Genomic DNA, 213,491 nt, shown 5'->3' with positions numbered 1-213,491 from the left:
GATTTTAGATTTTAGATTTTGAAATCCCTATATAAAAAAACGTTCGCTGTGCGAACGTTTTTTTATATGCTTATATTCTCTTCACTCAAGAGATTATATTTACTTATATGGTTAAAAAACAATTTTTAATTAATAAACGATTTCAAAAGAGGACAGTTATACTTTTTAAACGTTGGCGTTGTTTTGTAAATAGAATAAAAATTAACCAATTCTTTTCCTGCTTTAAAAGGATTTTTGGCTTCTTGTTCCTCTGTAATTAATTCTGCATAATGGTCGTAATAATTACATTCAAAAATCATTAAACTAGCCATTGCTTTTTCGTTGCTGTTTTTAGACATTTTCAAAGCTTTTTCATAATACATTTTGGCCATTTTCAAGTTGTAATAATTGCCATTTTGGTATTTCTTTTCGTTTTCAGAATTATCTCCGTAAACATAATCTGTGTAAGATGCTCCAGAAGTCCAATCATAAGCGGTCATCATCCAGGAATTTCCTAAATACGAAACATTAAAATAAGCGTGCGCCAATTGCAGATTGCTACTTCCTGTATTTTGCTTTTTAAGCTGAATTAATTTGACTATAAAATCGGTTTTATTGAAACGATAATCAAACTTTCTTTCTTCTTGTTTCTGAAGAATTTTAGGAGTAAAAGGATTTTCGTTTAAATAGTTTTTGTACTCATAATTCTTTTCCCAAAAATCCTGAGGCATACTTGAAAAAGTTTCATAAGCCAATTCCAGATTATTATTTCTAAAAGCAATTGTGCCTTTTAAATCTTTATAATAATTGATATTTGGAGCAATTGTTCCAGAACAAATATATTTTTCAAAAGGCGTTTTATCTGTTTTTTGTTGTAAAGCCATCAAAAGGTCAATATCTTTTACAGATGCATTTCGGTCAAAATATCCTATATAACTAAAGAAGTACGGATTGCTATATGCTGCATATTCTCCTTCATTTTTAATATCCGATTTCATCCAAAGCAAACCAGCTGTAACAACATCTCCTTTTATATAAAAATCATTACTTGCAATTCGGTATAAACTATATAAATTTTTAAATAATCCGTGATCGGTTTCTACCAAATTTTCAACTGAATCAAAGTATTTATAAAGCTGATTCTGAACTTTTTCGTCCTTTAAATCATCTTGTTTTAATGAAACCAAAGCCAGCTGAATATTTTTTTGCATCTGTATCGAAGCATTGGCTTTACTAGAAATCAAATCAGTATATTTTTTTCCTTCATCGACCTGATCGTCAATGAAACATAATTGAGCAATTGCAGCGGTAATATAATCTTTCTGCTCGCCAGAAGTCTGTTCGCGAATCGAAATCAGGTAATATTCTAATTCTCTCAAATATAAAATATCCTTGTTGAAGTTTTCTTCTTTCGCTTTAGCGTAATTTTCATACCAATCTGTACTGCTGAAAACTACAGATGGGGTTCCGTCATTGGTATATTGAGGCGTAAAAATCCAGTCTTCGAGTTTGTTTACTTCTCTTCCAATCAAAAAACTTAAAAACAAACTGTTTGGACTTAATTCATAAATTTCTTGAATCGATTTTAAACCAGGTGCTGGATTTCGAAGACTTTCAATAGTCAAAATAACGCTTCGTTCTTCGTCACTTTGTGCCAAAGCCAAAGTTTCTTCAGTCAATTTCCAATTGTAATGCTGCAACACAGCAAACGATTTTTCTTCGCAGGAATTAAAAACTTTACTCAACAAGTAATTTTGTAAAGGTAAATTCTCAATACATAAAGCATTGTAATATAATGCCCAAGGTTTAAGAATTGTATTTGATTCTGAAGCAAAATTGTCATTATATAATTCGACAACTTTTTGCTTTTGCTGTGTATAAAAATAATATCGCAACGCTAAAAAAGCATAGCGCTGTTTTAGAAATGAATCCTTAGTCGATTTTATTTTCTTTTCAAAATCGAAATTATCTTCTAAATCATAGTTTTTATAATTGCTTCCTACTTGATCCCAAGATTCCCATTTTGTGTATTCTACATTACCATATTCCAACTTTTTAGCCAGCAAAATATAATTTAAAAAGGCTTTATTTTTAGACAACAATAAAGCTTCTACAAAAGTGTTTTTAGGAAAGAGACTTTTTAAAGTTTTGTTTTCAAAAGCAGTTTGAAATTGCTCTGAATCTGTCTCATACAAAATCTTATGAACGTCATCAGGATTAATGCCATTTCCTAATTTCTTTTTCCACTCTAAACAATTCTTTTCCTGATCTACACTCGAAACAGTATTAGTTGCATAATAATTATCTGCCGAATAATAGAATGGCGTGAGTTTAAAGAAACCATCTCGCTGTGCTTTAAACAAAGCTAAACGGTTGGTTTCTGGAGAAACGCTCCATCCGCAGGCAAATGAAAACTGAACACTTAAAACGAAAAGCAAGCTGCTAAAAACTCGCATAAAAATTGGAGATATTTTCGGTTCCATAATCGTTTATGTATTTTTTATCAAAAGAGAAAAAGGTCACTTTTGTCTGATTGTCAATCTGAATTTTGTTTTTAATGATCGAAATCATTTTATCAATTTCATTTTCTGAAATTTTCTCGATTCTAATTTCGTCGCCATTTCTAAGATACGTCTGCCCTATTAAAACATCATCTTGCAAAACATATTTGTCCTCTGAAGTTTTTTTCACTTTAATGGTATCTTTTATCAATCCATCATAATCAGATAAAATGCCTTTAAACTGATTTCCTCTAAAAGCGATTCCCCAACTATACAATGGCAAGGCAATATCCAGTTTGAGTTTGTAATCGCTGTGTGTTATGTATTGCGCCAATTCTTCACTAGTTCCAATAGAGTTTTTAGTCTGAAAATCGTCTGGTTTGGTAATATTATAACACATCAGCAAGCCTTTATCAACTGGCGGTATTCCGGCTTTTGTAGCATATTTATATTGCCAAAGCCTGATTGTTGTCGCAATTTTCGAATTTGGATGTTGCTTTTTAATCTGCTTTAATAAATAGAAATAATTCTTCTGCGATTTTTCAGTCCAGTCACAGTCAATCAGGATTTCTTTAAAATCAATTTTTAATTTGGCTGATTCTGCTTTTTTAACCGAATCATAATTTAGGGCTTTAAAGTCTTTCTGCTTATAATAATCTTTTGGATAAACAATATTATATGCATTGCTTTCTGCTTTTCTATCATTCATCTTTTTAGCAATCTCTTCGATTCGGCGAGCCATTCTCACCGCCAGACTATCCAGCTGTTTGGTATCAGACTTTAAAACCACTTCGTTGGCAATAAAAATGCTTGGCGTAATCTCAAGATTGCTTTTATTAAGTGAAATATCCTGAATGGTGGCAACTGGCAAAGATTCTTTTGAATACGGATTATAATCTACGTCAAAGAAACGGACATACATATGTTGGACATCCATTTTCTTTACTAAAGAATCTTCCGCTTCCTGAAAATACATATCGGTTTTCCAATAACAAAAAGACCGGATAACGTCATGCTCTTTTTCGCAGCTTGCAGAGCTTAAAATAACCAAAAGCGCTACCAAAACAATATTTTTCATAATCATAAAAAACTTACAAAATACAATTCAAAATTAGTATTAAAATTTATAACAATATGATTTATTTATGAACAACTTTTGCTTTGTATTCTTACCTTTGCAAAAATTTTTTATTTATGTCGAATATATATTTAGGATATCATTTTACAATTGAGCCAAAAGAATTGGGTTCTGAAATTTTAGTGGCTGAATTGGGCGAAAAAGCGTTTGAAAGTTTTACAGAGACTGAAAACGGAATTTCTGCCTTTGTGAAGAAGGATTTATGGGATGAAAATATTCTGGATGATATTTATATTCTACAATCTGAGGAGTTTAAGATTGAATATACGATTGAAGAAATCGATCAGGTAAACTGGAATGAGGAATGGGAAAAGAATTTTGAACCGATTGATGTAGACGGAAAATGTCACGTTCGCGCTCCTTTTCACGAAAAAACTGATGCTGAGTTTGATATTGTAATTGAACCTAAAATGAGTTTTGGAACTGGACATCATGAAACTACTCACATGATGATTCAGCATTTATTGGAAATGGATGTAAAAGGTTTAAAAACACTTGATATGGGATGCGGAACAGCTATTTTGGCTATTTTGGCTGAGATGAAAGGTGCTGAACCAATTGATGCCATTGATATTGACAATTGGTGCTACCTCAACTCTATCGAAAATGCGGAACGCAATAATTGCAAACATATCTCCGTTTATGAAGGCGATGCTGCATTATTGGCGGGTAAAAAGTATGATCTAATTATTGCCAATATCAACAGAAATATTTTGTTGAACGATATGCAGGCTTATGTTGATGCTTTGAATCCAAAAGGAATTATTCTTTTTAGCGGTTTCTATGAAGAAGACATTCCGTTTATTGATGCTTCGTGCGTTGAAAAAGGTTTAACTTATGTTAAAAAGCTTCAAAGAAACAACTGGGTATCTTTAAAATACGTAAATTAGACACTGATAATCAATTCAGTACAAAAACTATAACAACATGAGTACTAAAGAAAAAGTAAGAGAAAGAGTTCGCGAAAAAGAAACCATTGGTTTTAATAACGAGATCATTGTATACAATGATGATGTAAACACTTTTGATCACGTAATTGATACTCTTATTCGTGTTTGCGACCACACAGCTGAACAAGCCGAGCAATGCTCTTTGATTGTACATTATAACGGAAAATGCACTGTAAAAACAGGTCCGATAGAAAAACTTAAACCTCAATGCACGCAACTTTTGGAAGCTGGTCTTAGCGCCGAAATTGTTTAATTGATTCAATAATTTTAAAACGCATTCTGTTTTATTCTATACTAGAATTGAAGAGAATGCGTTTTTATTTGTAGCAATTTAAAATTATGAGAAATATCCTTCTTTTACTAATTCTGTTATTCTCTCTTATAACGAAAGGCCAATCGAAATTTGAGCCTCTTCGTAAACAATTAATGGAAAATAAGACTTATGAATATGTTTATAGTTTTGAAAATGATTATGCCGTATTTAGAACCTTTAAGGGAAAAATGGGCTTAATTGATTCTCTTGGCAATGTGGTGCTTAAACCTAATTATGCATACATAGAGAACAGAAAAGAGCTGAAAAATATATTTGAAGCAGGAATTATCGTTAACAAAAATTTCAAAAGAGGTTTTATTGATTTACAAGGAAATCTAAAAATTCCTTTTGAATATGATGATGTTTATTATTTAGGAGATAATCTTGTACGTGTTTCAAAAAATAACAAAACTGGCGTTATTGATATTGGGAACAAGGTAGTTTTGCCTATAAAGTACGAGCAAGTAATGGGTAATAATGGAATTTTATTTGTTCAGAATACTAACAGCATTGATTTATTTGATTCCAAAGGGAAACAAATCACTAATTTTCAAGCTTTTGATATTGAGTATTTCCAACATAAAAGGTCGATTGTTACACTTCAAAACAAAAATACTTTGATAATTGATACTTTAGGAAATATTGTTTTAAATACTATTAAAAATCATCGCTTCGAAAGGATTCTTTCCCAAAATTCTTTCCTTATTCTTAATACCTTAACGAAGAAAAAAGGAATCATAAATTCAAATGGGCAATATGAAATTGATTGTAAATACGATGAAATTTCACCTTCAAATTCTATTTATATTTTAAAAAACAACGGCAAGGAAGGAATAATCAATCAAAAAGATGCTGTTTTAAAACCCTTGATTTATGATAACGTTTATGGTGTTTTTTCTAAAGACAGCATTTCGTTCAAAAATCATTATTTTGCTAGTAGAGGCAATTTGCAAGGTGTTATAAATCCATATTTAGAAAAAGAAATCATTCCTATATCGTATAAATATATTGATCCGTTTTCTAAGCACTATATCACAACTAATGCTGAGAATAAAGGCGGATTATTTTCTGCCAAAGGTGAAAATATAATTCCAGAAGAGTATGATTTTTATAGCGCTGCTCAAAACAAAATTTTTGCTGTAAAAAATTCAAAAAAATATCTTCTGACTATTGAAAACAATAATTACACTGAAACTGAAATCTTCGTGGATGAGTTTGTAAAAAGCAATCAGTACTTTAGAGGATTTTCAAAGAGCAATTATCAGATTTTTAAAGACAAAAATAAATTTGGAGTTTACAGCAATAAGAACAAAATTGCAATTCCAGCAGAATATGATGCGGTTACAGAGATTTACGGAACAGGAGAATTTGTTGTAAAGAAAAACAATAAATATGGTATTGTAAACTCTGACAATGAAACACAATTGGAATTAAAATATGACTCGTTTCAAATTATAAAAGAAGTGGTTCGATTTAATATTAAGAACCCAAAAACATCCAAATTCTATTCAATAAAATATCCTTTTGAACCTCAATAATTTGCAGTGGGCTTTTGAATAAAAAATATATTCATAGCGGTTTAATTGCCAATAACTCAAAATGCATTCGTTTTTATTATATATTTGAACGAAATAGAATGCATTTGTTATGGAAGAATACGGAAAGATATTGATTATTGCAATGCCGATTTTTTTAGCCTTAATTGTTATTGAAAAAATTTATGGCATTTATAAAAAGAACGATACTGCTCCATTAATAGATAGTGTATCAAGCATAAGTTCGGGCATTACCAATTCGGTTAAAGATGTTCTGGGACTGAGTGTTACTTTTCTTTCTTATGAATGGCTGGTTTCTAAAATAGCGCTACAGCATTTAGAAGCCAATGTTCTCTCCTACTGTATTGCTTTTTTTGTAATTGATTTTTATGGTTATTGGAGCCATCGTCTGGCGCATCAGATTAATTTTCTTTGGAACAAACATGCTATACACCATAGCAGTGAAGAATTTAATCTTGCCTGCGCGCTTCGCCAGCCCATTGCGAGTCTAGTAAACCTGTTTACCTTTTTATTGATTCCGGCAGCTTTATTGGGAGTTCCTGCTTCTGTGATAGCTATTACACTTCCCATTCATTTATTTTTACAGTTTTGGTATCATACCAAACACATTAAGAAAATGGGATTTATTGAACATATTTTGGTAACACCTTCACATCATCGTGTGCATCATGCCATTAATCCAGAATATTTAGACAAAAACCATTCTCAGATTTTTATTTTTTGGGACAAGCTTTTTGGCACTTTTCAAGAAGAATTAGACGACGTACCTCCTGTTTTCGGCATCACAAGACCTGCCAATACATGGAATCCGATCAAAATAAATTTTCAGCATTTGACTTTATTGATAAAAGATGCCTGGCGAGCTCCAAAATGGAAAGACAAATTGACCATTTGGTTTAAGCCAACTGGCTGGCGTCCTGAAAATTTTGAAGAAAAATATCCTGTAAACAAAATTGAAAATGTTTTTAATTTTGAAAAATATGGTACGCAAAACTCTCAAAAACTAATATATTGGTCTGTTGCACAAGTTTTAATAACATTACTTTTTGTGAGTTATCTGTTTGATAATATTGCCAAAATCGGTCTGCCTAATATTTTTGTTTATGGCTTTTTTATATTCCTAACCATATATAGCTACACAGAGTTAATGGATAAAAATAAATATGCCCTTTTGTGGGAAGGCTTTCGATTGGGGATTGTAATTTGTATTATTAGCTATTATGGAGATTGGTTTGGTCTAAATCGTGTCCTTCCAAGCAGTAATTATATTATTTTTACCTACCTGATCTTATCTTTTTTAACGACATTTTATTTTGTTAATTTTGATTTTAAAACCAACCAAAACCAATATATCAATTCATAACCCCTATTATGAGAAACTCTTCTTTTTTTAAAATTTATGCGGCATTTAGTTTGGCGTACCTGATTATTCTCCTTACTGGCCACGAGCGCTTTGATCTCTTTCTGAAACCCATTCTAATACCAATTATCGGATTTGGAGTCTATTTTTACAGAAAATTTCCTAGTCAGAACATTTTATTGGCAGCACTTACACTTTCTTGGCTTGGAGATGTCATTTTACTTTTTACAGACCTTGGCGAGATTTACTTTATCTTAGGATTAGTTTGTTTTCTCACAGCTCACATCATCTATTGCATACTTTTTAATAAACAGAAAAGAAATAGAAAAAAACAGAATAAACCTCTTTTTATATTTGGAAGTATCTTAATTGCATTTTATCTAATAGGAATAATTTCTGTTCTAATGCCTCATTTAGGTAGTCTTGAAATTCCTGTTTCTATTTACGCTTCAGTAATTTCGATTATGCTTTTATTTGCTTTCAACGGATTTTTGGTCTGGGAAAAACCTGGAAATAAACTCGTTTTTCTTGGAGCTGTTTTCTTTGTTATTTCAGATAGTATTCTGGCTGTAAATAAGTTTTATGCTCCAATACCGAAAAGCTCCTTTTTTATTATGCTAACTTATCTTCTGGCACAATATCTGATTGTAGTTGGTGTTTTAAAACTAAATCCAAAAAAAGTAGAACAGATAGTTTAACTTTCTCAATAACCAGAATCATGAAAAAAATAGCTATTTTAATCGTTTTATTAATCAGTGCTTCTTCTTGCATAAGTACCAAATCAACTTTAAAAAATGTAGATGACAATGCGCCTGATTTAATTTTAAAGAAAGATAATACCTTTTCCATAACGCAATTTGCTAAAGACAAAAAATACGGTTACGACCCTGATTATCCAATCAATATATTTTTCCAGAACACCAAAAATGAAGCGTTAAACGAAACTCGTTTTTTAAATGCTTTGGCTGGTCCGAATGGTGAAAAAATAACGTATTCCAGATTAGAAACCTGCTGCCCATTCCCTACTAAGCGAAGCAATATGGGTGCTGGATTTTTGAATGTTTATGAATTGAAATGGGACGGGCAAAAAAAGCCTGTTAAGCTTTATTTAAATATTTATGAAAAAGGGATTTTGATGGTTCCGGTTGGATTGAGGTTAAAATAAATACAACCAATTCTCAAGATATGCTTGAATTGCTTCCTTTTATATTACTCCTTCTTCCTATTTTATTTCAATTAATATTAGGAACTAAAACAATCTATATGCCTGCTACAATTAAATTTAGTTCGGCATCTTGGATTAGTTTTATCTCTTATATTTTGCTTGCTTTTATTTCTTATTACATTGTCAATTATAATTTTTCAAAACGATACGAACAATATCCAAACCCAATCAGATGCGGAATGCCTCTTTTAGGTATTGTTACGGCTTCTTTCTTTTTGCTTTTTATTCTTATTTTGATTATTGTGATTCAATTTTTGATTAAAAGAAGGATAGAAAATAGATCAAAAAGACAAAGTAGTTAAGTCAAAAAAACAGCATTCACTGCAAAACTTTAAAACATGACAAATATCATCTATTAGTTTTATTTCATGCTTTAATATTGCCTCGGAAAAAGCATTTAATCATTTAAAAGAAATTTTAGAAATTCGTTAATTCTACTAAGCTCCTTGCCAGTTATTAGAGTTCTTAAAATAATCTTAAATCTTCATCTGCTATTCATAAATCATAACTACCTTTGCAGTGCAAAAAAATAATTTTATGAACTTACAACATATTCCACAAATTAAGCATACTGAAAGCGGGAATTTCTTTTTATTGGCGGGACCTTGCGCTATTGAAGGAGAAGAAATGGCTCTTAGAATTGCTGAAAAATTAGTTGGTATTACCGACAATCTACAGATTCCTTATGTATTTAAAGGATCTTTTAAAAAAGCAAACCGTTCTAGAATTGACAGTTTTTCTGGAATTGGTGACGAAAAAGCATTAAAAATCTTAAGAAAAGTTTCTGAAACTTTTCATGTGCCAACAGTAACAGATATTCATACAAATGAAGATGCTGACAAGGCTGCTCAATATGTAGATGTATTACAGATTCCAGCTTTCCTAGTTCGTCAGACCGATCTTGTTGTGGCTGCTGCCAACACTGGAAAAACAGTAAATTTGAAAAAAGGGCAATTTATGAGTCCGGAAAGCATGAAACATGCTGTTCAGAAAGTTTTAGACTGTAACAATGAAAATGTTATGGTTACAGACCGTGGTACTATGTTTGGATACCAAGACATGATTGTTGATTTTAGAGGAATCCCTACTATGCAGCAATATGCTTCTACGGTTTTAGACGTAACGCATTCTTTACAACAGCCAAATCAAACTGCTGGTGTTACAGGCGGAAGACCAGACATGATTGAAACCGTTGCCAAAGCAGGTATTGCAGTTGGTGTTGATGGTATCTTTATCGAAACGCATTTTGATCCAGCAAACGCAAAAAGTGATGGCGCTAATATGCTTCATTTAGACTATTTTGAAGGTCTAATGAACAAGTTAGTTGCGATCAGAAAAACAGTTAATGCATTTTAATTTATATATATAATACTTAAGTTCTTTGAAAACAAAATTTTTATTTTTCTTACTGGCTTGTGTTTCTTTAAACACATTTGCTCAGGAAGAAATACCTGTACAAAAGTACGCTGCACACAACAAAGGAAAATTCTTTGCGCTGTGGGGTGGTAATAGAGAAAGTTACTCGAATTCTGATGTAAACTTTAGAGGTAAGGATTACAACTTTACGGTTGATAACATGAAAGCTCATGACAAACCAAAAGGATGGCATGTTGATTATATCAATCCCGCCAATATGACTATTCCTCAAACTAATTTGAGATTTGGTTATTTTTTTAGTGATCATTACAGCGTTACAATTGGCGTTGACCACATGAAATATGTAATGGCACAGAATCAAATTGCAAATGTTACTGGAAACATCAATTTGCCTGCAGACGATCCCGCATCAATTTACAATGGCAATTACAACAATACTCCTGTCGATATGTCTCAGGGAGGAGCTAAAGAAGGTGGTTATGGCAATGGTGAAATAAATGTAAACGGCCCAGCTTTTTTAATGTACGAACATACAGATGGTTTAAACTACATTAATACCGAAGTTGCCAGATTTGATGATGTTTCTAAATGGTTTAGATTACCAAACATTGACAAAGTTCAGATTAACTTAACTGAAGGATTGGGAGCTGGTCTTTTGTACCCAAAAACTAATACTACTCTTTTAGGCAAAGAACGTCATGATGATTTTCATGTTTCTGGTTACGGTGTTTCTGCAAAAGCTGGTATCAACGTTACTTTTTTCAAACACTTCTATATTCAGGGAGAGTTAAAAGGAGGTTATATCAACATGCATGATATCAGAACTACAACAAGCAGTGCTGACAAAGCTTCTCAAGACTTCTTCTTCTTCCAGCGTATTATTGCTGTTGGAGGTATCTTTAGAGTCTAATATTGCATAAAAAATATTTGTAAAAATAGCTGTCATTTTATTTGGCAGCTATTTTTTTTATTATTTACTTTGTAACTCAAAGTACTTTAAAATTTACTTTATGAAAATGAAAAAATATCTATTCCCAATCATTACTTTCTTTTTGAGTTTTACATGCGCATTAATTGTGGCTATAAAAGTTTTTCCAAACAATCCTTTTACAGGAAACAAAGAAGAAAAAACCACTGTAAGCAAGTTTAAGGATGGGGATCTTATTTTTCAGACATCTGAGTCTAAACAATGCGAAGCGGTTCGAATTGCAACCAATTCTAAATTCTCTCATTGTGGCATTATTTACTATATCAATGGAAAATGGTTTGTTTTTGAAGCTGTTCAGCCAGTAAAACTTACTACTATAGAAGATTGGATTAAACACGGAAAAGACAGCAAATATGTGGTAAAAAGGCTAAAAGACGATCGCGTTTTGAGCCCACAGGTTTTACAGAAAATGAAAGATTATAGCCAACAGCTTGATGGTAAAGAATATGATGCTTATTTTGAATGGACTGATAACAGAATATATTGCTCTGAATTGATCTGGAAAATCTATAATAATGCTGCAGGAATAGAATTGTCTAAACTTAGAAAATTGAAAGATTTTAATTTACAGGATCCGAGAGTTCAGAAAATATTAAAAGAGCGTTACGGTAATGATATTCCTTTAGAAGAAAAAGTCGTTGCTCCTTCTGACTTAGCCGATTCTAATATATTGAAAACAGTGGTAGACACTTATTAATATTTTAAAAAGCTAGTTCTTATTCATTCTAGCTTTTTTATTTGCTAACCAACTTTGAAATTCAAAGAACTTTTAAAAACTAACCCATGAGAGATTATCTGATTGAAAAACTGTACGAATGTTCCAAAAGACCATATCAAAAATATTTTAAAAAGAATGAACCTTGGAATATTGATAAAACTTTATTAATGAACTATCCAGAAGAAAGTTTAGGATTCGGTTTAGGAAATTTTCTCTACAAGAATCATTTTGATATTCAAGAAAAACTAGAAGATCACGACATTATTCATGTTCTGACCAATACTGGAGTTTCGGTTTATGAAGAAATTGGTATGCAGTATTATCTGCTCGGAAATGGAAAGAAAAGCTTGTATTTATTTATGGTCATAACTACTGGAACAATTTTTTACCCGAAACGTATGAAGTATTTCATTCAGCAATTTAAAAGAGGAAAAAAAGCAAATGCATTTTATTATCTCGATTTTTCAAAAATGCTTTTTATGCCTATTCAAACTATTCAACAAACTTTTAATATTTAAAAATCATGAAAACAATACACAACAAACCTTTTCAAGAAAAACAATCTATAGAATTGGCGGTTGGCACATTTACAATCAGTACGATATTGTTTATGCTTTATATTATTTCGAATGAAAATCCGAATATTTTAGTAATTGCTTGGCCTTTTGCTTTAGCTGCCATTGTAGTCAATTTGATTATGTTTTTTCACTTAGCAGAAAAGTTTATTCATTTACCTCAACAGCGAAAAGACATTGGTTTTAAAATCCTATTGTTGCTTTCTAACATTCCAATCACATTTTTGTATTATCTGGTTGTAATGAGATCTTGATTTAAAAAACGTATTCATAAAAAAAGCCACAAGTAAAAAACTTATGGCTTTGATTTTTTTATTTTGAATCTTAATTTGCTTTCTTAGTTTCAATTCCGTTTTGGTCTAATAAATACATTAATGTAGTCATTGTCGCAGCACCAAGCTCTAATTCTCTTTTATTGATGGCATCAAAAGTATCATTTGCTGCGTGGTGATAATCAAAATAACGTTGAGAATCTGGTTTTAGACCTGCTTTTACAATAGCTGGAGAAGTCAAATGATTAATATCTGAACCTGCGTGCCCAATTGTAAAACTGTGAACCAAATATGGCTCAAAAAGATCTTTATAACCTTGTATCTTTTTCAAATTAGCATCATCAGCTTCAATTGAAAATCCTCTTGGAGAAAATCCTCCTGAATCGCTTTCTAAGGCAAAAATATGGTTCTCTTTGTTTTGTTTTGAAACTTCTTCGTATTTAGCGCCACCTTTTCCACCGTTCTCTTCATTCATAAACAATACCACACGGATTGTATTTTTAGGTTTGTAATTTAAGTTTTTCAAAATACGGATCACCTCCATACTTTGCACTACTCCTGCTCCATCATCGTGAGAACCGTCGGCTAAATCCCAAGAATCTAAGTGTCCTCCAACAACCATAATGTTTTCTGGAGTCACGCTTCCTGTCAATTCACCAATTACATTATAAGACAATGCATCTGGCAAAGTCTCGCAAGATTGCTTGAAATAAAATTTCAAAGCTGGATTTGCTTTTAATGATTTACTCAACAATTCAGCTCCATTTGTACTGATTGCCGCTGTTGGAATATATTGTGATTTTGGCAAATCACCATAACTTTGAGCTCCTGTATGAGGAAAATCGTCCAGACGTAAATTCATAGAACGAACAATTGTTCCAACTGCTCCTAGTTTTGCCGCTTCTTTTGCTCCTGCATATCTTTGGTCAACACAAGCTCCGTAAGAAGTAAACGTTTCAATGTTTTCAGGATTCATTGGCCTGTTATAGAAAACAATTTTTCCTTTTACTTTATCTGCCCCTAATTCAGCTAATTCTTTAATTCCTTGAACTTCGATTATTTCAGCAGTAAGACCTGTTTTTGGTGTTGCTACCGAACCTCCTAAAGCGCAAATTGGCACATTGGTTTTTACTTTTCCGTCAAGAATATAAGCTGTTTCTTTCTCGCCACGCACCCAATGAGGCACCATAACTTCTTGCAAATATACCTTATCAAGCCCTAAGCTTTCTAACTGCCTTTTCGTGTACTCAACTGCTTGTTCTGCACCTTTAGAACCAGACAAACGAGCGCCGATGTCATTTGACAAATATTCTAACCAAGTGTAACATTTTGAGTCGGTTAAGGCTTTTTTGTAAAATAATTTGATGTTTTTTTCATCATTTGTCTGTGCAAAAGATGTCAATCCGTTTAAAACTAAAGCAGTTAAAAGAATCGTTTTTTTCATGTTTTTTATAGCATTTTTGGGTTGTTTTACAAAGGAACAAAATTCTTTACACCTGTCAGAGTTTTTTTGTAGTCTTTGTAAAAAAACTTTGAATCCACTTTATCTTGCGTAAGGACTTTTTCTCAATCGTCTGATATATTTAACAATTTAGAATATTTTTTTTAAGCATCATCATAACTTTGAAATACTAGGTTGCGTTTGACTCATCTCATTTGTTTTCAGAAAACAAAAAAGCAAAGAGGAAAAATATCCGTCATACTTTTGAATTAATTTGATCTACTGTATTTAAGCAATTTTACATAGGCAAACCAATACCGCCGTGTCGAGTATCATTATATAGCTCTTTGAAATCTGGAAGATTATAATAATTGTTTCTTTTGAATTCTTCCTCATATTTCTCATCATCTAGTTTTGGAAAGAATGAAAACATAGAATTTTTGTCGATTTTTGTCGCATAATAGCAGTACAAAGCTTTGATTCTTGCATCTTCGCTGAAACTTAGACCATCAATTTTTGGCAAATCTATTCCTCCCCTCAAAAAATCAAGGTAATTTTTTTTGCTTTTTGCATCGGCTTTAGCCATAACTTCAAAAACCTCCTTATGAAAAACGTATTTATTATCGCAGGTTTGGGTAACGAGTATTCTATAAAATTCCTCTTCTCTAGATTTGTCATCTCGTAAACTTCTGTCCAAAACCCATTTTAATAAATCTCTATCTTCCACGTAGCCAAACACTTTAACAAGACAATCTAGAAAATATTCATCGTTGAACTTTAACCAAACCAAACTCGCCTTGCTGTCATTGAATAAGTATTTGTTGCGGTTGACTAAGGTTTCAATATTCTCGAAACGCTGTTTAGCTAGATTTTTTTCATCTTTCCATAAATATCTGCTTACTTCATCATTACCTTTAATTGGTTCTCCACCATCTAAACTCTTCACTGTTTTAGGCAAACTGTTTTCGTAATGGATAATATCGGGAAACATTTTTTGGTAGTCTATAATCTGTGGCAATGCATAGCTGTCTGTAATATAATTGTCATTTTTCACAGCATAAATGCCAAAATAATCAATTATATTATTTGGATGATAAATAAAATTTTTGCTGCATTTTTCCAAAAAATTAATATAAATATATTTCGATTCCAATTTCAAGTCTATAATTCTGCCAAAAACCATTTTGATTTTAGCAATAAATTTATCATTGCTTGGAAACTTAAAGCCTCTGGATTTTAATTCAGCTTTTGTTATGGGTAAAATTAATTCAAGATCAGAATTGGTAAAAACATAAGGGTTGTTTTCATTTGGTTTCCCGTATTCTAATTGGTTTTTTAAAAATTTTTCCATTTGAGTATTTTTTTTTGCGTTATCAATATCATTTTGTTTTTGATTTTGACTTTGTCCATTACAACTGCATAAGGTCAATATGCAGAGTATTAAAATTTTTCTTTTCATAATTTTGATGTTTAAGCTTCTGACCCTTTTTCATTTGGATTTCCATCATATTCTTCGAGATTATAATCTTCATCAAATACTTCATAATCTTTGGGAACTACATAAGCAAAAAAATCTGATTCTAGATACTTCGAACAATTCAAAGCATTGTTTTGATTTCCGCCCAATATCACTATTTTATTACCTTTTTTTCCCGCAACGAAACCGACGTGCCCACCCCCACTTCTTCCTTTGACCCCAATCGCTCCATAGACAGGTTTTTTCAAATTAAGACCTTCTTCCCATTTTGCCCATTTAAGTGCTCTTAATGCATCATATCCTTTATCTGTAGTTATTCCTTTATAACCATAATTCCTCATAACCCAGTTTACAAAAGCTGCGCACCATGAAATATCACTTTCATTTGTAGCACCTCTTTTCATTGAATTTTCATATGGTGTCCCGTCAAAAAATTTCTGAATTTCTTTATTTGCCCCAGTTTCTTTTAACTTTTTAGATTCTTCTTCCCACGCATATTTCATCCACGGCGCTCTTTCTCCAGCATTTTCTTTTGAAGCATCATCTGCTACTGCATTTTCACATACACCATTAAAAAGAAATCCAGCACCTATATTGTAATGGGACTCCTTTAATTCCTGCTCCACATCTGCAATTGTAGTTTTTCCGTTGATAAATCCCCAGCGCTCTTCAAAACGCTGTTTGGTGTAGACCCATTTTCTTCGTCTACTATGTTCCTCGCCTTTCATGAAGGAAGGGTTGGAAGAATAACCGTACTTGGTAACCCACGGTTCTTTATTGATATTTATTTTTCGCTGTTCGAGGCTTGTTTGGCTTCCGTCGCCGTCTGGCACTGAGATGCTTTCGTCAAAAATCACATAATCGGGGTTATTGCCGTTTCCTACTGCATTTGGCTTCAAGACATGCAGATACAAGTCGACCATCGTTGCTATTTCTGTTTTGGACGCAAAATATTTATAGACGTAGTCCATTTGTTCTATAAAAGTCATTGCTTTTAAGGCAGACCTTGTTGTGCCTAAATTTCTTGCCGAGGCATCGCTGAACTGTATCAAGCCAGAATATCCAGCCCCGTTATCAGCATAGGGCTTGAACATATTTTTTTCGCCAGTCTCCAAATGCATAACTGCCATCAGTTCGCTTGCCTTGTCTTTCTTTTTGTCTTCTCCCCAAAGTTTTGCACAGACTTCAAGAACTTTTTTTCTCTCTTCGCAAGTAAGTTTATTGCTCCAATAAAAATTATTCTCCTTGCAAACACAAGTACTTGTATTTTCTTCTCCTTTGTCAGGCATATCAATTATCATGGGCTTATTTAGAACTTCTCTTACCATGTCACCAGCCTTACGAATTTCGTTGAGTACATTAAGGCTTGTTTCGTAATAATCGTGTACATCGCTGTTAGACTTTATACCTTTTTCTTCTTTTTTAGAAGGCCCTTTCTGTTCTGCGGGAGTTGGCTTATCTTGAGTCTTTTTGTAGTCAGGGTTGGCAATATTAATGTTTTGGCTTTCAAATGTTTTTTGATTAAAGATTTCTACCGTAACATAATATTCGTGAAATTCACCCTCGTTTCCTGTAGCTTTATCGCCTTGCTTATTTGCCAATTGAGCAAAACTTGGGCTCAGGAAAAACTTTGCCTCGGCTTTTCCATCTTCAATATAAATGGGCAGTGTTGTGGCTTTGTTGTTTTTATTCAGGCTGTTGTGGCTTGCCCCCGGTTCTTCATCTTCCCAGAGAGTTATCGTGCCGCGACACCTGTTAAGATTTACGCAGTGGATGCGAACAATTACTTTGTCTCCGTAAGCAAAAGGCTTTGTAGGCTTGTTCCAGAGCGGATCTAAGAAATCGACATGCACAATTTTACGCTCAATATGAGACTGGGGCTTTATGATCATAGTGGCTTTCTCCCCACCTTTTTCAGCAATCTGTTTCAATCCTTCATACTTGATTGTAGCTTCAAAAAAGCTATACTGCACAATAGGTCCTGTTTTGTCGTTTTTTTTCTTATGTATCCAACTGTTACCTCTAAGCTCATAAATAGACCAGTGCACATCTGGTGACAAAATCCCAAGATCATTGGCTTTTGCAGATGGAATATTTGCCACAAAGTTATCGGCTATAGAGTAAGTGTGTTTTTCTCCAACCGTTGGAGTTGAGTTCCCTGTTATTCTAAAATCTGGCATGCTGTTTTGTTTTTAAATAATATCATCACCAACTATGTCATTCTGAAATTTATTCATATTGACCAATGGGTTTATTTGTCTACATATATGCTTATTGGCGTTCATTACATTTTGTTTTCCCAACTCAACTTTCTGTCCGTGATTTGCTATCGTTATGCAATCTGGGCCTCCAATAGGGCAAGTAGCTTTGCTATCTTCAACCAATATCTTACCTTGATTGCTTAGCGTCACTTTTTGATAAAAACCACTCCATTCTTGTATCACCGCCTGACAGGGTTTATAGCTATTGCCCATTGGTTGTAATTTGCAATTGCCAAAAGTGTTTTTCTGCAGTGTCTGCCCGATTTCTTTTGTTGTTGCAATCAGCTTTTTGCTGGCGTCCTTGTCATTTGCAAAATGTTTGCTTTGTGATTTTACTTTCAAAATATCGGTTGTGTCGGCAACTTCAGCAAATTTGCATTTTAACGTAGCACCTTGTACTACAACATGTTTTGCACTCATGGCTTATATTTTTAATTTATGTCAAAAAGATGATAATGATATTAAAGAGAAAGATTTCTAAATAGATTTCTTCAGTAAAATTTAAAATATTTTTACTAGATTTAAATTTCCTTCGCATTAGATAGAAATGCAATTAATATAATCTAAATCTTACATTTGTAAATATATATAAACATTTAATTAAAAAAAAGTAAAATCTTACAAAAAAAATAATTAACATAAAAAAAACCGCCTCATAGAAATAAGGCGGTTTAATACATAACTTTAAAAGAAGATTTGAAATAATAGGAGGGATTATTTTACTTCAATAATCTTATTTTTTGTTCCAATACCATTTTCATTAAAAGGCTCGATCGTAAAATAATATTTCGTGCCTTTATCCAAACCTCTAAAATCGTATGTATTATCGCCATAAACCATAATACTGTTATACAATTTATCAGGAGCGATTCCGTAATAAATGTTGTAACCAATAGCATCTGTCTGTTTTTTCCAAGAAATCATTGCGTTTCTAGAATCTGCTTTATTTCTGTCGACTTTAAAAGAAGTAACTGCTTTTGGTTTTGCTGCCAATCCGTTTCCAAAAACTCTAAAATCAGAAATTGCAAATAACCCAGAAGCGTTATGGATATTTTCCATTTTAATGTAACGCGCTTCAATCGACTTTGTAAGCTCTACATAATCATGTGGCGCATCTTTATCATTTTTAGATTTATCTACAACCAAAGTCCAATTTTGAGCATCATCAGACATATAGATTTTATATTGATAATAGATATCCATTGCTTTATTAAACTGCGTTGCTTTATGATCTGCGTAATTAATTTGCAACGCTTTTATTTCCATTTGTCTTCCTAAATCCATTTGAAGCCATTCTCCTGGGTCGCTTGTCTTTGCAGACCAATAGGTCTGAATATTTTCATCTGTAAGATTTTCAGGTCCGTAACAGAATTTCTCATACACTTTTTTACCGCCATGATCCATTCTGTGCGTTTCTACTTCCATGCATTCTTCAGACGAAGAAACTGTCACAGGCTTTTTATACGAAAGCAGCATCCATCCAGAAGAAGCGCCTTTTGTTTGATCACGCTGACTAGTTGGCAACACAATCGGAAAATCTCCGTAAGCTGTAATAGAATACATTACATCATCTTTGTCGAATCCTGCTGGAAACATATCGATACGGCGTTCAAAACGGTCTTTAATAGAAATTTTACAGGTTCCTGTATTCCAATAATTTCCATAATTATCAGCAAAAGTATTTCCGTGTCCTGCACCAATTACAAATCCACCTGGTTTATAAGACATTGGATTATGTTTTTGATACGTAAATGGACCTAACGGATTATCTCCCACATGAACACCATTTGCATAACCTTTAAACTCTGTTGCTGGTGCTCCATATTGCATATAATATTTTCCGTTATGTTTCGTCATCCAAGCTCCTTCGATAAAATTTCCCCAAGGCGCTGGCTCCATATCGTTATTTGGTCCAAAACGCTCCCATCCGTGGGCTGAAGGATCTAAAATAGCAACTTCTTTAATTTGCCCGTAAGGTTTTTGAATATCCTCTACCTCTGTCGCTTTATATAATGTTGCATAATCAGCCTGATTTCCTTTTGGAAGCCAGGTTTTATAATCAACCTCAACACCTACAAGTGGTAATTTTCCACTTGATCCATAATATATGTACACTTTTTTATCATCATCTTGAAAAATGGCAGGATCCCAAGTTGGCAACATTGCTTTGTCTACATGACGTGTCCATCTCCCTGATTTTGGATCTGCGGTTTTCCAAATTGGGTGATCTCTTTTCCAGGTTGAACCAACGTAAAATAAAGTGTCATTTACAACCCAAGCTGCAGGAGCGCATTGGTCGTCGTCGCCTGGCTGTCTTTGGAAACTTCCGTAAACAAAGTTCCAGTCTGACATGTCTTTACTCCAAAAGAAACCTGCTTGATTGGTCGCAAATAAATAATATTCTCCTTTATAAGTAATAATTACCGGATCGGCACTAGAACGGCGCGATTCTGGAATTCCATTGTGATTATGAGTCGTAAAATTGTATCCGATATTTATTGGATTACAATAGGTTGTCGCAGGTCTGTTCGGATCAAACCATTCTGTTTTACCAGAATTCTGCGCCAAAAGACTGCTTCCGAAAAGCATCGAAAACAGTACAACAGACGTAAGTTTTTTATATATTTTTCTCATGGTTAGATTTTTAGTTAAGCTAAAAAGAGATTATTTTTTAGCCTCTTTTCTTTCCTTTAAAAGTTCGGGTTCGTTTGTGGTAATGTAATTGAATTTGTGTGCAATAATCCAATCCATGTCTTTCCCATCATTAACAGTCCAAGCATTTAAAATCACTTTATTGTCTTTTGCTTCTTGGATCCACTCTGGATGCTTTTGAAAAACTGAATAATGATAATCAACTCCGTTAATTTTATCTGTTTTTACTTCTTTTGGAGATTTGTTTCCCTCTAAATACTGCAGAGAAGTCTTTGAATCGATCTCTCTGATTTTTTTCAAAATATCATAATCAAAACTGATGTAGCAGGTATTTTTATTGGCTTTTAATTTTTTAATGGTTTCGACTGCTGCTACACCCGTTTTTTGTCCTCTTTCTTTACTGATTTCTGAAGGTTTTATTTCGCAAACCAAAAGAGTGTGTTTATTATTTCGCATTCCTTCTGAAATGTATTCATGAAGGGTTGGAAGTTTCTCTCCGTTTGAAAGTTTAAATTTTATTAAATCTGCATAATTCGTTTCTTCAATAAGCATTTTGTTATAATGCGCATCATGATTGATTACAAGCGAATCATCTGCTGTTCTCCAAACGTCAAACTCTGAGCCAGGCAATTTTAAATCTATTGCATGTCTTAACGATGCAATTGAATTTTCTGGCAGATTATTCTTTTTCCAAGCTCCGCGATGCGCTACTATTGCATTTTTTTGTGCATAGCTATACGAAAAAGCCATAAGACAAACGGCACTAAATATTTTAAAAGTATTCATATAATCGTAGTTAAAAAATTACAAAAAAGTATTGAGATTTAGAAAAAAAGCCCTCCAAACGAAGGGCTTTTCACTAATCAAATAAACCAACTATTTAGTTAACTCAAAACTAACTTTCTTATCGGCATTTGAATTTCCTCCAACGAAAATATCAAACTGCCCAGGCTCTGCTACGAATTGTAAATCAGAGTTATAGAATTTTAAATCTTCAACAGTAATATCAAAACTTACTGTTTGTTTTTCACCTTTTTTAATTGCTATTTTCTGGAAACCTTTTAGCTCTCTAACCGGTCTTGTTACTGAACCAACTAAATCTCTAATGTATAATTGAACCGTTTCTTTTCCGTCAAAATTTCCAGTGTTTGTTACATCAACCGTTACTTTCAATTTTCCTGATGGATTCATTTTATCAGAAGAAATTTTCAAGTTTGAATAATCAAAAGTGGTGTAACTTAAACCAAATCCGAATGGGAATAAAGGCTCGTTTCTTTCGTCAATATAATTTGATCTGAATTTCTCAAATTTTCCTTCTGTATTAGAAAGCGGTCTTCCTGTATTTTTGTGAGCGTAGTAAATTGGCAATTGACCAACGCTTCTTGGAAAAGTTGAAGTTAATTTTCCAGAAGGATTTACATCTCCAAATAATACATCAGCAATAGCATAACCTGCTTCCGTACCAGCAAACCAAGCATTTAAAATGGCAGGAACTGTTTTCTCTTCGTCAGTAATTACTAACGGACGCCCGTCAAATAAAACTAAAACAACTGGTTTTCCTGTTTTTAATAAAGCGTTTAATAAATCTTTTTGCGCTTGTGGAATTTCTAAGTTTGTACGGCTGCTTGATTCTCCGCTCATTTCAGCAGATTCACCTAAGGCTGCTACAATTACATCAGATTGTTCAGCAACTTTTAAAGCTTCTGCTAATAATTCTTCTTTTGTACGAGCATCACGGTGTAATGTTTTACCGAACATTGTTGCGTTCGTTTCAAAAGTTTCATCATAATCTAAGTTGCTTCCTTTAGCATATAAAACTTTAGTTCCAGCTCCAGCAACTTCTTTAATACCTCTCAATAATGAAACAGCATTTTCCATTTTTGTAGCCACACTCCAAGTTCCTGGCATGTTTTCTTTAGCATCTGCCAATGGTCCGATTAAACCAATAGTTCCAGATTTTTTAAGTGGCAACAACTGATTTTGGTTTTTTAATAATACTAAAGATTGAGCTGCAATATCACGTGCTTCTTTTCTGCTGTCTGTAGTGAAAATTTCAGTTTTAGCTCTTTTCTCATCACAGTATTTATATGGATCTTGGAATAATCCTAAATCGTATTTTGCTTCTAAAATCAATTTTACAGCATTATCGATCGTTTCAATTTTTACTTTTCCTTCATCTAAAGATTTTTTCAAAGTCCCTAAGAAACCTTCACCAACCATATCCATTTCAACACCAGCATTCATAGCTAATGCAGAGACATCTTGAAGATTTCCCATTCCGTGTTCGATCATTTCAGGAATACCTGTAAAGTCTGTTACTACAAACCCTTTGAAACCCCACTGTTTTCTTAAAACATCTGTCATTAACCATTTGTTTCCAGTTGCAGGAATTCCGTCAACTTCGTTGAAAGAAGCCATTACAGAACCTACACCAGCATCAACTGCTGCTTTGTACGGAGGAAAATAATCGTTGAACATTCTAATGTGGCTCATATCTACTGTGTTGTAATCACGTCCCGCTTCTGGAGCCCCGTATAATGCGAAATGTTTAACGCAAGCTAAAATTGAATTATTTTTAGAAAGATCGCGCTGTTGGTAACCGTTTACCATCGCTTTTGCAATCTGGCTTCCTAAGTACGGATCTTCTCCTGAACCTTCAGAAACTCTTCCCCATCTTGGGTCACGAGAAATGTCAACCATTGGAGAAAACGTCCAGTTAATTCCATCTGCACTAGCTTCTTTGGCAGCAATTTGAGCACTTCTTTCGATAAGATTCATATCCCAAGTACAAGACAATCCAAGCGGAATTGGGAATGTTGTTTCGTAACCGTGAATTACGTCCATACCAAAAAGCAACGGAATTTTCAAACGGCTTTTCTCAACCGCAATTTTCTGTACTTCTTTAATTTTTTGAACTGATTTAATGTTAAACAAACCGCCCACTTTTCCTTCAGCAATATTTTTTGCCACATTTGAGCTGTTTGCCTGCCCTGTGGTAATATCACCAGATGTTGGCAAGTTTAACTGACCCAATTTCTCGTCTAAAGTCATTTTTGACATTAATTCCGCCACAAATTCAGACTTTGGTTTAATTTTCACTGTATTTTTAGCAGGCTTTTTTTGAGCATAACCCAAAACCGCGCATCCTAAAAAAAGTAAGACTAATTTGTTTTTCATTCTATTCTATTTATTTGTTTGTATTCGTTTTCTTCTGCTGTAACATCCAGTCGTAGATTGCTGCATTATCATAAACTCTTGTCCAACTGTCATGATTTGCATCATCAAAAATGGTCAGCTTCACGTCTTTAGCATTACACTTTTTCAATTCTTTGTAAATCGTGATGGCATAATTAACATCGACCACTTCATCTAATAATCCGTGGTAAATTCTGGTTGGAATATTGGCTATTTCACATGCTTTTTCTAACTGAATCAAATCTACAAAGCCAGCGACAGGTACGTTTGCGGCAAATAGATCTGGATGTGCAAAAGCCAAATTCCAAGAAGCCCAACCTCCTGAGCTCAAACCAGTAACATAAATTCTGTCTGAATCAATTTTATTTTCTTTCTGAATTTTTACAATCAGCTGATAAATCGATTCTATATCCCAATTTTCATCTTCTTTACACTGCGGAGCCAAAACATAAGCGTCTAACTCATGCGTTTTCAGATATTTTAAAGGGCCGTGAATTTTTACTTTTTCAAGATCGGTTCCTTTTTCTCCGTCACCGGAAATAAAAACTATTAATGGCTTTTTTTCCTTAATATTAGCAGGTTTATGGAGTATATACCTCAAATCATATTTAGACATTATAACTGTATTAATTTTTCCAGTTGTTTCGTTTTGTCCCAAAACAACTATCGAAAACAATAGAAATACAAATGCCAATTTATTTTTCATAGAACCTTAAATTCCGTATTTACCAGATTTAAATCCAAGTTTTGTTAAACCTTGTTTTACTTCCGGTGCATTCATAAACAATTTCCACAGCAATCCTGTTCTGTAATTTTCTATCATTACAACTTCTGGACCCTGATCAATAGCTAAATAGCGTTTTGCTACCCATTTATTTCCTAAGCTTAAAGCATCATAAAAACCGGCATCGCCCCAAGTTTCATCTTTATGGTTTTCGTATAAGTTTCTTATCAAAGCCATAGATTCTTTTGGCGTATAAACTATTGAACTGATTGCAGCTGTTGGCGAAATCACACCTTGATCATTGCTTGGCATATGCGCATTGTATCCGATAGAACCATCAGGATTTCTAGAATAAGAAGCTGTTAATCCCCAATACTCAGGACCATAACCTGCATTTTTATTTGGGTTTTCTACACAATATTGATAATTGATTTTAGTCTGATTTACATTTAAATCCCAATAGTTAGCGTATTTATCGCTTAATTGATTTGGATCTAAACCTACATAAGAATAGTGTGCCCAGAATAATGGACCTCCAAATTCTTCTGCACCATTGTGCTTTAAAATAAGTGGGATATTATATTTTGTTTTTGAAGAAACTATGCCACCACTTCTCGCCCATCCTTCATGATATGCTTTCGCATCAATAGTATGTGTTGGCGAGGATGCTGCCATTACGTATGTAATAAGGCATTCGTTATATCCTTGTAGCGGGAAATTCATCTCCCAAGCATAATTCGGAGACCAGTGCCAATATAAGACATTTTTTTGATTGGTGTACCATTGCCAATCAACACCTTTCCAAAGTGCATCGTATTTTTGAGCTACCGCTTTTTCTTTTTCAGAACCATCTTTAAGATATTCACGAACAGTAATCATTCCTGCAACCAAAAATGAGGTTTCGACCAAATCGCCTCCATTATCCTTGGTTCCAAAAGGTTTTACTTTTCCTGTATTTCCGTCAATCCAATGAGACCATGCTCCGTGAAAACGATCTGCTTTGCCTAAAAAATCTGCAATTTTATTCAGTCTCTCTACTCCTTGCTCTTTTGTAATATAACCTTGTGACATTCCAGAAACAAGTGCCATTAATCCGAAACCTGAACCTCCTGTTGTTACGATATTTGAATCATTTTCAGGATAAACTCCATCTGGATGATAGCGTTCTCTAGCCAATCCAGAATTTGGTTCTGCATAATCCCAGAAATATTTAAATGTTTGTTTTTGAACAGCATCCAAAAGCTGCTCATCTGTTAATGCAGTAACGCCAGAAGTATTTTCCTGTACATTTCCTTTTGACTTCTCAGCATTTGATCCACAACTAAAAAAAGTAAATGCTAAAAATAAAACTGAAATTCTAACCATTATAAAAATTTAAGATTGTATAAATAATCACTTCCTTCAGGAATCTGAAGGAAGTGATATTTGAGATTTTGATTAATAACCAGGGTTTTGAGTAGTTACCCCTCCTGATTGCTGAACAACTGTAGCCGGAATTGGATACAATTCATGCTTACCAACCACAAAAGTTTTTCCGTTAGGAAAAGCAGGGCTTACATCTGCTTTCATTGCTGCTTCAGCCTGTCCCGTTCTTACAAGATCAAACCATCTATCATGCTCAAAAGCAAACTCTAATCTTCTTTCTTTGTAGATTGCTTTTCTCACATCTGTTTGACTTGCTGCTGGAGTATCTCCAAGATGTGCTCTATGTCTTATCTCATTAATTAAAGGAATAGCTGCTGAAGTCTGACCTAATTCATTTAAAGCTTCAGCTTTCATTAATATTACTTCCGCATATCTTAAATATCTAAGATTAACATCTGTAAATTCTTGATTATAAAAAGCTGACGAATACGCTTTATAGTTGTACATTGGATTAGAAACTGTGGATGCGACCTCTCTGCCATCATACAAAACTGAGCCTCTGAAAATAATTGTTGCATCTTTTCTAACATCTCCTGCTTCATAAGCATCGGCAAGCCCTTGAGATGGTGTATTGAAACCCCATCCCCATCCTCCAGCACCTCTAGGTGCTTGAGAAACAGTATAATTTCCGATTCCGAATCCTGGAGAAGAAGTTCCTCCAATTCCATTAATTTCAAAAATAGATTCTGGCCCAAATTCTCCTTCTTTTTTATATTGCGAAGCATAATCTGCAACTAAAGAGTAACCTGTAACTTTATCGCAGTTATCAATTACTTTTTGCCAGTTTTTTTGATATAAATTAACTTTAGCTAACAGAGCGTAAGCAGCTCCTTGAGAGGCACGTGCAACATCAGTTCCGCTATATGTAGATTTTGCTGGTAATGCTTGCATAGCATCATTTAAATCTTTTTCAATAAAAGCGTAAACTTCAGCTGGAGTTTTACGAGTTAACTGCATGATTCTGTCTTCTTCATTTCCAGGAACAGGCAAATGATCTACAATAGGAACTCCACCATACCCTTTCACCAAAGTAAAGTACATAAAAGCTCTCAAAAACTTAGCCTCTCCCTCTAGTCTAGTTTTTAAGGCTGGAGTTACCTGCGTTAGTTTTGGAAACATAGCTAATGCTTGATTCGCTCTGTTGATTCCTGCATAATTATAATTCCAAATACTACTAAAAGATGGTGTCGAAGAATTAAATGTTAAGGCATCTAAAACATCTTTATCTGTACCTGTATCTCCTGGATCTGATCCTTTGTCTGCATCGTCAGTCATAATGCTGGTAACCCCGTTCCATGCAAAAGAAGACATATCCCAAGTTAAGAATATATTATAAATTGCATCAACCATTGATGTAGCTCCAGCATCACTGTCTACCAATGCAGGATCTGCTGGTATATTTTTTGTTTGATCTACATCTAGAAAATCATCTGAACATCCAGTTACAAATAATCCAGAAAGTATAAAAAGTGATATATATAATCGTTTCATGATATTAAAATTTTAAGTTCGCACCAACTACAAATGTTTTTAACGCTGGATAAGCATCTAACTCAACTCCTTGAGAACCTTTAACCAATTCACCATCTCCTAAAACTTCAGGTGAGAATCCTGAAAACTTCTGAGTAATAAAAGGATTCATAGCGTTTACATAAATTCTACAATAGCTAATAAAACCTTCTTCTCTTAATGGAAGTTTATATCCTAATGTGATGTTATTTATTCTGAAGAAATCTCCTGATTCTAAATAATATGTTGATGCAACCGGAACCTGATTAAATGGAGCTGGGTTTGTACCTGTAGTATTAGTTGGAGTCCACATATTGTTTAATAAAGATGTTTCTACATTTTCTCCATAAAAACGCTGTGCTTTTTTTCCATTATACACCTTTGCTCCTCCTGTACCGTATCCGTCTACAGAGAAATCAATGTTTTTGTAATTTAAACCTACTGTAACCCCATAAGTAGAAGTAGGTAAAACCGAACCTACATATTTTCTATCTTTAGTTTGATCTAAAGCACCTTGAGCTACTTTATTTCCGTCTGCTGTATAATACAACATCTGTCCGTTTGTAGGATCAACACCAGCATATTCGTACATATAGAAGCTACCTAAAGGCTGCCCTACTGATGTATTATCAAGTATTTTAGTTACTTGACCGTTGCCTAATGAACCACCATTGATTGTTGCTAGCCTAACATTTTTCAAACTAGCCAATTCATTTTTATTATGAGAGAAATTCCCTCCTACCCAGTAGCTTAAGTTATCTGTAATTTTATCATCCCAACGTAAAGCAATTTCATAACCTTTATTCGTTACTTCCCCTACATGTGTTGGAGATTCTACAGTAATTCCTGAAGTTGAGTATGGAGTAACATTTAAAATTGCATTATTTGTGTTTTTACTATAAACATCAAATGAACCTTTTAATCTACTATTGAACAACTCAACATCAATACCTGCAGAAGCTTCCTCCACGATTTCCCAAGATAGACTTGGATCAATTTGAGAATTAATAGTTGTTCCAGAACCTCCATTGTAATCTACTCCAGATGTAAATGATTGGATATTTAAAGGCACTTTTTGGTTTCCTAATTTACCCCAAGAACCTCTAAGTTTAATTAAATCTAAATTTTTAATGTCAGATAAGAAGCTCTCTTTAGTTGCAATCCATCCAATACCCACAGATGGAAATGTTCCCCAACGATAATCACTAGAGTAGTTAGAAGATCCGTCACGTCTTACAGTACCTGTTAATAAATATCTGTCCATTAATTTATACTGGAAACGAGCAAAATAAGATGCTAATCGAGATTGGTTTTCATTTATAGCTTTATAGTTAGTTACACCACCATTTTGTGCATATGGCACACCATCAAGTCCCCAATAGTTACTATTTGGATTTACATTTTTGATATCAGCAGTAGTTTTAGATCTTACCCCAATAACATTGGCTTCTATACCCGCAGTGACTTCTACGTCATGAATTTCTGCAAAAACTTTATTATAAGTGAAGTAGTTAGACAAATTCCAGTTGAAATAATCATCTGTATTTCTTGTCAAAGTGTTTGTATTTAAACTCTTTTTATCGTAAGCAGATTCTACTCTATTTGGATCTGCTGCTAACCAAAGACCTAAATTATCAACAAAGTTGTATTGTTTGTAAGTGTAATATTCTCCATTAAATTGTGAAGTGAATTTCAATGATTTCATGATATCCCAATCTAATCTCAATCCACCTTGAAGCGTAACTGTCTTTTGTTGCTCGTTGTTATAGTCTAAGGCAACAACAGGATTTCCAACTGAGTTAAATGAATCTCCTGTTTGAGCAATAACTCCGTCTTTTAGAAATGGAACTCCATATTTTCCATTAGGAAAACGTACAGGAACTAAAGGCGATTGTCTGTAAGCAGATGTGAATGCAGACATTGGCTGTGGAGTATTTTTTATAGAACTTACACTAAAATTTTGGCTAATTTTAAGTTTTTCTGAAATTTTGTACTCGTTATTACTTCTAAAAGTAGTACGTCCGTATTCTGTGCCTTTTAAGATACCTTCTTCTTCGTAATTTCCAACACTAAAGAAATATTTAATATTTTCTCCAGACCCAGAAAGAGAGATATTGTTTTGAGTATAAACTCCTGTTTGAGTTATCTCATCAAACCAATTTGTATTATATGGCTGATTTGCAGAAAATCTACCAGCTGGAAACTGAGCACTAAATGCGGCATTGTTATACTGAATATATTGGTCAGCATTTGCCATTTTTACTTTCTTTAAAGGAGATCTAAAACCTGCATAGCTATCAATATCTACCGTAAGTTTTCCTTTACCAGTTTTGGTAGTAATCATAATTACACCATTCGCACCTCTTGTACCATAAATTGCAAGAGCAGAAGCATCTTTTAAAACTTCGTAAGAAGTAATATCATTTGAATTGATATTGTTAATGTTATCAGTAGGCATACCATCCACAACATATAGTGGACTTCTTCCTCCTAATGCCGTACCAACCCCTCTAATAACAATAGAAGGCGTACTTCCTGGCGCATCTGATGTAGCAACCTGAACCCCTGCAGCCTTACCTTGTATGGCCTGAGAAGCATTTATTACTTTCATTTTGGTAATTTCTTCGGACTTAATTGAGCTAACCGCCGAAGTATTATCAATTTTCTTTCTTGTACCGTACCCGATCACAACTACTTCTTTTAAAGCAGTATCTCCTGCTTCTTTTAAGGTAATTGTCATTGGTGCGGCAGTAGCCGGCACAGAAACCGCATCAAAGCCTAGCATAGATATTTTCAAAATATCTCCAGGTTTAGCATTAATTGTAAAGTTTCCGTCGAAATCTGCATCTGCAGTAGCTCTAGCATCAGCTGAAGCAATAATTGCCCCTGGAATTCCCATTCCATTACTGTCTACTACTTTTCCTTTAATTGCTTGTGTCTGCCCTAACATAAATGTAGGCAACAGCAATAGCGCTAAAAAGCTAAAAATAAAATTTTTCATACAGTACGTAATCGTTTAAGTTAGTAGAGCCAAATTAAGCAATTACAACGTTGTAGTACATCAAATACCACTACAACATAGCTACATCATTGTGTTAAAAATTTATATTATTATACTGATTATCAAAACAATAAATGTTAACAAAAATTCCTTAACATATCATTATGATGTAGTAATGATGTATCGTAATTATATAAAAAATGATATCGAAAAATATAAATTCTGTAAAAAATAAAATCAAATCTTACAGACTTAATAAAAACTTTGACAGGTTTTCGTCTTGCGTGAGGTTTAGCTTCTTTCTAAGACGATATCTATGCAGTTCTACACCTCTAAAAGAGATATTCATCATAGGAGCAATTTCCTTCGACGAAAGATTCATTTTAAGATAAACGCATAGTTTTATGTCCTTTGGAGTTAATTGTGGGTATTTTTTGGATAGATTTATAATAAACTCGTTATGGATTTGATTCAAATTGGTTTCAAATGTTTCCCATTCGTGTTTATTTACTTCATTAATCTTAATCGCTTTTCTAATTTCATTTTTAAGCTTACCAAAATCTTTCTCGGTTTCTAAAATACCTTGGATTTTATCAATCATTTCGGTTTGCTTGGCAATCGATAATGATTTGCCTGCAACTTCTGAAGATTTTGCTTGCAATTCTAATTCTAAAATATGTTTTTCGTATTCTTGAATGTTGAGTTCGTTTTCTTTTTTCAATTCCATTTCAAGAATCTCTCTCTGATGTTTTAATTCTTCAGCCTGCAATTTTAATTTTTGCATATAGCGGAGCTTATTCCATTTATAATAGAAAAACAAGACTGCTCCGATTACAAGAAAATACAGTAGAATCATCCAGAATGAAAAATACCATGGTTCTGCCACTTTAAATTTATATGATGAAACTGTTTCATAAGTAGCTCCATCATGTTTGAATATTTCTACAGTATGATATCCACTGCTTAAATTATTCAAAACAATCAATCCATCTGAAATTGGAATGAAATCTTTTTCTTTATCTAGCTTGTAAAATAAATTTGGCTTGCTCGCTCCATAAATACCAGAGATGACATTGATCTTTAATTCAGTATTAAATTTTATTTTTTCATCGTCTGGCATTAAAGCATTATCACTAAATGCTTCAATCTTCACTTCTGAATTTTGTTTGTTTTCGTATTCGAGTTTAAGAGAAATAAATCCGTCATCCAGATTAAATAAATAATAATTGTCTTTCTTGAAAATTCTTAGATTTTCATTAATCAATTTTCCTTTATAATATTTCTCCTGAATAATATTCCAGACAAATTTGTTTCCTTCAGCATAAATATGATATAAGATTCCGTTTTGCAGAACCATAAAATGATCTTCATCTATAGAAACGACATCTGTTACATTTCTAAAATTTGTATTAAACAAACTATTTTCTTCCAATTTATTGGATATCGAATTGTAGGTATACCAAGAATTATTAATTAGAAAAAGTATTTCTTTTCTAAATTCAAAAATCTTAATTCCAAAATCATTTTGGATTTTGCTTTGCTGCGTGACATTTTCAACTTTAAGCGTATTATAATTATCATCTAGCAAAACACGATACAAACCACGATAATTATCGGCCGCCCAAATTTCATTCTTTTTATTTTGAGCCACATATTTGATCGGCTTTGCCAAATCTTTTATAATTTTATAATGGGACATGTTTGACGGATCATCATAAACCAAAATACCACTGTAAGTGGATTGAAAATAAGTATTATTAATACTGCTTTTAGACATATTCCAGCCTCCGCTTACCCCATTTATTTTCGTTAGAGTGTTATTTTCATATGAAAAAGTACCATCATTATGGCCAATAATATATTTTCCATCAATTAGAGAAATATTCCAACCTTGCCCTTGTGTATTTGGCATCATGTTAAATTTTCCAGCGCTGTATTCAAAAATACCGTGATTAGAAGCAATTAAATAACCTTTATTAATTGCAGCCACAGCATAAACAGAGCCTAAAAGACCCGAGTTGTCGTAGAAGAAAGAAATTGGAGAATTAACCTCAACATGGGCAATTCCATTATCTAAACCAACCCAGAGATCGTTTTCTTTATCCAAACCTAAACTTAGAACCGAATTATTCATGAGAACATTATCGCGTTCAATATTTTTATAAGAGTTGTTTTTTAGATCTAAAATAAAAATCCCACGATTTCCAGTTCCCACGATCAGCTTGTCATTTTTGACAAATTTTGCCACATTGATTGTTGCCGATTTTAAAGTTTCATTTATTGGATGTTCCCAGCTTTTTAATCCATTTCTTTCTACAATGAAAACGCCTTTTTTCTGTGTGAAGATATAAGTCTTGTTTTGAAATTTTTCAATGGCATGAACAACCGTATTTTTTAAAACGTTCCAACCTTTTGGATTGGCAATGTGTTTGCCATTCATTTTAAAAATTCCATCTCTGACTGAGGCTACATATAAATTTTCATCTACTCCAAAACAATACGAAATAAGAAAAGGAAACTTAATTTTCTTAATTGTTTTTCCGTTGTAAATAAAAACATCATTAAAAGATTGAAAATAAAGAGAGCCCTTAAACCTAAATATTTTCCAGATTTCTTCATTGTCCTTTTCATCAAACAATCTGAGATTTTTGGTAATCGAAACATAATGCATCGTCCCATCTTTTCTATACCAATAGCCAAATTCTTTATAAGAGCCAGAATAAATTTTATCTCCTTCAATCAAAATAGATCGAATGATGGTTTTGTTCGGAAGCGTATATTTTTCCCATTTTACCCCGTCATAACGAAGCAAATAGTGATTGTTGGCAAAATACATTGAATTGTCATTGCCTTGTGCTACATTCCAGATCTGATTATCTCCCTGATAATCTGATTTGCTGTAATTTTCGACAAAGGGAAGTAATTCTTGTGCTTGAAGCTGTAAAGCGATGAAAAAGAAGAAAACTGATTTAAAAAGTATCGATTTCAAGATATTCGTTTTTAAATTCAAAGATACTGACAAAAACTTAAACTGAAAGCATAAAAAAGGCTCCAAAAAGGAGCCTAAAATTAAGTTTAAAATAAAACTTTCTAATTTTTAAGTAATTGATAAACCTGATTTGCAATTTCGTATTCCTCATCAGTAGGGACAACCAGAACTTTTACAATAGACTTTTCTGAATTGATTTCTCTTAATTCTTTTGAACGTAGTTCATTTTTTCCTGTGTCAATTTCAATTCCGAAATAATTCATATCGGTACAAATCAAATTACGCATATAAGATGAATTCTCTCCGATTCCTGCTGTAAAAACAATGGCATTTAATCCGTTTAAAGCCGCTGCATAAGCTCCGATTGTTTTTCTAATTCTGTACGCATTCATTTGCAATGCCAAAATACAATCTTTATTGCCTTTTTCCGCTTCAGCTTCAATATCACGCAAGTCGCTATAACCCGTCAATCCAAGCATACCGCTTTGTTTCAGTAAAACAGCATTTACCTCGTCTGGAGTATAGCCTAAGTTTTTAATCATATAAAAAACAACAGACTGATCGATATCTCCAGCGCGAGTTCCCATAATTAAACCGTTTGAAGGCGAGAATCCCATTGAAGTATCAATACATTTTCCATCTTTAATCGCAGCCATACTGCAACCATTTCCTAAGTGAATGGTAATAATTTTAGAATTATCTTTTAAGTAATTAATGGCTTTTTCAGAAACATATTTGTGGCTTGTACCATGAAAACCATAAACACGCACTTTGTTTTCCGTTAAGAGATAATTCGGTATAGCATATTTATAAGCTACTTCTGGCATTGTCTGATGAAAAGCCGTGTCAAAAACGGCTATTTGTTCAGCCGAACTGAAAATTTCTTCTGCTACATTAATTCCTTCCAAATTGGCAGGATTGTGCAAAGGTGCCAATTCAAAAAGCTGCTTGATTTTTTCTTTTACTTTATCATCAATTTTTACTGTAGCGCTAAAATCGCTTCCTCCATGCACCACACGATGCCCGACAGCAGCAATTTCAGAAGTTGATTTAATTACTCCTTTTTCAGAATCTAAAAGCATATTGGCCACTTTCTGCAAACCTACTTTATGATTCGGAATTGGAAGTGTTTCTTCACGTGAAGCGGTTGCGGTTTTTAAAGTAATATTTGAAGTTTCTAAACCAATTCGGTCAATCATTCCAGAACAGATTACTTCGTTTTCTGGCATCACCATTAATTGATATTTAATTGAAGAACTTCCTGAATTTATAATTAGTATTTTCATTTTTTTTAAGTTGCTAAGATGCTAAGTTTCTAAGATTCTGAGTTTTTTCCCAAAACAGAAATTTTTAATTTTTAATTCTCAATTTTTAATTGAATTTACATTCCTTGTGCCTGAATGGCTGTAATGACTACTGTATTGATTATATCGTCTACAGTACAGCCACGGCTTAAGTCGTTTACCGGTTTGTTTAAACCTTGAAGCATTGGACCAATTGCCAAAGCTCCGGTTTCTCTTTGAACGGCTTTGTAAGTATTGTTTCCTGTATTTAAATCTGGGAAAATTAATACGCTGGCCTGGCCTGCCACTTCTGAATCTGGCATTTTGCTTTTCCCAACGCTTAAATCAACTGCCGCATCGTACTGAATTGGGCCTTCTATCTTTAAATCTGGTCTTTTTTCCTTTACAATGGCTGTAGCAGTTCTTACTTTATCAACCTCGTCTCCTTTTCCTGATGATCCAGAAGAATAAGAAAGCATGGCAATTTTTGGTTCAATACCAAAAGCCAAACTTGATTCTGCAGAAGAAATAGCAATTTCTGCCAATTGTTCTGCCGTCGGGTTTGGATTAATAGCACAATCTCCAAAAACAGAGACACGATCTTCTAAACACATAAAGAACACAGAAGAAACCACAGATGAATTTGGTTTTGTTTTAATGAATTGCAATGCGGGCAAAATGGTATGCTGTGTTGTATGTGCTGCGCCAGAAACCATTCCGTCCGCATGACCTTTGTAGACCATCATGGTTCCAAAATACGAAACATCTTCCATTAAATCTCTCGCCATTGTAATACTTACATTTTTAGCTTTTCTAAGCTCATAGTAAGTATTCGCATAATCTTCATACATTTCAGATTCTATCGGATTGATGATATCTACTTTAGAAAAATCAAATGTAAGTCCAAGCTCTGCAACTTTACTTTCAATTTGTTTTTTATCGCCAATAATCGAAATATCAACCACATCCATATCTAACAATCTTGAAGCAGCTGTAATAATTCGGTCATCATTTCCTTCTGGCAGGACAATATGTTTTCTGTGCTGTTTTGCTCTTTTAACCATATTGTATTGAAACATTTTTGGCGTCATACCTTCTGGCTGAAAAGTAATTACTCTTTGCGATAAAGCTTCAATTTCGACATATTTTTCGAAAGTATTGATTGAGGTTTCAATCTTGTGTGTATTGTTGGCGTAAATCTGCGATTTTATAGAACCTATTTTATTAGTAATATGATACGTTCCGCCATCAACCGCAATAATCGGAACAATGGCTGAAAGCCCTTCAATGAGTTTTAAAATACTTTCTTCTGGAACAATATTACCTGTCAGGATAATTCCAGAAATGGTTGGATAATTGGCCGATTCATTCGCCTGTAAAGCTCCCAAAATAATATCAGAACGATCTCCAGGAGTAATTACCAAAGCATTGTCATGCAAATGCACTAGATAATTATGCAGCTGCATGGCTCCAACGCTATAGTGTCCGATTTCGTTATTCAGGTAATTTTCTCCAAAAAGAACTTTAGCATTCAATTCGTTTACAATTTCCTGCATCGTCGGATTATTCAAACTTGAAATAATCGGAATGGTGTTAATCAATACATTTGAAGGAAGACTTTTTTGCAGACTACTGGTAACCAATTCGATATTTTCCGGTTGCACTTTATTGGCAAAAACTGATAAAACTTCAACCTCTTTTATTTTAAAAGAATCGTAAACCAGATACAAACTGTCTAAAAGCTCCTCTAAAGTTTTCCCAACTCCAGAGCCAACAATTATAGTCGGAATTCCAAGGTTTTTAGCAATTAAAACATTCAAATCCAGTTCAATAGAAGTTCCCTCGCCAGTAAAACTTGTTCCTTCAACCAAAACAAAATCAAAGCGTTCTTCGAGTTTTTTATACTTTTCAATAATTAAATCCAGAACCTCTCCTATTTTACCTTTGTTCTTTTTCTTGATTAATTTGCTTTTGGTAATAGCATAAGCATCTTCAAACTTAATATCAAGGTTAAAATAAGACAAAACGGTCTCGATATGATTATCTACCTCCCCATCGACAAAATCTTCAATTATAGGTCTAAAATATCCTACTTTGGCAGTTTTACCAAGTAAGATGCTCATCAAGCCGAGCGTAATAATTGATTTACCGCTATTATGGTCGCTAGTGGCTATATATATTGCTTTACTCATAATTATTTATTTTTATTCTAAATACCAAATTTACAAAATCAAATTTTTCAAATAAAGAACGCTAAAACCAGCGACGTTTTTTGAAATAGATGATCAGGGCAATTACCAGCAAAAACATTACACCCATGACTATAAAATAGCCATTTTGCGTTTTGAGCTCTGGCATGTTTTCAAAGTTCATTCCGTAGACTCCAACTATAAAAGTTAGCGGAATAAATATGGCTGATATGATAGTCAGCGTTTTCATGATTTCGTTCATTTTTCGGCTTTGTTCCGAAAAATAAAAATTAGAAGCACTTTCTAAAGCACTCATATCCGATTCTATCTGATCTAAAAGCTCCAAACTTTTTTGATGCAGCCTGATAAAGAAATTGAATGTTTCTTTCTGTATTAAGCCGTTATCATCGTCATCATCTTTCTTCGTTTTCAAATAATAAAGCGAATCTCGAAGTGGCACTATGGAACGTTTTAGAAAGTTTAAGTTATCACGATGATTTTCAATTTTCTCTAAAATAACTGGTTTAGCATCTTTTTTAGTCAAATTGATTAAGTCTTCGATTTTATCTTCTTCATCTTCCAATGTAATGTAGAAATTTTCCATAACAGCGTCTAAAAGCAAATACAAGAGATAATCTACCTTTTTGGTCCTAACGATTCCCGCATGGGTACGCAAACGCTCACGGATATGCGTAAAAAAGTCGCTTCGCTTTTCTTGAAAGGAAATTAAAATTCCATCTTTTAGAATAAAGCTTAATTGCTCGACGCTAATATTATCTGAATATTCAGAAGGAAGAAGTGATTTTATATTAAAGAACAAAACATCTTGCTGGTCTTCTAGTTTAGTTCTTTTGGTAGTGTTTAAAATATCGGCAAGCAAAAAATCATCTAATTTGAAATGAGTGCCAATCGTTTTAATAAGATTGATATCATTAAGCCCATGAATATTGAGCCAATTGTTTTTAGTATAATCAAAGCAAGAATTTAAAGCCAAGACCGTAAACTTATCATATTCGACAACATCAGCATCATTATATACAAAAAGTTGCATCTCTGTTTCGTGCTCTTTATGTATGCCAGTATACTCTAAAGTAATGTGTTGCAGCTTACGCCCTTTCTTGTATTTAATCTTTCTCATTCATGAAAATTTACAATAGTAATATTACGAAAAAGAATTTGAACAGGAAATGACATTTATCAGTTTGTGAAAAACCTAAAATTTAGACGCACTGCCTACGTTAATTAGCAAAAACAAAAAAACCGAGTCATTTCTGACTCGGTTTTCTATCTTAATACTTTGTACTAATTACTTAATACTAAAGAATTATTTTACTTCTTCAAAAATAACAATACTTAAAAATCAATACATTACAGATAAATGGTACAAATAAGGTACAAAAGAAATCTAATTTATCTGTATTATATAGATAGTAAAAAAACTATTAAATGAAAGATTTGTTCGCACATCTGAACTATAAAGGACAAAATTCGAATCTTTTATTAGAAGATTTGAATTTTTTAGCGATCTCTATCTGAGTATGTTTTGTGAAGATAAAGTATATTAATATATTTAGATAGCAGGAAGAAGAATCCAAATTTCAGATAAAAATATAACCCCATTCTATTTCATACATACTGTTCAGGAAAACAAATTGAATATTATAGAGCGCTATTTTTAATAGCATAGGAGACTACAAAGAGATTAATAATATTTTTAGTTATTTCAACAATTTTGTATCAAGCAGCATTCCAAATTTATTCTTTAAAATAATTGTATTCGTATAACAATAAATGATCACAAGGAAGTTTACCATCTGGAGCATGGTACCAATGCACATCTCTATTAACCTCAGATATCAAATGCAAATTTTTTCTCGCCCTGGAAGCTAACACATACAATAGTTTTCTGGAATTATGAATTCCATTACTATCTTTAAAATGAGGAACATACCCATCCAGTAAACCAAAACCAATTACAGTATCGTACTCTTCTCCCTTAGTTCCATGAATTGTTGAGACAGTAATTCCCTCCCGTTGCTTAAAAACTTTTCTAAAGTTTTCAATTTCTCCAATAAATGGATTACCCTCTTTCACTAATCTTTGAATTCTCGCTTCCGAGCTTGCAAAAAACGAATTAAAATGCTCGTCAAGAACAGGGAAACTGGTCAATAAAACTTTAAGATGCTGGCAAATCTTAGTAAAGAAAATTCTTAGATAAGCTAATCCGTCTGTCTCATTTATTTCCAAAGAATTACAAATTTTAAGAAATTGTTTATTAGTAATCTTTGAAACATCTACCCCAGCGGAATCTAATTCATTCAGCACCTCTTTACTCCACCTAAGACGTTTTACATACATATAAGGTGATGGTTCTGTTAAAGCGATTCTAGAAACTTTAAACCAAAAGTTTTCAATATCGCGTGAAAATGGTGCCATTCCAGGTCCATCGAAACTGAAATCTGGTAGCTCAACCATCAGTCTTCTTGTAATACTTGCTATATGTATCCATTGTGGTGCCGCAATACAAATTTCATTTGGTGAAATGCCTTTATCAACATTCAAAATTATTAATCGTGTGATTTCTTTTATTAAGCCATCAACAGAAACTTTACTATTAAAAGTAATTACACTTGAATAATCTTTTTCACTGCCAGCTGGAATAATTGGTGTATCAAAAGTTTTGTAATAATCAAAATAGCCAATTATAGATGCTGAAGATCTATAGTTCTTATCAAGGCTTAGTGGAATCAAATTAAAGCCTAATAACTTCTCCAATTGAACTTGCGGCATTGGATACCCGCCTAAAGAATCATAAATAGACTGATTAGGATCACCAACAATTAATGTTTTTGAAGTTCCTTTACCTGCCTTTAATATTTTAGAAATTATATGATATTGTATTTCCTTTGTGTCCTGATATTCATCAATTAGAATAAACGGAAACATTTTATATAAGATATCCGCTATTACAGGTTTAGATTCAATTATTTTATATGCATAAAATAATATCTGTTCAAAATCAATCTGATGATTTTCCTTCAGAATCCTAAAATATTCTGCAATAATTTTTTTAAAAGAACTATATTTATTACTATCTGGACAGGTCAAATAAAACTTATCTGTTTTAGCAAGAATTCCGCAATCATAGTGTGTAATATCCTCCCTTCTGTAAGGTACACATAATTCACTAAGAATCTTTTCTGAATCATAAGAATTAATTACCTTAAAACCATTTTTTAATCTTTCTGAGTATAAATGATATGGCTTCAAAATCCATTCCATACAAAAAGAATGGATTGTACCTATCCATAATTGATCTGTTTTAACACCCAAAAGCTCTACCCTTTCTTTTATTTCATCGGCTGCCCTATTTGTATATGTTATAGCGATAACAAACTCTTTATTACTGGTCAGTTTACCTAATTCGTAAGCAATCTTAAATGTAAGAGTTCTAGTTTTACCACTGCCGGGACAAGCTATTAGTAGTACGCTTTCTTTTTCTAAGATAGCCTTTTCTTGCTCACTATTTAAGCTACCTTCTTCCCAAATAAACATATCTACTTAAATTTTTCAATTAAACTAAAAACCTGATCATTAGGAATTACAAGATCAAAATCAAAAATTAAATCTTCCAGATTTATTTCGCCGGCTCTATATCTTAAAAGTTCTGACCGACAACCTGTAAAATCGAGCAGATTATTATCCTCAAGATTCATCTTTATTCTATAATTTATCATATCTGCAATCATGTCTCGGGAGTATAACTCTTTCGCAAAAAATATTGCTTCTAATATATATCCAGGAACTACAGTTTTATAGGAAATATGTTTTCCAAGCATAATTGCAAACCAGCCTTTCCCTTCCTGTTTCGCCATCGTAAGTACGCGTTTCCCATATACAGCAACACTTGCATTGTCAATTTCTGACTCTGCTAAAACCCGAGTTGGTGGATCCACGTATACTGTATCGATTAATTTTTTAACTTCCCATGCATTTCCTTCAGTAATAAAATCAACTTCAAAAGTATATTTTGCGTAAAATGCCTTAACCCAGTCATTTCCGGCTTGAAATGCATCTAATTTTGCCTTCCTTGCCAGACCTTTCACTTTTGAACCCTCAACTTTCTTTTTATATTTTTTAATGGCGTCAGAATCCGCAACTACTTCACTAGTATCGCATATCGCGTCATCCAAATCTGTTAGGATAGCACATTTCCTCCTTATCCTGTCATCATGAAAAAGTTGTGCTACATTTTCAAAACCTGTACTTCTAATATTAATTAGACTGATTCCCAGTTCATCTAAATTTATTCCGAAAGCTTTCTTTATCATAACAGGAATAAGGATTTCTTCTGCATCGCCTTCTACTAAAATTACTCCTTTTGCAAATAAGAGATTTGTTCTTACTGCATCGAGATATCGTTGAATTTCCTCTATATTTTCAGGCTGTAATCCAGTTGATGGCTGGTAAGCTTCAGCATAATTAAATTTTTTTACTAGAATATTAATATTCTCGACGTTGCTTACCTCTGATATTTGTGTGGAATGAGTGGAATATATTATCTGTGTATCTTCATAATCCAATTTATCAAATAGCGTTTTTTGAATATGGTTATGAATATGAGCTTCAGGTTCTTCAATTATTAAAAAATTTGCAAATGAATCTTTTGATTTTCGATATTTAAACTCCAGTAGTTTTAAAGTAAGAAATATAAGATTTGCACCTCCTAAGCTCAATTCATTGATACCTCCTTCATGTCCTTCTCCTGGTTCGCCAATGAATAGCTTCAGTGATTGAAGCAATTTATCTGGTTCTTTTGGGACACTTGATCTTATAGATAGTGAAGAAGGAGAATACGTAAGCCCAACAGCATCTTGAATTGTAGATTTAATATCCGCTCTGATATGCTGAACGTCAGGAAGAGCTTCAATACTTTCGTTTAAACTCTTAACCAATTTATTTATTGGCTCATAATCTTTTTCTTTTATTTCACCGCTTTTATATTTCAAAAGCGCAAGCAGAGGATTAGTTCTATTATTATGAAAATCACTTACCACATCACGCAGCGCTTGAATAAAAGTAAAGGAAACTTCTTTTGCAACTGACAGTTGATGCGGAATCTTTGCCCCAAATAATGAAGAATCTATTGTAGAAGGAAAAATAACATTATTAAAATCACCAACAAGTTCTTTATAAACATCAGGGTCTGTAAAATCCACAGTGCTTTTTCCAGTAAAAAACGTCTCGTAATTATCCTGAATCGTAATATCTGCCAATAGAGTCTCCATTGAAGCAGTATCTCCTTCTTCCAATTCGGATAACTTCTTCCTAATATCCGCTTTGGGGCGAAAAAAAAGATTATATGATGCTTTTTTTACGTAATCTTTTTTCGCAATTCCCAGTCCATGAATAAATAATGACTGAATTGCTTCTTCATTGTTAAGGTCATCAAACTCAACACTAATAATAATCCAATGTCCTTTCCATTTTCCATTTTCCAATGTTCTGTTGAAGTCTCCCTCAGTAAGTTTATAAGCAAATGGAAGAGAGGTATCCTCCAAAAGCAACCTGATTGCTCTGAATAAGTTGGTTTTCCCTGCACCATTTTCACCTATAATGGTATTTATACCCTTCTTAAAGTAAAAATTTGCATTTACAAAATTTCTAAAATTAACTAGACTGACTTTAGATATAAACATTCAAATAATTTTTAAAATAAAATTAAAATTCACTTTTTTTTTAAGCTGCCAAATAAATGCTTTTTTCAAACTTCCCCAGAGCAGAAAATTAGTCTAAGTATTTTCAATCTTAGTATATATAAATACTCAGATTATTCATAATTTAGTACCATAAATTGATTTATAAAGGAAGGTCATCAGGTTCAATTTTCCATCCCGACTCTTAATGGCCGTTTGCTTGAAAGTTAAAAACAATTTATGATATAATCTCTTTTAAATCAGCAAGCCTACCTAAATACTCTTTATCATCTGCCCCTAGAAATTTGGTTCTTATTACTGGCTTTTTTAACTTATCCTTTGAATAAATCTCTAAAAGTTTATCTATTTGGATTAAAGATTTTTCCAAATTAAAATTAATATTCTTATTTAGGCTCACCGCTTTCTGATTTGAAAATTCCCCTTCACTTTCCGGGATTTTTTGAAAATCAACTTCCAATTTTTCGAAAAATGAAATATCTCCGTAAACAAATCTTCCATTTATCATTGAACATTTTATATCGTAATCCTCTGAATTGAATATTAGGTCTAGAGGATTCTCATATTTTTTAGGGTTTTTCAAAATAAAAAAATCTGCGTTGCTTCCAATATTTATTTTACACAGGTTTTCAATTCCAATTGCATTTGAAGGGTTTTTTGTTGCCATTTTAAATATTTCAAGATCAGAAATCCCTAAATTAAGCTTGTTACAAAACTGCTTTGCGAATTTCAACTCATCAAGCATATGCTTACTACCGCTTGGAGTCCAGTCAGTACCCAAACAAACATTTACACCAGAAGCCATAAGCCTATCAATTGGCAGCGTTTTATTGTATAAAATTAAATTTGAAACTGGGGACCAGACGATACTAATATTATATTCCTTGAGAAAGGAAATAACATCATCATCATCATAATTAAATCCGTTTGCGTGGACGAAAACCAGATTCGCAGTTTTTAGATTTTCTAAATTCTTGACATTCTTTTTCAAATCTTTTATCAATTCGTCCGCTTCTACTTTAGAATAACTATCCACCGTATTTTGGTCACCTGATCTACCTTCTCCAATATGCGCAATGGTAGAATGATAATTTGCATTGTTATTATTTACGGAGTCAATAAACTGTTTCAAAGGTCCTTCTCCATATTTATCTTTTGTAGAAACCGGATACCATGTCGAAGTATCTTCTGTAGATGAACCGTCCGGTTTCCATGCACTGCATTTGTTAATGTCATTTCCTCTTAAACATGGCTTATAAAAATCAACAATTGCATATATCTTCTTAGCTTCATTGATACCCATATCTAATGAATTACCTGTATTTCTAATTATAAAGTTCTTTTCCTCTGGATGCTCATCATCCAGTCTAAGTGTTTGCAGCAAAACGCCAGTACCGCCGCAAACAGCCATAATTTCGGATATTATTGCATGTACTTTCTGAATTTCACTTAAAGCCAGTGTCTTATATAACTCTAAATAATCTACATTATCCTTAAGAGATAATACATTAAAAAAACCTTCAGGAAGATCCATGCTTAAAAAGCTTTCAATTACAGAAGGCTCTGTAACCCAACCATCTTTTATAAAGTTTACTAAATCTGATATTTCTAATTTATAATTGACAGCATTACGCCATTGATGCCGTGAGCTCCATATATTTTTAGAATCCCAAATTGGCAAGATGTTATACCCTATATGAGCGTGCAGGTTTATAAAATTAGGATAAATTACTTCGTCATTTTCAAGTTCTATCTTACAAAAAGCTTCAACAAGTTCTTTGCGCGGAAGACCATCAAGAATTTGGATTATTTTACCTTGTGAAATAAAGATAGACTTTTTAGATAGTGAATTATTTTCAATATCGTATAAATTTCCAATAACGCAAAACTGATTTCCTGATGAGATTAACATAATAGTTATTTTTTAAATTTATAAGCGTCAATTTAATTCCTGCAATAAAATCTTTTCAAAACAATACAGCGCCGAAGAATTAGTTACTTTTTATTTTTCATACCAACCCACTCTTCAAGAATATTAAGCAAGAAAGCAAATATCTATATTTTTACAATTACAGCATCGCGTACTTTTACGCCATTTGATATCTAAATATATGAATCTTAGTAAATCAACCAAAATCTTAAAAAGGAAGTACATTATTTACTTATAATTAAAAGCGATAAATTAAAAGGATAAAATAGAAGATAAAGCATTAATCAAAGTCTTTCAAAAATTTTCTGAATTTAAAACCTCAGATAAAGAACATCTTGTAAAAATCTTATTCCACCGACTAATATTGATTTTAAAACAGGAGCTCATTCTTGGGACTTCAAATCATTGTTCAGCTTCGATTATATCTGTAATAAAGTCACTTTTAGACGGTTGAGAAAAACAAAACGATTGACTTGTAATCTATTATTGTTTTATTAATCAGATTTTAACAATGTTAAAAATCACGATCAATTAACTTTTTTTCAAAAAAAATCATTCAATTTGTAATGAAAAAAAAACATATAAAATGAAAGAATCTGATATAGAAGAGATATTCCAAGAAGCATTAGCAGTTGCTTTTTATGATGCTATAGAAAATGAACCTGCTGTTGTTTCACTAATCTTTAAAACCCCAAACGAAGCGGAAAAACCATATAATTTTTTAAAAAATAAACTTAGTAAAGATGAAGTTTGCTTAGTATTAAAACCAGCAAATGATGATAAAATAAATCTAACCTTTATTGATAAGAAAAACAATCAGGTTTATAATGTGGAAAACATTACTTACCAAGAGCCAAACTTTGAGGGCTTTAAGAAAAAATACAAAGAAAAATATTGTTTATTTTTAACTATGTTCATTAGTGCAGGAGAAGTAGTAGTATCTTCCGAGTGCCAAGATCCAATGCTTATTAATGAAATTATTTTTCAAAATTCAGAAGAATAAATAAAAAAGCAACATTTCTATCATATTTTTTCAGAGATTTTGCCGGCACTTCCGGAACAGCTTTGTATGAAGTGTTTTTTTTTAACTTACAGGAGTTTATTTCATCCTTACAATTAATCAAAAAGCAGCTGAGCTTTTGATAATTTTCTGTTGTTAGTCTTGCATTAATCGATAATTTCTTCAACCTTCTGGATTGCTTTCGAAAATTCCATTGGTTTAGATTTAAAGTTGTAATGAGCATTTTTAGACAAATCAAGAAGGTAATTGATATAAAAAATTTCTGCATCACGACCGTTTGGTTCTACTCTGCTTTTTATTTCGTTAAGTTTTCTTTGGGTATTGAAAAAATCTATATCCGTCTCTGATAAGTTAGAAATGTATGATTTTAAAAAGTCAATACTGTAATTGTACATATTAGCTTGATAGTTCTCTCCAAATATGAAAAAAAATAATTTTTCAAGAACATCATAATTCACAATCCTATAAGCCCCGTGAAAACTAAGATTGTTCTCCCCATTTTTCAGCATATTGTAATAATAAACTATCGCCTCGGGACTGTTAGACTGGAATAAAACAAGCAAGGCGTCAAAAGAAAAGAAACTGCGGTTCTTTTCTGAGTCTAATAGTTCTATCGCCTTTCTCACACAGAACTCATTCTCTATAGAATTTTTCAGCATTATTTTTACAGCCGACCAGCATTTAGTAGTCGAAACATCTTCGGCGCAATCTTTTATGAAATCTACATCACCGGTCAGATCAAAATATTGCTCCAGTTTGGGATCAAAATTATATCCTAATTTCTGTTTAGAGAGATATCCTTTTACAGCAGGCATAGCATCCAAAAGTTTATGATTTAGAGCATATACAATGTGCCTTTCTAAAATAGATGAAAACATATTGCTGTATTTTAAATTATATATAATCCTATTGTTAAATAGATGCTGATCGTTTATCTTGTTTGACAGATATTCTAAATCTATATTACTGGCAAAATTGTCAACCTCATAAAATTCAACTGCCTGCAGCAAAAAGTCTTTGGCCAGTTCAAAATCAAGATTTTTATGAAATCTCAAAACAGTTTCCAGTTTAAAATAATCACTGCCATAAGTAAACTCCGTTTGGTTTTTAACATTAATTATTTCATTAAAATTAATCTCTAAAGTTTTTTTATGACACCAAGCCACTATCAACTGTTTCTGATTTTCAGAGACAATAAATTTTTCATGGGACTTTTCATCTGAAATCAATAAGGAAATGCAGTAAAACAGAGCGAAATCATTATCCACAATTTCCTTTACGGATTCAAGATTGACAGGCCCCCCAGAATCCCAAAGCACATCCTGCAGAAATTTTAAACATCCGTCAACAGGCATTCCATAATTCCCATAGTACCCGTACCATTTTTCTTCAAGTTTAGAAATGACCTCTTGATTTATCTCTTTACTGCCGCTTTTATTAAAAATTAATTCAATCTCTTTCATAAAAGCTTCTTTATCAAAAAAAATATCAAAATTGCGCTGCATCCTCACCAAACGCATTTTCATACGTTCATCATTTTCTCGTTCGCTATTAAGGTTAGCTGAAGGCACAAAACCTTCAGTGCTCATCATTTCTTCAAAATCCCTGCTTAATTTTTTATCTGCATTGTTATAATATAGATTAGAACGGAAAGCATGTACTTCCTCAGCATTGATTTTTCCTTCTTTATAATAGTTCTTTATCAGCTCTAAAACATTTTTGTCCGCAATGGCCCCTAAGTGATAGCTTACAATCTGAAAAGCATTGTTTTTTAACAAAAATTCCGCAGCCCCTAAAATATTAGAGCTGTTTCTGATCATTTCACTAATGAGTGTATCTCGTCTGAAATAATTCAAATTTCCGCCGACTGCCGTAAGGAAACGAATAATGAAAGCATTATCCTGCTTTCCAAAATAAACAGTTCTCTCGACTGCACCTGATGCAAAAGTGCCGCTGGCACGTATCATTTTCTGCTTAATAAAATAATGCGCAACCAAATCTATAAAATGGCTCGAATCATTAAATCTCATAATAAGTTCTTCTAAAAGCCAGTTATTTCCTCCCACCGATTTATCTTCCTCTTCCCTTTTAACTATTTTATGATTCAGTAAAAATTCAGCTTTAATAAAATCAAATAACCTATCTGGATCCTCGTAATCCCTTATCATCATTAGAAGCGCACTGTTAATCTCTCTATTTGTTTCATTTTTAAAAACTTGAAAGACATGATCTAAAAACTTCTGATCATCTTTGACAACCCTAATGCCTGTAATACAGTTTATAATTCCTGATTTAATTGTCTTTAAAACTGTTTGATCTTCCAAATAGCCAATAAAGACCATTTTTATGTCTTCTTTCTCATTTTCCGATAAAGTAAAATAACTGATAAGATATAAAGCCGACACTACTATCCTTATATGTGAGATGTTATCTTTAATATGGCCAAGCAGAAACTTAAGATTCTCACTGCTGTCTGCAAACTCTCCTATCTCCCGCATAGTCAGCGTTTTGCCGCTGTCAATCCAGAGAGATTTTTCCAAACATTCTTTTATAAAATAATCCTGAAAAACTTTTACTCTAATCTGCTCAATTCTGCTGCGCTCTGCTTTGAACAAAAATTCAGGTTCATTCACTCCAATCCAATCTATAAATTCATTGAATTTATCTATTTCTAAAATGTTGATTAAAAAGGTTATCGTATTAAAAAGTAAAGGATGCATTGTATTGGTGTTGGGGATCAGAACAAAATGTTTAATTTCTTTTACTTCAAGCATGGAAAGAGCGGAAGCCGCAAAAAATTCCTGATAATTTTTATGTTTGAATTTAAAACTCTTTTTATCAAAAGACTTCTCCAGAAAATTAAGCTTCTGGAATTTTTTAAAATTAACTCCAAATAAAACTTTTAATTCATCAATTGTAAAACTGACCTTTCTTGTCAGTTCGAGGGTCAGCGCGAAAAGAGTATAAAGATCTATTTCCTGATCATTTAATTCACTTTTAATTTCTTTGTAAATTTCTAAGATATTTTCTGGAACCCTGCTGTTCTTATTATAATAGAGTCCCAGCCTGTCAAGCATAAAGGGATCAGCCAGAACATCCTTAAATTTATTTTTATCGATTCTGTCAAATACTTCTTTTCCTATTGAAAACTTGCGATTTAAAAAATCGTAACTCTGATAGAAATCAAAGCCGTTAAGATAGAATTTTTCTGGTTCTAAAACTTCAAGTTCATTATTATAAGCATAACTCCTGCACGATACGATAATTTTTATGCTGATTTCTCTATCCTCTTTGAGAAGTTTTACTTCATCAGCAAACTTCTTTTTAAAGTCAAACTCATCCCACGCATCTAGTAGCAGTATTATTTTTTTACTCTTTTTCCAATCTTTCGGAAGAATTTCTTCTATTTTACTAAACAGTTTAACATTTGACAAACTAATAAATATAGGAGTAATTTCTAATGTTGAAATTCTTTCGCTGAAATAGTTAGCGGTCTTAATAAGTTCAGTAGTTTTTCCGGCTCCAGGCTCACCCAACAAAAGGATACAATCAAATCCTTTTAAAACTTCAAGCAGGGTGAACTCATTAAAATGAAATGATTTTGAAGCAGAATTTACAGTTCTCTGAATGTAGAAATTCTCATTCTTTACTCCATTTGCTTCTTCAAGATATGTGGTTTTCTGAGACTTTTTTGTAAAATCCGGCACTTCTCCTTTAGATCGGAATAAAATGCTGAAATAATTCAGAATCTGCTCTCGTTCTTTAGCATTGGGGCTTTTGAAAATAGTATTTTCATATACCTCTTTGTATATAACTTCATTTAATGATAGAATTTCATCAACCCTGCTGTTGGGAGTTAAAATTATAGTTCTAAATTTAAAGGAACTCTGAAAATAATCCTCTAATTCTTTTGCATTGCAGTCTTTCGGACTTTTCTTTAAATCAGCCTTTGGTGATAAAAAAATAAATATTGAATTCTCTTTATAAAAATCAGAGCGGGAAAACTGTAAAAGTTTAGTATGAAGCTGTGACTGTTCTAATTTAGTTTTAGCGTAATTTTTGCATTCTATGTAAACTGATCTGCTGAAAAAGTGATCATTCAGCACCGCTATCTGGAAACCGACGTCAAAGCCATTTTGTGTTCCAGCACCCTGAACCCAGCCGTTATTGACCTGAAGTCCGATTTCCTTAAAAAGTTCATCGAAAAAATCTTTTGTCAAATTCTCAAAATGGCTCCCCAATTCCTGACTGGTCATATTGGTATATATTTAAATTATTAAATCAGATTTATTAGATGACAGAAATAATTGCGATTGTTAAGCACCTGATTTTTTGAGTATTTTATAAGTTTCAATATTAGATTAGGGGCCTAATTTATAACTGCATTGCATTGTAGTCGATAAAGTCAATACAACTAATTTTTTAAGTGTATATTTTTTAAAATTCTAAATCACCAAATTCTTTTGTGGTCTTTACAATTCTGCCTGCTTTTTTTCTTAAGCATGCTATAACCTCAGCATCTTCATGAATATTACCGGAATTATAAGCTATTTCTGGATTTATTATTTCAATAAGCTCTTTTGATATATTGTTGTTGCTGCCATGATGCGGTATTTTTAAAAATCTCACGTCTTTTATGGATTCAGGATAACCTTCTGTCTCTTTAAGAGATTCTATTCCTGCATCTGCTGTAAAGAGATACCTTCCATCTTCACAATCAAATCGTATTATAGCGCTTGCCTTGTTTGTCGCGGTTATATCGCTTCTGGTTTTCAACAGGCTGCAAGGATCTGCAGATGTAAAATTTTCCTTTAAGATATTTTGTTTAATGAGATGAATATATTCGTCTTGAAACAATTGCAAGAGACTTTGAGGTTTACCAAAAACTTTGTCAAAGTAATTCCTTTTTGGCCCGATAACTTTGATCTCCTCCCAGCCTTCAATTTTACATTCACCTACAATAGGTTCTTCTGTAATGATCTGGTATGCTTGTATTTTATCTAATAATATATTAAGATCCTCAACAGTTTCTATAATCAGCTTATATTCATCATGATGTTCCGCACTGAGATAATTTTGATGGAGTAAATATGCATCCGTAGTAGTAAGCACTTTTTGATTATTTTCAATATGTTCCAAAACTAGCGGAGCGGCATTTAATGAATCCTTAAGGACACCTTGAGGCTGATGGACCCAAACTTTTTTTATCTTATTTTTGAAATGGTCAATAATTGCTATAATACCAGCTATATGGTCGCTGTCATAATGCGTGCATACCACTAAATCAGGTCCTTCCTTTTCCATTTCGTCACAGCATTTTTCCAGCTCATTTATAACTTTTGAGGAATAGCTTTTTTTACCGCCATCTATTACTATAAGAAGAGAATCTTCATCATTATAGGCTTTTATGACTATTGCATCTCCATCTTTTACATTCAGAATTTTACCTGATATTTTCATACAATATGCGTTTTTACTGATAAAAAAAATACTCGTCTAAGATATAAATTAATTAAGTTAATTCGAATATAATAATAAACTTCTATGCCAGTAGAGAGTGTCAAATAAACTTCAATTATACTCTACATTTATGATTTACAGTTTGTCTCTAAGCCTAAAATTGGCTTGTTTTTTTACAATTCTGCTATAGTTATTTTAAAACCAGTATTTATACTTGGATCAAAAACTTTTTTATTTTTTAAATTTAAAACTTTAAAAACCAACAAATTAACAGCAATAAAAAGCTTATTTATTTTATAAAATAAATTTTAGACACAGCAAATGCAGGTTTGACTCAAGACAGCTAACCAAAACCAAAAAAATAATCTCAAAAGTAATTATGAAAAATTCACATCTAAAGATTTTAGAAATCTTAAATTCAGAATCCGAATTTAAATTGGAAGATCAAAACAAGGCATCTTTTATCCTTGGCAAGGAAGATAAAAAATATATTAAAGGAACAATGTCAATTTATGGGGAACATCCATTCAGCCTTATAGTAAACGATACCAACTACAAGACTCCGTATCTTGCAAAAAAAATCAGAAATGCTGCTGCGGAACTTAATCTAGAATTTTATAAAGAGCAGAATAAGCTGTCATTTTTCGCTTCACTGGGGCCAGGTGACAATATTTGGGTTCGTTCAGATGGACATGGTAATTTAACTATTGGACAAGAAGTAATTTTGCGTCGAGGAACAGCATTTTATAGAATTGGAGCATATCCTTTACTCTGCAATCCTGTGGGCAGTCTTAAGCAAAATATCCCATCCATTTTTAATGGCTATCAATCAGAAAAATGCGACCCTACTTCCGTTGCAAAGAACTATGCAATATTCCAACTTCAATAAGATAAGATGAAAAAAAAAATACTTTTATTCCTGAGTATACTCCTATTTGTAGGCTGCGCCAAAGCTGTTATTACTAATACCCATGAGGGAAAATATAAATCCACGACATATATAAATACATCACAACGTCAAACTGTAAGGGATGAATCTTATCAAATATCTCCTATAATCAACCGTGTTGCTGTTGTTCCTCTTGAAAAGCAGCCGAAAGAAAAATCAGAAAAACCGCTTTCACCCGACAAATATCCTCAAAGTGTTTCAAAAGAGATTATAAAAGCATATGCAAAACTAGCAGGCACAAATGGAGCAGAATTTATAAAGCTAATGAAAGAGCCGCTATCTGTGGTAGATAAACCTGATGATCTAAAGACCGATTACAGCAAGGTCACAGTAAGGCTCAATTTCACTTTTGTAAATGAATTTCTAAAAAATGATGATCTCCATCATCCAAACATAAGAATTGAATATCTAAATACAACAGTAACACCTATAAGTGATAATTTTGTATTTTATGATGTGGATAAATTCCAAAATGTAGTAAAATCTGTTGACGTTGGTACCTTAAATAGAACACAGAACGTAAAATTTGGAGCGGAATTAAACGGCTCATACGGAGCTGGAATTGAAAATACAACAGGCAGCTCTAACGGAAGGAATTTGACAGGCACACAAAACCTTACCCAAAACAGCTATGATCCTAACAACAATCTAACAGGCGTATTATATAACGGTGCCACCGACACAGTCACTTCCGGCAGCACAAACACCGGCAAGACAACATTAGGGCTTAACGCTGCTGCTAAAGCAAATTATGAAAATGCTGTTGGCATTACTGAAAATGCAAATTTAAAACATGATATCTTAAGTTCAGGCTATTCTTTTGACAACAAGCATTTGACTGTAATGAAGCGGGGGTTTCCTCTAAATGAAATCCCTAATGAAACATACGTTACAACCACCTTAAAATTTAAGAATTCAGATGGAAACAATACTGCTGTATCGTCCACAGTATTTAAAGGATACGAGCTTTTCAACGCAGGGAGACCGGTTAAGGCAGACCAGGCTGTTTTCAAATCCAGAACTGTAAATTACAATAAATGCTCTGGCGAGAAAAAAATTTCTTTGCAGGCAGTTTATGACGGCATGATCAGGGTAGTTGCCAATAAAAGTAAAAACAATAAAGGAGAGTATGATGATGTGGTTGAATATCGCACATTTGAAAATATAAGAATTCCTGATATCGAACTAGATCTAAATGATTACTGCAGCAAAGTCTATAAAATTGTAATAGAAGATGGTAAAAAGGAATACACCCTCTATATCAAATCTGCCAACACCGCCTTGATGGAAATGCAGTTTTTCCAAGATGATAACTATGAAGAGTTCATAACATGGCTTACAAATATTACAAAAACATCAGATTACAAAGATCTTAAAACTTCAAAATACATTTTCTCTTTTTCATGTATAGATTTTACCACAGGTACCTCTCTTTGCTCAGATGTTGAACTGATAGGCGATACAATGGATGCCGCTAAACTAACAGCTTTAAAGAATTTTTTAAAAGGTAAAACCTTTAAAGCGAAAGAAATAAATTGATTCAAATTTTATTCAAAATTACAGTAGACTAGATCGCATCATTATGATTCAATATTAATTTAGAAATTCCCTACTAAGATAAAATTTATATGATGAAGAATATTTAAACTAATTTATCGGCTGCATTAAAAGAAAATTTAATTTCCGTTCAATTATTATTTTTGATTTCTGGCGTATGGACGTTTAAACAAAACAAATCCGGACGTTTGAACAAAATAGCTTATCCATATCCCTCCTAACTTTGTCCCATCACAAAATTTAAAAATTAAAAAAAATGGAACAGAATAATTATCAGGGTGCTTTACAGCAGCCTACAGGATCAGGATTTAATGCCAAGTCTACAGCAGCAGACATTATTAAAGGAATCGATCTTACAGGAAAAAATATCATTGTAACAGGCGGAAATACTGGAATTGGCCTTGAAACGGTTAAAACATTTTTGGCTGCAGGCGCAAATGTGATCGTACCAGCACGAGATACAGCAAAAGCGAAAAAAAACTTAAATGGCACAGCAAATGTCACTATAGAGGAAATGGATTTAATGAATCCTTCCTCAATAAACAACTTTGCTAAAAAGTTTTTGCTTACGGAAAAACCGTTGCATCTTCTCGTTAACAATGCAGGAATTATGTGGGTGCCTCTTCGCAGAGATGAACGTGGGTATGAATCGCAGCTGGCTACCAATTATCTCGCTTTATTTCAGCTGACAGCGAAATTATGGCCTGCCTTGAAAAAAGCACAAGGCGCAAGAGTGGTCAATGTATCTTCAGGCGGCCATCAATTTTCTGACTTTAATTTTGAAGATCCTAATTTTTTAAACCGCGATTATGAAACTTTATTGGGATATGGCCAGTCAAAAACTGCGGTAAACCTTTTTTCACTCGAACTCGACAGCCGCGGCAAAGACTATGCCGTACGCAGCTATTCCTTATGTCCGGGTGCTGTGGGTGAAACTGAATTAGCAAGAGAGGCTCCAGCAGATCTGTTTCAAAAACTTGGCTTTACTGATGCTGAAGGGAATATATTACCTGAAGTAGCCGCTTCATTAAAAACTGTACCTCAGGGTGCTGCCACAACAGTATGGGCTTCCACAAGTCCTATGCTAAATAATATTGGAGGTGTTTACTGCGAGAATTCCGATATAGCCGGCCTGAATTCAGACAAAGCAGCCATTGGAGGCATTAAGCCTTATTCATTGGACGAAAAAAATGCTAAAAGATTGTGGCTTTTAAGTGAGCAGCTGACAGGAATTACATTTGATATGCGCTAATATTTGTACCTTTACAGCCGCACCCGCATTATGGATTATCAGGTCAATTATATCAGTCCGGAAATTAAACTTTCCCATTATACAGGAAAACTGTTTAAAACAGAAGCTGCGTTTTCTGATCATCTGCTGGTGTGGCTGATTTCAGGTGAAACCAAAATCATTCAGGCAGACCAGAGTTTTGTATTTGGTCCCGGAAGAACTTTTCTGATCCCGAGAAATCAGCTTGCCACCATCATCAATAAGCCTAAAGACGGCATGCCGCACATGGCGGCCGCTATGCATCTATCAACTAAAAGACTAAGGGAATTTTACGGACAGGAAAATGAAAGGCCGAAACCTGTACGCTCCACCATCTTCACTTTTAATAAACATCCGCTGCTTGAAAGCTGTCTGGCTTCTCTGATTCCTTATTTTGAAATCCAGCAGGATTTCCCGGAACCTATTGCATCCTTAAAAATAACAGAAGCCATAACCATTCTTCGTACCATTGACAAGGAAATTGATGCAGTGCTTGCAGACTTTGAAGAACCTGGCAAAATGGACCTGATCCCTTTTATGGAGAAAAATTTTATGTTCAATATGACTCTGGAAAAGTTTGGTTACCTCACGGGCCGCAGCCTCACCACCTTTAAACGCGATTTCCATAAAGCCTTTCATGACACGCCGCAGCGCTGGCTCACCAGAAAAAGACTCGAACTGGCATATTATCATCTTACTGAAAAAAACAAAAATCCTGTTGAAGTTTACTACCAGACGGGCTTTGAGAATTTATCCCATTTTTCATATGCTTTCAAGAAATATTTTGGGCACACTCCCACTGAGGTAAGGAGTAAGTCCAATAGTCTTCCAGACAATTTATCTTCAAAATAGTAAAGTAGACTATATATGCTCTAGTTTTTCCTGCTCAAGATCTAGCACCAGAAGATGCCTGTTAATGACCTCGGCAGTTATATTATGCTCTTTGTTTCGCTGTAAAAGCCATTCCCGCTGCAAAAGCAGCACTTCTCTGTAAACATTGCGTCCCTCTTCGCTCAGCAGCATATCCTGTGTTCTTTCAGAGTTTTCTCTGAGCCTGGAGGCTAGCTGTCCCAGAAGGACCTCCTCTCTGACTGCCTGGTCATAGTCTCTTTCAAGAATTTCCAATGCATACGCGTTAAGCTCTTGGCGTATTGCATGATACATTTCTTCTTCAGACATTGTATAATCAACTTCCTGCATATTAATCTTTTTAATAACGTAAGGCAGGGTAAGCCCCTGAAGAAGAAGCGTGGTCAGAATTACAATAAAAGTAATGAACAGAATCAGGCTGCGCTGGGGAAATTCTGTTCCCTCACGGAGCATTTCCGGGACAGACAATGCGGCAGCAAGGGAAACAACCCCTCGCATTCCCGACCATCCAATCAGTACAACGCCTTTGTATCCTGGGTGTCGGCTGTCTGCAACAGTTATAAAATTTCTTGCAATGAGCGTAACAAATACAGCCATAAAGGCCGAAAGCATGCGGGAGAATATCAGCACAAAAGTGATCATCAGCCCGTAGCCGGTGGCCAGATAGATACTGGTTGCACCCAGACCTGAAATAATTTCAGTAAGGTCCAGTCCGATGAGCATAAAGACAAGGCCGTTGAGCAGAAACGAAAGGCTGTCCCACACATTTATCCCGCGAAGGCGCGAACTGCTGCTTAAAAACCAGAATTTATGATTTGCCAGATAGAGTCCTCCCGCCACCACAGCCAGAACCCCTGAGCTGTGGATCTCCTCCGCTGCAATGTACATCAAATAAGGGCTGATCAGGCTTAAAATTACATCTATATTGGCATCCGTTGGAAGATTTTTGTGAAGCTTCATAATTATGAAACCAACCAAAAGCCCCATCAGAACCCCGGCAGCTACCATCCATACAAAACTTCCCACTGCCTTATGGATTATAAATTCCCCAGTTCCCACAGCAATAAGCGCAAAACGAAAAATAATCAGCGATGAGGCATCGTTCAGAAGGCTTTCCCCTTCCAATATTGAAGCAATCCGTTTTGGGACATTTACGAATTTGAGAATTGCACCTGTGCTGACCGCATCAGGAGGAGAAACTATCCCTCCCAGTAAAAAACCCAAGGCAAGCGAAAATCCGGGTATAAAATAATTTGCGGCCAAGGCTACGGAAAAAGCAGAAAACAGCACTACCAGAAAAGCAAAACTGCAAATAATCCGCCGCCATTTCCATAATTCTTTCCATGAAATTTTTCCTGCGGCATCATATAGCAATGGAGGAAGGAAGATTACAAAAATCAGCTCGGACTCTATATGAAGAAGAGGAAGTCCCGGCACAAAACTTATGATAAGGCCTGCAGCAACCAAAACAATGGGATACGCCACCTTTATCTTCTCGGCAAGCATTACAAGCAGAAGTATTGCAAGGGTCAGACACAGGAAAAAAGGAAACAGTTCAAACATATCAAGCTCGTGTTAGACTTATAAAAAGAAATCCTACTGTCTGCCAAAAATAACGGATCAGTAAGATTTCATTAAAAAAATTGTAATCGCCTAAGAATTTAAGGTTCCTATTCAGACAGCCGCTGTCAAGAAAACCGTTTTCAGTATAAATTATTATTGATGTTTATTCCAAAAAACATGCATAATTCTATTACTTTCTCTAAAACCAGATCAGCCCTGGGAATTTCTTAACTGAGCAGCTGTGTGAATAGCGCTTCTGATACGCTGGTATGTGCCGCAGCGGCATAAATTCGCGCTCATTGCACTGTTTATATCCTGGTCATCAGGAATTGATTTTTCCCGCAGAAGTATTGCCGCAGCCATAATCTGTCCCGACTGGCAGTAGCCGCACTGGGGAACATCATGCTCGACCCACGCCTTTTGAAGCGGAACGCTCAATGAAGATTCCAATCCTTCAATAGTTACGATTTCCTTCCCTATTGCCCTGGAGACAGGCGTAATGCATGAACGGACTCCGTCACCGTCCAAATGCACCATGCAGGCGCCGCATTGTGCCACGCCGCAGCCAAATTTAGTTCCTGTAAGTCCCAGAATATCTCTGACTACCCATAAAATAGGCATGTCTTTTTCTACGTCTACCTGATGTTCTTTTCCATTTACTTTAAGCGTTATCATAATGTCTTTATTTAAATAAATTAAAAATCATTTTCTGTTAAATAAACTTCTGATTCAGAATAGGCAGAGTGCGTATTCTTTTTCCAGTTGCTGCGTAAATGGCATTGGTCAGTGCAGGCATAGTCTGCGATACTGCCGCTTCTCCTATTCCGCCCGGCTTCTCTGAACTCTCGATGACAATAGTTTCCACAACAGGCATTTCATTCATTCGAAGAACCTTGTAATCATAAAAATTATTCTGTTCCACCATTCCGTCTTTAAACGTTATTTCATTGTAAAGAGCCGCTGATATTCCATAAACAATGTTGCTTTCTATCTGGGCTTTAATTCCTTCAGGATTTACAGGCACGCCGCAGTCAATCGCGCAGGTTGCCTTGTTCACTTTTATTCCAGATTTTGAAACGGAAATCTCAAGAACAACAGCAGCAAAGCTGCTTACTGCCCGAAAAACGGCAACTCCGCGTGCCTGGCCTTTTGGAAGCGGACTGCCCCATTGGCTCTTCTCTTCTGCCGCTTTTAAGACCCCAATCAGCCTCGGATCATCTTTGTAAATCAAATGTCTGTAGGCCATTGGATCCATACCTGCGGCATAGGCAAGCTCATCGGTAAGGCTTTCCATCGCAAAAATAGTATGGCTGAGCCCTACTGCTCTCCAGTTGTCTATAGGTATGGGAAGAACAGGCGTATTGAGTTCAATTTTTTTATCTTTCACCGCTGCTACATAGACCGCCTCCTGCATGCCTTCGATTGAAAACAAATCTACTCCGTTGATTACAAAGTATTTTTCAAATGGCCCTCCCGTCATATAGGACTGTCCTACGCTGACCTGTTTCCAGGCTGAAGGCATTCCTTTGGAGTCAATCCCCACTTTGAAACGGTGCAGAAATGCAGGTCTGTACATGCCGCCCTGTATATCATCTTCTCTCGTCCAAACGGTCTTTACCACTTTGCCTGATGCCTTTGCCACTTCAACGGCTTCTCTTACAAAATCAGATCTGGTAATGTTTCTTCGTCCGAAGGACCCACCCAGAAAAACAGTGTTTATTACAACTTTATCAAGCGGAAGCCCCGTGATATCGGATGCCGCCTTCTGGTCATCAGTCTGGGTCTGGGTTCCTGTCCAGATTTCGCATTTATCTTTTGTCAGCTGTACGGTCACATTAAGGGGCTCCATTGGTGCATGAGCCAGATAGGGCTGAAAATATTCGGCCTCAACGATACGGGCTGATTTCTTAAAAGCTTCAGCAAGATTACCCTGATCCACAGCAATTGGTCCGCCCTGATCAGCTCTTTTCTTGTAATCTGCCAAAAGGCCCGCACTGCTTATCTGCGAATTTGCCCCAAGATCCCACTGGACATTCAGGGCTTCCCTTCCTTTTTTGGCAGCCCAGAAATTATCTGCCAGAACAGCGACTCCCTGAGGTATTACAACAACTTCTCTTACTCCCGCAATCCTTAGTGCCGCAGCTTTGTCGTATGATTTTACTTTAGCTCCTTCCATAACATTTCTAGCCACCATGGCCGTCAAAAGTCCAGGAAACTGAACATCTATTCCAAATATTGCTTTGCCGTTGGTTTTGACAACAGTGTCAAGACGCTTTACCCCTTTGGTGATATATTTCCACTGCGTCGGATCCTTCAATGCCACTTTTTCAGGGATAGGAAGCTTCGCCGCTATATCGGCAACTTCACCATAAGGAATCCTTTTGTCTTTTATCAGTATATGCCCTTTCTCTGTACGGCAGTCAGCGGGACTCACGCCATATTTTTTCGCTGCGGCTGCAATGAGCATATAACGTGCTGTAGCACCGACTTGTCTGTAGCGGTCAAATTCAGACATCAGGCTGCTTGATCCTCCTGTTCTCTGGGTACCGTAGACTGTATGATAATATTTTACATCCGCCGGAGCATGTTCTACCGTAATGCTGTTCCAGTCTGCATCCAATTCCTCGTTTATCAGCATTGGCAGTGCTGTCCATATTCCCTGCCCCATTTCGCAATGCGTGAGTATGACTTTAACTGAGTTGTCATTTCCTATCTGCAGAAATGAATTGACTTTAAGCGGCTCCTCACCCGGCTTTTGCATCAGAGATGCTGCTGTGTCTATATTTTTTTTAAATGCATAGGTGATACTGAAGGGAATCAACAGTCCCCCGGTAAAAATCGCCCCTGTTTTTAAAAAGTTTCTTCTGCTGTAATTATTTGTCAAATTTTCCATAATACTGGCTGTAAATTAAATTGGAAACAAAAACTTTACTTATCATTTGTCTGGGAGAGCTGCTCCTTTTTCGATCCATTCCTTAACGTAGGCCACAAATACATCATGTGTCATCGGCGGTCTTGTTCCGTAGGTAAATCCGTTTCTCACCAGAGGATCGGTCTCAACGTGTTCAATCAGCCTTTCCAGAGTATGAAACCCCGTAAAGCTTGTATCCTTAAAGCTCAATGCCAGCTCGCGCGGGCTTTTTCCCTCAAAGACCATTTTATGCTTCATCGGAGGAAGATGCCATACCGAATTTCCCGGCGGCATGTGTTTTCCTTCCACTTTCTCGAGCTGATGGCAGTTCGAACATTTGTTTCCAAACAATCCTTTTCCATCGATTCCTCTTGTAACACCCATAGTATGCAGCGTACTCTTGTCTCCCTGCATCGGCACATCGCCTATGGGATGGCAGTTCACGCATCGAGGATGCATAAATACCTTATAAGCTTCAAGAAAAGCTTTCTTAGACTGTTCGGTGCGGATGTCCTCGGGATTGATTTTCTTTATTCCCTCAGGCAGATTTTTATGATAAGATGCCAAGTCCGATTTGTAATCGGGCATCTTCTGATACTTTTGGTCTTCGCTCTTAAATATATCGAAGGCTGAAATTGATTTAATCTCTGCAGTCGCCCCTGCCAGGCATCCAAACAACAAAAGACTGGAAGCCACAACTAAAAACCTGTTGTATTGTTTTTCTTCTTTCATAACTAGGCGTATTAATACATTAATAATCTAAGTATATAAATAATTGTAAAACTTCAGAAGCAGGCTTCTGATTGATAAAGCCGGGGCAACCTTATGTAGATCCTATTTGTAAAATTCGTCAAAAACTCTTTCTCCCATTATTTAACAAACCTCTTTTTACTTATAAATTCCTAAGATTATGCTACTGAAAGCCAGTAATCCAAAGACAATGCACCGCTTCCATTTACGACCACCAAAAACAGCAGCACCAGCAGCATAATGAAATACTCAATGCCCTCTCCCTTTTTGCTGCCTGCCCAGTTCATAGTCCACCCCTCAGAGGCATGCATGCACATGGCGCCGGTAAAGATCACAAAATTAAAGAACGCAGCGGCCCTGCCTGCAAAACCGGCCAAAAGCGCAATACTGCCCAGCGACTGCCCTAGAATAACCATCCATGCAGCTGCAGCAGGAATCCCTTTTTTTTTGAAGCTTGCCAGAGAAGCCCATATGCCCACACCGCCCCCAAAATCCGGGAACCATCCCAGAAGCTTCTGCATTCCGTAAGGAAATATGATTATCCCTGCCGTTATGCGGATCAGAAAAACAGAGTAATTGTATTGCGTATCTATCAGATCTTTGAGAAGCTGCATGATGATATCTGTATTATTTAAACGTAAGCATATCTGCATTTCCAGATTTTTCAGGAATGTATTGTACCTTTCTTATACTTCAAGGAAACCGGCTCTTCTTTTCTCATTACAGAGAGAATTTCAGCGATGATGCTCACTGCAATTTCCTGCGGAGTTTCAGCGCCAATGCTTATGCCGCAGGGGCCGTAAGCGACATCCAGGAGTTCCTCGTTATATGATTCCGCTAATTCAAAAAACTCATTAAGGAGCTGGTTTCTTCTTTTTAAGGGGCCAAGAAGCCCAAGATAGGCCGGATGCGAATTTTTTAATTCAAGAAGAAACTTCAGATCCGTTACATAACTATGAGTCATCAGGATAACGGCTGTCTGCTTATCTATAGACAGAGTGCCTATTTCCTGGGGAAGCAGATGCCTTATATGGGATGCGCCCGGAAAATTAGCCAGTGTTTTTCCTTCGTTTATTGATGCCACAACCGTAACCTCCCATCCGGTCTGATATGCAAAGTAGCAAAGCTGGACCGCATCGTGCTCGGAACCGATAATAATTAAATGAAAACGGGGCTTCATGATCTGTCTGTATCTGGAGAGTGTATTGTCAAGTGCCGCATTGGAGAAACCGAAGCTCTCTGCGCCTATATAAAATACTGATCCCATTCCATGGCGCGTGCCGACTGCTCTTGCATAAAGGGATTCTATCTCTATATGTTCTCTCCCGACTTCCGCTTCCTCCAAGGCTTCCCATAGGCTTTCATCTGGAAGAAAAGGCTCTATGAGAATGTACAGCATTCCTTCGCAGCCAAGCCTATACCTGCCGTCGTAGACCATCATCTTGGCTTTTCCTTCCTGAAGCACCGACTGGGACTGCTTAAGAATTTCTTTTTCAACGCATCCCCCGCTGACCGCGCCGCTCATATTATTGTTTTCAAATACAAGCATGCGTACGCCGGGCCTGCGGTAAGAGGATCCCTCAATTGATGTCACCGTTGCCATTACAGCCTTGATCCCTTTGCTGTTATGCATAAGGAATGCTTCTCTCAACTTTAATAATTCATGCATCATAATTTTAAATCTTTTACAATATTTTACTTTCCTGCGCCTGCCTGTCGCGGCAAAACATATACCCGATTACAACCGATACAACTTTCCGCAGCTATCTCTTATTCGAAAAATCAAATTTCTGCTGCACCTGCAGCCAGAATACCTGCGCATGAATAAAACGGTTCTGGGTAAAAGTGGAAGAATACTGATTGGACCAGGTAACAGCCACGCTCAAATTTTTGCCAAAATGAAAAGTAGGGCTTATAAGAAACCTGTTCTGATCAAACTGGTTAAAATTAATGTTTTTGCCAGCGTTCAATAACAGCTCATCACCAATCCCAAGGGACATGCGATACTCTGGGTGTTCCTTTGAAAATGCAAAAAGCGGTATGTTAAACATAATCATATACCGGAAACGCCAGTTAAACCAATTATAGGGCCTGCGGTATTCCGAGCTCATTGGCTCAAAAAATCGTTCTTCAACCCTGAAACGCTGAAAAATTCCTATCTTATGGACTTTATTCTGTATCGACAATTCCTGATAAGGCCTGTGCTCTATCTGGCTCAGATTATCATTGTCAAAAAAATAGCCCACATGTGCAAAACCGGCATGCACCGATACATTCTCACTGAGAGAATAACTTACTCCTGCTCTTATGTAATACATCTTGCCTGTTATATAATTGTCAATCCAGCGGTAGCCTCCATCAACCAATATGCTGTACTGCTCATTCATTTTCAGACTGGCCGCATATTCAATCCACTGCTGATTCTGGTGTATTACCTGTCTTTCTTGAGATGCTGCCCTGATGGAAACAGAAAGCAAAACCGCTAAGAACCAGCATCTCTTTAAAAAATGTATCTCTGCATGTGTGTCCATATTGAATTTGTTTCTTTAGGCATTTAAATATTCTTCCATCCTTAAAAATATTCTTATGATTCATCTAAGGCTTCTTATTCATTTTATAGTTCACAAACAAATTGAATTGAGCCCTCCCCTGACCTGCACTGCATCAATATCAGGGAATTTTTCAGCCAGCATCGATACTGCCTTCTGGCTTCTTATACCGGATTGGCACAATACATAAACTTTTTCCTTCCGGTTTATGAGATGGCATTTTTTCTTGAGTTCTTTCAATGGTATATTAATTGAAAGCTTCAGGCTGAAATCAGTAAATTCCTCAGCAGACCGAACATCAATTACCTGTATTTTTTCATTATTATATTTTTCCATAAAGGCCTTGGCGTCCACCCCATTTGACAGGCACGCCAATTCATACGTATCGGCAAGGCAGCCTATTGCGGGAGAACGGAATTCGAAATCCATAAAATAAAAATCATGAAACAGAGCATTGTAGATCATCAGCCTCCCTGAAAGGGGCTTTCCTATCCTGCAGATAACCTTCACCGCTTCCAGAGCTTGAATGTTCCCGATAATGCCCGGGACAACTCCCAACACTCCGTTTTCCGCGCAGTTCGGTATTTCTGAAGCTGCAGGAGGCTGGGGATATAAGCATCTGTAGGTCGGCCCTTTCTTATAGTTAAAAACCGATACATGACCTTCAAAACCGTGGAGCGCGCCATAAATAAAGGGCTTTCCTAAAAGAACACAGGCATCATTTACAAGATAGCGTGCTGAGAGATTATCGGTTGCATCAACCACCAGATCATAGCCCTCAATGATTCGCAGTGCATTTTCCGTATCCAGAAAGGCATAATACATATTTATCTTGGTTTGGGAATTCTGCTTTTTTAGAAAATTTCCAGCCGCTCCAACTTTGGGTCTCCCTAGATCATCTTCATTGTAAATCACCTGCCGTTGGAGATTGCTTAAAGACACAGTATCATTATCTATAATGCCCAGCGTTCCAATTCCCATTGCGTTAAGATATTGCATGACAGCTGTTCCAAGTCCTCCAGCACCAACGACAAGCACACTCGATCTGCGCAGCTTTCGCTGCGACTCTTCACCGAATTCTTTCAGCACAGTCTGTCTTTTATATCTTTCCTCGCGCATCATTTTAATTTTTAGCCCATAAGAACAATTTTTTCAGCCTCCAATGGATGTCATAGACTCCCATTGCGATCCCCTTTCAATGTGGCTTAACTGGGCACTGAAGCCATCTTTTGCTTTATGCGTGACTGCTTCTCTGATAAGGAGGCCCAATTCTTCACTGCTTTTTTTAACCCGCACTGCATCGCGGATATTAAGATAAGCCTCGGCATACAGACAGGTAATAACATCACCTGTTGCTGTAACCCTGATCCGGTTGCAGCTGCCGCAGAAAGTTCTGCTGAATGATGGAATCACTCCAAAAGAACCCGCATAGCCTGGAATTTTAAAATTCAGCGACGTTGAGCTTTCGGAGGAAACAAGGCTGTAGTAATTCGGATGATGTTCGGCTATGAAACTTAGAATTTCCTTATAATCCCACTTTATCCTTTCAAAGACCCTGCTCCCCCCGTTAAATGGCATTTCCTCTAAAAAACGCACCGATATTTTATTTTCTTTCGCCAGCATCAGCAGCGGCAGGATCTGATCGGTATTCTGCCCATTGAGTACCACGCAATTTATCTTTATGTTAAATCCCAGCTCTATGAGCTTCATCAGGTTGGAATACACTGTCGCAAAACAGTTCCTTCTTGTTATTGCATTGAAAACGGATTCATGAACAGCATCCATGCTTAAATTTATATTGAGAATACCAAGTTCTTTCAATTCTTCTATATGCGGGCCGATAAGCGTTCCGTTGGTGGTTATGGAGATCTGCTTGAGTTCTCTTTTACCTGCCAGATGCCGCAGCAGATCCATGATATCGTTTCGTACAAAAGGCTCCCCTCCTGTTATCCGAACCTTATCTATTCCCTCGGAAATCAGAACATCGGCAATTGTAAGAAGCTCGCTGCAGGTCAGCAGCTTTTCTGATTTTGAAAATATGGCACCTTTCTCAGGCATGCAGTAGCTGCATCTGAGGTTGCATCTGTCGGTAACCGAGAGGCGCAAATAAGTGATTTTTCTATCATGGCTGTCAATCAGCATTTTATCAGATGTTTAATTAATGATTTTACTTCAACCAGGTCAAGACTGTCTAACCCAAAAACAGAATCTTCAGCCTCCGCTCACAGGCGGTATCAATGCTATCTCATCATTGATGCTTAAAATCTGGTCTTCCTCCGCGTAGTGATTGTTAACGGCTATTCTTACCGAAGATAGATTCCCCAGTTCAGGATAGAGGTGGAACAATCTGTTTTTGAGATCTGCTACATGAACCGGATTCTCTGTCTCAAACTGTATAACTGACTTTCCTGCTATGTCTTTTGCTATTCCAAATAATAAGATATTCATAGTTCTGTAAAATTAAAATCTGCTCAGTTTCTCTGTTCTAAAGCAGGGCTTTTATTTGAATTCATATACCAAGTTAGCGACATATATCGGTTCGGAAAAATCATTCTTTGATATGTATAACAATATGTCATGAATATATATAAATTCACGCAAGCCCTGAATACAGGGGCTATTTTACAGCTGCAAAGCATTAAAAAGCAAGCTGCTATACAAAAGGATACTACCTGGACTCATAAAAATAGAATACATTTGTTTGTGTCAGTTTTAACTGATGTGCTTACTAATTCTTATTAAAGTCCAACTTCCAAAAGGACAGTGCTGAGAAGATAATGACCTGGAAATTAACATCCCATATGAATCAAACCTAAAAGCATAATTCAGATATTCCAGCCCCCAAATCGAATGTATGAATTAATTTTAGCTGTTAATTTTCGGTCTCTTTTCAGCCATATCCAATCCAATTTATTTTACAAAAATTCCGGCAATATTTGATATTCATAAATTCCGGTGTGTTTATGCTATAAAAAAAAGCCGATTCCTGCCTGAACTTTGCATCATAATAATTCAACAAAAAATAATTATCATGAAAACACAAAAAATATGGTTTATTACAGGAGCTTCAAGAGGTTTCGGTTTTGATATTACAAAAGCAGTGCTTGAAAGCGGCGATAAGGTTGTTGCAACAGTTAGAAACAATCCAGAGCAGCTTGCTGCGGTATTTGACAATAATCCGAACCTTCTTCCGGTGGTTCTTGACATCACCAACGAAGAAAATGCAAAACAGGCAGCAGAGAAAGCTGTGGCTGAATTTGGATCTATAGACGTTTTAGTAAACAACGCAGGCTATGGAATATTGGCTGGAGTTGAAGAAGCAACAGATAAAGAAGCAAGACAAAATTATGAAGTAAACGTATTTGGAACACTAAACATGATCCGTTCTGTACTGCCTCAGATGCGCAGACAGAAATCGGGCCATATTATAAATATCTCCTCAATTGGCGGCCTGTTTGGTTTTATCGGATGGGGGGTGTATGGATCAACCAAATTTGCCGTTGAGGGGATTACTGAAGCTCTTGCTCAGGAACTTGCTCCGCTTGGAATTCACGCAACAGTAGTTGCACCTGGATTTTTCAGAACAGATTTCCTTGACAAATCAAGTCTTGTAAAGACAGAAAACGAAATTGAAGACTACAGCGAAACTGTAGGTGCAATGAGACAATTTGCTGCAGGAGCCAATAAAAACCAGCCTGGGGATCCAAAAAAACTGGCTCAGGCGTTTATAAGGCTTGCGGCTTCTGAAAAACCTCCAGTACATCTTCCTCTTGGAACTGATACCTACAACCAGTTTTATGCAAAAATGAAAGCATATTCCGAAGAGATGGAACAATGGAAAGATATTGTTACAAGTACAGATCATGATGATCAGAAATAATCATCAGAAGCTGGCACTCTAAAAATGAAATCCCAGTCTGGCCAGCTAGTCTGGGATTTTTCTTTGATTAAATTTCCGTAAGGCTCTTTCTGAATTCTGTAGGGGTCAATCCAGTGTTTTTCTTGAAGAAAAAACTAAAATTCGGCTGATCGGAAAAACCAATTGAAAAGCTTATTTCCTCTAAAGTCCAGCTGGTCTGCGCCAGAAGAACTTTGCATTCTTCCAAAAGCCGTCCTTTTATATGGGTGCTTACATTCTGTCCAGTATACTTCTTAAGAACCCTGTTGAGATAATTTGGATGCAGATCCATGGCCGAAGCGAATTCTTTTGCCGTTCTGAGCTTTATAGGTTTTTCGTAATTAACATCGGATGCTTCCTCTTCCAAAAGGCTGAAAAATTTATGCACTAAGAAAAACTCCGTATTTGTGGCATTGGGCTCAGGAAAACTCGAATTGCGCAGCGCTTCTATCATCAGCAGCTGCATGTATGCCTGCATTGCCTCATAACCAAGCTCGCCGGATGTCTGCTGCTCGGTGTAAAGGCTCTCCCATAAATGATTCAACGTTTCAAGGGCCGCCCCGCCTATTCGGATGACGCTTTTTGACTTATCAGAAAACAGACTGAATCTGTCCATGGCCCCTTTGAGCATCGGGTGCTTGCTTATGAAGTCTTTTTTAAAGAGAACATAATATCCTTTGGGCTCTCCTGAAACATTCTGCCAAGATATAATCTCGTTGGGGTGAAGAAACAGTATGGTTGGCTCTTCCACCACATAGCGGTTAAGGCCAAGCGTAAAAATCCCTGTTCCGCCTGAAACCATCAGTATTTTGTAAAAATCCCTGCGGTTGGGAGATAAATAGTTTCTGCAGTCATGAATCTCTCTGTTAAAAACTTTAATGGACCAGTTCAGATAGGAATCCCTTAATACAGGAATCATATCGGGCAGATCACGAAGCGTTGCAATCACCTTATCATCCAAAGTTTCTCTCATGATATCTTCATTTTAAATTTCTCAATAAATGTAGAAAAAAAGAACAAGCTTTTATATGCCTACGGTCATATAAGGACTCTAGAGGCCAAAAAGTTTGATATTCATAAATCCAGGCATCCTATTCCTATAAGCATTTTCTCATTTTAAAAGGAACTTTGACATCTAAAAACCAGAGAATTAAGAGTCTGAAAATTTTAAAAAAATGGATCTTACACGGCAAGAAACCGCTGAAATAACCTCCCTTGCAAAAGGGAAGGCCCTAGAACTGAATGTAAATGCGAGCATAGTGGTGCTGGATTCTTCGGGCCGTATTAAAGCTTTTGAAATCAGCAGCTACCCTTCGGGTTTTGATATCCTAGACAAGGCAATAACCAAAGCCAAAGTGACCAGTCTGTTTTCCATGCACATACATGCTATGGGAGAAACTATAACTCCCATTCCATTATCCTACGGACTTGCCCAAAGCAGCGAGGGAGGCCTTGTGAGTTTTTCAGCCGGCCTGCCCATTTATCGGAACGAAAATATTATAGGCTACATATCTGCAGCAGGAGGATCAGCTTCGCAGGATTTCATAATTGCAGCTTCGGGAGCCTCGCTTTACACCCGATTCGACAATAGGCTCAATTAAATAACTAAACCGGCTAACCAAACCCAAAAACGATGACAAACAGCAAAAAAATTCTAATAACCGGTGCAGAATCACATTTAGGCCAAGGAACCGCACTGGGCCTTGCCGCATTAGGCCACAAAGTAATTGCTGGAGTGCAGGCCTCTTCCAAAACGGCAGAGCTGCGCAAAAGAGCGCAGGAACTGGGCATTACCGGAAATCTGCTGGTCGAAAAACTCGACATCATAAGCAATACAGACCTCAATTATGCAATGGAGTGGGATATAGACATTCTGGTGATCAATACCGAGGCCGCTCAAACCGCACCTGTGTTTGAAGTCCCGCTGGAATTGGTAAGGGCAAATTTTGAAATTAATGTAATTGCTCCATTAAGGCTTTCGCAAAAATTCATATCCAAATGGATAAAGCAAGGCAAAAAAGGCAAAATAATCTTCATTTCCCCGCTCTCCAGCAGGATGCTTACTTCCAAAGAAACAGGCATATATTCCTCGACCAGACATGCCGCAGAATCCATAGCCGAGGTGCTTAAAGATGAATTAAAGCCGCACGGAATAAAAATACAGACCATCAATACGGGTCTCAGCCAGACAGCCATCAATGCAAATGGTCTTGGACATGACTTTGAAAAGAAAACATTCCTTACCAATCAATCCAGAACCGATTCTGGCAGCCTGAATTCCAGCTTTTTTGATGCAAATTTTGATCCGCAGGAAATAATAGAAAACATAATAGATATTGTGCCCCAGCAGCACGGCAGATTCAGAAACATCGTGCCAGCGTATGTCAAGGATTTATTAAAAGAACACCAGATCTATGCCTGGAACGAATTCATGTAAAACAGAACAGGTCGTCCAAAAAAGCTTGAATTGCAGAAGGCTTACCGCTCTGATATAATAATTATAATTGAGAGATTACTGCTGTATGAATCAAGACAAAACTGTCAAAGCCTTTGTTTTTCAAGAAAACACTCGCAGCAGTATTATCAGCAAAGGAATTACAAGAAATATCAAAAGTAAGTTTACAATATCATTATTTCCTGTGGTTTTCATGACTGCTCTTTTTTAGTGGTTTAATACAGTCAAAGTTACGTCCGGCAGAAAAGAATTATTATAGAAATAACATGCTTTTGCTTATGAATTTCAAACATTTAAAAAATCCCCTTCAGAGAAGCAGTCCCGGAAATGCTGATCATAAAATTTGTGATGAGACTGTTATAATAAAATTTAGGACTTCTCTTACCTGTATTTTTCATTGACAGTAATGCTGTATCTATATGATGTAATGCCAATCGTATTAAAAAAGTAAAATACGGTTATAATAATGCTATTTTTAGTTAAATCGGTAATAATATCAAATTAAATTAACTAAATTTATTGTGATAATTAACTAAATATCAACACCAAAGAATCAGGGCATGTTACCATCACTGACCAATATGAGAAAAATCAAGGACATCATCCAAGCAATGGATCTGAGAGTCTTTGACTATATGGATAATGATGATTTTTCCATAGTTCGCTTTGAAGATCTGGAATTCACCTATCCTTTCCAGTCGCTTACCTGCAGACCCGATTTTTTCCAGCTCAACATAATGACTGAAGCCCACTCCTTTTATGAAGTAGGCTGTGAAACCTACCTGCTGACTTCAAACTGGATATTGCTGGTAAAACCTGATGTATATATCTCGTGCCGGCATCTGGAAAACACAAAAGGATATCACATATCATTCAATTCGTCTTTTCTTTCGAAATTCAGCCAAATCCAAATCAAGACATTCTCTGCAATCGCTAACAGCAATGCTGTAATTTTATGCCTTAACCCCAGACAGATGAGCGCAGTGGAACAGAGCTGCCTGAATATCTACAACAAAGCCGTTTCGAATTCACCCATTAAATATGAGATCATCGGAAATCTGCTGACCTTTCTTCTGATCAAACTCCAGCAGTTCAAGGATGAGAAAATTGCGGGCCTTACGGCGCTGACTCTCAATAAACAGGATGACATTATTGAAGTTTTCTTTCAAAATCTGGAAAAAAATTTCAGTGATCTCGCTTTGGGGAAAACGACACGGATTTACCGAACCAAGGATTATGCAGATCTGCAGAATCTGGACAAAAGCTATCTCTCCAAGCATATCAGCAATTCTACTGATAAGACCATTAACTGCTGGATAAAGGAAAGGACCATCGATGAAATCAAATATCTTTTGAAGCATACCCAAAAGCCTCTCAAAGAAATATCCGGCATCTATGGCTTTTATGACCAAAATTATTTTTTTTCCTATTTTAAGAAGCATACCGGAATATCACCATATAACTTTAGAAAATTATGGCATAAGCATTTTCCATTGAAGTATCCCCAAACATAGTTTGAAACCTGCAGAAAATATAAATTTTCAATTTTACAGATATGGAGCCTAAAGAAGAAACAGTAAGAACTCTGCTGGAAACAATGAATTATCTTGGTCTTCCCAAAAGCAGCTTTTTGAATGAAGATTTTGTGAGCCTGGACATTAAGGCCCTTCATCCCGACCTGCCCTACAAATCCCCTCCATTTCGGACAAACCTATACTCCATTACGCTGGTTATGGACGGAAACGGACATTATAAAAGCGACGGGGCGGCATTTGAAATATTGCCTAAAATGCTTTTTTTCAACAATCCCGGCGGGCTTCGCGAGATTGAATGGAACCGCATAAGCAAAGTGTACCACTACAGCTTCAGTGATCATTTTCTGCTGAAATATGCCGGCATCCATATTTATCAGACATTTCCATTTCTGCTTCTCGAAACTTCTCTTCCAGAGCATACTGATCCCAGTGTTTTTCAGAAACTGGCTGAAATATGCGACAGCATTGATACAGAGCATGAAATCAATTCTCCCTACAGCAGAAGCATACTTGCCAATCTGCTGATCAGGCTGCTTCTGGAAACCAAGGATGCCATCTTGGTTTCAAATGAAGCTTCAAGAGACAGGAGCACTGATGTACTGAAGAATTTTATCCAGAATCTTGAATCGCATTTCGAGCATCTGAGAACCGGTAAAACCACAACACAGCTCAAGGTAAAGGACTATGCAAGCATGCAGAAATTACATGAGAATTATTTCTCCAACATCATCAAAGGCAAATCAGGCAAAACCGCCAATCAATGGATAGCGGAAAAAACCAATTTCATAGCCGTAAGGATGATTGAAGACTCCTCGCTCTCCATTAAGGAAATAGCCTTCAGGCTGGGATTTCAGCATGCATCGCATTTCACTTCCTATTTTAAAAAATCAACAGGATTATCCCCTATTGTCTTCCGCAAAATGAATTCAAAAACACCAGTGCAGCTGAGCTATTCGGCATGATGCTACATTAAAATATTGTTGACCGGCCTTAAGGGCTCAGGGATGTCATTTTCTGCGAGCATCTCCCTTAGGTCTATTTCAATGGTACGGCTCATGGCGGTAATCGGGATATCGTTAGCTCCCCCCTCAAAAGGATTCTCGGTACTCTCCCCTACATTTTCAAGGACAAGAAACACCCATCCGGTAATCATGCTGAAAGGTATGGTGAGCCAGATTCCGTAGACTCCTAAATTATTGAACTCCGATATGATGCCAAGAGGGGTCATCAGGATAAACAAATGAATAAAAAAAGTGCTCATGCTCGCATACTGCCTTGGGTATGGGAAATTTTTTATGCGCTCGCACTGGCCCTGCTGCTCGTAAAATTCTTTTAGAACCCCGACCATTTCGACATATTTCAAAGTGTCGATCAATCCCTGGCTGTTGAGCCTGGCGATATGCTCTGACTGCATTTTTATGATATAGGTAGCTTTGTTTGAAACATTTCTCATTTTGTTTATCTCGTCTTTACTGAGCAGCTGTTCCAGATGCCCCTCCAAAGAACTTTCCCACTCCTGAACTGAATATTTTTTGGAATACTCCTTGTATTTTGCCTGAACTCTCACATTTTCCCACACTCTTGGCTCTCGCAGCTGATAGCGCAGTGCAGTGAGCCACGCAATATGACGGTAAATCAGCCCCTGCTGTATTCTTTTTCGTTCAGGAGCATTAACAGCTATAAAATCCCCGGACATGATTCCCCAGCAGCGGCTGCTGTTGACTATGGCACCCCAGATCTGGCGCGCTTCCCAAGACCTGCCGTATGTGGCATTATTTCGGAATCCCGCTATAAGCGCCGCAGCCGTTCCAATAAGGGTAACAGGCGCCCATGGAATATGAATCCAATGAAAACCTGCAAATTTGAAAAGCCATACCGGAACAGCCGAGACAATAAAAAGATAATAAATATTTCTCCTGGACCATAATAAAAACTCCTGCAATGAATAACGTCGGCCTGCGTGCATATGCTATTTTTTTAAATTATACTTTTCGATTACTGGTCAATGGAAATCCTGTTCCAGATGGCATTAAGCTCAATGGCGTCAAAAAAAGCCACTGCTTTGTGAATTTTCCCGTCTTTCATGGTCATGTACCATGAATAGGTGTTGCTGTATGGCTCCCCGTCGATTGCGACCGCCAAACCATCCCAAAGTGCAATCACCGTATCACCTTCTGCATAGATTTCCCTTACTTTTGGCCTGATCTTAATCTCAAAACGCTTATTGAGCGGTATGATGGCTTCATCCATAAACTGCTGTTTGCTGGTATATACCTTTGAAATGGCGCTGTTGCCCGTTATTGTCCAATTTACCTTCTCATCAAGAAGGTCAAAAAAGCTTGCTGTTCCTTCTTCCCATTTTTTAAAGGCTTCGGCTATTGTTTTCTTATTTTGATTTTCCATAATGCTGTATTGCTAACTCAGTAAAAAAATACTGATAATAATCAGCTAAATTATCCCTTTCCGTCTTCTTAAAGCTTTGAAAAAAGGAGATTCGCTTATGCATATCAACTATTTTCTGTTTCCCAATCCATTAGTAAATTTCTGCAGAACTCCTTTATGCCAACCTGAAAACCTGCAATGCGCTTATAGAGCTTTAAAGATAAAGTATCCTAAAGGAAACCGCTTACCTTTTGTATAGCACTGGTTTTCAAACACTTTATATCCCTATTTTTGCTGTAATAAAAATTTTACTATGAAAAATAAAATCATCTATTGGACAAGCACTTCACTTGTCTCTCTGGTTATGCTTTACAGCGCATACGGTTACATGACTAATGAACAGCTTAAGGGCGCTTTCGTCCATTTAGGGTTTCCTGATTATTTTAGGATTGAACTGGCTGCAGCCAAAATTATTGGAGTTATATTCCTTATGATTCCTGCAATCCCTGTAAAACTGAAAGAATTCGCGTATTTTGGATTTGCCATCACATTTGTTTCTGCTTTTATAGCTCATACATTCAGCGGGGATCCAGCATCAGCAAAAGCAGCGCCGATCATTTTTTCAATCTTGCTTGCTGTCTCTTATTTCTACTTCCTAAAATTAAAATCACAGAATAAACAACACACAATTCAGATTAATTAAACCATTATGTGATTCATTAAAAAACAGCTCAAGAGAGCTGTTTTTTTTTGTTTATATATCTCATCATAATCAAAATATTTTCAGACATTATAAGGTTCTTAATTACATTTTCTGATTTTTACTTAAAAAGAAAAACCCGCCTAAAAGCGGGTTTATCCAATCAAATTAACCAAAATTTAATCCAAATTCACTTTGCGGTGAATTATATTGCAATAGCGCTGATTGCCTTCTGCAGCGCATTTTGCTGAAGATCAGCCATCGCTGTTCCTTCGGCACGGATAATCGATATATCGGTAAGCCCGATAAAACCAAGAACTGCATGAAGATAAGGGCCTACAAAATCATAGCTTTTTGCAGGTCCCTCAGAATAAACTCCTCCAGTTGCCAGTGCTATGTAAACTTTTTTTCCCGAAAGAAGACCTTTTGGCCCATTTTCATCATAGCTGAAGGTATGGCCCGCACGCAAGACAGAATCGATCCAGCACTTCAGAGAAGATGGAATTCCGAAATTAAAAAGCGGAATACCAATTACAATGGCATCAGCTTCCTTAAGCTGGGAAATGGCATCATCAGATCGTTTCAATAAATCTTTCTGCTCTGGGCTCAGAAGATCTTCAGGGGTTCTCATGGCTTTAATCATAGCCTCGTCCAAGTGAGGAAATGAGTCTGTCGAAAGATTCAGTTCCGTAACGCTGCTGCCAGAGAATTTTTCCGTAAACTTCTCGACAACAGCATTTGACAATTTGACACTAAAAGATTCGCTGCCTCTCGGGCTTGAAATCACATGCAGTATATTTTTCATTTCTTTACTATTATTTCAAGCAAAATTACATATATTTGCTATCTAAAATATTGTACTATACAAAAGGAAACCACTTACCTTTTGGAAACTAAATGAGTTAGATATACTACATGAAAACAGAAACAATCCAGCAGGATCATGCTTCAGAAACAGCTTTACAGCCTGCAACTCTAGGAGATTTAAACAGGGACTACATCAAATGCTCGGCAAAACTTGGTGCAGTCGGGGATGCATTATATGTTTTAGGCGGCAAATGGAAACTGCGCATCATTATTGCTTTGTGCGACGGCCATAAACGGTTCAATGAAATACAGCGTGTTATTGAAGGGATCACTTCAAAGGTCCTGAGCAGCGAACTGAAAGAACTCGAATTGAACGGTCTGGTAAAAAGAACAGTGCTGGATGACAAGCCCGTTCTGGTTCTCTATGAGCCAACCGAGTATACCTACAGCCTTAATGAAGTGCTGCACTCTCTTGCCGTATGGGGCAGCAATCACCGCGAGAAACTTCGCAGCGAGTTATAAGACATTCTTCAATAGACTTTTACAGCTAATAAAAAGGAACCAAATGGTTCCTTTTTATTTTAGATTTTATTTTCCCATGCATTGAGCTGATGTTCTTTCAGCATATCTTCAATCACCTTAGGCACCACATTTCTGAACTTGCCCTCATCAGCCGGAACAATTTCAATCATGCGGTCAATCATTTCCTGAGGATCCATTTTGCCTTCCGGCGTTGCAAAGAAATCATCGAAACCTTTGCGAAGATCCGCTCTTTTTGTGAAATTCACCGAATCATCCAGCCAGCGGAATGGATTATCAGCCATTGTTTCATTGTATCCTGTATAGTAGGCTCCAGGGTTGACAGTCTGGATTTTTATTCCGTAGGATGCAAGTTCCTGCTGCATGGCTTCTGCAAATGCTTCCAAAGCATGCTTGGTTGAAACATAGGTCCCCCAGTTTGCAGGAGTAAAGAGCCCTCCCATCGAAGAGGTAAATACAACTTTTCCTTTTTTCCCTTCTCTCACCCATTTCTGAACCACTCCTTGTGTTAGCGTCAGCGGAAGAAATACGTTGACTTCATAATTCTTTCTGACTATATCAACTGGAATCTCCCACACAGGACCGGCTTCTCCCATCCCTGCATTGTTCCAAAGCACATCAAAATCCCATTTTATGGCTTGTTTGATATCATAAGGATCAGTCAGATCCAGTCTCTCTACTCTGATTTTGTCTGAGAGCCCTAATGCGGCCGCTTCTTCTCTCAAAGGGGTCACCTGAGATGAAACATGCGCTGTCGCAATGATGTTATGCCCATTCTTAGCCATTCCGATGGCAGCATATTTTCCGAATCCGGATCCGGCTCCGGTAATCAGAATTGTTTTTTTAGTACTCATAATAGTGTATTTTAATTGGTTTATATTATTTTTTCCATTACAGCTTGCTTCCTGCGGTCGCAATTTCAAAATCCTGATCAGGGCTGCCCCCTGAAACCCCTATGTAGCCGATGATGCTTTCCCCTGATTTTATCGGTACGCCGCCTTTAAAACCAACAAGGCCTCCGCTGGTATTCACAATACCGTATGTGCCTGCCTCTGGCTTTAAGAACTCTCCCACTTCGTGGCTTGGCATTCTAAAGAGCATTGCCGTTTTTGCCTTTCCAAATGCGATATCTATTGATCCCAAATAGGCATCATCCATTCTTGCAAAAGCTTTGATATATCCTGCGGTATCTACAATGGCTATATTGGCCGGCACTTGAATCGCATCGGCATGTGCCATCGCTTTGTCTAAAGCGGTACTGGCTTGTGAAGTTGATATTTCCATATGATAAATTCTAAAAATTAATTCGCGAAAAATAATAACATCCCTCACCGCATGCCTTTCCCCACGGGGAATGGCAGCCGTTTAAAATTTCGGTGCGTCTTAGGTATAAAATTTGGAGGCAGAAGGCCTTTTGGGCTCGCGGCCCTCTTTTAAAGAAAATTAAGTATATCCGGATCCAATAAGTGCGCCAGGCAGGAATTCTCAAATGCCTGCTTCTGAAGCATTTCAATCATTCATTCATTTTTTGATACAGAAAATCCCTCAGCTGGTCATTTTCCCAATTGCCGAAAAACTGTTCCCCATTGACAAAAAATGTCGGCGTGCCGTTAACACCGCTTCTTATGCCGCTGTAGAGATCCTGCTCCACCTTTGAAGAAGTATCGATATCCATTTCAAAGATATCTTCCTTGAACTGTTCTACATCGAGATTCATTATCCGGGCAATCTGCACTACGCTCTCAAAACTGAAATCTTCGTGATGCTCGAATAGATAGTCATGCATCTCCCAGTATTTATGCTGTCTTGCAGCCGCCTCAGATGCCAGAGCCGCCATCTTTGCCTGGGGGTGGATATGTGCGAGGGGGAAATTCCTGAACACAAATTTCAGCTGTCTGCCATAATCCCTCTGAATTTCCTTTACAATAGGATAAGCTCTCTGGCAGTGCGGGCACTGGTAATCACCATATTCCAGCAGCTCTACGACAGCCGAAGAATTGCCCTGCACATGGTCTTTTTCGTTAACAGGTACAGTTAAGGACATAATTATTGATTATTATTGTTATCCATTTTTTCCAAGGCATCCAGTATTCCATCGGCACCAGGATTGATGCCTATCGGTGAAAGATAATTCCACTGGATGATCCCTTTTTCGTCAAGCACAAAAATTGCTCTTTTACATTCTCCCAATTCTTCATCATAAACACCATACTGCATTGCGGTTCCGCCTTTAGGCTCAAAATCCGAAAGCAGTCCAAAATGAAGATTTCTGTTTTCGCTGAATGCCATATGGCACCACTTTCCGTCAACTGATATTCCAAACAGCACTGCATTATGCTTTCTGAAATACTTCAGCGTTTCATTGTAAAGCACAAGCTGGTCTCCGCAGACAGGGCTCCAGTCAGCAGGATAAAATGCAAGTATCACTTTACTGCCTTCTAATTCCTTCAGGCTGACTTTTTGGTCGGCTGTCACCGAGAGCAGAAAATCAGGGGCTTTTGTTCCAACTGCAAGCATAGTTCTATTTTTTAACAGTTAATGAATTGATTTTTAAGGCTATTGCATTTCAAAAGTATCTCTTTTTACATCTTAAGACGCTGTATAAAAACGACTTATGCTTATACAATCCAAATACGGCATTGTATTTTTTAACCGAATCTTTAAAGCTGAAAGCCTATTTTACAGTACCAAGACGCAATATCCCATATCAGGCTTGAATATTTATAATCTGAATATTTCTAGACTCCAATTCTCTGCGGATTACAAAAGAATCAGAAGCTGTTATGCTAAATGAGCTGTATCTCTGGACAAATTCAAAGAGGATGCTTGTAAAATCCTCTGCATTCTGCTGATCAAGCATCGCTTCGCTTCCATCGAAAAAAAGCAGGGAATTCCAGCGGATCTCAGCCGTAAGCTCTGCTGCCAATAAAAGCAGCAGCCTCTGTCCGGCAGTAATTTTTGAGTATACAGCTGGAAAATTATCCGGCAGGATTCTTAGAGAGCCCCATCGGCTGCGTTCAAAAAGCTGCAACACTTCGGTCCGGTCAATAAAAATCTCTAAAATTGATTTCCAATTCTCTGTTTCATCTTTTTCATAAATCTTTGCCGCTGCTTTACAGAGCCTTTCCCTTAATTCTTTTTCAGAAAGCAGGTCTGAAGAAGAATTTCTTCCAGCGTAACCGATATGCTGCACGGAGGAAGAAGGCCAGGTCTGATTTTTATCCAAACCATTATTTTCTGAAATCAGAATTATGCTTCCAAAAAGATTTTTACTGGCGGCTGCATCCAGCAGGTAATCTTTAAAAAACCTATGATAGACTGCCGGGAGCTGCTTCTTTTTTAATGTCCCCATGCATTTTAATCCGAAAACCATGTTCCCGACAGCTTCATCAAGTTCAAAATCGAAGTTCACATGATGCTGGCTATTCACTTGATCCAGGTAAGGAAAACCAAAGCCGAAAAGCTTTGAATAGCCAATTCCGCTTAAATCAAAACGGATCGTTCTAAGCAGTTTTTCGCTGTAGTTATCATACCTCAGAGCGGTATTATAAATAGGATCACCTTCAAAAAGTCCTGCTATTCTCGGAAATAGCGCAGCATCGCGTATAGCTAAGAGAACGCTCTGGTAAGAATTGGGAAGCAGCTCCCTGATATTATAATAATAGTTCTCATCGATGCCGCAGGAGCAGAAATCCTCTGCGAGCATCCAGAATTTGCCATTAAGCTCATCCCATGTCTTCTCGCAGTTTCTTCTCATAATTTTAACTATAAACTCTTTGCTGCACTGCAAAGGTGCCTGCCAGTAGAACAGCCGCATCAATGTGCGTATCGAAAAATCATTCCAGTTGTCATATACCAGAACAAAACAGGGATACTCGTCAATTTCGGTCAGGCTTTTGAAAAACGGTATTTTGTTTTCAGGAATTTCCGCCGGCCTTTCTCCAATGCTCAGTCTCGGCCTGAGTTTATGCAAGGGCAGTTCTTCAAAATAGTCCACAGCGGCAAGTTTTGATCCCGACCTGCTTAAAAGATTATTGATCAAATCTACATACTGCTGGATTTCATCTTTTGATTTTCTTACCATAGGACTGACCACTTTTTCCAAAAATGAAATATAATATTCATCTGGTCCGTCCAAAAGATTCAGGTATTCCAGAAACAGATAATTACAATCCCATTCTGAACTGAGCAACATATTCTGTTTGGTTTCCTGATAAGTATTTGAAAATTTCGGTTCTCTGGAAGGCATTTGATCAAGAGGCCATATCCAGCTTAGAAAAATGATGATCCGGTCAAAACTGCCATAGTCCCCCAAAAAATCCTCTCTGCTGCTAAGGGCTGCATAAATCCCTGATTTTGTCTCTGAATCAATAATAATCGCTTCCATTCTTTCTGTTTTATCACTATTCGGATTCTTTTAAAAGATGCTTTTCTTTGAATTCTATCTTATTCAAGCCTGTATACAAAATGGCAAAGAATAATAAAAACAGGTATTAGTACCTGAGTAAAAACCCATTAAAGTTTTTAGATTTACTTCATATTTAAACCATGCTGGTCGTTTAAATGAGACCCGATGAATCTTAATTTTTTATCTGCAGGTTATGGAAATAGGCATAATAGGTCTTGGAAGCATTACTCTGAATCTGGCCCAGCGGGCTGCACAGTCTGGATTTACAGTATTTGTAAATAATCCTTTAGGCAATAATCTGCTGAGAGAAGCAATACGGCTGGAGAAAAACATCAAGCTGGCGGAAGCCGGAGCTGTGGTGGCAGCGGCAGAAATTATTATCATTTTCCTGCCGTATGAAAACCTTGAAAAAGTATTAAGAAGCCTTCCTGATATGAGAGGAAAAATAATTGTAAACACCAACAACCCCGTATTTAATCCCCGTCATGCGGGCGCTGAAATCGCTGAAGGGCCGGCCGCTTCGATGACCGCCTCAATACTTCCCTATGCTGACATAATCAAGTTTTATAATTTTCTGCACCCTTCACGCGCGATAGCCGGCATCCAGGATACAAAACAGGCGGAGATATTTTTTTCGGGCAAAAGCCAAAATGCCAAAAACAAAATAAAAAGCTTTCTGGAAAAACTTGATTTATTAGGAATTGATCTGGAGAATCAGCCCGGAATAAATTCCAATAATTAGTTGCAGTGAATACTATATTTTGATTCTGTTCCAGATCGCATTGAGTTCAATGGCATCAAAAAATGCTGTTGCTTTAATGATCCTGCCCTCCTTGAGAGTCATATGGCAGGAATACGAATTGATATAGGGCAGTCCGTCAACGGCAGTCGCCGTTTCCTCCCACAGCACAATTACAGTATCCCCGTCAGCATAAACGTTTTTAACTTTAGGCATTAGCTTGGTTCCAAATCTTTTATTAAGGGGAATGATCGCTTCCTCTATAAACTGCCCCCGGCTGGTATACACTTTTGAAATGACGCTCCCCCCTGTAATGGTCCATTCCACATTTTCATCCAAAAGGTCAAAAAAACTTGCAGAACCGTCAGCCCATTTCTTAAAACCTTCTTCAATAATTGCTCTGTTTTCTCTTTCCATGCTTTCTGTATTTTGTCCATTGAGTTCCTGCAGTGCGCCAGATATGCAAAAGCAAGAAAAATAAGTATCTGTAATTTCATCTTTGGCATCTTTAAAGCTGTTAAAGGAGCCTGTCGGCTCCTTATTTGATCTATCCTAGATAGTGTTTTCCCATGCATTGAGCTGATGCACTTTAAGCATATCCTCGATTACTTTTGGGACCACATTTCTAAACTTGCCCTCATCTGCTGGAACAATATCAATCATTCGGTCAATCATCTCCTGAGGATCCATCTTACCTTCAGGTGTTGCAAAGAAATCATCGAAGCCTTTGCGAAGATCCGCTCTTTTTGTGAAATTCACCGAATCATCCAGCCAGCGGAAAGGATTGTCAGCCATTGTTTCATTGTATCCTGTATAGTAGGCTCCAGGATTTACCGTCTGGATTTTTATTCCGTAGGCCGAAAGCTCCTGCTGCATTGCTTCGGCAAAGGCCTCAAGAGCATGCTTGGTTGAAACATAGGTTCCCCAGTTTGCTGGAGTAAAAAGTCCTCCCATGGAAGAAGTAAATACTACTTTTCCCTTTTTACCTTCTCTTATCCATCTCTGAACTACGCCCTGGGTCAGAGTCAGCGGAAGAAATACATTCACTTCATAGTTCTTTCTGACAATATCGACAGGAATTTCCCATACAGGCCCGGCTTCTCCCATCCCTGCATTGTTCCAAAGCACATCAAAATCCCATTTTATGGCCTGTTTTATGTCATACGGATCAGTCAGATCCAGCCTCTCTACTCTGATTTTGTCTGAAAGCCCTAATGCAGCTGCTTCTTCTCTTAATGGAGTCACCTGAGATGAAACATGCGCTGTTGCAATGATGTTATGCCCATTCTTAGCCATTCCAATGGCAGCATATTTTCCGAATCCGGATCCGGCTCCGGTAATCAAAATTGTTTTTTTAGTACTCATAACTTTTTAATTTAATTGGTTTAAAATATTTATTTAATAGCGGTATTATACTTTACTGCCGGCAGTGGCAATTTCAAAATCCTGGTCAGGACTTCCGCCTGAAACACCTATATAAGCGACAATCGAATCACCCGATTTAACAGGAACGCCTCCTTTAAAACCTACCAGCCCCCCGCTGGTCTGCACAATTCCGTAAGTCCCTGCTTCGGGTTTTAAAAATTCTCCCACCTCATGGCTCGGCATTCTGAACAGCATTGCCGTCTTAGCCTTGCCATGTGCTATATCAATAGATCCCAGATAAGCATCATCCATACGGATAAAGGCTTTTTGATGCCCGGCAGTATCCAGTATGAAAATATTTGCAGACACCTTGATCTCCTCTGCCTTTGCAATTGCTTTTCTTAAAGCATCAAATGCCTGTGAAGTTGAAATTTCCATAGTTATTGTATTTAGTTAAAATTCCTTTAAGAGAATGCTGCATCATCAAAAAAAAGAATTGATTTACAGCACTTTGAATAATCCAAAATTAAATAGTAACCACAAGAAAGTATTGTATTTGCTGGGCAAAAAAAGGTAGTTTTTGGACATTTTTCAGCTCTTTGGAAAATCTTAAACCTGGCGAAGAATGCAAAGCGCATCGGACTTGTACTGAAATGGAATAGGAAATAAACAAAAAAGCCTGAATCAGACAATTCAGGCTTTTTTGCAATTATAAAAACAAATCAGAGAAAATCTCTTTTGATATCAAATTTCTTCATCTTGGAGCTCAGGGTAGATGCTGGCAGGTTCAGTAGTTCCGCAGCGCCTCCGGCCCCCCATACCTTTCCATTGCATTTGCGCAGCGCATTGACAATATGATCGCGTTCCATCTCATCAATGGATTTAAATTCGGAATCAGATTCATTGACACTCACCGTCTCTTTCCATCCTTTGTGCGGACCTACTGCCAGCTCAATTTTCTGTCCCTCTTTGCAAAGGAGCACTGCCCTTTCCACTGAGTTCTGAAGCTCTCGTATGTTTCCCGGCCAGTCATATTTAAGGGCAGTGTTCAGAGATCCCTCGGAGAGGCCTGCTGCTGATTTTCCCATCAGGACATTATACATCTTTATGAAATATTCTGCCAGCAACGGGATATCTTCCCTGCGTTCGCGCAGCGGAGGCAGAATAATAGGAAAAATATTAAGGCGATAATACAAATCAAGCCTGAATCTTCCTGCAGCCACCTCTTCTTCCAGGTTGCGGTTCGTGGCGGCAATAATGCGCACATCCACTTTGATGGACTGGCTTCCGCCGAGCCTCTCAATCTCCTTTTCCTGCAGCACTCTTAGGAGTTTTGCCTGAAGATCATGAGGCATATCCCCTATCTCATCTAGAAAAATAGTTCCTTTATCCGCCCTCTCAAATTTACCTATCCTTCTTTCAAGGGCTCCGGTAAAAGCGCCTTTTTCATGCCCGAACAGTTCCGATTCGATTAGACTGGAGGGAAATGCGGCGCAGTTTATTTTCACAAAGGGATTCTCCCTTCTTTTTGAAGCGTCATGTATTCCTTGGGCAACCTTTTCTTTTCCAGTCCCGCTTTCACCCAGTATGAGAACTGAAGTATCAACAGGAGCCACCTGCGCCATATCATCAAAAACACGCAGCAGCAAATGGCTTTTTCCAACAATGCCATCAAAGGCACCGGAGCTCATTTTTTCATCAGTCAAAATCTCCTCAGCGTTTAACTCCTCAATAACGCTGCTTCCCTTCATCTCCATATAGAGAAGATGTTCCACTGCAGCTGCCAAAGGAATTTTCAATCTCTCAATCAGCGCATTCTGCCCTTGATTGTAAGTATCAGATCTTCTGCTGTAAAATGCAAATTTAAAATAGGTCCCGTCAGGCAGAACAATTGGAATAAGACATAATGATTTAAGCTTAAAAGTATCTGCAATAAGGCCAATAAGGTCATGTCCCTTCTTTGCTGCCTCAAATCCTTCACCGCTGTAGCAGGCTTGTTTCTGTTCAAAATCTTCAACTGGCTCTTTTTTGTAAATTTCGCTCATTTTTAGATTTGTTATGACCTGAAACTCCTCCAGACCTATTCTCTGATATTCATCGTATCCTATCCTCAGGAAGCTCATCAGCTGTCCTGCAAATGATCCTTTATTGGTGCACAGGGCTAGATAATCAAAGGACAGACAGTTTTGAAGCGCCCTGACTGTAAGAAGCATCTTGTCTTTCAAATCATTGCTGCCGGCAAAAATCTCATTGAGTCGCGCACTAAAATCATCTACTTTTCTCACCGCAGTCTCCAGACCATTCTCATGCCTGTACTCTGCAATTTCCAAAGTGACTAAAAGGTCCCTCTCCCTGAAAGGCTTCACTATAAAGCCATAGGGCTGGGTTGCTTTTGCTTTCATCAGGGTCTGCTGGTTTGAATTTGCTGAAACATAGATGAATGCTATATTATTGGCCTTAAAGGATTCTGCGAGCTCAATGCCGGATAATTCTCCTGCAAGCTGTATGTCAACAAGCGCAATTTTAGGCTTTTCTTTTTCCATCAGCACTAAAGCTTCCTCAGCACTTCGTGCAATACCGCATACTGTATAGCCGGCTTTCTCCAGCATTATCTCCAGACTGTTGGCTTCAACAAACTGATCTTCGACAATAAGTACTCTCTGTGACATGATTGATAATTTATTAGTTTATTTTATTTTCCGAATTGAAGGTCTTTGTGAAGAAAATCAATTTTGATTCTTGTGCCCTGGGCATCGCTTTCTATCTCAAGGGTGCCCTGCAGATCTTTAGCCAGCCCTTTTATAAGCTTCATCCCTAAAGATTTTGTATTATCGATACTAAAATCCTGCGGCAGGCCGCTGCCGTTGTCTTTAATCTCCAGAGAATAATCTCTTCCCGATCCTCCCTTTAAAATAACGCTTACATCTCCATCATCTCTATCAGTAAATGCATATTTAAAACTGTTGGTTACAGCCTCGTTGATGATAAGCCCTATAGGAATTGCCTGGGAAACATCCATTTCAACTTCCTGTACTGAAAGATGAAATTTCACTTTTTTTTCTCCTGAGAAACTATCGGTGAGGTACTCGATCAGATCACTTATATATTCCTGCATTCGTATGGCCGAAAGATTATCAGCCATGTAAAGCTTCTGATGGATCAGTGACATAGACTGGATCCTATGCTGGCTGCTCTGAATGGCTGAAATGGCGGCTTTATCCTGCAGAAAATACGACTGGCTGTTAAGAAGGCTCATAATCATATGCAGATTATTCTTGACCCTGTGATGTATTTCTTTCAGAAGCCAGTCTTTCTCGGTAACAAGATGGCTTAGAGCCTCATTATTTTCCGCAATTTCGTCCTGCTGCTGCTGCAGGAGCCTGTTGTTCCTTTTGTTGGTCTTATGCCTGTTATAGAGCAGGGCAATAAATATTCCCAGCACCAAAACCCCTAAAACACTTAGATTTCGAATCAGGTTGGAACGCCAGAGCTTTTCTTCCTGAAGCTTGTTCTGCTTAACGAGCAGTTTGTTGTTGTTTTCCTTAGCCTTCAGATCCTTATCTTTTTTGACCACCTGGTACTGCAGGGTCAGCTCTTCAATTCTTTTTGATGCTTCTTCATTCAAAATGGAATCCTTGTACAATTGATAAAACTGGAGATTCTGTATCGCTGATTTATAATCCGACTGGATTGAATCAATAATAAAAAGCTGTTCGTAGATGGTCTGAAGGATAAACTTATTATTGGTTTTAAGAGCCCACTTCTTATTTTTTTCATAGTAAAGGCGTGAAAGAGAATACTGTTTAACTGAAAAATAATATTTCGCAAGCGGGAGATACAGCCTGCAGACAATTACATTTTCCTCAGTCCTTTTAAGTATCTCTAAGGCCTGCCGCACGTATGTATCAGCTTTAGAAAATCTCCCAAGTTCTGCATATACCAAAATACTTTTGCTGATAAACGCAACTTTTGACTCAAAATCAAGATTATAATTTTCAATTTTTTTAAGATACTCCGCTGCCTGCTTTTCCCTTTTTAAGTTCATCAGTATCTGGACAAGGTTGCTGGTGGTAATTGCCGTAAAATTGATATTGTTGTACTGATAGGAAATCTCCAAGGCTTTTTTAAGGTATTCCAGGGCCTGCTCTTTTTTATTCGTAAAACTGTAGAGTGTGCCGACATGCGAGTAGCAGCTTGCCGTAAGCTCGCTTGTGCTGTCGATCTTTTCCGATAAATGCAGGGCCTCTAAGCCATATTTAAATGATTTGTCAATATCACCCTGATAATAATATATCAGTTTGATAATTAAGTACGATCTGACCAGCTCCTCCTTTTGATATTTTGCCGCAGCAAAAAGTCTGACGCTCTCCTGTGCATATAAAAGTGCATTTTTAAAATTGCCTAGCCCCTGATAAATTTCAGCTATAACTTTAGCGCTGCAGCCTTCCTTGAAGGGATCCTTTATTTTTTTGTATAATTCTTTGGCCTTAAGGGCTGTTTGAATATGTTTTTCATCCGGGTTTTCATAATCTCTGGCTAATCTGAGATACGATTCCGCAATCCCTTTATCATATTTCAGCTTTTTAAAAATCTCCATGGCCTGCTCAGCAGACACAGTGCTTCTAGGGTCATACATCTGATAATAGTAGTCATTGTAAAGCAATAGGCTTTTCCCTTCGCCAATACCATAATGCAGCTTTTTAGACAGCTTCAAAGCTTTATCGGCATAAAAAACAATACTGTCCTTTGATTTTGGAAAAACTTTTTTCCCTGAGGCATCCAAATGCCAGAGCCCTATTTTCAAATATGATCCCACCAGTGCAGTATCCTTCTCTGCCAGCCGCACACTTTGGCGGTGCAGGCTAGAGAGTTCCTCTCTGTCCTGCCCGAAGAGCAGTACTGAATAGAAAATCAGGGCTGAAAATTGCAGAAATTTTATCATTTTATTTTAATTAGGTTATTCCATAGAGCAGCTTTTTTGAAGCAAAGCTTATTTTAATCTCAGTTCCCCGATTGCTGCTTGACAGCTCTAACTCCGATCCCAAATCTCCTGCCAGACCTTTAATTAATTTCATGCCTAAAGATTTATGTCTTAAGATATCAAAATCCGATGGCAGTCCCGCCCCGTTGTCATAAACCCTTAATGTAAAACTGTCCTCTCCGGTATTTTTAAGGGAAATTCCAATAATGCCCTCTGATTCCCCAAAAGCATATTTAAAGCTGTTGGTGGCACCCTCATTTATGATAAGCCCTATCGGCACAGCTTTAGAAACACTCATTTCAATATCGTCAAGTTCCAGTTTGAACTTTACATTTTTTTTTCCGGCAAAGCTCTCTGAAAGATATCCTGCAAGATCGCTTATATAGTCAGCCATTCTTATGGCGGCGGTATTATCGGTCAAATACAACTTTTGATGGATAAGGCTCATGGACTGTATTCTGTGCCGGCTGTTCTCTATGGCGGAAAGGGCTGCTTTGTCTTCCAAAAAATAAGACTGGCTGTTAAGCAGGCTCATTATCATATGCAGATTGTTCTTAACCCTGTGATGTATTTCTTTCAGCAGCCATTCCTTCTCAGAGACAAGACGGCTCAGGGCCTCATTGGTAAACACTATTTCTTTCTTTTGGGCCAGCAGCATATTATTGGTTCGCTTATTGTTCTTATAGCGGCTGTAGAGCAGGCATAAAATGACAACTGTAATTCCCGAGCCTGCTATTGCCGTATTGCGTACAAGATTAGACGTGGAAAGTTTGGCAGCCTGAAGCTGGTTTCTCTCTGACAGCTCATTATTACTCCTATGCTGCGCCAGAATATCCCTTTCCTTTGCCATAACATCATATTGAATCTTAAGCTCTTCTATGCGCTTTTGGGAATCTGCACTAAAGATTGAATCTTTATATGACTGTGTGAGTTTGAGGTTCTTCATCGCAGATTTAAAAGAGGCTTCTGAAGAATCAATTTTAAAAAGATAAGTGTGAATAAACTGCATCGCGCTCTTGGACTTGTATTTTTCATCCATAGCTTTATACTCTTCCAGATAATGTCTGGAGAGCTTATATTGCCCTGTCATGTAATAATATTTCGCAACCGAACCATATAATCCCGTCAATACATATGCCTTATTCGGGTTATCTAATATCTCAAGAGCTGGCCCGATGTATTTCTCTGCCTCTTTATATTTTTTTAGATCGGTGTATACCATAATGCACCGCCCATAAAGATTAATCTTGGCATCTTTATCAAGACTATCGATCTTTTCAATTTTTTTGAGATAAAATAAAGCTTCTTCATTTCTCTTCAGACCTATCAGAACCTGGGCAAGATTTCCGCAGATTCTTATGTAGGCCCCCTCATCAGAACTATCAGTATTTTGGAAAGCTTTTCGAAGATAATTATAAGTATTCTCTTTATCTCCTTTATAATAATACACTTTTGCAAGCCAGTTATAACATTCAGCTGCCACTTGAGGATCAGCTTTATATTTTTCCAGCTGGCTCACAGCTTGGAGGGAATATGCAAAGGCCTGCTCAATATTTCCCGAACGCTGCCAAAGATCAGATAAAAACAGAAGTGTCCAATAATATTCCGGCCCCTTAAAGCCGATAGAATTAAACGCATTGAGGCTTTCTTTCAAATCCTCCAAAGCGCTTTTCATATCGCCCACCCTGTTGTGCCTTCCGGCCAAAACATAAAGAGCAAAACCTTCCTGCACTTTATCGCCGCTGTTCCTGTAAATTTCAACTGCCTGGTTAAGTTTGCCGATAATGCCGTTTTCAATGATCTCCGACTGAACATCGTAGGTAAGGCCAAGACGGACAGCGGCCTGAGCCGTCCCCTTTTCATTATTTATTATTTTGAAGGCCTGGGCGGCACTCACAGCATATCTGCGTGAAGTATCATTATCATAAATATTGTAATAATATTTACTTAGAAACAGATAAGCCTCTGCTTCTTTATTCTTAAGATCGTTCTTCTTTGAAAAATTTACTGCTCTATTTGCGTAATACAGTGTGCTGTCCTTGGATTTTGGAAAATTCTTTTTATCAGCCATCTCAAGATGCCATCCTGCTATTTTTAGCAGACAGCTAACCGAAGTAGTATCGCTGTTCTGCTTTCTGCTGTATTCTTTATGGAGAGCAGAAAGTCTTTCCGCTCCTTTATCCTGGGCAGAGAGTTGTATGGCAAATAAAAACAGGCTCCAAATTACGATATGCCTCATATGGCTAACTTTATGCATGAATTATACAAAAACTTATTGGGGCAGTACTGCAAATATGCAACCATTAGAAAAGTCTGCGAAAATTCTTCTTTTAAGAAGTATTTTACAGTGGCTGATTCAAACCGGTTTACGATATTCAGAGGTTTTTAGAAAATAAATTTACGAAAATTCGATGATTTAACAACAACCGCTAATTTTTTCTCATTAATTGCTGGCGTCAGTTTCAGGCATTCATTTTGTTTGGCTATCGAAAATCCTGCATCAAAATGAGAAATGAAAATCCCAAAACGATAATTTTTATTACCGGCGCATTTGTAAGCCACAGTGTCTGGGACGACTATCAGGCCTATTTTAAGAAAAGAGGCTTTAATACCTATGCGCCTTCATGGCCGTATAAAGACGCACCGCCCGAAGTGCTTATCAAAAGACAGCCCGATCCTGAACTGGCGGGACTTCGCCTAGAGCATCTTGTAGATTACTTCGAAAGCTATACAAACCGTTTCCCTGAAAGCCCCTATCTCATAGCAGAGGGACTGGGAGGCATTGTGGTGGAGATACTGCTGCGCAAACATATTTTTAAAGGCTGCATTCTGATAAATCCTTGGCCTGCATACGGCTTCTGCCCCTTTCGGCTAAAACCCTTATATCTGCTTGCCTCAATATTTGCCTCTCTGCAGTTTCAAAAAACATATCTGATGCCCGACAGCCTGTGGCAGAGGTTTTTCGCCTATGGCCGCACCAATAAAAACACAAAACATTACAGCTACAGGGTTCCAGAATCTAAAATGCTGATTTGGGATATCGCAAAACGGAAATTCAGCTCCAGAAAAAAAACTACTGTCCCATGCCTGATAGTCGCCACCCAAAATGCTCTGGTTCCCGCCAGTGTCCAGTTCAGTGATTTTACAAAACACTATACGCCTTCAAAGGAATTCAAAGCATTTGAAAAATGCAAGCCGCCGGCTCTTGGCTATCCGCCCGATCAGGAAATGCTGGATTTCATTTACGGGTGGATACAGAAGACGATTCCAGAGTGATCCTGTCTGTGAATCCCACAAAATTTCGCGGTGCATTTGCGAAATTAAGAAAATACCATAATCCTTGAAACATAAAAAGCCTTATAAACATTGGGGTTATATAACAGGTACAAGTCTTGCATAAGACTGTTTCGTTCCACGACATCAAAATTTCCAAAACATGAAAACGAAAAATTTTAAGGATATCCTGCAATTCGCAATCCAATCCACAGAATCCGGAAATCAATTGTATTTTCAAAAAAAGCCTACCTTCAATCTGGTGCTTGTACTGGAAGGAAAAGGAACCCAGCATCTGCATCGCAATGACCAGATGTATAGAAAAGGAGACATCTTTATCACCTCACCCCATGAAGAGCGCCATTTCCTTATTGCCGATAAAGCCACCAGGCTGTTTGTGGTAAGCTTCAGCAGTCTTTTTATTGCCGGGGAAAGAACCGACAGCGAGGCCAAAAAAAACCTGATCCAGCTGCTTCAGTATGCCAATCAGGCACCTGATTATATAACAAAGCTCAGAGAGAATGCGTTATTGATCCAGCAGCTTTTCAATGCAATGATTGCAGAAGTTGAAAAGCAGGAGCCTCTTCACGGCCTTGAATACATCAGTTCTATATTGTATACCATCCTTGTCATATTAGGGGAAAACATAAAGGCATGCTTTCCCCAGCATATCGACAGGCATAATGACCAGAAGACCGTTGAAATGCTGCACTACATACATCAGAACATATTTGAACCTGAAAAACTGACCACACAGGAATTGAGCCGCAGGTTTTTCATCTCTCAGGCCTATTTGGGAAAATATTTCAAAAACAACACCAGCTATAATCTTCACCAGTACATCTTAAGATACAAGATAAAGCTCATTGAAAACAGGCTTATAAACAGCAGTATGAGGATCAATGAGATTGCTGATGAATTTGGGTTCTCCGACAAAAGCTATCTCAACAAAATATTTGTACGCTTCAACGGTGTATCTCCTCTTGCCTACCGCAAAAACTACAAGAACACCTTTGTGAAATTTGAGCAGAATGCCGCATGTGCCTGAAGGATCCAAGCCTTTATTACATCCTTTACAGCCGTGACCACTAAATCTTTCCGCACTATCACAAAGCCTTAAGTTTCATAAAGGTAAGTACTTACAAAAAGTATAGCAGTCAAAAACAAGCTCCCTTATTGGCTAATTTTGCAGCATTGAGACTCCAGTGCTCTGATAATAACGAAAAGAGCAGGCCTGCCTGCAAAACCCAATTAGACATGAAAAATAAATTTGAATTCGGCTTTTATACATTCGGCAATATTATTCCAGATCCCATTACCGGCGAAAAAACCAGCCAGCACCAAAGGGTAAAGGAAATCATAGAGGCTGCAAAACTTGCAGATCAGGCGGGTTTTGACGTTATCGGCATCGGCGAGCACCATACCAGCGACTTTGTACTCTCTGCGCCTATCGTCCTGCTCTCCGCCATTGCACAGGCGACAAAGAACATAAAATTAAGCACGGCAGTTGCCGTTTTAAGCACGCACGACCCCGTAAGGCTTTATGAGGAATTTGCAACTCTGGACCTGGTCTCGGACGGAAGAGCCGAAATACTTGTAGGAAGAGGATCCACTACGGAATCCTTTCCCCTGTTCGGCTATAATCTTACCGACTATGATGCATTGTTTTCTGAAAAACTCGAACTGCTGAAAATACTCAACCAGAACGAGGTTGTAAACTGGAAAGGAAAATTCAGAAGTGCGCTGGTTAATGCCGAGATTGAGCCAAGGCCGTTAGCGGAGCTTCCTATCTGGGTCGGTGTCGGGGGAACCATTGCAAGCGCCGCCAGAGCAGGTGCTGCCGGGGCGAATCTAAATCTTGCCATTCTGGGCGGAGCGCCCGAGCGCTTCAAACATCTGGTTGACATCTACAGGGAGGCGGCCGAGAAATCCGGGCATGATGCAGAAAAGCTTAAAGTTGCTGTTTCCAGCCACAGTTATGTTGCCGAAAACGGCGTTCAGGCCCGCAATGAAATCTATCCCACCTTCTCCCATACCATGAAATACCTGATTAAAAAGCTCAGAGGCCAGGATTATAATATTTCAAGAAATGATTTTGAGTTGATGACGGGTTCAGATACGGCCCTTACCATAGGAAGCCCTCAGGAAATGATTGACAAGATTATGCACCAGTATGAACTGTTTCATCATGACAGATATATCCTGCAGCTTGATATGAACGGCCTGCCGTTCAACCAGCTGTCAAAAGCAATCGAGCTTGTTGCTGACAGGGTCGCTCCTGTGGTCAGAAAAGAAATAGAGGGAAAATAACGATATTAAGGCCATAAAATCCCAATTACCTCTATTGGTTAAGCTTTACAGGGAAATTATGCAGATTAAACTGTGCTGATCAGACAATTCTTTAAATAATAAGCCCTAATCCGAATACTTATTTTTTGTAAGTTTGAAAGAGAATCTCTGGTGAAAAATTCTTTAAAGATGCTGAAAGATAAAAACTGGCATGAGCATATTTTTTTTCTGTATCAAACAATAATTTGAAACTGAAAACTTTGATTATTTCATCCCTGTAAGCTTAATTATATCTAACAATAAAAAAGAAATGGATAACGGTCACACCTCTGAAAACAGCCTTGATTCAAATAAAAATGATTTAGCCGCTGCATTAGCTAAAGCAAGCTTAGGAACCATTCCGTATGCAGGAGGATTTCTTGCAGAAATAGTCGGAAACGTTATACCTAACCAGAGAGTTGACCGCATAGCTAAATTTTGCATCGAACTGGATCAGAAGATAAAAGAACTGCCTTCGGAGCGAACAAATTCATTGTTGAAAAATGAAGAATTTATTGATTTTTTAGAAGAAAGCTTTATTCAGGTTTCACGGGCGTTTACCAATGAAAGAAAAGATTACATATTGAACATCATCATTAACGGCATTAAAGATGATACATTGAAAATTATAGAATCAAAACACCTGCTTAAACTTTTAAATGAGCTGAATGACATTGAAATCATATGGCTTAGATATACCCTTGATCCTACTATTACAGGTGATACCGAGTTCAGGGAAAAACACTCATCAATTTTAACCAAAGTATATACTCATGTAAACTGTGATGAGCAAACCTTGGTCAAAGCTTCAATGCAGCAAAGCTATTCCGAACATCTTTCCAGACTTGGACTCACTGAGGAAAGAATTAAACTGAGCAGGGAAACAGGACAGCCCACCTACAACAAAACTACCGGAAAAGTGGAAGCACGCCAGCCAATCACCACTAATCTTGGAAAACTATTGCTGAAGCATATAGGCCTTATTGACAGCTTAGTAAATGAAAGAATTTAGAAAGGCTGATCATCTGGACCCAGCCTATTTAGAAACTACTCTGCTTTTTATTCTGCAGAAATTACTTCCTCTTAACTTTAAAATTAAACTAATTTTTAGGATGCTGTAAAATCTGAATAAAGTTTTTAATAGAAATTCTTTGAATCTATTATAATACAAGGTTTTTATATTTTTGTTATTATTTATAACATATCATAAATTATAAATTGTTATTATCTGTACTAATTTTGATCTGTATAAAATGAACAGACCATGAGCAGGGCAGTTGTACATATCGATATGAATACGTTTTTCGTTTCCTGCGAAAGACTGACTAATTCTGAACTTGAAGGGATTCCCCTTATTATAGGAGGCGGCGAACGCGGGGTTGTGGCTTCCTGTTCTTATGAGGCGCGAAGGTTCGGCGTGCGTTCGGCCATGCCGATTCAGATGGCACTGCGCCTCTGTCCGCAGGCCAAAGTAATGAAAGGCGACATGGAGCTGTATTCAAAACTTTCACATGACATTACCGAGATCATACAGGAAAAAGCTCCTGTTGTGGAGAAAGCCAGCATAGATGAATTCTATCTGGACATTACCGGCATGGATAAATTTTATGGCAGCTACAAATGGACCGATGAGCTTGCGCAGCGCATCACAAAGGAAACCGGGCTGCCGCTGACCTTTGCCCTTTCCATCAATAAGACTGTATCAAAAATCGGCACAGGCGAAGGAAAGCAGAAACAGAATCTGGATATCCCCGAGCATCTAGTGCAGTCTTTTCTAAACCCACTTTCGATCCAAAAAATACCCATGGTCGGAGAGAAAACCTTCCAGCTGCTCTCCCGCATCGGGATCCGCACAATTAGAACCTTGTCTGAAATGCCGGTTGAAGCCCTGCAGCAAATGATCGGCAAGAACGGCATTGAACTCTGGAAAAAAGCCAACGGTATTGACAATGCACCGGTAGAGCCTTACACCGAAAGAAAATCCATTTCCACAGAACACACTTTTTCCCAAGACACCATTGATATTCCCAGATTAAACAGGATACTGCTGGGCATGGTGGAGAAACTCTCCTACCAGCTGCGATCTGAACAATGGCTCACCTCAACGGTAACGGTAAAGATCAGATATGCCAATTTTGACACTGAAACCAAACAGTGCAGGGTTCAGTATACCTCAGCGGATCATATCCTCACCAAAACCGTTCAGGAGCTTTTCGATAAACTCTACCAGCGCCGAATGAGACTCCGTCTTGTCGGTGTGAGGTTCAGCGGACTGGTCAGAGGAACCTACCAAATAGATCTTTTCAATGACACTGAAGAAATGCTTGCCCTTTACCAGGCCATGGACCGTATGAAAACCCGATACGGCTTTGATGCCGTAATGCGCTGCGCCGGCGCTTCTTTTAAGCCCAATACCAAAAATGAAATATTAAAACGCAAACCCTGAGCTGATGTATCTGAACTGCCATTCTTTCCACTCCCTGCGCTACGGCACCATTCCTGTATCGGAGCTGGTGCAGCTGGCTGTTTCTTTTGGCGTTAAAGCTATGGCTCTTACTGATATCAATACCGTGACGGGGATTTATGAATTCATAAAAGAATGCCAGACTGCAGGGATAAAACCTATGGTCGGTATGGAGTTTCGCTGCGGACACGCACTTCGTTATATCGGGATAGCTAAGAGTGCAAAAGGGCTTGCAGAGATGAACCGTTTTCTGACCTCCCATAATTTCGATGGTACTCCCCTGCCTTTGGCTGCCCCCGATCTACATGATGTATTTTTTATTTATCCTATGGAGAATGCTCCTGATGCATTAAAAGAAAAGGAATTTATCGGCATTCGCTATGAGGAGCTTCCAAAGCTTATACTCGCCAAAAGCAGCGATAGGGTATCAAAAATGGTTATACTGCATCCGGTTGTATTTCGTACCCGTACTGAGTACAACCTGCATCGGATACTATGCGCAGTGGACCGCAATATCATCTTATCAAAACTTACTTCCAAAGACCACTGTCTTGAAACCGAAATAATGGTATCTCCTGAGGCGCTTACGGAAAAATACAGGGATTATCCCCAGATCATATCCAATACTAAAATGGTAATAGAACAATGTAATTTTCAATTTGATTTTGCATCCCCTAAAAATAAAAAATATTACACCCACAGCCGCCAGAGCGACATAGAACTGCTGACCATACTTGCCCAGCAGGGGCTTGAATGGCGTTACGGAAAAGATACGATTGAGGCAAAAACCAGAATGATAAAAGAACTCCAAATTATTGACCAGCTGGAATTCAGCGGGTATTTCCTTATTACCTGGGATATTATACGCTACAGCAACAGCAGAGGATTTATGCATATCGGACGCGGCAGCGGCGCCAACAGCATCATAGCCTACTGTCTGGGCATTACAGACATATGCCCTTTGGAACTGGATCTTTATTTTGAACGCTTTTTGAATTTGAACCGCAAGAGTCCTCCCGATTTTGATATTGACTGGTCATGGAAAGAGCGTGATACGATCCTTGAATATATATTCTCTCGTTATGGGGCTGACCATGTAGCATTCTGCGGCACTAATGTCGAATTCAAATACCGCTCGATATTTCGTGAAGTTGGAAAAGTCTTCGGGCTTCCTAAAGAAGAACTCGATGCGCTGGCCAAAAACCCGATGGAGCTTCATCCGACCAATAAAGTAGTCAGACAGGTACAGCAGTATGGCATGCTGTTGGAAAAATATCCCAACCAGCGCAGCATGCACTCCTGCGGTATTCTAATTTCTGAAGAACCCATTACCAATTACACGCCATTGGAAATGCCTCCCAAAGGTTTTCCTATTGTCCTTTTTGATATGCATACTGCTGAAGATATAGGTCTTGAAAAATTTGATATCCTATCCCAGCGGGGTATTGGCCATATTGACGAGAGCGTGAAAATTATTGAAAAGAACCGAGGTATCCGCGTGAATATCCGTGATACTTCAATGTCAAAGGATGAAGCTCTTTGCAATGAATATCTTTCCAAAGGAAAAACCATTGGCTGTTTTTATATTGAAAGCCCTGCCATGCGAGGTTTGCTCCGACGTCTAAAATGCGGTGATTATAAGACCCTAGTGGCCGCTTCTTCGATTATACGTCCCGGTGTGGCACAGTCTGGAATGATGAAGGAATACATATTCCGTCATAACCATCCTGACAAATTTGAATATTTCCATCCTGTTTTCAAAGAACAGCTCGGGGAAACCTATGGGATTATGGTATATCAGGAAGACGTGATCAAAATCGCGCTGCATTACGGCGGACTTCCTGCCGCGGATGGAGACATCCTTAGACGGGCCATGTCCGGCAAAGGACGCTCTAAAGCCGCCCTTCAGAAAGTAAAGGATAATTTCTTTGAATGCTGCGCCCGTCAGGGGCACCCGCTGAAACTGAGCGAGGAAATCTACCGCCAGATTGAATCCTTTGCCGGTTATTCATTCTGCAAGGCCCATTCTGCTTCTTACGCCGTGGAAAGCTACCAGAGCCTGTATTTGAAAGTTCATTATCCTATTGAATTCATGACGGCTGTAATCAACAATCAGGGGGGATTCTACAGGACTGAGGTCTATGTACATGAAGCCAGAATGTCTGGAGCTGCTATCCATAATCCGTGCGTTAATAGAAGCATTTATGAAGCCACCCTTTATGAGCGTGATATTTATCTGGGTTTCATGCACCTGCAGGGATTAGAATATAAAATAGCCATGCTTATTGAAACAGAGCGAACTGCCAATGGGAATTACAAATCACTGGAAGATTTCATAAACCGCGTGCCTATAGGCATCGAGGGGATACAGATCCTGATATTCATCGGGGCATTCCGTTTTACGCAGAAATCCAAGAATGAGCTTCTGATCTCAGCGCGACTGCTGCTTGTAAATTTCAAGCCCGGAGACCGAAACCTCAAACTCATACAGGAGCCTGCCAAAGAGTTTAAGCTCCCAATGCTTGAGCGCTCCTCATTTGAGGATGCTTTTGATGAAATTGAGTTTATAGGCTTTCCTGTCTCCTGCTCCCCTTTTAATCTGCTGCAGACCAGTTTCCGGGGTGATGTGATGGCAAAGGATCTTTTGAGCCACCATAAAAAACAGGTACGCATGCTGGCTTACCTGATTTCGCGCAAACACGTGCCTACCAAAATGGGGGCCATGTATTTCGGGACCTGGATTGATGCAGAGGGAGATCTCTTTGATACGACTCACTTTACAGGAAGCCTTAAAGAATATCCTTTTCAGGGAGGAGGCTGCTACCTGCTGCTTGGAAATGTGGAAGTGGATTACCACTTCCCTACCATTACCGTTACAAAAATGGCCAAGATGCCATTTATCCCAGATCCACGATATGCCCATGAGAACAACTGGAAATATAAAATGCAGCAGAAACTTCGCGAGGATGTCAGCATGACCCATCGCGCCCCATATCCACAGGAGCATGAGATTAATATTCCAAGGCAAAAAATGGGCTCTTAATTTTTTTCAAAATTTAAATAAATTAATATAATCCATCATTGCTAATTTATATATAACCTTCGAATATTGTTTACTCTACGGTTTTATTATAATATTTGATACTCTGTTGTTAGATTTTGGGTTCGCTTGTTCAAATTCCTCAATTGTAGCATAGAGACCTTTTCTGTTTCTAGCACCAAAATATCCTATTAGATTTAAAATAACATCCCTTAAAATATGATCAAGTTTTAAATAATTCTTCCGCATTTCTTCGTCGCTGTTTCCAATATTCCCCTCATGAACTGCTAAGTTCCTTTCTTTCTTGACTAATTTTTTAACACTTGCGCTAATTGGAATTTTTGCAAAAATTAAAAAATCCAATAAATTTTTAGATGAACTGTTGTTCTTGTTTAAATTTGAAAGGATAGAATTCATTCGATTCCATGCATCTTTATCAATCTCCTTTACGGGAAGAATTGAATCTAAAAGTTTAACTTTAATATGTTTCTCAAAGAATTCATTATCTATAAAATTACCCGGCTGCTGATTTATACTCTCAGAATACTTTTTGGCAATTTTTTCCAATGCTGTGATGAGTATAAAATATCTTTCTTTTAAACCTATTGTCTGAGTTGATACATTCAGCGAAAAAATTAGTGAGCTGAAATCCAGCATCTCATTAAAATGCCTGAATCTGTTAAAGCAATTACTGAAAATCTCCCAGAAAATCCTGTCTGAGTAAGAATGGTGATAATTTATCTGCAGATAATCATTATAACTGTCATCGTGTTTATCTAAAAATGAGTAATTTATTTCTGCCTGTGAAAAGTAGCCTGCATTACTTTGTCCATAAAATTCTCCTATATATTCCTTTCTAATTTTTACAGCTGCACCATTCATAAAAGATAACAAAGAAATAAGATCTTTCTTAATACTAAGATAATCATCATAATACAATCTACAACGTCCTTCACTGTCTGTAAAATCCAGCAGTAAATTTTGAGAGTTTATCTTTTGAATGATCCTGACTTTAAAATAATTGCCATTATCTTTCAAATTATCAATTACCAAAGTAGTTTCAGTATGATCCGCAATAGTATTGGTGAAAAAATCGTCGACATCACTAAACCCCCTCCTCCTTGTAATCTGAGTGAAATTTGCAAATGATGTCTTAAAGTTTTCCAGTTCAACAAACCATATCCTCTCTCTGAAATCCTCTTCGTCATTGGGAAGCTTTTTAGAATTGGGTTTGACAAGTTTAACATCCCCATACAGTCTAAACTCAATTTTGTTATTATAACTATTGTGTTTGGTCAACAACAAACCGGTACATTCGATTTCATATTTTTTCTCTGTTATGCCAACTAATTTGTAATAATAAGCAAACTCATATTTCTTATGCAAGGAATGATCTTCAAGATTTATTTCAAGCCTGTAAACTCCGTCTTCCAAAAACACTAAAGCAAAAGGAATATTTACTTTCTCATCCTGGCATTCCAAATATCCTGATGTAATTGTATAAACTAGACTCATAATTCATTTTGATTTTATTGGCTGTAAATATTTAGATTCTTCTTAGCTTTCTCAAATCCAATATTTTCAAAATATTGCCAAGCTGGATCATTTTTTTTTATACTAAATTTGATTCTTTTAAGCACTTACTGCTGACTACGATTCAAAATTACATTTCTTGTGCGCAGTAATTCTGCGCAGTTTGAAAATGAAAAACATAACTCCCAAAATCCGATTACTCAAGCATTCCAGTTGTCAATTCCAATTTTTTGAAGTAAATATTTCTCTTCAATAATTTTCTGTTTGCTTTTTCCTTCCTCATAAATTTTATCAGGTAACGCTAGTATTCTAGATTTTGTTTCAGCATTTAAATATTTGTCTTGATTTACTAATTTTTTAACCAGCAAATAGGTGTAAAAAAACCTGAAAGAATCAATCATTTCCACCATTGCATCTAAACCAATTACGCCAGCTGATTCCATAATTTCCAAAGCCTGCAAATCTGGAGACAAGGCAGGATAAAGCTGATAAAAAATATATTCCTTATCAAAATACTCAAAAATGTCCTCCTTATGACTTAATTGGAGAGCCTCAATATTATCGGCAATAATTTTTGTAAAATCATCTAATTTCTCCCTGTTTTCATAAGCCATTTTTATATTAGCCATAATCTCACAAGTCCCATTTATGTATATAGTGCTGCTTGAGATATTGTATATCACTAAATAGAGCAAATAATCCAGATCATTAGTTTTTAAACATATTTTTCTCCATAATAAATAATTTTCTGACCTGCTCCCCCATATATTCTTACCAACAAAATCTTCAATGCAAAGCTTAAAAAACGGCTCTAATTGGTAGAATAAAATATAATTTATATTTTTTCTCCAAAAATCATTCAATATATACGGGCGAAGAAGTCCCAGTTCATATGGGTTACCATATATAATTTTCAGGCTGTCATGAATTAATTCCAAAGAAAGCAGATTGAAAATTTCATTTGGTTTCAGCGATTCTAAATTCCGGCCCTGGGTTATAATTAACAGTAAAGATTCTGGGATATCATAAACAGCAAACAAAAAGGCATGTATCCATCCGATATCCTTCCTGTCGCTCTTTACAAGCTGGATTATAATTTCTTTTTCTTCAAAATGAAGTTTTTCATAACTGGGCAGAACATTTTTAAGGCTGTACAACAAAAACAAAGAGTTTTTATGTGTGAATATCCTGCTGAATAGCTCTTTACGGGAATGGTGATTCTGTTTTGTAAATGAAATAAGCTCATCAACAATTCCCATCTCATAATCAGAAAGCTGAGCCCCATTTTCGATTTTGTAATCGATTCTATCATACCATGCGTTAAAGACATTAATCCCGTTATCATGGTTTAAAAATTTTGTGGCCGTAGTCATGGTATCCCCAAACCTCCCTGCATTGATATAAACTGCTGCCGGGAGGTTTTTTGAAAAAACTGGAAAAATCTCACCCCAAACGTTCCATAATTCAATTTTTTCTTCATATGAAAATGATTCCCAATCGATGCATTCACCAGAATAATCAATAGAGAAATTCAATAACAAATCTTTTGAACGGATTGCAATTTCCTGGCGTGCAAACAATTTTTTGAAAAATTTAAAGAGATAATCCTTTATTTCTTTATCCTGCTTGTTCCAAAACAAAAATGCACCCCAAATACCAGAAAAAACAACAGTAGGATGACTATCATTTAAAATTTTATCAATCAAAAATACTTCGCCTTTGTCAATTTTAGCACAAAAGAAGATTTTTGCCACTTGTTTTCTTATAAATACTTCATCATAAGCCAGCAGAGAATTTATAACTGCGCTTTCAATTTTAAAAATCTGGCGGCTAAAAGACTTCCATTTGTAAAAATTCACATAATCCCATGCTTCTTTTGTCTTTAAGTACTCTCCCTTAAAAAAAATTCCACTTATTTCATCAATAATTTTAGGTTCCGGAATATTTTTCAGTTCTGATAAAAAAACGCCTTCTTTACTTATATAAGGCACTTCATTGTTATACCATTTGATAGAACTGCTGCTGGTACTGCCCCTATCAATAATCTCTATAACTTTTTCTTTGTCTTCGTCTTTTTCAAAATCTTCCAAAACATTTATCAAATTTACAGAAGCATAGTCTTCAACAGAAGGATATATCGAACGGTTTGCCAAAAGCATAAATTCCCTTATTGTTTCTTTCAGGCCAGCATCTATTTTTTTATAAACCGGATAAAGGCTTTTACAGGCAAATAAAGACGTAACAGGGCTAATGCTGACAATCGCTTTTTTTAGATACTTCAAATTTTTCGTCTGCTCTTCATTATTCCTTCTAAAAAATAGAAGCCTTCCTGCTTCAAAATAATTAGGATGTGAAAAAATAATCATATTATCAGCTAGGCGAATAAACCCTCGCTCCTCAAAATAAGCCAGATAAACCTTTATCTTTTTTGGGATTTTTTCCTGCTCAACATATTTTGGGTATTTGGTTTTCCCCCTGAATATCGAAGTCCGGATATCTGCCGAAAACACAGTATATTCATTTTTATCTTTGGATAAAATAAAACCCAGATCAATTTTATTTACAGGTATTACATTACTGCAGCAAATAGACAGAATTCCCAAAACATTAGCTTTTTCGCGATTTTCACGAGCCAGATCTTCAGCTACATCCTTTGAATTATGCCTCGCAATACTGATAAGCTCTTCCAATGATTTTCCTTTGAGAGCCTGCATGTTATATCTAGCGAGATATTCAAGCTGTCCTATCTGAAGCTTATCGTTTTTCTCTTCTTTTATATAATCACACAGCAAGCGATCAACTTCCTTGTCTACATTAAGTTTGGCTGAAAAGCTATTCCAAAAATTAATAATCTCCAAAGAATCGTTTTCAGTAATATCAACTGTTGGAAAGTCGTCAAAAAAAGATGAGGAAAAAATTTCATTAATAATTTCGACACGGCTTGTAACTATAATTTTATGATGCAACGGCAGGCTTTTTGATAAATCCAGGATTGCTTTTTTTAATTCTGCAGTTTCATTATTTGGCTTGATGTGTCCGAAAGGGTCTTCCAAGATTGCAATTTTACTTTCTGAAGTGTTTTGATTAAGAAAATTTTCAATCGATAGTACACTGGATGAACGTATTTTGTTAAACCCTTTATCGATATATTTATTGGCTATTTTCTTTGCAAGCTGCGTCTTACCGCATTGCGAGACACCTGTAAGTACAATTAAGTTACTATTTTCAAGCAGCTCTTCTATTTTACCCTCCTGGCTTCTTTCGATATAAAATTCATTAAGCGGGTATTTATTTACCTGCAGACTGCTTATGGACGACTTGAATGCAGGTAAAAGATCTTTTTTTGTATCCCTTCCCTCTTCAACAATTTTCAGCAATTGCAGATACAACATACCGCATTGTGATTCAGCTACTGAAAATCTCTTGTTCAGAACTCGGATTACCTCTTCATCAAGTTTATCATCATTGAATTGTTCCCATATACTAGTGTTATTTATTAAATATATGATTTCCTTATTGGTAATCTTGCTACTGATTTTATCGGCCTGCAGCTTTCTTTTGTTACCTAATTCCGTTTCCTTGAAAGAGATCGCCGAAATAGCAGTCCGTATTTTTTTTAGTAATTCTCGAGACGGCTTTGATTTTATTGCTTTAATTTCAGGATAATCACTCAAAAAAATCCGTGTATCATCAGTACAGCGCGATCTTGTGATAAACAGGCAACTGCTATGGCCTGATATAATTCTTGTCAACAAACAGTCTGAATCATCGTATTCTTTAAAATGAAAAAGCCACTCAACAAGCAAAGACAGATCTAGATCATTTTTCTCCATTTTAGTTTGGATCTCAATAATACTGCTTTCGGGATTAATAAAAGTAATATCCTCGCTTCCTGCCATTTCCGCAAACAACTTTTCATCTTTCGAAAGATTTTGCAATAAACCAAAAAGGACGGTCAGCCTGTACTGATAATCATATCCTTTTACACCATGTGTCGTTACGCTCATAAATTTCTTTCTATTAGAATGAGTTGTTTAGTTTAAGCCAATTTATTAAATATATCGATACTGGCAAAACAGCTAAGGTTTTAACATTAGCAAGACATAAAAATTAGGTATAAATACTCTTCCTGTTTTGTACTTAAGACCATATTTTCGCATTGCAACAATAAAGGACATGAAACAAGAATTTATCGACAGATATTTAGAGATGGTCAAACTTGACGGCCTTGCCAAAATTTCTCCTCAGCACAAACAGCAAAGAGGCCGAGATTTCGAGGACTTAATTAATGAAGTTTTTGAGGATGAAAAAATCATGCTCAGCAAAGGGTATCATACTTCTGATAACAGCTCGGAGCAGATTGATGGTGCAGTTGAATTTGACAATAGAATATTTCTTGTGGAAATCAAATGGGTGGAATCCAACCTTGCGGCTTCTGAATTATATGCATTTATAGGCAAAATTGAGAACAAGTTTTTCGGGACGCTGGGAATTTTTATTTCCAAAGCTCCCCTTTCCGACAATTTTATTAATTCGCTAAACAAAGGGAGAAGACAATCTGTTATTGTTATACACGGAGATGACATCACTCATATTTTCTCTAATCATGATTCTACTTTCAAAGAATATTTTTCATATGTTCTAAGAGTGGTTTCATATGATAACAAAACACATTTATCTTTTAAAGATTTTTTAAATTCAAAAAAAACAGCTGTTTCAACCGATCAAGGAATCAATAAATCTCCCGATTTCATCAAATCAAGACTAATTGGGAGTGCTTTATCCGAAGCTCTTCTGATAGTAGAGCTGGAAGACCTTGCAACGGAAGAAAAAGATGCAGTTTATAAATTTATCATTACAAATTATGCCCGATTCTGGAAAATTGGAATGGGCAATTTAAATTTTACGATTGTTAGAAACTTTGATCTTTACCTAAAAAATTACCAAGCCACTGACAAGACTAAAACAGAACTGGCATCAACTTTCTATTCTAACCTTTTGCTAAATGATGTTTCGATTTATCACGAAGAAAAATTCATACATGTTTTTTCTAATCAATATGTTTCCCTTAGCGATGAAGAAAAAGATAAATTTGAAGATGGCATTACAAAACTATTCGCAGAATATAACCAAAATTCCAACTGGACGGGAGAGAATTATATCACTGAAGCCATAGCACCAATTTGGTTTATGCTAAAGGCTTCTACAAGAGAAGAGCTCAAAGGAATTTATCTGAGTATATATATCCGTCACACATTAGATAAGTTTCCTCAGAAAAAATTTGCCAACATGCTTGTTGAAAAATCAGCAATTGACAAAGAGTTTGCAGAGTCATGGCTGGACAAAGAAATCAGCAACTTTATTTCCGATAACGGCAAAGAAGAAGCTATTGAAAACAGTACATTCTTAGCCCGCACTTATTATAAATTATTAAGCATCATTGCGCCCAAGGAAAAATGGGTTGAATATATTGATAAAAAAATTAAAGCTTAATAAAACTTAAGCTTCTCTACTAGACTTATAGATGCAGCGTCCTTTAGAAGTCTGGTTAATCAACATTTTTTTAATATTTTTTTAATAAAAAAGAAAGGCGCTAAAAAGCGCCTTCATCTGCAAATGAATAATAGGTTTCAGGGGTAATGATAAGATGATCCAGCAGCTTCACATCCAGTATGCTGCCGGCTTCCCTTACTTTTCGGGTTATCTGTTTATCTGCCTCAGAAGGCTTGGTCTGTCCTGATGGATGGTTATGAACCATTATCAGCGATACGGCATTGGCTTTAAGCGCTGCTGCAAATATCAACCTTAGGTCAACCACGGTGCCGGAGATGCCGCCTGAGGATATCTCATAGATGCCCAGTACCTTATTGGATTGGTTGAGCAGCAGGATCTTGAACTGCTCGAAGAATTCGATCGTATCGGGATTCCAGCACCCTAGTGCCAGCTGATAGACTGTTCTGGAAGAGTTTATAAAAGGTCTCTCGGATGCTTTTACTTTCGTTTTGTAGATCAGTTCGATTTCTGATACCTGATTCCAGTGTTGATTTGCTGTTGAAGTTTCCATGATTTCTAAAGTTTTAAGATTAATTATGGAACTCCGCACGGGAATGGGAAAGCGAGCCAAAAAAGCAACGCAATAAAGCAGGCGCAGTGCTGCATTTATGGGGGAATTTTTTTGGGCGAACCGCAGAACGTTCCCGAACTTTGTTTCGGAATTAAGCCTGAACCCCTAAGGCAATAACCTGCCTTGAAGTGTCTGCGCGCCGGAATTTCAAAAAAAACCGGAGATTATTCTCCGGCCTGCTTGCTTGTTTTTTTTCTTCTCATGCGTTTCTTAATCTGATACAGATTGTCCTTTAAAAGCCTCAGCACTTCCTTGTGATGCACAGAAGCCTTATTGCCCTCTCCCCTGCACTGTCTGACATCTAGGGAGGGAAGCGCCACCTCAATGGTTTCTACAGGCTTGTTTTCAAACTTAGCCGAGAGCATCAGGGAGCTTTTCTTTTTATAATATTCATTGGTAAAGATGCAGTGGCGGAGCAGATCGCCCTCATCAAGAAAGTCACGCACGCTTTCCATCACGCTGATGCGCAGATTCCCGTGGGAGAACTCCAGACCGAAGAACTGTTTTTTATCCTCTTCATAGACAGCCTGCGCCTGCTCTATCTCCTCGCGGAGCTGTTTTATCTTTTGGCGTCTTACAATCCTGCGTTTGCGCTCCATGAGCCTGTCATGCAGTTCGAGCAAATTTTCAGGACAGACATTATGCGGAACGTTCAAATCCATCTTAAAGAATTTCAAAAGGTCGATGTAATCCTCCCAAATCGTAAAATCAGCCACTTTATAACCATGTTTGATGCAGGTCTTCACTGCCTGCCAATTCTCACGGATACTTTGGGAAGGGGAAAGCAGATAATGTTTCAGAAAATCGGTCTGTTTTGTTTTAAGCAGTGTCTCGGCGTAGGAATCTTTCAAAAGAGCCGTGAAAAGCGCCTGCGGTGCCATACCGTAGAAACTGCCTTTGAAGCCGTTTCTTTTCAGCACAGCAAGCACCTTTGATGCAGAATAGACCCTGTAGGGATTGATGCGGTATTTGGGCGTAGCCACAAAACTCTTTGGGCGGATTTCCAAAGGGGAATAGTATTTCCATGCATCATAAGCATTGGAAAAAACATTGGTGCTTAAAGAAAGTGTGCGCACCTCCCCTTTGGAATTAATCCAATGCTGCATGACCTCCTTATGAAAATAGGTCGGCAGAAAATTCTTTTTCATGTGCTTGTGGGAGCAGATGATGCGCACTACCTGAAAATCAGCGCATACATTCAATACCGCCCAATACTCGATTTCCTTGAAATGCACCTGATTGTACTGCATCATTTTGAGCTTTCCTCTGCATGCCGTGCAGTTGATGTACTTCTGACAGCATTGTTTTTGGGCATCGGGTTTCCATGAATGGGCGCATTGCAAACAGTGGAATTTTCCACGTGAGAGCACCGCCCATTTGAGAAAAATGTTTTTCTCCGCCCATAGGTGCATCCTTTGCGTTACAGGTCTGAGCGTGGCGCTCAAATCCGTCAGCTGTTTCTCGATGATGGTCTTGGGTATCATAGGTCAAAGAGCGTTAAGGTTTTCGATTCGGCCACGGGAGTCTTAACTGCTGTTTTTACGGCAGGGATATGCTCGGCAGTACTGAACAAATCATCCTGCAGAGGCTTGGATACTTCAACTCGGCACTGCACGGGCGGGGTCTGCCAGATGCTGTCATCGGTGTAGTATTTCGCAGCCATGTCAAAAATTTCCTGATTCTCAAAAGCACAGCACCCTGTCTTTCTGACCTCGGCAAATATGTAATTGTAACAGCTCTCCAAGTTCTTGGATGCTTTGGCAAAATGTTCTGCAAAGACTGTGTCGCCCTGGGCTGTCTCTTTGAGATACTTTTCTATAACGGCTTTAAAATTGTCGGTGGCTTTCATAACTCATTTCTTTAGGCTTATACACTTTGTTTCAATTTCAAAAAGGCAGGTCGTCAGGCTCTTCCTTTTTATTCTTTTTGGCAGGAACAGGCTGTGTCTTTACAGGCTGTGCATCCGATACAAAAAGCAGTATCTTTATGTTGCTGGTATGAAAGGTCAGACTTGCTACCGCCTTTCCCTCTCCATTGAGATAAGCGTTCACCCCAATACGCCCAAAGAGTTCCACCATCGTCCCTTTTTTGAGCGGCGGAATACATCAAATATCTTTTCAAAACAGTAAGAAAGTTTTTCGGCGAAGCCATAGTGGTAACCCAGGAAGTAGAAGACATCATCTCTTCTCCAGTAGTAAAGCAGGCGATCATCAATAACAGTGACTGCAAAATCCTGCTGGATCAGAGCAAATACCAGAACAAATTTGACCAGATACAGGAACTGCTCGGGCTTACCGAAAAAGAAAAGGCGCTTGTGCTCTCGGTCAACAAAGCAAACGATCCTCATCGGAAATATAAGGAAGTCTTTATATCACTGGGCGGAATGTCCTCAAAAGTCTACAGAACTGAAGTGTCTTTAGAGGAATACCTTGCCTACACCACTGAGGAAAGCGAAAAAGTAAAAATGAATGCCTATGCTTCAAAGTTTGGCGGCGACATCCAAAAAGGCATTGCGGCAATGGCACAGGACATCAGAAACGGAATTTAAACCGAAAAAAAAATGAAAAAGAAATTAATTGCCATTATGGTCTGCCTGCTGCTTGCCAGCACTCCGGCAATACCGGCAGAAAAAACGGCAGCGCTGCCGATTTTGGAGATTGTTAAAGCGGTAACAAAAAAAGTAATCAAAGCCATTGACCTGAGGATTCAGAAACTGCAGAACAAAACCATCTGGCTTCAGAATGCACAGAAACAGGTAGAGAATGTACTTTCCAAACTAAAGCTTGATGAAATTTCAGACTGGACAAAGAAACAGAAAGACCTTTACAAAGGCTATTATGAAGAACTGGCGAAAGTAAAATCTATCATTACCTATTACCAGAGGATAAAAGACATTACGCAAAAGCAGAGCAGGCTGGTTGAAGAATATGAAAGAGCATGGAATTTGTTTAAGCAGGACACTCATTTCACAGACAGCGAAATCCAGTACATGGAGCGGGTATATTCAGGAATCCTTGAAGAGAGCCTCAAAAATATTGATCAGATCTTTTTGATACTGGATTCCTTTAAAACCCAGATGAGTGATCTGAAAAGGCTTGAAATAATAAATAATGCTGCTGACCAGATAGACGCCAACTATGACGACCTCACCCTCTTTAACAAGCAGAATGTTATACTGAGCCTTCAGAGAGCCAAAACGGAGGCAGATATAAATCAGATAAAACAATTTTACGGAATTCCATAATTCAGAGAAAAAATGAAAAAATTTGTTTTAGTACTCGCGCTGCTGCTGGTTTTCCAGCAGTCAGTTCATGCACAGGCCAAACAGCGAAAAGAGCTGCTGCTTCAGATTGCAGCGCTTCAGGTTTATATGGATTATGCTAAAAAAGGCTACTCGGCAGTATCCAAAGGCCTTAATTTCATCGGCGATGCCAAGAGAGGTGAAGTTAATCTGCATGCCGACTATTTTACTTCTCTGCTGAAAATCAATCCAAAAGTCAGGAATTATTACAAGGCAGCAGAAATTGTTGCGCTGCAGTTCAAAATAATTAAAATCTGTAAGAAGACTTACGCCGATCTTAAAGGCAGTGACTTGTTTCACGGAAACGAACTGGATTATATCGAGCGGTCATTTGAGAGGCTGCTTGAGAGCTGCAGTGATACATTGGACCAGCTACTAGTAATCACAACCGATTCAAAACTGGAGCTTAAAGACGACCAGAGAATCGAGCGCATTGATGAACTGCACAAAGCTATGCTTGAAGACTATAAGTTCTGCGTCTCTTTCAGCAATGATGCAAAACTGCTTTCCCTTTCCAAGGCTGCAGATAAAAAAGAATCCAAAGATATTAATTCCCTATACGGACTTTAAATTTAAACATGATGAAAAAGATATTGATTTTAGGGATGGCCGCCTGGCTATTAATGGCTCCTCAAAAAGCAGAAGCCCAGTCAGCAGAAATACAGCAGCTGATCCTGAATATTGAAAAACTCTCCCAGTTCAAAAAGATCTTAAGTGATATGAAAAAAGGATACGAGCTGCTCTCGGGAGGATACAAGACTGTCAAGGAAATGTCTGAAGGCAACTTCAGCCTGCATAAAACTTTTCTGAATGCCCTTATGCAGGTGAGTCCAGCTGTAAAAAATTACAAAAGAGTCGGCGATATCATCAATTCGCAGATACTGCTGGTCAGGGAAAGCAGAAAAGGGCTAAACCGTTTTGTAAAAAGTGACAGCTTCAGCGGTGAGGAAATAGGATATTTTGAAAAGGTTTACGGAAATCTGCTGATCCAGAGCCTAAGAAATCTGGACGAACTCACTATGGTAATTACTGCCAACAAACTCCGAATGTCAGATGACGAGCGGCTGGAGGCAGTGGACAACATCTATCTGGAAATGCAGGATAAGCTATTGTTTGTAAGAAGTTTTAATGCTTCATCAAACATACTGGCACTCCAGAGGGAAAAAGAGAAAAACGATGTATATGCTTCCAGAGAACTGCGTGAACTTAAAGACTAAAAAGATGAAAGTGCGGTTAATCAAAAAGGCTTTTTTTACAGTTATGCTTCTGATGCCTCTATTAATATCAGCCCAGGGATTAGGAGATAACATGCAGAGCCTGCATTCAGTTTTGGACCATCTTTATGATGAGATGATGCCGCTTTGCAGCAACCTTTTGGCCGTTGGACAAGGCATTGCTGGATTCGGGACAATCTGGTACATCGCTTCCAGGGTATGGAGGCATATAGCAAGTGCCGAACCAATCGATTTCTACCCATTGTTCCGCCCGTTTGTAATTGGCTTCTGCATCATGATTTTTCCCTCGGTTCTCGCTCTTATAAATGGAGTTATGAAGCCTACAGTTACTGCTACCGCAGCTATGGTAGCCGGGTCGAATAATGCCGTGGCGGTTCTTCTGAAAGAGAAAGAAAAGGCAATTAAAATAAGCGATCCATGGAAAATGTATGTAGGGGAAACAGGAGCCGGCGACCGTGATAAGTGGTATAGATATACGCATGACGAGGACCCATCGGAAGAAAACATGCTGGCAGGCATCGGCAATGATGTAAAATTTGCAATGGAAAAGGCATCGTACAATTTCAGGAATTCTGTCAAAGAATGGATGAGCGATGTGCTGCGAGTTTTGTTTGAAGCCGCATCGCTCTGCATCGATACACTGCGCACCTTTCAATTGGTTGTACTCTCTATCCTCGGACCGCTTGTATTTGGAATAGCAGTTTTTGATGGATTCCAGCATACACTCACTGTATGGCTGGCAAGGTATATCAATATTTACCTCTGGCTTCCCGTTGCCAATATATTCGGCAGCATTATCGGCAAGATCCAGGAACTGATGCTCAAACTCGATCTTACTCAGGTACAGACTACAGGAGATACCTTTTTCAGCAGAACAGATATGGCTTATCTCATTTTCATGATCATCGGCATTATTGGATACTTTACTGTGCCGTCAGTGGCTAATTACATCGTTCATGCAGGCGGCGGCGGAGCACTCGCACAGAAAGCTACCAGCCTTTTCAGCAGTTCTGCAAGTTCTATAGCGTCAAAGGCCTCTCAAGGCACTGCAATGGTTATGGATTCTATGGGAAATGCTGCAGGCAGAATGTCACAGGGAATGTCCTCATCCGCTGCTTCCGCACCTTACTTTGAAGATAAAGGAAACTACATGAGCGATAAGCTCAAGGGAAATTCAAAATAAATGATGCTCATGTTTACCAAAATGAAAAATATCGATACGGCCTTTAAATATGTCAGAAGCTTTACAATGCTGGTAATAGCAGGATGTGTGGTTATCTGCTGCTATACCATTTACAAAACTTTTCAGACCGTCAGCAGCATGCAGGACAAGGTTTATATTCTTGCTGCAGGAAAAGCATTGGAAGCATATGCATCGGAGAGAAAAGATAACGTGCCGGTAGAAGCAAAAGACCATGTACAAACCTTCCATAAGTTTTTCTTTACACTGGATCCTGATGATAAGGTAATCAAAACCAACGTAACCAAAGCTTTGTATCTGGCTGATGACAGCGCAAAACGGATCTATGATGATTTAAAGGAAAATGGGTTTTATTCCGGAATAATATCAGGCAACATAAGCCAGACTATCCAGATTGACAGTGTGGCGGTGGATATCAATGACTATCCTTATCGCTTTAAATGTTTTGCAAAGCAGAACATAATACGAACTACAAGTATCTTAAGAAGAAATCTTATTACAGAAGGAAGCCTTCGCAACGTATCCAGAAGCGACAATAATCCTCATGGCTTTTTAATTGCACGTTTCAATACCATTGAGAATAAAGACCTGGCAATAGAAAACCGAAAGTAAAGACTATGAAAGCACTGCTAAAAAAACAGGAAGCGCCATTTATCTACAGTAAGCACTACTTAATGGCACAGAAAGAATGGGCTGAAAGAATGAGTATCATCTCACAAGGCTTTTCCAAAAAAAAACTCGTTTTTCTGCTGGTATTGTTTACAGTTTTATCAGCAGGATATTTTCTCTATAACATTTATACTGCTTTGTCAGGCAATGCCTCTTCAATTGAAATAAATGCCGGCACCTCTAAAATTAAAGCAATCCATTAAAAAATAAAGACATGGAAACAAAAACTATATCGCTGAAAGAATCTAAAAAACGAAAAATGCTGCTGATTCTTCCCATTATAACACTGCCCTTCATAACTATTCTCTTCTATAGTTTAGGCGGCGGCAGAATGGAAGCATCTCAAACTGCAAATGAAACAAAAAAGGGATTCAATTTTGATCTTCCTCTTCCCAGTTTCAAAGAGGATTCTTCTCTGGATAAGATGAGCTACTACGACCAGGCGTCTACAGATTCCCTAAAACTGCAGGAGCAGATCAAAAAAGACCCCAATTATTCTAATGTATTGTCTTCGAAGGAATTTGGTGATGAATTTATACAGGACGATTTTGAAAGACAGATTTTTATAAAACGAAAATCAGCTTTGAATTCCACTGCGCTGCAGAACAGAAATGAACAGAAAATCTATGAAAAACTGCATGCCCTGCAAAAAGCAATCAGCCAGCCGGCTGCAAACAATTACGGTCAGGATATGAGCGAGTTTGAAAACTACAACTCATCAAATGAAACCTCCAAGGAAATAAAAAACTTGGAGCAAATGATGTCTTCAATGGGTGCTTCACAGGAACCTGATCCGGAACTGCGGCAGCTTGGAGGAATGCTTGAGAATATACTTGATATCCAGCACCCAGCCCGTGTGCAGGAAAGACTGCAGCAGTCCGCAGACAGCAAAAAAGGGAAAATATTAAGTGTCGACCTTAAAAAAGAAAGTGATAATACGACTTCCCTTCAGCAGAACACTGACCTTTCAGCTGCCTATAAAGGAAATTCATTCTATACGGAAGATGAGAGCATAAAGTCGGATGATCAGCCCAATTCAATCCAAGCAGTAATCCACGAAACACAGACCATTGTAAACGGATCTGTCATAAAGATGAGACTCCGCAGCGATGTCATGCTTCAGGGCACCATCATCCCTAAAAACACATTTTTATATGGAACGGCATCTTTAAAAGGGGAAAGGCTGGAAGTCAAAGTGAACAATATCCAGTATAGAAACTCAATTTTTCCGGTGGAATTAACGGTATATGATATCGACGGAATTGGCGGGATTTATATCCCTGGAGCCATCAGCAGGGATGTGGCTAAAGCTTCGGCCGACCGTTCCATTCAAACATTGGGGCTGACGGGAGTAACGGATTCTTGGGGTGCACAGGCTGCAGGCATGGGAATTGAAGCAGCAAAAAGCCTGATGAGCAAGAAGGTAAAACTTGTAAAGGTCCAAGTTAAAGCAGGCTATAATGTCCTGCTGTATGATGAGAAACAAAAAAATTTAAAATAACTAAAAGGCTATAAAATGAAAAACAAAAGTTTAATCTGTCTGCTGTGTCTTTTTATGACAGCCTTATCAGGCTTTGCGCAGTTTATCAATAAAGTTACGAGCTATAATGCCGACCATCTCACAAATCTGCAGATTGGCTATTCAAAAACAACAAGCATTGTTTTTCCATATCCGATTAAGAGCATGGATAAAGGAAGCGCTGATGTCCTGATGCAGAAAGCAAAAGGCGTTGAAAATATTTTACTCCTTAAAGCAGGGAAGCAGAATTTCACCCAGACTAATATTACTGTAGTTACGGCTGACAGCAGACTTTATGTATTTGTGCTGAACTATAATGATGAGTGTCCTGATCTAAGCATTAATGCTGAAAATGCAGACGCAACAAGCAGGGATCTGCTTTTTTCTTTAGAAAACGAAAATCAGAAAATAATTGAAAAGTGTGCTTCGCTCGCTTTATCCAAAAAGAAAAAGATTAGCGGATTAAAAAAATCCAAGCATCAGATCAAAGTGGAGGTAAACGGCATCTTTATACATCAGGATGTTTTGTATCTGCGTGTTGTTTTTGAAAACAAATCAAAGATTAACTACGATATTGACCAGCTTCGCTTTTTTATCAGAGACCAGAAGAAGTCAAAACGTACCGCATCGCAGGAAATAGAACTGCAGCCCTTATACACAACTTCATCTTCTGCAGTAATACCGTATAAATCTGAAATAATTAAAGTCTATGCGCTGGAGAAATTTACCATTCCTGAGAGTAAATATCTAACGCTTCAGATGATTGAAAAAAACGGCGGAAGACATTTGGAAGCAGATATAAATAATAATCTGACCGATAAGGTATTTCAGATTGCAGAATTCAATATAGACACTTTTTAATTTTAAAAATAGATTATGATCATCAATCTGACTGACACTGAAATGATGCTGTCCTACATTGAAGAAATGGTTTACTATGGATATAATTACGTGGCTTTTAATACAGAAGAGATAACTGAAATCAATAAAATTAAGTTTTTCAGATACCAATTGGATGCAAAGGAATACTGTCTGGCGAAAATTAATGATGCTGAATATTTTCAACATGTACCGATTGGAGAAATCATATCCGACTTAAAAGCAGTTTTAAAGAGTGAGTTAGAAAATTCCAAAAATGAAGCAATAAAAGTTACCGGATTTTCCAAAAGGGAACGGGATGGGAAAGAATTTTTAGAAAATAACTTAAACACAAACACAATGAATCAGAAAAATTTAGATTACCTAAAAGACCAGCTGAAATATACTGGGTTTGGAGAAACGTTCGATACTGAACTTAAAGAACACATGCTCAAAGGAGACAAAGAATTTAAAATTGCCCACAACGGCGTTTACGGCAAAGATACCATGTCTGTAGAATTAAATTTCAAAAAATCCGATCAGAGTGACATGTACTTTTTTAATTCCTATCATGTGAATTTAAAAAAAGAAGAATCAAAAGAAGGACTTGAGCAGACTTTCTACATAAATAATGACAGCACCAGCATTACACTCAAAGAGGCCTATAATTTAATGGAGGGGCGTTCTGTAAACAAAGACCTCAAAACTAAAGAAGGAGAAGCTTACAACGCCTGGATCAAGATCGACTTCAAAAATACGGACAGTAATGGAGCCTTCAAACTGAACCAGTTTCATCAGAATTACGGCTATGATCTTGAAGCCAGCCTTGCCAAACATTCCATTAAGGAGCTTGAAACTCCTAAATACAAAGAAGACCTTATCAACTCCCTTAAAAAGGGAAATCTGCAGTCGGTGACTTTCACAGTCAAAGGAACAGAGAGCAAAATGTTTGTAGAGGCGAATCCCCAGTTTAAGACTCTGAATGTCTATGACGGCAGCTTACAGAGAATCAATCACAGGGAGAGCAAAGAAGAGAAAAAATCTCAAAACGAAGAAACCTCTGAAAAACAGTCTGACAAGAAACAGAATGAAACAGTTGAGAACAACGATGAAACCCCGACTGCAAATAAAAAAAAAAGAAAACAGCAGTCTAATTCGGTTTAGAAATTTTAAAATAATTAAAAAATTAGATCATGAACCCGCAGTTTCCCGCAAATAGAGTAGAAATGGAACTCAGCCAATGGAAAGCAAGAGAGGAACGCTTCAATATGCTTTTTTCAATTACTCCGGCGGAAAACAAATCTTTGTTGGCTGAGAAACTGCGGCTGTTCGAGAAAATCAGAACGAAATACAAATCCTCAAAAAATATTGAGGAGCAGCATACGCTTCGAATCCTTAAAATGGAAATCCATAGGATGTCAAAACAATTGCATCCAAGTCTCATTTCACGCATCCTAAGGAAAATAACCACTACTGCACAAAATCAGCTTTCACTTCGCAGTGACGCAAAAAAACACGAGATAAACTTCAATTCGATTAACGAGAAAGTACAGCGTATCGGCTTTCCCGATTTATCCGAAAAAATTAAAAATCTTATCGACAAAGAACAGGAAAATTTCAGTGTGCCTCTATCCTACTACATTAATGAAAAAGAAAAGATCAATCATACTCTCTGCTTTTCAAAAAATACTGAAGGCCATTTTGAACTCGATGGATTTAAAAGTAGCCTGCAAAATAATTCTGCACCAGAAGACAGCAGGGAATACTACTTTAAAAATGGGCTGGAAAACAATTTTAAGCTGAATCAAGTTTATAATTTATTGTCAGGCCGTTCTGTAGAGCATAACCAATCATGGTTTCAGCTCGACTTTAATGATAAAGACGCTTCGGGCAATTATCACTTAAAAGAATTTCGAAATGAATATGCTTATGATTTGGAAAAGACTTTGAAGGCCTTCCCTTTAAAAGAGATATCCAGTCAATATGAAATCGAGAAACTAAAAAATACTTTAAGGCAGGGCGACAGAGCATCTGCCGTGCTGATTAAAAATGGACGAGAAAATCAGGTTTATATAGAAGCCAATCCGCAGTTTAAATCTTTGAATATATTTAACCATGAATTTCGAAAAGTACAGATCACTTCATCTGAAAAAGAAATAAAATCAAACTCGCGAATTCAGAGCTGTAAACCAAGTATAAAAAATCAATCTTTCAAAGAGGCATCTAAATCTAAATTACGACAGTAATGGAACAACTAAATCCTTTGACGGAATTCTTTAGATCAATAGAAAAAGACCAGCGAATCAGCATTACCCATATTGGAATTTTTGCGGCACTTCTTCAATTCAGAGCAAATGAAGGCAATATCAATCCTATCAAAGCCTATAGGCATGAAATTATGAAAATAGCCAAAATAACCGGTCCTGTCACATATCACAGGTGCATAAAAGATTTAAATGAATACGGCTACATAAACTACGTCCCTAAAAAAAATAGAAATCAAAAAAGCGTCATTTATTTTCTTGTTTGAAAATGGAGCTGCTATTTTTTGGGCTGCAAAATTAGATTAGTTTTTTATAAATATTCTGTAATCTCAGTTTCTCGGTAGAATCGCGGCCGCAAAATAATTTTTAAAACTAAAAGCCATCCAAAAATCACACTTTACAAAACCATATTCAAAATGCATTAGTTTTGTCAGCACCTTTTGAAATTATTATTGAAAAACTGGGAACCGAAACATAAAATGGATTCAACTTTTTAGCCCAGCTAGCAGTGAAAATCCTTTTGTGCCGGTGTTTGACACAAAATATTGGAACGTATAGCGGGAAAAGCTCCCAAAAAAACTAACCCCTTATTGATTATTGTGAATCGCATTGGTCTGCGATCTATCCTTCTGCTAAAACAAAAAAACCGCCGTAAGGCATTAATAAATCGACTGACTAGCCCTTTCAGCCGTTTTACTATTCTTTTTTACCGCATAGATTTGCCAAATCCAAATAATCGCTTAATTTAGTACTGCACAGCCTTTAACATAAGCGTGGCGTTATAATGCAAAGCTCTAATCCAAAACAACCATTACATTAAAATGAACCGAAATATCAAATTCACTCTGCTGCTCCTATTATCATTAGCGGCGGGCGGCTGCAACAGCTCAACCAAAGAAAAAGAACTGGAACTCAAGGAGAAGGAACTCCTGCTAAAAGAGAAAGAGCTCTCCCTAAAGGAAAAGCAGGCGGGCAGGCCAAAAATTACAACAAATGACGCCGTAAGGCTAGCTGAAAAGCAGTTCAGAAAATACCTCCCTAAAATCTTAGCCTCTCATGATGCGGCGCTTGACATTCAGCAGTCTTACACCGGGGATTTTACCGGGGACGGCATTGAAGATATTGCGGTATATTTCTGCCTTGTCCCAAAAGACGGAGGAAATGCAATTGTAGCACAGGGTTTGACGCTGTATCAGAACAGCGGCTTTGATGTCAAGGTCATTGCCGGTTATGAACCTGATACCCTGTTTCAGTTTGACAAGATCACAGGCGGCCAAATTCATGTCGAATTGTTGGAATATGCCGAAAATGACGGGCACTGCTGCCCCTCCATAAGGACTCCACACATCCTGACCATTTCAGGAAGCAGGGCCTACTGATTGAACACTAGAATTTCTTCTCAATGTCACTTCACCTAACTAATCAAACAAATCAATAATAAAACTCGACTGATTTTTTTCAAATATTCAAATGTAATTTAATCTGCGATAAATAATTATCACAGTTAAATGAGGCATCAACATATTATATGATGGAAACTGTATCGGAAATATTCTCCGCATCGATAAACGACGCAATATACTGCTGCGACTCGCAGCGCTGCTCGGGCGAAGTCTCAAAAGTATTGATGTGGAATTCCTCATCCTGATCTAGGATGTGGATGATTTCCGTATAGCCTTTTGAAATCAGGCTTCCCTTTAACTTGATGACGGTGAGCTGCTGGCGCGGGTCCAAATCTTTTCTTACCTGTATCTGTATTGCCTTCTGCATTATCAAGACCTGTCTGTTAGCTGCAAATAAATTTATTTTCAAATATAAAAATTTTAAACTTCGAGAAATACTGCATCAGCAATATTAACACAATCTTGAGATACGCAAAAATCGAGCTGATAGATTTGAATGTCTTTTGTTTTTAACTTACTTTTTTGGAACGGCTCACTTTTTTAAATCATAAAGCTGGTAAAGCGGGCATTTTTTGCCCATATTAACTTCGAAACCAGTTAAGTATATCAATATCTATTTTTTTCAACACGATAAGTTCGTCTATCTCATCAGAATACCATCTATAAAGCATTTTAACCTCCAACTCGTATATTCTTAACAAGATATTAAACAGGGCCTCCCTCTTTTCCTCTAAAAAGATTATTTTGGAATCTGCCTTTATCTGCAGGAAATAAACATACAGGCTGGAAACACTCTTGAGGTACTGCAGGATTAAATTTGATTTCTCTGAGCTGTAAAACTCCCTGCTTGGATTTAGAAATTCGAAATGTCCTGCTTCATGTTCAGCCATTAACCGCAATGAATCACGATCTTCAGTTCGTATTTCCTCATTCTGTTCCAATAATTTAAGTTCGTGTCCCTGCATGATCCTTTCAATTCTTCTTTGCTTGGATTTATATTCGTTGTTGAAGTCGGATACTTTCAGCTCGATTTTTCTAATATTTTCAGTCTGCTGCTTTGTCGCTTGCACATTGCTGAACATTTGGTTAATATACTCTGCAGTCGTTCCATGTATTAAATCTTCCAATCTTTTTTCTTCGTCTCGAAGCTCCATAGCACGTTTATATTTTTGTGCCAGAACAAGATCATGCTTTTCTTTGTTCAGCAGTCTGATTTTGGCTATCAAGGCCAGATGTCCATCTGCCATGGGAATATATAGATTGCCTAATCTTATTTTTAAAAAATTGGAGCCATTCTCAGGCTTTTCAGCTTCAGATCCCTTCAATTTGAAAATAAACGACCCTCCTTCGTGTCCGACACGATTTAATGCCCCGCACATAGGGGTTTGTATACGATCACTATTGAAACTCATAAGAAGATTGCTTGATAGGACGCTAAAGGGCATTTCCGGCTGAACATTTACACTTAGAAGCTTTATCAGATTTTCTGCAAATGGACTATTCCTTCCCTTGGCGCCATCACTTACATTTTCAATGCCTCCTGATGTCAAAGCTAATCGTGATTTTCTCTTTTCAAAAGCCTCCATGCCTCCTCCTCTATGCGGATTTTCAAATATAGCCCCGGAGAAACAAGAATCAGAAATTATCGCTATGTGAAATGCTTCCGAAGCGTTAATAAAAGTCAAAATCTCGCTAATATTAATCCAAGTTGAAACATCAGCAGGGTCGCAGTCTGAGGGCTGCCAATAAGATGTTTTCAATATGTCGCTATATTGTCCGTGGCCGGCATAGATTAGAAGAATATTTTCATCCTCGAGCGCCTGCGCAAAAATTTGGTTGAGTTTATTGAAAATTGATTTTCGCGTGGTATCAGTTTTCTCATAAAGAAAATCTACATCCTCAAAAACATATTTCTCACTTAAAATTGAAATCATCGCCGACACATCACTTTTTGCATTTTGAATTTTATTCAGTTCCACATCATCATACTCATTTACTGCAATTGCAATTATTCGGTTTATTTTCATCTTGAATGTTATTTTAAAATCTCTTTCTTTTATAGCGGCAAACACTGTTGGAACTAAATTAATTTAAATTTTGTATTTGCCAAAGTAGCCCAATAAAATATAAAATCATTCTTAAATATAAAGTTTGATTTTTGAAGTTTATAAGCTGCTTATCATGAAAATTGCAGCCGATTTAAAACATCATTAAGCAAATAATCAACTTTGTGGCAAAAACGTGGCCCTTGCAATCTTAGGAAATAAGAAATGTGGCAAAATCAAGGCTTGATACCTTTAGATTCAAAACTGTATACCCTTTTCTTTTTATACAGATCATCACTTCCAGAAAATATTTAATTAACCATAAAACATAAGAATATGATTGCCTTAATTACTATTACTCATCTTATTTCCTCATTACATATCTAATCAAATAATTAATCAATTTGCACCATATTAAATAATTTCGTACATTTGCATAATCAAACAAGGTACTCAAGGCAGTATGGTTGATAAAAAGCGCAGGTTCTTATTTTTTCTGTTTTTACTGGTTTCAGTGTGTGTACATACACACGAATGTTTTGAAGTTGGCCGTGAAATATTCGGTATCCACAATGCTATGCCGCATTTAGGCAATAATAATGATAATGACGATGATAACTCTAAAATAACTTTAACTATGGAAAAAACAACAAACGATTACAAAAATGACGCATTTGAAGAAGTGCAAACTACAGAAGATAAGAACCCGTCAATTAGCCTGCTAACTAAAATATAAAAAGCTTCCAATTTCGGAAGCTTTTACTTTTTATATCAATTGATGTTTTAATTTTCAGTTTTGGTTGCGGTTTGACACTAAACTAACCTCAACATATCTTTTCTCACCCTCTGTCGAATGAATAGTTTGTCTCAGTCTTAAGAAAAAAACGATTGATGAAATATATCTGAGTTACTTCTCAAAAAATGGCTTAATTTTATTTTTCTTTAGATAATCTATCATTTTGTTACTATTTTTTTAATGTTATAATGGAGTGACTTAAGTATTCTTGCTGTCTATTATCCATCTATTTATTACGATTATATTTCAATACTTCTGATTCGATTTCCTGTATTGTTTTCTTTTTCCCTTTAGAAATCCATTCTAAAAGCTCTTCTTCAAAAAAATAAAGTTTTTTACCATACTTATAACACGGGATTTTTCTCTGCCTTACAAGAGTGTAAATTGTGGGCTTTGCTTTCCCTATCAGCCGGCTTGCTTCTTCAATTCCGATAGGATTGCTTTTAGATTTAGATTCATATACCTGTACATTCTGAATCATAGACTTAATTTCTGCAATTTCTTTCGCTATGTATGCAACTGCCTTGGGCAGATTTTCAAAAGAGATATCATTTATGTCCATAACTACCGTTTTTAATTGTTATGGTACAAATAAAAAAAGTGTTTTTGCTGTGTCCTGTTTCACAACAAGAACACTTGAAAAACACAGTGTTTTAAAGATGAGTAAAATCTTCTATTATCTTTATAATGCCTTTCCGTTCATCATCTTTCATATGCGTTTTAATGCTGTTTTCTTCAACATCTTTTAAAGCATAGGCAAAAGTTAATTTTAGAAATTGCGCGGCTCTGTCCTGTCTGCTGACTTTAAAATAATTCCAGATATTCCAGCCAAAATGATACAAATCCAGATTGGACAGATCTTTTACTTTTACCGGCTTAATATTTTCGAAATTTATTTCTTCGGCATATATTATTATATTCTTACTCAATTGTTTCAAATCATCATCCGCTGCATACAGCGCGAACTCGTGATGAGCATAACGGATGGCAATATCAATTCTGGCCTGTTTTTGATTTTTGATCACATTTTGCTGCTCTTCCCTTATCTGTTCAATATCTCCTGCTGAATTTTTATTTTCAGGCAATTCGGGTTTAGTTTTTAAAGCATCCTGCAGTTCCTCGTCAATTTTTAGAAGGTCTTCATTTGGAATGCGGCTTTCAGGCGGTCCATTTTTTTTAGCTTTCAAAAAACGATTCAGCAAGCCGGCTACCAATTCGTTTAGAAATAAACTTAGAATTGCAAACATTAAAACTCCAAATCCAGTGCTGATCCAAAAGAAAACGCCGGCAGTATATTCATCAGCGCCTTTTTCCAGAAGCACCATTCTTCCTATTATGCCGACAAAGACACACACCAAAAATACAGACAGGTAAACTGCAATATATTCGAAGTACTTTGTTTTCATTACTCTTTTTTCTTTAAAGATACCAATTGTATTGCTTCTGATGCTTTATTTTTCTTCTCATCTACCACTTTTGCATAGATCTGAGTAGTTTTTACGTTGGTATGTCCCAGCATTTTACTTACCGTATAAATGTCTGTACCGCTGGATAACTGCAGTGTTGCAAATGTATGTCGGAAACAGTGGAAGGTAATATTTTTTTTAATGCCTGCCGATACAACCCATTTTTTCAAAGGGCGAGAAATCCAGGACGGGTCAGGCAGATCCTCAAAAACAAGCTGCCCGGAGAGCCTTGGTTCTCCGCAGAGCTGGAAAGCCTGCCGAGAAATAGGCATATATTCGACACCCCTTGTCTTTTTCTGCGTGAAATGCAGTTTGACCATGCCATCTTCCAGGCTTATCTCTTTCCAGCGGAGTTTCTGAATGTCGGAATGCCTCAGACCTGTAAGGGCTGAGAAAAGTGCGGCTCTTTTAAGGACATCTTTTTCACAGGGTGTTTCAGCCAATGCATTCAATTCTTTAATGGTCATATATTCACGTCTTGACTCCTGATCCGGAATGCCTTTTATTTTTGAAGATAAATCAACTGTTAGATATCCGTCGATAAAGGCCTGTTTTAAAGCCGCTTTAAAAATGGAAAAATACCTTGCCGCAGTGTTGTGGGATAGTATTCCTTTTTTGCCTCCTCCGAGCGGGGCACCCAGAAGAAACAGTTTAAAATCTTCCGCCATTCTGTTGTCAATCTGGGAAAACATCAGAGTACCTTTAGAATAGTTTTTTAAAAATTCTCCGGCACGCTCCCAAGTAAACTGAATGGATTTTGAACTTCGTACATGCCTTTTAGCAGCCACTGCAGAAAGGTATTTGATAAAATCCTCTTTTCCTTTCTCTTTCTGTTCGGCCATAAGGTTCTCCGCGTCACTGTACAGATTAATATTATCGTAATCTTTCTGCCGAATTTTACGCACTCCGTCGGCATACAGCATGATCTCACGGTCGCTTTCGCTTCTGCAGATTATAATTCCGTTATCATTCCGTTTGGGTTTATAGGACTTTGATCCAGCCGCATCTGTCCGAGCAGTTCTTTTCTTGTCCCACTCCACAGTTGTTATGGATCTGTTTAGATATTCACGGATTCTCTGGGGAGTTTTCTTTCCGGAAATCTCAACAGGATAGCTTTCTATGTAAACATACCATTCATTTCGATCTTCTGCTTTGCGAAGACGCACCGTCACCTTGGTTTTTGCTAATTGCTTCATATAAAATCATTTCCGTTATACAAGTTGTCAATTTCGCTTTTTGGCGCATATACATGTTTTCCGATCTGTCTGGTCGGGATTGAATATTTCCTGATATGGCTGTAGACAGAACCTTCAGATATTTGAAACCTCTGAGCTATTTCGCCGATGGAATAGCAGTCCTCTTTTTCAAGGCTGTATAATTTTTTCTTGAGTCCGCTTTCAGCCTGCGGCAGATTACGTGCAGGGCCGAACATCTCTTCCGTAACTCTGCGGTCTATTCTTATAAGGCGGGTTCCCAGATTAACTGAAGGAATTTTTCCCTGGCCTACAAGGCGGTAAAGCGACTTATTGGTAATGCCAAAAAGCATGCCAGCTTCAGGAATAGAAATAAATGCCCTATTCTCGGGTATTTTATCTGTAAGCGCTTTGAGCTCCTCTTCAATTTTAAACCGTTTCATCTTCTGTTTGTATGCTTTTTTGCTGCATACATGCGAGCAGTAAACAGAAGTCACAGTTTTAGGGAGAAATTCCTCCCCGCAGTTAAGACATTGTTTATTCGTTCTCTTCATCATCTTTGTCTCCCTATTAAGACCCCATAAGGGTACATAAGTCCCACTTTGTCCCCTTTTAAGAGACAGGTACAAATATGGTACAAATATATGATAAAAAACGATTAAAAAACAGCAGAATCGAAAAAGGACTAAAAAGAAAAAGCGCTGTAGACATAATGTTTACAGCGCTTTAGCACTTATTGTTAACTGATGTTAATCAGTACTTATTTGACTTCTTCAAATTCAACGTCTTCAACATTGTCTCCAGATTGCTCTTGTTGTGGAGCAGCTTGTTGACCTGCTTGGTCACCACCTTGAGCGTACATTGCTTCTGTAGCTGTTTTCCAAGCTGCATTTACATTGTCTAATCCTTTTTGGATTGCGTCAAGATCTTGAGATTGGTGAGCCATTCTCAATTCAGTTAAAGCGTATTCAATAGCTGTTTTTTGATCGTCTGTCAATTTATCTCCCAATTCTTTCAATTGACTTTCAGTTTGGAAAATAGTACTATCAGCTTCGTTCAATTTCTCAGCTCTTTCTTTTGCAATTCTATCTGCATCAGCATTAGCTTCAGCATCTTTTTTCATTCTTTCGATTTCTTCAGCTGTTAATCCAGAAGAAGCCTCGATACGGATATCGTGAGATTTTCCTGTTCCTTTATCAGTTGCAGAAACTTTGATAATACCGTTAGCATCGATATCGAAAGTTACTTCGATTTGAGGAACTCCTCTTGGTGCTGGTGGAATACCATCTAAGTGGAAACGACCGATAGTTTTGTTATCAGCTGCCATAGCTCTTTCTCCTTGCAATACGTGGATTTCAACAGATGGTTGAGAATCAGCAGCAGTAGAGAATACTTGAGATTTTTTAGTTGGGATAGTTGTGTTAGCCTCAATTAATTTAGTTAATACACCACCCATAGTTTCGATACCTAAAGAAAGAGGAGTTACATCAAGTAACAATACATCTTTTACATCTCCAGATAAAACTCCACCTTGAATAGCAGCTCCAATAGCCACAACCTCATCAGGGTTAACACCTTTAGAAGCTTTTTTACCAAAGAATTTTTCAACTTCGTCAGCGATTCTAGGCATACGAGTAGAACCTCCTACAAGGATTACTTCGTCGATATCAGATGTAGATAAACCTGCATCTTTTAATGCTTTAGCAACTGGCTCCATAGAACGTTTTACTAATGCATCTGATAATTGCTCAAATTTAGCTCTAGTTAATTTTTTTACTAAGTGTTTTGGTCCAGAAGCAGTAGCTGTTACGTAAGGTAAGTTTACCTCAGTCTCAGCAGAAGAAGATAATTCAATTTTAGCTTTCTCAGCAGCTTCTTTTAAACGCTGTAATGACATTGGATCTAAACGTAAGTCAATACCTTCTTCAGATTTGAATTCGTCAGCTAACCAGTCAATAATAACTTGGTCAAAGTCATCACCACCTAAGTGAGTATCACCGTTTGTAGATAATACTTCAAATACACCGTCTCCTAATTCAAGAACAGAGATATCAAAAGTACCTCCACCTAAATCGTAAACAGCAATTTTTTGATCAGTTCCTTTTTTATCTAATCCGTAAGCAAGTGCAGCAGCAGTTGGCTCGTTGATGATACGCATAACTTTAAGACCAGCGATTTCACCAGCTTCTTTTGTAGCTTGACGCTGAGCATCGTTAAAGTAAGCAGGAACAGTAATAACTGCTTCAGAAACTGTTTGACCTAAATAGTCTTCAGCAGTTTTTTTCATTTTTTGAAGTGTCATTGCAGACAATTCTTGTGGAGTATATAAACGACCGTCAATATCCACACGTGGAGTATTGTTGTCACCTTTTACCACTTTGTAAGGAACTCTTTTTGCTTCACCTTCAGTTTCTGCAAAAGTGTGTCCCATAAAACGTTTAATAGAAGCAATCGTTTTTGTAGGATTCGTTACTGCTTGTCTTTTTGCAGGATCACCTACTTTAATTTCGCCACCTTCAACAAAAGCGATGATAGATGGTGTAGTTCTTTTTCCTTCTGCGTTAGGGATAACAACTGCTTCGTTACCTTCCATTACAGAAACACAAGAGTTCGTCGTACCTAAGTCAATTCCGATTATTTTACCCATTTTTTATATATTTAATTTTTGATTTTATTTTAATAACTCAGGTGGCATAAGTCAATCTTTGTGCCAATATAAAAAACCAAATAAAATTGTCAGTTTTACTGTCGAGACTAAAAAATCGTCTGACAACATGACATTTTTCAAACCTGACAATCATGGCATAAACTATTTTTTCATGCCACTTCTGAAGTCATTATTGAATAGACATCTGTTTTTATAAGAGCTTTGTTGTATGATAAAATGAATACGAATGGGATAATCTTGAAAGTATCTAAAAATAACGTAATTTTATGACTGCGCATTTTTGTTTAATTTAAAACGATCAAAAAATGACTTCAGAAATTCTATCCACAACACCTGATTCAGAAGTGGTGACAACACGAATTCTGAATTTCCCTCAAGAACTTGTTTTCAAGGCATGGAGCGATCCTGAACATTTAAAAAACTGGTGGGGACCAAAAGGCTTTACAAACACTTTTCATGAATTTAATTTTTGCGAAGGCGGCAAATGGAGCTTCATCATGCATGGCCCTGAAGTTGGAAATTATGCCAACGAATGCGAATTTATAAAAATTGACAAACCGAATCTTATTGCTTGGAAACGTCATTCAAAACCGCTTTTTCAAATTCTAACCACATTTGAAACTATTTCTGAAAATGAAACAAAAGTAGTTTTTAAAATGCTTTTTGAAACCGAAGAAGAATGCCAAAAACTGAAACCTTACGTAGTTGATAAAAACGAAGAAAACTTCGACAAACTTGAAGTTGAATTAGCTACAATGACATTATAAATATTTTGATCAAGAAACATAGCAAGATTTGGATTTTTTTGCTTCCTAACAAATATGATTTTTGCTTAAAAAATTATGGAAACAAATTTTAAAATCAAGTCTTTAAATCATACAGAGTTTTTAGGCTACTTTGAATTAACAGATCTAGAACTAGAAAAAATCGGCGCAATCAGAATGGCTGTCGATAAATTTCCGGGATTTCCTTGTAGAGTAAGTCTAGAAGATGCTCAAATTGGCGAAGAAGTAATTCTTTTGCCCTACAGCCATCATAAAACAACCTCACCTTATCAAGCAAGCGGACCAATTTTTATACGAAAAAAAGCCACTACAGCTACATTCGAAACCAACCAAATTCCGCACATGCTGAATCACAGATTACTTTCGTTGCGCGGTTATGACAAAAATGGCATGATGAAAGAAGCGTCTGTGGTTGAAGGAAATACCCTCAAAGAAAGCATTATCAAGACTTTTGAAAACGAAAAAATAGAGTACATCCACATTCATAATGCAAGACCAGGATGCTATAACTGTCTAGTCGAAAGAGCATAATTGAAAGTATTTACAACATGCTGCAAATTCAAAAACAATAAAAAAATATGCATGCATAGTAATTTTATGATATTCGTTTGTTTTTTATTTGTAATTTCGATTTCTCATTAAAATTACAATTATAAAATGGCTTCATTTGTAAAAGAAATATCTTTCCGCTGGTCAGATTTAGACCCAAATTTTCACGTTCGTCATAGTGCTTATTACGATTTTGGCGCACAACATCGTATCGAAATCCTTGAAGAACTGGGATTAACTCTAAAAGTAATGCAGACACAAGGTTTTGGACCTGTTTTATTTAGAGAAGAATGCGTTTTCAGAAAAGAATTAAAACTTTCAGACAAAATATTCATTCATACTAAAACTTCAAAAATGAAAGCCGATGCTTCACGTTGGTCTATCATTCACGAATTTAGAAGAGAAGATGATACGCTTTGCGCAACGATTACAGTAGACGGAGCTTGGATGGATACCAAACTTAGAAAATTGGCTTCTCCAACCCCAGAAATAGCGATTGAAGCTTTGAGTATTTTCCCTAAAAGCGACGATTTTGTTGGATTATAAACCGACGATGTAATAAACTTATAAAAAATCCCAAAGACAATTGCTGACATTGCCTTTGGGATTTTTTTCTCAACAAACTTTTATTTTTAATCTCGTTATTCAAACTTTAATCCGAAGTTTACTCTTTCAAAAGTAGTACTGCAGGAAAAGGCAAATCGTCCGACATTGACAGTTCCGAAAATCCCACCAACTGAATGCCCAGAATAAAATCCTCCAGCAGAAAATCGGCGAACCTGATATTTTAAAGCAATGTCATTTACTCTCGAACTCAATTGTCCAAAAGCAATCACATTTGGGATAATTTCATAACTTCCAAAAACTTTGGGAACGAGTTTTTTATAGTAATCAAAACTCTCATCGGTATCATAATCAATTATTGATGAATGCAAATTTTCTAAATTTCCTCCAATATAGGTATTTTCAGAAAAATGCCATGAGATGCTAAAACCCGTAAAAGTCCCCTCATAACCGCTTCTAGAATCGACATATCCTATGCCAATTGTAGCTCTAAATTTATCGCAAATTTTACCGATATAACCTACATAAGTACGATCGATTTCAGACTTGTCAATTCCAGCACCAAAAATAATATCGTCCTCACACATCGTAAGAGCATACTGAAAATAAGCTGAATATTGATCTTGATTTGCCGCAACAACGCTACGGCCTTTATCAAGGTCTATATTTGCAGAAATTAAGGTTGAGTTTATAACGGCGAAATCAAAAGTATTGAGTTCTTGGGCAAATGTGGGGACTGTTAGCAGGAGCAAAAGTATTGTCTTTTTCATAATACTAATATTTAAGGCTTACAACATTCTGACACTAAATTACATCCATTTTTCCTATTAATAAAAGAAGTCCTTTGAAGTGCTACATTACTCGTCAAAATGCATTATTTTCATAATCATCATCATTTAATCGATAAAATTTCAATAAATCATCGATTATTGACATCAAAAACAACGAAACCATTTTAAAAGCTTTTTTTCTGATAACTTTAAGATTTTGAGCTTTGTTTTAAAACTGGTTCGGTTTAACTTTATAAATCATTAAAAAAATTGCCTCTCAAATGAAAATCCTGAAACTATTATTCATACTCATTCCTTGCTTAAGTTTTGGCCAACAGGGAAATATAAAAGCATTAGATATTAATTTAACGAATTACGAATATCCTTTTCCTGTTCATTTTATTGAACTGAGCAACCAACACCAGTACTTGAAAATGAGCTATATGGATATTATACCAGAAAACTATAATCAAAAAAACATTGTTTTACTGCACGGAAAAAATTTCAATGGTGCCTATTGGGAAACTACAATTAAAGCGTTGACAAAAGAAGGGTATCGTGTGATTGTTCCAGACCAAATTGGTTTTGGAAAATCTACAAAACCAGACCATTTTCAATACACTTTTCAGCAATTGGCCGAAAACACCAAAAGACTTTTAGATCATTTAGGAATTCAAAAAACCACGATTTTAGGTCATTCTATGGGCGGAATGTTGGCAACGCGTTTTGCATTGATGTATCCTGAAACTACAGAAAAACTGGTTTTAGAAAATCCGATTGGTTTAGAAGATTGGAAATTAGTCGTGCCATACCAACCTGTTGATTGGTGGTACGAATCGGAATTAAAACAGAATTACGAAAGCATTAAGCAATACCAAATGGCAAATTATTATGACGGAAAATGGAATGCCAATTATCAAAAATGGGCTGAACTTGGCGCAGGCTGGACAACTGCACCAAATTATGACATTGTGGCTTGGAACTCGGCTCTTTTGTATGATATGATTTTTACACAGCCTGTTTTGTATGAATTTAAAAACATCAAATGCCCAACATTATTGATTATCGGAACGAGAGATAAAACAGCTTTAGGAAAACCGCTGGTTTCTGAAGAAGTGAGAAAAACAATGGGAAATTATGCTGAATTGGGCAAGAAAACTCAAAAAGCAATTCCGAATGCAAAACTGGTGGAGATTCCAAATACGGGACATTTGCCACATATTGAATCTTTTGATTCGTTTATAAAATCATTAATCGTATTTTTGAAATGATATTTTTTTTCCGCCACGAATTTCACGAATTGACACAAATTAATTTTTCGAAATTTTTAAATAAAAAGTTAGTGTAATTTGTGGCGAAATCTAAAATCTAAAATCAACAATCTAAAATTAAAATTATGTTTACAATAGATCAAATAAAAGAAGCACACTCTAAAGTTAAAACTGGTGCAGATTTTCCAAATTACATTCAAGATTTAATAATCCTTGGCGTTAAAGGGTATGACACTTTTGTACACGACGGAAGCGTTGTTTACTACGGATTAAACAATTACACAGCCGCAGCTGAAGAAAAATATCCTGAAATTAAAGTTGCTGACTATCCTAATAAAGAACTTTTTATAGAACATCTGGTAAAGCATCAGCACGGAGAAACCGATTATATGACATTCTGCAATCATTGCGCGCAATGCGGTATTGCGAAATGGCGTGTTGATATTGTGGAAATGACTTGCACTTATTTTGATAAATCGGAACATGAAATTTTAATCGAAAAAATCCCAGTTTAATTATTCCAACATTCATGACTATTTTTAACCAAAACCACCAAACCTTTTTTAAAAGAAGCATTTTAGTTTTTCTTTTAACGTTTTCTCTGTTTGGCTTTTCGCAAAAGAAAAAAGAGAATCCAAAATTTAAAGTCATTGCTTTTTATACCGCAAAAAATGATCAAGCGCATATCAGTTTTGTGCATGAAGCCAATAAATACTTTCCAAAATTAGCAGAAGAGAACCATTTTGAATATGATTCTACCAGCAATTGGGACAATTTAAACGCTAAGTTTTTGGCAAAATATCAGATTGTTTTATTTCTAGACACACGTCCTGAAAAAAAAGAACAACGCGAAGCTTTCCAGAAATACATGGAAAATGGTGGCGGTTTTATCGGATTTCATTTCTCGGCATTTGCATTAAACAATTCAAGTTACAATCAAGATTGGAATTGGTATCACAATACTTTTTTAGGTTCTGGCGAATATGGAAGCAATACTTGGAGACCAACTTCGGCAGTTTTGAGAGTAGAAAATCAGCATCCTGTGACCAAAAATCTACCTAAAACTTTCTCTTCTGCTCCAAACGAATGGTACAGATGGTCTAACGATTTAACCAAAAATCCGGACATCGAGATTTTATTAGCGATAGATGAATCGAGTTTCCCTTTAGGAACTGGTCCAAAAGCGCATGAAATTTGGCACAGCGGTTATTATCCTGTCGTTTGGACCAATAAAAAATACAAAATGCTGTACGTAAACATGGGACATAATGATATCGATTATGAAGGCGGAACAAACAAAACTCTATCGTATACTTTTGAAAACAAAACACAAAGTCAATTAATTTTGAATGCTTTGCTTTGGCTTGGCAATTCTAAGAAAAAATAAAAATGTCTACTACTCTTTCTCCATTAATTACAGCTGAAGAATTAATTGCCAATCCTAAAATCATTCTAATTGATGCTCGAACTGGCGCAAGCACTTTTGAAACTTATCAAAAAGAACATTTAAAAGGTGCACGTTTTGTCGATTTAAATCGTGATTTGGCTGCAGTTCCTGAAAATCCAGCAAATGGCGGAAGACATCCGCTGCCATCTTCACAAGATTTTGCAAAAACTCTCTCTTCATTAGGAATTTCACCTTCAGATCATGTTGTGGTTTATGATGATAAAAATGGATCCAATTTCGCAGCTCGATTCTGGTGGATGATGCGTGCGATTGGGCATGAAAAAATTCAAGTTTTAAACGGTGCTTATCCAGCAGCAATTCAAGCAGGATTTCCGACTAATTCTGGAATTGAGACTTTTGAAAAAACAATATATCCTTCGCAGGAATGGAAATTGCCTTTAGCCGATATTGAAGAAGTCGAAAAAGCCCGAAAAAACGATCAGAACATTGTAATTGATGTTCGTGATAAAAACAGATTTGACGGTCTGGTAGAACCATTGGATTTAATTGCAGGACATATTCCTGGAGCCGTTAATGTTCCGCTAACGGAAAATCTGGATGAAAACGGATTCTTTAAGCCAGCTGATGAATTGGCTGAAAAGTATAAAGCTGTTTTGAAAGATATAAAACCAGAAAACACAATCGTTCACTGCGGTTCTGGCGTTACAGCCTGCCATACGTTATTGGCGATGGATTACGCTGGACTTCCAATTCCGAAATTATACGCTGGTTCTTGGAGCGAATGGTCAAGAAATGACCGCGAAATGGCTTTAAACGAAAACAAATAATACTTTACAAAAAATATAATGCAACACTGGGATATACTTTTATCAAATCAGGTAAATAAAAAAAAATTAATCGAAAATATATTAAATGGCGAAGCAACTGGAGAATTAGCCATTTTTAATAATCAAAAAGGAATATTGTTTTCTGATATTGCGATCGAAAAATTCATCGAAAAAGAATTTCAATATGACAGCGTTGAAGCTTCTCCAGATTCTCACAGACAGCTTCGAACTTTTTCCTCTGGCGAACGTAAAAAAGAGTTTTTAAAATACTGCATCAATCAAAAACCAGATTACATTATTTTTGATAATCCTTTTGATCATTTAGACCAAGCTTCACGAGTAGTTTTAGCCGATTCGTTAAAAGATTTAACAAATGATATTGCGATTATTCAGCTTTTAAACCGTACTGTTGATGTTCTTGAATTTGTGCCCAATAAAGCTCAAATAAAAGACAATACATTCGAATTGCATCCATTTAAAAAAGCCGAAAATCATTTCAAAACATTAAATACAACAGCAATTCCAAAAGCAACAGAAACTCACATTTTTCCCGAAAATGAATTAATCAGATTGGAAAATGTTTCGGTAAGTTATGAAGAAAGAAAAATCCTGAACAACATTTCTTGGACCATCAAACAAGGAGAATTCTGGCAGTTAGTCGGTCCAAATGGATCTGGAAAAAGCACTATTTTATCATTAATTACAGGAGACAATCCAAAAGGTTTTGGGCAGAATTTATTCTTATTTGGAAGAAAAAAAGGAACCGGAGAAAGTGTTTGGGACATCAAAAAACAAATCGGAATTTACGCCACTTCAATGATGGATTTATTTCAAAAAGGACACACACTGGAACAAATGATTCTCTCGGGATTCTTTGACCAAATCGGATTGTATACAGAGCCCACAACACATCAAAAAAACATCGTGACGCAATGGCTTGAGGTGATCGAAATGACACACTTGAGAAAAAAGCGTTTTATAGACCTTTCTATCGGGCAGCAGCGCGTTGCATTAATTGTTCGCGCCGTTTTAAAACATCCGCCTTTATTGATTTTAGATGAACCTGTAGAAGGTTTAGATGACGAAAATGTAGATTTGGTAATTCAGCTTATCAACACCATAAAACAAGAAACCAACGTTTCTATACTATATGTTTCTCACCGAATCGAACAAGGCCTTGCTCCTACTTCTGTTTTCGAACTTTTGCCTTCAGAAACAGGTTCAATCGGAAAAATAAAATATCATTCAGAATTAAATTAAATGAAAACAAAATTTGCAGTATTTCTCCTTTTACAATTCATCTTGATTTCGTGTTCTAGCACTATTTCAACAGTAAAAAAAGAATATACTTTAAACAATTCAAAAGAGCTAAAATCAGATTGGGCGATTAATTCTAAAGAATGGATTCTAAAAAATGATACTCTTACAGGAAAAGGTTCTCTTTCACCGTGGGGCGTTTTAGTTTCAAAAAAACAGCTCCCAGAGAATTATGAAATCGATTTGAAAGCCAATATGACCAACGAATCTTTATTTGAAATTATGCTCAATTTGGATAAAGGAAATACATTAGAACCTATTTGTATCAAATTGATCAAAATATTGTAATTGGTGATGGAGTTTATGTTAAAAAAGACGATTCGTATAGCAAACGAGGCGGAAAAACCTTATTTAGAAAGCCAATGCAATTAGAAAACAATAAATGGTATGCTGTAAAAATTAAAGTCATGAACAACCAATTATCATTTTCTGTCGACGGTAAAACGAGTTTAGAATGTTCTTTAGAAAAAAGCAATCTAAACCAAAAAGGAAAATTAGGCTTTATAACCAACGGAGAAGTCAAAATAACTGATTTAAACATTAGAACACTTTAAAGCATAAGTTTAACCATTAAGATATTAAGTTAATTAAGTACTGCGCTTAATTTTCTTTGCTAAGAAAACATTAAGCTATTAGGCATATCTTAATTAACTTAATAGCTTAATGGTAAAAAAGAAAAAGCTCCTGATGGAGCTTTTTTTAATATATTCTATGTTAAAGAATTTAATTCTCTTCTTCAGTATTATGCGACTTCACATAATTACGCCATTTCTCAATACAATCCTGAAAATCCTGAGGCAATTCTGTATCAAAACGCATTAATTCTCCCGTATTCGGATGAACAAATCCAAGCGTTTTAGCATGCAACGCCTGACGTGGTAAGGCTTTAAAACAATTCTCGATAAACTGTTTGTATTTTGTAAAAGTCGTTCCTTTCAAAATCAAATGACCGCCGTAACGCTCGTCATTAAACAACGGATGACCAATATGCTTCATATGCGCACGAATCTGGTGCGTTCTTCCTGTTTCTAGTCTACAAGAAATAAGAGTTACATAACCAAAACGTTCCAAAACTTTATAATGCGTAATAGCAGGTTTCCCAATTTCTGGATCATCAAAAACCGCCATTTGCATACGGTCTTTCAAATGTCTCGCTAAGTTTCCTTCAATTGTACCGCTATCTGCCACAACATTTCCCCAAACTAGAGCAATATACTCACGTTCGGTAGTTTTAGCTTCGAATTGCTTTGCTAAATGCGTCATAGCAGCCTCTGTTTTTGCCACAACCAAAAGACCAGAAGTATCTTTATCAATTCGGTGAACCAAACCTGGGCGTTCGCTGCTGTTCATTGGCAGATTTTCAAAATGAAATGCCAAAGCGTTTACCAAAGTTCCAGTATAATTCCCGTGACCTGGGTGTACAACCAATCCGGGTGGTTTATTGATAAGCAATAACGCATCATCCTCATAAACAATATCCAACGGAATATCTTCTGGATCTACCCTATTTTCAAACGGAGGATGTGACAACATTACCGTTATCACATCAAAAGGTTTTACTTTGTAATTTGATTTTACCGGAATATCATTCACAAAAATATTACCGTTAGTTGCCGCATTCTGAATTTTATTTCGTGTGGCATTCGGAATCAAATACATTAAATATTTGTCAATACGTAAAAACGCTTGACCTTTTGGGACTTCAAATCTGTAGTGCTCAAATAATTCGTCTTCCAGATCTAAATTTTCTTCAATATTATTGTTCATCACTTGGGGTTTCTGCAGGCACCGCAGTACTATCTGTTGCCTGACTTTCATCTACATAACTTGCTTTTCCATCTCCTAAAACTAAATCAATTTTAGAAGCTTTAAGCACTCTATCTCCAACTTTTAAGTTTCTTCCTTTTAAACGCATTTCCAATACCATATCTTTTCCAAGATTCGGAATATACGTAATCGTTCCCGGCTCAAGACCTAACGCTTTTAAGGTTGGCACAGCCTCACGATATGTTTTTTCGATTAAATCTGGAATTTTCACAGAAGAAAAACCAGAAGCATTAATCTTGATATAAATTTTTCTACCCACTTTTACCATTGTTCCAGGAAGCGGATCTTGCTCAACAACACTATATTTTGGGTATTCACTTCTGTAATCAACGCTATCCAATAAAACATAGTCCAAATCCAGTTCATCCAATTTCTCTTCTACTTGTTCCTCAGTCAATTTAGACAAATTCGGCACCGCAATTTCGTGTCCGTGATCTGTTGTAAAAGTTAACCAATGCATAAATAAATAACCAATAACAGCGATTATAGCTGCGGCCGCAAGCAATTGCAAGAAAAAAACTCGGCTTGTTAAATACTGACGTAAACTCATAAATTTATTTTTAATAGCGACAAAGATAAAGTATTTCGTTTCAAAAAAAATGATAATTTTGTTTAAAACAAGAAAGTCCCGAGATTGTCATCCTGAGCGAAGTCGAAGGATAATTTTTTAGGAGCTAATCCCGCTTTCGCCTATATCTTTTTGTCTGCAGAAAAAGCAGCCAAAAAGGATACCGGCTCTATCGGGGCTAGGGCACTCGGTTTCATAAAAACGATCTTTAACAGAAATTAGTACAGTTTTATTCTCGAAAGAACTATAAATATAAAGTTTGTCTTCCTAAGCAAAGCCGAAGGATTTACACAAAGTAAATAGACAATCTTTGTAGAGCTACTTGCGAAGATTTCTCCTCCGTCGAAATGACAATATTGAGGAAAAATCTTTTTAATTAGTGCAATCAGTGGCAAAAAACTTGAAACATTAAACTTGAAACAATTAAAAAATAAAAACATACAATGAAAAACATTGCCATCATCATGGGCGGCTATTCCAGCGAATACAAAATATCTTTAATTAGCGGAAATGTCGTGTATCAATATCTTGACAAAACAAAATACAACGGATTCCGCATTCACATTTTCAAAGAAAAATGGGTTTATGTAGACGAAAATGAAGCCGAATTTCCAATTGATAAAAATGATTTTTCAGTTACAGTAAACGGTCAGAAAATCACTTTTGACTGTGTTTTCAACGCTATTCACGGAACTCCAGGAGAAGACGGATTAATGCAGGCGTATTTCGAATTAATCGGAATGCCACAATCTTCTTGCGATTATTACCAATCGGCTTTAACATTTAACAAAAGAGATTTATTATCTGTTTTAAAACCATACGGAATCAAAACAGCAATTTCTTATTATCTGAATAAAGGAGACGAAATCAATACAGCAGAAATCGTTAAAAAAGTAGGATTGCCATGTTTCGTAAAACCAAACAAAGCAGGTTCTAGTTTCGGAATCTCAAAAGTAAAAACAGAAGCTGAATTGCCAATCGCGATTGAAGTAGCATATAAAGAAGATAACGAAATCATCATTGAAAGTTTCCTTGACGGAACTGAAGTTTCTGTAGGAGTTATCAATTACAAAGGCGAAATTATCGTTTTACCAATTACAGAAATTGTATCAGACAATGATTTCTTTGACTACGAAGCCAAATATGAAGGGAAATCGCAAGAAATTACGCCAGCTAGAATCTCTGACGAATTGACTAAAAAAGTCTCAGAAACTGCGAAACGTGCATACGAAGTTTTAAAAATGAGAGGTTTTTCAAGAAGCGAATTCATTATTGTAAACGGCGAACCACACATGCTTGAAATGAACACCATTCCAGGTTTAACAACAGAAAGTTTGATTCCGCAACAAGCAAAAGCAGCCGGAATTTCTCTAGAAGACTTATTTACAAATGCAATTGAGTTAGCTCTTTCTTAAATATGCTAAGATACTAAGGTTCTGAGATTCTAAGATTTTTCAGAACCTTATTTTTTTAATACAATTGCCAGAATAAGCAATCTCGAAGTTTCGGCAAAAAATCCTTCACAAGAAAAGTTAGTATCATAGTAACTTAGAACCTAAAAAAATGAAAGAAATCTTTGAATGGAATAGATTATTTTACAACAATCTCCCAGAAATCTTTATTCTGGAAGTGATATTCCGTTCAACGGTAATGTTTACGATTTTACTCCTTACTTTAAAGTTAGCTGGAAAAAGAGGCGTTAAACAATTATCTGTATTTGAAACCGTAATAATTATTGCATTAGGTTCGGCAGCGGGAGATCCAATGTTCTATGAAGATGTCGGAATCATTCCGGCAGCAATGGTATTTTCAGTTATTATAATTTTATATCGATCTGTTACTTGGCTTACTGGAAAAAGCAAAAAATTTGAAGAATTCATAGAAGGAAAAACCGAATGCTTAATCAATGACGGAAAGTTTTCCTTATCAAGTTTTAAAAAAGAAAGTCTGGCACAAGACGAATTTTTCTCTGAACTTCGTGTAAAATCTATTGAGCATTTAGGACAAGTAAAACATGCCTTTATCGAACCAAGTGGAGAAATAAGCGTGTTTTTTTATCCAGACGATGAGGTAAAATACGGACTACCTATTTTGCCATCGCTGTTCAATGAAAAAAATAAAAACATCACAAAAGATGGAATTCACGCTTGCACCTTCTGCGGACACACTCAAAAGCTGACAAAAGGAACTGCAAACTGTGAAATCTGCCATAAAGATGAATGGGTGACAGCAGTAAATACAAAAAGAATCACTTAGAATAAATTTTAAAAATTCCAAATAGTAAATTCCAAATAGTAAATTCCAAATAGTAAATTTCAAATTCCAATAAAAGAATTTAAGATTAAGTATAATAACTCAGTAACGTAGCATCTCAGAACCTTAGCACCTTAAAATAAAATGCGAAAAGCCATATTCCCAGGATCATTTGACCCAATAACATTAGGACACGAAGACATTATCAAAAGAGGAATTCCTTTATTTGACGAAATTGTAATTGCCATTGGTGTCAATGCCGAAAAAAAATACATGTTTTCATTAGAAGAAAGAAAACGCTTTATAGAAGAAACTTTCAAAGACGAGCCAAAAGTTACGGTTATCACTTACGAAGGCTTAACAATTGATTTAGCAAAAAAAGAAAAAGCCAATTTCATTCTAAGAGGTCTTCGCAACCCAGCCGATTTCGAGTTTGAAAAAGCGATTGCGCATACTAATAGAAAACTTTCGAAAATAGAAACTGTTTTCTTGCTGACAGCTGCAAGTACCTCATTTATCAGTTCGAGCATTGTACGCGATGTATTGCGTCATGGAGGCGAATATGAGATGCTGGTTCCAGATGCGGTTAGGGTTAAGAAGTAAAACAATAAACAATAAACAATAAACAATAAACAATAAACAATAAACCTGAAACTTGCCAGCGAAGCAAATTATAAGTAATTTCGCATTTTTAAAACAAACACCAAACAATGAGTATCGAGAGAGAATTAAGCAAACGAAGCGGATCAAAATGTGAACTTTGCGGAAATGAAGAAAATTTAAAAGTTTATCAGGTTCTTCCAACTAAAAAAGGAGGTCTTGATGAAGCAATATTAGCCTGCAACACCTGTATTGACCAAATAGAAAATCCAGACAATGTCGATTTAAACCACTGGAGATGCCTTAACGACAGTATGTGGAACGAAAATATTCCTGTTCAAGTTGTAGCTTGGAGAATGCTTAGCCGTATGCGCGCTGCAGGATGGCCACAAGAATTGCTGGACATGATGTACCTAGACGACGAAACGCTAGAATGGGCAAAAGCAACAGGAGAAGGCGAAGATGAAGAAAATAAATTAGTTCACAAAGATAGTAATGGAGTGATTTTACAGCACGGAGATTCTGTAGTTTTAATCAAAGATCTAAAAGTAAAAGGATCAAGCATGGTTGCCAAACAAGGCACTGCTGTGAGAAACATTCGTTTAGATCACGAAAATGCTGAATATATTGAAGGAAAAGTTGATGGTCAGCAGATTGTGATTATTACACAGTATGTGAAAAAGATATAAAAAGTTGCTAAGATTCTAAGATTTTAGTTTAACCGCAAAGCACACAAAGGAAAAACGCAAAGTTCGCAAAGTTTTATACACAAAGCTTTGCGAACTTTGCGCTTTTTAAGCCTCATAAATAAAAAAACTTGCTTCCGATAGCTATCGGGATTGCGGTAAAACTATACATAAAGTATATAAAAACCTGAAACATAAAAAAAGCCCGTTCATAAAACAGAACAGGCTCCTTAATATTTATTTCTTGTAGAAAAGAAAATTACTTTTGGAATAATTTATTGATTTGGTCTTTTACGAAAGGCTCAGAAACGTTGTTTGTATCAGCATCTCTTTCTTTGCTAGAAACCATAAATTGTACAGTTGCTTTGTCTGGAACTACGTTTCCTGTGTAGTGCAACCAAATGTAGTTATTTGGCAATTCTAATTTGATGTCATACAAAGGTGTTGCAGTAAATCCTCCAACAATAATGTTATAAAGATTGTTGTAGGCATTATCGATGTTTTTGAATGAAAACTTTCTTAAGTTAGAAGAATCCTCATCGTTTTGGATAATAGTGTAATACACCGTGTACTCATCTCCAATTTTTTGGATGTAATTGTTATTTACTTTTCCTAATTTCTCAACAGGAACTGTCTCTAGGACTTTAACTTGACCAAAAGATACAAAGCTAACGAACAGAATAGCAAGGGTAATAATGTTTTTCATACTGAATTTGGGGTTTACAATTTTACTGTAGCAAAAAAACATAGAATTATTGAAAAAACACCTATCAAATCATTATTTTTTTAACATAAAATTGTAAAACTTAGTTACACAATTCTAAACTATTGAAATACAACAAAATAAATATTAAAAATTCAAACACTAAATTCCAATTTCTTAATATTGCATCTTGCTTCTTGCATCTTTTACCTAACTATCCAAAATCAGTACTTTCCTCTCTTCTCATCTTCCACTTTCTTGATGACATTGCGGGCAACTTCGATTTTAAACTTCTTGCCTTTCATTTTTTCATCTTTAATATTTTTCAGAAGATCCTTTACTTTATTGTATTTTACAGCTGCAAACGAAACAAAATCTTTCACTTCAATCAGACCCAAATCGTCTTTTTCCAGTTTTCCTTTTTGCGAAAAGAATCCAACAATATCAAATTTGTTCAGTTTTGTTTTCTTTCCGCCACTAATGTAAATAGTTTGAAATTGAGGCGGTTTTGGAAGCGAAACTTTTCCTTCCACATCAAAAACCTCCATTTCATAGTCTAAGTAGTCTAATTGTTTTTCACTTTCGTGAATAATTACATACGCCGTTCCCGTTGCCTGCATACGCGCTGTACGGCCATTACGATGGGTAAACTCATCTTCTTTTAACGGAAGATGATAATGAATAACGTGTTTCATTTCAGGAATATCCAAACCTCTCGCGGCCAAATCGGTTGTAACTAGATAGGTCACGCTTCCGTTTCTGAACTGAATTAAAGCCCTCTCCCGCTCTTCCTGATCCATTCCCCCATGATAGTACACTGAATAGATTCCTTTTTCGTTTAAAGTGTCGCTAATACGTTCTGCAGCATCACGATGGTTACAGAAAATAATAGCCGATTCTGATTGCAGTGAGCAGATTAAATTGAATAAACTCTGCAGTTTATCTTTGGCTGGCGAAATCACCATTTTCATCGAAAGATTCGCCTTTTCTTCTTCATCTGGAATAAAATCTAAAACCGTCGGATTTACCACTCTAGTGTATTTCGGAATCTCAATATCTGAAGTTGCTGAAACCAAAACTCTTTTATTCACTTTTGGCAATCTGCCAATGATAAAAGACATTTGTTCATGAAACCCTAATTGAAGCGATTTATCAAACTCATCTAAAATTAAAGTCTGGATTTTATCTGTTCTAAAAGATTCTCTGTCAATATGATCGGCAATTCTTCCAGGCGTTCCAATTAAAACCGCTGGCGGATTGCTCAAGTTTTTCATTTCCGTTTCAATCGAATGTCCGCCGTAGCAAATATTTACTTTGTACTGCGTTCCCATTTTCTTCCAAACCTGTTCGATCTGAAGCCCTAATTCGCGTGACGGAACTAAAATCAAACATTGAACCGATAAGATTTCTGGCTGCAATAATTCTAAAACAGGAAGCAAAAACGCTAATGTTTTTCCAGATCCTGTTGGAGAAAGCAATAAGACATTATTATCGTTCAGAATAACGTCATGAGCAGTTTCCTGCATTTCGTTGAGATTCTGAATCCCTAAATTCGAAAGTATATCGTTGGAATGGTGTTTTTTCATGCTGCAAAAGTAGTTAAAAGGTTTCAAGTTTCAGGTTTTCTTTGTTTCAAGTTGTTTAACCGCAAAGCACGCTAAGTTTTTTTATTTTTGATTGAGTCTAGCAAATGCAAAGAACGCAAAGCTTTGTTAGTAAAACTTTGCGTTCTTTGCGCAAACCATTGCGTCTTTGCGGTAGAAAAACTATAGACAAAGCATATCAAACATGAAACCTGAAACTTGAAACAAAAAACTTATATTTGATTCTTAGTTAAAACCAAAACCATGAAACTTTTTACATTTCTCTTTTTACTTTTCACCATCACCATTTCTGCACAAAACAATAAAAAATACGACACCTTTTTTGAAAAAGGAAACGGAAATCAATCGGCATCTTATCAGGAAACTATCGCTTATTGGAAAATGCTGGCAAACGATTTTCCAACCATTCAAATGAAAGAAATGGGATTGACAGATTCTGGTGAACCTTTACACATGATTACTTTTAATCCTGACAAGGAATTTGATTTTGATAAAATTCAGAAAACCAAAGCTGTTTTGTTTGTAAATAACGGAATCCATGCGGGAGAACCAGACGGAATCGATGCCACAATGCAATTCTACAGAGATTTAGCTACAGGAAAAATGAAAGCGCCAAAAAATACCGTTCTGGTTACCATTCCTGTTTATAATATTGGCGGTGCTTTAAACCGAAATTCGACAACGCGCGCCAACCAAGACGGACCAGAGATTTATGGTTTTAGAGGAAATGCAAGAAACTACGATTTGAACCGTGATTTAATGAAATCGGATACTCGAAATACGAAAAGTTTTGTAGAGATTTTCCAGAAAATAAACGCCGATGTTTTTATCGATAATCACGTAAGCAATGGTTCTGATTATCAATACAAACTAACGTACATTATGACTCAGCACAACAAACTGGGAACGGTTTTGGGCGATTTTATGAATAACGAAATGATGCCGGCTTTGGTAAAAAATCTTCAGAAAAAGAAAATCGAAACTACGCCTTATGTTGATTCGTTTAAAGATACGCCAGACAAAGGTTTCGGGCAATTTGTAGATAGTCCGCGATATACTACGGGTTATACTTCGCTGTTTAATACGATTGGTTTTGTGGTCGAAACGCACATGCTAAAAAAATATGCCCAACGCGTAAAAATGACCTACGAATACATGAAATCGACTTTAGATTTTACTGATGCCAATTATCAAAAAATAAAAGATTTACGAGTAAAAAATTTAGAGCAATATCAGCCTAAAAAATCATACACTTTAAAATGGGAATTGGACAGCACAAAAGCAACCACTTTTTCGTTTTTAGGTTATGAAGCAGACTACAAAAAAAGCGATGCCACAACCGGAACTCGTTTGTATTACGACCGAAGCAAACCGTACAAAAAAGACGTTCCGTATATCAAAGAATTTAAATCGGTTAAAGAAGTTGTGATTCCTACTGCTTATATTGTTCCGAGAGGATATTGGAATATTATTGACCTGCTTAAAAACAATAATATCTCGTTTAAGCAAATTAAAAACGATACGATTATAGAAGTCGAAAGCTATAGAATTGCCGATTTTAAAACCGTTCCGTCAGCTTACGAAGGACATTATTTACATAGAAATACAACGGTAACTTCTAAAATCGTTAAAATGGCTTTCGTCAAAGGAGATTACATCGTGCCGACAAACCAAAAAGGTGTAAAATATCTTGTAGAAGCTTTTGAACCAGAAGGCGTTGATTCGTTCTTTAACTGGAATTTCTTCGATCCTATTTTACAGCAAAAAGAACATTACTCAGAATATATTTTTGAAGATACTGCTGGACAACTATTAAAAGAAAATCCGACGCTAAAAGCTGAATTAGAATCTAAAAAACAAAACGATCGCGAATTTGCAAAAAGTTCCGAAGCGCAATTGGATTGGATTTATAAGCATTCTGTTTATTATGAAAAGGCGCATATGCAGTATCCTGTCTATCGCGTTTTGTAGATTTTTATTGCCTTTTTTTAACGCAAAGAGCGCAAAGTTTTTTTGATTTTGATTGGGTTTGGTTTGCGATAAGAACGCAAAGCTTTATATATAGAACTCTGGCAAAGTTTCAATTAGTTTTTACAAATATAAAGAAATGGCTTATTTTGATATTTAAATGTCTTTTCGAGTAGTTAGATAGGTGACAGAAACAGTAGTTTTAACAAACTATTAACTTCTAAATTATTTAATTATGAAAAAATTAAGGAAATCAATAATGTTTTTTCTGCTTTTCGGCACTATTATCATAACTGCAAGTTGCAGCAATGAAGAAATTGACACAGGTCAATTAACAAGTCAAGACACCAAAATTGGTAAGGCTAAAGATTGGTTTGATAGCTACAAATCAAATTCTACAACCAATAAGTCAGAAGAGGGAGAAATTAATAAAGCATTTAGAAATCTTGACTATTATTGGGAGAATGCCAAAGTAATCAAATTAGACAATAACGCTACGGGAATCAGTGTACCCGTTAAGGACAATCCCGAAAATCCTGAATACAAAGGACAGAAAATGTTATATTTGTATGAATCAGATTCAAAATATCAAGCTTTATTGCAGGAGATATTTCCAGAATCGAAGGATAAAATTGATGATGATCAAAAAAAACTAGGCTTTGGCGATCTAACTCTTTTTAGCGGTTACATTCTTAATTGGGATTTAAAGAAAGGCTTCTTAAAAGGAGCTAAATTAAAAGACGGTCTTGTTATTGGCGATGTACGAAATATAATAACGCTATATGACCAAGATGTAAAAAGTGACATGACATCAAAGATGATAGAAATGTTTGATGAGAGTGCCAATTATGGTGGAGAACGTGATGACACATTACAGAAAGGCGGCACTGCAGCAATTCCATTAAATAATGTTATTGTAGTGCAGAAATCTCCTGCTCCTGCTCCAAGAGATTTTAGTATTGCTGGTGCATTTAGTGATGGAGGCTCGGGAGGAAATTCTGGAACACCTACAGGTGGTGGAAGTGGGTCTGTAAATGGTTTGAGTATGCCTCCTCCTCCAAAATTACCCATAAGTGATATTAAAAAATTTTTAAGTTGCTTAAATACAGCTGCAAGTGCAAATTTAACCGTTTATGCAGAAAAAAGTAAGTTATCTAATCTAAATGTAGGTCATGCATTTATATCTATTTCGCAAGGTAATAATGTTATGACTTATGGATTTTATCCAGAAAACGGATATGACAAATCATTTTCTGGACCAGGAATAATGGGAGAAAATGGAGGTCATATTTATGATGTATCCGCAAATATAGGACAAATTTCTCCGCAGCAATTGCAGCAAATTATTTCTTTGTCGGTAAAATATCAAAATAGTTGGTATGATATCGATGCTAATAATTGTTCTGATTTTGCAGCTGATGTATTGAATATTGTAGGAGTTGCGAGTAATAATTCATTCGAGACTCCTACTAAAGTTGCAAACACATTACAAAAGGTACCAAATCACACTTCTAATCCAAATTATGCACCAAAAACGAAAAGAACATGTACTTAATAAAAACTCTAAAAATTGTAGCGATAATTTCACTTTTAATGCTACCAGGTCTTAGTGAAAATGGAATTCCATTTTTTGCTTTTTTATTCTATTGTTTACGACTATTTATTACAGATCTATTTTGTAGTTCAGACTCGATATTTTGGCAAGGACTTTTTGTTATACCTATATTGGCTACTTTAGTTGTTTTTTTTATTAGTAAAAACTATAAAATTTTGCTTTTTTGCTTTTTAGGTTTATTAATAACACAGATACCTAGTTTAATAACTTATTATAAAAGTATCGATTTTTTGTTTTTATTTCTTTTTTTGACTTTTATAATATCGTCGATAGGTGTAATTGTGGTAATAAAAAAGGAACAGAGTTGAAATCTTCGTTTTTATGATTATTGAAAAGCATGTAAATTGCTTCTTAGATATTTCAAACAACTTTGGCAAAGTTTACTTTTAAACCTGCTCATTAAATTGAACAGGTTTTTTATACATTTTCTATTGCACTCTAAATTTCTCGCGATATTTTGTAAAAAACTTTTCTAAAAGCCCCGCTAGCGCGAGCGTACCGCTCGTGAACACAATCTAAATCAATACGTAAAAAGGCACGAGCGAGACGCTCGCGCCAGCGACATAAACTGAATAAAAAAAGCCTAATAAAACATCAGATTTTATTAGGTTTTTCTATATTCAAAAAGAACAAAAAACTTATTTATCCTTCAATATTTTCTCTAAAAACTCCACTTTATCTTTTTCAGCTTGAACCAAACGTTCATAAAGCTTTTTATTTTCTTCGTAAGCTTCAAACAATTTATCTAATGGATTGAAAGTGCAATTATTTGTACCAAAATTAAACGCACCTGTATTATTTGTGTCATTAAATGTATTGAAATAATTGAATACACTTTCTTCTGAAAAATTCTTTATAGCTTCTACAGTTACTCCCAAAGCTTTTGCTACATCAATAAGTCTTTCGTCATCAACATTTTCACTGTTCTCTATATTAGAAACTGCCTGCTGGCTTATTCCTAAAGCCTGAGCCAAAGCTTCTTGCTTCATATCACGAAGTTCACGAATTCGGCTAATTTTTCGCCCAATATGGCTTGGTTTTGTAAATGTGCTCATAATTCAAATATTGCTTATTAAACAAAAGTACGATTTTTGAGACATGAAATTAAATAAGTTTTAAGTTTTTAGGTTTCTGAAATTCTAAAATGCTAAGCTTTGACAAAGTTAAACCAGATTTAAAAATGAAAGAAATGTCTTATTTTATTATTTAAATGTCTTTTTAGGGAGTTTAATGGAAAACATAAGGATTAGTTTTAACAAACTATTAACTTCTAAATTATTTAATTATGAAAAAATTAAGGAAATCAATAATGTTTTTTCTGCTTTTCGGCACTATTATCATAACTGCAAGTTGCAGCAATGAAGAAATTGACACAGGTCAATTAACAAGTCAAGACACCAAAATTGGTAAGGCTAAGGATTGGTTTGATAGCTACAAATCAAATTCTACAACCAATAAGTCATAAGAGGGAGAAATTAATAAAGCATTTAGAAATCTTGACTATTATTGGGAGAATGCTCAAGTAATCAAATTGGGCAATAACGCTACAGGGATAACTGTACCCATTAAGGACAATCCCGAAGATCCTGAGTACAAAGGGCAGAAAATGTTATATTTGTATGAATCAGATTCAAAATATCAAGCTCTATTACAGGAGATACTTCCAGAGTCGAGAGATAAAATTGATGACGACCAAAAAAAGCTAGGTTTTGAGGACTTAACTTTATTTAGCGGTTATATCATCACTTGGGATTTAAAAAAAGGCTTTTTAAAAGGAGCCAAATTAAAAGATGGAATCGTTATTGGCGATGTACGAAATATAATAACGCTATATGACCAAGATGTAAAAAGTGACATGACATCAAAGATGATAGAAATGTTTGATGATAGTTCCAATTATGGCGGAGAACGTGATGATACATTACAAAGAGGTGGAACTGCAGCAATTCCGTTAAATAATGTTATCGTCGTACAGAAATCTCCTGCTCCAACTCCTAAAGATTTTAGCATTGCTGGTGCTTTTGGCGGAGATGGAGGTTCAAATGGAAGTTCAGGCACTCCTACAGGTGGTGGAGGAAGTGGCAGCAATGGAGATTCACCGAAATCTACAATAATAATTACAGATTTGTCTTTTTTAAATAATTCTTGTCTTTCTTCTGTTTACGCTCAATTAGGAGGCTCGCCAATTTTTCAAAATTATTTGAAAAATTTTGATGGAAACTTTTCAGTAGCAAACTTAAGATTGTCTGCAAGTAATACTATATCAAATGGTGTTAATGCAGAAACAAGTCCTCCATCAAACTATCTTATTGAGATTTCTTTTAATTCAAATAACTTAAATAGACCTGGAATTGATATAGCCAGAACATTTATGCACGAAATGATTCACGCTGAAATGTTTAGAAAATTATTAAGTCTATCTTCTACTAAAGGAGAAATTGATGTTACAAAATTAAATCAGATGCTAACACAACATAATTTCCCAGGTCTTTATGATTATTATACGAGATACGGCATAAACGGTATGCAACATGAACAAATGGCGGCACATTATCAAAATACAATGATTTCTTTTTTGAAAAATTATGATTCAAAATTAACCGCAGCACAATATGAAGCTATTGCATGGGCAGGTTTAAAAGGAACTTCATCTTGGAATGCTTTGACACAAGCCAAAAAAACAAGTCTAATTAATATTTATAATTCTTGGCTAGCATCAGCAAATAAACAATGTCAATAAAAAATAAAAAAATGAAAAAGATCTATATCATTATTATAATGGCAATAAGCTTACAGGCCTTTTCTCAAAATCATCAAAATTTCGTTTTTGATTTTGACAAAAAAACTGATGAAATCGTTTTTAGAAAAAACACTAAAAAACAAGAAATATCGGGTTTTAAGATTTTGACAAACAATAGAAAAGTGTTTTTTAGTTCGAACTCAATTAACGACAATTCAAAATTAGAGATAAATACTACTAGAGAACAGCTAAATGCAATTTTGCAAAATGACAATGCAAATCAGGCGTATCATTTTTTTGTTTATTTAAAAGACAAAAATAAATACTATTCTGTTGACCATATTGTTCGAAAAATTAGTTGCGAATAAGATTCGTGGATGTGATTATAAATTTCAATATTACTTTCAAAATCAATAATTTAAAATCACACTGACAATAGCCCTAGAATACCATGGGGCTATTTATTGAATAAATTTGTAAATAAGGAAGTTTACAATAATTTTTTAAGCACAATAAATAACGCATCAAAAACCAAAAAATCATGTCAATAAATTTACGAGTTGCAAAACTTATTGCAGTGCTGTCTCTTTTATTAACTAGTGGCGTTCAAGAGAATGGAGTACCAAATTTTATTCTTTTAATTATATATTTCTGCCAGTTTTTGTACGACCTTTTTAATAACACGTCGTCAATACTTTGGCAAGGATTAATAGCCATTCCTACATCTGGTCTGCTTATTTTATTTTTAAGAAGCAGAAATTATAAAATTTTGCTGAGCTGTTTTCTAATTTTATTGTTTATAATGCTTTACATTACAGGGCTGCTATACAATTACCACAGAATAAATGAGACATTTACAATTCCATTAGCCATATTCCTAATATCCTCCGTTTATGCCATAATATTAGCAAAAAAAGCAGTGGCTTGATATCATAGCGTACTAAAAGAATCTTTTAAAATAGAAATTTAAAATAATTATGGATGTACTTATAAAAGACTACGATTATTCTCTAATGGCTTGGCAAATTTTCTGTGTGCTTTTTGCTTTATTTTTTTGGATCACGATACTTTATTTATTGTACAAAATCTATAAAAAAGTTAAATAGGTTTAGCCAATATTTAAAACAAAAGACAATGTTCAATATTTCACCTTTCTACAACATATGGTATCTAAAATTTTAAAAAAAATTGCTTATTTATATTACCCAAAAAATATTTGTCCTTGGACTCAAAAGGAACTGTACTTTGAAACGATCGAATACAAAAGACTAAAATCATTAATAAAATATTTTGATTCGAATGGCAATGAAGAAATCAGAAAAAGCATTAAAGAAGAATTCAATAAGGACTCTGTTTTAAAAGATTTTGAAGATTTTTCTAGGCTAGATTGGGAAGATCGTTGCTATACTTTTTTTTTGAATGTTATTGAAGGAGGAGAATTATGCTCTATTACTTTGTATCTAAGCTTTTTAGTTCCATACTATATAATTGATACCATGATTCATAAAAACCAAATGATTATTCCAAAATCTAGAATTGAAGAATTGGAAAAAGAAAATTTGGATCCGAGAAAAATTAAAGATTTAGTTTTAGAAGTAGAAAATATTGTTGAAAAGAAGTTGTTATATTCAAAATTTCCAAGAGAGATATTAAACAATAAATTTGATGATATAAGTTTTCAAGATTCATATATAGGTGAATTTAAAATGTTTAATGCTTTTTTTAATAATCAAATTATTCGCAGTTAATGTAAACACTGTGCTCTTGATCTCAATCAAAATTAAGGAATCTAAAAAAATCACGAACGAGACGCTCGCGTCAGCACGAGTTAAGAAATCAAACAAAACTTAATACTAATCCTACTTTTAATTTGTATTTTCTTCTTTAATTAACTTCTAACCATAATTTTATGTCATTTCAAGGATACCTAAAAACGATTAAAGAAAAAACAGGAAATGATCCAGCTGAGTTTAGAACTTTGGCAGAACAAAAAGGTTTTACTGCAAACGGAGAACTAAAACCAGAAGTAAAAGCTGGAGATATTGTAAACTGGCTAAAAAATGATTTTAGCTTAGGTCAAGGTCATGCAATGGCAATTTATGCTTTGCTTAAAGGCATTAAACAAGAGGATAGCGAATAAAACGTTTAAACTAAAAACAGAACGAACTTTTTAAACCGATTGCCCGCGTGAGGGATAGAAGCAAGCTACCGAAGTAGCGCGGATAGCCCGACAGCAATAAAAAAAAGACCCAATGAACGCAAAGTTGATTGGGTCTTTTTTTTATTGGTGGCACGCCCAAATGAATTATTAATCTTCAAATTTTAAATTCCAAGTTCCAATTTAAAACTTTACAATTATTTGGAGTCTGGACCTGAGCGATATGCAATTGGCGCAGCCATTTTTTCTATTGTTTTTTTTTCTTCTTCGAATAACAATTTGATGTTTTCGTAGGAGTTTTTAAGTGCTTCTTTGATTTGTTCTGGGTTTAACCACGCTACTTTTTCTATTCCTTCTTCGATTTGTCCGTGTGGTGTTCCTTCAAAATCGGAGAACATTTCGAACCAATGCGTAATTTTAAGTTTGTATTTTCCGTTGCGTTTAAAGATGTGATAGGTTTTTTGAAGTTTATTCGTAATACGAAGCTGGTTTACTCCTGTCTCCTCCTCTACCTCACGCATAGCCGTCGCTTCAATGTCTTCCCCTTTCTCGATTCCGCCTTTTGGCAAATCCCATTTTCCGTTTCTAAAGATAAACAAGACTTCGCCTTTCTTATTGTAGACAAAGCCTCCGCCTGCTTTATTCACGGGAATCTTGGCTTTAAGGGTTTTCATTATCTCACTTTCGTCGGGATGATATAGAATGGCTTTTTGAATTTTATTTTGAAAAATTTTTATAATAAGCTGTTCTATATCAATACTCTCCAACAAGAACAATTGGAAATCTGTTTCCTTCGAGATTTCATTTGTCAAAAAAAGTGGTTTGTCGTTTACAAAAACTTTATACATTTGTACTATGATTTTTAATAAAGATACTGCCGAAAAAACAGCCGAATTGCTTTTGCAAATAAATGCAATTAAATTGAATCCCGAAAATCCTTTTACATGGGCTTCTGGTTGGAAATCTCCTATTTACTGTGATAATAGGTTAATTCTTTCATTTCCGAGCATTAGAAACTATGTTCGTGATGAGTTTGCTAAAAACATCGAAAAACAATTTGGAAAGCCTGATGTGATTGCTGGTGTTGCTACTGGAGCCATTGGAGTTGGAATTTTGGTTGCCGAAAGTTTAGGGCTTCCATTCGTATACGTGCGTCCAGAACCTAAAAAACACGGTAGACAAAACCAAGTGGAAGGTTTTTTACAAAAAGGACAAAATGTTGTGGTTGTAGAAGACTTAATCAGTACTGGAAAAAGCAGTTTACTGGCTGTTGAAGCTTTAAGAAACGAAGGCGCTAATGTTAAAGGTATGACGGCTGTGTTTACTTATGGTTTTGGCGTTGCCGAAGAAAACTTCAAAGAGGCTAATGTTGATTTATTCACATTGAGCAACTACGAAAACCTATTAGATCTAGCAGTTCAAAAACAATATATCACAGAAGATCAGCAATCGACTCTTCAAGAATGGAGCGTAAGCCCATCAACTTGGGGACAGGAGTAAGATTTTAGATTTTAGATTTTAGATTTTAGATTTTAGATTTTAAAGTCGCTTTGCTCCTTTTGGAATTTGTCCCGATAGCTATCGGGATTAAAAAATTGGAATTTTATTTAAAGTTTCAGCTTTGCGAACTTAAATAAAGTCAAGCAACATAAAAAACCTTGCGCAATTTGCGGTAAAAAACAAAACAAACAAAAAACAATATGAACTTAGAAAGTCCAAAAGTTACTGTTCAGAAATCAGCTCAGGATTTGTTTGATCAACTGACTGATGTAAAGAATTTCGAAAAATTAATGCCAGACAATATCGCTAAATTTGAAGTGACTGGCGAAGACGCTTTTATTTTTGGATTGAAAGGGATGCCGGAAATCAAATTAAAAATGAAAGATAAAGTAGCTCCAAATAAAATTGTTTTGGGTGCTGCAAGTGATAAACTTCCGTTTACACTAACTTCAAATATTGACACTGTTTCTGATTCAGAAAGTGCGGTTCAATTGTTCTTTGAAGGAGAATTCAATGCTATGATGGCAATGATGGTCAAAGGCCCAATCAGCAAGTTTATTGAAACTTTAGCAAACAATATGCACAAGCTTTAATAATGGTGAATTATTAATTGTGAATTACAAATGAAAGCCTGATTTAATGAAATCGGGCTTTTTTTTTGAATGCCACGAAGACGCTAAGGCAAGTTTTTTTTTCTTCTAAAATAATATACTGGACACACTTCAGTGCGTCTCTACAGAAAACCTTCACTTTGCCTCTCTGTTACTTTGCAACTCTCAATAAAGCATTTTAACCTCTTTAATCTCAAACTCCGCAACAGAATCATCTTCTAGCAAAACCTGCAATTTTCCTATTGGAGAAACGCCCTGAATGATTCCCATAAAGTCTTGGTTATTATTATCTCTAAATGCAGTTGGAATTCCCTTTTTAAATAAAAAATTAAAATAATCATCCCAAAAAGTCTGCGATGAGTTATTCCATAACTGGATTTTCTCTTTTAGTTTTTCGACGATTAAAACTGCCAATTCTTCTTTATCAAAAGATTTACCAGCAACAGCCGCCATAGAAGAAGCAGTTGGCAATTCAGCAAAATCAGTTTGATTGACATTGATTCCAATTCCGGCAACTGACACGATTCTGCCATCGCTTTTTAGGGTATTTTCGATTAATATGCCAACTAGTTTCTTATTGTATGACAGAATGTCGTTTGGCCATTTAATACAAATATCAGGAATATTTAATATTTTTAAAACCTCTGCAACCGATAAAGAGACAACGAGACTTAAATTGAAAACTTCGTCGTTATTAAAGAGAAAATCTTTAATCAAAACGCTCATAGTTAAGTTTTTACCAGCTTGAGTCTTCCACACGCCGCCTACTTGCCCCTTTCCTTTTGTCTGATTTTCAGCTGTTACCGTTGTAAAATTCTCTAGTTCATCTTGACTTGCCAAAGCCTTTAGAAAGTCATTTGTAGAATCTATGGCATCGAGTTTGATTAGTTTCATTAAATAATTTAAATATCTTAATTTAATATTTTGTTAAGGTTCAAAAATAATCACAAAATTTGGTAACTTTACAAATTCATATAAAATAATTCATGGCGAAAAAGACTATTAATAATGATGTTCTACTGGCGAACATAATCAAAGGGATTGAGGAAGTAAAAGGAAATGATATCGATATTCTTGACTTAAGAGAGATAGATACTGCTGTATGCGACTATTTTGTTATTTGCAACGGTAGCTCAAACACCCAAGTTAACGCCATCGTAAACTCAATTCAAAAAACAGTATCAAAAGACTTAAAAGATAAACCTTGGCACGTAGAAGGAACAGATAACGCAGAATGGGTTCTAATGGATTATGTACACATTGTAGTACACGTTTTCCAGAAACATATTCGCGAATATTATAACATCGAGAGCCTTTGGGGCGATGCCAAAATAACTTCAATCGAGAACAAATACTAAAGAAACTTTCATTAAATGGCTAAAGATAATAATCCAAATCCGAATAAATTTAAAATAAGTCCTTGGTTAATATACACCGCAATACTTTTAGTTTTTTTATTCATAAGTTTTGCCACAGGAGGATCAAGCTTAAGCGAACCTGCTCAATTAACTTCTTCTAAATTCAACACGCTTTTAGAAAAAGGCCAGATTGAAAAAGTAATTGTTTACAATAAAGCAGAAGCTGAGGTATATTTGAATGCTGCGGCTCTTAAAGACCCAGCAAACAAAAAAGTTGCTGAAGATATTTTCAAACAGCCAAACAAAGGCCCACATTACACTTTGGAAATTGGTAATGATCAAATCTTTCAGACTAAACTGGAAAAAGCAGTTAGCGAAGGAAAGCTGAAAGATTTCAACTTTCTTCAAAAAAATAACTGGAGCGATATTTTAATCAGCTTACTTCCTATCATCATCATTGTTGGTGTATGGATTTTCATTATGCGTAAAATGTCTGGCGGAGGCGCTGGAGGTGGCGGACAGATTTTCAATATCGGAAAATCTAAAGCGAAACTGTTTGATGAAAAAACAGACATTAAAACTACATTTAAAGATGTTGCTGGTTTAGAAGGCGCTAAAGAAGAAATTCAAGAGATTGTTGAATTCCTTAAAAATCCAGAAAAGTATACTAATCTTGGAGGTAAAATTCCGAAAGGAGCTTTATTGGTAGGACCTCCGGGAACTGGTAAAACTTTATTGGCAAAAGCTGTTGCTGGTGAAGCGCAAGTGCCTTTCTTCTCGCTATCAGGTTCTGACTTCGTAGAAATGTTTGTGGGAGTTGGTGCTTCACGTGTACGTGACTTATTCAAACAAGCTAAAGAAAAATCTCCTGCTATCATTTTCATCGACGAGATTGATGCGGTTGGTAGAGCAAGAGGAAAAAGCAATATGTCTGGCGGAAACGACGAAAGAGAAAACACTTTAAACCAATTATTGACAGAAATGGATGGTTTTGGAACAAACTCTAACGTAATCGTTTTGGCCGCAACCAACAGAGCTGATGTTCTTGATAAAGCTTTAATGCGTGCTGGACGTTTTGACAGACAAATTTTTGTTGATTTACCAGACATTCGCGAAAGAGCAGAAATCTTTAAAGTACACTTAGCTCCTATTAAAAAAGTTGAAGGTCTTGATTTAGATTTCTTAGCAAAACAAACTCCAGGATTCTCAGGTGCTGATATTGCCAATGTTTGTAACGAAGCCGCTCTTATTGCTGCCCGTAACAACAAAGCTGCTGTTGACAGACAAGATTTCCTTGACGCTGTTGATAGAATCATTGGCGGTCTTGAAAAGAAAAACAAAATCATTACTCCAGAAGAAAAAAGAGCAATTGCAATTCACGAAGCTGGTCACGCTACTGTAAGCTGGATGCTAGAACACGCTGCACCTCTTATTAAAGTAACTATTGTTCCTCGTGGACAAAGTTTAGGTGCTGCTTGGTACTTGCCAGAAGAAAGACAAATCGTAAGAACAGATCAAATGTTAGACGAAATGTGTGCTACAATGGGTGGTAGAGCTGCTGAAAAAGTAACTTTTGACAGAATTTCTACTGGTGCATTAAGCGACTTAGAAAAAGTAACGCGTCAGGCTCGTGCAATGGTAACCATCTACGGATTGAACGATAAAATTGGAAACGTGACGTATTACGATTCAACTGGACAAAGCGAATATAATTTCTCTAAACCATATTCTGATGAAACAGCAAAAATTATTGACAAAGAAATTTCAGATTTAATCGAAGGTCAATACCAAAGAGCAATTCAGATTCTAGAGGAAAACAAAGATAAGTTAAATCAACTTGCTGATATTCTGATTGAAAAAGAGGTAATCTTTAAAGATGACTTAGAAAACATCTTCGGAAAACGCACTTTCGACAAAAATTTAGAAGAGGTAGTTTCATAACGAATTACCAAATACATAATAATATTTTTCAAAATCTTAATTCAAAAGTCCCTTTTGAATTAAGATTTTTTTATCTTTGAACGTTTTCAATTAACATGTAAAGCATTTCATATAAAAAATGAATTTTTTCAAAAAAATATTTGGCTCTAGTGAGGCCGCTTCTGATGAAGTGAACGAAAGCGAATATGCAGGAACTTCTGCGCAGAACAGTCATTTATCCTTAGATGAACAATTTATTTTCAATTTCAAAAAAAATGGAGGTAAATTCTTGTACTGCGAAAACATGGGAGAGGTTTCTGAACAATTTGAAAATATCTTAGAAGAAAATGATTGGTTTGAACAAGAAGTTTTATGTTACGAACCTGCTTTATTTGGTCTATTAGACGAAAACAAATTATTTTACATTGCCCCTACTAAACCAAAATTCTTATTGGCAAGCTGCGAGAACCTTATTGCTGATGAAGGTTCTATTTTATTTTCATCAAAACAAATCAGACAGAACAAACCAAACGAATTACCTGCAAATATTGTTATTATAGCCACTACCAGCCAAATCCTACCAATGAAAAGCGACGGATTGAGCGCTATAAAACGCAAATACGAAAGAGACATACCTACTAATATCACTACAATAAAATATTTCGAAAAAGCGAAAGACGAAGATTTTACTCAATACGGAAGTGTTGCAAAAAACCTTTATTTACTGCTTTTAGAAGATCTTTAAGATGAACGAAACACTGAAGAGAACCATTTCTGGTGCTGTTTATATCGCTTTATTACTAACTTCGATATTGTTTTCTACAGAAAGCTTCATTACCCTTTTTGGTGTTTTCCTGATTATTACGATATACGAATTTTCTAATATCGTAAACCTGAATAAAATATTTTCTATTCTCTTCGGAATTTCAATTTATGCCGCAATTATCCTTGTAAGCCATTACAACAAACAGACTACTCAATTTATAAACGATACATTTAATTCTGATATCAGTTTAGACACTAATATCAAACAGCTGGATTTAATTCTTCTGGCAGTTACCATTGTCGTTTCTATAAAATGCATCATATTCTTGTTTTACGATTCTGTTCAAAAAGTAAGCACTTCGTCAAAATACTTATACCTTCTGGGATATATTACACTTCCTTTTGTATTTATTGTCAAAATCTCTTTTGGAACAAATGATTATAATCCGAAAATTATCTTAGGATTATTTGTTTTGATTTGGACGAATGACACTTTTGCTTATTTGGTCGGAAAATCAATGGGAAAACACAAATTATTTGAACGCGTTTCTCCCAAAAAAACAATTGAAGGTTTTCTTGGCGGTGTAGTTTTTGCCGCATTTGCTGGCTTTCTAATTTCTAAACTCTACATTCAGCCAAAACCTGAATTTAGCAGCAAATCGATTTTAATCTGGACCATTATAGCGTTAATTGTGAGCCTTTTTGGAACTATTGGCGACCTGATAGAATCCAAATTTAAACGAATTGCAGGTGTAAAAGACAGCGGTTCGATAATGCCTGGTCATGGAGGTATTTTAGATCGATTAGATAGTGTTATATTTGTAGCACCAATTATATTTTTATTTTATCAAATTTTATATTATGTTTCATAAAGAAGGTGGCCCGTCTATTTTATTAGGTTCTGTTTTTACAGTAGCAGTACTTTTAATTGCTGATAAATTCATTGATATTGCTTGGCTGAGAATGCTTGTTCAATTTGCAGCACTTGTAATTCTGATTATTATTTTACAATTCTTTAGAAATCCTAAAAGAATTGCAGTTAGAAACAGCGATCACATTTTAGCTCCTGTTGATGGAAAAGTGGTGGTTATCGAGGAAGTTTATGAAGGAGAATATTTTAAAGATAAACGTTTACAGGTTTCTATTTTTATGTCGCCAATCAATGTGCACGTAACGCGTTACGCTATGGATGGCATCATTAAATTTAGCAAATACCATCCTGGAAAATTCCTTGTTGCTTGGCATCCAAAAGCAAGTGAAGAAAACGAAAGAACTACTGTAGTAATCGAAAACGAAACATTTGGCGCAATTTTATACAGACAAATTGCTGGTGCTTTGGCTCGTAGAATTGTAAACTACGCTAAAGAAGGAATGCAAGTTGTTCAGGGAACTGACGCTGGTTTCATTAAATTTGGTTCAAGAGTTGATTTATTTTTACCTTTAGGTACACCAATCAATGTTGAGTTAAATCAAAAAGCAATTGGTGGAAAAACAATTATTGCTACAAAAGCATAAATGGCTGATAAAGATTTAGATATTCGCTTTAATAAAGCTGTAGAAGTCGCCATGACAATGACTCAAGCTTCGCTGCCACAAGACGTGCAGTTAAGACTTTATGCTTTTTACAAACAGGCTACTTTTGGAACAGCAGTTTACAATCAATCTCAAAATTTTGATTTACGAGATGCTTTTAAAACTAATGCCTGGATGCAGATAAGCCATATGTCTGTAGATGAAGCTAAAGAAAATTATATCGAGATTATCAATTCATTAACATCAAAATAAAAACATTATGAAGAAAAACGTTGTTCTTTTCAGCACTTTAGCTTCATTTTTACTATTATTTTCCTGTAAAGAAGATAAGCTGGTTGAAGTTGTTGAAGTTCCTCTTCCAACAAAAGAAGAAAAAATAACTATCGGTTCGCCAAATGATGTTAAAGCCGATCCTGGTTCTTTTGAAATGACAAAATTGCCATTTAATTATGATGCATTGGCACCAGACATTAGAAGCTTAACTTTAGAAACACATTATTCTAAGCATTATTTGTCGTATACAAATAATTTCAACAAAGAAATTCTTTCGACTGAGTTTGAAAATATGCCTATTGAAGACATTTTAAAAAAAATGCCTCTTACTAATTTAAAACTTCGTCAGAATGCGGGTGGATATTATAATCATACTTTGTATTTTAATATTCTCAGCCCGAAAGAACAAACTCCAAAAGATACTCTTGCAGGCTCTATAAATAAAGAATTTGGTTCTTTCAATAATCTAACAAATCAGTTTAAAGCACAGTCAGAAAAGCAGTTTGGTTCTGGATGGGTTTGGCTAGTTGTGGATAGATATGGCAAGCTACAAATTACTACCACAGACAATCAAGATAACCCATTGATGAAGAATGCTCTGATTCCAGGAACTCCGATTATGGGAATCGATCTTTGGGAACATGCTTATTATTTAGATTACCAAAACAGAAAAGGCAGTTATATTGATGCTTTTTACAATCATATCAATTGGGAAAAAGTAAACGAATATTACGTTGAAGCACTCAAGAAGGTTAAAAAAGTATAGAAAACAAGCTGATGCAATTAAGTGTCAGCTTTTTTTTATACCTTTTAGGTACTTAAACGAAGATCATGAAAGATATTGCCAATCGTTTCGCAGAAAACCCTATATTATCTCCATCAGATATGCCACCAAGCAGAGAAGGTCTTGAAATTACCTGCCTATTAAATCCTGGCGTTTTTAGGTTTCAAAATAAAATCTGGCTGGCCGTACGTGTCGCAGAAAGACCTAAACAAGCCGAAACGAGTATTTCGTTTCCAATTCTGACAGAAGCAGGAACAATTCAAATTATTGAAATCTTAAAAAATCATCCCGAACTTATTGCAACAGATGCCCGTGTAATTAACTATCAAGGAATCGATTATTTAACCACTTTATCACACATTCGCTTATTGTGCAGCGAAGACGGAAAACATTTTTATGAACCCGAAGATTACCCGCATTTGGTTGGCGAAGGAATACTGGAAACTTTCGGAATTGAAGATTGCCGCGTTTCTTTAATAGAAGATAAATATTACCTGACTTTTACTTCTGTATCTCCTAGCGGCGTGGGCGTGGGCCTACGAACCACAACCGATTGGAAAAACTTTCAAAAACACGGAATGATATTTCCTCCTCACAATAAAGACTGTGCGATTTTTGAAGAAAAAATAAACGGCTTGTTTTACGCCTTACATCGTCCAAGTAGTGTAGACATTGGCGGAAATTATATTTGGATTGCCTCTTCTCCAGATGGCGTTCATTGGGGAAATCATAAATGCATTATCAAAACTAGAAAAGAAAGTTGGGACAGTAAAAGAGTCGGCGCGGGAGCTGCCCCCATAAAAACAGAATTGGGTTGGCTAGAAATTTACCACGGAGCCAACGAATTTCATCAATATTGTCTCGGTGCTTTTTTATTGGATTTGGAAGATCCTACGAAAGTAATTTCTAGAACAGAAACCCCAATTATGTTTCCGAAAACAAATTATGAATTGAGCGGTTTTTTTGGAAATGTCGTTTTTACAAACGGCCATATCCTTGATCCGGATGGCGATACACTAACAGTCTATTATGGCGCTTCAGACGAGTTTGTATGCGGGGCGACATTTTCTATAAAAGAGATTTTTTCTTTGCTTGAGAAAGTATAAAAACAAAAAATATTCTAACACATAGAAACATAGATTTTTGTACCGAAAAAGAATGTAAAAGAAACTAGTTTCTACACATAGCCAAACTCTATGCACACTTAAACTAGTGAAACGCCTTCTTTTAAAATCTAATTATCTATGTTTCTACATGTTTAAAATCAATTCAAAAAGACTAGTTAAATTATTTCAATTCTAAAATCAGAGATTCTGATGGCTCAATTGAGATTTTAGCTTCTCCTTGCCCATTTTGCACTTTCAATACAAACGTTTTATCTTTGTACAATTGATCTTTTAAATGATATTCCCCATCTTTTAAATTCCATTTTGAAATGAGTGATGAAGGCACTTTTAAATCAAATTCGCTTCCTTTTTCAGAAGAGAAATTAGCCACTACAATCAGCTTTTGACTTTCAGACCAACGTGCGTAAGAATATAGCAAAGCATCATAATTTTCATTATTTTGACGGTTTACCGTTTGAATTTCTTCAAAATTTCCCATCAAAGCACTACTGTTAATAGTAAAATTCAATAATCGTTTGTAAAAATCACGAAGCTGTTTTTCAGATTCAGAAAGCTGACCTCCATCAAATTTACCGCCATTCATCCAGCGCTGATGGTTTGGAACTCCGATATAATCAAAAATCGATGTTCGGGAGCGTTTTCCAAAACCAGCATCTTCATTTCCTGCCTCTCCTACTTCTTGTCCAAAATAAATCATTGTTGGCGAAGTGCTTATTGTTGCCGAAACCACCATTAAAGGCTTTCCTCTTTCTGGCGTTCCAGCAAATTCTGGACTTGCCAAACGCTGTTCGTCATGATTATCTAGAAAATGAAGCATATGATGCTCAATATCAGACATCCCGTTCTGGATTTTTGTCAATTCGTCTGGAGAAGATTTTCCACGAATAATATCTTTCAGTTTATCATAAGTTTCTACTTTATCGTACAGATAATCCATTTTTCCCAAACGGATATAATTGCGATATTCATTCGGATTATAAACTTCTGCCAATAAAAATGCATTTGGATTTTTTATTTTAATGGATGAATTCATATAACTCCAGAATTCATATGGAACCATTTCGGCCATATCATAACGAAATCCGTCAACGCCTTTTGCTGTCCAGTATAATGCAATATCGCTAAATTTCTTCCAAGAATCAGGAACATCTTTATCTTGCCAAAAAGCAAAATGCTCTTGATACGATTTCTGGTCAAAACCAATAGGAAGTTCAGGAAAATCTTTGCTTCCATCTGGACGCACTCCATAATTTACTTTTACCGTTTCGTACCAGTCATTTTGATCTGGCTTAATTTTACGAGAGCCATTTCCTGTCCATTTTGCTGGATTTTCATCAAATTTCCCATCAATAAGCGGATTTTTCTCTCCGTTTAAAGGAATATCTCCATCAGGAATTTCAAAATGCTGTTGCGGAATGTAATAGAAATTATTATCTCGTTTGTATTCAACCGTAACATCATCATCTGCACCAAAATCTTTTATTCCTTCTGGATTTGATTTCCCTTCATATTTTCTCGCAATATGATTTGGGACAATATCTATAATCACTTTCAAACCTGCATTATGAGTTCGCTTAATTAAAGCCTCAAATTCTTCTAATCGTTTTGCAGGATTTACCGCCAAATCTGGATTTACATTATAATAATCTTTTACGGCATAAGGAGAACCTGCACGACCTTTTACCACTTCTGGATCATCATTTGAAATTCCGTATGCCGTATAATCACGGACCAAAGCATGATGAGGAACTCCTGTGTACCAAATATAAGTAACACCCAAATCTTTTATTTCTTGAAGCGCTTTGTCTGTAAAATCATTAAATTTTCCCACTCCATTCTCCTCAATTGTTCCCCACGGTTTGTTGGTTGTATTTTTATTTCCAAAAAGACGAGTAAAAACTTGATACACTACAACTTTTTTTTCTGTTGCAGTTGGTTCGTTTGCTGTGCTCATTTTTAAATCTTTTGTTTTACAGGCTGAAAATAGAACCGTTAATGTTATTCCGGCTGCGATTATTTTTTTACTTATCATATTTTGGGCTATTCTTAACTTATCTTATTAGTTTTGATTCAAAAAAACTTGAAACAATTTTCTAAAATAGGTCATTTTTTAAAACTCCGAAAACGATTTATCTAATTTACAATGTTTTCAGCTTAAAAAACAACTACTACAACGTGAGAGTTGGAGTTTTTGTTGAAAAATTAAATAGCACTTGAATCCTACTTTAGACTGTTAATGACTTATTATAAATTAATCCTAATATCAGCCACAGGTTCTAACCTTTTTTATAAATTTGACAAAAATTTAATCAGTTGAAGAAATCACTCTTTTTCATATTCTATTGTCTGTTTCTTAGCGTACAATTTATTTCTGCGCAGGCAAAAAAAACTGCACAAACCCCGAAAACAATCGTCATCGAGAATGCTGACTTTTCTGATGTGGATCAGGTTAATGTGCCAGATGCGCTTTTACTTACCGGAAATGTAAAAGTAAACCATGATGGTGTAGTATTGACTTGCAACAAAGCCTATTTTTTTCAAAAAGAGAATTATCTAAAAGCATTCGGAAATGTACAGTTAGTACAGGGAGATACCTTATTTCTGAATAGTAAATATGCTGAATATAGCGGTAATGCAAAAAAAGCCTTTGCTACAGGAAATGCCGTTTTAACTTCACCAGATGCTACTTTGCAAACCGACACTATTAATTTTGATAGAAATGTTCAGGAAGCATTTTACAACACCAAAGGAACCATTGTCAATAAAGACAATACTTTGGTAAGTAAATCTGGAAAGTATTTTGTGAAAGAAAAGAAATTTCAGTTTCTGACTGAAGTTACGATTACAAATCCAAAGTATGTAATAAAATCAAACCATTTGGATTATTACAGCAATTCGGGACATACCTATCTTCTTGGCCCTTCCACTATTACGAGCAAGGCTAATTATATTTATACCGAAAAAGGTTTCTATGATACCAAGAAAAACTTAGCACATTTTCTTCGAAAATCATACATAAAATACGATGACAGGCGTATAGAAGGCGATAGTTTGTTTTACAATCGAAATACCGAATTTGCTTCAGCAACACGAAATGTAAAAATTACCGACTCCATCAATAAAGGAATTGTAAAAGGCCATTATGCAGAGCTTTACAAACTGAAAGACTCGATGTTTGTTACCAAAAGAGCTGTTGCAATTAATCTTGTTGAAAATGACTCAGTTTACATTCACGGACAAAAATTAATGGTTACAGGAAAAGAAGGAGAAAGAATTTTGAGAGCATATAAAAATGTTCGCTTTTACAAAACAGATATGAGCGGTAAATGTGACTCTATACATTCTGATTCCAAAATAGCCTTAACAAAATTGATCGGAAATCCAATTCTTTGGAATGGAGAAAACCAAATTACAGGAGACGTAATGCACTTGATTGGCGATAATAAAACAAGAAAAATTGACTCTCTAAAAGTATTGAACAATACTTTCGTCTTGTCCAAGGATACACTCGGAACAGGATTCAATCAGGTCAAGGGACTCAATTTGTTTGGAAAATTCAGGGATGGAAAACTTCATGATGTTGATGTCATCAAAAACACCGAAGTAATTTATTATATGCGGAATGACACCAATGAACTGATCGGAATTAATAAAAATGTCAGTAGTAAAATCAATATGATTTTGGAAAATAATGCCATTGAAACGATTACGTTTTTCAATAAAGTCGACGGAGATATTTTCCCCGAAGATGAACTTCCTGAAAATGCTAGAAAACTGCGAGGAATGAAATGGCGTGGTGACGAAAGAATAAAATCGAAAGACGATATTTTTACCGCAGAAGAAAACGAAGAGAATGACAAATTAATTAAACAAGGAAAAGACGAAGAAGAAAAAGGCAAAAACGTTCCACTGAAAGTCAGAAAGGAAACTTTGAATTACGATAAGAAGAACCCTGCTTCTAAGACAGACACGAAAGCTAAAAATAAGTAGTTTTCAGTCTCAGTGACAGTTTACAATTCTTTGCGATTGTTTAAACCACAAAGTTAACTTAAGCGTAAAGTTAAAAACCTTAGAACCTCAGTAACTTTGCTACTTTGAACCAAAAAAGTTTTCAGTCACAGTCACAGTTTACAGTTAAAAACACAGAAGCTCAGAATCTTAGTATCTCAGCAAATTAGAAGCTAAAAAAATGAATCCAGATTTTATAAAATACCAAGCGCAAACCTCTCCTTACCCGCTCGGAATGGAAGTTTCGCATGCCATTGGCTCATACATTTACGATACAAACGATAAAAAATATTTAGATTTTGTTGCCGGAGTTTCAGCTTGTACTTTAGGACATCAGCATCCGAGAGTCAATCAAGCTATAAAAGACCAGTTGGACAAATATTCGCATGTGATGGTTTACGGAGAATATTCTCAAAGTCCAGCCGTCCAATATTGCAAAATGATGGCCTCTCTGCTTCCAGAATCTTTAAATAAAACTTATTTGGTTAATTCAGGTACTGAAGCGATCGAAGGCTCTTTAAAATTAGCCAAACGCGTTACAGGACGCAGCCAGCTTATTTCTTGCCACAACGCTTATCACGGAAACACAATGGGTTCTATGAGTGTAATGGGATTTGAAGAGCGAAAACAAGCTTTTAGACCTTTGCTTCCAGATGTTGATTTTATTATTTTCAACAACGAAGAAGATTTACAAAAAATAACTACTCGAACAGCCGCGATTCTTTTAGAAACTATTCAAGGAGGCGCAGGTTTTATTCAGCCAGAAAATAACTTTTTACAGAAAGTCCGCAAACGCTGCGATGAGGTTGGAGCATTAATGATTGTTGATGAAATCCAACCAGGTTTTGGAAGAACGGGAAAACTTTTTGGTTTTCAAAATTATGATGTTGTTCCAGACATTGTGGTTATGGGTAAAGGAATGGGCGGCGGGATGCCAGTTGGCGCTTTTACTGCTTCTGCCGAAAAAATGGATCTTTTAACCGAAAACCCAAAATTAGGACATATAACCACTTTTGGAGGCCATCCTGTCATTGCGTCAGCTTGTCTCGCTACTTTGCAAGAATTAACTGAAACAAATTTAATGGCAGAAACACTAGAGAAGGAAAAACTCTTCAGATCGCTTTTGGTACATCCTTTGATTACAGAAGTTAGAGGAAAAGGATTAATGCTTGCCGCCATGACAGAATCGGCAGACATTACAAACGAAGTCATTTTAACCTGTCAAGACAGAGGACTTATTTTATTCTGGCTTTTATTTGAAGGATGCGCCATAAGAATTACACCTCCTTTGACCATTTCTGAGGACGAAATTAGAGAAGGATGCGCGATTATTTTAGAAGTGATGGATGAAATAATGAAGAAGAACAACAACTAAATATAAAAAATTATTTTGAGCGCTGTTTTTAATAAAATAGACAGAAATTAAAGCTCAATTTCTATTTCTAAAAAGTCTTCCAATAGAAATAAAAAAATGACAAAACTGAAGCTAATCCCTTAAGAATAAAAGAGATTTCTTCCCAAAATAGAATAAAAAACGCCATATATTGTTAATTAAATTGTTCAAAACAATTAATTTCTTATCCTTACAGCGATTATATGGTTGCCTAAATTTATAACAGGCTAATTTCAAATATACGAAGTATGCAATTAAGCAACGAAGAAGAAGATTATAACCTATCCCTATCCAAATTTGAGTCGATGTTAAAAACCAACAAAGTACTCTTTTTTGATTCTGAAGAATTCGAAGAAATAATTCTTCATTATTTAGACATAGGTAAGGCTAATTTAGCAAAAAAGGCCTTGAAACTTGCATTAGACCAGCATCCAAAATCTACAGGCTTAAAATTAGTACAAGTAGAAATGCTAGTTTATGATGACAAACTCGACATTGCTGAAAAGCTTTTGAATGAGTTATACGCAATTGAACCTAACAACGAGGAAATCTATATCCAAAAAGCCAATATCTGTTCCAAAAGAGATCAGCACGAAAAAGCAGTTGAACTGTTAAAAATTGCGCTTCAATATACTGACGATTATGCTGACGTGTATAATTTGATTGGAATGGAATATCTTTTTATGGATAATCTCGAGCTTGCAAAGGACAGTTTTATCAAATGTCTTGAAGAAGACTTAGAAGATCAATCTGCTCTCTATAACGTAGTGTATTGTTTTGAATTTTTAGATCAAAACCAAGAAGCTATTGTATATCTTAACGAATATATCAACAGAAATCCGTACAGCGAAATTGCTTGGCATCAGCTTGGGCGTCTTCATTATGGCGTAAAAGAATACGAAAATGCCATTCGCGCATTTGATTATGCAACGCTGATTGATGATGAATTTTTAGGGGCTTTTATGGAAAAAGCGAAAGCTTATGAGCGCCTTAAAAAATACAATGAAGCAATTGAAAGCTATAACAGAACCATCGAATTGGACGATGCCACTTCGTATGCTCTGTTGCGAATTGGAAAATGTTACGAAAAACTTGGAAATTTAGCGAAAGCGATCCAATATTATAACCAAACTGTACACGAAGATCCGCTTTTAGACAAAGGTTGGATTGCCATAACAGATTTTCATCTTCGCCAGAAAAACTATCAAAAAGCACTATTTTTTGTGAATAAAGCTTTGGCAATCGACAATCAGAATCGTTTGTATTGGAAAAGATATGCTACGATAAACAAACAGATGAATTTCTTTGAAGAAGCCGAATTTGGTTTCAGAAAAGCAGTTGAATTTGGAGATTATGCATTAGACACTTGGTTATACTGGGTTGATATTCTTCAATTTTTAGGAGAATTTGAAACGGCTATTCAGACTTTATTGCAGGCGACAGAATATTTCCCTGAAGAGAACGAAATCGAATACCGTTTGGCTGGATTATATTTTATGATTCAAGACAACACAAAAGCCAAATTTCATTTAAGCAATGGTTTACGTCTAAACTTTGACAATTATATCTTAATAGAAGATTTGTTTCCAGTAGTTTGGACAAAAAAAACAGTAAAAAATTATATAGAAAAACATCGTAAATAAGAATGGTTGATATTTTATTAAGAAGACGTTTTGGATTATTAGGACGCAACATAAGCTACTCTTTTTCAAAAGGTTATTTTACAGAGAAATTTAATAATGAAGTTTTTGCTGGCAACAGCTATGAGAATTTTGACATTTCTGAGATTAATTACTTCACAGAATTAATTAAAAACAATCCTGATTTAAAGGGATTAAATGTTACTATTCCTTACAAAGAACAAGTTATTCCTTTCTTAGATAAACTATCAAAAAAAGCTGCTCTAATTGGCGCGGTGAATACTATTAAATTTACCAAAAGCGGTAAACTAAAAGGCTACAACACCGATTATTACGGATTCAAAAAGTCTTTAAAACCATTATTAGAGCCTCACCATAAAAAAGCTCTTATTCTAGGAACAGGTGGCGCTTCTAAAGGTGTTGCTTTTGCTTTGGACGAATTGGACATTCCGTACACTTTTGTTTCTAGAGAAGCAAAAGAAAACATTATTGATTATGATTTGATCAACGCTACTACTTTTGATAATTTTCAAATTATAATTAATTGTACCCCAGTTGGAACAAGTCCGAATGTTGAAGCTTGTCCGAATTTGCCATATGAGTTTTTTACAGAAAAACATATTGCTTACGATTTAATCTATAATCCTGCAGAAACCACTTTTCTGCGAAAAGCAAAAGAAAAAGGCGCTGTAATTAAAAATGGATACGATATGCTTATTTTTCAGGCTGAAAAAGCTTGGAAAATCTGGAACAAATAAAGGTAAAATGTTAAAGTAATTTTCGTAAATTAGTCTACTCATTTGCAGACAGTTATGAAGAAACAATTACTTTATTTTAGCATTTTTTTTCTTATTACAGTTCTTGCATCAGCCCAAGACGAAGATATAGACAGAAGCAATAGTCCGTTTGCTGAGCCTAGATATCATTACTTTCTGCAGACCATTCTATTATACAATGAATATTTAGACACTAAAAATGGTTCGTATAACACTACCAATCTGCGTGTGTTACAGCCAATTGGCAACAAAGCGTGGAATCTGAGGTTTGATTTGCCTTTAATATCGACTAACTCTAACTCTATTAATCAAACTGGGCTTGGTGACGTAAGCGCTGGGATTAGTTTTATCCCTTATTTTAAAAAGACCAGCGGAATTGGCCTTAGGACTCGTGTAATCTCAAATTCTGCTTCAGACCCAAGTTTTGGCACAGGAAAATGGGTAGTAATTCCAGCCGGTATTTTTGCAAAATACTTCAATCAAAAGAAATTCTTATGGCTTGCGACTGTTGAACATTCCCAAAGTTTTGCAGGATCAAGCAACAGAAGCGATGTCAGCGTAACCCTGTTAGAAAACAACTTATTATGGTTTTTTGGTAAAAATTGGATTGCTACAGATGTAGCTTTTAGATACAATTACGTTCTAGACGGCTTTCAAAATAATGCCTTTATGGAATTTGGCCGAAAAATCACCCCAACAAATTTAGTATATGTGCACCCTAGCGTAGCATTTGGAGGTGAAAAGTCATATAATTTTGGTATGGAAGTGGGACTGTTGGTTTTGTTTTAATGTAAAACAAACTATCGATTCAGATTCGCTTTTTACGATTAATCTATTTTTTAATTAAAAAAATCGCAAAAATATTATTTCTAACTTATCAATTAAAACAGTAAAAATTAATATATCATACTGCTAAATTGAATTAAATAATAAGAATTTCATCGCAAATTAGCGTATAAACAAAGGATTTATTTTGTATTTAGAAACACCTTTACTATCTTTCGCACTGTTTAAAATAAAAACCTTATACATTTTAAGATGTTAGAAGAAAAGAATGATAACCTGCATGAAGCAGACGGAAAAACTGGAATCGAAATAAATGATTCTGTAGCAAATGATGCAATTGAAATCTCAGATTCTGAAAGTCTGACCGAAGATTTGGTCACAGAAACTGAAAATGAATTAGCTAATCAAGGAGATGCTCATCAAGAAGCATTAGATGTCATTACCAATTCAAATGCTGCTGAAAGCGAAGACGAAACTTTGAAGGAACGTCATGACATTCCTATGCAAGATTATAACACGTTTTCGATGGATGCGCTCGTTGATGAACTTAAAAAACTGGTGAATATAGACAAAGTAATGTCTGTAAAAGATCATATAGAAGAAATCAAAAAGGCTTTCCTGTTACAATATCACCATCTTATAGAAGAGAAAAAAGAAGAATTTTTAGCTTCTAATCCAGATCCTAACGAAGAATTTGAATATCATCTTCCTTTAAAATCAAAATTTGACGAATATTATAATGTTTTTAGAGAGAAAAGAAATGCTCATTTTAAACATTTACAGACCAATTTAAAAACCAATTTAGATAATCGTCTGGCTATTGTTGAAGAATTAAAGGAATTAATTAATCCGCAGGAAAATATCAAAGACACTCTTAAACATTTTAATGAATTAAGAGAAAGATGGAAAAATGCAGGTCCTATTCCGAAAGACAAATACAACCACGTTTGGAACAATTACCATTTTCACGTTGAGAACTTCTACGATTATCTTCATTTAGACCGCGAGGCTAGAGATTTAGATTTTAAACACAACTTAGAATTAAAACAAAAAATTATAGCTCGCGTTGAAGAATTGGTAAACGATGCTGACGTTAATAAATCATTCCGCGAATTACAGGATTTACACCGAATCTGGAAAGAAGAAATCGGACCAGTTTCTAAAGAACACCGTGATGCGATTTGGAATCAGTTTAGCGAACTAACAAAAAAAATACACGATAAGAGAGAGCTTTTATTTGAAAGCCAAAGAGCAAATGAGCAAAAAAACCTTGAAGCTAAAAAAGAAATCATTGCTAAAATTGAAGCGCTCGGAAATGAAAAAGTAAATTCTCATTCGCAATGGCTTGTTCAAATTCAAAAAGTAGAAGATCTGAGAAATGAGTTTTTTGCAGCTGGAAAAGTGCCTTCTGAAGTAAATGAAGAAACTTGGGCCGCTTTTAAAACTGCAGTTAGAAATTTCAACGCTTTCAAGAATTCGTTCTACAAGGACATTAAAAAAGACCAAAACGATAACTTAAATAAAAAACTGGCTCTAGTTGCAAAAGCAAAAGAATTACAGGAAAGCACCGATTTTCAAGCTACCACTCCTGTAATGAAACAAATCCAGGAAGAATGGAAACAAATTGGTCATGTCCCTAAAAAATATTCAGATAAAATCTGGAAAGAATTCAAGGACGCCTGCAACCATTATTTCGACAAGTTAAAAGAACACAAATCTGAGGAAAATAGTGAAGAAGTTGCAGCTTTTGACAATAAAAAAGCTTATTTGGATGTATTGAGAGCTTTCCAATTGACTGGAGAACACAAAACAGACTTAGATGCTATAAAAGCGCACATCGAAACTTGGAAGGGATTCGGAAAAGTTCCTTTTTCTAGAAGACACATCGAAGGAAAATTCAATAAAATCTTGGATGCTCTTTTTGAGAAACTGAGCTTAAGCAAAAAAGAATCTGAAATGATGCGTTTTGCAAACCGTCTTGATTCTCTAACTGACAGCAATGATACGCGCAAATTAGACAATGAAAAAATCTTTATCATGCGCAAAATTGAAGAAGTGCAAAATGAAATTTTTCAATTAGAAAATAACATTCAGTTCTTTACCAATACAAAAAATGCTAAAAAAGAGAATTCAATTGTTACAGAAGTACGTAAAAATATCGCTATTCACAAAGAAAGCCTTGAAGTATGGAAGGATAAATTGAAACAATTAAGAAACTTGGGACAAGAATAAACAGTTTAAGTTCCAACTTTTATAAATTCCAAATTCCAATTAACAACGCTTAATCGGAATTTGGAATTTTATTTTTTTTATAATTTAAAAAGATACAATGACAATCATTGTGTCTTTTTTTTTTAACCACAAAGTTCACATAGCGTTGTCTTACTATGATGATGTAAACTTTGACAAAGATTACAAATCCTAGGACAAACTTAAAAACTTTGCATTCTTTGCGTATCCCGATAGCTATCGGGATTGCGCACTTTGAGGTTAAAACTCACTCCAGCCTAAAAGCCAAAACTTAACAATACAATTAAATTTCATAAAATTATTCTGCAAAATATTGATTATATTTGAGTTACCACTATTCATTAACTTCAAACGAATAACATTTAATACTAATTTTTAAATAATAAGAATATGAAATTTACAAGAAAAGCACACGCCAACTGGAAAGGAACTGGTATGGAAGGAAAAGGAACAATTAGTACGCAAAGTACAACTTTAGATAACGCACAACTGTCTTTTAAAACAAGATTTGCAGATGGTGTTGGAACAAATCCAGAAGAATTAGTTGCAGCAGCTCATTCTGGGTGTTTTACGATGCAATTAAGCTTTTTACTTAACGAAGCTGGCTTTACAGCTGATGATTTAACTACAGAAGCTACAGTAACTTTTGAAGACGGGACAATTACTTTAATCCATTTGGATTTAAAAGGTAAAGTTCCTTCCATTTCTGCTGAGCAGTTTGCTTCAACAGCAGCTAAAGCAAAAGAAATTTGTCCGATTTCAAAATTGCTAAATACAACTATCACTTTATCTGCTGAATTAATCAGCTAAAGGCATAAAAAAAACATCCGCCTCGGCGGATGTTTTTTTTATTTTCAAAAGCTAATAATTACATTTTTGCTTTTAAAGCTTTAGCTTCTGCAGTCATTTCAAGAGCGTTGTAAACTCCTAATAATGTTTTAGAAACATCTTCGTTTTTAGGATCTAATTCGTTCGCTTTTTTAAGGTATGGAATAACTCCTTTGAAAACAGCTTCTCTTTGCGCTTTTAACACATCGTAACGTTTCATGTCTTTGGCAGAAGTTCCCAATTTGTTCATCTCGTCAATGATTGGTTTTTCAGCTTCTAATTTTAAAGCAGCAAGATTTAAATAAGCATTTGTGTAATCAGGATTGATTTCAATTGCTTTTAAATAATATTTCTCAGCATCAGCATTGTTTTTAGCTCCTGCACTAATTACTCCTAAATTGAACACCAAATCAGCATTGTTAGGATCTTTTTGCAAAGCCTCACCAACTAATTTTTTGTACATATCGAAGTCCTTAGTCTCTAAGTATAAATTAGCTTCCGTTAAAATTAAAGAAGAATCCTCTGGGTTTGCTTTTCTAGCGTCAGCGATTGCTTTTTTAGCATCTTCTGTACGTCCTTTTTGAACTAAAATTAACGCCAAATTTTTGTAGATTTCACCTCTTTTAGAAGGAATAGCCTCAGTTTTAGGTTTTTCGTGAGTTCCTAATTTAATAGCTAAATCTCTTTCTTTAGCGTTAGCAAAGTTATCTTCATTACCGTTAGCTTTGTTTACAGCCAAGTATAAAGTTCCTTTTCCAGAAAAGTTTAATTTTTTCAACTCTTCATACATTGGCAAAGCAAGATCAAAATCTTGTGAGTTTACAGCTGTTGAAGCGGCATAATACAAGTTAATCGTATCTTTTTTGTCTAATTCATATGCCTGATATAATTTCTTTGCACCGTCAACATGTTTGTTTGCTTGTGTATCAGCAATTGCAGAATTAATCAACAATCCTTTAATATTAGTGATTGATGCTGCTGCTTGAGTAGAATATTTCTGTTTTCCAGAAGCTTTTTCAACATCAATTAATTTTTTGTAGCTGTCTGCTGCTGCTAATAAGTTTTTACCTTCTTCAACTTTTTTGTTTGCAAGGTCAAGAAAAGCATTTCCTTGTACGAAATAATATTGTGCTTGTTCTGTATCTTTAGCGTTTGCAATTAAGCTTTCAGCATCTTTCAATTGTGCAAGAGCACCTTGTGCATCTCCGCCTTTTAAAGCTTTTTCAGCATTCTTAATTTGATCTTTTTGAGCAAACGTAGCTACAGAGATCAGTAATGCTGATGCAAGTATTACATATTTACTTTTCATAATGATATTTGTTTGTATTTAATTTTTTGTTTTTTACTTATTCTTCAGAATCTTCATCCTCTGCCTCAGCATCGTCTTCATCTTCTACTTCTTCATCATCAGAGTCATCATCATCTTCTGCAGTTCCGTCATCTTCAAGAACTTCCATATCTGGCTTCACTCTTTCGATTGCAGTGATTACATTTCCGTCTTCATCTACTTCAACTTCTTCAGCATCGTCTTTCATCACAGTTGTAACAGCAGCAATAGAGTCTTTACCTTTAAGGTTAATTAATCTAACACCTTGAGTAGCACGTCCCATAACACGTAAATCTTCGATTGCCATTCTGATCGTTAACCCAGACTTATTGATAATCATTAAATCGTCTGCGTCTGTAACCGCGTTGATAGAAATTAGTTTACCCGTTTTTTCCGTGATGTTAAGTGTTTTAACCCCTTTACCTCCACGGTTTGTAATTCTGTACACATCTTCTCCATCGTCGTCAACCAATTTAGTACGTTTTCCGTATCCATTTTCAGTTACAACTAAGATTTGAGATGTCGAAATATCATTTTTATCAACCGTTACCATTCCGATTACTTCATCAGTTTCGTCTTTTAAAGTAATTCCACGAACTCCAGAAGCTGTTCTTCCCATCGGACGTGTTTTAGTTTCCTCAAAACGAACTAATTTACCAGATTTAACTGCTAAGATAATTTGACTTTCTCCATTTGTCAGCTGAGCTCCAATTAGCTCATCGCCTTCTTTAATTGTAATTGCAGCAACTCCATTCGCTCTTGGTTTAGAATATTTCTCTAGAGAAGTTTTCTTCACCTGTCCTTGTTTTGTTACCATTACAAGATTATGCGTATTAATATAATCTTTATCTTTTAAGTCTTGCGTACAAATGAAAGCTTTTACTTTATCATCACTTTCAATATTTACCAGGTTCTGAATTGCTCTACCTTTTGCTGTTTTGCTTCCTTCTGGAATTTCATAAACACGCATCCAGAAACATTTTCCTTTTTGCGTAAAGAACATCATATACTGATGGTTTGTCGCCACAAACATGTGCTCTAAGAAATCTTGATCTCTTGTTCCAGCGCTCTTCTGTCCAACTCCTCCTCTATTTTGTGTTTTGTACTCAGATAAGTTGGTACGCTTGATGTAACCTGCATGCGAAATAGTAATCACTACATTTTCGTCAGCAATTAAATCTTCAATACTTACATCACCTCCAGAATACTCGATTTGAGAACGACGATCGTCACCGTATTTATCGCGAATTTCTGTAAGTTCTTCTTTAATCAAGTCAATTCTTAAATTAACATCTGCTAATAAAGCTTTTAAATGCTCGATTAACTTCATTAATTCGTCAAACTCAGCTCTTAACTTATCTTGTTCCAGACCTGTTAACTGACGCAAACGCATCTCAACAATTGCACGAGCCTGAATATCTGACAATTTAAATCTTTCGATTAATTTTTCTCTTGCTTCGTCTGTGTTTTTAGACCCTCTAATTAACGCAATTACTTCGTCGATATTGTCAGAAGCAATGATTAATCCTTCTAAAATATGCGCTCTTTCTTCTGCTTTTCGTAATTCGAACTGTGTTCTTCTCACTACTACATCATGACGGTGCTCAATAAAGTAGTGAATCATATCTTTCAGATTCAGCAATTGAGGGCGTCCTTTTACTAATGCAATATTATTTACACTAAAAGAAGACTGTAACTGAGTGTATTTGTATAAAGTATTTAAAACTACGTTTGGCGTAGCATCACGTTTTAAGATATAAACGATACGCATACCACTTCTGTCCGACTCGTCACGGATATTGGCAATACCTTCGATTTTTTTCTCGTTAACTAAATCAGCCGTACGTTTGATCATTTCGGCTTTATTAACTTGGTATGGAATTTCAGTTACGATGATGCATTCTCTTCCATCAACCTCTTCAAAACCAACTTTAGCACGCATTACAATACGTCCTCTACCCGTTTTAAAAGCTTCGCGAACACCTTCGTATCCGTAAATTATACCTCCAGTTGGGAAATCTGGAGCTTTAATATGAGTCATTAACTCATCAACTTCAATATCATTATTATCAAGATACGCCAAAGTACCATTGATAACTTCAGTTAAATTGTGTGGCGGCATATTAGTCGCCATACCAACTGCAATACCTGTTGCTCCGTTTACTAATAAAGTAGGAACTCTTGTTGGCATTACTTTAGGCTCGTAAATTGTATCGTCAAAGTTCAATTGAAAATCAACTGTTTCTTTTTCGATATCGGCCATAATCTCTTCAGAAATTTTACGCATTCTGGCCTCAGTATAACGCATTGCTGCAGGACTGTCTCCATCGACAGAACCAAAGTTACCCTGTCCGTCAACTAATAAATAACGCATACTCCATTCCTGCGCCATACGCACCATTGCATCGTAAACAGAGGTATCACCGTGTGGGTGATACTTACCCAGAACCTCCCCTACAATTCTCGCAGACTTTTTGTGGGCAGATCTTGATGTTACACCTAAATCATACATTCCGTAAAGAACTCTTCGATGCACTGGTTTCAAGCCATCTCTAACATCAGGAAGTGCTCTCGATACAATTACTGACATCGAATAATCGATGTAAGCTGACTTCATTTCATCCTCTATGTTAATAGGAATTAACTTTTCTCCTTCAGACATAAGTTGTTATATTAAATAATTATATTAGTTTTCAAAGCGTGCCAAGATACGTTTTTTTGAAATTTTTTCAGCTATTTCCTTACACTTATTTCAATGATTTATTAACAACTTTATTTTGGCTTTTAGTTAATAAATTAAACGTTTTTTAACGCTTTTTTTGTCTTTTTTTTTGTCTATTAGCTGACAGGAGATGTCGATGGGTACGGTTTTTGTTTTTAAAACTGTAATTCATTAAATTTACAATACCAATTATATATTATGGATGATAATTTTTCACCAAGAGTAAAAGATGTAATTACGTACAGTAAGGAAGAGGCTCTACGTTTAGGGCACGACTTTATTGGTACAGAACATCTTATGCTAGGTATTTTGAGAGATGGTAACGGAAAAGCTATTCATATACTTAATAACCTAGCTGTCGATTTAGATCATTTACGCAGAAAAGTAGAAATACTGAGTCCTGCCAACCTGAGCGTTGAAGTAAATGCAGAAAAGAAAAACCTTCATCTTACCCGACAGGCCGAAAGAGCCCTGAAGACCACTTTTCTTGAAGCAAAAGTATTTCAAAGTTCATCAATTAGCACGGCACATTTGCTGTTATGTATCTTGAGAAACGAAAACGATCCAACAACCAAGCTGCTAAATAAACTAAAAATAGATTATGATGTGGCTAAAGAACAGTACTTAAATATGACTCCAAACGAAGAAGAATTCTTAGAAAACTTGCCAAGAAACGAATCGTACAATGACGATTCAGGACAAGATGACAGTCTAAAAGAAAGCAGCTTTAACAATCCCGCCAATAAGTCAAACAAAAAATCTAAGACTCCAGTTTTAGATAATTTTGGGAGAGATTTAACAGAAATGGCAGAAGAGGGAAAATTAGACCCTGTTGTAGGACGAGAAAAAGAAATTGAGCGTGTATCGCAAATTTTAAGCCGTAGAAAAAAGAACAATCCGCTTCTTATTGGAGAGCCGGGAGTTGGTAAATCTGCTATTGCAGAAGGACTTGCTTTACGTATCATACAAAAGAAAGTATCTCGTATTCTTTTCCACAAACGTGTTGTGACTCTTGATCTTGCAAGTTTAGTTGCTGGAACAAAATACAGAGGACAATTTGAAGAAAGAATGAAAGCCGTAATGAACGAGCTTGAGAAAAACGATGATATTATTCTTTTTATAGACGAGATCCATACTATTGTAGGAGCTGGCGGAGCAACAGGTTCACTTGACGCTTCAAACATGTTCAAACCTGCATTAGCTAGAGGTGAAATCCAATGTATTGGTGCTACCACTCTTGACGAGTACAGACAATACATTGAGAAAGATGGCGCTTTAGAAAGACGTTTCCAAAAAGTAATCGTTGAACCAACTTCTGTTGAAGAAACAATCGCTATTTTGAATAACGTAAAAGATAAATACGAAGATCACCACAATGTGATTTATACTCCAGAAGCTATTGAAGCCTGCGTTAAGCTAACAAACAGATATATGTCTGAGCGTTTCTTACCAGACAAAGCCATCGATGCAATGGACGAAGCTGGTTCACGCGTTCACATTACCAACATTGATGTTCCGAAACAGATTTTAGATTTAGAACGTCAATTGGAAGAAGTTCGCGAAATGAAAAATATGGTTGTTAAAAAACAAAAATATGAAGAAGCAGCCAAACTTCGCGATGATGAAAAACGTATCGAAAAAGATCTTGCTTTAGCACAAGAACAATGGGAAGAAGATTCTAAAAACAACAGAATTGAAGTTACAGAAGACAATGTAGCCGATGTTGTTTCTATGATGACTGGAATTCCTGTAAATAGAATTGCACAAACAGAAAGCAACAAATTGGCTCAATTGCCACAATTGATTCAGAATAAAGTAATTGGTCAAAACGAAGCCGTTCTTAAAATCGCTCGTTCTATCCAACGTAACAGAGCCGGACTTAAAGATCCTAATAAACCAATTGGTTCATTCATTTTCTTAGGTCAGACTGGTGTTGGTAAAACGCAATTGGCTAAGGTATTAGCTAAAGAATTATTCGATTCAGAAGATGCTTTGGTTCGTATCGATATGAGCGAATACATGGAAAAATTTGCGATTTCTCGTTTAGTTGGAGCGCCTCCAGGATACGTCGGGTACGAAGAAGGTGGTCAATTGACTGAGAAAGTTCGCAGAAAACCTTACTGTGTGGTTCTTTTAGATGAGATCGAAAAAGCGCATCCAGATGTATTCAATATGATGCTTCAGGTTTTAGATGACGGATATTTGACAGATAGTTTGGGTCGCAAAATTGACTTTAAAAACACTATCATTATCATGACCTCTAACGTTGGTGCCCGTCAGTTGAAAGATTTCGGACAAGGTGTTGGATTCGGAACTGCTGCAAGAACAGCTCAAGCCGATGAAAACTCAAAAAGCATTATCGAAAATGCATTGAAAAAAACTTTTGCTCCTGAATTCTTGAACAGAATTGACGATGTAATTGTATTCAACGCACTAGAAAAAGCTGATATCGATTTGATTATAGAAATCGAATTGAAAAAACTATATTCTCGTATTGCAGAGTTAGGCTACAAATTAAGCTTAACAGACAAAGCAAAAGCGTTTATTGCCGAAAAAGGTTTTGACAAACAGTTTGGAGCTAGACCGCTGAAAAGAGCAATTCAGAAATATGTTGAAGATTTGTTAGCAGAAGAAATCATCACTTCAAAAATACATTCTGGTGATGAAATCTGGATGGATCTAAAAGATGATTCACAAGAATTATCAGTTGAAATTCATAAAGCTGAAGAGCCGACGAATCAATAAATTAGTCAAAATTTATAACAGAAATAACTTACCCGTTACGTTTTCATAACATAACGGGTATTTTTTTTATTAAAAATCACTATCTTTAGTAAAAGCAAATAGCTATTTTTGAATTTAAATTCTATAATAAAAAACAAAATATGCTTCAAAACAAAGTCATTTTAGGCAGCGAAGAATGGTGCTCATTTCCAGAACTTGGAATCCCGACAATTAAGGCTCGTGTAGATTCTGGTGCCAAAACTTCGGCAATGCACGCTTTAAACATAGCGCCTTTTATAAAAAATGATGCCAATTGGGTTAAATTCGACATTAATCCGATTCAGAATAATATCAAAACCATTATTCATTGTGAAGCACCTTTGGTCGACAAGCGAATTGTAAAAAGCTCGAGCGGTTTTAGAGAACATCGTTATGTGATCCAAACCAGCTTGAAAATTGGCGATGCCAAATGGCCAATCGAAATGACTTTGACTAATCGCGATTCTATGGGTTTCAGAATGCTTTTAGGACGCGAAGCTATGAGCGGAAGGGTTTTAGTAGATCCTGAACAAAAATACCTTTTAGGACAGCCTACAGCAGAATCTTTAAAAGAATTATATCAAAACTCAGAAAAAGCAAAAACCGGTTTGCGAATTGGTCTTTTGGCCAGCAATCCAGAATTGTATAGCAATAAAAGAATTATGGAAGCCGGCGAAATGCGCGGGCATGAAATGCATTTCCTTAATATCAAGGAATGTTACATGAAATTGGATGCCAAGAAACCTGAGATTCATTACAGAGGCGGAAAAATTCTAAACGAATTTGATGCTATTATTCCCAGAATTCGTCCGAGCATTACTTTTTACGGTTGTGCTTTAACACGCCAGTTTGAAGCATTGAAAGTTTTTGTTTTAAATTCAGCAACAGCTATAACTCAATCTCGAGACAAACTATATTCTTTACAATTATTACTGAATAGCGGAATCGATATTCCAACTACTGGATTTGCCAATTCTCCGCTTGATACAGACAATTTAATTAAAATGGTTGGCGGTTCACCTTTAATTGTAAAATTATTGGAAGGAACGCAGGGAAAAGGTGTCGTTTTGGCTGAAACAAAAAAAGCTGCAGAAAGTGTTATCAATGCTTTCAAAAGTTTAAATGCCAACATTTTAGTTCAAGAGTTTATTAAAGAAGCAAACGGAAAAGACATTCGCTGTTTTGTGATTGACGGAAAAGTGGTTGCTGCGATCCAGCGTGAAGCAATGCCTGGCGAATTTAGAGCAAACATTCACCTTGGCGGAACAGCTTCTGTTATTAAAATTACTCCCGAAGAGAAAAAGATCGCGATTAAAGCGGCAAAAGCAATGGATCTAAAAGTTGCGGGTGTTGATATTATTCGTTCTTCTAAAGGTCCTTTATTGCTTGAAGTAAACTCTTCCCCTGGCCTTGAAGGAATTGAAGGCGCAACCAACAAAGATGTAGCCGGAGAAATGATCAGAGCTATTGAAAAGAATTTTAAATTATAATTAAGTTCATTTAAACTTAATATCGTATAAATAATTTAGCAGCTTTGTCAAAGTTTAGAGCCAAGGGTCTAAGAAACTTTCATAAAAAATAAATCATAAATTTGCGCATTTTTGTCATTTCGACGAAGGAGAAATCTTCGTTAGAAGCTCGACAAAGATTGGCCTTTCGATACGGAGTTACTTGTGGAGATTTCTCCTTCGTCGAAATGACAATGATTATGGTTAATTTATTTATATTAAAGTTTCTTAGCTTCTGGTTTAGAACTTTGACAAAGCTTTTTTTATTTAACTTTAAAATAAAAAACATGACTTTTCCTTATTTAGATATAATCATTCGAAGTGTTGCCGTTTATTTTTTCATGACAATTGCTTTACGAATATTTGGCAAAAAAGAACTTTCTCAATTAAACACAGCCGATGTAATTCTTATTTTATTAATCAGCAACTCTGTTCAGAACGCAATGGTTGGTCCTGATACAAGTTTAACGGGAGGATTAATCGCTGCTTTGGTTTTGTTTGTAATAAATTTTGTCATTAAAAAACTGACTCGTAAGTACAAAACTCTTAGCAATATACTATTAGACAAACCCGAAGTATTAATTCACGACGGAAAATTAGACTTTAAAGCTTTAAGCAGATTAGATATTTCTGACGAAGAACTTAAGGAAGCCATGAGAGAACACGGAATTGAATTTTTTAAAAATGTAAAATTGGCCATGCTAGAAATTGACGGAACGATCAGTATTATTTCTGAAGATCAAAACCAATTAAAACAGACGCATTACAAACGCAGACATAACCGTAAAAACCTTCAAAAGTTTTAATTTTTAAAGAATCAAAATCAACTACTCGTTACGGATTCGTTTATTTCCCAACTTGAATCCTAACCGCTCCTAAACCATCTTTAAAATCATCTGCTTTTTCGTATTTTGGAGTAACGATTTCCTTTCCTTCTTTGTCAATAAAACCATATTGACTGTTCAACTTTATCACAGCTATTCCATCTTTAAAAGATTCAATCAAATCATATTTTACAGATGTGATTTCTTTTCCTGCCTTATCAATCAATCCGTATTTATCGTCTAATTTCACTTGAATCAAATCCTCATTCAAAACCATGAAATCGTATTGTATTGGCACAATTTCTTTTCCTTCATTATCTAAGATGCCATATTTATTTTCCTGTTTTACAATTAATACATTGTCTTTAAAATAAAAATTCATATCGTACTTCACAGGAATTACAATTTTTCCGTCTTCACTAATTACTCCATATTTAGAATTAGATTCTACTATTGCAACACCATCTTTAAAATTCTGTACGCGATCATAAGTTGGCGGAACAACCTCTTTTCCAATCTGATCTACAATACCAAATCTGCCATTTAATTTCACAACTGCAAATCGATCTGTAAAATCAATTATTTCGTCATATTTTGGACTTATTTCTTCTCCAACCACATCTATAAAACCCCATTTATTATTAAGTTTGACAGCTGTTATTTCAGATGATAAGGCTTTTACATCATCGTATTTTTTAGTTAGCAAAACATCAGAAGATTTAACTAAATATTGAGCTTTAGCATTTTTATTGCTCACTATTATCCAATTCGGTTTGTTAATTATTTCATCATAAATACAGCGAATAACTTCTTTTCCGGTTTTATCTACCACACCGCTTTTGCCTTTTAATTGTACAACCGCAAAACCATTTTCAAATGCAGAAATACCATCATATTTACAAGGAACGATTTCTTTTCCTGTCTGATCGACAAAACCATATTTAAACGTTTTTTCCTTTAATTGAGCAAAACTAGTTTTTACAATCAGCAATAAAACCAATACAATTATTCTCTTCATTATTTTAAATATTAAACTATTTCCAAAAGTCTATAAAATTAGCTATTCATATAGCCTCTAAAAGCTTTTATACTTTTACTTTAAAACAAATTAAAACAAAAAAAACCGATTTCAGATTTGAAATCGGTTTTCTATATTAACAAAAATGTGATTTAGTTTCACATTTTACAAAATTCATTTTATTAGATTAGATGAAGACGCTTAGAATGAAGTAAACCAAACCTGCTAGAATAGCTGAAATTGGAATAGTCAAGATCCAAGCCCAGATTAAACTTACTGTAACTCCCCATCTAACGGCAGATACACGTTTTGTTAATCCAACCCCGATAATAGAACCTGTAATAGTGTGCGTCGTACTTACTGGGATTTTTAAGTGTTCTGTAAAGTAAAGCGTTAAAGCTCCTGCAGTTTCAGCAGCTACACCTTCAAATGAACTTACTTTTGTGATTTTAGAACCCATTGTTTTCACAATTTTCCATCCACCGCTCAAAGTTCCTGCAGCAATGGCAGAATAACATGCCAACGGGATCCAGCTTGGCATTACGCCTTTAATTCCTAAATCATCGTTTGGAAGCACAACATCTAACCAAGCATCCATATGAACTCCTGGATTTGTATTGATATAAACTGCTACAGCCGCAGCTATAATTCCCATTACTTTTTGAGAATCATTTCCTCCGTGACCTAAACTAAATGCCGCAGAAGACAATAATTGCATTTTCTTTAAAGCCGCATCTGCTTGATGAAGATTTAAACTGCTGAATAGTAAACAAAAACCACTTACAGTTAAGATAATAAAAGCTACTAAGAACCATTTAATATTATGAGCTTCAAAAGCAACACTCCAGAAATGTGAATCAAATCTTGGTTTTTCAATTTTTTCATAAGGCACCATTTGGTAGTATACAAAAACAATAGTAGCAATCATTAAAGCTGCAGTAAAGATTTTAGGACCGATAGTTTTACGAGAAGCATTTAAAAGCCAGATTGAAATTAAATAAGAAGCTAATGCTCCTAATAATGGCGCTAAGACGATAAATGCAATGATAATAAGAACTCCCGAGGGCATCGCACCATCTTTTCCGGCTTTATACCAGCTTACAATTTCATACCAATAGTGAGTTGCTCCGTCTTCTCCAACATAACCAGAGAAACCGTGTACAGCGATAGCATGTGCCACAGCCGCTCCCGCAAAACCTCCAATAAGTGTATGTGAAGAACTTGAAGGAATTCCTAACCACCAAGTCAATAAATTCCAGCAGATCGCAGCGATAACTCCAGCCAAAATTACAACTAGGTTAATCTCCATGGTGTGCGCTGTTTTAGCAACAGTATCTGCAACACCAAATCCGAAAACCCAATACGCCAGAAAGTTAAAAAATGCTGCCCAGACTACCGCCTGAAAAGGTGTCAAAACCTTTGTCGCAACAACAGTCGCAATAGCATTTGCCGCATCATGAAAACCATTGATGTAATCAAAAATTAAGGCAAGTACTATAATTAATATAAGTATAGTCATAAGATTATAACTTCAGATTGAAAAATTGAATTAAGAATGTTTTACAGAAATAGATTCTAGTATGTTCGCAACACTCTTACATTTATCTGTTGCTGATTCTAAAACAGATAACACTTCTTTATATTTAATAATATTTTTAGCATCTGTTTCGTTTTCAAAAATTTCAAAAACTGCTTTGTTATAAACGTTATCAGATTTGTTTTCTAGTTTGTTGATTCTAGCACAAGCATCTTTAATAACTTTAAAGTTTTGTAGGTTTCTCAACTCTTTCACTGCACTGTCAATGTTTTGACAAGCTTCAAGGTTGATTTCTGTCATCTTTCTGATAGATTTTGTAATCTTATCAACTTGATACAATCTCATACGGCTAGATGCACCGTGAAGGTAATCTGCAACGTTATCAATTGAAGTAATTAACGTATGAATATCTTCTCTGTCAAACGGAGTAATAAAGTTTCTGCTTAACTCTAAGTTAGTCTGACGAGTAATGTCTTCTCCTTTTTGTTCTAATTCGTCAATTTTTTGAAAAAGGATCTCTCTTTCTTTTAATGGTAAATTTACAGCTTCGTGTAAGTTAGAAGCTAATTCAATTAAATTGCTTGAAGCCTCTTCAAAAAGTGGAAAGAATTTTTTGTCTTTCGGCACTAAAAATTGGAAAATACTGTTTATTGACATTGTTTTATTTTTGATAGTGCAAAATTACCTTCAATAACACGTTCCAGTGTTAAGCCATTGTTAACAAATCGTTTTCAATTTGAAAACTCGAAAGGAATAAAACAGTGTTTTCTATGTCATTATGTAAAATTCTGTCTTCTTTTACCAAAGGCACCACTTCTCTATAGCTGTTTAAGAACATTTCGATAAAATCGCTTGATTTTAGAGGCTCTCTATAAGCAATGGCTTGTGAAGCATTTAGCAACTCGATCGCCAAAATACGCTCTAAATTATCTAAAACTCGTAAGGCTTTTGTCGCTCCGTTTGCTCCCATGCTCACGTGATCTTCTTGTCCGTTGCTCGAAACAATGCTATCAATACTCGCCGGAGTTGCCAATTGTTTGTTCTGACTTGCAATACTTGCTGCTGTATATTGCGGAATCATAAATCCTGAATTCAAGCCTGGATTATCAACCAAAAATGCAGGAAGATTACGCAAACCAGAAATTAACTGATAGGTTCTTCTCTCTGAAATGCTTCCTAATTCAGCTAAAGCAATTGCCAAAAAGTCTAAAGCTAATGCCAATGGCTGTCCGTGGAAATTTCCACCAGAAATAATCTGATCCGCTTCAATAAAAATATTAGGATTATCCGTTACCGAATTAATTTCAGTTTTGAATACTTTTCTAACATAATCAATCGCGTCTTTTGAAGCTCCGTGAACTTGTGGCATACAACGGAAAGAATACGGATCCTGAACATGTTTCTTTTCTTGAGCAATAATTTCGCTTCCTTCCAAGAATTCAGTAATTCGCTGTGCCGTTACAATTTGTCCTTTATGCGGACGTATATAATGTATCAATTCATTAAATGGCTCAATTCTTCCATCAAAACCTTCCAGAGAAATAGTTCCGATTAAATCTGCCAAATACGAATATTTATACGCTTTAATTAAAATATGTGCTCCATAAGCACTCATAAACTGCGTTCCGTTCAATAAAGCCAAACCTTCTTTTGATTGTAAAACGATTGGTTCCCAGTTAAAATGTTTTAAAACTTCAGCAGAAGCAGCCTTTTTTCCTTCAAATAATACAATTCCCTCTCCTATTAAAGGTAAAGATAAATGCGCCAAAGGAGCTAAATCCCCAGAAGCCCCAAGTGAACCTTGAGTATATATTATCGGAAGAATATCATTATTATAGAAATCAACTAATCGCTCCAGTGTTTTTAACTGAACGCCAGAATGTCCGTAACTTAAAGATTGGATTTTTAGCAGAAGCATCATCTTTACGATCTCAGCTGGAACTTCCTCACCTGTTCCGCAAGCGTGCGATTTTACTAAGTTTTCCTGAAGTTTAGATAAGTTTTCATTAGAGATTTTTACACTATATAAAGATCCGAAACCTGTATTGATTCCGTAAATCGGTGCCGTATGCGATGCCATTTTTTTATCTAAATAATCACGGCATTTCTGAACATTTACTTTAGCTTCTTCAGACAATTCAAGTATCTTATTCTGACTTAGAACTTCTTGTAATGTTTCTAAAGTGATCGTTTCCGAACTTATATAATGGATCTCTCTCATGATGATTGTAAATTTTAAACGCCAAAATTCAACAAATCAATATTAAAAAGCAACATTTTATCACAATAATTAAAATTTCAACAAGAACTCTTAACATAGATTCAATGTCTTTTTTAATCAAAATATATCGTTTTGTTCCATTATTAATGTCTTTTTGGGCTAAACATCAATCTATTGCATGGGCTCAATCTTCAAAAAACGCTGTCCAAAATATAGCAAAACATCAATTTAACATATCCAATTTTAACAAATACTCAATATTGATTTATAGAGATTTGAATTATTAAAATATTCGTAAAAAAGCTTTTTATGTTTTTAACTCTTGTAAAAAACTGTACTTTTGAAAAATCAAAAATGAAAAGTAACAGCATAAAATATCATTCTACAATTATTACAACTCAAACAGGAGTTGCAATTGCTGCTACCATTATTTCTACTACAACAACTACTACCCCTTAGGGGTATACATTTTTACATATAATCCAGTTCGTATATACTTTTTTTCTAAAAAGAAGAAAGGTAATGAATACATAAAAAATAGTTGCAAAAGAAAAAATATCACACAAAATGAAAGTATTAAAATTTGGCGGAACTTCGGTAGCCAATGCTCAAAATATAAAACTCGTTCTCGACATTGTTAACCAAAAAGCAAAGCAAGATCAATTAGTTGTAGTAGTTTCTGCTTTAAGTAAAGTAACTGATTTACTGCAATTGGCAGCGGCAAAAGCGGCAGCAAACGACGAAAGCTTTAGAGAAGTTGTTGCTGAAATCGAGAAAAAACACCTTGACACTCTTAAAGAACTGATTCCTGTAAGCGAACAAAGCAGTTTGTTAAGCCACGTAAAACGCATCATAAATCACTTAGAAACTTTATTAGACGGCTGTTTCTTGCTTGGCGAATTGTCTCCAAGAACTGCCGATACTATTTTAAGTTTTGGTGAACTGCTTTCGTCTTTCATCATCGCTCAAGCGTATCAGCAAATCAGCAAAGATGCGGTTTACAAAGACAGCCGAGAATTAATTAAAACAGATAACAACTTCGGAAAAGCAGCTGTTAACTTCGAAGTTTCTAATAAATTAATTCAAGAATATTTTGCTGAAAACAAATCTAGAATCAATATCCTGCCAGGATTTATTGCACAAACTTTAGACGGAATCACTTCTACTTTAGGACGCGGAGGTTCTGATTATACTGCTGCAATTATCGCGGGAGCAATCAATGCTGAACAATTGGAGATCTGGACTGACGTAAATGGAATGTTTACTGCAAACCCTAAAATTGTAAAACAAGCGCAGCCAATTGCTACTATCTCTTATCAAGAAGCGATGGAATTGTCGCATTTTGGAGCAAAAGTGTTGTATCCGCCAACAATTCAGCCTGTTTTAAGAAAAAACATTCCGATTTTAATCAAAAATACTTTTGAGCCAGAAGCTGAGGGAACTTTAATTTCGAATCAGGTTTCATCAAAAGATACTGTTGTAAAAGGAATTAGCCATATTGATCATATTTCGCTTTTAACACTTGAAGGCCCAGGAATGATTGGAGTTGCGGGTTCGTCAAGACGTTTGTTTGAAGTATTGTCTCAAGAAAAAATCAACGTAATTTTTATTACTCAGGCTTCTTCTGAGCACTCTATTTGTATCGGAATCTTGAATTCTGATGCTGATAATGCCGAAGCTGCAATCAACAGAGCATTCGAAATCGAAATTTCTCAGAACAAAATCGATCCTTGTTATGTAGAAAAAGACCTTTGCATTATTGCTTTAGTGGGTGAAAACATGAAAAATCACCAAGGTTTAAGCGGAAGAATGTTCAGTACTTTAGGAAAAAACAACGTAAACATTCGTGCGATTGCGCAAGGTGCTTCTGAAAGAAATATCTCGACTGTAATTAACGAAAGAGATGTTAAAAAAGCATTGAACACTTTACACGAAAATTTCTTCGAAGAAAACACAAAACAGCTGAACTTATTTGTAATGGGAGTTGGAAATGTGGGCGAAAAATTCATCGAACAGATTCACAACCAAAGGAAGTTTTTAAAAGATAATTTAAAGATCAACGTTCGCGTAATTGCTTTATCAAACTCAAGAAAAATGGTCTTTGACGAAGACGGAATTTCATTAAAAAATTGGGATACCGCTTTAAGCGAAGGTGCACCAGCAAGTATAGAAGAATTCATTAAAAAAGCAAAAGAACTGAATTTACGTAACAGCATTTTCGTAGACATTACAGCAAATGCAACGGTTTCTGAAGCATACGAGAAATTCTTAAAAGAAAGTATTGCCGTTGTAACTTGCAACAAAATTGCTTGTTCATCTGCTTATGACAATTATAAAAAACTAAAAAGCTTATCTCGTCAATACAACGCTCCTTTCTTATTTGAAACGAATGTTGGTGCGGGATTGCCAATTATTGATACAGTAAAAAACCTTATTGCTTCTGGTGATAAAGTGCATAAAATTCAAGCGGTTTTATCTGGAAGTTTGAACTTTATTTTCAACAATTTTGACGAAAACAATTCTTTCCACGATGTGGTAAAAGAAGCTGGAGTTCAAGGTTTCACAGAACCAGATCCTAAAATCGACTTAAGCGGAATCGACGTAGCGCGTAAAATCCTGATTCTTATTCGCGAAAGCGGTTACGAAATGGACATCGACGCCATTGCAAACGAATCGTTCTTGCCAGCAGAATGTTTAGCAACAACAAACAACGATGATTTCTTTGCTTCGTTAATCAAACACGCTTCTCATTTCGAGAACATTTACAAAGAAGCTTTAGCCAAAGATTCAAGACTGAAATATGTAGCGCAATTCGAAAACGGAAAAGCAAGCGTTGGTCTGCAATTTATTCCAAAAGATCATCCTTTCTACAATTTAGAAGGAAAAGATAATATCGTTTTGTTCTACACAGATCGTTACGTAGATCAGCCTTTATTAATCAAAGGAGCCGGAGCTGGAGCAGCGGTTACAGCATCAGGAATTTTTGCAGATGTTATTAGAATAGGAAACATATAAATTTTTGTTTCAGGCTTATAGTTTAACCGCAAAGCACGCAAAGAGCTACGCAAAGTTCGCAAAGCTTTGTTTTTTTCTTGTGTGCTTTGCGAAAAAACCTTGCGAACTTTGCGGTTAAACCCACAAAGTTTGGCAACTTGAAACTTTAAACCTGAAACCTGAAACAACAAAAAATGGAAATAAAATTATTCTGTCCCGCTACAATTGCAAATCTCTCATGCGGATTTGACGTATTGGGACTTTGCTTAGACAATGCGGGCGATGAAATGATTGTTCGAAAAGTCGATCAAAAAGGAGTTCGAATCACTAAAATTGTCGGTGCCGATTTGCCTTTGGAAACCGAGAAAAACGTTTCTGGAGTTGCGGCTTTGGCAATGCTAGAAACTTTAGATGAATTAGACTTCGGATTCGAAATCGAAATTTATAAAAACATAAAAGCCGGAAGCGGAATCGGAAGCAGTGCGGCGAGTTCTGCCGGAGCGGTTTTCGGAATTAATGAATTATTAGGAAGGCCTTATTCCCGTAAAGATTTGGTTCAGTTTGCGATGCAGGGCGAGAAATTAGCCAGCGGAAACGCACATGCCGACAACGTTGCTCCTGCCCTTTTAGGCGCTTTTACCTTGGTAAGAAGCTATTCGCCTTTAGATATTATCAGAATTGACAGTCCGGAAGAATTATACGCAACAGTGGTTCATCCTCAAATTGAGTTAAAAACTTCTGACGCGCGTTCAGTTTTAAAACAAAACGTTTCTCTAAAAAGTGCTATCACGCAATGGGGAAATGTCGGCGGATTGGTTGCTGGTCTTTACACCAAAGATTACGATTTAATCGGAAGATCGCTTCACGACGAAATCGTTGAACCAGTTCGTAGCGTTTTAATTCCAGGTTTCGACCAAATCAAACAAACGGCTTACGAAAATGGCGCTTTAGGTTCTGGAATTTCAGGTTCTGGTCCGTCGATTTTCGCTTTAAGCCGAGGAAAAGAAACCGCCGAAAAAATCGCAAAAGCCATGAGTGACGTTTACGAAAAAATGAATTTACCGTATGAAATTCATGTTTCGAAGATTAATCCAGATGGAGTTAGGATTCTTTGATTCAATTAAAAATTAAAAATTTAGAATTAAAAATTATGCGCACTGTTTGTCAGGCTGAGCCCTTCGTTCCTCAGGATAAACTCCGTCGAAGCCAACGCAAAGTATAGACACAAAACATAACCATACAGTTTGTCATTTCGACGTAAGGAGAAATCTTCGCGAGAAGCTCGACAAAGATTGGCTAAACATTGCGGAGTTACTTACGAAGATTTCTCCTTACGTCGAAATGACAAAAATGCGCTGAAAACATTACAACACAAACCATTGGAATTTGGAATTTTAGCACTGGAATTTACGTTCCAAAAAATCTAAAATCTAAAATCAAAAATCTAAAATAATGAAATACTACAGTTTAAACCATAATGCCCCAAAAGTTTCTTTTCAGGAAGCTGTTATACAAGGATTAGCAACTGACAAAGGATTATATTTCCCAGAAAGCATTACACCGCTTGATCCTTCATTTTTTGATAAAATTGAAAGTTTAAGCCACGAAGAAATTGCTTTTGAAGCGATTAAACAATTCGTTGGTGACGAAATCCCAGCAGAAAAATTAAAAGAAATCATTGCTGAAACTTTAGTTTTTGATTTTCCGGTTGTGAAGGTCGAAAACGGAATCTATTCCTTAGAATTATTCCACGGACCGACAATGGCGTTTAAAGACGTTGGAGCGCGTTTTATGTCGCGTTGTTTGGGTTATTTCAACAAAGACAAAAAAGATTCTAAAAACACGGTTTTAGTAGCGACTTCCGGAGATACTGGTGGCGCGGTTGCGAGCGGATTTTTAGGCGTTGACGGTGTTGATGTTGTCATTTTATATCCGTCTGGAAAAGTGAGCGATATTCAGGAAAAACAATTGACGACTTTAGGGCAAAACATTAAAGCGCTTGAAGTTGACGGTGTTTTTGACGATTGTCAGGATATGGTGAAAAAAGCGTTTTTGGATGAAACTTTGGCGCACAAAAACCTGACTTCTGCCAACTCGATTAATATTGCGCGCTGGTTACCGCAAATGTTTTATTTCTTCTTTGCTTACAAAGCGTTGAAAAGCCAAAACAAACCTTTAATTTTCTCTTGCCCAAGCGGAAACTTCGGAAATATCTGCGCCGGAATTATGGCAAAGAAATTAGGTTTGCCAATTGAACATTTCGTTGCTTCTACAAACGTAAACGACACGGTACCAAGATTCTTAGAAAACGGAAAATACGACCCGAAACCTTCTAAAGCAACAATTTCTAACGCAATGGATGTTGGAAACCCAAGCAACTTTATTAGAATTCAGGAATTGTACAACAACGATTTAAAAGCTTTCGAAAAAGATTTTTCTTCTTATAGTTATACTGACGAAGAAACGCTTGAAGCTCTAAAGAAAATTTACAACGCAGATGGTTATATTGCAGAACCGCACGGTGCTGTGGGTTATCTAGGTTTGAAAAAAGAACTGGAAAAACACCCCAACACTATTGGTATTTTCTTAGAAACGGCGCATCCTATTAAATTCTTAGATGTTGTTGAACCGGCGCTAGAAATTACGCTTCCTATTCCTGCTCAAATTGAGAGTGTTATTAATGAGGAGAAAGTTAGTACGAAGATTGGGACTTATGAGGAGTTGAAGGCTTTCTTGGAGTAACATTCTCTCTATAAAATTTTAAAGCCACAAATTACAGTTATATTATGTAGTTTGTGGCTTTTGAATTTCATTTAATCATTTGTTTTTTGTAAGATAAATTTTTAAGTTTGAAACCAAACAAATTTATTTCTAACCTTAATAACCATACAATTAAACCAATGGATGCTACCCAAAAGCTAAGAATTAAAACAGCTATGATTGTATATGAACTTGAGTTATCACTCGGTAATTACATTATAGACAATGAAATTATCAATACGATACCTGAAACATCTATTGATTCAATTATTGAGAGAGAAAAAGCAAGAGGCAATGTGATTGATAAAGGAGACTTTAACTTAATAATTGAAGCTAGTTATCTTGATGAAATTTTCAATTTTGCAATAAATATAACTGAAGGAACAAGTTTACATATTCACATGGTTGAATTAAAACAGCTTTGTTCTCTTTTAGGGATATTCAATATCCGAAATGCCGTTAGTCACCCTAATAGACCTTTTCCAGATTCATATTGGTTTAGAACTGCAACGATTGCAAGTGATCCTTTAATCGAAAAACTAAATCTAACTTCTGTTAGGAATGCTTTAAACTCTGCAATTGAAGAAAACTTAAATACACCGCCTGATGAGTGGCTTGACAATGTTAGTTGGGCTATTCCTAATACACTTCCGACAACATTTGATCATGAAATTACTGGTTTGCTAGGTCGAGATAAAGAATTTAAAGACTTAGAAAGTGTTTTATCTAAACAACGTAACAATCTTATTGCAATAGTTGCTCCGGGTGGAATTGGAAAAACAGCATTAGTATTGCAGTATTTAAAAGACTTAAGTTTAAGTCCCCTATGGTCATCAAAATTAAGCTCTATCATATTTTGTACATTAAAAAACGAAAAGCTAACTGCGAATGGTATTGAGGCAATTGATGCTATAAATGGAATTGAGCAAATAAAAGAATCAATATTAAAAGACTTAAACAAAATTTATTCAAAAAATCATTTAGTCTCATTTCAAGATGCTTTAGAAAAATTGGAAGATGAAAAAATATTAATTTGCATCGATAATTTAGAAACGCTTCTTATTGATTCTTCTAAAGAATTTATTGAGTTTAATCAGTCTTTACCTTTAAAATGGAGAGTATTAGTGACTAGCCGAATTTCTATTGATTCCGCTACTACAGTACCAATAGAACCTCTAGTTAAAAGACATGCTGTTAATTTAAGTAGAAATTATCTAAAAAAGAGAGGTGTAGTCGATTTTAAGCAAGAAGATTTAGAAAAAATTGCTGATGCCGCTAATAATAATCCTTTAGCGATCCGTTTAACTATCGATTTATATATAAAAGAAGGCGATATTTCTCAATCTATAAATAAATCGCAAAAAGACATTGCTTCTTTTTCGTATAAAAATTTAATTGAGTCGTTAAAATCTACTTCAATAACAATACTAGAAGCAATTTACGCCATTGGAAATCCAAACAAATCAGACTTAATGGATTTTATTGGAATAAGTAAAGATGAAATTATAGAATCAATAAATGAATTAGCAAAAACAAGTTTAATAATTAGAAGCATTGATGAATTTGGAAATGATTCATATAAATTAAGTGATTCAATTAGAGATTTGCTTTTGACTAATCCTAAAAACATTGAAGTTAGAAATAATATAACTGAGGACATAAAAAAAAGAAAGAATAAAATATTAGAACAATCGACTAGAATAAAACAATTAGGGCTATCCGAATTCGACGACGAATATATTCCCGAAAATATTGAAAGTTCAACATATGGCTTGATTACTGATCTTAATAAATGTTTAAGCAAAACGGGTAGTCAATTTTCTAATCATGGTGAATTAGTCACTATAAAAGATAGATTCAATGAAATCATCAGATATAAAAATAATGATTCTTTACTATTATTTCATTTTTCTAGAATCTTCAGAGCTTTAAAAGATATTCCTAATGAATTAAATTATCTTTTAAAGGCTAATTCTTTTTCTCCAAACTCTCCAAGAATAAATTTATCCCTTGCAATTAGATATTTTCAAAATAATGATTATCAAGATTCATTAGTTTATTTACAGTATTTAATTGATAATAATTTTCATAATCCAAGTATATCAAACAAAAAATTCAGCTATACAGTAATTAAGCTATATTATCTATCCTTAATTTATCTTGGAGAATATGACAAAATAATTGAGCAAACTGCTGATTGGAAATCTGAGGATTTCTGGAATGGAATTATTGGGATTTCTAGAGCAACAGCTTTAAAAAGAAAAATCGAATATAAGTATACCTCTTCAGAGGATATTGAAAGTATAATTATTGAAATACTAAATATTTTTCATTATATATTCACAAACGAATCTTATTTTGATACAGCCTGTGTAGAAGCTAATAAAATTGTAAAAGAATTAGTATTCATAATTAATCCTTCATTCAAATATTCTAATAATATAATTAATATTTATCTTCTATTTGTATCTGTACATTATTTTAATATAATTTCTAAATTAAAAACTGAAACAATAAATAATCCTGAGAACCAAGAATTTTTGTCTAAACTTTATAATTGCGAAATAGCTGACAATCCTATTCATAGCGTAACATGGTTTATCTCAGATAAAACCGAAAATGTCTATGACAAAGAACATATAGAAGAATTAGTTGCCGAAGGATATGAAATAGTAAGAGTTTATCACATTCCCGAAGATAAGGGATATGGAATGTCAACTTTTATGTTCGCTCAAAATGAAGAAAACAAACAATTTTATCTATCAGTTAATAATTTTGATGAAGGATGGAATAGATGGGGTTACATAAAGGAAGGTAATTTATTGGCAATAAAATTTATTGACCAAAATACGGCAGGAAAACCAAATGCAGCAACGGAAATTATTGAAATTGATCAATATTGACATAATACAAATCCCCTCGGTCGCATTAGCAATGGAATATAAATAAAAGAGATCTTAAATTTTAAGATCTCTTTTTTAGTTATAATATATCTTCAAACATTTATTTCCCGTTCAATAACTTCTCCAAATACTCCACTTTATCTTTTTCAGCTTGCACCAAACGTTCGTAAAGCTCAACAACTTTATCTAAAGGATTAAAAGTACAATTGTAATTACCCGTGGTAGTTGAAAGCGTACCATTATCTTGAATGGTATTTCCAATAATATTAAAAACCGCTTCTTCCGAAAAGTTTTTAATGGCTTCAACAGAAACGTCAAGAGCTTTTGCAATCTCAATTAATCTTTGCTCGTCAACCGTTTCGCTGTTTTCAATATTCGAAACCATCTGCTGGCTTATGCCTAAAGCCAATGCCAATGCATCCTGTTTCATATCTTTAAGCTCTCTGATACGGCTTATATTTCTGCCGATATGTCTTGGTTTAGTTGCTGTACTCATAATTCAAAGATATTTAAAATTCTTAAACGAAACTCAATTTTCAGTAAAAAACAAAATTGTTTTTGTAAGATACGTATTTCATATTTCACGTAAATTATTGTTTTTCAAACTTACAATTCAATAAATCTAAAAAATACTTTCTCTGTGGTTTTCTTTTTAAAATTTGATTATGTTTGATTAAAAAACAATAAAATTTAAAATGGGTACAAACATTGTTCTGGTCTTTTTAGCATTAATTATTATTTCTCTTATCTGTTACCCGAAAGTTCAATCTTGGGTTGATTACTATAGAGAAAAAAGAGCGATAGAATTTAAGAAAAGAACAGGTCTCGATTTGTGGACTCTATGTAGATTATCAGCACCGACACCATTTTTCTGGGGTTTAGAAAAATTCATCTTTAACACTACGGTTTTTTACTTCGATGAAAATAATTTATACCTAATAAAATCAAATGAGCCTGTAATTAAGTATCCTCTCTCCGCAATTATTGAAGCGAGAAGAACTATGGTTACTATTAACAAAAGAAGAGTCTGGAAAATAATTATAAACCATGAAGGCCAACAATTAATTTATAAGCTAAGAACTTATGACAACTTCAGTCTTTTCTTAGAAAAAGTAAGCGAAAACCCCAATGCAATTGTAGACGATAGATATATTTGGGGAATATTTGAGTAATAAAATTAAATACCGTTTACAGAAATGGCAGTTTGGCAACATCTTTTAATCGTAGTTCCAGAAGACTCAATCGACAGTAATTACGAATGCATTTTTAAAAACAACAAAACAAAATTTCTACCAGAAACTAATTCCTTTTGGAAAGATTTTAATAGCGACATCCCTTCTATCATTTATGAACTTGATCAAATTATCCCAAAAGCTGATTGGGGAAATGAAACTTATTTAAACTGGAAAGGAAATGAACAAAATGAAGAAGATAATGATGCTTGTATTTGTTTAAGTGATGATAAATTAAAAATTGAAAGTTTTAAATTCCGAATTGATTTAAGAAAAGTTTCCAATATTACTGAGGTCTTGCAATCTATTTTAAATCTTTGCAAAAAAAATCACTTCATTTTAATTGATTTAAAGGGAGAAATTTTTCAACCAAATTTAGAGGATATTTTCAAAAGTATTAGAGCCTCGAATGCTACAAAATTTTTAAATGATCCAATACAATTTTTCGAAGATTTAAGTAAAAAAAAATCATATGAAACCAGAGCATAAACTTATCCTTGAGTTAATAGAATCTTATTTAGAAAAGAATCCAAGTCAGAGATTTGGACAGGCATTGTTCAATCTCAATATTAATGAATTTAAGAAAACTACTGATCCTAGAAATCCGAATTATAATATAAGAGATATTCATGGTGATGATGACTTAGATATTATTGAACGAATTCAAAATCGTTTAGATTTGATTGAATCACGGAAAAACAATTAGTTCTATCAAGCTAGCAAATGCGCACAATATTAAAATCAATTGCCTCCAGCTAAAGCTGTTAGTCAATTCATTTTTTAGTTCCCAACAAATACAAAATCTTCGCAGGTCCAGATTTCACTTTTCCAACCTCCCAATTAAAATTATCTTTATTATTCAATTTAGAAATCAATTCGTTCATTTCGTCAACAGAATACGTTCTTAAAGACGAAACTACGCCATCCCACAAAACCAAAATGGGCACAATTGGAATTAAATACGTAAAAATGATTCTGCCCATTTTAAACGGACGGATAAATGGCGTTGTCAGCAAAACGGAAATCGGCGAAAGTAGCATCGCCACAATACTTGGAACACTTCTCTCCTGCCCTTCAAAAATAGCAATCGAACTGTTTGTGTCAATTGCATTTTGCAGAATTTGTTGCGCATCTTTCGGTTTAAAATGATGAAAGGATAAAAATTGCGTTCGAAGTCCTTTTAAGTTTTCGGGAACGTTTCTGGCATCGACGGAAGTTTTTACAAAATCGAAATTATCGGCTTGTTTTTGAGTATGCTCGAATGCAGGAATATTGGGATAATAATCCGTCAGCAGAATTTTTAAATCGGGATTGTTTTTTCGCAATTCGGCGTTTAACCAAATCAATCCACCGCCACCGCCCGAAGCCAAATCTATAATTTGGTTGGTTTGGGTTTCTTTTAAAGCTTTTTCAATTACAGGAACAATTCCTCTATACATCGCAGTTTTATTAGAAAGAAACTGCAGAAAATCGGTCATGTAATTTCTAATAAATTCGGTAAGCCATTGTTGATCTTCAATTCAAATAAGTGTATTCTGCTCATACTTTATTGATTTTGTGTTTCATACAAATTTCTAGAATTTTATTTAAATATTTACTTACATAAATTTAAAATCCTGTTTTTCATTACGCCCCAAATTGTAATTTTACATTTTACATTTCACATTTCACATTTCACATTTTACAAAATATATGATTACAAAAGCAACAATCGAAGATATTCCAGCATTAACGATTTTAATCAACTCCGCTTACAGAGGCGAAACTTCTAAAAAAGGCTGGACAACCGAAGCGCATTTACTAGAAGGAAAAAGAACAGACGAGCAGGAAATGACCGAAATCTTTCTTGATCCAAAAAATACGATTCTGAAATTTACAGAAAATGACAAAATCATTGGTTCGGTTTTATTGGTAGAAAAAGAACATCAATTGTACTTAGGAATGCTAACGGTTTCGCCAGAACTTCAAAACAGCGGAATCGGGAAAAAGCTTTTAGCCGAGGCCGAAAATCATGCAAAATCCCTTGGTTTGTCAAGTATTATTATGACGGTTATTTCGGTTCGCGAAGAGCTTGTGGCGTGGTACAAACGTCATGGTTATGTAGATACCGGAAAACGTGAAGCTTTTCCTGAGAGTGAAATTCATACTACGGTTTCTGCAGAACCTTTGGAGTTTATTTATTTGGAGAAAAGTATTTGAGAGTTTAACCGCTAAGAACGCTGAGAATTACGCAAGGTTCGCTATTTTTTTAATCTCGCAATCCCGATAGCTATCGGGATTGCGAGATTTTTTACGCAACGTTAGACGCACTGCAGTGCGTCTCTACAGAAGACCTTTGTCACTTTGTTACTCTGTACCTTTGATCCTTCAAATCAAGATACCGTTCTCTTAATCTTCGATAGAAACTCGTGCGAAACACCTAAATACGAAGACAAATTCTTATTATTTATCGAACGTATCTTTTGCGGGTAACGCTCCTTAAAATCGAGATAACGCTGTTTTGAGGTTTTATGTAGCACATCCAAAAGCCGTTGCTGAATAGCTACATTGGCTCGTTCTATCATTAAAACATGAAACTTAATAAGTTTTGGAATTACGGCAAATAAATACGCTTTTTGCATTTTATTGATAACTACTATTTCGCTGTCTTCAATAGCTTTAATGTTGTATGTGGTTGGTTTTTGGTGGTAAAAACTTTCCAGATCGCAAATCCATTCGTTTTCGAAAGAGAAGAAAATGACGGTTTCTGTTCCGTTTTCGTTTAAAATGTAGGTTTTGAATGAACCTTTCAAAATAAATCCTTCGTAACTGCTATTCGAATTCTGAACTTGTAGGAATTGATTCTTTTTTAGTTTGATGAGTTCTGCTTTTGAAACAATTATGTCCCATTCTTCATCTGTGAGCGGAATCTTTCGCTCAATGTTTGCTCGTAGTAGGTTGTACATCTTGTGGTTTTTGTGGTTTTTTGTGAGGTTTAAATTTGTTTTTTCAACTCATTATTAATTAGGGGCTTAAATTAATGTAATCGATTACGTAAAAATAGACATAAAATACATTTTTGTAAATTTAGAACTGTTAAAAAAACATATTTCATAGATTTTTTTACGAAAGTTTGAACTTGTTCAACTTTTTTCCTACAAATAATATTGAGTTTTGCGTTGTTAAACTTTTTAAATAACCAAACTTAATTATGAACTTAAAATCAAAACTTTCAATGTTCGCTGCAGCATTGATTTTCGGATTTACGGCATGTAACTCCGAAGAAATCGCTTCAAACACAGAAGCTAGTATTCAACCAACAAACGAAACTGAGATTGATGCTTCTGCAACCAATCCGACAGCTAAAATCGGAAATTGCGCTGAGGTTCCTGGATGGGCTTCGCTAAACGGAGGCACAACTGGCGGTGGTTCTGCTGCCGAAACCACAGTTACGACTTACGCTCAGCTTAAATCGGCTATTGAAAACACTTCTGTAAAAGTGATTAGAGTTTCAGGAACAATCACAGTTACTACAAGATTGTCATTTCAGGATCAGACTGGAAAAACGATTTATGGTGCTAGCGGAGCAAAATTGGTTTCGACAAACCAGACCAAAGATGCTTCTGGAATTATCAACATCAAAAGATGCAAAAACATCATCATCAGAAACCTTATTTTTGAAGGTCCTGGCGCTTATGACACGGATGGTTGGGATAATGCCATTTTGGATGAATGTACAAACGTTTGGGTCGATCACTGCGAATTCAGAGATGGCGTAGACGGAAACTTTGACATCAAAAACAAATCAGATTATATTTCGGTTACGTATTCTAAATTCCATTACCTAAAACCACCAAAAGCAGGAGGTTCTGGCGGAACTGACGATCATAGATTTTCTAATTTAATTGGTTCTAGCGATGGTGCAACTGGTGACCGCGGAAAACTAAGAATCACATTTGCAAGATGCTGGTGGGCTCCAGGCTGTAAAGAAAGAATGCCTAGAGTTCGTTTTGGACAAGTGCATATTGTAAACAGTTTCTTTAACAGCACCGTTAGCAACAAATGTATTGCCGCAGGATTTGAAGCAAATATTCGCGTAGAAAGCAATGTGTTTGAAGGCGTGAAAAATCCAATCGATTTAATGAGCGGTTATACGGCGGTTACGGCTACAGATAATGTATTTACAAATGTAACGGGAACTCAAGCTGGAAGCGGTACGGCTTTTACTCCGCCATATTCTATCGTGAAATTGGACAAAACAGCTGTTAAAGCTGATATTTCTGCAAATGCAGGACCTACTTTGGGCGGTAATGTTTGTGGTTCTTTCTAGTAGCTTTTTGTTTGCCACAAAGGCGCTAAGACACGAAGTCTTTTAATCTAGCAATCCCGATAGCTATCGGGAGCTGAAGCACAAAGATTTTTCACACAGATTTAAAAAGATTGAAGCAGATTTAAAATTAGATTATTAATTAAATTAAATCTGCTTCAATCTGCAAAATCTGCGTGAAACAAAAATCATTTTAATCCTTTTGATCTATGGCAAATAAATAGGCGCACTGCTATGCGCCTCTACTAAAAAACCTTAGAATCTTAGTCCCTTTTTAAAGAACCAACTCCTCAAACAAACGCTGAACGGTTTTCTCCAAATCCTGAGTTAATCCCGGATGAGGTCTTGAGGTTTGAATTGCAGAACTTCTAATGGCCGTTAACCAACGAAAACGCTCTGGAATCTCAAATTCAGCAATTGGACCGCCATCTTTGGCTCCATTGGCGATTTTTACCAATGAAGTCAGATTGCATTCTAATTGTTCGATGTCGAAATCGGCAGAAAGTGCTTGTATTTTTTCTTTATTTAAATGAAAAAGAACCTTTATAAATTTGGCTTTTTTGCAAAACAAAATGATTCCGATATTCAGGAATTCTTCGCGTTCTACCCTTGGCACAACACGAATCACAGCATATTCGTATAAGTGATTATCTTTCATTTTGCGCCTGATTTACAAATATTTCTGAATTCTCCAATCTTGTCTTTAAAAACTGCAAATAAACGTTTCGCAATCCTTCTGGTGTTTCATCCGCATCTTCCCATTGCAACCAGTCTAATGGAATTGTATTGACAATTTCTTCTAAAATTTCTGGCGTTAGAATCGCTTTAAACTCAGCATCGACTTCTTTTAAAAGTGAAGCTTGAGGCAGTAAAACGTGATCTTTTATCAACGCAAACGGACTTTTAGCGTGTTGTTCCCAATTATTCCAAGAATGATGGAAATACAAACATGCTCCATGATCAATCAGCCATAATTCTTTATGCCAAATCAGCATATTGGTATTCTTGAAAGTTCTATCTACGTTTGTGATATATGCGTCTAACCAAACAATTTGCGAAGCCAATTTAGCATCGACAGTGGTAACAGCAGGATCAAAAGTAATGGCTCCTGATAGAAAATGAAGTGCCAAATTTAAGCCTTGACTTCCTTGCAGCAAATCTTGGATTTCTTCATCGGCTTCGGTTCTTCCGAAAGCTTCGTCAAGGTTTGCGAAAACTAATTCTGGTAATTGCAGTTTTAAGGCTTTTGCGATTTGTCCGCCGACTAATTCGGCTATCAGGGCTTTCACGCCATGTCCGGCGCCTCTGAATTTTAATACGTATTTAAAATCGTCATCGGCTTCTGCTAAAGCGGGTAAAGAACCGCCTTCGCGCAGTGGCGTTATATAACGCATGACATTTACTGTTCTTAAGTCGAAATTTTTCATATTACAAACTTACAATTTTTGATTTTAGATTGTAGAATGTAGATTTTAGATTTTTTCTTCTTGTGAAGTTTTTTGTAACGCAAAGTTCGCGGAGGTTTACGCAAAGAGCACTAAGTTTTTTTTGAGTTTGCTTTGCTTTTTAAGTTCACAGAGATTTAATTATATAGTAACGCATCGGGTTGTCACCCTGAGCGAAGTCGAGGGGACACACGTAGCTTGATAAAGAAACTAAACTTTGAAGAATATCTTTGCGTTCCTTCGATTTCGCTCAGGATGACAAAAATGAGAATATTTTTTTGTGATCTTAAAAAGCAAAGCAAACTCAAAAAACTTTGCGAAAAACCTTTGCGCTCTTTGCGTTACAATAACTTTTGCATTAAACTTCTAAACTCAAAAAAGCTTTTCCTAAATACTTAATAATTGTCGAAGCCGTAAAAGATTCATAACCCGTTTTGGGTAAAGCTAAATCGGCTGTTAATCCGTGGAGGTAGACGCCCATTTTGGAAGCGTATTTGGGTTCGTATCCTTGCGCTAGAAGACTTGTCAGAATTCCAGTTAAAACGTCACCGCTTCCTGCTGTGGCAAGGGCGGCGTTTCCGCTTGTGTTTTCGTAGACAGAAGTTCTATTGATAATGTAGGTTGGTGCCCCTTTCATGACCACAATCACTTTATATTTTTCAGAAAAAGCAATCGTTTTTTGGAATTTATCGGCTTCTGAATTCCACCTTCCTATCAAGCGTTCTAATTCTTTTGGATGCGGTGTTAGAATCGTGTCTTCAGGAACCAATTCTAACCATGATAAATTTTCAGAAATGATGTTTAACGCATCGGCATCTATGACTAAAGGCGCTTTGTTAACTCTTAAAAATTCAAATAACGCTTTTTGTGTTCCGAGCTCCTTTCCTATTCCTGGACCTATTCCAACGGCTTGTGGAATTAGCGGCAAATGAATATTGGTAATGAAATTGGTGTTTTCATCGGTTACAGTCATTACTTCGGGAATAGAAATTTGAAGTATTTGATAACCGCATTTGGGTATAAAAGTTGTTACGAGTCCGCAACCTGTTTTGAGGCAGGATTTTGAAGCCAAAACCGCCGCTCCTATTTTGCCGTAACTTCCAGCAATAATCACCGCATGACCTTGTGTTCCTTTGTGAGTTTGAGGATTTATAGGTTTATATAATTTCTGAAATTCTTCTTTATTAATTAAATACGGTGATTTCATCTAGACTATATTTATACAATAAAATTACATAAAAAATTGAAATCATGATTCTTCTTTTGAAACTGTCGCCCCTAGCGCTGATAGTAGCGGCATCTCCCGATTTAGAAAAACAAGGCTTTTTAGCCGTAGTTTTTGTTGATCGGGAATATAGCGGATAGCAGGAAATAGCTCCTAATTATTGCGAAATTTATAATTTAAGCTCTTTTAATTTGATATTTTTTGAATAGATTTGCAAAACAATTTTATAAAACAACACAATGAAAAATACTGCGCTTACGCACATACATGAAGGTTTAGGGGCTAAAATGCTTCCTTTTGCTGGTTATAATATGCCTATTACTTATGAAGGGGTTAATGCTGAACACGAAACGGTTCGTAATGGTGTCGGCGTTTTTGACGTTTCTCACATGGGTGAATTTTTGTTAACGGGTCCAAATGCATTGGCTTTGATTCAGAAAGTGACTTCAAACGATGCATCAACTTTAACAATTGGAAGAGCACAATATTCTTGTCTTCCAAATAATGAAGGCGGAATCGTTGACGATTTGATTATTTATAAAATGAAAGAAGAGGAGTATTTACTGGTTGTAAATGCTTCTAATATTGAAAAAGACTGGAACTGGATTACTTCTCATAATGATTTGGGAGTTGAAATGAAGAATCTTTCTGATGAATATTCTTTATTGGCAATTCAAGGTCCAAAAGCGGTTGAAGCTATGCAGTCTTTGACTTCTGTGGATTTGTCTGCGATTACATATTACCATTTTGAGGTTGGCGATTTTGCTGGTTTTAGCGATGTTATAATTTCTGCTACTGGTTATACTGGTTCTGGCGGATTTGAGATTTACTGCAAAAATGCAGATGCTGAGGCTATCTGGAATAAAGTTTTTGAAGCTGGAGCTGCTTTTGGCATTAAACCGATTGGTCTTGCTGCTCGTGATACTTTACGTTTGGAAATGGGATTCTGCCTATACGGAAATGATATTAACGATACGACTTCTCCTCTTGAAGCTGGTTTAGGATGGATTACAAAATTCACTAAAGATTTTACTAATTCTGAGGCGCTTAAAAAGCAGAAAGAAGCAGGTGTTACAAGAAAATTAATTGCTTTTGAAATGCAAGAGCGCGCTGTGCCAAGACACGATTACGAAATTGTTGATGGTTCTGGAGCGGTAATCGGAATTGTAACTTCTGGAACTATGTCTCCTTCTATGAACAAAGGAATTGGTTTAGGATATGTTACAACTGCTAACAGTGCAGTTGACAGCGATATTTTTATTAGAATCAGAAAAAATGATGTTCCTGCTAAAGTGGTGAAATTACCGTTTTACAAGAAATAATTTTTTGCTTTATACTAAAGGATGCGTTACGGTTGTAACGCATTTTTTTTTTGCTATAAATAAGCAGATTCAGGTTAATTTATTTGATGCGTATTCGTTTAACGGTTAAATGCTTTTCGTTGTCGATATTTTGCTAAAAATACTACAATTTGTAAAAAAATTAGTGTAACTTTAATCATGAACCTTGAATTTCCATTTATGAAAAAGATTTCACTACTCCTTTTTTTGCTGACATCAACTATATCCTTTGGTCAAAACAGCGCAGAAACTTGTGAAATATTAAACAAAATAAATGCGCTTATTCAAGCTGAACATTTGAGACCCAAACCAGTTGATGACAGCTTATCTGTGTTCGTTTTTGACAATCTCATTAACGAACTTGACCCTTCTCGCAATATCTTTTTTAAAAGCGAATATGACGAATTGGCTCAGAAATACCGCTACAATTTAGACGATTTGATTCTAAAGAACGATTGCACTTTTCTTACTGATATAAAAGCAAAATACGTAAATGGCCTCATACGCACTAAAAAGGTTTTAGAAAAAATTCAGACGATTCCGATAGACTATATTAAAAAAGATACGATTCGATTTTATAAAAAATCTTTTGCCTTTTATTTAAAAAAAGAAGACTTGGAAAAAGTTTGGATGAAAAAACTGCGTTATCAAATCTTAGATGATATTGCTGAAATGAGCGAAAATCTAGACTCTGTAAAAACCAATTTCAAATCGATTGAACAAACAGTTAAAAATCAAATCGTTTCGAATGAAATATGCCGTTTTAATTCATTAATTGAAACTAATACAAAACAGGAAGAAAAACTATATAATTTCTTTTGCACGTATTTTGATCCACATACGGCATACTTTAGTGATGATTCTAAATCTAGTTTTGTTGCTTCTCTATCAAAAGAGCATTTGTCGCTAGGAATGACGGTAAACCTCAACGAGAAAAACGAAATTATTATTGATGAAATAGATCCAAATGGTCCAGCATATCAAACAGGCCAGATAAAAAAAGGCGATCAAATTATTTCTATTTCCAATCAGAAAGAAACGCTTCAGGTTTCGTGTGCTTCTCTAGAATCTATATCGTCTATGATTTTGTCTGAAAATAACAAGCATATCACGCTTACCTTAAAACGCAATTCAGGTAAAAGTTTTGATGTTTATATTGAGAAACAGATGATGAAGGATGAAGAAAATTCGGTTTTCAGTTTTATCATTGGCAAAGACAGCAAAATTGGCTACGTAAAAATTCCGAGTTTTTATGCTGATCTTGACGGCAATAGCAGAAAAGGCTGTGCAGATGATGTGGCGCGCGAAGTGATAAAACTGCAAAGAGACAGCATAAAAGGCCTTGTAATTGATCTTATTGACAATGGCGGCGGTTCTATGGAAGAAGCCATAAAATTGGCAGGAATGTTTGTAGATTACGGTCCGCTTTCGATTGTAATTGACAGCAAAAAAGAGAAATCTGTAATTAATGATCCTTTTAAGGGCGTTATTTACAGAGGTCCGATTGTGGTTTTGGTAAATAGCAATACGGCTTCGGCAAGTGAATTTTTCTCTTCTATCATGCAAGACTACAATCGCGCGCTTTTGTTAGGAAGCACGACGCTTGGAAAAGCTACCATGCAGACTATTCTTCCGCTTGATGAAGAAAAAAATACCGATTTCTTAAAGATTACAATCAATAAATTCTACAGGATTACAGGGAAAAGCCATCAATATATTGGAGTAAAACCAGATGTTGTACTTCCCGAATTTTATGAAGATGTTTACCAAAAAGAAAGCGATTTCCCGACGGCTATAAAAAATGACAGTATCGAACCTTTTTTGAAATACAAAACGTATGTCAAGAGAAATTTAATTGATAAAATTGCCAAAAACAGTTCGGAAAGATTGTCAGACAATTATTTTTTCAACAACATTAAAAAGATCAATCTCAAGATAGATCAGCTTGTAAATACTCCAAAAGCAGAGATTCCGTTGACATTAGATGCAGTTTTCAATCAGAAAAAAACATTAAATGCGCTTTGGACAGAAATCAATACTTTTAATGATGAAAATAATCCGCTTGATGTTTACAATTCGAGTGTCAATCAGTTTCTTTTAGGAGCTTATCCTAATGATAAAACGATTAACCAATACCAAATGGATAATCTTAAAACTAATCCTTACCTGAATGAGGCTGTAAATATTATTAATGAATTTAATGGTAATAGTAAGTAATGTTTTTTGTTTCTGGTTTCAGGTTTAACCGCAAAGTTCGCAAGGGGTTACGCAAAGTTCGCAAAGTTCGCAAAGTTTTTTACACAAAACTTTGCGAACTTTGAGTTTTTTAAACTCATTTATAAAATATCTTTGCGCACTTTGCGGTTAAATTGTGCATCAGCCATTCAACTTGAAACCTGAAACCAAAAAAACTAAAAACCACCATACAAAAAAGAATTATTTTGTTTTTGTAAAAATTAGGAAAACCTTATTTTTGCATCACAAAACTAAAAATTAGAAATGGGAAGAGCATTCGAATTTAGAAAAGGAAGAAAAATGAAACGTTGGTCAGCAATGGCCAAAACATTTACCAGAATTGGTAAAGATATCGTAATGGCTGTTAAAGAAGGCGGACCCAACCCCGACTCTAATTCTAGATTAAGAGCTGTTATTCAAAATGCAAAAGCCGCAAACATGCCTAAGGACAATGTGGAGCGCGCAATTAAAAATGCAAGTAACAAAGATACTGCTAACTATAAAGAAATTTTGTTTGAAGGATACGCTCCTCACGGAATTGCAATCTTAATTGAAACTGCTTCTGACAACAATAACAGAACCGTGGCAAACATTCGCAGTTATTTCAACAAATGCAACGGAACAATGGGAACTCAAGGTTCTGTTGAATTTATGTTTGACCATACTTGCAACTTTAGAATTGCAAAAGATGGTATCGATGCTGAGGAATTAGAATTAGAATTAATTGATTTTGGTGCTGAGGAAGTTTTTGAAGACGAAGACGGAATCTTAATTTATGCTCCTTTTGGAAGTTTTGGTGCTTTACAAAAAGAATTAGAAAACAGAGGTCTTGAAATCCTTTCTTCTGGTTTTGAGCGTATTCCGCAAATCACTAAAGAATTAACAGAAGCTCAAATCGCTGACGTTGAGAAACTAATCGAAAAAATCGAGGAAGATGATGACGTGATGAACGTGTATCATACTATGAAAGAAGATTAATCTTTCTATAAAATATATTTTAAAAAAAGCTCTGGATTTTCTGGGGCTTTTTGTTTTTCGGAATTTTCCCTTAATTCAAATAAAAAATTATATTTGTTTGTATTGCAAACAAGAAGAACATTGAGCATGTCCAAAATTTCAATTATAAAAAAAATACAATTAGGCGATGAAAGATCGTTTCCTACTGAAACACCTGATTTTGAATTCCCTTTTAGTTTTTATTGTGGAAATGGAGGAATAAAACATGAAGCAATAATTTCATTTAAAAACTCTAATTTTTTAAATTCATTAATCCAAGCGGAACAAATAACAAATAAGGATCTGGCTCAATTTCATATTACTAAACTAGAAAATTTAGAAGATCCAAATAGAACATTTTTGTACCGATATCAAATTTGCAATTTTAAAGATTGCCAGAACACCTATCTTTTAATTTTTGATATTGATGAATATAGAGGTTATCATGGTTGCTTTATATATGGAGTTTTAGAGATAGAAAATATCAATTAAAATTAAATAAAAGATTTTTAATTTTCTTCTTTTCGTCTCCTTTTTTTCTTATCTAAGCGCATAAAACCAGTAAATCTAATTACTAGAAATTTTCTTTTATTGTCATACTTTTTTTTTTAAAAATATTAAAGAAAAAAAATGCTCAGATGATTATTTGAATTCATTTTAAACTAAGATTAAATACTTATAAAGCTAAGATTTCGATTATATTTGCAACACCTCAAATAAAATAAAAACTAAATGCAAACATCAAAAATCACACGAATTGCTGTAGTAGTACTGGTTCTTTTGTTCTTAGTACTAAGTGTAATTAGCTGCAGTACGCATGTACACACTCACGGCCATCATCACCATGCCCCAGGTAAAAAAATTCCACCAGGACAAGCTAAAAAAATGAATGGAGATCAAAGCGCCAAAGCATATGCTCCAGGTCAACAGAAAAAGAGATAATAAAAAATGCCTTCTGAATTTCAGAAGGTTTTTTATTTCATTTTATTTTTAATGAAGAACAAATTCGAAAAATATAATTACTTTGATTTATTTGAGAGCACGCTTATAGGCGAAATCTCATAGCCTTAATCGATAATAGTAAGCCAAGTGATTCAGGTTGGCTAGAAATTTAAATATGCCGTAGATAATACAAAATATGTTTTTGAAACAGATGATTTAAAGCCGTTATGGATGATCTTGATTTTGCTTCAAAAACAAGAAATGAAGGCTTTCAACAGCAAACAAAAAATGTTAAAGATGGATTTTCTAATGATGACGGCGGTCACATATTTAGAAATGAATGGGGAGGCCCAAGTGAGCAAATAAATTATTTTTCTCAAAATGCTGTCCAAAATAGAGCTGGCGGAGATTGGTATAATATGGAAAAACAACTATCCGATTTTAAGAAAGCGAATCCTAATAAAAAAATGAAAGTTGAGATGGAGTTTTATTTTGAAGGTTCATCAAAAAGACCTGTTTCTACTAGAATAGATGTGTATATAGATGGAGTCAAAGACAACACACTAAGTAAGAGATCAATTACAAATCCTTAATAATAAGATAAAAAATGAATGAACAAGATGTAATAAATGCTTTTTACAACTACTACAAAGAATTTTCTTACGAAATATTAGAGATTAAATTCATATTCACACTTGGAGGTAGTTATGATATTAATGTCCTTTATAAAAATAATGAAAATATAAAAGAGACAATTTTAGATGGGAGAGAATTATTTAAATATGAAAGATATATTTACAATCTTTTTATTAGTAAAATTGAAACAAATGATAAATTTAATATAGTAATCTATAAAATTAAAAATGATGGGACACATTCTAGTGTTTATCTTTGGGAAAATGAAAAATCACATCAAGATTTGCTAGACTACGCAGAAGTTTTTTATCAGTGGGTAAACGAACGTATGATGTCTATGATATTTGAATACGAAAAAGATAATGATCTTGTACCAACTGAATATGACTCAGATGGTGATTTGGAATATTTAAGTTCGTGGGACAGTGGTGTATTTACTTTCCATATTGATAAAAATAATAATTTAGTGTACAAGGTAGTTCTTACAAAAGATGGTAAAGAAAGGACACTTGATCTTCCTTTGAGAGATTATTTTGTAGAAGGAATATTAGATCACTATAAAGTAACTAATAATGAACTTTCAGATGATTGGAAGCCTTGGAATACTATGATATTAAAATCTCTCCATTATGATATTCCATATGATAAAAGAGAAGAATTTGTAAATTATATTTTAGAATAATTTTTTTTAACTCAAAAAATATAGATAACTGATAAAAGCATATCAAGCTCAAGCTATCCCCAAAAAAAGCCTTCTGAAAAATTCCAGAAGGCTTTTGTGTATTAAAACAAGAGAACTTTACTTCTTCCCATTCGTATTAATAACCTTAATCAAATAAGTACCTTCTGGCAAATCTGTAATATTAGAAGCATTGGCGCTCATTATTTGTCTTCCTTGTGAGAAAACCTCAATAATTTTACCGCTTTTATTTGTTTCAATAGAAGCTGCAGGTGCCGGTACAGATGCTTTTGCAGGTGTTATAACAGTTTTTTTAGATGCACCTGATGTTGCAGGACTTGAAACAGGTGTGCTTTCGGTTACAGGCGCACCATTTGGTTTCGAGCTATTGTATGCTTCCTTAACTTGTTCATCTGTCATGGCGACACTATACAATCTTAAATCGTCAATATCGGCATTAATGCTTGTTGAGGTATTTAATTTTCCGAGATTCAAGATGTAACCTTTTGCCGAACGCTGAATTCCTCCTGCGGATTTTAATAATTCGCCGTTACGATAGATTTTTGAAACATTTCCGTCATAAGTTATACTATAAAAATACCAGACTTCTTTTACTAATGGCACTGAAACAATCACATTATTTGTATCTCCCCAGCCAACCAAACTCAAATCTGAATTGCTTCCAGACACGGGCTGTTGCACTAATCCAAAATATTGTCCGTTTACCGCTGCACCGTATCCTAAAATGTAATTTGGAATATTGACCGCATTAAATTTTACCCAAACCGATATAGTTTTTGGTTTATTATCCTGCGGAAGCTCTCCTACTACAGCCTGATAAGCTTTATTTGTAAGTCGCAAAGCGCTTTTGGGACTTCCCATTCTATCGCTAACAAAAAGTGGCGTTCCTAAAAAAGAAATGGAATTATCAGCACTGTTAAGATTACCGTTAAAATTAAATTCCTGTACCGGATTTTGCGCATTGGCAGTTAAAAAATTTACAAACATTAACGTGAGTAATATTTTTTTCATAGTTATAGCTTTTTATCAGAATAGTGGTAAATGGGCAAATAGTGTAAAATGGCAATTTGAAATCATTTTCTCGACTTCAAACTTTCGTTTATTATTTTCATAAATTTTGTTAAAACTATAATTTTAATTCAGCATCACCAAACGATTCCTACACACAAATGCATAATTCTCACAAAATTACAATTAACACGTAAAACAATAATGCTTTAATGCATTTTAGACAACTTTAGAATGGAAATTAAAACTAAAAAAAGCTTCCTGATCCCAGAAAGCTTCCCTTACTATTCCAAAAACTCAATTGCTTACGCAATAAAAAAAATACTAACTAACATTTAAAAACAAACTAAAAAACCATTTATTTTGAAGTAATTTTCTTTGATGCAGTGCTGGTAATTTTTAATAAATAAGTCCCTTCAGGGAGATCAGCTATGTTCGCTGCATTACTTCCCATTATTTTTTGTCCTTGCGAATAAACTTCTACACTTTTAGTTGTACCGTTAACTTCATTTGAAGTAATAATAGCTTCACTTGCAGTTTTTGCTTTTACAAATGTTTTTTCCGTTTTAGCTTCTACAGATTCCACAGGAGACAAATTAGAAACCTTTTCGCTATCATACAATTCTTTTACCTGAACTGGAGTCAAAGCCATATTATAAATCTTTAAATCATCTATATCAGCATTTATTCCAACCATTGTATTGATTTCTCCCAATCTAAAAATATTGCCATTTGTAGATCTAGTCATACCTTCCAGATACTTCAGTAATTTTCCGTCACGATATATCTTAGAAGTAGTACCTTCATAGGTAATAGTATAATGGTACCAAATATTTTTTTCTAGCGGTGTAGATACGATAACATCATTAGAAGCTCCCCAAGCCGCTAAACTTAGGTCAGAGTTAGAAGAAGTTGTTCCTTGCTGCAATAAACCGCAATATTGAGCATTTAAAGGATTTCCGTAGCCCCAAATATAATTTGCATTTGAAATATCGTTGAATTTAACCCAAATACTGATTGTTCTTGAGCTTTTTCCTTGTGGCAGATTATCAATTACTGCTTCTAAAGCTTTATTATTTAACCGCTGAGCGCCTTTCAGAACACCCGCTCTATCAGCTACATAATTGTCGGTTCCAATGAATGAAATTGTATTTGCCGTATTGTTTAAAGTACCATTAAAGTTAAATTCCTGAATCGGTGTTTGTGCATTTACATTCAAAAAACTTACAAACAATACGGTTAGTAGTAATTTTTTCATAATAGTAGATTTTAGGGATTAAACAACTTTCGTTATCTTAACACCTCAAAACTAGACTATTATAATTTTCACAAGAAAAATTTCCGATAAAATGCCTAAAAATTCGTTAAAATAACGTTTTTCATTCATTTTGACGGTAAAAACATTTTTAAAAAATCATAAATAATATTAAAATATTAAACTTAACTCAAATAAAATCACAATTTCTTACGTATAAATACGGTATATTCAACAAAATAATTATTTTAACTTTTTACAAAAAAACTTATCACACAGAAAAGTTTATCACAAAAAAAAACTCCATTCAAGAACGAATGGAGTTGTATATTTTGGAAAGTACTTTTATTACTTTACGAATTCAATTTTTTGAGCTTCTTCTTCATTAACGCTATCAAAGAAACCTTGCTCGTTCATCCAGTCATCGCTAAACACTTTACTCATGTAACGAGAACCATGATCTGGGAATATGGCAATAATATTGCTGTCTTTTGTAAATTCTCCTTCTTCAGCATATTGCTTAATAGCTTGCATTACTGCTCCCGAAGTATATCCAACAAATAAACCTTCTTTTCTAGTGATTTCTCTAGCAGAGTGAGCACTTTCTTCGTCGGTTACTTTCATGAATTTATCAATGATATCAAAATCTGTAGCAGATGGGATTAAGTTTTTACCAAGACCTTCTATACGATATGGGTAAATTTCTTTGCTGTCAAACTCTTTTGTCTCGTGGTATTTTTTCAATACAGATCCAAAAGCATCAACTCCTAAGATTCTAATATTCGGATTTTTTTCTTTTAAGAATTTTGCAGTTCCAGAGATAGTTCCTCCTGTTCCGCTGCAAGCAACTAAGTGCGTAATTTGTCCTTTTGTTTGTTCCCAAATCTCTGGACCTGTAGTGTTGTAGTGGGCATCAATATTTAGCTGGTTGAAATATTGATTAATGTAGACTGATCCTTTTGTCTCTTCGTGCAAACGTTTGGCTACATTATAATAA

General features: G+C 35.7%; 185 protein-coding genes and 1 pseudogene (1 of these 186 only partly in view). 103 read left to right on the top strand and 83 right to left on the bottom strand.

Annotated elements, in window-relative coordinates; all coding sequences use genetic code 11:
• Positions 1-125: 125 nt before the first annotated feature.
• On the bottom strand, positions 126-2,462 hold the full coding sequence (locus tag FF52_RS03545; RefSeq protein ID WP_008462985.1) for a hypothetical protein: 2,337 nt from the start codon (positions 2,460-2,462) through the stop codon (positions 126-128).
• Positions 2,422-3,558 (bottom strand): hypothetical protein, encoded by a 1,137-nt coding sequence (locus FF52_RS03540; protein WP_035690647.1) that lies wholly within the window; start codon positions 3,556-3,558, stop codon positions 2,422-2,424. The genes FF52_RS03545 and FF52_RS03540 overlap by 41 nt, the downstream gene beginning before the upstream one ends.
• A gap of 116 nt (positions 3,559-3,674) precedes the next feature.
• Between FF52_RS03540 and prmA the strand changes: the two genes are divergently transcribed.
• The 12 genes from prmA (at position 3,675) to FF52_RS03480 (ending at position 12,934) form a co-directional block, all read left to right on the top strand.
• Positions 3,675-4,508 (top strand): 50S ribosomal protein L11 methyltransferase, encoded by an 834-nt coding sequence (gene prmA / locus FF52_RS03535; RefSeq protein ID WP_008462980.1) that lies wholly within the window; start codon positions 3,675-3,677, stop codon positions 4,506-4,508.
• Between the two features lie 37 nt (positions 4,509-4,545).
• A complete protein-coding gene (locus tag FF52_RS03530) occupies positions 4,546-4,821 on the top strand; it encodes an ATP-dependent Clp protease adaptor ClpS (RefSeq protein ID WP_008462979.1) in 276 nt (91 codons plus the stop codon).
• Between the two features lie 86 nt (positions 4,822-4,907).
• Positions 4,908-6,419: a WG repeat-containing protein gene (locus FF52_RS03525; RefSeq protein ID WP_083847495.1), complete on the top strand. Its 1,512-nt coding sequence runs from the start codon at positions 4,908-4,910 to the stop codon at positions 6,417-6,419.
• Positions 6,420-6,528: 109 nt separating this feature from the next.
• On the top strand, positions 6,529-7,800 hold the full coding sequence (locus FF52_RS03520; RefSeq protein ID WP_008462975.1) for a sterol desaturase family protein: 1,272 nt from the start codon (positions 6,529-6,531) through the stop codon (positions 7,798-7,800).
• Positions 7,801-7,808: 8 nt separating this feature from the next.
• Positions 7,809-8,495, top strand: a complete 687-nt coding sequence (locus FF52_RS03515; RefSeq protein WP_008462973.1) for a lysoplasmalogenase — start codon at positions 7,809-7,811, stop codon at positions 8,493-8,495.
• 20 nt (positions 8,496-8,515) lie between these two features.
• Positions 8,516-8,962 (top strand): hypothetical protein, encoded by a 447-nt coding sequence (locus FF52_RS03510; RefSeq protein ID WP_008462972.1) that lies wholly within the window; start codon positions 8,516-8,518, stop codon positions 8,960-8,962.
• Positions 8,963-9,060: 98 nt separating this feature from the next.
• Entirely contained in the window at positions 9,061-9,324 is a 264-nt protein-coding gene (locus FF52_RS03505) for a hypothetical protein (protein WP_237718516.1), read from the top strand.
• 235 nt (positions 9,325-9,559) lie between these two features.
• Positions 9,560-10,378: a 3-deoxy-8-phosphooctulonate synthase gene (gene kdsA, locus FF52_RS03500; protein WP_008462969.1), complete on the top strand. Its 819-nt coding sequence runs from the start codon at positions 9,560-9,562 to the stop codon at positions 10,376-10,378.
• Between the two features lie 25 nt (positions 10,379-10,403).
• Positions 10,404-11,309, top strand: a complete 906-nt coding sequence (locus FF52_RS03495; protein ID WP_008462968.1) for a hypothetical protein — start codon at positions 10,404-10,406, stop codon at positions 11,307-11,309.
• Positions 11,310-11,415: 106 nt separating this feature from the next.
• A complete protein-coding gene (locus FF52_RS03490; protein ID WP_237718515.1) occupies positions 11,416-12,084 on the top strand; it encodes a YiiX family permuted papain-like enzyme in 669 nt (222 codons plus the stop codon).
• A gap of 86 nt (positions 12,085-12,170) precedes the next feature.
• Positions 12,171-12,623, top strand: a complete 453-nt coding sequence (locus FF52_RS03485; RefSeq protein ID WP_008462966.1) for a hypothetical protein — start codon at positions 12,171-12,173, stop codon at positions 12,621-12,623.
• A gap of 5 nt (positions 12,624-12,628) precedes the next feature.
• On the top strand, positions 12,629-12,934 hold the full coding sequence (locus FF52_RS03480; RefSeq protein WP_008462965.1) for a hypothetical protein: 306 nt from the start codon (positions 12,629-12,631) through the stop codon (positions 12,932-12,934).
• 70 nt (positions 12,935-13,004) lie between these two features.
• Here FF52_RS03480 and FF52_RS03475 read toward each other — a convergent pair whose 3' ends face one another.
• The 18 genes from FF52_RS03475 to FF52_RS03390 form a co-directional block, all read right to left on the bottom strand.
• On the bottom strand, positions 13,005-14,396 hold the full coding sequence (locus tag FF52_RS03475; protein ID WP_008462963.1) for a M20/M25/M40 family metallo-hydrolase: 1,392 nt from the start codon (positions 14,394-14,396) through the stop codon (positions 13,005-13,007).
• A gap of 295 nt (positions 14,397-14,691) precedes the next feature.
• On the bottom strand, positions 14,692-15,744 hold the full coding sequence (locus FF52_RS03470) for a hypothetical protein (RefSeq protein WP_157498499.1): 1,053 nt from the start codon (positions 15,742-15,744) through the stop codon (positions 14,692-14,694).
• A 119-nt stretch (positions 15,745-15,863) separates the two neighbouring features.
• Complete coding sequence (locus FF52_RS23085; protein ID WP_008462958.1) at positions 15,864-18,050, bottom strand: TIGR02594 family protein; 2,187 nt, start codon at positions 18,048-18,050, stop codon at positions 15,864-15,866.
• 12 nt (positions 18,051-18,062) lie between these two features.
• The gene (locus tag FF52_RS03460) at positions 18,063-18,551 is read right to left on the bottom strand and encodes a DUF4280 domain-containing protein (protein WP_008462957.1); all 489 of its coding nucleotides are present in this window, start codon (positions 18,549-18,551) and stop codon (positions 18,063-18,065) included.
• 294 nt (positions 18,552-18,845) lie between these two features.
• Entirely contained in the window at positions 18,846-20,765 is a 1,920-nt protein-coding gene (locus FF52_RS03455) for a discoidin domain-containing protein (protein ID WP_008462955.1), read from the bottom strand.
• Positions 20,766-20,795: 30 nt separating this feature from the next.
• Positions 20,796-21,569, bottom strand: coding sequence for a glycerophosphodiester phosphodiesterase family protein (locus FF52_RS03450; RefSeq protein WP_035690641.1), 774 nt, complete (start codon positions 21,567-21,569; stop codon positions 20,796-20,798).
• 90 nt (positions 21,570-21,659) lie between these two features.
• Entirely contained in the window at positions 21,660-23,960 is a 2,301-nt protein-coding gene (bglX, locus tag FF52_RS03445; protein ID WP_008462951.1) for a beta-glucosidase BglX, read from the bottom strand.
• Between the two features lie 10 nt (positions 23,961-23,970).
• Positions 23,971-24,684: a prolyl oligopeptidase family serine peptidase gene (locus FF52_RS03440; protein WP_008462949.1), complete on the bottom strand. Its 714-nt coding sequence runs from the start codon at positions 24,682-24,684 to the stop codon at positions 23,971-23,973.
• A 6-nt stretch (positions 24,685-24,690) separates the two neighbouring features.
• The gene (locus FF52_RS03435) at positions 24,691-26,067 is read right to left on the bottom strand and encodes a glucoamylase family protein (RefSeq protein WP_008462948.1); all 1,377 of its coding nucleotides are present in this window, start codon (positions 26,065-26,067) and stop codon (positions 24,691-24,693) included.
• A gap of 72 nt (positions 26,068-26,139) precedes the next feature.
• A complete protein-coding gene (locus FF52_RS03430) occupies positions 26,140-27,618 on the bottom strand; it encodes a RagB/SusD family nutrient uptake outer membrane protein (protein ID WP_008462947.1) in 1,479 nt (492 codons plus the stop codon).
• Positions 27,619-27,622: 4 nt separating this feature from the next.
• Positions 27,623-30,637, bottom strand: a complete 3,015-nt coding sequence (locus FF52_RS03425; protein WP_008462946.1) for a SusC/RagA family TonB-linked outer membrane protein — start codon at positions 30,635-30,637, stop codon at positions 27,623-27,625.
• 244 nt (positions 30,638-30,881) lie between these two features.
• A complete protein-coding gene (locus tag FF52_RS03420; protein WP_008462945.1) occupies positions 30,882-33,626 on the bottom strand; it encodes a LuxR C-terminal-related transcriptional regulator in 2,745 nt (914 codons plus the stop codon).
• A gap of 101 nt (positions 33,627-33,727) precedes the next feature.
• Positions 33,728-34,912, bottom strand: a complete 1,185-nt coding sequence (locus FF52_RS03415) for an acetate/propionate family kinase (protein ID WP_008462943.1) — start codon at positions 34,910-34,912, stop codon at positions 33,728-33,730.
• Between the two features lie 95 nt (positions 34,913-35,007).
• The gene (gene pta / locus FF52_RS03410; protein ID WP_008462941.1) at positions 35,008-37,101 is read right to left on the bottom strand and encodes a phosphate acetyltransferase; all 2,094 of its coding nucleotides are present in this window, start codon (positions 37,099-37,101) and stop codon (positions 35,008-35,010) included.
• A 61-nt stretch (positions 37,102-37,162) separates the two neighbouring features.
• Entirely contained in the window at positions 37,163-38,236 is a 1,074-nt protein-coding gene (corA, locus tag FF52_RS03405) for a magnesium/cobalt transporter CorA (RefSeq protein WP_008462939.1), read from the bottom strand.
• A gap of 617 nt (positions 38,237-38,853) precedes the next feature.
• Positions 38,854-40,653, bottom strand: a complete 1,800-nt coding sequence (locus FF52_RS03400) for a UvrD-helicase domain-containing protein (protein ID WP_008462937.1) — start codon at positions 40,651-40,653, stop codon at positions 38,854-38,856.
• Positions 40,654-40,655: 2 nt separating this feature from the next.
• The gene (locus FF52_RS03395; protein WP_008462935.1) at positions 40,656-42,797 is read right to left on the bottom strand and encodes an ATP-dependent nuclease; all 2,142 of its coding nucleotides are present in this window, start codon (positions 42,795-42,797) and stop codon (positions 40,656-40,658) included.
• A gap of 235 nt (positions 42,798-43,032) precedes the next feature.
• Positions 43,033-44,724, bottom strand: a complete 1,692-nt coding sequence (locus FF52_RS03390) for an amidohydrolase family protein (protein ID WP_008462933.1) — start codon at positions 44,722-44,724, stop codon at positions 43,033-43,035.
• Between the two features lie 604 nt (positions 44,725-45,328).
• Between FF52_RS03390 and FF52_RS03385 the strand changes: the two genes are divergently transcribed.
• Positions 45,329-45,745, top strand: coding sequence for a hypothetical protein (locus tag FF52_RS03385; RefSeq protein ID WP_008462932.1), 417 nt, complete (start codon positions 45,329-45,331; stop codon positions 45,743-45,745).
• Between the two features lie 164 nt (positions 45,746-45,909).
• Here the strand turns inward: FF52_RS03385 and FF52_RS03375 are convergent, their stop codons facing one another.
• Both FF52_RS03375 and FF52_RS03370 read right to left on the bottom strand, forming a co-directional pair.
• Positions 45,910-50,019: an NACHT domain-containing protein gene (locus tag FF52_RS03375; protein ID WP_008462931.1), complete on the bottom strand. Its 4,110-nt coding sequence runs from the start codon at positions 50,017-50,019 to the stop codon at positions 45,910-45,912.
• A gap of 181 nt (positions 50,020-50,200) precedes the next feature.
• Positions 50,201-51,223 carry a ComEC/Rec2 family competence protein gene (locus tag FF52_RS03370; RefSeq protein ID WP_008462930.1) on the bottom strand — a complete coding sequence of 341 codons (1,023 nt, stop codon included), beginning with the start codon at positions 51,221-51,223 and terminating at the stop codon, positions 50,201-50,203.
• A gap of 379 nt (positions 51,224-51,602) precedes the next feature.
• Between FF52_RS03370 and FF52_RS03365 the strand changes: the two genes are divergently transcribed.
• The 4 genes from FF52_RS03365 to FF52_RS03350 all read left to right on the top strand — a co-directional run bounded on the left by FF52_RS03365 (position 51,603) and on the right by FF52_RS03350 (position 55,851).
• Positions 51,603-52,112, top strand: a complete 510-nt coding sequence (locus tag FF52_RS03365) for a hypothetical protein (protein WP_008462928.1) — start codon at positions 51,603-51,605, stop codon at positions 52,110-52,112.
• 6 nt (positions 52,113-52,118) lie between these two features.
• Entirely contained in the window at positions 52,119-53,711 is a 1,593-nt protein-coding gene (locus FF52_RS03360; RefSeq protein WP_008462927.1) for a hypothetical protein, read from the top strand.
• Between the two features lie 274 nt (positions 53,712-53,985).
• Complete coding sequence (locus tag FF52_RS03355) at positions 53,986-54,981, top strand: SDR family NAD(P)-dependent oxidoreductase (protein WP_008462926.1); 996 nt, start codon at positions 53,986-53,988, stop codon at positions 54,979-54,981.
• A gap of 30 nt (positions 54,982-55,011) precedes the next feature.
• Positions 55,012-55,851: a helix-turn-helix domain-containing protein gene (locus FF52_RS03350; protein ID WP_008462925.1), complete on the top strand. Its 840-nt coding sequence runs from the start codon at positions 55,012-55,014 to the stop codon at positions 55,849-55,851.
• A 9-nt stretch (positions 55,852-55,860) separates the two neighbouring features.
• Here FF52_RS03350 and FF52_RS03345 read toward each other — a convergent pair whose 3' ends face one another.
• The 10 genes from FF52_RS03345 to FF52_RS03300 all read right to left on the bottom strand — a co-directional run bounded on the left by FF52_RS03345 (position 55,861) and on the right by FF52_RS03300 (position 66,090).
• The gene (locus FF52_RS03345; protein ID WP_008462924.1) at positions 55,861-57,432 is read right to left on the bottom strand and encodes a Na+/H+ antiporter; all 1,572 of its coding nucleotides are present in this window, start codon (positions 57,430-57,432) and stop codon (positions 55,861-55,863) included.
• A 210-nt stretch (positions 57,433-57,642) separates the two neighbouring features.
• The gene (locus FF52_RS03340; protein ID WP_008462923.1) at positions 57,643-58,107 is read right to left on the bottom strand and encodes a (2Fe-2S)-binding protein; all 465 of its coding nucleotides are present in this window, start codon (positions 58,105-58,107) and stop codon (positions 57,643-57,645) included.
• A 37-nt stretch (positions 58,108-58,144) separates the two neighbouring features.
• Positions 58,145-60,325 (bottom strand): xanthine dehydrogenase family protein molybdopterin-binding subunit, encoded by a 2,181-nt coding sequence (locus FF52_RS03335; protein WP_008462920.1) that lies wholly within the window; start codon positions 60,323-60,325, stop codon positions 58,145-58,147.
• 42 nt (positions 60,326-60,367) lie between these two features.
• The gene (locus FF52_RS03330) at positions 60,368-61,075 is read right to left on the bottom strand and encodes a hypothetical protein (RefSeq protein ID WP_008462918.1); all 708 of its coding nucleotides are present in this window, start codon (positions 61,073-61,075) and stop codon (positions 60,368-60,370) included.
• 176 nt (positions 61,076-61,251) lie between these two features.
• Positions 61,252-61,746, bottom strand: a complete 495-nt coding sequence (locus FF52_RS03325; protein ID WP_008462916.1) for a DoxX family membrane protein — start codon at positions 61,744-61,746, stop codon at positions 61,252-61,254.
• An 11-nt stretch (positions 61,747-61,757) separates the two neighbouring features.
• Complete coding sequence (locus FF52_RS03320; protein ID WP_008462915.1) at positions 61,758-62,765, bottom strand: XdhC family protein; 1,008 nt, start codon at positions 62,763-62,765, stop codon at positions 61,758-61,760.
• Positions 62,766-62,856: 91 nt separating this feature from the next.
• Positions 62,857-63,624, bottom strand: a complete 768-nt coding sequence (locus FF52_RS03315; RefSeq protein WP_008462914.1) for a DUF2490 domain-containing protein — start codon at positions 63,622-63,624, stop codon at positions 62,857-62,859.
• Between the two features lie 90 nt (positions 63,625-63,714).
• Complete coding sequence (locus FF52_RS03310; protein ID WP_316928749.1) at positions 63,715-64,764, bottom strand: HesA/MoeB/ThiF family protein; 1,050 nt, start codon at positions 64,762-64,764, stop codon at positions 63,715-63,717.
• Positions 64,765-64,794: 30 nt separating this feature from the next.
• Entirely contained in the window at positions 64,795-65,784 is a 990-nt protein-coding gene (moaA, locus tag FF52_RS03305) for a GTP 3',8-cyclase MoaA (RefSeq protein WP_035690637.1), read from the bottom strand.
• A 69-nt stretch (positions 65,785-65,853) separates the two neighbouring features.
• Complete coding sequence (locus FF52_RS03300) at positions 65,854-66,090, bottom strand: MoaD/ThiS family protein (RefSeq protein WP_008462907.1); 237 nt, start codon at positions 66,088-66,090, stop codon at positions 65,854-65,856.
• A gap of 583 nt (positions 66,091-66,673) precedes the next feature.
• Between FF52_RS03300 and FF52_RS03295 the strand changes: the two genes are divergently transcribed.
• The gene (locus FF52_RS03295; RefSeq protein ID WP_008462905.1) at positions 66,674-67,522 is read left to right on the top strand and encodes an oxidoreductase; all 849 of its coding nucleotides are present in this window, start codon (positions 66,674-66,676) and stop codon (positions 67,520-67,522) included.
• Between the two features lie 67 nt (positions 67,523-67,589).
• Here FF52_RS03295 and FF52_RS03290 read toward each other — a convergent pair whose 3' ends face one another.
• A complete protein-coding gene (locus tag FF52_RS03290; RefSeq protein WP_008462903.1) occupies positions 67,590-68,513 on the bottom strand; it encodes an AraC family transcriptional regulator in 924 nt (307 codons plus the stop codon).
• A gap of 202 nt (positions 68,514-68,715) precedes the next feature.
• Here FF52_RS03290 and FF52_RS03285 point away from each other — a divergent pair, with 202 nt between their 5' ends.
• From FF52_RS03285 to FF52_RS03270, 4 genes are all read left to right on the top strand, one after another.
• On the top strand, positions 68,716-69,141 hold the full coding sequence (locus FF52_RS03285; RefSeq protein WP_008462902.1) for a GlcG/HbpS family heme-binding protein: 426 nt from the start codon (positions 68,716-68,718) through the stop codon (positions 69,139-69,141).
• A gap of 32 nt (positions 69,142-69,173) precedes the next feature.
• Positions 69,174-69,977, top strand: a complete 804-nt coding sequence (locus FF52_RS03280; RefSeq protein WP_008462901.1) for an SDR family NAD(P)-dependent oxidoreductase — start codon at positions 69,174-69,176, stop codon at positions 69,975-69,977.
• A 578-nt stretch (positions 69,978-70,555) separates the two neighbouring features.
• The gene (locus FF52_RS23325; RefSeq protein ID WP_083847494.1) at positions 70,556-71,509 is read left to right on the top strand and encodes a helix-turn-helix domain-containing protein; all 954 of its coding nucleotides are present in this window, start codon (positions 70,556-70,558) and stop codon (positions 71,507-71,509) included.
• A gap of 41 nt (positions 71,510-71,550) precedes the next feature.
• Positions 71,551-72,492, top strand: a complete 942-nt coding sequence (locus FF52_RS03270) for a helix-turn-helix domain-containing protein (protein ID WP_008462899.1) — start codon at positions 71,551-71,553, stop codon at positions 72,490-72,492.
• A 2-nt stretch (positions 72,493-72,494) separates the two neighbouring features.
• Here the strand turns inward: FF52_RS03270 and FF52_RS03265 are convergent, their stop codons facing one another.
• Together FF52_RS03265 and FF52_RS03260 are read right to left on the bottom strand one after the other, a co-directional pair.
• On the bottom strand, positions 72,495-73,496 hold the full coding sequence (locus FF52_RS03265; RefSeq protein ID WP_008462898.1) for a bestrophin family protein: 1,002 nt from the start codon (positions 73,494-73,496) through the stop codon (positions 72,495-72,497).
• Positions 73,497-73,525: 29 nt separating this feature from the next.
• Entirely contained in the window at positions 73,526-73,933 is a 408-nt protein-coding gene (locus FF52_RS03260; RefSeq protein WP_008462896.1) for a nuclear transport factor 2 family protein, read from the bottom strand.
• Between the two features lie 292 nt (positions 73,934-74,225).
• On the opposite strand from FF52_RS03260, the gene FF52_RS03255 reads away from it, so the two are divergent.
• On the top strand, positions 74,226-74,615 hold the full coding sequence (locus FF52_RS03255; RefSeq protein ID WP_008462894.1) for a DoxX family protein: 390 nt from the start codon (positions 74,226-74,228) through the stop codon (positions 74,613-74,615).
• Between the two features lie 202 nt (positions 74,616-74,817).
• On the opposite strand, the gene FF52_RS03250 is transcribed toward FF52_RS03255, so the two are convergent.
• Positions 74,818-75,417 (bottom strand): FMN-dependent NADH-azoreductase, encoded by a 600-nt coding sequence (locus FF52_RS03250; RefSeq protein ID WP_008462893.1) that lies wholly within the window; start codon positions 75,415-75,417, stop codon positions 74,818-74,820.
• A 110-nt stretch (positions 75,418-75,527) separates the two neighbouring features.
• On the opposite strand from FF52_RS03250, the gene FF52_RS03245 reads away from it, so the two are divergent.
• Positions 75,528-75,941 carry a winged helix-turn-helix transcriptional regulator gene (locus tag FF52_RS03245; RefSeq protein ID WP_008462891.1) on the top strand — a complete coding sequence of 138 codons (414 nt, stop codon included), beginning with the start codon at positions 75,528-75,530 and terminating at the stop codon, positions 75,939-75,941.
• Positions 75,942-76,000: 59 nt separating this feature from the next.
• On the opposite strand, the gene FF52_RS03240 is transcribed toward FF52_RS03245, so the two are convergent.
• The 5 genes from FF52_RS03240 to FF52_RS03220 form a co-directional block, all read right to left on the bottom strand.
• Entirely contained in the window at positions 76,001-76,813 is an 813-nt protein-coding gene (locus FF52_RS03240) for an SDR family oxidoreductase (protein ID WP_008462889.1), read from the bottom strand.
• A gap of 37 nt (positions 76,814-76,850) precedes the next feature.
• Entirely contained in the window at positions 76,851-77,243 is a 393-nt protein-coding gene (locus FF52_RS03235) for a GlcG/HbpS family heme-binding protein (RefSeq protein ID WP_008462888.1), read from the bottom strand.
• A gap of 229 nt (positions 77,244-77,472) precedes the next feature.
• Positions 77,473-78,003, bottom strand: a complete 531-nt coding sequence (locus FF52_RS03230) for a DsbA family protein (RefSeq protein WP_008462887.1) — start codon at positions 78,001-78,003, stop codon at positions 77,473-77,475.
• A gap of 2 nt (positions 78,004-78,005) precedes the next feature.
• A complete protein-coding gene (locus FF52_RS03225) occupies positions 78,006-78,476 on the bottom strand; it encodes a redoxin domain-containing protein (protein WP_008462886.1) in 471 nt (156 codons plus the stop codon).
• Between the two features lie 190 nt (positions 78,477-78,666).
• The gene (locus FF52_RS03220; protein ID WP_008462885.1) at positions 78,667-80,346 is read right to left on the bottom strand and encodes a hypothetical protein; all 1,680 of its coding nucleotides are present in this window, start codon (positions 80,344-80,346) and stop codon (positions 78,667-78,669) included.
• Positions 80,347-80,560: 214 nt separating this feature from the next.
• Here FF52_RS03220 and FF52_RS03215 point away from each other — a divergent pair, with 214 nt between their 5' ends.
• The gene (locus FF52_RS03215; protein ID WP_008462884.1) at positions 80,561-81,109 is read left to right on the top strand and encodes an NAD(P)-binding domain-containing protein; all 549 of its coding nucleotides are present in this window, start codon (positions 80,561-80,563) and stop codon (positions 81,107-81,109) included.
• A gap of 12 nt (positions 81,110-81,121) precedes the next feature.
• On the opposite strand, the gene FF52_RS03210 is transcribed toward FF52_RS03215, so the two are convergent.
• The 6 genes from FF52_RS03210 to FF52_RS23075 all read right to left on the bottom strand — a co-directional run bounded on the left by FF52_RS03210 (position 81,122) and on the right by FF52_RS23075 (position 89,691).
• The gene (locus FF52_RS03210) at positions 81,122-81,523 is read right to left on the bottom strand and encodes a nuclear transport factor 2 family protein (protein WP_008462883.1); all 402 of its coding nucleotides are present in this window, start codon (positions 81,521-81,523) and stop codon (positions 81,122-81,124) included.
• Between the two features lie 135 nt (positions 81,524-81,658).
• The gene (locus FF52_RS03205) at positions 81,659-82,471 is read right to left on the bottom strand and encodes an SDR family oxidoreductase (protein ID WP_008462882.1); all 813 of its coding nucleotides are present in this window, start codon (positions 82,469-82,471) and stop codon (positions 81,659-81,661) included.
• Between the two features lie 45 nt (positions 82,472-82,516).
• Positions 82,517-82,909, bottom strand: coding sequence for a GlcG/HbpS family heme-binding protein (locus FF52_RS03200; RefSeq protein ID WP_008462880.1), 393 nt, complete (start codon positions 82,907-82,909; stop codon positions 82,517-82,519).
• A gap of 284 nt (positions 82,910-83,193) precedes the next feature.
• Positions 83,194-85,140 carry a sigma 54-interacting transcriptional regulator gene (locus FF52_RS03195; protein ID WP_008462878.1) on the bottom strand — a complete coding sequence of 649 codons (1,947 nt, stop codon included), beginning with the start codon at positions 85,138-85,140 and terminating at the stop codon, positions 83,194-83,196.
• 23 nt (positions 85,141-85,163) lie between these two features.
• Positions 85,164-87,413, bottom strand: coding sequence for a histidine kinase dimerization/phosphoacceptor domain -containing protein (locus tag FF52_RS23080; protein ID WP_008462876.1), 2,250 nt, complete (start codon positions 87,411-87,413; stop codon positions 85,164-85,166).
• Between the two features lie 10 nt (positions 87,414-87,423).
• Complete coding sequence (locus tag FF52_RS23075; RefSeq protein WP_157498497.1) at positions 87,424-89,691, bottom strand: histidine kinase dimerization/phosphoacceptor domain -containing protein; 2,268 nt, start codon at positions 89,689-89,691, stop codon at positions 87,424-87,426.
• Between the two features lie 266 nt (positions 89,692-89,957).
• On the opposite strand from FF52_RS23075, the gene FF52_RS23070 reads away from it, so the two are divergent.
• The 6 genes from FF52_RS23070 (at position 89,958) to FF52_RS03155 (ending at position 98,560) form a co-directional block, all read left to right on the top strand.
• Positions 89,958-90,728, top strand: coding sequence for an alpha/beta fold hydrolase (locus FF52_RS23070; protein WP_008462873.1), 771 nt, complete (start codon positions 89,958-89,960; stop codon positions 90,726-90,728).
• Positions 90,729-90,888: 160 nt separating this feature from the next.
• Positions 90,889-91,773: a helix-turn-helix domain-containing protein gene (locus tag FF52_RS03175; protein ID WP_008462871.1), complete on the top strand. Its 885-nt coding sequence runs from the start codon at positions 90,889-90,891 to the stop codon at positions 91,771-91,773.
• A gap of 209 nt (positions 91,774-91,982) precedes the next feature.
• Entirely contained in the window at positions 91,983-93,035 is a 1,053-nt protein-coding gene (locus tag FF52_RS03170) for an LLM class flavin-dependent oxidoreductase (RefSeq protein WP_008462870.1), read from the top strand.
• A 289-nt stretch (positions 93,036-93,324) separates the two neighbouring features.
• Positions 93,325-94,065, top strand: coding sequence for a hypothetical protein (locus FF52_RS03165; protein WP_008462868.1), 741 nt, complete (start codon positions 93,325-93,327; stop codon positions 94,063-94,065).
• A gap of 252 nt (positions 94,066-94,317) precedes the next feature.
• On the top strand, positions 94,318-95,499 hold the full coding sequence (gene dinB / locus FF52_RS03160) for a DNA polymerase IV (protein ID WP_008462865.1): 1,182 nt from the start codon (positions 94,318-94,320) through the stop codon (positions 95,497-95,499).
• Between the two features lie 4 nt (positions 95,500-95,503).
• Positions 95,504-98,560, top strand: coding sequence for a DNA polymerase III subunit alpha (locus FF52_RS03155; RefSeq protein ID WP_008462863.1), 3,057 nt, complete (start codon positions 95,504-95,506; stop codon positions 98,558-98,560).
• A gap of 75 nt (positions 98,561-98,635) precedes the next feature.
• Here FF52_RS03155 and FF52_RS03150 read toward each other — a convergent pair whose 3' ends face one another.
• The gene (locus tag FF52_RS03150; protein ID WP_008462861.1) at positions 98,636-100,072 is read right to left on the bottom strand and encodes a hypothetical protein; all 1,437 of its coding nucleotides are present in this window, start codon (positions 100,070-100,072) and stop codon (positions 98,636-98,638) included.
• 218 nt (positions 100,073-100,290) lie between these two features.
• The gene (locus FF52_RS03145) at positions 100,291-104,097 is read right to left on the bottom strand and encodes a hypothetical protein (RefSeq protein ID WP_008462858.1); all 3,807 of its coding nucleotides are present in this window, start codon (positions 104,095-104,097) and stop codon (positions 100,291-100,293) included.
• A 169-nt stretch (positions 104,098-104,266) separates the two neighbouring features.
• Here FF52_RS03145 and FF52_RS03140 point away from each other — a divergent pair, with 169 nt between their 5' ends.
• Entirely contained in the window at positions 104,267-105,583 is a 1,317-nt protein-coding gene (locus FF52_RS03140; RefSeq protein ID WP_008462857.1) for a restriction endonuclease, read from the top strand.
• Positions 105,584-105,683: 100 nt separating this feature from the next.
• Here the strand turns inward: FF52_RS03140 and FF52_RS03135 are convergent, their stop codons facing one another.
• The 3 genes from FF52_RS03135 to FF52_RS03125 all read right to left on the bottom strand — a co-directional run bounded on the left by FF52_RS03135 (position 105,684) and on the right by FF52_RS03125 (position 108,063).
• Positions 105,684-106,154, bottom strand: a complete 471-nt coding sequence (locus FF52_RS03135) for a JAB domain-containing protein (protein ID WP_008462855.1) — start codon at positions 106,152-106,154, stop codon at positions 105,684-105,686.
• Positions 106,155-106,378: 224 nt separating this feature from the next.
• Positions 106,379-107,698 (bottom strand): PcfJ domain-containing protein, encoded by a 1,320-nt coding sequence (locus FF52_RS03130; RefSeq protein WP_035690635.1) that lies wholly within the window; start codon positions 107,696-107,698, stop codon positions 106,379-106,381.
• Complete coding sequence (locus tag FF52_RS03125) at positions 107,695-108,063, bottom strand: Cas9 inhibitor AcrIIA9 family protein (protein ID WP_008462852.1); 369 nt, start codon at positions 108,061-108,063, stop codon at positions 107,695-107,697. The genes FF52_RS03130 and FF52_RS03125 overlap by 4 nt, the downstream gene beginning before the upstream one ends.
• 246 nt (positions 108,064-108,309) lie before the next feature.
• Between FF52_RS03125 and FF52_RS03115 the strand changes: the two are divergent.
• The 13 genes and pseudogenes from FF52_RS03115 to FF52_RS03055 all read left to right on the top strand — a co-directional run.
• A pseudogene (locus tag FF52_RS03115) lies at positions 108,310-108,762 on the top strand (conjugal transfer protein TraG); the annotation flags it as partial.
• Between the two features lie 12 nt (positions 108,763-108,774).
• Entirely contained in the window at positions 108,775-109,458 is a 684-nt protein-coding gene (locus FF52_RS03110; protein ID WP_008462849.1) for a hypothetical protein, read from the top strand.
• 12 nt (positions 109,459-109,470) lie between these two features.
• Positions 109,471-110,085, top strand: a complete 615-nt coding sequence (locus tag FF52_RS03105) for a hypothetical protein (RefSeq protein WP_008462847.1) — start codon at positions 109,471-109,473, stop codon at positions 110,083-110,085.
• An 11-nt stretch (positions 110,086-110,096) separates the two neighbouring features.
• Positions 110,097-110,732 carry a hypothetical protein gene (locus FF52_RS03100; RefSeq protein WP_035690693.1) on the top strand — a complete coding sequence of 212 codons (636 nt, stop codon included), beginning with the start codon at positions 110,097-110,099 and terminating at the stop codon, positions 110,730-110,732.
• 43 nt (positions 110,733-110,775) lie between these two features.
• On the top strand, positions 110,776-111,933 hold the full coding sequence (traJ, locus tag FF52_RS03095) for a conjugative transposon protein TraJ (RefSeq protein WP_416371844.1): 1,158 nt from the start codon (positions 110,776-110,778) through the stop codon (positions 111,931-111,933).
• Positions 111,934-112,563: a conjugative transposon protein TraK gene (traK, locus tag FF52_RS03090; RefSeq protein ID WP_008462842.1), complete on the top strand. Its 630-nt coding sequence runs from the start codon at positions 111,934-111,936 to the stop codon at positions 112,561-112,563.
• A 5-nt stretch (positions 112,564-112,568) separates the two neighbouring features.
• Positions 112,569-112,823 (top strand): hypothetical protein, encoded by a 255-nt coding sequence (locus FF52_RS03085; RefSeq protein ID WP_008462841.1) that lies wholly within the window; start codon positions 112,569-112,571, stop codon positions 112,821-112,823.
• An 11-nt stretch (positions 112,824-112,834) separates the two neighbouring features.
• A complete protein-coding gene (gene traM, locus FF52_RS03080; RefSeq protein WP_008462840.1) occupies positions 112,835-114,121 on the top strand; it encodes a conjugative transposon protein TraM in 1,287 nt (428 codons plus the stop codon).
• Positions 114,122-114,136: 15 nt separating this feature from the next.
• Positions 114,137-115,000 (top strand): conjugative transposon protein TraN, encoded by an 864-nt coding sequence (traN, locus tag FF52_RS03075; protein WP_008462839.1) that lies wholly within the window; start codon positions 114,137-114,139, stop codon positions 114,998-115,000.
• Between the two features lie 15 nt (positions 115,001-115,015).
• The gene (locus tag FF52_RS03070) at positions 115,016-116,161 is read left to right on the top strand and encodes a hypothetical protein (protein WP_008462837.1); all 1,146 of its coding nucleotides are present in this window, start codon (positions 115,016-115,018) and stop codon (positions 116,159-116,161) included.
• A gap of 29 nt (positions 116,162-116,190) precedes the next feature.
• Positions 116,191-117,243: a hypothetical protein gene (locus FF52_RS03065; protein WP_008462835.1), complete on the top strand. Its 1,053-nt coding sequence runs from the start codon at positions 116,191-116,193 to the stop codon at positions 117,241-117,243.
• Complete coding sequence (locus FF52_RS03060; RefSeq protein ID WP_008462833.1) at positions 117,243-117,527, top strand: hypothetical protein; 285 nt, start codon at positions 117,243-117,245, stop codon at positions 117,525-117,527. The genes FF52_RS03065 and FF52_RS03060 overlap by 1 nt, the downstream gene beginning before the upstream one ends.
• A gap of 555 nt (positions 117,528-118,082) precedes the next feature.
• Positions 118,083-118,640, top strand: coding sequence for a hypothetical protein (locus tag FF52_RS03055; RefSeq protein ID WP_008462831.1), 558 nt, complete (start codon positions 118,083-118,085; stop codon positions 118,638-118,640).
• 145 nt (positions 118,641-118,785) lie between these two features.
• Here FF52_RS03055 and FF52_RS03050 read toward each other — a convergent pair whose 3' ends face one another.
• The gene (locus FF52_RS03050) at positions 118,786-119,031 is read right to left on the bottom strand and encodes a hypothetical protein (protein WP_035690633.1); all 246 of its coding nucleotides are present in this window, start codon (positions 119,029-119,031) and stop codon (positions 118,786-118,788) included.
• Between the two features lie 214 nt (positions 119,032-119,245).
• The gene (locus tag FF52_RS03045) at positions 119,246-120,691 is read right to left on the bottom strand and encodes a caspase family protein (RefSeq protein WP_008462826.1); all 1,446 of its coding nucleotides are present in this window, start codon (positions 120,689-120,691) and stop codon (positions 119,246-119,248) included.
• A gap of 532 nt (positions 120,692-121,223) precedes the next feature.
• Between FF52_RS03045 and FF52_RS03040 the strand changes: the two genes are divergently transcribed.
• Complete coding sequence (locus FF52_RS03040; RefSeq protein WP_157498495.1) at positions 121,224-121,445, top strand: hypothetical protein; 222 nt, start codon at positions 121,224-121,226, stop codon at positions 121,443-121,445.
• A gap of 286 nt (positions 121,446-121,731) precedes the next feature.
• Here the strand turns inward: FF52_RS03040 and FF52_RS03035 are convergent, their stop codons facing one another.
• From FF52_RS03035 to dnaK, 5 genes are all read right to left on the bottom strand, one after another.
• Positions 121,732-122,067, bottom strand: coding sequence for a helix-turn-helix domain-containing protein (locus FF52_RS03035; protein WP_008462822.1), 336 nt, complete (start codon positions 122,065-122,067; stop codon positions 121,732-121,734).
• Positions 122,068-122,158: 91 nt separating this feature from the next.
• Positions 122,159-122,911, bottom strand: a complete 753-nt coding sequence (locus tag FF52_RS03030; RefSeq protein ID WP_008462820.1) for a hypothetical protein — start codon at positions 122,909-122,911, stop codon at positions 122,159-122,161.
• Positions 122,911-124,167, bottom strand: coding sequence for a site-specific integrase (locus tag FF52_RS03025; RefSeq protein WP_008462818.1), 1,257 nt, complete (start codon positions 124,165-124,167; stop codon positions 122,911-122,913). The genes FF52_RS03030 and FF52_RS03025 overlap by 1 nt, the downstream gene beginning before the upstream one ends.
• Entirely contained in the window at positions 124,164-124,721 is a 558-nt protein-coding gene (locus FF52_RS03020; protein WP_035690687.1) for a helix-turn-helix domain-containing protein, read from the bottom strand. Before FF52_RS03020 ends, FF52_RS03025 begins: the two co-directional genes overlap by 4 nt.
• A gap of 203 nt (positions 124,722-124,924) precedes the next feature.
• A complete protein-coding gene (dnaK, locus tag FF52_RS03015; protein WP_008462816.1) occupies positions 124,925-126,811 on the bottom strand; it encodes a molecular chaperone DnaK in 1,887 nt (628 codons plus the stop codon).
• 326 nt (positions 126,812-127,137) lie between these two features.
• Between dnaK and FF52_RS03010 the strand changes: the two genes are divergently transcribed.
• The 3 genes from FF52_RS03010 (at position 127,138) to FF52_RS03000 (ending at position 128,712) form a co-directional block, all read left to right on the top strand.
• Positions 127,138-127,599 (top strand): SRPBCC family protein, encoded by a 462-nt coding sequence (locus FF52_RS03010; RefSeq protein ID WP_008462815.1) that lies wholly within the window; start codon positions 127,138-127,140, stop codon positions 127,597-127,599.
• Positions 127,600-127,674: 75 nt separating this feature from the next.
• A complete protein-coding gene (locus FF52_RS03005; RefSeq protein WP_008462814.1) occupies positions 127,675-128,148 on the top strand; it encodes a DUF1203 domain-containing protein in 474 nt (157 codons plus the stop codon).
• Between the two features lie 126 nt (positions 128,149-128,274).
• Positions 128,275-128,712, top strand: coding sequence for an acyl-CoA thioesterase (locus FF52_RS03000; RefSeq protein ID WP_008462813.1), 438 nt, complete (start codon positions 128,275-128,277; stop codon positions 128,710-128,712).
• Positions 128,713-128,807: 95 nt separating this feature from the next.
• Here the strand turns inward: FF52_RS03000 and FF52_RS02995 are convergent, their stop codons facing one another.
• Positions 128,808-129,500, bottom strand: coding sequence for a hypothetical protein (locus FF52_RS02995; RefSeq protein WP_008462812.1), 693 nt, complete (start codon positions 129,498-129,500; stop codon positions 128,808-128,810).
• 281 nt (positions 129,501-129,781) lie between these two features.
• Here FF52_RS02995 and FF52_RS02990 point away from each other — a divergent pair, with 281 nt between their 5' ends.
• The 7 genes from FF52_RS02990 (at position 129,782) to FF52_RS23845 (ending at position 134,877) form a co-directional block, all read left to right on the top strand.
• A complete protein-coding gene (locus FF52_RS02990) occupies positions 129,782-130,771 on the top strand; it encodes an alpha/beta fold hydrolase (RefSeq protein WP_008462811.1) in 990 nt (329 codons plus the stop codon).
• A gap of 125 nt (positions 130,772-130,896) precedes the next feature.
• Complete coding sequence (locus FF52_RS02985; protein ID WP_008462809.1) at positions 130,897-131,286, top strand: DUF1398 domain-containing protein; 390 nt, start codon at positions 130,897-130,899, stop codon at positions 131,284-131,286.
• A gap of 14 nt (positions 131,287-131,300) precedes the next feature.
• Positions 131,301-132,158 carry a ThuA domain-containing protein gene (locus FF52_RS02980; RefSeq protein ID WP_008462808.1) on the top strand — a complete coding sequence of 286 codons (858 nt, stop codon included), beginning with the start codon at positions 131,301-131,303 and terminating at the stop codon, positions 132,156-132,158.
• 2 nt (positions 132,159-132,160) lie between these two features.
• The gene (locus FF52_RS02975) at positions 132,161-133,006 is read left to right on the top strand and encodes a sulfurtransferase (RefSeq protein ID WP_008462807.1); all 846 of its coding nucleotides are present in this window, start codon (positions 132,161-132,163) and stop codon (positions 133,004-133,006) included.
• Positions 133,007-133,024: 18 nt separating this feature from the next.
• On the top strand, positions 133,025-134,266 hold the full coding sequence (locus FF52_RS02970; RefSeq protein ID WP_008462806.1) for an ATP-binding cassette domain-containing protein: 1,242 nt from the start codon (positions 133,025-133,027) through the stop codon (positions 134,264-134,266).
• A complete protein-coding gene (locus tag FF52_RS23850) occupies positions 134,267-134,611 on the top strand; it encodes a hypothetical protein (protein ID WP_008462805.1) in 345 nt (114 codons plus the stop codon).
• Entirely contained in the window at positions 134,584-134,877 is a 294-nt protein-coding gene (locus tag FF52_RS23845; RefSeq protein ID WP_008462804.1) for a hypothetical protein, read from the top strand. Before FF52_RS23850 ends, FF52_RS23845 begins: the two co-directional genes overlap by 28 nt.
• A gap of 169 nt (positions 134,878-135,046) precedes the next feature.
• On the opposite strand, the gene FF52_RS02960 is transcribed toward FF52_RS23845, so the two are convergent.
• The gene (locus tag FF52_RS02960; RefSeq protein WP_008462803.1) at positions 135,047-136,090 is read right to left on the bottom strand and encodes an RluA family pseudouridine synthase; all 1,044 of its coding nucleotides are present in this window, start codon (positions 136,088-136,090) and stop codon (positions 135,047-135,049) included.
• Positions 136,080-136,700, bottom strand: coding sequence for a PASTA domain-containing protein (locus FF52_RS02955; protein WP_008462802.1), 621 nt, complete (start codon positions 136,698-136,700; stop codon positions 136,080-136,082). The genes FF52_RS02960 and FF52_RS02955 overlap by 11 nt, the downstream gene beginning before the upstream one ends.
• A gap of 461 nt (positions 136,701-137,161) precedes the next feature.
• Here FF52_RS02955 and FF52_RS02950 point away from each other — a divergent pair, with 461 nt between their 5' ends.
• The 4 genes from FF52_RS02950 to FF52_RS02935 all read left to right on the top strand — a co-directional run bounded on the left by FF52_RS02950 (position 137,162) and on the right by FF52_RS02935 (position 140,260).
• Positions 137,162-138,133 (top strand): D-alanine--D-alanine ligase, encoded by a 972-nt coding sequence (locus FF52_RS02950; protein WP_008462800.1) that lies wholly within the window; start codon positions 137,162-137,164, stop codon positions 138,131-138,133.
• Positions 138,134-138,281: 148 nt separating this feature from the next.
• The gene (locus FF52_RS02945) at positions 138,282-138,974 is read left to right on the top strand and encodes a DUF421 domain-containing protein (RefSeq protein WP_008462797.1); all 693 of its coding nucleotides are present in this window, start codon (positions 138,282-138,284) and stop codon (positions 138,972-138,974) included.
• Between the two features lie 141 nt (positions 138,975-139,115).
• Positions 139,116-139,574, top strand: a complete 459-nt coding sequence (gene coaD / locus FF52_RS02940; protein WP_008462795.1) for a pantetheine-phosphate adenylyltransferase — start codon at positions 139,116-139,118, stop codon at positions 139,572-139,574.
• A gap of 107 nt (positions 139,575-139,681) precedes the next feature.
• On the top strand, positions 139,682-140,260 hold the full coding sequence (locus FF52_RS02935) for a PhnA domain-containing protein (protein ID WP_008462794.1): 579 nt from the start codon (positions 139,682-139,684) through the stop codon (positions 140,258-140,260).
• 256 nt (positions 140,261-140,516) lie between these two features.
• Here FF52_RS02935 and FF52_RS02930 read toward each other — a convergent pair whose 3' ends face one another.
• Both FF52_RS02930 and FF52_RS02925 read right to left on the bottom strand, forming a co-directional pair.
• Positions 140,517-140,963, bottom strand: coding sequence for a hypothetical protein (locus FF52_RS02930; protein ID WP_008462792.1), 447 nt, complete (start codon positions 140,961-140,963; stop codon positions 140,517-140,519).
• A 221-nt stretch (positions 140,964-141,184) separates the two neighbouring features.
• Positions 141,185-142,546 carry a DEAD/DEAH box helicase gene (locus tag FF52_RS02925; RefSeq protein ID WP_008462790.1) on the bottom strand — a complete coding sequence of 454 codons (1,362 nt, stop codon included), beginning with the start codon at positions 142,544-142,546 and terminating at the stop codon, positions 141,185-141,187.
• Between the two features lie 261 nt (positions 142,547-142,807).
• On the opposite strand from FF52_RS02925, the gene FF52_RS02920 reads away from it, so the two are divergent.
• Positions 142,808-144,535, top strand: a complete 1,728-nt coding sequence (locus FF52_RS02920) for a M14 family metallopeptidase (RefSeq protein ID WP_008462789.1) — start codon at positions 142,808-142,810, stop codon at positions 144,533-144,535.
• Positions 144,536-144,767: 232 nt separating this feature from the next.
• On the top strand, positions 144,768-146,087 hold the full coding sequence (locus FF52_RS02915; protein ID WP_035690626.1) for a hypothetical protein: 1,320 nt from the start codon (positions 144,768-144,770) through the stop codon (positions 146,085-146,087).
• A 698-nt stretch (positions 146,088-146,785) separates the two neighbouring features.
• Here FF52_RS02915 and FF52_RS02905 read toward each other — a convergent pair.
• Positions 146,786-147,202 (bottom strand): helix-turn-helix domain-containing protein, encoded by a 417-nt coding sequence (locus FF52_RS02905; RefSeq protein ID WP_008462784.1) that lies wholly within the window; start codon positions 147,200-147,202, stop codon positions 146,786-146,788.
• Positions 147,203-147,432: 230 nt separating this feature from the next.
• Here FF52_RS02905 and FF52_RS02900 point away from each other — a divergent pair, with 230 nt between their 5' ends.
• The 5 genes from FF52_RS02900 (at position 147,433) to FF52_RS02875 (ending at position 151,027) form a co-directional block, all read left to right on the top strand.
• Positions 147,433-147,612, top strand: a complete 180-nt coding sequence (locus FF52_RS02900; protein WP_035690624.1) for a hypothetical protein — start codon at positions 147,433-147,435, stop codon at positions 147,610-147,612.
• 66 nt (positions 147,613-147,678) lie between these two features.
• Positions 147,679-148,887 carry a hypothetical protein gene (locus tag FF52_RS02895; RefSeq protein ID WP_035690622.1) on the top strand — a complete coding sequence of 403 codons (1,209 nt, stop codon included), beginning with the start codon at positions 147,679-147,681 and terminating at the stop codon, positions 148,885-148,887.
• 11 nt (positions 148,888-148,898) lie between these two features.
• Positions 148,899-149,255: a hypothetical protein gene (locus FF52_RS02890; protein WP_157498493.1), complete on the top strand. Its 357-nt coding sequence runs from the start codon at positions 148,899-148,901 to the stop codon at positions 149,253-149,255.
• Between the two features lie 795 nt (positions 149,256-150,050).
• The gene (locus tag FF52_RS02880; RefSeq protein WP_008462779.1) at positions 150,051-150,635 is read left to right on the top strand and encodes a hypothetical protein; all 585 of its coding nucleotides are present in this window, start codon (positions 150,051-150,053) and stop codon (positions 150,633-150,635) included.
• Between the two features lie 161 nt (positions 150,636-150,796).
• On the top strand, positions 150,797-151,027 hold the full coding sequence (locus tag FF52_RS02875) for a DUF4287 domain-containing protein (protein WP_008462778.1): 231 nt from the start codon (positions 150,797-150,799) through the stop codon (positions 151,025-151,027).
• 215 nt (positions 151,028-151,242) lie between these two features.
• On the opposite strand, the gene FF52_RS02870 is transcribed toward FF52_RS02875, so the two are convergent.
• A complete protein-coding gene (locus tag FF52_RS02870) occupies positions 151,243-151,893 on the bottom strand; it encodes an NUDIX hydrolase (protein ID WP_008462776.1) in 651 nt (216 codons plus the stop codon).
• A 7-nt stretch (positions 151,894-151,900) separates the two neighbouring features.
• Here FF52_RS02870 and pyrE point away from each other — a divergent pair, with 7 nt between their 5' ends.
• A complete protein-coding gene (gene pyrE, locus FF52_RS02865; protein WP_008462775.1) occupies positions 151,901-152,545 on the top strand; it encodes an orotate phosphoribosyltransferase in 645 nt (214 codons plus the stop codon).
• A gap of 200 nt (positions 152,546-152,745) precedes the next feature.
• Positions 152,746-153,138 carry a hypothetical protein gene (locus FF52_RS02860; protein ID WP_008462773.1) on the top strand — a complete coding sequence of 131 codons (393 nt, stop codon included), beginning with the start codon at positions 152,746-152,748 and terminating at the stop codon, positions 153,136-153,138.
• A 183-nt stretch (positions 153,139-153,321) separates the two neighbouring features.
• Here FF52_RS02860 and FF52_RS02855 read toward each other — a convergent pair whose 3' ends face one another.
• Positions 153,322-154,050 carry a biotin--[acetyl-CoA-carboxylase] ligase gene (locus FF52_RS02855; RefSeq protein WP_008462771.1) on the bottom strand — a complete coding sequence of 243 codons (729 nt, stop codon included), beginning with the start codon at positions 154,048-154,050 and terminating at the stop codon, positions 153,322-153,324.
• A gap of 92 nt (positions 154,051-154,142) precedes the next feature.
• Here FF52_RS02855 and rsfS point away from each other — a divergent pair, with 92 nt between their 5' ends.
• The 8 genes from rsfS to FF52_RS02815 all read left to right on the top strand — a co-directional run bounded on the left by rsfS (position 154,143) and on the right by FF52_RS02815 (position 160,895).
• The gene (gene rsfS / locus FF52_RS02850) at positions 154,143-154,514 is read left to right on the top strand and encodes a ribosome silencing factor (protein WP_008462770.1); all 372 of its coding nucleotides are present in this window, start codon (positions 154,143-154,145) and stop codon (positions 154,512-154,514) included.
• Positions 154,515-154,529: 15 nt separating this feature from the next.
• Positions 154,530-156,455: an ATP-dependent zinc metalloprotease FtsH gene (gene ftsH / locus FF52_RS02845; protein ID WP_008462768.1), complete on the top strand. Its 1,926-nt coding sequence runs from the start codon at positions 154,530-154,532 to the stop codon at positions 156,453-156,455.
• Positions 156,456-156,573: 118 nt separating this feature from the next.
• On the top strand, positions 156,574-157,179 hold the full coding sequence (locus FF52_RS02840; RefSeq protein WP_008462765.1) for a hypothetical protein: 606 nt from the start codon (positions 156,574-156,576) through the stop codon (positions 157,177-157,179).
• 1 nt (position 157,180) lies between these two features.
• The gene (locus FF52_RS02835; protein WP_008462763.1) at positions 157,181-158,071 is read left to right on the top strand and encodes a phosphatidate cytidylyltransferase; all 891 of its coding nucleotides are present in this window, start codon (positions 157,181-157,183) and stop codon (positions 158,069-158,071) included.
• The gene (locus FF52_RS02830; RefSeq protein WP_008462760.1) at positions 158,061-158,714 is read left to right on the top strand and encodes a phosphatidylserine decarboxylase family protein; all 654 of its coding nucleotides are present in this window, start codon (positions 158,061-158,063) and stop codon (positions 158,712-158,714) included. Before FF52_RS02835 ends, FF52_RS02830 begins: the two co-directional genes overlap by 11 nt.
• The gene (locus tag FF52_RS02825) at positions 158,715-158,984 is read left to right on the top strand and encodes an acyl-CoA-binding protein (protein ID WP_008462758.1); all 270 of its coding nucleotides are present in this window, start codon (positions 158,715-158,717) and stop codon (positions 158,982-158,984) included.
• Between the two features lie 7 nt (positions 158,985-158,991).
• Positions 158,992-159,771, top strand: a complete 780-nt coding sequence (locus tag FF52_RS02820; protein WP_008462756.1) for a superoxide dismutase — start codon at positions 158,992-158,994, stop codon at positions 159,769-159,771.
• A 65-nt stretch (positions 159,772-159,836) separates the two neighbouring features.
• Positions 159,837-160,895, top strand: coding sequence for a glycoside hydrolase family 130 protein (locus FF52_RS02815; RefSeq protein WP_008462755.1), 1,059 nt, complete (start codon positions 159,837-159,839; stop codon positions 160,893-160,895).
• A gap of 181 nt (positions 160,896-161,076) precedes the next feature.
• Here FF52_RS02815 and FF52_RS02810 read toward each other — a convergent pair whose 3' ends face one another.
• Positions 161,077-162,948: an alpha-amylase family protein gene (locus FF52_RS02810; protein WP_008462753.1), complete on the bottom strand. Its 1,872-nt coding sequence runs from the start codon at positions 162,946-162,948 to the stop codon at positions 161,077-161,079.
• 281 nt (positions 162,949-163,229) lie between these two features.
• Here FF52_RS02810 and FF52_RS02805 point away from each other — a divergent pair, with 281 nt between their 5' ends.
• The 7 genes from FF52_RS02805 to FF52_RS02775 all read left to right on the top strand — a co-directional run bounded on the left by FF52_RS02805 (position 163,230) and on the right by FF52_RS02775 (position 172,579).
• Positions 163,230-164,906 (top strand): OstA-like protein, encoded by a 1,677-nt coding sequence (locus tag FF52_RS02805; protein ID WP_008462751.1) that lies wholly within the window; start codon positions 163,230-163,232, stop codon positions 164,904-164,906.
• Between the two features lie 199 nt (positions 164,907-165,105).
• Positions 165,106-166,299, top strand: coding sequence for an aspartate aminotransferase family protein (locus tag FF52_RS02800; protein ID WP_008462749.1), 1,194 nt, complete (start codon positions 165,106-165,108; stop codon positions 166,297-166,299).
• A 266-nt stretch (positions 166,300-166,565) separates the two neighbouring features.
• The gene (locus tag FF52_RS02795; protein ID WP_035690620.1) at positions 166,566-167,960 is read left to right on the top strand and encodes a tetratricopeptide repeat protein; all 1,395 of its coding nucleotides are present in this window, start codon (positions 166,566-166,568) and stop codon (positions 167,958-167,960) included.
• 2 nt (positions 167,961-167,962) lie between these two features.
• A complete protein-coding gene (locus FF52_RS02790) occupies positions 167,963-168,715 on the top strand; it encodes a shikimate dehydrogenase family protein (RefSeq protein ID WP_008462745.1) in 753 nt (250 codons plus the stop codon).
• 54 nt (positions 168,716-168,769) lie between these two features.
• Complete coding sequence (locus tag FF52_RS02785) at positions 168,770-169,522, top strand: hypothetical protein (RefSeq protein WP_008462744.1); 753 nt, start codon at positions 168,770-168,772, stop codon at positions 169,520-169,522.
• 249 nt (positions 169,523-169,771) lie between these two features.
• Positions 169,772-171,751, top strand: coding sequence for a DUF349 domain-containing protein (locus FF52_RS02780; RefSeq protein ID WP_008462743.1), 1,980 nt, complete (start codon positions 169,772-169,774; stop codon positions 171,749-171,751).
• Between the two features lie 408 nt (positions 171,752-172,159).
• Complete coding sequence (locus FF52_RS02775; protein WP_008462742.1) at positions 172,160-172,579, top strand: OsmC family protein; 420 nt, start codon at positions 172,160-172,162, stop codon at positions 172,577-172,579.
• Between the two features lie 58 nt (positions 172,580-172,637).
• Here FF52_RS02775 and FF52_RS02770 read toward each other — a convergent pair whose 3' ends face one another.
• Together FF52_RS02770 and gyrA are read right to left on the bottom strand one after the other, a co-directional pair.
• A complete protein-coding gene (locus FF52_RS02770) occupies positions 172,638-173,906 on the bottom strand; it encodes a tetratricopeptide repeat protein (RefSeq protein ID WP_008462741.1) in 1,269 nt (422 codons plus the stop codon).
• Positions 173,907-173,943: 37 nt separating this feature from the next.
• On the bottom strand, positions 173,944-176,586 hold the full coding sequence (gyrA, locus tag FF52_RS02765) for a DNA gyrase subunit A (protein ID WP_008462740.1): 2,643 nt from the start codon (positions 176,584-176,586) through the stop codon (positions 173,944-173,946).
• Positions 176,587-176,844: 258 nt separating this feature from the next.
• On the opposite strand from gyrA, the gene FF52_RS02760 reads away from it, so the two are divergent.
• The 3 genes from FF52_RS02760 (at position 176,845) to FF52_RS02745 (ending at position 181,723) form a co-directional block, all read left to right on the top strand.
• Positions 176,845-179,391 carry an ATP-dependent Clp protease ATP-binding subunit gene (locus FF52_RS02760; protein ID WP_008462739.1) on the top strand — a complete coding sequence of 849 codons (2,547 nt, stop codon included), beginning with the start codon at positions 176,845-176,847 and terminating at the stop codon, positions 179,389-179,391.
• Positions 179,392-179,531: 140 nt separating this feature from the next.
• On the top strand, positions 179,532-180,899 hold the full coding sequence (gene rimK / locus FF52_RS02755; protein WP_008462738.1) for a 30S ribosomal protein S6--L-glutamate ligase: 1,368 nt from the start codon (positions 179,532-179,534) through the stop codon (positions 180,897-180,899).
• A 305-nt stretch (positions 180,900-181,204) separates the two neighbouring features.
• A complete protein-coding gene (locus FF52_RS02745) occupies positions 181,205-181,723 on the top strand; it encodes a DUF421 domain-containing protein (RefSeq protein ID WP_008462734.1) in 519 nt (172 codons plus the stop codon).
• 40 nt (positions 181,724-181,763) lie between these two features.
• Here FF52_RS02745 and FF52_RS02740 read toward each other — a convergent pair whose 3' ends face one another.
• From FF52_RS02740 to hutH, 4 genes are all read right to left on the bottom strand, one after another.
• On the bottom strand, positions 181,764-182,759 hold the full coding sequence (locus FF52_RS02740; RefSeq protein WP_008462733.1) for a WG repeat-containing protein: 996 nt from the start codon (positions 182,757-182,759) through the stop codon (positions 181,764-181,766).
• A gap of 187 nt (positions 182,760-182,946) precedes the next feature.
• Entirely contained in the window at positions 182,947-184,278 is a 1,332-nt protein-coding gene (locus FF52_RS02735) for an inorganic phosphate transporter (protein WP_008462732.1), read from the bottom strand.
• A gap of 30 nt (positions 184,279-184,308) precedes the next feature.
• Positions 184,309-184,953: a DUF47 domain-containing protein gene (locus FF52_RS02730; RefSeq protein WP_008462731.1), complete on the bottom strand. Its 645-nt coding sequence runs from the start codon at positions 184,951-184,953 to the stop codon at positions 184,309-184,311.
• Positions 184,954-185,002: 49 nt separating this feature from the next.
• Positions 185,003-186,517 carry a histidine ammonia-lyase gene (gene hutH / locus FF52_RS02725; protein ID WP_008462730.1) on the bottom strand — a complete coding sequence of 505 codons (1,515 nt, stop codon included), beginning with the start codon at positions 186,515-186,517 and terminating at the stop codon, positions 185,003-185,005.
• Positions 186,518-187,084: 567 nt separating this feature from the next.
• Here hutH and thrA point away from each other — a divergent pair.
• From thrA to FF52_RS02705, 4 genes are all read left to right on the top strand, one after another.
• Complete coding sequence (gene thrA, locus FF52_RS02720) at positions 187,085-189,532, top strand: bifunctional aspartate kinase/homoserine dehydrogenase I (protein ID WP_008462729.1); 2,448 nt, start codon at positions 187,085-187,087, stop codon at positions 189,530-189,532.
• A 173-nt stretch (positions 189,533-189,705) separates the two neighbouring features.
• On the top strand, positions 189,706-190,626 hold the full coding sequence (locus FF52_RS02715; RefSeq protein ID WP_008462728.1) for a homoserine kinase: 921 nt from the start codon (positions 189,706-189,708) through the stop codon (positions 190,624-190,626).
• A gap of 337 nt (positions 190,627-190,963) precedes the next feature.
• A complete protein-coding gene (gene thrC / locus FF52_RS02710) occupies positions 190,964-192,253 on the top strand; it encodes a threonine synthase (RefSeq protein WP_008462727.1) in 1,290 nt (429 codons plus the stop codon).
• 158 nt (positions 192,254-192,411) lie between these two features.
• Positions 192,412-195,174: an ATP-binding protein gene (locus FF52_RS02705; protein WP_008462726.1), complete on the top strand. Its 2,763-nt coding sequence runs from the start codon at positions 192,412-192,414 to the stop codon at positions 195,172-195,174.
• A gap of 100 nt (positions 195,175-195,274) precedes the next feature.
• Here the strand turns inward: FF52_RS02705 and FF52_RS02700 are convergent, their stop codons facing one another.
• Complete coding sequence (locus FF52_RS02700) at positions 195,275-195,670, bottom strand: helix-turn-helix domain-containing protein (RefSeq protein ID WP_008462725.1); 396 nt, start codon at positions 195,668-195,670, stop codon at positions 195,275-195,277.
• Positions 195,671-195,869: 199 nt separating this feature from the next.
• Here FF52_RS02700 and FF52_RS02695 point away from each other — a divergent pair, with 199 nt between their 5' ends.
• Genes FF52_RS02695 through FF52_RS02685 form a run of 3 tightly spaced genes read left to right on the top strand, consistent with a single transcriptional unit; the run spans position 195,870 to position 197,112 of the window.
• A complete protein-coding gene (locus tag FF52_RS02695; RefSeq protein ID WP_008462723.1) occupies positions 195,870-196,346 on the top strand; it encodes a hypothetical protein in 477 nt (158 codons plus the stop codon).
• A gap of 24 nt (positions 196,347-196,370) precedes the next feature.
• Complete coding sequence (locus FF52_RS02690) at positions 196,371-196,895, top strand: hypothetical protein (protein WP_008462720.1); 525 nt, start codon at positions 196,371-196,373, stop codon at positions 196,893-196,895.
• The gene (locus FF52_RS02685) at positions 196,879-197,112 is read left to right on the top strand and encodes a hypothetical protein (RefSeq protein ID WP_008462718.1); all 234 of its coding nucleotides are present in this window, start codon (positions 196,879-196,881) and stop codon (positions 197,110-197,112) included. Before FF52_RS02690 ends, FF52_RS02685 begins: the two co-directional genes overlap by 17 nt.
• Positions 197,113-197,179: 67 nt before the next feature.
• Here the strand turns inward: FF52_RS02685 and FF52_RS02680 are convergent, their stop codons facing one another.
• Entirely contained in the window at positions 197,180-197,884 is a 705-nt protein-coding gene (locus tag FF52_RS02680; protein WP_008462717.1) for a hypothetical protein, read from the bottom strand.
• 214 nt (positions 197,885-198,098) lie between these two features.
• On the opposite strand from FF52_RS02680, the gene FF52_RS02675 reads away from it, so the two are divergent.
• Positions 198,099-198,605, top strand: a complete 507-nt coding sequence (locus FF52_RS02675) for a GNAT family N-acetyltransferase (protein ID WP_008462716.1) — start codon at positions 198,099-198,101, stop codon at positions 198,603-198,605.
• Positions 198,606-198,778: 173 nt separating this feature from the next.
• On the opposite strand, the gene FF52_RS02670 is transcribed toward FF52_RS02675, so the two are convergent.
• Positions 198,779-199,351 carry a Crp/Fnr family transcriptional regulator gene (locus FF52_RS02670; RefSeq protein WP_008462714.1) on the bottom strand — a complete coding sequence of 191 codons (573 nt, stop codon included), beginning with the start codon at positions 199,349-199,351 and terminating at the stop codon, positions 198,779-198,781.
• A gap of 245 nt (positions 199,352-199,596) precedes the next feature.
• Here FF52_RS02670 and FF52_RS02665 point away from each other — a divergent pair, with 245 nt between their 5' ends.
• A complete protein-coding gene (locus tag FF52_RS02665) occupies positions 199,597-200,715 on the top strand; it encodes a pectate lyase family protein (RefSeq protein ID WP_035690614.1) in 1,119 nt (372 codons plus the stop codon).
• A 271-nt stretch (positions 200,716-200,986) separates the two neighbouring features.
• Here FF52_RS02665 and FF52_RS02660 read toward each other — a convergent pair whose 3' ends face one another.
• The 3 genes from FF52_RS02660 to FF52_RS02650 all read right to left on the bottom strand — a co-directional run bounded on the left by FF52_RS02660 (position 200,987) and on the right by FF52_RS02650 (position 203,364).
• Entirely contained in the window at positions 200,987-201,370 is a 384-nt protein-coding gene (locus FF52_RS02660; protein WP_008462707.1) for a DUF3037 domain-containing protein, read from the bottom strand.
• Positions 201,360-202,139: a HipA family kinase gene (locus tag FF52_RS02655; RefSeq protein WP_008462706.1), complete on the bottom strand. Its 780-nt coding sequence runs from the start codon at positions 202,137-202,139 to the stop codon at positions 201,360-201,362. Before FF52_RS02655 ends, FF52_RS02660 begins: the two co-directional genes overlap by 11 nt.
• Before the next feature lie 376 nt (positions 202,140-202,515).
• Positions 202,516-203,364, bottom strand: coding sequence for an NAD(P)H-hydrate dehydratase (locus tag FF52_RS02650; RefSeq protein WP_008462705.1), 849 nt, complete (start codon positions 203,362-203,364; stop codon positions 202,516-202,518).
• Between the two features lie 257 nt (positions 203,365-203,621).
• On the opposite strand from FF52_RS02650, the gene gcvT reads away from it, so the two are divergent.
• The 7 genes from gcvT (at position 203,622) to FF52_RS02615 (ending at position 210,213) form a co-directional block, all read left to right on the top strand.
• The gene (gene gcvT, locus FF52_RS02645) at positions 203,622-204,704 is read left to right on the top strand and encodes a glycine cleavage system aminomethyltransferase GcvT (protein ID WP_008462704.1); all 1,083 of its coding nucleotides are present in this window, start codon (positions 203,622-203,624) and stop codon (positions 204,702-204,704) included.
• 198 nt (positions 204,705-204,902) lie between these two features.
• On the top strand, positions 204,903-206,939 hold the full coding sequence (locus FF52_RS02640) for a S41 family peptidase (RefSeq protein ID WP_035690682.1): 2,037 nt from the start codon (positions 204,903-204,905) through the stop codon (positions 206,937-206,939).
• Positions 206,940-207,221: 282 nt separating this feature from the next.
• Entirely contained in the window at positions 207,222-207,935 is a 714-nt protein-coding gene (locus FF52_RS02635) for a YebC/PmpR family DNA-binding transcriptional regulator (RefSeq protein WP_008462702.1), read from the top strand.
• Between the two features lie 126 nt (positions 207,936-208,061).
• Positions 208,062-208,445 carry a hypothetical protein gene (locus FF52_RS02630; RefSeq protein WP_008462701.1) on the top strand — a complete coding sequence of 128 codons (384 nt, stop codon included), beginning with the start codon at positions 208,062-208,064 and terminating at the stop codon, positions 208,443-208,445.
• 240 nt (positions 208,446-208,685) lie between these two features.
• The gene (locus FF52_RS02625; RefSeq protein ID WP_008462700.1) at positions 208,686-208,895 is read left to right on the top strand and encodes a hypothetical protein; all 210 of its coding nucleotides are present in this window, start codon (positions 208,686-208,688) and stop codon (positions 208,893-208,895) included.
• 227 nt (positions 208,896-209,122) lie between these two features.
• Positions 209,123-209,488: a DNA/RNA non-specific endonuclease gene (locus FF52_RS02620; protein WP_008462699.1), complete on the top strand. Its 366-nt coding sequence runs from the start codon at positions 209,123-209,125 to the stop codon at positions 209,486-209,488.
• A gap of 14 nt (positions 209,489-209,502) precedes the next feature.
• A complete protein-coding gene (locus FF52_RS02615; protein ID WP_008462697.1) occupies positions 209,503-210,213 on the top strand; it encodes a hypothetical protein in 711 nt (236 codons plus the stop codon).
• A 117-nt stretch (positions 210,214-210,330) separates the two neighbouring features.
• Here the strand turns inward: FF52_RS02615 and FF52_RS02610 are convergent, their stop codons facing one another.
• From FF52_RS02610 to FF52_RS02600, 3 genes are all read right to left on the bottom strand, one after another.
• A complete protein-coding gene (locus tag FF52_RS02610; protein WP_035690611.1) occupies positions 210,331-211,242 on the bottom strand; it encodes a LamG domain-containing protein in 912 nt (303 codons plus the stop codon).
• 355 nt (positions 211,243-211,597) lie between these two features.
• Positions 211,598-212,497 carry a LamG domain-containing protein gene (locus FF52_RS02605; RefSeq protein ID WP_008462691.1) on the bottom strand — a complete coding sequence of 300 codons (900 nt, stop codon included), beginning with the start codon at positions 212,495-212,497 and terminating at the stop codon, positions 211,598-211,600.
• A 345-nt stretch (positions 212,498-212,842) separates the two neighbouring features.
• Positions 212,843-213,491, bottom strand: the 3' portion of a protein-coding gene (locus tag FF52_RS02600; RefSeq protein ID WP_008462690.1) for a PLP-dependent cysteine synthase family protein. 392 nt of this gene lie beyond the right edge of the window; 649 of the gene's 1,041 nt are visible here — the last part of the coding sequence; the start codon falls outside the window, past its right edge — the gene reads right to left on this strand; its stop codon occupies positions 212,843-212,845.

This window comes from Flavobacterium sp. F52 (assembly GCF_000278705.1).
GTDB classification, from domain to species: domain Bacteria; phylum Bacteroidota; class Bacteroidia; order Flavobacteriales; family Flavobacteriaceae; genus Flavobacterium; species Flavobacterium anhuiense.
This window is presented reverse-complemented; position numbering and strand designations above follow the sequence as displayed.

Coding starts and splice junctions, on each gene's coding strand:
- FF52_RS02790 (WP_008462745.1), top strand. CDS start 167,963: ATGGTTGATATTTTATTAAGAAGACGTTTTGGATTATTAGGACGCAAC.
- traK (WP_008462842.1), top strand. CDS start 111,934: ATGATGCTCATGTTTACCAAAATGAAAAATATCGATACGGCCTTTAAA.
- FF52_RS03485 (WP_008462966.1), top strand. CDS start 12,171: ATGAGAGATTATCTGATTGAAAAACTGTACGAATGTTCCAAAAGACCA.
- FF52_RS03010 (WP_008462815.1), top strand. CDS start 127,138: ATGACTTCAGAAATTCTATCCACAACACCTGATTCAGAAGTGGTGACA.
- FF52_RS02945 (WP_008462797.1), top strand. CDS start 138,282: ATGAAAGAAATCTTTGAATGGAATAGATTATTTTACAACAATCTCCCA.
- FF52_RS03385 (WP_008462932.1), top strand. CDS start 45,329: ATGAAAGAATCTGATATAGAAGAGATATTCCAAGAAGCATTAGCAGTT.
- FF52_RS02640 (WP_035690682.1), top strand. CDS start 204,903: ATGAAAAAGATTTCACTACTCCTTTTTTTGCTGACATCAACTATATCC.
- coaD (WP_008462795.1), top strand. CDS start 139,116: ATGCGAAAAGCCATATTCCCAGGATCATTTGACCCAATAACATTAGGA.
- FF52_RS03490 (WP_237718515.1), top strand. CDS start 11,416: ATGAAAAAATATCTATTCCCAATCATTACTTTCTTTTTGAGTTTTACA.
- FF52_RS02690 (WP_008462720.1), top strand. CDS start 196,371: ATGGCAGTTTGGCAACATCTTTTAATCGTAGTTCCAGAAGACTCAATC.
- FF52_RS03355 (WP_008462926.1), top strand. CDS start 53,986: ATGGAACAGAATAATTATCAGGGTGCTTTACAGCAGCCTACAGGATCA.
- FF52_RS03020 (WP_035690687.1), bottom strand. CDS start 124,721: ATGATGAAGAGAACGAATAAACAATGTCTTAACTGCGGGGAGGAATTT.
- FF52_RS03240 (WP_008462889.1), bottom strand. CDS start 76,813: ATGAGTACTAAAAAAACAATTCTGATTACCGGAGCCGGATCCGGATTC.
- FF52_RS03145 (WP_008462858.1), bottom strand. CDS start 104,097: ATGAGCGTAACGACACATGGTGTAAAAGGATATGATTATCAGTACAGG.
- FF52_RS02625 (WP_008462700.1), top strand. CDS start 208,686: ATGCAAACATCAAAAATCACACGAATTGCTGTAGTAGTACTGGTTCTT.
- FF52_RS02630 (WP_008462701.1), top strand. CDS start 208,062: ATGTCCAAAATTTCAATTATAAAAAAAATACAATTAGGCGATGAAAGA.
- FF52_RS02915 (WP_035690626.1), top strand. CDS start 144,768: ATGAAAAAATTAAGGAAATCAATAATGTTTTTTCTGCTTTTCGGCACT.
- FF52_RS02780 (WP_008462743.1), top strand. CDS start 169,772: ATGTTAGAAGAAAAGAATGATAACCTGCATGAAGCAGACGGAAAAACT.
- FF52_RS03345 (WP_008462924.1), bottom strand. CDS start 57,432: ATGTTTGAACTGTTTCCTTTTTTCCTGTGTCTGACCCTTGCAATACTT.
- FF52_RS03290 (WP_008462903.1), bottom strand. CDS start 68,513: ATGAGAGAAACTTTGGATGATAAGGTGATTGCAACGCTTCGTGATCTG.
- FF52_RS02870 (WP_008462776.1), bottom strand. CDS start 151,893: ATGTATAAAGTTTTTGTAAACGACAAACCACTTTTTTTGACAAATGAA.
- FF52_RS03440 (WP_008462949.1), bottom strand. CDS start 24,684: ATGAAAAATAAATTGGCATTTGTATTTCTATTGTTTTCGATAGTTGTT.
- FF52_RS23850 (WP_008462805.1), top strand. CDS start 134,267: ATGAAAACAAAATTTGCAGTATTTCTCCTTTTACAATTCATCTTGATT.
- FF52_RS02880 (WP_008462779.1), top strand. CDS start 150,051: ATGGTATCTAAAATTTTAAAAAAAATTGCTTATTTATATTACCCAAAA.
- FF52_RS03070 (WP_008462837.1), top strand. CDS start 115,016: ATGATCATCAATCTGACTGACACTGAAATGATGCTGTCCTACATTGAA.
- FF52_RS03390 (WP_008462933.1), bottom strand. CDS start 44,724: ATGTTAATCTCATCAGGAAATCAGTTTTGCGTTATTGGAAATTTATAC.
- ftsH (WP_008462768.1), top strand. CDS start 154,530: ATGGCTAAAGATAATAATCCAAATCCGAATAAATTTAAAATAAGTCCT.
- rimK (WP_008462738.1), top strand. CDS start 179,532: ATGCTTCAAAACAAAGTCATTTTAGGCAGCGAAGAATGGTGCTCATTT.
- FF52_RS02650 (WP_008462705.1), bottom strand. CDS start 203,364: ATGAAATCACCGTATTTAATTAATAAAGAAGAATTTCAGAAATTATAT.
- FF52_RS03025 (WP_008462818.1), bottom strand. CDS start 124,167: ATGAAGCAATTAGCAAAAACCAAGGTGACGGTGCGTCTTCGCAAAGCA.
- thrA (WP_008462729.1), top strand. CDS start 187,085: ATGAAAGTATTAAAATTTGGCGGAACTTCGGTAGCCAATGCTCAAAAT.
- FF52_RS03325 (WP_008462916.1), bottom strand. CDS start 61,746: ATGCAGATATGCTTACGTTTAAATAATACAGATATCATCATGCAGCTT.
- FF52_RS03045 (WP_008462826.1), bottom strand. CDS start 120,691: ATGAAAATAAACCGAATAATTGCAATTGCAGTAAATGAGTATGATGAT.
- FF52_RS03265 (WP_008462898.1), bottom strand. CDS start 73,496: ATGCACGCAGGCCGACGTTATTCATTGCAGGAGTTTTTATTATGGTCC.
- FF52_RS02795 (WP_035690620.1), top strand. CDS start 166,566: ATGCAATTAAGCAACGAAGAAGAAGATTATAACCTATCCCTATCCAAA.
- FF52_RS02955 (WP_008462802.1), bottom strand. CDS start 136,700: ATGAGTTTACGTCAGTATTTAACAAGCCGAGTTTTTTTCTTGCAATTG.
- FF52_RS02740 (WP_008462733.1), bottom strand. CDS start 182,759: ATGAAGAGAATAATTGTATTGGTTTTATTGCTGATTGTAAAAACTAGT.
- FF52_RS02670 (WP_008462714.1), bottom strand. CDS start 199,351: ATGTACAACCTACTACGAGCAAACATTGAGCGAAAGATTCCGCTCACA.
- traJ (WP_416371844.1), top strand. CDS start 110,776: ATGCTTCTGATGCCTCTATTAATATCAGCCCAGGGATTAGGAGATAAC.
- FF52_RS03250 (WP_008462893.1), bottom strand. CDS start 75,417: ATGAAAAATATACTGCATGTGATTTCAAGCCCGAGAGGCAGCGAATCT.
- FF52_RS03530 (WP_008462979.1), top strand. CDS start 4,546: ATGAGTACTAAAGAAAAAGTAAGAGAAAGAGTTCGCGAAAAAGAAACC.
- FF52_RS02715 (WP_008462728.1), top strand. CDS start 189,706: ATGGAAATAAAATTATTCTGTCCCGCTACAATTGCAAATCTCTCATGC.
- FF52_RS03270 (WP_008462899.1), top strand. CDS start 71,551: ATGGAGCCTAAAGAAGAAACAGTAAGAACTCTGCTGGAAACAATGAAT.
- FF52_RS03215 (WP_008462884.1), top strand. CDS start 80,561: ATGGAAATAGGCATAATAGGTCTTGGAAGCATTACTCTGAATCTGGCC.
- FF52_RS23325 (WP_083847494.1), top strand. CDS start 70,556: ATGTTACCATCACTGACCAATATGAGAAAAATCAAGGACATCATCCAA.
- FF52_RS03395 (WP_008462935.1), bottom strand. CDS start 42,797: ATGTTTATATCTAAAGTCAGTCTAGTTAATTTTAGAAATTTTGTAAAT.
- FF52_RS03100 (WP_035690693.1), top strand. CDS start 110,097: ATGAAAAAGATATTGATTTTAGGGATGGCCGCCTGGCTATTAATGGCT.
- FF52_RS02825 (WP_008462758.1), top strand. CDS start 158,715: ATGGCTGATAAAGATTTAGATATTCGCTTTAATAAAGCTGTAGAAGTC.
- FF52_RS02930 (WP_008462792.1), bottom strand. CDS start 140,963: ATGAAAAACATTATTACCCTTGCTATTCTGTTCGTTAGCTTTGTATCT.
- FF52_RS02735 (WP_008462732.1), bottom strand. CDS start 184,278: ATGACTATACTTATATTAATTATAGTACTTGCCTTAATTTTTGATTAC.
- FF52_RS02840 (WP_008462765.1), top strand. CDS start 156,574: ATGAATTTTTTCAAAAAAATATTTGGCTCTAGTGAGGCCGCTTCTGAT.
- FF52_RS03225 (WP_008462886.1), bottom strand. CDS start 78,476: ATGCTTGCAGTTGGAACAAAAGCCCCTGATTTTCTGCTCTCGGTGACA.
- FF52_RS03035 (WP_008462822.1), bottom strand. CDS start 122,067: ATGGACATAAATGATATCTCTTTTGAAAATCTGCCCAAGGCAGTTGCA.
- FF52_RS03245 (WP_008462891.1), top strand. CDS start 75,528: ATGAAAACAGAAACAATCCAGCAGGATCATGCTTCAGAAACAGCTTTA.
- dnaK (WP_008462816.1), bottom strand. CDS start 126,811: ATGGGTAAAATAATCGGAATTGACTTAGGTACGACGAACTCTTGTGTT.
- FF52_RS03000 (WP_008462813.1), top strand. CDS start 128,275: ATGGCTTCATTTGTAAAAGAAATATCTTTCCGCTGGTCAGATTTAGAC.
- FF52_RS02770 (WP_008462741.1), bottom strand. CDS start 173,906: ATGAAAAGTAAATATGTAATACTTGCATCAGCATTACTGATCTCTGTA.
- FF52_RS03520 (WP_008462975.1), top strand. CDS start 6,529: ATGGAAGAATACGGAAAGATATTGATTATTGCAATGCCGATTTTTTTA.
- FF52_RS03110 (WP_008462849.1), top strand. CDS start 108,775: ATGAAAAAGAAATTAATTGCCATTATGGTCTGCCTGCTGCTTGCCAGC.
- FF52_RS03375 (WP_008462931.1), bottom strand. CDS start 50,019: ATGACCAGTCAGGAATTGGGGAGCCATTTTGAGAATTTGACAAAAGAT.
- FF52_RS02890 (WP_157498493.1), top strand. CDS start 148,899: ATGAAAAAGATCTATATCATTATTATAATGGCAATAAGCTTACAGGCC.
- FF52_RS03525 (WP_083847495.1), top strand. CDS start 4,908: ATGAGAAATATCCTTCTTTTACTAATTCTGTTATTCTCTCTTATAACG.
- FF52_RS03195 (WP_008462878.1), bottom strand. CDS start 85,140: ATGTCACAGAGAGTACTTATTGTCGAAGATCAGTTTGTTGAAGCCAAC.
- FF52_RS03340 (WP_008462923.1), bottom strand. CDS start 58,107: ATGATAACGCTTAAAGTAAATGGAAAAGAACATCAGGTAGACGTAGAA.
- FF52_RS02695 (WP_008462723.1), top strand. CDS start 195,870: ATGGGTACAAACATTGTTCTGGTCTTTTTAGCATTAATTATTATTTCT.
- FF52_RS03155 (WP_008462863.1), top strand. CDS start 95,504: ATGTATCTGAACTGCCATTCTTTCCACTCCCTGCGCTACGGCACCATT.
- FF52_RS03150 (WP_008462861.1), bottom strand. CDS start 100,072: ATGAGTCTAGTTTATACAATTACATCAGGATATTTGGAATGCCAGGAT.
- FF52_RS03210 (WP_008462883.1), bottom strand. CDS start 81,523: ATGGAAAGAGAAAACAGAGCAATTATTGAAGAAGGTTTTAAGAAATGG.
- FF52_RS02655 (WP_008462706.1), bottom strand. CDS start 202,139: ATGAAAAATTTCGACTTAAGAACAGTAAATGTCATGCGTTATATAACG.
- traM (WP_008462840.1), top strand. CDS start 112,835: ATGGAAACAAAAACTATATCGCTGAAAGAATCTAAAAAACGAAAAATG.
- FF52_RS03055 (WP_008462831.1), top strand. CDS start 118,083: ATGAACCGAAATATCAAATTCACTCTGCTGCTCCTATTATCATTAGCG.
- FF52_RS02820 (WP_008462756.1), top strand. CDS start 158,992: ATGAAGAAAAACGTTGTTCTTTTCAGCACTTTAGCTTCATTTTTACTA.
- bglX (WP_008462951.1), bottom strand. CDS start 23,960: ATGAAAAACAAATTAGTCTTACTTTTTTTAGGATGCGCGGTTTTGGGT.
- FF52_RS03220 (WP_008462885.1), bottom strand. CDS start 80,346: ATGGAAGCGATTATTATTGATTCAGAGACAAAATCAGGGATTTATGCA.
- FF52_RS02810 (WP_008462753.1), bottom strand. CDS start 162,948: ATGATAAGTAAAAAAATAATCGCAGCCGGAATAACATTAACGGTTCTA.
- hutH (WP_008462730.1), bottom strand. CDS start 186,517: ATGAGAGAGATCCATTATATAAGTTCGGAAACGATCACTTTAGAAACA.
- FF52_RS02990 (WP_008462811.1), top strand. CDS start 129,782: ATGAAAATCCTGAAACTATTATTCATACTCATTCCTTGCTTAAGTTTT.
- FF52_RS02925 (WP_008462790.1), bottom strand. CDS start 142,546: ATGAAAAAACACCATTCCAACGATATACTTTCGAATTTAGGGATTCAG.
- FF52_RS02620 (WP_008462699.1), top strand. CDS start 209,123: ATGGATGATCTTGATTTTGCTTCAAAAACAAGAAATGAAGGCTTTCAA.
- FF52_RS03545 (WP_008462985.1), bottom strand. CDS start 2,462: ATGGAACCGAAAATATCTCCAATTTTTATGCGAGTTTTTAGCAGCTTG.
- FF52_RS03235 (WP_008462888.1), bottom strand. CDS start 77,243: ATGGAAATATCAACTTCACAAGCCAGTACCGCTTTAGACAAAGCGATG.
- FF52_RS03455 (WP_008462955.1), bottom strand. CDS start 20,765: ATGAGAAAAATATATAAAAAACTTACGTCTGTTGTACTGTTTTCGATG.
- FF52_RS02815 (WP_008462755.1), top strand. CDS start 159,837: ATGAAAGATATTGCCAATCGTTTCGCAGAAAACCCTATATTATCTCCA.
- FF52_RS03360 (WP_008462927.1), top strand. CDS start 52,119: ATGAAAAAAAAAATACTTTTATTCCTGAGTATACTCCTATTTGTAGGC.
- FF52_RS02935 (WP_008462794.1), top strand. CDS start 139,682: ATGAGTATCGAGAGAGAATTAAGCAAACGAAGCGGATCAAAATGTGAA.
- FF52_RS03170 (WP_008462870.1), top strand. CDS start 91,983: ATGAAAAATAAATTTGAATTCGGCTTTTATACATTCGGCAATATTATT.
- FF52_RS02680 (WP_008462717.1), bottom strand. CDS start 197,884: ATGACCGATTTTCTGCAGTTTCTTTCTAATAAAACTGCGATGTATAGA.
- FF52_RS02995 (WP_008462812.1), bottom strand. CDS start 129,500: ATGAAAAAGACAATACTTTTGCTCCTGCTAACAGTCCCCACATTTGCC.
- FF52_RS02745 (WP_008462734.1), top strand. CDS start 181,205: ATGACTTTTCCTTATTTAGATATAATCATTCGAAGTGTTGCCGTTTAT.
- FF52_RS03435 (WP_008462948.1), bottom strand. CDS start 26,067: ATGGTTAGAATTTCAGTTTTATTTTTAGCATTTACTTTTTTTAGTTGT.
- FF52_RS23085 (WP_008462958.1), bottom strand. CDS start 18,050: ATGCCAGATTTTAGAATAACAGGGAACTCAACTCCAACGGTTGGAGAA.
- moaA (WP_035690637.1), bottom strand. CDS start 65,784: ATGCTGATTGACAGCCATGATAGAAAAATCACTTATTTGCGCCTCTCG.
- FF52_RS03350 (WP_008462925.1), top strand. CDS start 55,012: ATGGATTATCAGGTCAATTATATCAGTCCGGAAATTAAACTTTCCCAT.
- gcvT (WP_008462704.1), top strand. CDS start 203,622: ATGAAAAATACTGCGCTTACGCACATACATGAAGGTTTAGGGGCTAAA.
- kdsA (WP_008462969.1), top strand. CDS start 9,560: ATGAACTTACAACATATTCCACAAATTAAGCATACTGAAAGCGGGAAT.
- FF52_RS03140 (WP_008462857.1), top strand. CDS start 104,267: ATGAAACAAGAATTTATCGACAGATATTTAGAGATGGTCAAACTTGAC.
- FF52_RS03515 (WP_008462973.1), top strand. CDS start 7,809: ATGAGAAACTCTTCTTTTTTTAAAATTTATGCGGCATTTAGTTTGGCG.
- FF52_RS03315 (WP_008462914.1), bottom strand. CDS start 63,624: ATGGACACACATGCAGAGATACATTTTTTAAAGAGATGCTGGTTCTTA.
- FF52_RS03480 (WP_008462965.1), top strand. CDS start 12,629: ATGAAAACAATACACAACAAACCTTTTCAAGAAAAACAATCTATAGAA.
- FF52_RS02665 (WP_035690614.1), top strand. CDS start 199,597: ATGAACTTAAAATCAAAACTTTCAATGTTCGCTGCAGCATTGATTTTC.
- traN (WP_008462839.1), top strand. CDS start 114,137: ATGAAAAACAAAAGTTTAATCTGTCTGCTGTGTCTTTTTATGACAGCC.
- FF52_RS02970 (WP_008462806.1), top strand. CDS start 133,025: ATGCAACACTGGGATATACTTTTATCAAATCAGGTAAATAAAAAAAAA.
- FF52_RS23080 (WP_008462876.1), bottom strand. CDS start 87,413: ATGATAAAATTTCTGCAATTTTCAGCCCTGATTTTCTATTCAGTACTG.
- FF52_RS02900 (WP_035690624.1), top strand. CDS start 147,433: ATGAAAAAATTAAGGAAATCAATAATGTTTTTTCTGCTTTTCGGCACT.
- FF52_RS03475 (WP_008462963.1), bottom strand. CDS start 14,396: ATGAAAAAAACGATTCTTTTAACTGCTTTAGTTTTAAACGGATTGACA.
- pta (WP_008462941.1), bottom strand. CDS start 37,101: ATGAGTAAAGCAATATATATAGCCACTAGCGACCATAATAGCGGTAAA.
- FF52_RS03430 (WP_008462947.1), bottom strand. CDS start 27,618: ATGAAACGATTATATATATCACTTTTTATACTTTCTGGATTATTTGTA.
- FF52_RS03125 (WP_008462852.1), bottom strand. CDS start 108,063: ATGAAAGCCACCGACAATTTTAAAGCCGTTATAGAAAAGTATCTCAAA.
- FF52_RS03135 (WP_008462855.1), bottom strand. CDS start 106,154: ATGGAAACTTCAACAGCAAATCAACACTGGAATCAGGTATCAGAAATC.
- FF52_RS03450 (WP_035690641.1), bottom strand. CDS start 21,569: ATGAATACTTTTAAAATATTTAGTGCCGTTTGTCTTATGGCTTTTTCG.
- rsfS (WP_008462770.1), top strand. CDS start 154,143: ATGGCGAAAAAGACTATTAATAATGATGTTCTACTGGCGAACATAATC.
- pyrE (WP_008462775.1), top strand. CDS start 151,901: ATGATTTTTAATAAAGATACTGCCGAAAAAACAGCCGAATTGCTTTTG.
- FF52_RS02830 (WP_008462760.1), top strand. CDS start 158,061: ATGTTTCATAAAGAAGGTGGCCCGTCTATTTTATTAGGTTCTGTTTTT.
- FF52_RS03005 (WP_008462814.1), top strand. CDS start 127,675: ATGGAAACAAATTTTAAAATCAAGTCTTTAAATCATACAGAGTTTTTA.
- FF52_RS02605 (WP_008462691.1), bottom strand. CDS start 212,497: ATGAAAAAATTACTACTAACCGTATTGTTTGTAAGTTTTTTGAATGTA.
- FF52_RS03295 (WP_008462905.1), top strand. CDS start 66,674: ATGAAAACACAAAAAATATGGTTTATTACAGGAGCTTCAAGAGGTTTC.
- FF52_RS02975 (WP_008462807.1), top strand. CDS start 132,161: ATGTCTACTACTCTTTCTCCATTAATTACAGCTGAAGAATTAATTGCC.
- FF52_RS02615 (WP_008462697.1), top strand. CDS start 209,503: ATGAATGAACAAGATGTAATAAATGCTTTTTACAACTACTACAAAGAA.
- FF52_RS02700 (WP_008462725.1), bottom strand. CDS start 195,670: ATGAGTACAGCAACTAAACCAAGACATATCGGCAGAAATATAAGCCGT.
- FF52_RS02855 (WP_008462771.1), bottom strand. CDS start 154,050: ATGAAACTAATCAAACTCGATGCCATAGATTCTACAAATGACTTTCTA.
- FF52_RS03065 (WP_008462835.1), top strand. CDS start 116,191: ATGAACCCGCAGTTTCCCGCAAATAGAGTAGAAATGGAACTCAGCCAA.
- FF52_RS02950 (WP_008462800.1), top strand. CDS start 137,162: ATGAAAAACATTGCCATCATCATGGGCGGCTATTCCAGCGAATACAAA.
- FF52_RS03335 (WP_008462920.1), bottom strand. CDS start 60,325: ATGGAAAATTTGACAAATAATTACAGCAGAAGAAACTTTTTAAAAACA.
- FF52_RS03085 (WP_008462841.1), top strand. CDS start 112,569: ATGAAAGCACTGCTAAAAAAACAGGAAGCGCCATTTATCTACAGTAAG.
- FF52_RS03505 (WP_237718516.1), top strand. CDS start 9,061: ATGCCTGCTACAATTAAATTTAGTTCGGCATCTTGGATTAGTTTTATC.
- FF52_RS02905 (WP_008462784.1), bottom strand. CDS start 147,202: ATGAGCACATTTACAAAACCAAGCCATATTGGGCGAAAAATTAGCCGA.
- FF52_RS03330 (WP_008462918.1), bottom strand. CDS start 61,075: ATGAAAGAAGAAAAACAATACAACAGGTTTTTAGTTGTGGCTTCCAGT.
- dinB (WP_008462865.1), top strand. CDS start 94,318: ATGAGCAGGGCAGTTGTACATATCGATATGAATACGTTTTTCGTTTCC.
- corA (WP_008462939.1), bottom strand. CDS start 38,236: ATGAGAAAGATTAAATACAAGAAAGGGCGTAAGCTGCAACACATTACT.
- FF52_RS03300 (WP_008462907.1), bottom strand. CDS start 66,090: ATGAATATCTTATTATTTGGAATAGCAAAAGACATAGCAGGAAAGTCA.
- FF52_RS03460 (WP_008462957.1), bottom strand. CDS start 18,551: ATGAGTGCAAAACATGTTGTAGTACAAGGTGCTACGTTAAAATGCAAA.
- FF52_RS02785 (WP_008462744.1), top strand. CDS start 168,770: ATGAAGAAACAATTACTTTATTTTAGCATTTTTTTTCTTATTACAGTT.
- FF52_RS02660 (WP_008462707.1), bottom strand. CDS start 201,370: ATGAAAGATAATCACTTATACGAATATGCTGTGATTCGTGTTGTGCCA.
- FF52_RS03175 (WP_008462871.1), top strand. CDS start 90,889: ATGAAAACGAAAAATTTTAAGGATATCCTGCAATTCGCAATCCAATCC.
- FF52_RS03415 (WP_008462943.1), bottom strand. CDS start 34,912: ATGAAAATACTAATTATAAATTCAGGAAGTTCTTCAATTAAATATCAA.
- FF52_RS02705 (WP_008462726.1), top strand. CDS start 192,412: ATGGATGCTACCCAAAAGCTAAGAATTAAAACAGCTATGATTGTATAT.
- FF52_RS03105 (WP_008462847.1), top strand. CDS start 109,471: ATGAAAAAATTTGTTTTAGTACTCGCGCTGCTGCTGGTTTTCCAGCAG.
- FF52_RS03370 (WP_008462930.1), bottom strand. CDS start 51,223: ATGAAAATATCAGGTAAAATTCTGAATGTAAAAGATGGAGATGCAATA.
- FF52_RS03130 (WP_035690635.1), bottom strand. CDS start 107,698: ATGATACCCAAGACCATCATCGAGAAACAGCTGACGGATTTGAGCGCC.
- FF52_RS02960 (WP_008462803.1), bottom strand. CDS start 136,090: ATGAACAATAATATTGAAGAAAATTTAGATCTGGAAGACGAATTATTT.
- FF52_RS02860 (WP_008462773.1), top strand. CDS start 152,746: ATGAACTTAGAAAGTCCAAAAGTTACTGTTCAGAAATCAGCTCAGGAT.
- FF52_RS03470 (WP_157498499.1), bottom strand. CDS start 15,744: ATGGAAAAATTTTTAAAAAACCAATTAGAATACGGGAAACCAAATGAA.
- FF52_RS03310 (WP_316928749.1), bottom strand. CDS start 64,764: ATGATGCGCGAGGAAAGATATAAAAGACAGACTGTGCTGAAAGAATTC.
- FF52_RS02610 (WP_035690611.1), bottom strand. CDS start 211,242: ATGAAAAAAATATTACTCACGTTAATGTTTGTAAATTTTTTAACTGCC.
- FF52_RS03060 (WP_008462833.1), top strand. CDS start 117,243: ATGGAACAACTAAATCCTTTGACGGAATTCTTTAGATCAATAGAAAAA.
- FF52_RS02980 (WP_008462808.1), top strand. CDS start 131,301: ATGACTATTTTTAACCAAAACCACCAAACCTTTTTTAAAAGAAGCATT.
- FF52_RS03400 (WP_008462937.1), bottom strand. CDS start 40,653: ATGTTTATTTGGGAAGAAGGTAGCTTAAATAGTGAGCAAGAAAAGGCT.
- FF52_RS03540 (WP_035690647.1), bottom strand. CDS start 3,558: ATGAAAAATATTGTTTTGGTAGCGCTTTTGGTTATTTTAAGCTCTGCA.
- FF52_RS03425 (WP_008462946.1), bottom strand. CDS start 30,637: ATGAAAAATTTTATTTTTAGCTTTTTAGCGCTATTGCTGTTGCCTACA.
- FF52_RS02685 (WP_008462718.1), top strand. CDS start 196,879: ATGAAACCAGAGCATAAACTTATCCTTGAGTTAATAGAATCTTATTTA.
- FF52_RS03255 (WP_008462894.1), top strand. CDS start 74,226: ATGAAAAATAAAATCATCTATTGGACAAGCACTTCACTTGTCTCTCTG.
- FF52_RS03260 (WP_008462896.1), bottom strand. CDS start 73,933: ATGGAAAATCAAAATAAGAAAACAATAGCCGAAGCCTTTAAAAAATGG.
- FF52_RS02775 (WP_008462742.1), top strand. CDS start 172,160: ATGAAATTTACAAGAAAAGCACACGCCAACTGGAAAGGAACTGGTATG.
- FF52_RS03050 (WP_035690633.1), bottom strand. CDS start 119,031: ATGCAGAAGGCAATACAGATACAGGTAAGAAAAGATTTGGACCCGCGC.
- FF52_RS02635 (WP_008462702.1), top strand. CDS start 207,222: ATGGGAAGAGCATTCGAATTTAGAAAAGGAAGAAAAATGAAACGTTGG.
- prmA (WP_008462980.1), top strand. CDS start 3,675: ATGTCGAATATATATTTAGGATATCATTTTACAATTGAGCCAAAAGAA.
- FF52_RS02675 (WP_008462716.1), top strand. CDS start 198,099: ATGATTACAAAAGCAACAATCGAAGATATTCCAGCATTAACGATTTTA.
- FF52_RS23070 (WP_008462873.1), top strand. CDS start 89,958: ATGAGAAATGAAAATCCCAAAACGATAATTTTTATTACCGGCGCATTT.
- FF52_RS03030 (WP_008462820.1), bottom strand. CDS start 122,911: ATGAAAACAAAGTACTTCGAATATATTGCAGTTTACCTGTCTGTATTT.
- FF52_RS03165 (WP_008462868.1), top strand. CDS start 93,325: ATGGATAACGGTCACACCTCTGAAAACAGCCTTGATTCAAATAAAAAT.
- thrC (WP_008462727.1), top strand. CDS start 190,964: ATGAAATACTACAGTTTAAACCATAATGCCCCAAAAGTTTCTTTTCAG.
- FF52_RS02920 (WP_008462789.1), top strand. CDS start 142,808: ATGAAACTTTTTACATTTCTCTTTTTACTTTTCACCATCACCATTTCT.
- FF52_RS03230 (WP_008462887.1), bottom strand. CDS start 78,003: ATGTCCTTAACTGTACCTGTTAACGAAAAAGACCATGTGCAGGGCAAT.
- FF52_RS03510 (WP_008462972.1), top strand. CDS start 8,516: ATGAAAAAAATAGCTATTTTAATCGTTTTATTAATCAGTGCTTCTTCT.
- FF52_RS02730 (WP_008462731.1), bottom strand. CDS start 184,953: ATGTCAATAAACAGTATTTTCCAATTTTTAGTGCCGAAAGACAAAAAA.
- FF52_RS03200 (WP_008462880.1), bottom strand. CDS start 82,909: ATGGAAATTTCAACTTCACAGGCATTTGATGCTTTAAGAAAAGCAATT.
- FF52_RS02835 (WP_008462763.1), top strand. CDS start 157,181: ATGAACGAAACACTGAAGAGAACCATTTCTGGTGCTGTTTATATCGCT.
- FF52_RS02875 (WP_008462778.1), top strand. CDS start 150,797: ATGTCATTTCAAGGATACCTAAAAACGATTAAAGAAAAAACAGGAAAT.
- FF52_RS02985 (WP_008462809.1), top strand. CDS start 130,897: ATGTTTACAATAGATCAAATAAAAGAAGCACACTCTAAAGTTAAAACT.
- FF52_RS23075 (WP_157498497.1), bottom strand. CDS start 89,691: ATGAGGCATATCGTAATTTGGAGCCTGTTTTTATTTGCCATACAACTC.
- FF52_RS03285 (WP_008462902.1), top strand. CDS start 68,716: ATGGATCTTACACGGCAAGAAACCGCTGAAATAACCTCCCTTGCAAAA.
- FF52_RS02800 (WP_008462749.1), top strand. CDS start 165,106: ATGAATCCAGATTTTATAAAATACCAAGCGCAAACCTCTCCTTACCCG.
- gyrA (WP_008462740.1), bottom strand. CDS start 176,586: ATGTCTGAAGGAGAAAAGTTAATTCCTATTAACATAGAGGATGAAATG.
- FF52_RS03365 (WP_008462928.1), top strand. CDS start 51,603: ATGAAAAATTCACATCTAAAGATTTTAGAAATCTTAAATTCAGAATCC.
- FF52_RS03280 (WP_008462901.1), top strand. CDS start 69,174: ATGACAAACAGCAAAAAAATTCTAATAACCGGTGCAGAATCACATTTA.
- FF52_RS02760 (WP_008462739.1), top strand. CDS start 176,845: ATGGATGATAATTTTTCACCAAGAGTAAAAGATGTAATTACGTACAGT.
- FF52_RS03320 (WP_008462915.1), bottom strand. CDS start 62,765: ATGATGCATGAATTATTAAAGTTGAGAGAAGCATTCCTTATGCATAAC.
- FF52_RS03205 (WP_008462882.1), bottom strand. CDS start 82,471: ATGAGTACTAAAAAAACAATTTTGATTACCGGAGCCGGATCCGGATTC.